The organism is Citricoccus sp. CH26A, from assembly GCF_000224415.1.
Lineage (GTDB): Bacteria > Actinomycetota > Actinomycetes > Actinomycetales > Micrococcaceae > Citricoccus.
Genome location: NZ_AFXQ01000001.1, coordinates 114269 through 299376 on the forward strand (window position 1 = coordinate 114269; position 185108 = coordinate 299376).

At 68.3% G+C, this 185108-nt stretch carries 151 protein-coding genes, 1 tRNA gene and 6 pseudogenes (1 of these 158 cut by a window edge); 95 read left to right on the forward strand and 63 right to left on the reverse strand.

Annotated features, from left to right (window positions below):
- The 3 genes from CITRI_RS0100505 to CITRI_RS0100515 all read right to left on the reverse strand — a co-directional run.
- A protein-coding gene (locus CITRI_RS0100505; protein WP_010142568.1) for a heme A synthase crosses the window boundary here: on the reverse strand, window positions 1-124 show its 5' portion. The gene continues 926 nt to the left of window position 1, outside the view; only the first 124 of its 1050 coding nucleotides appear in the window; its start codon is at window positions 122-124; its stop codon lies off the left edge, out of view.
- 67 nt (window positions 125-191) lie between these two features.
- Complete coding sequence (locus CITRI_RS0100510) at window positions 192-965, reverse strand: ABC transporter permease (RefSeq protein ID WP_010142569.1); 774 nt, start codon at window positions 963-965, stop codon at window positions 192-194.
- The gene (locus CITRI_RS0100515; RefSeq protein WP_369731940.1) at window positions 962-2014 is read right to left on the reverse strand and encodes an ABC transporter ATP-binding protein; all 1053 of its coding nucleotides are present in this window, start codon (window positions 2012-2014) and stop codon (window positions 962-964) included. Before CITRI_RS0100515 ends, CITRI_RS0100510 begins: the two co-directional genes overlap by 4 nt.
- A 178-nt stretch (window positions 2015-2192) precedes the next feature.
- Here CITRI_RS0100515 and CITRI_RS15650 point away from each other — a divergent pair, with 178 nt between their 5' ends.
- From CITRI_RS15650 to CITRI_RS0100545, 6 genes are all read left to right on the forward strand, one after another.
- Window positions 2193-2993: a helix-turn-helix transcriptional regulator gene (locus CITRI_RS15650; RefSeq protein WP_369731942.1), complete on the forward strand. Its 801-nt coding sequence runs from the start codon at window positions 2193-2195 to the stop codon at window positions 2991-2993.
- A 34-nt stretch (window positions 2994-3027) separates the two neighbouring features.
- Complete coding sequence (gene sufB, locus CITRI_RS0100525; RefSeq protein ID WP_010142572.1) at window positions 3028-4488, forward strand: Fe-S cluster assembly protein SufB; 1461 nt, start codon at window positions 3028-3030, stop codon at window positions 4486-4488.
- A 74-nt stretch (window positions 4489-4562) separates the two neighbouring features.
- Window positions 4563-5792, forward strand: a complete 1230-nt coding sequence (sufD, locus tag CITRI_RS0100530; RefSeq protein WP_050813541.1) for a Fe-S cluster assembly protein SufD — start codon at window positions 4563-4565, stop codon at window positions 5790-5792.
- Window positions 5792-6127, forward strand: a complete 336-nt coding sequence (locus tag CITRI_RS0100535; protein ID WP_010142575.1) for a non-heme iron oxygenase ferredoxin subunit — start codon at window positions 5792-5794, stop codon at window positions 6125-6127. The genes sufD and CITRI_RS0100535 overlap by 1 nt, the downstream gene beginning before the upstream one ends.
- 73 nt (window positions 6128-6200) lie before the next feature.
- Entirely contained in the window at window positions 6201-6965 is a 765-nt protein-coding gene (gene sufC, locus CITRI_RS0100540; RefSeq protein ID WP_010142576.1) for a Fe-S cluster assembly ATPase SufC, read from the forward strand.
- Window positions 6966-6975: 10 nt separating this feature from the next.
- On the forward strand, window positions 6976-7302 hold the full coding sequence (locus tag CITRI_RS0100545; RefSeq protein WP_010142577.1) for a metal-sulfur cluster assembly factor: 327 nt from the start codon (window positions 6976-6978) through the stop codon (window positions 7300-7302).
- A gap of 102 nt (window positions 7303-7404) precedes the next feature.
- Here the strand turns inward: CITRI_RS0100545 and CITRI_RS0100550 are convergent, their stop codons facing one another.
- Genes CITRI_RS0100550 through CITRI_RS0100565 form a run of 4 tightly spaced genes read right to left on the reverse strand, consistent with a single transcriptional unit; the run spans window position 7405 to window position 10452 of the window.
- A complete protein-coding gene (locus tag CITRI_RS0100550; RefSeq protein WP_010142578.1) occupies window positions 7405-8334 on the reverse strand; it encodes a neutral zinc metallopeptidase in 930 nt (309 codons plus the stop codon).
- A complete protein-coding gene (locus CITRI_RS0100555; RefSeq protein ID WP_010142579.1) occupies window positions 8331-9005 on the reverse strand; it encodes an energy-coupling factor transporter transmembrane component T in 675 nt (224 codons plus the stop codon). Before CITRI_RS0100555 ends, CITRI_RS0100550 begins: the two co-directional genes overlap by 4 nt.
- Window positions 9002-9814, reverse strand: a complete 813-nt coding sequence (locus CITRI_RS0100560) for an energy-coupling factor ABC transporter ATP-binding protein (RefSeq protein ID WP_010142580.1) — start codon at window positions 9812-9814, stop codon at window positions 9002-9004. The genes CITRI_RS0100555 and CITRI_RS0100560 overlap by 4 nt, the downstream gene beginning before the upstream one ends.
- A gap of 5 nt (window positions 9815-9819) precedes the next feature.
- Window positions 9820-10452, reverse strand: coding sequence for a biotin transporter BioY (locus tag CITRI_RS0100565; protein WP_010142581.1), 633 nt, complete (start codon window positions 10450-10452; stop codon window positions 9820-9822).
- Between the two features lie 102 nt (window positions 10453-10554).
- Between CITRI_RS0100565 and abc-f the strand changes: the two genes are divergently transcribed.
- A complete protein-coding gene (abc-f, locus tag CITRI_RS0100570) occupies window positions 10555-12153 on the forward strand; it encodes a ribosomal protection-like ABC-F family protein (protein ID WP_010142583.1) in 1599 nt (532 codons plus the stop codon).
- Window positions 12154-12176: 23 nt separating this feature from the next.
- Here the strand turns inward: abc-f and CITRI_RS0100575 are convergent, their stop codons facing one another.
- From CITRI_RS0100575 to CITRI_RS18215, 3 genes are read right to left on the reverse strand one after another with little or no spacing between them, the layout of a single operon-like run.
- The gene (locus CITRI_RS0100575) at window positions 12177-13088 is read right to left on the reverse strand and encodes an SURF1 family protein (RefSeq protein ID WP_010142585.1); all 912 of its coding nucleotides are present in this window, start codon (window positions 13086-13088) and stop codon (window positions 12177-12179) included.
- The gene (locus CITRI_RS0100580) at window positions 13081-13368 is read right to left on the reverse strand and encodes a hypothetical protein (RefSeq protein ID WP_010142586.1); all 288 of its coding nucleotides are present in this window, start codon (window positions 13366-13368) and stop codon (window positions 13081-13083) included. Before CITRI_RS0100580 ends, CITRI_RS0100575 begins: the two co-directional genes overlap by 8 nt.
- Complete coding sequence (locus CITRI_RS18215) at window positions 13365-13838, reverse strand: DUF3099 domain-containing protein (protein ID WP_010142587.1); 474 nt, start codon at window positions 13836-13838, stop codon at window positions 13365-13367. The genes CITRI_RS0100580 and CITRI_RS18215 overlap by 4 nt, the downstream gene beginning before the upstream one ends.
- Before the next feature lie 119 nt (window positions 13839-13957).
- On the opposite strand from CITRI_RS18215, the gene CITRI_RS0100590 reads away from it, so the two are divergent.
- Both CITRI_RS0100590 and CITRI_RS0100595 read left to right on the forward strand, forming a co-directional pair.
- Complete coding sequence (locus CITRI_RS0100590; protein WP_010142588.1) at window positions 13958-14692, forward strand: beta-ketoacyl-ACP reductase; 735 nt, start codon at window positions 13958-13960, stop codon at window positions 14690-14692.
- Between the two features lie 5 nt (window positions 14693-14697).
- Window positions 14698-15516, forward strand: coding sequence for an SDR family oxidoreductase (locus CITRI_RS0100595; RefSeq protein WP_010142589.1), 819 nt, complete (start codon window positions 14698-14700; stop codon window positions 15514-15516).
- 10 nt (window positions 15517-15526) lie between these two features.
- On the opposite strand, the gene serB is transcribed toward CITRI_RS0100595, so the two are convergent.
- Complete coding sequence (serB, locus tag CITRI_RS15660; protein WP_010142590.1) at window positions 15527-16465, reverse strand: phosphoserine phosphatase SerB; 939 nt, start codon at window positions 16463-16465, stop codon at window positions 15527-15529.
- A 131-nt stretch (window positions 16466-16596) separates the two neighbouring features.
- Between serB and CITRI_RS0100605 the strand changes: the two genes are divergently transcribed.
- From CITRI_RS0100605 to CITRI_RS20520, 7 genes are all read left to right on the forward strand, one after another.
- Window positions 16597-17361 (forward strand): ABC transporter ATP-binding protein, encoded by a 765-nt coding sequence (locus tag CITRI_RS0100605; RefSeq protein WP_029138911.1) that lies wholly within the window; start codon window positions 16597-16599, stop codon window positions 17359-17361.
- A gap of 31 nt (window positions 17362-17392) precedes the next feature.
- Complete coding sequence (locus CITRI_RS19845; protein ID WP_010142593.1) at window positions 17393-18280, forward strand: sulfite exporter TauE/SafE family protein; 888 nt, start codon at window positions 17393-17395, stop codon at window positions 18278-18280.
- 40 nt (window positions 18281-18320) lie between these two features.
- Window positions 18321-19211, forward strand: coding sequence for an RNA methyltransferase (locus CITRI_RS19750; protein WP_010142594.1), 891 nt, complete (start codon window positions 18321-18323; stop codon window positions 19209-19211).
- Between the two features lie 158 nt (window positions 19212-19369).
- Window positions 19370-20287 (forward strand): AAA family ATPase, encoded by a 918-nt coding sequence (locus CITRI_RS15665; protein WP_010142595.1) that lies wholly within the window; start codon window positions 19370-19372, stop codon window positions 20285-20287.
- Between the two features lie 281 nt (window positions 20288-20568).
- Entirely contained in the window at window positions 20569-20877 is a 309-nt protein-coding gene (locus tag CITRI_RS19850; RefSeq protein ID WP_010142596.1) for a transposase, read from the forward strand.
- Window positions 20878-20949: 72 nt separating this feature from the next.
- Entirely contained in the window at window positions 20950-21366 is a 417-nt protein-coding gene (locus CITRI_RS19855) for a hypothetical protein (protein ID WP_010142597.1), read from the forward strand.
- A 41-nt stretch (window positions 21367-21407) separates the two neighbouring features.
- Window positions 21408-21728, forward strand: coding sequence for a hypothetical protein (locus CITRI_RS20520; RefSeq protein WP_369731950.1), 321 nt, complete (start codon window positions 21408-21410; stop codon window positions 21726-21728).
- A 166-nt stretch (window positions 21729-21894) separates the two neighbouring features.
- Here the strand turns inward: CITRI_RS20520 and CITRI_RS18650 are convergent, their stop codons facing one another.
- From CITRI_RS18650 to CITRI_RS19965, 3 genes are all read right to left on the reverse strand, one after another.
- A complete protein-coding gene (locus CITRI_RS18650; RefSeq protein WP_029138912.1) occupies window positions 21895-22197 on the reverse strand; it encodes an Lsr2 family protein in 303 nt (100 codons plus the stop codon).
- A 412-nt stretch (window positions 22198-22609) separates the two neighbouring features.
- Window positions 22610-23422 (reverse strand): hypothetical protein, encoded by an 813-nt coding sequence (locus tag CITRI_RS0100635; protein ID WP_010142599.1) that lies wholly within the window; start codon window positions 23420-23422, stop codon window positions 22610-22612.
- A 1054-nt stretch (window positions 23423-24476) separates the two neighbouring features.
- The gene (locus CITRI_RS19965) at window positions 24477-24845 is read right to left on the reverse strand and encodes a winged helix-turn-helix domain-containing protein (protein WP_369731953.1); all 369 of its coding nucleotides are present in this window, start codon (window positions 24843-24845) and stop codon (window positions 24477-24479) included.
- On the opposite strand from CITRI_RS19965, the pseudogene CITRI_RS19970 reads away from it, so the two are divergent.
- The 8 genes and pseudogenes from CITRI_RS19970 to CITRI_RS18660 all read left to right on the forward strand — a co-directional run.
- Window positions 24813-25615 (forward strand): annotated as a pseudogene (locus CITRI_RS19970) (IS5 family transposase); the annotation flags it as partial. The gene CITRI_RS19965 and the pseudogene CITRI_RS19970 sit on opposite strands and share 33 nt — an antisense overlap.
- Window positions 25616-26828: 1213 nt before the next feature.
- Complete coding sequence (locus CITRI_RS19185; protein WP_141565870.1) at window positions 26829-28910, forward strand: hypothetical protein; 2082 nt, start codon at window positions 26829-26831, stop codon at window positions 28908-28910.
- Window positions 28907-32545 carry a DUF6603 domain-containing protein gene (locus tag CITRI_RS0100660; protein ID WP_141565871.1) on the forward strand — a complete coding sequence of 1213 codons (3639 nt, stop codon included), beginning with the start codon at window positions 28907-28909 and terminating at the stop codon, window positions 32543-32545. Before CITRI_RS19185 ends, CITRI_RS0100660 begins: the two co-directional genes overlap by 4 nt.
- Window positions 32538-35240, forward strand: a complete 2703-nt coding sequence (locus tag CITRI_RS19190; protein ID WP_141565872.1) for a hypothetical protein — start codon at window positions 32538-32540, stop codon at window positions 35238-35240. Before CITRI_RS0100660 ends, CITRI_RS19190 begins: the two co-directional genes overlap by 8 nt.
- Window positions 35237-39799, forward strand: coding sequence for a hypothetical protein (locus CITRI_RS19195; protein ID WP_141565873.1), 4563 nt, complete (start codon window positions 35237-35239; stop codon window positions 39797-39799). The genes CITRI_RS19190 and CITRI_RS19195 overlap by 4 nt, the downstream gene beginning before the upstream one ends.
- A gap of 160 nt (window positions 39800-39959) precedes the next feature.
- The gene (locus CITRI_RS19200; protein WP_141565874.1) at window positions 39960-41666 is read left to right on the forward strand and encodes a hypothetical protein; all 1707 of its coding nucleotides are present in this window, start codon (window positions 39960-39962) and stop codon (window positions 41664-41666) included.
- A gap of 31 nt (window positions 41667-41697) precedes the next feature.
- Window positions 41698-43023, forward strand: a complete 1326-nt coding sequence (locus CITRI_RS19205) for a hypothetical protein (protein ID WP_141565875.1) — start codon at window positions 41698-41700, stop codon at window positions 43021-43023.
- A 430-nt stretch (window positions 43024-43453) separates the two neighbouring features.
- Complete coding sequence (locus CITRI_RS18660; RefSeq protein WP_083843152.1) at window positions 43454-43678, forward strand: hypothetical protein; 225 nt, start codon at window positions 43454-43456, stop codon at window positions 43676-43678.
- 74 nt (window positions 43679-43752) lie between these two features.
- On the opposite strand, the gene CITRI_RS20525 is transcribed toward CITRI_RS18660, so the two are convergent.
- On the reverse strand, window positions 43753-44049 hold the full coding sequence (locus tag CITRI_RS20525) for a transposase (protein ID WP_083843153.1): 297 nt from the start codon (window positions 44047-44049) through the stop codon (window positions 43753-43755).
- 265 nt (window positions 44050-44314) lie between these two features.
- On the opposite strand from CITRI_RS20525, the gene CITRI_RS0100715 reads away from it, so the two are divergent.
- Complete coding sequence (locus CITRI_RS0100715; protein ID WP_010142614.1) at window positions 44315-46153, forward strand: alpha-amylase family glycosyl hydrolase; 1839 nt, start codon at window positions 44315-44317, stop codon at window positions 46151-46153.
- A 183-nt stretch (window positions 46154-46336) separates the two neighbouring features.
- On the opposite strand, the gene CITRI_RS18670 is transcribed toward CITRI_RS0100715, so the two are convergent.
- From CITRI_RS18670 to CITRI_RS15690, 10 genes and pseudogenes are all read right to left on the reverse strand, one after another.
- Window positions 46337-47119 carry a hypothetical protein gene (locus CITRI_RS18670; protein ID WP_237708948.1) on the reverse strand — a complete coding sequence of 261 codons (783 nt, stop codon included), beginning with the start codon at window positions 47117-47119 and terminating at the stop codon, window positions 46337-46339.
- A gap of 33 nt (window positions 47120-47152) precedes the next feature.
- Window positions 47153-47509, reverse strand: a pseudogene (locus CITRI_RS20530) (esterase/lipase family protein); the annotation flags it as partial.
- A complete protein-coding gene (locus CITRI_RS19755; RefSeq protein WP_192807881.1) occupies window positions 47407-47739 on the reverse strand; it encodes a hypothetical protein in 333 nt (110 codons plus the stop codon). The gene CITRI_RS19755 and the pseudogene CITRI_RS20530, both read right to left, overlap by 103 nt.
- Window positions 47740-47766: 27 nt before the next feature.
- Complete coding sequence (locus CITRI_RS18675; protein WP_083843155.1) at window positions 47767-50349, reverse strand: CHAT domain-containing protein; 2583 nt, start codon at window positions 50347-50349, stop codon at window positions 47767-47769.
- Between the two features lie 11 nt (window positions 50350-50360).
- A complete protein-coding gene (locus CITRI_RS18680) occupies window positions 50361-51182 on the reverse strand; it encodes a 4Fe-4S single cluster domain-containing protein (RefSeq protein ID WP_083843156.1) in 822 nt (273 codons plus the stop codon).
- Window positions 51070-51852: a helix-hairpin-helix domain-containing protein gene (locus CITRI_RS18685; protein WP_083843157.1), complete on the reverse strand. Its 783-nt coding sequence runs from the start codon at window positions 51850-51852 to the stop codon at window positions 51070-51072. Before CITRI_RS18685 ends, CITRI_RS18680 begins: the two co-directional genes overlap by 113 nt.
- A complete protein-coding gene (locus tag CITRI_RS18690; RefSeq protein WP_010142619.1) occupies window positions 51833-52051 on the reverse strand; it encodes a DUF2997 domain-containing protein in 219 nt (72 codons plus the stop codon). The genes CITRI_RS18685 and CITRI_RS18690 overlap by 20 nt, the downstream gene beginning before the upstream one ends.
- A gap of 1 nt (window position 52052) precedes the next feature.
- Window positions 52053-52502: a hypothetical protein gene (locus tag CITRI_RS0100740; protein WP_029138916.1), complete on the reverse strand. Its 450-nt coding sequence runs from the start codon at window positions 52500-52502 to the stop codon at window positions 52053-52055.
- Complete coding sequence (locus CITRI_RS18695; RefSeq protein ID WP_083843159.1) at window positions 52502-54235, reverse strand: AAA family ATPase; 1734 nt, start codon at window positions 54233-54235, stop codon at window positions 52502-52504. The genes CITRI_RS0100740 and CITRI_RS18695 overlap by 1 nt, the downstream gene beginning before the upstream one ends.
- 195 nt (window positions 54236-54430) lie before the next feature.
- Window positions 54431-55622 (reverse strand): annotated as a pseudogene (locus CITRI_RS15690) (IS3 family transposase).
- Window positions 55623-55660: 38 nt separating this feature from the next.
- Between CITRI_RS15690 and CITRI_RS15695 the strand changes: the two are divergent.
- Window positions 55661-56140: an RNA methyltransferase gene (locus CITRI_RS15695; RefSeq protein WP_083843161.1), complete on the forward strand. Its 480-nt coding sequence runs from the start codon at window positions 55661-55663 to the stop codon at window positions 56138-56140.
- Window positions 56141-56243: 103 nt separating this feature from the next.
- Window positions 56244-56501 carry a type B 50S ribosomal protein L31 gene (locus CITRI_RS0100760; RefSeq protein ID WP_010142627.1) on the forward strand — a complete coding sequence of 86 codons (258 nt, stop codon included), beginning with the start codon at window positions 56244-56246 and terminating at the stop codon, window positions 56499-56501.
- 118 nt (window positions 56502-56619) lie between these two features.
- Here CITRI_RS0100760 and CITRI_RS0100765 read toward each other — a convergent pair whose 3' ends face one another.
- Window positions 56620-57129 carry a hypothetical protein gene (locus CITRI_RS0100765; protein ID WP_010142628.1) on the reverse strand — a complete coding sequence of 170 codons (510 nt, stop codon included), beginning with the start codon at window positions 57127-57129 and terminating at the stop codon, window positions 56620-56622.
- 263 nt (window positions 57130-57392) lie between these two features.
- Between CITRI_RS0100765 and CITRI_RS19975 the strand changes: the two genes are divergently transcribed.
- The gene (locus CITRI_RS19975; protein WP_141565876.1) at window positions 57393-57827 is read left to right on the forward strand and encodes a hypothetical protein; all 435 of its coding nucleotides are present in this window, start codon (window positions 57393-57395) and stop codon (window positions 57825-57827) included.
- A gap of 370 nt (window positions 57828-58197) precedes the next feature.
- Complete coding sequence (locus tag CITRI_RS0100780; protein ID WP_010142632.1) at window positions 58198-58599, forward strand: helix-turn-helix domain-containing protein; 402 nt, start codon at window positions 58198-58200, stop codon at window positions 58597-58599.
- A 634-nt stretch (window positions 58600-59233) separates the two neighbouring features.
- On the opposite strand, the gene CITRI_RS19215 is transcribed toward CITRI_RS0100780, so the two are convergent.
- The 3 genes from CITRI_RS19215 to CITRI_RS19220 all read right to left on the reverse strand — a co-directional run bounded on the left by CITRI_RS19215 (window position 59234) and on the right by CITRI_RS19220 (window position 62256).
- Window positions 59234-60154 (reverse strand): hypothetical protein, encoded by a 921-nt coding sequence (locus CITRI_RS19215; protein WP_141565877.1) that lies wholly within the window; start codon window positions 60152-60154, stop codon window positions 59234-59236.
- A gap of 173 nt (window positions 60155-60327) precedes the next feature.
- Entirely contained in the window at window positions 60328-61335 is a 1008-nt protein-coding gene (locus tag CITRI_RS18700) for a radical SAM protein (protein ID WP_010142633.1), read from the reverse strand.
- A gap of 402 nt (window positions 61336-61737) precedes the next feature.
- Window positions 61738-62256 (reverse strand): hypothetical protein, encoded by a 519-nt coding sequence (locus CITRI_RS19220; RefSeq protein WP_141565878.1) that lies wholly within the window; start codon window positions 62254-62256, stop codon window positions 61738-61740.
- A gap of 635 nt (window positions 62257-62891) precedes the next feature.
- On the opposite strand from CITRI_RS19220, the gene CITRI_RS15700 reads away from it, so the two are divergent.
- The 16 genes from CITRI_RS15700 to CITRI_RS0100875 all read left to right on the forward strand — a co-directional run bounded on the left by CITRI_RS15700 (window position 62892) and on the right by CITRI_RS0100875 (window position 82690).
- Window positions 62892-63683, forward strand: a complete 792-nt coding sequence (locus CITRI_RS15700; RefSeq protein WP_141565879.1) for a BTAD domain-containing putative transcriptional regulator — start codon at window positions 62892-62894, stop codon at window positions 63681-63683.
- A 575-nt stretch (window positions 63684-64258) separates the two neighbouring features.
- Entirely contained in the window at window positions 64259-66208 is a 1950-nt protein-coding gene (locus CITRI_RS18230; protein WP_202798416.1) for a phage tail sheath C-terminal domain-containing protein, read from the forward strand.
- Between the two features lie 23 nt (window positions 66209-66231).
- Window positions 66232-66756 carry a phage tail protein gene (locus tag CITRI_RS0100805; protein ID WP_010142636.1) on the forward strand — a complete coding sequence of 175 codons (525 nt, stop codon included), beginning with the start codon at window positions 66232-66234 and terminating at the stop codon, window positions 66754-66756.
- A 2-nt stretch (window positions 66757-66758) separates the two neighbouring features.
- Window positions 66759-67490 (forward strand): hypothetical protein, encoded by a 732-nt coding sequence (locus CITRI_RS0100810; protein WP_010142637.1) that lies wholly within the window; start codon window positions 66759-66761, stop codon window positions 67488-67490.
- Window positions 67491-68343: 853 nt separating this feature from the next.
- Window positions 68344-69504 (forward strand): Pvc16 family protein, encoded by a 1161-nt coding sequence (locus CITRI_RS0100820; protein ID WP_010142638.1) that lies wholly within the window; start codon window positions 68344-68346, stop codon window positions 69502-69504.
- A complete protein-coding gene (locus CITRI_RS0100825) occupies window positions 69501-71603 on the forward strand; it encodes an ATP-binding protein (RefSeq protein ID WP_010142639.1) in 2103 nt (700 codons plus the stop codon). Before CITRI_RS0100820 ends, CITRI_RS0100825 begins: the two co-directional genes overlap by 4 nt.
- Complete coding sequence (locus tag CITRI_RS0100830) at window positions 71600-71812, forward strand: hypothetical protein (protein WP_010142640.1); 213 nt, start codon at window positions 71600-71602, stop codon at window positions 71810-71812. Before CITRI_RS0100825 ends, CITRI_RS0100830 begins: the two co-directional genes overlap by 4 nt.
- Entirely contained in the window at window positions 71809-72474 is a 666-nt protein-coding gene (locus CITRI_RS0100835) for a hypothetical protein (RefSeq protein ID WP_010142641.1), read from the forward strand. Before CITRI_RS0100830 ends, CITRI_RS0100835 begins: the two co-directional genes overlap by 4 nt.
- 10 nt (window positions 72475-72484) lie before the next feature.
- The gene (locus CITRI_RS0100840; protein ID WP_010142642.1) at window positions 72485-72757 is read left to right on the forward strand and encodes a hypothetical protein; all 273 of its coding nucleotides are present in this window, start codon (window positions 72485-72487) and stop codon (window positions 72755-72757) included.
- Entirely contained in the window at window positions 72754-73863 is a 1110-nt protein-coding gene (locus tag CITRI_RS0100845; RefSeq protein ID WP_010142643.1) for a hypothetical protein, read from the forward strand. Before CITRI_RS0100840 ends, CITRI_RS0100845 begins: the two co-directional genes overlap by 4 nt.
- A 1-nt stretch (window position 73864) precedes the next feature.
- Window positions 73865-74434, forward strand: coding sequence for a phage baseplate assembly protein V (locus CITRI_RS15710; RefSeq protein ID WP_010142644.1), 570 nt, complete (start codon window positions 73865-73867; stop codon window positions 74432-74434).
- Complete coding sequence (locus CITRI_RS0100855) at window positions 74431-74775, forward strand: hypothetical protein (RefSeq protein WP_202798417.1); 345 nt, start codon at window positions 74431-74433, stop codon at window positions 74773-74775. The genes CITRI_RS15710 and CITRI_RS0100855 overlap by 4 nt, the downstream gene beginning before the upstream one ends.
- A complete protein-coding gene (locus CITRI_RS0100860) occupies window positions 74775-75152 on the forward strand; it encodes a GPW/gp25 family protein (RefSeq protein WP_010142646.1) in 378 nt (125 codons plus the stop codon). The genes CITRI_RS0100855 and CITRI_RS0100860 overlap by 1 nt, the downstream gene beginning before the upstream one ends.
- 4 nt (window positions 75153-75156) lie before the next feature.
- On the forward strand, window positions 75157-77661 hold the full coding sequence (locus CITRI_RS0100865) for a putative baseplate assembly protein (protein WP_010142647.1): 2505 nt from the start codon (window positions 75157-75159) through the stop codon (window positions 77659-77661).
- Window positions 77658-80375 carry a hypothetical protein gene (locus tag CITRI_RS0100870; RefSeq protein WP_010142648.1) on the forward strand — a complete coding sequence of 906 codons (2718 nt, stop codon included), beginning with the start codon at window positions 77658-77660 and terminating at the stop codon, window positions 80373-80375. The genes CITRI_RS0100865 and CITRI_RS0100870 overlap by 4 nt, the downstream gene beginning before the upstream one ends.
- A complete protein-coding gene (locus CITRI_RS0100875; RefSeq protein WP_010142650.1) occupies window positions 80372-82690 on the forward strand; it encodes a phage tail protein in 2319 nt (772 codons plus the stop codon). Before CITRI_RS0100870 ends, CITRI_RS0100875 begins: the two co-directional genes overlap by 4 nt.
- 26 nt (window positions 82691-82716) lie before the next feature.
- Here CITRI_RS0100875 and CITRI_RS19525 read toward each other — a convergent pair whose 3' ends face one another.
- Entirely contained in the window at window positions 82717-83298 is a 582-nt protein-coding gene (locus tag CITRI_RS19525; RefSeq protein ID WP_157998886.1) for a hypothetical protein, read from the reverse strand.
- Between the two features lie 12 nt (window positions 83299-83310).
- On the opposite strand from CITRI_RS19525, the gene CITRI_RS0100880 reads away from it, so the two are divergent.
- The 5 genes and pseudogenes from CITRI_RS0100880 to CITRI_RS20540 all read left to right on the forward strand — a co-directional run bounded on the left by CITRI_RS0100880 (window position 83311) and on the right by CITRI_RS20540 (window position 94408).
- The gene (locus tag CITRI_RS0100880; RefSeq protein ID WP_157998887.1) at window positions 83311-87435 is read left to right on the forward strand and encodes a right-handed parallel beta-helix repeat-containing protein; all 4125 of its coding nucleotides are present in this window, start codon (window positions 83311-83313) and stop codon (window positions 87433-87435) included.
- 274 nt (window positions 87436-87709) lie between these two features.
- On the forward strand, window positions 87710-89038 hold the full coding sequence (locus tag CITRI_RS18235) for a DUF4157 domain-containing protein (protein ID WP_010142654.1): 1329 nt from the start codon (window positions 87710-87712) through the stop codon (window positions 89036-89038).
- Window positions 89035-89847: pseudogene (locus CITRI_RS20535) on the forward strand (DUF4157 domain-containing protein); the annotation flags it as partial. The gene CITRI_RS18235 and the pseudogene CITRI_RS20535, both read left to right, overlap by 4 nt.
- Window positions 89848-93161: 3314 nt before the next feature.
- Window positions 93162-93614 carry a polymorphic toxin type 5 domain-containing protein gene (locus CITRI_RS19980; RefSeq protein ID WP_141565880.1) on the forward strand — a complete coding sequence of 151 codons (453 nt, stop codon included), beginning with the start codon at window positions 93162-93164 and terminating at the stop codon, window positions 93612-93614.
- 50 nt (window positions 93615-93664) lie between these two features.
- Window positions 93665-94408, forward strand: coding sequence for a hypothetical protein (locus CITRI_RS20540; RefSeq protein WP_157998888.1), 744 nt, complete (start codon window positions 93665-93667; stop codon window positions 94406-94408).
- Window positions 94409-94434: 26 nt separating this feature from the next.
- Here the strand turns inward: CITRI_RS20540 and CITRI_RS0100900 are convergent, their stop codons facing one another.
- Both CITRI_RS0100900 and CITRI_RS0100905 read right to left on the reverse strand, forming a co-directional pair.
- Window positions 94435-94617, reverse strand: a complete 183-nt coding sequence (locus tag CITRI_RS0100900; RefSeq protein WP_010142657.1) for a hypothetical protein — start codon at window positions 94615-94617, stop codon at window positions 94435-94437.
- 19 nt (window positions 94618-94636) lie between these two features.
- Window positions 94637-95829 (reverse strand): IS3 family transposase gene (locus CITRI_RS0100905; protein WP_141565881.1). Its coding sequence is split into 2 segments (ribosomal slippage): window positions 94637-95542 and window positions 95545-95829, totalling 1191 coding nucleotides; the frame shifts between segments, so codons are not numbered across the junction.
- Window positions 95830-96365: 536 nt separating this feature from the next.
- Between CITRI_RS0100905 and CITRI_RS19235 the strand changes: the two genes are divergently transcribed.
- Together CITRI_RS19235 and CITRI_RS19240 are read left to right on the forward strand one after the other, a co-directional pair.
- Window positions 96366-96818: a hypothetical protein gene (locus CITRI_RS19235; RefSeq protein ID WP_141565882.1), complete on the forward strand. Its 453-nt coding sequence runs from the start codon at window positions 96366-96368 to the stop codon at window positions 96816-96818.
- A gap of 575 nt (window positions 96819-97393) precedes the next feature.
- Window positions 97394-97855 carry a hypothetical protein gene (locus CITRI_RS19240; protein ID WP_141565883.1) on the forward strand — a complete coding sequence of 154 codons (462 nt, stop codon included), beginning with the start codon at window positions 97394-97396 and terminating at the stop codon, window positions 97853-97855.
- 525 nt (window positions 97856-98380) lie between these two features.
- Here the strand turns inward: CITRI_RS19240 and CITRI_RS0100915 are convergent.
- From CITRI_RS0100915 to CITRI_RS0100935, 5 genes are all read right to left on the reverse strand, one after another.
- Window positions 98381-98860 (reverse strand): hypothetical protein, encoded by a 480-nt coding sequence (locus tag CITRI_RS0100915; RefSeq protein ID WP_083843172.1) that lies wholly within the window; start codon window positions 98858-98860, stop codon window positions 98381-98383.
- Between the two features lie 169 nt (window positions 98861-99029).
- Window positions 99030-99695: a hypothetical protein gene (locus CITRI_RS0100920; protein ID WP_010142661.1), complete on the reverse strand. Its 666-nt coding sequence runs from the start codon at window positions 99693-99695 to the stop codon at window positions 99030-99032.
- A gap of 693 nt (window positions 99696-100388) precedes the next feature.
- Window positions 100389-100994 (reverse strand): DNA-3-methyladenine glycosylase I, encoded by a 606-nt coding sequence (locus tag CITRI_RS0100925; protein ID WP_010142662.1) that lies wholly within the window; start codon window positions 100992-100994, stop codon window positions 100389-100391.
- A complete protein-coding gene (locus tag CITRI_RS0100930) occupies window positions 100991-101614 on the reverse strand; it encodes a methylated-DNA--[protein]-cysteine S-methyltransferase (protein ID WP_050813536.1) in 624 nt (207 codons plus the stop codon). The genes CITRI_RS0100925 and CITRI_RS0100930 overlap by 4 nt, the downstream gene beginning before the upstream one ends.
- A gap of 47 nt (window positions 101615-101661) precedes the next feature.
- Entirely contained in the window at window positions 101662-102138 is a 477-nt protein-coding gene (locus CITRI_RS0100935; protein ID WP_141565884.1) for a sigma-70 family RNA polymerase sigma factor, read from the reverse strand.
- A gap of 88 nt (window positions 102139-102226) precedes the next feature.
- Here CITRI_RS0100935 and CITRI_RS0100940 point away from each other — a divergent pair, with 88 nt between their 5' ends.
- Entirely contained in the window at window positions 102227-103303 is a 1077-nt protein-coding gene (locus CITRI_RS0100940) for a biotin/lipoate A/B protein ligase family protein (protein WP_010142665.1), read from the forward strand.
- Between the two features lie 12 nt (window positions 103304-103315).
- On the opposite strand, the gene pepN is transcribed toward CITRI_RS0100940, so the two are convergent.
- Window positions 103316-106087 (reverse strand): aminopeptidase N, encoded by a 2772-nt coding sequence (pepN, locus tag CITRI_RS0100945; protein WP_010142666.1) that lies wholly within the window; start codon window positions 106085-106087, stop codon window positions 103316-103318.
- Window positions 106088-106182: 95 nt separating this feature from the next.
- Between pepN and CITRI_RS15725 the strand changes: the two genes are divergently transcribed.
- From CITRI_RS15725 to CITRI_RS0100960, 3 genes are read left to right on the forward strand one after another with little or no spacing between them, the layout of a single operon-like run.
- On the forward strand, window positions 106183-107778 hold the full coding sequence (locus CITRI_RS15725; protein ID WP_083843180.1) for a circularly permuted type 2 ATP-grasp protein: 1596 nt from the start codon (window positions 106183-106185) through the stop codon (window positions 107776-107778).
- On the forward strand, window positions 107772-108695 hold the full coding sequence (locus CITRI_RS0100955) for an alpha-E domain-containing protein (RefSeq protein WP_010142668.1): 924 nt from the start codon (window positions 107772-107774) through the stop codon (window positions 108693-108695). Before CITRI_RS15725 ends, CITRI_RS0100955 begins: the two co-directional genes overlap by 7 nt.
- Window positions 108692-109540, forward strand: coding sequence for a transglutaminase family protein (locus CITRI_RS0100960; RefSeq protein WP_010142670.1), 849 nt, complete (start codon window positions 108692-108694; stop codon window positions 109538-109540). The genes CITRI_RS0100955 and CITRI_RS0100960 overlap by 4 nt, the downstream gene beginning before the upstream one ends.
- 74 nt (window positions 109541-109614) lie before the next feature.
- Here the strand turns inward: CITRI_RS0100960 and glgC are convergent, their stop codons facing one another.
- Window positions 109615-110859, reverse strand: a complete 1245-nt coding sequence (gene glgC, locus CITRI_RS0100965; protein ID WP_029138928.1) for a glucose-1-phosphate adenylyltransferase — start codon at window positions 110857-110859, stop codon at window positions 109615-109617.
- 79 nt (window positions 110860-110938) lie between these two features.
- On the opposite strand from glgC, the gene glgA reads away from it, so the two are divergent.
- Window positions 110939-112135, forward strand: coding sequence for a glycogen synthase (gene glgA / locus CITRI_RS0100970; RefSeq protein ID WP_029138929.1), 1197 nt, complete (start codon window positions 110939-110941; stop codon window positions 112133-112135).
- An 83-nt stretch (window positions 112136-112218) separates the two neighbouring features.
- On the opposite strand, the gene CITRI_RS15730 is transcribed toward glgA, so the two are convergent.
- Together CITRI_RS15730 and CITRI_RS15735 are read right to left on the reverse strand one after the other, a co-directional pair.
- Window positions 112219-114396 carry an acyl-CoA dehydrogenase gene (locus tag CITRI_RS15730; RefSeq protein WP_010142673.1) on the reverse strand — a complete coding sequence of 726 codons (2178 nt, stop codon included), beginning with the start codon at window positions 114394-114396 and terminating at the stop codon, window positions 112219-112221.
- Complete coding sequence (locus tag CITRI_RS15735; RefSeq protein ID WP_050813537.1) at window positions 114393-115148, reverse strand: TetR/AcrR family transcriptional regulator; 756 nt, start codon at window positions 115146-115148, stop codon at window positions 114393-114395. Before CITRI_RS15735 ends, CITRI_RS15730 begins: the two co-directional genes overlap by 4 nt.
- Window positions 115149-115242: 94 nt before the next feature.
- Between CITRI_RS15735 and CITRI_RS0100985 the strand changes: the two genes are divergently transcribed.
- The 3 genes from CITRI_RS0100985 (at window position 115243) to CITRI_RS15740 (ending at window position 118975) form a co-directional block, all read left to right on the forward strand.
- The gene (locus tag CITRI_RS0100985) at window positions 115243-116586 is read left to right on the forward strand and encodes an acetyl-CoA C-acetyltransferase (RefSeq protein WP_010142675.1); all 1344 of its coding nucleotides are present in this window, start codon (window positions 115243-115245) and stop codon (window positions 116584-116586) included.
- Between the two features lie 72 nt (window positions 116587-116658).
- Window positions 116659-118008, forward strand: a complete 1350-nt coding sequence (locus CITRI_RS0100990) for a 3-oxoacyl-ACP reductase (RefSeq protein WP_010142676.1) — start codon at window positions 116659-116661, stop codon at window positions 118006-118008.
- A gap of 1 nt (window position 118009) precedes the next feature.
- Window positions 118010-118975, forward strand: a complete 966-nt coding sequence (locus CITRI_RS15740; RefSeq protein WP_010142677.1) for a MaoC/PaaZ C-terminal domain-containing protein — start codon at window positions 118010-118012, stop codon at window positions 118973-118975.
- Here CITRI_RS15740 and CITRI_RS19985 read toward each other — a convergent pair.
- The 3 genes from CITRI_RS19985 to CITRI_RS0101010 form a co-directional block, all read right to left on the reverse strand.
- Entirely contained in the window at window positions 118923-120170 is a 1248-nt protein-coding gene (locus tag CITRI_RS19985; protein WP_010142678.1) for a glycosyltransferase, read from the reverse strand. The genes CITRI_RS15740 and CITRI_RS19985 overlap by 53 nt on opposite strands.
- On the reverse strand, window positions 120167-122329 hold the full coding sequence (gene malQ, locus CITRI_RS19990) for a 4-alpha-glucanotransferase (protein ID WP_010142679.1): 2163 nt from the start codon (window positions 122327-122329) through the stop codon (window positions 120167-120169). The genes CITRI_RS19985 and malQ overlap by 4 nt, the downstream gene beginning before the upstream one ends.
- 190 nt (window positions 122330-122519) lie before the next feature.
- A tRNA-Leu gene (locus CITRI_RS0101010) sits at window positions 122520-122603 on the reverse strand.
- 112 nt (window positions 122604-122715) lie between these two features.
- On the opposite strand from CITRI_RS0101010, the gene CITRI_RS0101015 reads away from it, so the two are divergent.
- Window positions 122716-124053: a M20/M25/M40 family metallo-hydrolase gene (locus CITRI_RS0101015; RefSeq protein ID WP_010142680.1), complete on the forward strand. Its 1338-nt coding sequence runs from the start codon at window positions 122716-122718 to the stop codon at window positions 124051-124053.
- A 74-nt stretch (window positions 124054-124127) separates the two neighbouring features.
- Entirely contained in the window at window positions 124128-125300 is a 1173-nt protein-coding gene (locus tag CITRI_RS0101020) for an acyl-CoA dehydrogenase family protein (protein ID WP_010142682.1), read from the forward strand.
- 9 nt (window positions 125301-125309) lie between these two features.
- Here CITRI_RS0101020 and CITRI_RS0101025 read toward each other — a convergent pair whose 3' ends face one another.
- Entirely contained in the window at window positions 125310-125546 is a 237-nt protein-coding gene (locus tag CITRI_RS0101025; protein WP_010142684.1) for a DUF5703 family protein, read from the reverse strand.
- 84 nt (window positions 125547-125630) lie between these two features.
- Here CITRI_RS0101025 and CITRI_RS0101030 point away from each other — a divergent pair, with 84 nt between their 5' ends.
- From CITRI_RS0101030 to mshC, 3 genes are all read left to right on the forward strand, one after another.
- Entirely contained in the window at window positions 125631-125897 is a 267-nt protein-coding gene (locus tag CITRI_RS0101030; protein WP_010142686.1) for a hypothetical protein, read from the forward strand.
- Between the two features lie 112 nt (window positions 125898-126009).
- Window positions 126010-126843 (forward strand): undecaprenyl-diphosphate phosphatase, encoded by an 834-nt coding sequence (locus CITRI_RS0101035; RefSeq protein WP_010142687.1) that lies wholly within the window; start codon window positions 126010-126012, stop codon window positions 126841-126843.
- A gap of 64 nt (window positions 126844-126907) precedes the next feature.
- The gene (gene mshC / locus CITRI_RS0101040) at window positions 126908-128185 is read left to right on the forward strand and encodes a cysteine--1-D-myo-inosityl 2-amino-2-deoxy-alpha-D-glucopyranoside ligase (RefSeq protein ID WP_010142688.1); all 1278 of its coding nucleotides are present in this window, start codon (window positions 126908-126910) and stop codon (window positions 128183-128185) included.
- On the opposite strand, the gene CITRI_RS18715 is transcribed toward mshC, so the two are convergent.
- Both CITRI_RS18715 and CITRI_RS0101050 read right to left on the reverse strand, forming a co-directional pair.
- Window positions 128182-128619, reverse strand: a complete 438-nt coding sequence (locus tag CITRI_RS18715) for a fibronectin type III-like domain-contianing protein (protein WP_157998890.1) — start codon at window positions 128617-128619, stop codon at window positions 128182-128184. The two genes, mshC and CITRI_RS18715, sit on opposite strands and share 4 nt — an antisense overlap.
- Window positions 128620-128761: 142 nt before the next feature.
- A complete protein-coding gene (locus CITRI_RS0101050) occupies window positions 128762-129658 on the reverse strand; it encodes a PAC2 family protein (RefSeq protein ID WP_010142690.1) in 897 nt (298 codons plus the stop codon).
- Window positions 129659-129744: 86 nt separating this feature from the next.
- Between CITRI_RS0101050 and CITRI_RS0101055 the strand changes: the two genes are divergently transcribed.
- The 15 genes and pseudogenes from CITRI_RS0101055 to CITRI_RS0101125 all read left to right on the forward strand — a co-directional run bounded on the left by CITRI_RS0101055 (window position 129745) and on the right by CITRI_RS0101125 (window position 147926).
- Window positions 129745-130512 (forward strand): HAD family phosphatase, encoded by a 768-nt coding sequence (locus CITRI_RS0101055; RefSeq protein WP_029138933.1) that lies wholly within the window; start codon window positions 129745-129747, stop codon window positions 130510-130512.
- The gene (locus tag CITRI_RS0101060; protein WP_010142692.1) at window positions 130509-131660 is read left to right on the forward strand and encodes a site-2 protease family protein; all 1152 of its coding nucleotides are present in this window, start codon (window positions 130509-130511) and stop codon (window positions 131658-131660) included. The genes CITRI_RS0101055 and CITRI_RS0101060 overlap by 4 nt, the downstream gene beginning before the upstream one ends.
- A gap of 39 nt (window positions 131661-131699) precedes the next feature.
- Window positions 131700-132758, forward strand: a complete 1059-nt coding sequence (locus CITRI_RS0101065) for a tRNA (adenine-N1)-methyltransferase (RefSeq protein WP_010142693.1) — start codon at window positions 131700-131702, stop codon at window positions 132756-132758.
- 85 nt (window positions 132759-132843) lie between these two features.
- Window positions 132844-134586 carry a proteasome ATPase gene (gene arc / locus CITRI_RS0101070; protein ID WP_010142694.1) on the forward strand — a complete coding sequence of 581 codons (1743 nt, stop codon included), beginning with the start codon at window positions 132844-132846 and terminating at the stop codon, window positions 134584-134586.
- Window positions 134587-134591: 5 nt separating this feature from the next.
- A complete protein-coding gene (gene dop, locus CITRI_RS0101075) occupies window positions 134592-136277 on the forward strand; it encodes a depupylase/deamidase Dop (protein ID WP_010142695.1) in 1686 nt (561 codons plus the stop codon).
- A 29-nt stretch (window positions 136278-136306) separates the two neighbouring features.
- Window positions 136307-136501: a ubiquitin-like protein Pup gene (locus CITRI_RS0101080; protein ID WP_010142696.1), complete on the forward strand. Its 195-nt coding sequence runs from the start codon at window positions 136307-136309 to the stop codon at window positions 136499-136501.
- A 6-nt stretch (window positions 136502-136507) separates the two neighbouring features.
- Window positions 136508-137976: pseudogene (gene pafA / locus CITRI_RS15745) on the forward strand (Pup--protein ligase).
- A gap of 91 nt (window positions 137977-138067) precedes the next feature.
- The gene (locus CITRI_RS15750) at window positions 138068-139111 is read left to right on the forward strand and encodes an FKBP-type peptidyl-prolyl cis-trans isomerase (protein ID WP_010142699.1); all 1044 of its coding nucleotides are present in this window, start codon (window positions 138068-138070) and stop codon (window positions 139109-139111) included.
- A gap of 81 nt (window positions 139112-139192) precedes the next feature.
- Entirely contained in the window at window positions 139193-139588 is a 396-nt protein-coding gene (locus CITRI_RS0101095; RefSeq protein WP_010142700.1) for an FKBP-type peptidyl-prolyl cis-trans isomerase, read from the forward strand.
- Window positions 139589-139596: 8 nt separating this feature from the next.
- Window positions 139597-141666, forward strand: a complete 2070-nt coding sequence (locus CITRI_RS0101100; protein ID WP_010142701.1) for a YafY family protein — start codon at window positions 139597-139599, stop codon at window positions 141664-141666.
- 31 nt (window positions 141667-141697) lie between these two features.
- Window positions 141698-141976: a Sec-independent protein translocase subunit TatA gene (gene tatA / locus CITRI_RS0101105; RefSeq protein WP_010142702.1), complete on the forward strand. Its 279-nt coding sequence runs from the start codon at window positions 141698-141700 to the stop codon at window positions 141974-141976.
- An 18-nt stretch (window positions 141977-141994) separates the two neighbouring features.
- Entirely contained in the window at window positions 141995-142852 is an 858-nt protein-coding gene (gene tatC, locus CITRI_RS0101110) for a twin-arginine translocase subunit TatC (RefSeq protein ID WP_029138934.1), read from the forward strand.
- A 51-nt stretch (window positions 142853-142903) separates the two neighbouring features.
- The gene (locus CITRI_RS0101115; protein WP_010142704.1) at window positions 142904-145990 is read left to right on the forward strand and encodes an RNA helicase; all 3087 of its coding nucleotides are present in this window, start codon (window positions 142904-142906) and stop codon (window positions 145988-145990) included.
- Window positions 145987-147102: an amidohydrolase family protein gene (locus tag CITRI_RS0101120; RefSeq protein ID WP_010142705.1), complete on the forward strand. Its 1116-nt coding sequence runs from the start codon at window positions 145987-145989 to the stop codon at window positions 147100-147102. Before CITRI_RS0101115 ends, CITRI_RS0101120 begins: the two co-directional genes overlap by 4 nt.
- 92 nt (window positions 147103-147194) lie before the next feature.
- The gene (locus CITRI_RS0101125; protein WP_029138935.1) at window positions 147195-147926 is read left to right on the forward strand and encodes a polyprenol monophosphomannose synthase; all 732 of its coding nucleotides are present in this window, start codon (window positions 147195-147197) and stop codon (window positions 147924-147926) included.
- A gap of 116 nt (window positions 147927-148042) precedes the next feature.
- Here CITRI_RS0101125 and CITRI_RS0101130 read toward each other — a convergent pair whose 3' ends face one another.
- The 3 genes from CITRI_RS0101130 to CITRI_RS0101140 form a co-directional block, all read right to left on the reverse strand.
- The gene (locus tag CITRI_RS0101130; RefSeq protein ID WP_010142709.1) at window positions 148043-148390 is read right to left on the reverse strand and encodes an RNA polymerase-binding protein RbpA; all 348 of its coding nucleotides are present in this window, start codon (window positions 148388-148390) and stop codon (window positions 148043-148045) included.
- 111 nt (window positions 148391-148501) lie between these two features.
- On the reverse strand, window positions 148502-149719 hold the full coding sequence (locus tag CITRI_RS0101135; protein WP_083843175.1) for an SPFH domain-containing protein: 1218 nt from the start codon (window positions 149717-149719) through the stop codon (window positions 148502-148504).
- Window positions 149720-149784: 65 nt separating this feature from the next.
- A complete protein-coding gene (locus tag CITRI_RS0101140; protein WP_010142711.1) occupies window positions 149785-150279 on the reverse strand; it encodes an NfeD family protein in 495 nt (164 codons plus the stop codon).
- 485 nt (window positions 150280-150764) lie between these two features.
- Between CITRI_RS0101140 and CITRI_RS15755 the strand changes: the two genes are divergently transcribed.
- The 3 genes from CITRI_RS15755 to CITRI_RS0101155 are packed head-to-tail and all read left to right on the forward strand — an operon-like array spanning window position 150765 to window position 155266.
- On the forward strand, window positions 150765-152516 hold the full coding sequence (locus CITRI_RS15755) for a prolyl oligopeptidase family serine peptidase (RefSeq protein WP_010142712.1): 1752 nt from the start codon (window positions 150765-150767) through the stop codon (window positions 152514-152516).
- A 31-nt stretch (window positions 152517-152547) separates the two neighbouring features.
- A complete protein-coding gene (locus tag CITRI_RS0101150) occupies window positions 152548-154650 on the forward strand; it encodes an NADPH-dependent 2,4-dienoyl-CoA reductase (protein WP_010142713.1) in 2103 nt (700 codons plus the stop codon).
- Between the two features lie 31 nt (window positions 154651-154681).
- Window positions 154682-155266 carry a hypothetical protein gene (locus CITRI_RS0101155; RefSeq protein WP_029138937.1) on the forward strand — a complete coding sequence of 195 codons (585 nt, stop codon included), beginning with the start codon at window positions 154682-154684 and terminating at the stop codon, window positions 155264-155266.
- An 11-nt stretch (window positions 155267-155277) separates the two neighbouring features.
- Here the strand turns inward: CITRI_RS0101155 and CITRI_RS0101160 are convergent, their stop codons facing one another.
- On the reverse strand, window positions 155278-155958 hold the full coding sequence (locus CITRI_RS0101160; RefSeq protein WP_010142715.1) for a maleylpyruvate isomerase N-terminal domain-containing protein: 681 nt from the start codon (window positions 155956-155958) through the stop codon (window positions 155278-155280).
- Between the two features lie 99 nt (window positions 155959-156057).
- Here CITRI_RS0101160 and CITRI_RS0101165 point away from each other — a divergent pair, with 99 nt between their 5' ends.
- Window positions 156058-158466 (forward strand): excinuclease ABC subunit UvrA, encoded by a 2409-nt coding sequence (locus CITRI_RS0101165; protein ID WP_010142716.1) that lies wholly within the window; start codon window positions 156058-156060, stop codon window positions 158464-158466.
- A 114-nt stretch (window positions 158467-158580) separates the two neighbouring features.
- On the opposite strand, the gene CITRI_RS0101170 is transcribed toward CITRI_RS0101165, so the two are convergent.
- The 5 genes from CITRI_RS0101170 to CITRI_RS18725 all read right to left on the reverse strand — a co-directional run bounded on the left by CITRI_RS0101170 (window position 158581) and on the right by CITRI_RS18725 (window position 164046).
- A complete protein-coding gene (locus CITRI_RS0101170) occupies window positions 158581-159252 on the reverse strand; it encodes a TetR/AcrR family transcriptional regulator (RefSeq protein ID WP_010142717.1) in 672 nt (223 codons plus the stop codon).
- 691 nt (window positions 159253-159943) lie between these two features.
- The gene (locus CITRI_RS0101175; RefSeq protein ID WP_237708950.1) at window positions 159944-160687 is read right to left on the reverse strand and encodes a GAF and ANTAR domain-containing protein; all 744 of its coding nucleotides are present in this window, start codon (window positions 160685-160687) and stop codon (window positions 159944-159946) included.
- Between the two features lie 161 nt (window positions 160688-160848).
- A complete protein-coding gene (locus CITRI_RS15760; protein WP_141565885.1) occupies window positions 160849-162279 on the reverse strand; it encodes a class I SAM-dependent RNA methyltransferase in 1431 nt (476 codons plus the stop codon).
- Between the two features lie 1010 nt (window positions 162280-163289).
- On the reverse strand, window positions 163290-163460 hold the full coding sequence (locus tag CITRI_RS19995) for an SPFH domain-containing protein (RefSeq protein ID WP_010142722.1): 171 nt from the start codon (window positions 163458-163460) through the stop codon (window positions 163290-163292).
- 253 nt (window positions 163461-163713) lie between these two features.
- Window positions 163714-164046: a CU044_2847 family protein gene (locus CITRI_RS18725; RefSeq protein WP_083843176.1), complete on the reverse strand. Its 333-nt coding sequence runs from the start codon at window positions 164044-164046 to the stop codon at window positions 163714-163716.
- Between the two features lie 490 nt (window positions 164047-164536).
- Between CITRI_RS18725 and ectB the strand changes: the two genes are divergently transcribed.
- Both ectB and CITRI_RS15770 read left to right on the forward strand, forming a co-directional pair.
- Window positions 164537-165817: a diaminobutyrate--2-oxoglutarate transaminase gene (ectB, locus tag CITRI_RS0101210; protein WP_029138939.1), complete on the forward strand. Its 1281-nt coding sequence runs from the start codon at window positions 164537-164539 to the stop codon at window positions 165815-165817.
- Between the two features lie 24 nt (window positions 165818-165841).
- Window positions 165842-169867, forward strand: a pseudogene (locus tag CITRI_RS15770) (Pls/PosA family non-ribosomal peptide synthetase); the annotation flags it as partial.
- A 136-nt stretch (window positions 169868-170003) separates the two neighbouring features.
- Here the strand turns inward: CITRI_RS15770 and CITRI_RS20000 are convergent.
- The 3 genes from CITRI_RS20000 to CITRI_RS0101240 all read right to left on the reverse strand — a co-directional run bounded on the left by CITRI_RS20000 (window position 170004) and on the right by CITRI_RS0101240 (window position 173750).
- Window positions 170004-171455 (reverse strand): amidase, encoded by a 1452-nt coding sequence (locus tag CITRI_RS20000; protein ID WP_010142728.1) that lies wholly within the window; start codon window positions 171453-171455, stop codon window positions 170004-170006.
- Window positions 171456-171458: 3 nt separating this feature from the next.
- Window positions 171459-171896 (reverse strand): VOC family protein, encoded by a 438-nt coding sequence (locus CITRI_RS0101235; RefSeq protein ID WP_010142729.1) that lies wholly within the window; start codon window positions 171894-171896, stop codon window positions 171459-171461.
- A 72-nt stretch (window positions 171897-171968) separates the two neighbouring features.
- Window positions 171969-173750, reverse strand: coding sequence for a SulP family inorganic anion transporter (locus tag CITRI_RS0101240; protein WP_010142730.1), 1782 nt, complete (start codon window positions 173748-173750; stop codon window positions 171969-171971).
- Window positions 173751-173837: 87 nt separating this feature from the next.
- Here CITRI_RS0101240 and CITRI_RS0101245 point away from each other — a divergent pair, with 87 nt between their 5' ends.
- Window positions 173838-175481, forward strand: coding sequence for an AarF/ABC1/UbiB kinase family protein (locus CITRI_RS0101245; RefSeq protein WP_010142731.1), 1644 nt, complete (start codon window positions 173838-173840; stop codon window positions 175479-175481).
- Between the two features lie 104 nt (window positions 175482-175585).
- Window positions 175586-176047 (forward strand): VOC family protein, encoded by a 462-nt coding sequence (locus CITRI_RS0101250; protein WP_010142732.1) that lies wholly within the window; start codon window positions 175586-175588, stop codon window positions 176045-176047.
- Between the two features lie 24 nt (window positions 176048-176071).
- On the opposite strand, the gene CITRI_RS0101255 is transcribed toward CITRI_RS0101250, so the two are convergent.
- Window positions 176072-176656: a hypothetical protein gene (locus CITRI_RS0101255; protein WP_010142733.1), complete on the reverse strand. Its 585-nt coding sequence runs from the start codon at window positions 176654-176656 to the stop codon at window positions 176072-176074.
- Entirely contained in the window at window positions 176653-177330 is a 678-nt protein-coding gene (locus CITRI_RS15775) for a winged helix-turn-helix transcriptional regulator (protein WP_010142734.1), read from the reverse strand. Before CITRI_RS15775 ends, CITRI_RS0101255 begins: the two co-directional genes overlap by 4 nt.
- Window positions 177331-177419: 89 nt before the next feature.
- On the opposite strand from CITRI_RS15775, the gene CITRI_RS0101265 reads away from it, so the two are divergent.
- Entirely contained in the window at window positions 177420-177839 is a 420-nt protein-coding gene (locus CITRI_RS0101265; protein WP_010142735.1) for a DUF3054 domain-containing protein, read from the forward strand.
- 61 nt (window positions 177840-177900) lie between these two features.
- On the forward strand, window positions 177901-178191 hold the full coding sequence (locus tag CITRI_RS0101270; RefSeq protein WP_010142736.1) for an Lrp/AsnC family transcriptional regulator: 291 nt from the start codon (window positions 177901-177903) through the stop codon (window positions 178189-178191).
- 41 nt (window positions 178192-178232) lie between these two features.
- Here CITRI_RS0101270 and trpD read toward each other — a convergent pair whose 3' ends face one another.
- Complete coding sequence (trpD, locus tag CITRI_RS0101275; RefSeq protein ID WP_010142737.1) at window positions 178233-179279, reverse strand: anthranilate phosphoribosyltransferase; 1047 nt, start codon at window positions 179277-179279, stop codon at window positions 178233-178235.
- 333 nt (window positions 179280-179612) lie between these two features.
- Here trpD and CITRI_RS0101280 point away from each other — a divergent pair, with 333 nt between their 5' ends.
- The 5 genes from CITRI_RS0101280 (at window position 179613) to CITRI_RS0101300 (ending at window position 184409) form a co-directional block, all read left to right on the forward strand.
- Window positions 179613-180191 (forward strand): heme-copper oxidase subunit III, encoded by a 579-nt coding sequence (locus CITRI_RS0101280; RefSeq protein WP_192807879.1) that lies wholly within the window; start codon window positions 179613-179615, stop codon window positions 180189-180191.
- A gap of 94 nt (window positions 180192-180285) precedes the next feature.
- Complete coding sequence (locus tag CITRI_RS0101285; RefSeq protein ID WP_010142739.1) at window positions 180286-181089, forward strand: cytochrome c; 804 nt, start codon at window positions 180286-180288, stop codon at window positions 181087-181089.
- 68 nt (window positions 181090-181157) lie between these two features.
- Complete coding sequence (locus CITRI_RS0101290) at window positions 181158-182237, forward strand: ubiquinol-cytochrome c reductase iron-sulfur subunit (RefSeq protein WP_029138943.1); 1080 nt, start codon at window positions 181158-181160, stop codon at window positions 182235-182237.
- 5 nt (window positions 182238-182242) lie between these two features.
- Window positions 182243-183928, forward strand: a complete 1686-nt coding sequence (locus tag CITRI_RS0101295) for a ubiquinol-cytochrome c reductase cytochrome b subunit (protein WP_010142741.1) — start codon at window positions 182243-182245, stop codon at window positions 183926-183928.
- A gap of 208 nt (window positions 183929-184136) precedes the next feature.
- Window positions 184137-184409 carry a glutaredoxin domain-containing protein gene (locus CITRI_RS0101300; RefSeq protein ID WP_010142742.1) on the forward strand — a complete coding sequence of 91 codons (273 nt, stop codon included), beginning with the start codon at window positions 184137-184139 and terminating at the stop codon, window positions 184407-184409.
- Between the two features lie 278 nt (window positions 184410-184687).
- Here CITRI_RS0101300 and CITRI_RS15780 read toward each other — a convergent pair.
- A partial coding sequence (locus tag CITRI_RS15780; RefSeq protein ID WP_040385322.1) for a heme-binding protein occupies window positions 184688-185108 on the reverse strand: 421 nt, incomplete at its 5' end.

Consider the following 185108-nt stretch of genomic DNA (forward strand, 5'->3'; position numbering starts at 1 on the left):
GGGAGATGACGGTGAGCCAGTACGTCGTGCGGGTGATGTCCCGCGGCAGGCGCCACCGGCCCGGGGAGAGTCCGGCCGCCGTCGCGGCGGATCCGGGGGCGGGGGACTGGGTGGGGGTACTCACGGGTGGGTCCTTCGGACGGGTCGGTCGGGCAGCCGGCGGCTGCGGTGGGGTTCGGGTCGGGGTCGGGTCAGCGCCACTTGAACCACCTCAGCGCCCCGGCGGTCGCCAGTGCCGCCCAGGCGATGAGCGTGAGGAGGGCACCGACGTCGAGGGCACCGGCGCCCAGGGCCGCGCGCAGTCCGTCGCCGAGCGCCGCCGAGGGCAGCACGACCCCCAGCCCGGCCAGCCACCCGCTCTCCGGCAGCGGGAAGACCACGCCGCCCACGGCGCCCAGCAGCACCCACATCAGGTTGGTCAGGGCCAGCGTGGCCTCCGGGCGGGCGGTGCCCGCGATGAACAGCCCGAGGGCCGTGAAGGCCGCCGCGCCGGCCAGGAAGAACAGCAGTGCCGCAGGGATGCCCGCGGGGTCCGGACGCCAGCCCAGGGCCAGGCCGACACCGCCGATGACCACGACCTGGAGGACCAGGACGGACAGCACGGCCACGGCCTTGCCGAGGATCAGGCCGGCGGGGCCCAGCGGCGTGGTGGAGAGGTACGCGAGCACTCCGTAGCGGCGGTCGAACCCGGTGGCGATGCCCTGCCCCGTCAGGGCCGAGCTCAAGACGGCCAGGGCCAGGACGCCCGGCACGGCCACGTCCACGCCGTTGACGTCCGGCCGGTCCAGCAGGCCGGCCCAGACCACCCCGAACAGGGCCATCACCGGCAGGATCAGGGAGATCAGCAACTGCTCGCCGTTGCGCAGGGCGGTCACCGTCTCATAGCGTCCCTGGGCGAGCACGCGCCGCGCCAGGGACCGAGCGTTCGAGGTCCCGGCGTGGGGGGTGTCGAGGTGGGTGTTCACGGGGCGACCTCCAGGAAGACGTCCTCCAGGGTGCGGTGGATGAGGCGGACGTCCGTGGGCATGAGTCCGGCGGCATTCCACCAGGCGCCCAGCGCCGCCCAGTGCGCCGGGTCGGAGACCCCGAGCACGTGGTAGGTGCAGCCTCCGGGAGCATCGGCGGTCTCGGAGGACAGGCCCACCTCGCTGACGGAGAGCCCCTCCGGTGCGGAGGCCAGGACAGCCTCCCCGACCGGCACGGACACGGTGAAGGACAGGGGGGCCGGGCCGGAGCGGGCGGTGAGCTCGGCGACGGTGCCGGCACGCTCGACGACTCCCTGGCGCAACAGCACCACGTGGTCGGCCAGCCGTTCGGCGTCGTCGAGCAGGTGCGTGGTGAGCACCACGGCCAGTCCCGCCTGCTTCAGCTCGGTGATCAGGTCGAACACCAGCTGGCGGGACACGGGGTCCAGGCCCGCGCTGGGCTCGTCGAGGAACACGACGCGCGGGCGGCCGGCCAGGGCGGCCGCGAGCGCCACGCGCTGGCGCTGGCCCCCCGAGAGGCGGCGGATGTCCCGGCCGGCGAACTCCCCGATGCCGAGCCGCTCGACCAGCGCGGCCATGTCGGCCGGCTCGCGGTACAGCGAGGCCACGTGCGCCAGCAACCGGGCCGGCGTGGCGGACGGGGGCAGCCCGCCGTCCTGGAGCATGACCCCCACCCGGCTGCGCAGGGCGGAACCGGCCCGCCAGGGATCCTGGCCGAGCAGCTCGACCGTGCCGGCGTCGGGGCGGTCCAGCCCCTGGGCGATCGTCAGGGTGGTGGTCTTGCCGGCCCCGTTGGGCCCGAGCAGCGCGGTGACCTGGCCCGCGCGGGCCTGGAAGTCGACCCCGCGCAGGATCTCCACGTCCCCTCGGCGGTTCCGCACCGTCCGGCAGACGCCGTTGAGGGACACCAGGGCGGGCGCGGGGGCACCGGCAGCGGAGGCGACGGGGCCACCGGCCTGACGGTCGGCGACCGCGACGTCGGCCCGGCGACCGGGCTCGCGAGGGGTGGGGGGCAGGGGGAACGGCACCCGTCCATGGTACCCGCGGGCCACTCGACTCCTCCGAAAGGTAGCGCAGAGGTAGCGGCAGTGAGGACGGCCTCGGCCGCGGCCGGTGAGAGGGGCGTGCCGGGCCTCGCGCCCCGCGCCCGCGGGCGGACGCAGGGCAAGGTTCGCCTTACTTTCGCCTGACCACGAATTAGGTAAAATGGCGGTTGTGTATTCCTCCAGTGACGTCGACGTGCCCGCAGGGGACACGGTCGAAGGACCCCGCGAGAGCACCCGGGATCGGGTGCTGCAGGCGGTCCTGTCCCACGGGCCGGTCAGCGCGGCCCGGGTCGGTGAGCTGCTGGGGCTCACGGCGGCCGCCGTCCGCCGGCACCTGGACGCACTCTCCGAGGAGGGTGCGGTCGAGGTCAAGCTCGTCGCCGGCAACCGCGGCGCCGGACGCCCCTCGCGGCGCTACGTCATCAGCCACGAGGGCCAGAGCCGACTGGGCAACGACTACCTCGAGCTCGCGAGCCGGGCCCTGGGGCGCCTGGCCGAGGTGGCCGGACCCGACGCCGTCCGGCACGTCGCGCGGGAGCGCTTCGCGGCCGTCGAGGACCGCTACCGCGAGGCCATCGGCACCACCGCGTCCCTGAAGGACCGCGCCACCGCCCTGGCGCGGGTGCTGGACGCGGAGGGCTTCCACGCCAGCGTCCGCCTCGTCGGGCGGCCCGACTCCGCCACGAAGCAGCCGACCCTCAAGGCGGCCCAGATCTGCCAGGGGCACTGCCCCCTCCAGGAGCTGGCCGCCGACTACCCGCAGTTCTGCGAGGAGGAGACGGAGCTGTTCGCCCGCCTGCTCGGGGTGGACGTCCGCCGGCTGGCGACGCTTCCCACCGGCGGCCACGTGTGCACCACCCACGTCCCCCTCGGCCGCGACGCCGAGCCGCCCGGCCGGCACGGAGCCGGCCCACAGACCATCAGCGGCGCCGGCAGCCACGCGGCACCGGACGCCGACTGACTCCCAGACCACCGACCACGAAGAGAGGCTTCAGATGACCGATCAGATCACCAGGGAGAACGCCGATCCGGGCGTGATCTCCGAGGTACTCGAGAAGAACCCGGAGCTTGAGGCCATCGGCCCGTACCAGTTCGGCTGGGCCGACCAGGACGATGCCGGTGCCAACGCACGCCGCGGCATCAACGAGGAGGTCGTGCGCGACATCTCGGCCAAGAAGAGTGAGCCCGAGTGGATGCTCAACCTGCGCCTGAAGGGCCTGAAGTACTTCCAGCGCAAGCCCATGCCCACCTGGGGTGCCGACCTGTCCGGCATCGACTTCGACAACATCAAGTACTTCGTGCGCTCGACCGAGGGCCAGGCGAAGTCCTGGGAGGACCTGCCCGAGGACATCCGCAACACCTATGAGCGCCTCGGCATCCCGGAGGCCGAGCGTGAGCGCCTGGTCGCCGGCGTGGCCGCCCAGTACGAGTCCGAGGTCGTCTACCACCAGATCCGCGAGGACCTGGAGGCCCAGGGCGTCATCTTCCTGGACACCGACACCGGCCTGAAGGAGTACCCGGAGATCTTCAAGGAGTACTTCGGCTCCGTGATCCCGGTGGGCGACAACAAGTTCGCGGCCCTGAACACCGCCACGTGGTCCGGCGGCTCCTTCGTGTACGTGCCCAAGGGCGTCCACGTGGAGATCCCGCTGCAGGCCTACTTCCGCATCAACACCGAGAACATGGGCCAGTTCGAGCGGACCCTGATCATCGCGGATGAGGACTCCTACGTCCACTACATCGAGGGCTGCACCGCGCCGATCTACAACTCGGACTCGCTGCACTCCGCCGTCGTGGAGATCGTGGTGAAGAAGAACGCCCGCGTGCGCTACACCACCATCCAGAACTGGTCCACCAACGTGTACAACCTGGTGACCAAGCGCGCCGTGGCCGAAGAGGGCGCCACCATGGAGTGGATCGACGGCAACATCGGCTCCAAGGTCACGCAGAAGTACCCGGCGGTCTACCTGACCGGCGAGCACGCCAAGGGCGAGACCCTGTCCATCGCCTTCGCCGGCGCCGGACAGCACCAGGACACCGGTTCGAAGATGGTGCACCTGGCCCCGAACACCTCCAGCTCCATCGTCTCCAAGTCGGTGGCGCGCTCGGGTGGCCGGGCAGCCTACCGTGGCCTGGTCCAGGTCATGGAGGGCGCGAAGAACTCCGCCAACTCGGTGGTGTGCGACGCGTTGCTGGTGGACACGATCTCCCGCTCGGACACCTACCCGTACATCGACATCCGCGAGGACGACGCGACCCTGGGCCACGAGGCCACGGTGTCGAAGGTCTCCGAGGAGCAGCTCTTCTACCTGATGAGCCGCGGGATGTCCGAGACCGAGGCCATGGCCATGATCGTGCGCGGCTTCATCGAGCCGATCGCGCGCGAGCTGCCGATGGAGTACGCCCTGGAATTGAACAAGCTGATCGAACTGCAGATGGAAGGATCGGTAGGCTGAGCGTGTCACAGACTGTCAACACCGCCCCGGAAGAAATCGACGCGGACGGCGCCGGAGTGCCCGTCATCCCCGGCATGGGGGAGGAGGGCGAGAAGCTCTCCGGTGAGGTCGCCGCGGCCAGCGCCGCCGGCCATGCCGCCCACGCGGTCCCCGCGGACGGAGCCCGGCAGGCGACCGCCGGTTCGTCCCGCGCGGACCGCCGGTCCAGCTTCGAGCTGGCCGACTTCGCCGTGCTGACCGGTCGCGAGGAGGACTGGCGGTTCACCCCGCTGGACCGCCTGGCCGGTCTGCACCTGCCCGAGGGCAACTCCGCCCGGCTGACCGGCGCCGCCCCGGCGGTCGAGGTCGGTGCCGTGGACGGGGTCACCGTCGAGACGGTGTCCCGCGAGGACTCCCGCCTCGGCGCCGCCCTGACCCCGGACGACCGCGTGTCCGCCGCCGCCTGGGCCTCCTTCGCCGAGGCGACCGTCGTCACCGTGGGCGCCGGCGTCGAGGCCGGCACCCCGGTCCGCATCGACGTCACCGGCACGGGTTCCGAGCCGGCCGCCCAGCACCTGCTGGTCGTCGCCGAGCCCAACTCCCGCGCCGACGTCGTGATCACCCACCGCGGCACCGCCGTGGTGAGCCAGAACGTGGAGTTCGACGTCCGCGAGGGCGCCGGGCTGAACGTCACCTCGATCCAGGCCTGGGACGGGGACGCGGTGCACGCCTCGGCCCAGCAGGCCAAGGTCGCCAAGGACGCCTCCTTCAAGCACGTCACCGTCTCCTACGGTGGCTCGGTGGTGCGCCTGACCCCGACCTCGCGCTTCGCGGGCACCGGGGGCGAGGCCCGGATGTACGGACTGTACTTCGCCGACGCCGGCCAGCACCTGGAGCAGCGGCTGTTCGTGGACCACGCGACCCCGAACTGCACCTCCAACGTCCTGTACAAGGGCGCCCTGCAGGGCAAGGACGCCCGTGCCGTCTGGATCGGCGACGTCCTGATCCGCAAGACGGCCGAGGGCACCGACAGCTACGAGAAGAACCAGAACCTCGTCCTGACGGACGGCACCCGCGTGGACTCGGTGCCGAACCTGGAGATCGAGACCGGTCTGATCGAGGGCGCCGGACACGCCTCCTCGACCGCCCAGTTCGATGACGAGCAGCTCTTCTACCTGATGGCCCGGGGCATCCCGGAGCAGGAGGCCCGCGAGCTCGTGCTCCGCGGCTTCCTCAACGAGATCATCCAGAAGATCGGGATCACCGACGTCGAGGAGATGCTCACCGCGCAGATGGAGACCGAGCTGCAGGTGGCGACCCACTGATGGCGGCCGGCCAGCGCGTCTGCGGCACGGACGAGATCGGGCCGGAGGAGGCCAGGCGGTTCATGGTCGACGGGATCCCCGTCGCCGTGGTCCGCGCCTCCGACGGCTCGCTCCACGCCCTCAACGACACCTGCTCGCACGGCGAGGTCTCCCTCTCCGAGGGGTTCGTGGAGGGGTGCGCCCTGGAGTGCATCGGCCACGGGTCGGCCTTCGACCTCGTCACCGGTGAACCGAACGTGCCGCCCGCGACCGAGCCGGTTGCCGTCTATGCCCTCGCCGTGGAGGACGACGGCATCTGGGTGGACACCTCCCGAGTCCTCAACCGGGTCGCATAGCCCGAGCGCTGCACCGCAGCCACCCCAACCACACTTCCCGCCGGGGCACCGGCGAACCGCAAGGAGAACACGAATGTCTACGCTGGAAATCAAGGACCTGTTCGTCTCGATCGAGACCGAGAACGGCCCCAAGGAGATCCTCAAGGGCGTCAGCCTGACCATCAACACCGGTGAGACCCACGCCATCATGGGCCCCAACGGCTCCGGCAAGTCCACCCTGGCCTCCACCATCGCGGGCCACCCGCGCTACGAGGTCACCTCCGGCACCATCACGCTCGACGGCGAGGACGTCCTGGAGATGTCCGTGGACGAGCGTGCCCGCGCCGGCCTGTTCCTGGCGATGCAGTACCCGGTCGAGATCCCGGGCGTGACCATGACCAACTTCCTGCGCACCGCCAAGACCGCCATCGACGGCGAGGCCCCGTCCCTGCGCCACTGGACCAAGGACGTCAAGGCCGCCATGGAGGGCCTGAAGATCGATCCCGCCTTCGCCAGCCGCAACGTCAACGAGGGCTTCTCCGGCGGCGAGAAGAAGCGCGTCGAGATCCTGCAGCTCGAGCTGTTCAAGCCGAAGTTCGCGGTGCTGGACGAGACCGACTCCGGCCTGGACGTCGACGCGCTGCGCGTGGTCTCCGAGGGCGTCAACCGTGCCCAGGCCACCAACGAGATGGGTACCCTGCTCATCACCCACTACACCCGCATCCTGCAGTACATCAAGCCCGACTTCGTGCACGTGTTCGTGGACGGCAAGGTCGCGGAGTCCGGTGGCGCCGAGCTGGCCGACCGCCTCGAGGCCGAGGGCTACGAGCGCTTCGAGACCGCTGCTGCAGGGGCCTGAGGAGGACAGCATGACGACTGACCAGGCACAGACCTCCCTCGAGGACATCAGGGAGGCCCTGCACGAGGTCATGGACCCCGAGCTGGGCGTGAACATCGTCGACCTCGGGCTGCTCTATGGCATGAACTATGCCGAGGACGGCGCCCTGATCATCGACATGACCCTGACCACCGCGGCCTGCCCGCTCACCGACGTGATCGAGGAGCAGATCGGCAACGAGATCGGCACCATGGTCGACGAGTGGCGGCTGAACTGGGTCTGGATGCCGCCGTGGGGCCCGGAGCGGATCACCGAGGAGGGCCGCGAGCAAATGCGGGCCCTGGGCTTCAACATCTGAGCCCGACCCCTCATCCCCTGCAGACGAGAGCACCCCGGTCCACGGACCGGGGTGCTCTCGTCTGCGTCCCCGGCAGTGCCCCTGCCCGGGAGGACGGGCGGCTCAGGCCGTCGGATCGTCCAGGTCCGGGTGGTCCAGGGTGTTGCACTGGTTGATGTCCCCGGACTCGTAGCCGTGCATGAACCAGGCCATCCGCTGCTCGGAGGTGCCGTGCGTGAAGGCCTCGGGCAGCACGCGCCCGGTCGTGGACTGCTGGATGCGGTCGTCCCCGACGGCGGCCGCCGCGGAGAGCGCGTCCCGCAGGTCGGTCTGGGTGAGGGGATCCAGGAACGGGTCGCCCGACTCGGGGTCCACGGTGCGCACCGCGTGCCCGGCCCACATCCCGGCGTAGCAGTCCGCCTGCAGCTCCACGCGCACCGCCCCGGACTCCGGCCCGGTGCCACCGGACTGCGAGTACTGCAGGTAGCCGACGATGTTCTGGATGTGGTGGCCGTACTCGTGGGCGACCACGTACTCCTCGGCCAGGGGGCCGCCGGAGGCCCCGAACCGCGATTGCAGCAGGCCGAAGAAGTCAGTGTCGAAGTACGCCGTCTCATCGCCCGGGCAGTAGAAGGGGCCGACGTCCGAGGTGGCCATGCCGCAGGCCGTGTCGACCTGACCGCCGAACAGCTCCACTCCGGGGGGCCGCCAGGTGACGTTGTACTCCGCCAGGTGGAGATCCCAGAAGGCATCGGCGGACTCGATCGTGGCGATGATCCGGCAATCGGTCCGCTCGTTCGCCGTCTCCCCGGTACGGCAGGTGGCGGACGCCGCCGGGCCAACGGGCTCGTACTGGGACGTCTCCGGCGACGGGCCGGTCAGTCCGAGCTGCTCGGCCAGTCCGGGGGCGAAGATCGCCAGCAGCAGCACCAGCAGGCCGGTGCCGCCACCGATGGCGACGGTTCCGCCGCGCCCCGCCCGGCCGCCACCACCGCGGCCCCGGGAGTCTCGGACGCGGGAGGGGTCCAGCCGGATGTTGTCATTGAAGCTCATGCGCCCCGAGTGTAGTCCGGCCCCGGATGCTTCGGCTCCGGGGCTGCGGGCAGCCCGCGGGCGGCCAGGGCCTCCCCGGTCGCGCGGGCGTGGCCGACCGTGGCCACGAGCACCGGCCCCATCAGGCGCACGGGCCCGCGGCGCAGTCCCCGGGAGGCCAGGGCCTCCGCGTGGGCGCGCACGGCGGCGCCGACCCAGGGGATCGTGCGCAGCATGACGTTCACGGCCAGGGCGGCGGCCTCCGGGTTGACCCCGAACCGGCGGAACGCGCCGAAGAAGTGGGCCAGGCCGTCCAGCAGTTCCGTGCCGGGGGTGGTGATCACCAGCAGCCGGGCGGCGGCCAGCGCGCCGAAGACGGCGGCCATGACCACCAGCGCCGGCCCGAGGGCGTCCAGGGGGGACAGGGGGACCGGCCCGAACACCCCGGAGGCGAAGCGGGCCACGCCGGCGAAGGCCAGCAGGGGCCAGCCGCGGCGCCAGGGGGCCAGGAATTCTCCGGGCAGCCGGGCCAGCAGGTACAGGCCGAAGACCCCGGCGAGCACGGCGCCGACCACCACGGGCTGGCGCCAGGCCACCAGGACCACGGTCAGCACCAGCAGCACCGCGTACTTCACGCCCAGGGGTGCCCGGTGGACCGGGGAGGTGCCGGGCCGGTGGTCGAGCAGGTTCACCGTGCGCGCTCCTGGCGGCCGGCTCCGGGCCGGGTGCGGGCGGCACGTCGGTCGTGGACGTCCCGGCGGTACCAGGCGACCGCCCCGGGCCCGTCGTCGTCGTGGACGATGCGCCCGTCGGCCACGACCAGGCACCGGTCGGCCCGGGCGGCGAAGTCCAGGTCGTGGGTGGTGTAGACGAGCTGACGGCACCGGCCGGTGCCGGGCAGGGAGAGCAGCAGGTCCTGGACCTCCAGGGTCCAGTCCAGGTCCAGCAGGGTGGTCGGCTCGTCGGCCACCAGCAGCGCGGGATCGGTGGCCAGCACGGTGGCCAGGGCCAGGCGCTGGCGCTGGCCACCGGAGAGGTCGTAGATGCTGCGGTGGGCCAGCCCGGCCAGTCCGTGCTCGGCCAGGACCGCCTCGGCGGCGCGACGCCGTTCGCCCCGGTGGCGGATGGTCCGGCGCAGGGAGAGCTCGACGTCCTCACCGGCCGTGGGCATGACCAGTTGCACCAGCGGGTCGGTGAACATGAACCCGGTGCGGGACCGCACCTCGTCGACCCGGGACACGGTGTCCAGTCCGTGCACCGTGACGGTGCCCGCCGAGGGCTGGACCAGCCCGTTGAGCAGGCGGACCAGGGTCGACTTGCCCGATCCGTTGGCCCCGATCACCGCGGTGACCGGTTCGGCCAGGACCGTGTCCACCGGCCCGAGGATGCGCAGGGTCCCGGGGGTGGCCCCGGTTCCCTGCCCCGGGGCCGGGGCCGCGCCGGGCAGGTCCACGACCGCCCCGCGCAGCTCGATGACCGGGGTCGGTCCCGCGGTGGGCATCCGGCTCAGAACCGGCGCAGGGCCAGGGCCGGGAAGGCCCGGATGACGGTGGCGGCCACCGCCGTGGCCAGCACGTTCTTGACCACGTCCCCGGGCCAGAACACCATGTCGGCCCCCAGCGCGGTGGCCAGGTCCAGGTCGAGGGCGAGCATCATCCCGGCGATGCCCATCGGGTGGATGAACACGAAGGAGGCCACCATCGCGCACAGCCACACCAGGGCCCACCAGCCGAAGCCCATCCGGCCCGCGCCCCGGGCGGCGGCGGCCTGTCCACGGCGCAGCACCACCGTGGACAGTGCCCCGGCCAGCCCGGCCGCCAGCGGGAAGGCCAGCAGGTACCCGGCCGAGGGCCCGGCCAGCACGCCGATCCCGGCGTTGAACCCGGAGAAGACCGGCAGCCCGGCCAGCCCCACCACGAGGTAGAGCAGCACCGACAAGAAGCCCAGTCGGGCCCCCAGGATCAGGCCGGTGAGCATCACCGCGAACGTCTGCAGGGTGATCGGCACCCCGAAACCGCCCACCGGGATCGGGGGCAGCATCGAGCACACCGCGATCAGCGCCGCGAACACCCCGGCCAGGGCCACCTGCGTGGGCACCGCCAACGACGTGCGCTGGGCGCTCGGGACTGCTTGGCTCATGGTTCAGCTCCTGTACGGACGGTACCGGCGTGGCTCGACGGTAGACTTGACGGGTTCCGCCCGCCTCGGCGGACAGTCTAGGCCGTCCAAGGAGATCCCCCCGTGCTTGCTGTCACAGACCTCGAACTCCGCGTGGGTGCGCGTCTGCTCATGGACGGGGTCACGTTCAAGGTCGATCGCGGGGACAAGGTCGGCCTGGTGGGCCGCAACGGCGCCGGCAAGACCACCCTGACCAAGGTCCTGGCCGGTGGGGGACAGCCCACGGGCGGCCACGTCACGCGTCGCGGCTCGGTCGGCTACCTGCCCCAGGACCCCAAGGTCGAGGACATGGACCAGACGGCGCGGGACCGGATCCTCTCGGCGCGCTCACTCGACCAGATCATCCGGCGCATGCGCCAGGCCGAGGACGACATGGCCAACCCGGACGATGCGATCCGCGAGAAGGCGATGCACCGGTACGGCCGGCTCGAGGCGGAGTTCACGACGTCGGGCGGGTACGCCGCCGAGTCCGAGGCCGCCACGATCTGCGCCAACCTCGGCCTGCCGGACCGCATCCTCGACCAGCCCCTGCACACCCTCTCCGGCGGCCAGCGCCGCCGCGTGGAGCTGGCCCGGATCCTGTTCTCGGACGCGGACGTCCTGCTGCTGGACGAGCCGACCAACCACCTGGACCACGACTCGATCGTGTGGCTGCGGGAGTTCCTGAAGTCCTACCCGGGCGGCTTCATCGTCATCAGCCACGACGTGGACCTGATGGAGATGACCGTCAACAAGGTCCTCTACCTGGACGCCAACCGCCAGGTGATCGACCAGTACAACATGGGGTGGAAGAACTACCTGCTGCAGCGCGAGCAGGACCAGGCCCGGCGCAAGCGCGAGTTCTCGAACGCGGAGAAGAAGGCCAGCCACCTGATGGACCAGGCCAACAAGATGCGCGCCAAGGCGACCAAGGCGGTCGCCGCGCAGAACATGATCAAGCGCGCCGAGCGCATGATGCAGGGCCTGGAGGGGGAGCGGGCCGCGGACAAGGTCGCGGCGATCCGCTTCCCGGAACCGGCCAAGTGCGGCAAGACGCCGCTGACGGCGCAGGACCTGTCCAAGTCCTACGGCTCCCTCGAGATCTTCGCCGGGGTGGACCTGGCAATCGACCGCGGCTCCCGGGTGGTGATCCTCGGCTTCAACGGCGCCGGCAAGACGACGCTGCTGCGGATGCTGGCGGGCATCGACACCCCGGACACGGGCGAGGTGATCGCCGGTCACGGCCTCAAGCTCGGTTACTACGCCCAGGAGCACGAGACGCTGGACACCGACCGCACCGTCCTGGAGAACATGAAGACCGCGGCCCCGGACCTGGCGGACACCGAGGTGCGCAACATCCTGGGCTCGTTCCTGTTCCAGGGCGATGACGTGGCCAAGCCGGCCGGCGTGCTGTCCGGCGGCGAGAAGACCCGCCTCGCCCTGGCCACCCTCGTGGCCTCCAGCGCGAACGTGCTGCTGCTGGACGAGCCGACGAACAACCTGGACCCGGCCTCACGCCAGGAGATCCTCAACGCCCTGCGGACCTACGAGGGTGCGGTCGTGCTGGTCACCCACGACGAGGGCGCGGTGGAGGCCCTCGACCCGGAGCGAGTGGTCCTGTTGCCGGACGGGGTGGAGGACCTCTGGAACAGCTCCTACCAGGACCTCATCACGCTGGCCTGACCGGCGGACCGGCCGGCGCGCCCTCAGCGTGACTCGGCGGCGTCGAGGATCGCGTCCTCGGCCTCCTCGTCGGTCGGCCGCCCGCCGCGGCGGCGGGCCGGCCTCGACTTCGGGGCCCGGTAGGCGGAGAGGTACCCGTCGTCCTCGGTCAGTCCCTGCTCGCGGTCGTCGCGGTCGTTGAGGGCCCGTTGCCGGGCCATGTAGCCCCAGACCACGAAGCTCATCAGCCCGAACATGAACCACTGCAGCGAGTAGGACAGGTGCGGTCCCTCGTCCAGCGGGGGCTTGGGCGGCTGTTGCATGCCCATCGCGGGGGCGGGGGTCTCGTCCGCCAGCTGGCCGTAGGCGGTGTCGGCCACGGGGTAACCGACACTGTCCGTGAAGGCGACCAGGTCGATCGAGGCGAGTTGGCCCTCGGGGGCGTCCCGGCCCAGGTCTGGCTCGCCCGGCTTGGCCCGGACCACGACCGTGACCTCGCCCGCGGGCGGGGAGGGGACGACGTCGGGCCGGCCGGGGGTGTCACCGATCGGCAGCCAGCCGCGGTTGACCACGATCACGTCCCCGGTGTCCGCGCGGAAGGGAACCAGGACCTCGTAGCCCGGCTTGCCGGCCAGCGGCCGGTTGCGCACGATCCGGGTGTCCTCCTCGAGGTACTCGCCCTCCATCTCCACGGGGGTCCACTGCTGGTGGGACTGGAAGTCGGTGAACACCGCGGCGTTCGAGGCCAGCGGGACGGCCGGCTCGTCGTAGTTCTGCAGGACCTTGTTGATCTCGGCCACGGCCTCCATGCGCCGGTCCATCTGCCATTGGCCCAGCAGGGCGCAGGCGACGGCGAAGACGGCGCAGAAGGCCAGCCCGCCGAGCCACTGCGGGGAGATGAGGAAGCGGTAGTCGAGCCGGGCACGCTTCGGCGTCTGCGCCTCGGGTTCAGTCAAGCGGGAGCACGTCCTTCAGCAGTCCCCGGGACCGCAGGTAGTCGGCGAGCCAGTCCCGGTGCTCCGGGCAGGCCAGCCAGGTCTTGCGCCGCTCGGGCGCGTGGATGCGAGGGTTGTTCCATTCCAGGAGCCAGGCGGCGTCCTGCCGGCACCCCTTGCGGGAGCACTCCGGCCGGGCCGGTCCGCCGGAGCCGTCCGGTCCCGACGGCGGCGCGGTCGCCGGGCCGGGCGTGGCGGAGGCGGTGCCGTCCAGGGCACCCAGGAGGTCACGGTGGTTCATGCGGCGCGGTGGTCCCGACCGTTGCCCGGTTCCGGCAGGCGGTGCGGTTCCGGCTGGACGCGGGGCCCGGCAGGCCGGGCGCCCGCCGGCGGATCGTCCGTGGTGGTTCCCACCAGGGTCTCCGGTCCGGCGTCCAGCTGCAGCCGGTTCGTGAGTTCCGGGGCGCTGGGCCGGGGCACGGCGCCCAGCGCCTCGCCGTTGGAGACGGTGCCGGCATTGGCCAGGACCACCGCGATGTACGGCAGCACGATGGCCAGGACGAAGAAGACGATCTGCACCCAGCCGGTCGTGAAGAAGGCCAGCACGAAGCAGACGGTGCGGATCCCCATCTGCCACGCGTAGCGCACGAAGCGGGCGTCGCGGTCGACGTGGCCCGGTGCCGGTGCGCTGGTGATGCGCTGGACGTCCTCGGAGCGGTCTCGCCGGGCGTGCCCGGTCTGGCGACCGGTCTCGGCGTGACGGATGGACATGGGGCAGGCTCCTGAGCGGTGGGGAATCGGTGGCCGGCGTGTCCGGGCCTGTCGTCCATTGTCCCACTTTCCGCCCTAGAGTGGGGCACCGAAGAAGCAGGACCGACCCAGGAGGAACCATGGCCGAGGCAAGCACGCAGGATTCGACGGGCGGGCGCAGCGTCCTGGTCACCGGTGGCAACCGGGGCATCGGCCTGGCCATCGCGCAGGCCTTCCGGGACAACGGGGACCGGGTGGCCGTCACCTCACGGTCCGGGCAGGCCCCGGACGGGCTGTTCGCGGTGCAGGCCGACGTCACGGACGCCGACTCGGTGGACCGGGCCTTCTCCGAGGTCGAGGCGGCCCACGGCCCGGTCGAGGTGCTCGTGGCCAACGCGGGGATCACCCAGGACCAGTTGCTGCTGCGGATGAGCGAGGAGGACTTCACCTCGGTCATCGACACCAACCTCACCGGTGCCTTCCGGGTGCTCAAGCGCGCCTCCAAGGGCATGATCCGCAAGAAGAAGGGCCGCGTGGTGCTGATCTCCTCGGTCGTCGGCCTGATGGGCTCGCCGGGACAGATCAACTACGCCTCCTCCAAGGCCGGCCTGGTCGGCATGGCCCGCTCGCTCACCCGCGAACTCGGTTCCCGGAACATCACGGCCAACGTGGTGGCCCCCGGGTACATCGACACCGAGATGACCCAGGCCCTGGGCGAGGACCTGCAGAAGCAGTACAAGACGCAGATCCCCGCCGGCCGGTTCGCCGAGCCGGCCGAGGTGGCCGGCGTGGTGCGGTGGCTCGCCTCCGACGAGGCCTCCTACATCTCCGGTGCCGTCATCCCCGTGGACGGCGGCCTGGGGATGGGACACTGATCCGCATGACTTCCGAGAACACGGGTGCCGAGGGCACCCAGAGCACCCAGACCACCCAGGACCTCGCCGGCAAGGGCGCCATCGTCACCGGTTCCAGCAGGGGCGTGGGCGCCGACACCGCGCGACTGCTCGCCGCCCGGGGGGCCGGCGTCGTGGTCAACTACCGGCAGAAGGCGCCCCGGGCGAACAAGGTGGTGGCCTCGATCGAGGAGGCCGGAGGCCGCGCCGTCGCCGTGGGCGCGGACATCACCACCGCCGAGGGCCGCCAGGCCATGGTGGACGCCGCCCTCTCGGCCTTCGGCTCCCTGGACGTCCTGGTGCTCAACGCCTCCGGGGGGATGGAGTCCTCGATGGGCGAGGACTACGCGAACGTGCTGAACCGCGACGCCCAGGTCGCCATGCTCGAGGCCGCCGCCGAGGTCATGCCCTCCGGCTCGCAGGTGGTCTTCGTCACCAGCCACCAGGCGCACTTCATCGACGCGGTCCCCACCATGGACGCCTACGTGCCGGTGGCCCGCTCCAAGCGCGCCGGCGAGACCGCCCTGCGGGAGCGCATCCCCGCGCTGCGCGAGAAGGGCATCACCCTCGTGGTGGTGTCCGGGGACATGATCGAGGGAACCATCACGGCCACGATGCTCAACCGGGCCGAGCCCGGGGCCATCGAGGCCCGCCGCGAGGCGGCCGGGAAGCTGTACTCGGTCGAGGAGTTCGCCGCCGAGGTGGCCTCCCTCGTGGGCCGGGACCTGCCGGCCGGGCACACCGAGTACGTGGGCGGGGCCCAGGACTTCCTCGAGGCCGCCGGCGGCGATCCCGACCACCGCTGACGCGCGGCCCTCAGAGGCCGGCGAGCACCCGGACGACGTCCAGGGACGGCAGGTCCAGCTCGATGTCGGCGTGCGGGCGCAGGGCGGGCTTGGCGCAGAACGCCACGGCCAGCCCTGCGGCCTGCAACATGTCGATGTCGTTGGCGCCGTCGCCCACGGCGATCACGCCGGCAGGGTCCACCCCGGCCTCCGTGGACCAGGCGCGCAGCATCTGCGCCTTGACGGCACTGTCCACGACGGCTCCGGTCACGCGCCCGGTCAGCCGGCCGTCCACGATCTCCAGGTCGTTGGCCCGGTAGCGGGTCAGCCCGAGGTCGGCGGCCAGCGGTGCCAGCACCTGGGTGAAGCCGCCCGAGACCGCGCACACCTCCCAGCCGGCGTCCCGGAACGCGGTGATCACCTCGCGGGCCCCGTCCTGCGGCTCGACGGCAGCCGCCACCTTCGCGATGACGTCCTCCTCCAGTCCGGCCAGGGCCTGCACCCGCTGGTGCAACGACTGGGCGAAGTCCACCTCGCCCCGCATGGCGGCCTCCGTGACCTCCGTGACCTCCGCCTCGCGTCCGGCATACGCGGCCAGCAGCTCGATGACCTCCTGGCGGATCAGCGTGGAGTCAACGTCCATCACCAGCATCCTGCGCGTGGCCGAGACGGCCTCCGCGGGCACCACCGCCACGGCCGCGCCGTGGGGCAGCAGGGCCGGGTCCGGCCGACCGGCCGGCTCGCCGGCGGGGACGTCCCAGCGCCAGCCGTGGAAGCCGACGCCGGAGACCGGCTCCGCGTGGGCGGGCACCCCGACCGGCGCGTCACCCCGGCCCGGCCCACCGGCGGCGGGCCCGGCCTCCCCGGGGAGGTAGACGAGGACCCGGTCCGTCGCGGCCCCGGGCCGGGAGGCCGGGGTGAGTCCGTCGTCGTCGGTGACTGCTGCGGTGAAGGATGCAATGGGCGCCATGCCGTGGCCTTTCATGCTGGGAAGGGTCCTCCTAGCCTAGTGTTTGAGGCATGACCAACCCTTCTGACGGACTCCAGCGCGCCAGTCATGCCCCTTCGACCCTCGTCCCCTCGGGCGAGGCAGTGGTGGAGATGGCGGCGGTGGGGGTCCGCAGGGGCACCAAGGAACTGCTGCAGGACATCCACTGGCAGGTGCGCGAGGGCGAGCGGTGGATCATCATGGGCCCCAACGGGGCCGGCAAGTCCACCCTGATGCAGGTCGCCTCCACCCGCATGCACCCCACGACCGGCATGGTGGGGATCCTGGACGAGGTCCTCGGCGCCGTCGACGTCTTCGAGCTGCGCCCGCGGATCGGCCTGTCCTCCGCGACGCTGGCCCAGCAGCTCCCGGGCCGGGAGACCGTGCTGGATGCCGTGGTGACGGCCTCCTGGGGCGTGATGGGCCGCTGGAACGAGGACTACGACGCACAGGACGAGGAACGGGCCCGGCGCCTGATCTGGCAGTGGGGCCTCAGCGGCTATGAGGACCGGCGCTTCGGCACCCTGTCCGAGGGCGAACGCAAGCGCGTCCTCGTGGCCCGCTCGCTCATGACCGACCCGGAACTGCTGCTGCTCGACGAGCCCGCGGCCGGCCTGGACCTGGCCGGCCGGGAGACCCTCGTGCGGGCCCTGACCCGCCTGGCCGCCGATCCGGCCGCGCCCACCCTGGTCCTGGTCACCCACCACGTGGAGGAGATCCCGCCGGGCTTCACGCACGCGCTGCTGATGCGCCAGGGCCGCGTGGTCGCCGCCGGTCCGCTGGAGCAGACCCTCACCGAGGACAACCTCTCCGCCGCCTTCGGCCTGCCCCTCAAGGTCACTCGCGACGAGGGCCGTTACACGGCCGTCGCCCGCTGACCGGCGCACCGTCGCACCGGAGGGGTACTGCGTGGAGTTCCTGGGCCTCGAGCTGTGGCAGGTGGCCGTCATCCTGCTGGCCGGATTCTGGGCCGGCACCATCAACACCCTCGTCGGGTCCGGCACCCTGGTGACCTTCCCGGTGCTGGTCGCCATGGGATTCCCCCCGGTGACCGCCCAGATCTCCAACGCCATGGGCCTGGTGGCCGCGGGCGTGTCCGGGGTGTTCGGCTGGCGGCGTGAGCTGGCGCAGTCGCGCGCGGTGCTGCCGGCGCTGACGACCGCCTCGCTGGCCGGGGGGCTGGTCGGCGCGTTCCTGCTCATGGTGCTGCCGGAGGAGGTCTTCGGGGTCGCGGCACCGATCCTGATCGTGGTGGCCCTGGGCTTCGTGGTGTTCCAGCCGCGGATGTCCGCGTGGGTGCGCCGCCGGAAGGCGCGCCAGGCCGAAGCGGACGGCCAGGAGGGGGCGCCGGAGGCCGCCACGGCTCCGGGGCCGGGGGCCGTGACCCGCGTCGGCGCGCAGGACCCGGGCGTCCCGACGGGACCGGTGACCCCGCTGTTGTGGCTGCTGACCTTCGGCGCGGGTGTCTACGGGGGGTACTTCGTGGCGGCGCAGGGCGTGCTGCTGCTGGGCATCCTCGGAGTGTTCATGGGCGGGGCCCTCGTCCACGCCAATGCCGCGAAGACCTACCTGTCCCTCATGGTCAACCTCATCGCCGCCACGTCCTACCTGCTCTTCGCCTTCGACCGCATCGACTGGCGGGCCGTGCTGCTCATCGCGGTCTCCTCCATGCTCGGTGCCAGCCTGGGCGCCCGGATCGGCCGGCGGATCAGGCCGTTCTGGCTGCGGGTGGTCATCGTCGTCGTGGGCCTGGCCGGCCTGGCGAACATGGTCTGGCGGCTGGTCGCCGGTGGGTGAGGCAGTGGGCCGGCCCGTGGGCCAGCCGGGGAGTCAGCCGGTGGAGCTGACCGACGTCTCCGATCCGCGGGTGGAGGTCTACGCCCGGCTCACCGACGCCGCCCTGCGCCGACGGCAGGACACCGTCCACGGCGTCTACCTGGCCGAGTCCTCGCAGGTGGTCCGCCGCGCGCTGGCGGCCGGGCACACTCCCCGGTCGTTCTTCCTGGCCCACCGGTACCTGGAGTCGATGGCCGACGTGTTCGCCGCACATCCCCGGGTTCCCGTGTACACCGGTACGGACGAGGTCCTGGAACGCATCACCGGTTTCCACCTGCACCGCGGTGCGCTGGCCGCCATGGACCGGCCGGCGCCGCGCACCGTGGACGAGGTCCTGACCGGGGCGCGGCGGGTCGCGATCCTGGAGAACGTCTCCGACCACACCAAAGTGAAGTGTTCCAAAATGTCCGGCCAGTCGGACCCGGCCGACGCCACTCCACGGCGGTCTCGGATCGCGATCTTCGAGGACCTGGTCGATCATACGAACCTAGGTGCCGCGTTCCGATCCGCCGCAGCATTGGGAGTCGATGCCATCTTCGTGACACCCCAATGTGCCGATCCTCTGTACCGGCGCTCCATCCGGGTGTCCATGGGCACGGTGTTCCAGGTCCCGTGGACGAGGATCGAGCCGTGGCCCGAGGGTATTCAGCAGCTCAAGGACGCGGGCTACGTCGTGGCCGGGATGACACTGGGGGAGGGGGCGATCACCCTGGACGAACTGGTCGCCGAGGACCATGAGAATCTCGCCCTGGTGTTCGGGACCGAGGGACAGGGACTGAGGCCGGGAACCGACCAGCGACTCGATCGGCGCGTGACGATCCCGATGATGGGCGGCGTCGACTCACTCAACGTCGCGGCCGCATCGGCAGTGGCGTTTTATACGACGAGGTAGCCAGACGTGCCTACCCCACCAAAGTGCTTGCGGCGAGTGCTGGCGGGCATGCGTCTACGGGCGCTTGTACGACTCGCTTGCAGGTCCTAGTTCGACTGCAGGATTGAAACCGAAGGGACGGCCGATGCTGTGACCACGGGGACATCAAGGAGGATGTTGTGATCAAGAAGGTTCTTCTCTCTGGGCATCCATGTTTCAGCGGGGAAGCGGTGTTGGGTGACCTCGCCCCGGTGAACTACGTTTTCGGGCCGAATGGGTCAGGTAAGACGACGATCAGCCAGAGCCTTGCGACATTAGACGACGACGATTCGCACATCGCGTGGGCTTCCGAACCACAAACGGTGAAGGTTTATAACCGGGGGTACGTTCGCAAAGCTTTCACCAACGCCGATGGTGAAGAGCGAGGCGTCTTCCTCCTCGGCGAGGACAGCCGCGAGACGTTCGAGCGGATCAAGGAGCTAGAAGAGCACCACGAAAAGACCAAAAAGCGAATCGGCGATCGCCAGAGACTCATTGTCGAGGCTGAATCATCGCTTGAGGGCAAACGCGAAGTACTCGCGGCAGCGGTTTGGGGCCGTCGGAGCGTCATACCTGAAGTGATCAGGCGCGAGATGACCGGGCTCAACGGCGGGAAGACCCAGTGCCTCGAGCTCACGCTTCAAAAGGCGCGTGCATTTCCCGAACGAGGTAAAGACTCTTTCGAAGTCTTGATCCCGAAAGCCGAGGTGACGTTCTCCAAGGCCGCCAGCGAAGCGAATCCAATACCGCAAGCTCCCGCGGCATCGTGGGATGAAGCGGCCCTGCAGGCGGCTCTGACGTCCCCGATCGTCGGAAGCGCAGACGTCGCCCTGTCCGAGATGATTGAGCGCCTGGATATCTCAGATTGGGTGCAGCAGGGCGCAGAGCACCTCCACGGGCAAGAGTCCCAGCCTGTGCTTTGCCCGTTCTGTCAACAGATCGCCCCAGAAGGACTCGCTGATCAACTCGCGAACATCTTCGACGACAACTATCAGGCCAAGCGCGAGGAGATTGAAGCGTTCCAGCGTTCAATCAGAGGAAACCATTGCAGCCTATAAGGAACAGAACCTCGAGGTGCTGAAGGGTTAGGGACTGCTGCACGGATAGGTGACGTTGAGGATGGAAAGGCCTCGTCGCCGATGCGTGTGACTCTGTAGGTGACTGATGGCCGCAGGGCTTGTCTTTGAACTGATCCGTCCGCGTGCCGGTGGCGATGGCGCTGTCCGATGCATGTCGGCCGGAGACGAGCATGACTTCATACGAGCCTGGTCAACCCCGTCAACGTCTTGTCTGCCCGGCCCCTGGTCGACGTGCCCTCTGAGGAAGGCACCGTCCCATCATGACAACATCCGTTTCCGAAGGCATCGAGTCTTCGGCTGATCTCGATGTCGTTGCCGGAGTCGACACGCACGCCGATACTCACCATGTCGCGATACTCAGCGTCACTGGCGCTCGGCTCGGTGATCGGCAGGTCCCCGCGACGGCTACCGGCTACGAGCAGCTCCTGTCCTACGTCAGATCGTTCGGGAGCGTTCGACTCGTCGGGATTGAGGGCACCAGTTCCTACGGCGCCGCGCTGTCCCGGTATCTGAGGGCACAGCACGTCGAGATTCGCGAGATCGGCCGGCCCCGGCGGTCGCAGCGGTGACGTGGGAAGTCCGATCCGATTGACGCCTACGCTGCCGCGCAGCAGGCACTGGCCGAACCGGAGGCCCTGCCCTTGGCCAAGACCCGTGGCGGGTTCGTCGAACAGATCCGCGTGTTGCTGACCGTTCGTCGTAGCGCGATCAAGGCCCGAGTGGCGGTGATCCGTCAGATCAAGTCACTGTTGGTCACCGCGCCCGAGCCCATCAGGATGCGGTGGGCGGGATCAAGCGAGCCTCGTGTCATCGAGGACCTGGCCGCCACCAGGCCCGGTGCTCCGTCCGCCTCGGTGAGCGCCGCGACTGGTCAGGCGCTACGCCGCCTGGCGCGTCGCCACCAGGACCTGACCAGCGAGATCAATGTGCTGGAGCATGACCTGCGAGACCTCGTGGGAAGAGCCGCACCCGCGGTGATCGCCCCCAAGGGGTATGGCGTGACTACCACGGCGACGCTCCCGGTCACCACCGGATCGAACCTGAGCGACTCCGATTAGGAGCATTATTTGCCGCGTTGTGTGGGGCTTCGCCGATCCCCGTGTCCTCGGGCAAGACGAATCGGTTCCGGCTCAACCGCGGCGGGGACCGGCAAGCGAACTGGGCCCTGCACCCGATTGCTCTGGTGCGAGTGTCCAATGACCGGCGTACAATGGACTACGCGGCGCGCTTGCGAGCGAAGAGGGAGTCGAAGAAAGATGTCCTTCGGTGTCTCAAACGCGCGATCGCCCGGGAGGCGTTCCATCTCCTCGTCCACCCCAAGCCTGTGCCGGTGACTGAGGATCTCAGAGAGCTTCGACTTCAGCGTGGTGTCACGCTTGTCTGGGCCGGAGGAAGGACCACTCGTCAGCATCTGAAGTGAGTGGCAAGTAATCAGTCAAATCGTAAGTGGCAGGGGCCTATTAAGGCAGTCGCCAACGTCGGCCTGGCGCGACAACCTGGGAGTTATCTGTGTTCCACCACCGCATCCTGAAGACGCTGTCATACTGGTTGCGCCGTCGCGCGGTCTGGAGTGGTGAGTTGGCTGGTCAAGGATGGGCGCGGGAGTAGGCTTCGAGAACGTCTCGGTGGAGGCGTCCGCGCGGGGCTACGGCAAATCCATTGTGCAGTGCCCACGCGCGGATCCTGGCGGCATCCTGCCGAGGCCGCGGCGGGCGGGCTTCGGTGCGTGCGCGCCGCACATACTCCTGCAGGTGCTCACGCAGTTCTCGGGCGTTCCCGGCGGAGAGATCGATTTCGTAGTGCCTGCCGTCCACGCCGAACTGCAGCGTTTCATCGGCCGGTGTTCCGTCCAGGTCGTCAATCAGGACGATCTCTATTTTCTGGGCCACGGGTCCTTCCCTGGGGCATCATGATCACTAGTGGACATTTCTTGGCCGCCCCACTACTCAAAGACGGGTGTCGCCGCAGCCCCGAGCGGCGGCGTTCCTCGCTGCCGCGAGCCCGTGGTGCATCCGCTCGCTTGTTCGCGCTTAGGCGACGTATATCAATCATGCGTCTGACCTGGGGCGAAGAGATCAGAAGTCACTACTCTATGGCCACCTGTAAGTTACCACTGGTCAGACACCACTGACGTCCATGCCCTTGGTACGTGCCCAGTCGCGGCCGTTCGATCCAATTGCGCAGGCTAGTGACGGTCACGCCCGCCAGCCATCTGGTGCTGTCTACTCTGGGGCGGGCCAGCACGCCGGGTGTTCCTCCTCGAGCCGGTAGCCGCGCATCGACGGGACGTCGGCCGTGGAATCATCCGGGCCGGTTGAGCAGATCGCCGTCCGAGGTGAGGTCGGCGTCGGGGCGAACGGCAAGCACTTCAAGGCCCGGAGTCTGTATCAGCTCCTCCACCAGTGCCGCTGTGCCCGCTATGAGGGTGGAGTCGAAGTCGATATCGGTGGCCAGCACCCAGGCGCGATCCTCGGGCCAGAGGATGCTAGGTGACTGCGCGCGAGTCACGTCCCCGACCCAGGGGGCGCGGGCGGGCCACCGGGTGTCGGCGAAGTCCTGGGCCCCGGCCTCGAACATCACATAGTCGCGCCCGGTGGCGGCGTGCAGGGCGAACCGCGGCCCCGAATCACTGCGGGCGCGGCCCCGGAGCTGCCGCACCGTGCCTTGCACTGCGTTGATCACCTGGCCCACGGTTTCGGCCAGTCGGCCGCGCAGTGCGGAGCCGGCGCTGCGCCCGGGGGCCTCGTCGATGGAGGACGCTTGCCGTTCACCGTCCGGTTCGGGCTCGAAGTCGAAAACACGCCCCGCACTGCTCAGCCCGTCCCAGCCGTCCCAGATCGCGGCAATCCCGGTTTCCGGGGTGGTGCTATGCCGGGACAGGACCGTTGCGACCACGGTCAGGGAGGTGCGGTCCAGGCAGCCCTCGTCCGGTGGGCTGTATCGCCACCCGTCGGCGGCAATCACCCCCTCGGCCTCGCCATAGTCACGGCGAACCAGGCGGGCGTATTGCGCTAAGGGGTGCATGGTCGTACCGAACGACGCAGCGGCCTGCGCCCAGGTGGCGTGCTGGATCTCCAGCAACGCCCCGATGTCCTTGACAACCGCGAAGGCCATCTGCTGGTCCAGGCCCCGCCACGTCCTCGTGGCACGGGGACGGACACGCTCAACGGGATGAAACACGCGCGCGTACGCGGCAAACCCGGGCGGCACCACCGACAGAACACTGCCCCAGGGCGCTGCCTCGACGGGGCGAAGCCACTCACCCTGCCCAACATCGGGCACAAAGCGAACCGATCCGCCATGACCCCATTCTCCCGGGGTTCCACCGTCCTGTCTCCTCATTCGCGGTCCACGTGCAGCCTGCTTGACCTGGTCCACCTTCCCGCCATCGAGACGTCTCATCGCCGGGTGGAGCCGTTTTCAAGCAGCACGATGACCTGGGGGCGTGATGGACCGGACGCTGGAGGCACTCATGGCTGCCGGTGCGCCGGGGGCGGGTTCTGTGATCTGGCCACCCCCACCGTGAGTTCTCGTGACATCCCGGTCAGAAGACATCTGTTCTGGCAGGGTGACCGCCTCATCAGGCACCGCAGCCATGTCCCTAGTCCCGCTGAGGATCCATCATGAAGTTTTTGTCCCGCACGTTCGCAGCGGCCGGAGGCGCCGCCGTGCTCCTGGCGTCCACCGGTGCCACCGTTGTTCAGGCCGCCAGTATCACCGTCCCCAAGGAGGGCACGCTGGTGGTCGGTGGCGCTGGCGTGAACTTCTCGGTGAGCTTCGATTGCCAAGCCGGTTGGACCGGGGGCGTGTCCGCCGAGGCCGCCCGAGCAGTCCGGGGCGGCCGGTTGGCGACCGGTTTCGCTCTCTCAGACGACATCGACTGCGTTAACGGCGCAGAGACCGTGGAGGTCACCGTGATGGGCGCCGGGGACTTCGCCTTCACCGAGGGCGAGGCACTGGTACGGGTCTCCATGTTCTCCTGTGAGACCACCGGGGAAAGCTGTGAAAACACTCAAGCTTTCGGGGTGGTCCCGGTCGTGGAGGCCTCGGCCGAATACCCCGGTGACGGCCTCAAAGACGAACCCCTGGGACCGGGGTCTGCCGTCATTCCCGAGGGGCCCGGGTGTTCTCCAGCTAGTGGTCACGGAGGCTCAACCCTGCGTGGAACTCACGGGCTTCCACGCGGTGACAGAGCCGGCGTGGTGGCACCCAGGGGGATGTCGGGGTGGTCGTGCCCGCAGTATCCCCGCCCGTGCACGGTGCGCACGGCACTGACGAACCGGACCAGCTTGGCCCGCAACCGGCGAATGTACACGTCCACGGTCCGAGCCTCCGGCACGTCTTCCATGTGCTCCCATAAGGCTTGCAGCAGTTCCGGGCGGCTGACGGTGCGTCCGCGGTGCGCCATCAAGCAGTGCAGGACCGCGAACTGCTTGTCGGCCACGTTCACCAGCTCCCCGTCCACCCGCACCTCCCGTCGGTGCGCATCGACGACGACCCCGGGCCGCTCGGCGGCCAACACCACCGGGGTGGGCACCGGCTCCGGATCCCGGACCGGGTCATCTTCGACAAGCTCGTCCAAATCCTCGTGCTCGGCGCGGTCTACAAGAAGATCGCCGAGGCTACGTATTCGGTCACCACGCTGCGGGACCGACGCGATGAGTGGACCAGCGCCGGAGTCTTCACCGCCCTGGAGCAACTGTGCCTTCAGGCCTACGACCGGATCGTCGGACTGCAACTGGCCGACCTGGTCGAGGACGGGTGCATCGTCAAGGCCTCCGTGGTGGCAAGACCGCCGGCCGATCCCCGGTGGACCGCAGCAAACGCGGCACCAAACGCTCCCTGCTGGTGGACAAGACCGGCATCCCGGTCGGCTGCGTGATCGCCGGAGCCAACCGCCACGACTCGGTGTTCCTGCGTCCCACGCTGGAAACGCTGGGCCGGTTCTGATTCCAGTTGTCCAGGGCCATCTGTGTGCACCTGGACGCAGGGCACGACTCCAAGGCCACCCGCGGACTACTGGCCCAACTCGGCTGCACGGCGGTGAACAGCACCAAGGGGACCCCGCTACAGGCCGGGGCCCGCTGGGTCATCGAACGCTCCAATTCCTGACACAACCGCGGCTTTAGGAAGTTTGCCATCTGCACCGAGAAACACACCCGGGTGATCAAGGCGTTCATCGCTTGGGCCAACGCCATCATCATCGGCCGCAGACTGATCCGCACCGCCTGGACCACCCACCGCTGGACATCCGCCCCACCCGACGGCCGTGACTTATCCGCAGAACCTCTAAGTACCGTCGTTTGACTATTGACTGATTCCTGAGAGGGGAGCACTGTCATCGCAGGAGCACCTAAAGGGCGTCCTATGCGCCCATCTAAGTATTTAGTAGACCATGACCCATGGAGGTGCTCAAATGGACATAGCCTGCGGCATGGTCGCGACAGCATTTGCCGGAACTACAACCTCACGCCAATTGAGAAGGTGATTTAATTGCCTCGAAATCTTCGGAAGTACATTACCCCGGAAAAGGTCGGAGCCGTGATCGTGATTGCTGCTGGCCTTACTGGAGCGATCGCTCGGTCCCGAAAGAACAGCAACAACGATCACGGTCTCGCACCACAACACCAGAGTCCTACAACCGTTTCGCCGCCGGTTAGCGCTCCAGTAATTCCGGTGAACCGTAACGTGGGAAGCGACACCGCGTTCAACGCGGTTCAAGAGGGAATCAGGAAGAATATCGCGTCCCAGGCAGCGTGGAATAACCAAGTGGCTTCAACTTGGAATAATAACTATTGGAACGACCGGTATTGGAATAACCGATAGAGGAACGGTCAGCGCTGCGAAACTGCCGTCGGGCCGCATCCGTGCTGGATGGATACAGTCTCGAATGGACCTTCTAACCCGCGCTACTGACTCGCCGACGATAGAGAATTCGACGAGCGATCAGCCGAGGCACGCCATCTTGTCCGCTATGTACTGACCCATGCCTCCTGTCGAGACGGAGGAGACATCCGGTGACCAGTCGATCGTACCGGTAGAGGGTGCAACGCTTTGGAATTCTATGTCTAAAAAATTGGCGCGTTCCCGAATTAAGCGGTGGCACAACCCTGCAACCGTATGTGTTGCGGCTCATCCTAGTGTGAAGCTCGACGCGGAGGGGAATTCTTAGTAGCCCATGAAGGGCGGCCTAGCTTTTGCTATCAATTCACGGTCAACAGCATTTTAGAAAGCGATCAGGATGTCCGAGTTGCCTTATCGTCCTCCAGCGGACTGGCCGCTTCTTATCTGTGGGCCGATACTTCGTAGAGTCGAAAAAACCGCGGAAAAATCAATAATCTCGATTTTTGTGGCTACCTCGGTGGCGTGCAAGGTTGAGCTCTTGGTGTGGGGAGCCGACGGTGCGGCGCCGTGGATCAGCGATACGCATCAGACGCGCCGACTCGGAAATCAACTAAACGTCTGTGTATGCACGGTATCCATCCTTCCCAATTCTCCGAGTGGAGAATTATCTGCGGGAATGGTTTATAAGTACGACGTGCGTTTGACGCCACAGGACCCTGTCGGTGCTCCGCAATCGCTCGCTGATCAGGAAGAACTGTTGACGGGGGACTTCCCTCTCGGTTACGACAAGGGTGAACTCCCGACATTCAGTTTGCCCCCTGCTCTGGACCGGCTCACGGTGTTGCATGGGTCTTGTCGCAAGCCACATGGCGGCGGTCCGGACGCCCTGCAGATCGCAGACATTCTCTTGGAAGTTGCGCGGAAAGAAGCGGGTGCGGGCACCCGAGAGAACGCTCTTCGTCGGCCCCACCAGCTATTCCTCACCGGTGACCAGATCTACGCAGACGACGTTGCCTTGACGTTGTTGCCCATGGTTACGGCCCTGGGACAGGAGCTTATTGGTGCCGCCGCCTTGGAGCGCTTTCCAGACGGGCACGTCATAACAGACGTGGATCTCGGCCCAGGTGAGAAGCGCGAAAATTACCTCAAGAAAGTTTCAACGATCACCAGCGACACTCGTCAAGGACATTTGTTGTTCTTCGCTGAGTTTTGCGCCATGTATCTGCTCGCGTGGTCGGACGAGTTGTGGGCTCGCGAGTCCAGCACCGCTCGACTCCAGCTCGAGGACGAGGTTCGCAGCTATGCCGAGTCCGTACGGCGTGTACGCCGAGCGATGGCCAATGTGCCCACGATGATGATGTTCGACGATCATGAGATCACCGATGACTGGAATCTTGACCGCGCTTGGCAGATGAATTCCGTTCTTAACCCGATAACCAAACGGATCATCCGCAACGGGCTGCTTGCGTTTGCGGTGTTCCAAGCCTGGGGCAACGAGCCACAGATCTGGTCTCAAGGCTCGCACAAAAACGTACTGGACGCCCTCACTATCGCGACGGGGAGCGCCGTTCCACCGCTGGATGCCGATCCAGCACTCGTCGACAATGCTCTCGGGCTAATGCCAGTTTCAAGTGTGGAGAGGGTTCGCTGGGACTGGGTGCTGGATGCCCAATCGCACCGCGTGATCGCCCTCGACACCCGCACCCGACGTGGATATCCCAGCCACAAGGGTCCGGCGGCGCTCCTGCCGGACGAGGAAATTACGTCTCAACTGACTGATCGCCGGCCTGATACTGACAGACTCACACTTGTCATCGCTCCTGCCCCGGTGAACGGATACCCCTTGGCTGAAGCAGTGTTGCAGCCCGCTGCCGTCGCGGCGAAGGGAGGATATTACGGTGACCACGAACCCTGGGTAGCCAACCGCCCAGCCTATGAGAAGATCCTCGCCGCACTGGCCACTTTCGGCAGAGTCGTTGTCCTGTCCGGTGACGTGCATTACGCCTTCACGAACCACATGGCGTACTTCGGCCCTCACGGTGAAAGCTGCTGCATTGTGCAGTTATGCTCGACCGCTCTGAAGAATGCGGACTGGAAGACGCTAACCTCACAGGCAGCGGGCTACTTTGGCCAGACACAGGTTCCCATTATTGAGTCTCAGGGGTGGCTTGGATTTGCCAATGGCGTAGAGCCTGAAACACGTGCTGATTGGTGGCACGATTTGAAAATTCAGGCCGAGAAAGCTGGTGATACGGCGCGATCGGTTCTTTTCAGACGGGCGCTAGCGGAGCTGCGCGAGCATCCTGAGTGGTTTGACGAGACGGCACTCGCTGAGATGGCATGCGTGCCCGACGGACCTTGGCCCACGGAAGATCGCGTTAGGGCACTAGAGGAGTTACTTCTACGCCCTAATTCGCAAAACTGGGCGTATCGCATTACGTACGTCAGGGACACAAGGTCGGTCGTTAAAAGGGGTTCTGAAGTGTTAAATCGACCCATTTCGTTGCTATCCGGTATCCAGTGGTTGTTCATCGCGACCGAGGCTCGGGACGTGGTTGGCTCGCCAAATCTGGGGGCGATTACTTTCCAAGAGATCAGCGGGCATCTCGAGGTTGTCCACCGCCTCCACTGGATGACGCGCGACCTATTTACCCCCGCCGCGAGCTCATTCCCGGGAACCGTGGTCCACACTCGACATGTGGCACCACTCTCCATTCCTAATGTTGCTGAGCGGCCAGTACCTGGATGGTCACCGTGAGCGAACGAAACCTCATCGAAGGCCTGGTAGACACATGGCTGGAGATGATCTCGCCGTTACACCGGGTCGGGGGGCGGGAGGATGATCTCCTGGTTCTCCTGCGGTCGATGGGCTGGGTGTGTCAGCGGGTCGACATGGCCGCCGTCTCTGCGGCCCTCGACGGGCTCGATGCCGCTCTGAGCACGCTCCGGGACAACATCAACACCGCCTCTCTCCAATCCACCCTGGCTTCTCTCAAGAACCTGCAGCGCGCCAGTGCGTCAGTACGACACTTTGCCTCGGCTCTTGCCGCTGCTACTGCTGGGGGAGCGGTCACCGAAGAGGTGCTGTCGGCCCTGGGTGAGGACCTCGTACAACTTCTTACGCTGATCTGGCTTGGAGATCGTTCACCAGCCACCTACAGTCTCCTCGAGCTGCTCGGGGTGATTGAGCACACCCGCCCCAGTGCGATGGCGACCCCAGGCGAGCCGCCACTGCTGGCGCGTCTCGCGGTAACTCGTCCGACCCTGCGGCTTGAACGGGTGACGCAGTTGCTCCGCTCACCGGAATCCGCACTTCGTGAGTGGTTGGGCATCGTTCCCTTGAAAGATGAAGCTACAGCCCGTGAAGTGGCTGAACGGGTGTTCGGGCGCCTGCGTCAGCTGGCCATCGCGGCAGGGGGCATGGGCGTTGTCGGTGCCCAGGACCTCCCCGCGGAGATCGCCACGGACGAGGACAGTGCGCTCCTCCGATCCGCCCTATTCATGGTGCCTTTACCGCCTGTGACCGGTGCGCCGGCTGCGCTGTCCGTGGAGATTGAGCTCGTCCCAACCCACACCGTCAGCACCGGCGGTATTTCGGGACCGGGTGTGAAATTTGGACTACAGGGCAGCGTTGACATTGAATCTGCTGCCTTGCCGAACATTGACCTTCGGGTGCGTCTTTCGGGGGAGGGGGAGAGGTTTTTCGTTGCAGCCTCCGATAGCACCCCAGCGACGGAAGGAAGGGCGGCACGGCTTGAGGTGACTGCTCGATTCCTTCCCGCGCGGGAGGCGGGCGGGACTCACCCTTTGCGGCAACTTGGCGCGGCGAATGGTACGGGGATCACTTTCGGGGCGTGGAAGTGGTCCACCGTAGTCTCGATCGTAGCTGGGGCGTGGGACGCCGACGTTTCCATCGAGGCAGAAGAAAGCGTACTGACCCTCTCGCCCGCAGAGGCGGGCGGGTTGTTGAGCTATTTCCTGCCGGGCGGCAGGTCCCAGCTGCCGCTACAGCTGGGACTCGAATGGTCCCGCATGTCCGGCGTGAGGCTCCACGGCGGTGCAGCGTTGGAGGCCACGGACCGGCCCAACCTCAGGCTCGGGCCGCTGTCGATCAACAGCGTGCACCGGAGGGTCCAGGTCGGATCGGACGGTGTGGCCCTGATGGTTGGCTTCAACGCGTCCCTGGCTCTCGGGCCGTTCCGCGCTACCGTGGACGGACTGGGTCTTGAAGCCGGGCTGAAATTCGAGCGCGGCAATCTCGGCGTCGCTGACTTGGACCTAAGCCACAAGCATCCTCGCGGTGTGGCACTGTCTGTGGATGCCGGGGTGGTGGTCGGCGGTGGCTACCTCTTCATCAGCGAAAATCGGGAACAGTACGCCGGGGCAGTGCAACTCGAGCTAGCTGAAACGCTTTCCCTTAGCGCGTTCGGTTTACTGAACACCCGCATGCCGGACGGATCTTCGGGATTCTCCTTGGTCGTCCTGATGTCGGCTACCTTCTCGCCCCCTGTTCAACTGGGCTATGGCTTTACGCTCAGTGGGGTCGGCGGCCTCGTCGGAGTCAACCGCACAGCCTCCGTGGACGCGTTGCGGAGCGGCCTGCGCACTGGCGCTATAGGATCCCTCCTCTTTCCGGCTGACCCCAGCCAGAATGCTCCGCAGATCTTAAGCGATCTGGCCACGGTCTTCCCTCCGGCATCCGGACGATTCCTGATTGGGCCCGCGGTCCAACTCGGTTGGGGCACGCCCACGATGGTCAAGGTCTCTCTCGCCGTCATCCTGGAGCTACCGGCTCCAGTACAGCTGATAGTTCTGGGACGACTAGAAGTCGTTCTGCCCGATGAGAAGGCAGCCATCGTCGCTCTCCGGCTCGATGCCATCGGCGTGGTCGATTTCTCCTCAGGCGATGTCTCCCTCGACGCCTCACTCTTTGATTCGAGGATTGCTGGCTTCACCGTCAGCGGCGACATGGCCCTGAGGGCCAACTTCGGCGACGCGCCCGACATGGTCCTAGCAATCGGTGGATTCAACCCGCGGTTCCAACCTCCCTCTGGATTCCCCGCGCTGAACCGCGTCAGCATCAACCTGGCGACCGGAGACAATCCACGACTGCGGCTCGAAGCCTATCTGGCGCTGACAACCAATACCGTGCAATTCGGTGCTCGGCTTGAACTCTTCGCCAAGGCCGGGCCGTTCAGCATCGCCGGAATGCTCGAGCTAGATGTACTCATCCAGCTCGACCCCTTCGGATTCATCGCTGACCTCGGAGCGAGCCTGGCACTGAAGCACAAGAGCAAGAGCGTGATGGCCGTCGCGCTGGATATGACGCTCACGGGACCTACCCCGTGGCGGGCGTGGGGCAAGGCTTCCTTCAAGGTGCTCTTCTTCAGCGGAGCTATAGATTTCGATGTCCAAATCGGCGGATCCGACAAGAGACCGGAATTGCCACCCCCGCATGATCTTCGCCCCCTGCTGCGGGACGCACTTGAGGAGCCGGGCAACTGGTCGACCGGGCTCCCCCACGGGGAGCACCCGCTGGTATCGCTACGTGAACTCGTGGGACATCCGGACATTTTCGTCCATCCGTTGGCGCAAGTAAGCCTCACCCAGCGGGTGGCCCCACTCGCCCGCGAAATCAACCGCTTCGGGTCAACAACCCCGCAACCCTACCGCCATTTCACGCTGGGAATCGTGGATGCCGACGGCACCGTGCGTTCGACCCCGGTGGAAGGCGTAGACGTCATCCAGGAGTATTTCGCCCCCGCCCAGTTCCGGCACATGACCGACGACGAGAAGCTGACGGCGCCGGCATTCGAGCACATGCCTGCGGGGCTTCGCCTCGCCCCCACGGGGTTCATGGGCGGCCCGGCAATCATCGAGCCCGAAATCGCATATGCACGGGAGATGATCTCGCGCCCACAGCGCCCACCAACTACACCGTCTCCCCGAGGGGCCGCAGACCGCGAAACCACATCCGACTCTTCAGTAACCACGCACCGGGAACGTCAGTTTGGACCCAACGAAGCGAAACGCGTCCCGGCGGGAACGTCCTTGGTGAGCGTCGAGTTCGTCCACCATGTTGAAGCTACGGGCGCGGCGGCGACAGCACCATTAGCCCAAAGCGGTTACCGGCGATTCGCAACACCTGCAACTCCCGCTGTGACGCTACGAGAACCTCAGTTTGCTGTCGTCGCAGGCCGAGGTCTGCACGCCCAGATCCCCCCCGCCCTGCGGAACCAGCCATTGCCGGACACCGAACTGAGTACGGCACCCCCGACGCACCACGATTACTTGTCCGCCCTGCAGGGTTTACAACTGCACCGTCAACGCCACCCATCCGATCTGCGCCGCCACGCCATCGTGCCGCTATACCCGAAGGACCGGAATGACTAACGCTGCCTATCATTTCCTGCCCTGGGTTCGAACCGGCCTGGCAGCCAGCATTAAGCAACACGACACGTTGAACTCCGGGTTACCGTCTCGGCCCAGCGCCCCCATCACAGTACGCCTCACGAGTACCGGCCCGGAGAACGTCGCAGCCACGGACGACGTCACCATGCCCCTGCGCCTCTACGGCCCCGGAGACGTGACCGGCATCGACTCTCGAGTCATCGTCCGCACAGAACCCACCCACCACACGCCCGACTTCCCCCCGCACCTGCTGGCAACCATCGAATTCGACCGACCCGACTTTCCCTGGCTGCTCACACCCGCCGCCCCAAGCGGGGACCGCCTTCGCCCCTGGCTGGTACTGGTCGTGGTCAGTCAGACCACCTCACGCATCACTCACAACCACAGTCGCCCCCTACCAGAACTGCAGTGCCCCCGGAACGAGCTGCCCAACCTGGCTGAATCGTGGCTCTGGGCCCACGCCCAATTCGTCGGCCCGGCGGACACCACCAACGTGGTCGAGAGCATGACAACCCATCCGCATCAGACGATCTCCCGGCTGATCTGTCCACGCCGGCTCGAACCCGACCACAGTCCCGGCTATCTCGCCTGCCTCGTCCCGGCCTTCGCAGTGGGTCGGAAAGCAGGACTGGGTGAGCCGATCTCCGCAGAGGACGAAACCAGGCTGGAACCTGCCTGGGATACGTCCCCGACAGACGGCGAGGTGACCCTCCCGGTGTATTTCTCCTGGGAGTTCGGCACTGCGGTCACCGAAGAGGACTTCGAGGAACTGGTCGACCGGCTACAAATGGTCGGCGCCGACGATGCCCCGCAACCAGCTCGGATGGACGTCGGGGATGCGGGCCGGGGGATGCCGCAGGTTCCCGGCGCCACTCTAGGGCTGCCGAGCATCTTGTTGCCCAAGACAGAGAAGGTGCCCCAGTGGCCGGATGGGCTGGCAGTAACCGAGGCACAGTACCGGGAGGCTTTGGAACAGCAGCTACGTGTACCCAACGGGCAGGACAACCGTGTGGCCCTGCCCCGCTATGGGCAAATGCACGCCGTCGGCAACGCAACCGATCCTGGCCAGGGTGTAAATCAGGCCGTTCCGGCATGGGTGCGGGAACTTAACCTTGATCCTCGCTACAGGGTCGCTGCCGCAATCGGAGCCCGGGTGGTTCGTGAAAACCAGGAGCACCTCGTCGGCGCAGCCTGGCGCCAAGCGGGGCAGGTCGCTGAAGCGAACCAGTGGCAAGCGCGCAAGCAACTGGGGCAGGAAGTGACGCGTTCCATTTATGAGAAGCGTCTCAAGAATCTCACGCCCAGCACGTTTCAACAGATCACTGCGCCCATCGTCGCGCCACCCACAGACCAGGTGCGCCGAACTCTCACCCCACCGGCCCCACTGGTCGACGCGATCGTCTCCTCGCCTTTCCGGCGGCTCGCTCGCTCTGAAGGACCACTGGCACGCCATACCGCAATATCCACCACCATGCAGGTGACGGCCTCCCCGCTGGGACCGACCCTGGGCCCACTGCTCTCCGCCCTGACTGCAATGCCAACGGCTCTGACCGCTCAACTCTTCACAGCGGCAAAACCTGAAGACGTTCGTGCGCTCTGGCCCTCCCCGACTTCCCCCACTGGAAGCCGAGACGGGAGACTCGCTGACAGCGCCAGAGCCGAAATGCTCAGCCAGTTGAACCCCGAGACCACCTATCCCGTGGAAGCCAGAGCACGCATCAAGACGACACGTATGTCCCACCGGTCAGAATCCGACTTCGATCCGCTGACACCGCTGGACGTGACCCCCATATTCACCCAACCGATGTACGAGCCGTTACGAGACGTCTTCTCAGATCTGTTGCTGCCCGGGCTCGATGCGGTGCCGAACAACTCGGTGCTGTTGCTGGACACCAACCCGGCAGTGCTCGAGGCGTACATGGCCGGCCTCAACGATGAGATGAACCGGGAGTTACTCTGGCGGGAATTCCCCACGGACCTCCGGGGCACCTACTTCCGCCAGTTCTGGGACGTCCGCGCTCAGGGCCACGATCAGACCACCGAGGCAGGACGCGAGGCCAGGGCAGACCTGCCCCCCGTCTCCGAGTGGAAAGACCGCCTCGGCAAGCACTTGAAACCGGACCGGGGCAAAGACCTCGTCGCCCTGCTCATCAAGGGTGATGTACTCACACGCTTTCCGACCGCTGTGGTTTTCGCAGCGCCCGCTCGATGGTCGCGGTCCGTGGACGGTACGACACCGGTCGCTCCGGCGGTCATAGACGAGGACCAGAAACCGCTCTTTCCCTCCCTCATTGTCGACATCTCCCCGGGAGTCCGCCTCGTAGGATTCAACATCGAAGGCGGAAGCGCTGTCGCGGTGGGTGGGGAGGCACCTCCGGAAAAACCGGGTTGGTTCATCGTCATGCAAGAGCACCCCTTCGAACCCAGGTTCGGTCTGAACAGCAGCAGGAATGATGCCACCGACCCACTCACCACGTGGCGCAAACTGGCTTGGACGGACATCGGATTGCGGGCAGGCACGCCCTATATCGATCCCAGCATCGTGCCGGAACTCAAAGGCAACGTGCGTGTCCCGGACACCGCGGCCACGTGGGGACGCAGTGGGGCCGACATGGCTTACATCACCTTGCAAAAGGCATACCGTCTGGAAGTCCACGCCGGGAACTGGCTTCCATGATCACGCTCACTCCTCCCAGCACACCCTTCGACGGGCCCCCGACCGACCACCCGCTCATCCTGTTTCCCGTCCGTATCGAGACACGCTTCAGAGTCGAAGCCGGCACCCCCTCGCTTCTTGTCCGCGTCTACGTCGAGGACCTGGCCGTGGAGTGGCACCAGCCTGGACTGACCGAATCAGAGGACGCGTGGGGCCGTGCCTTCTGGCAACAGGTCTGGCGCAGCGGGCCGAATGCGCCTCGGCGTGAGGCGGCCTGGACACAACTCACCGAGCGCTTCGGGCCCCCGCGTGCGGCATACATCGCCGAGGCGTTACAGCCCACGAACTATGCCTCCAGGCCGGGAACCGAAACCGGTGTGGATGACGAATTGCCGATACTGCCGACATTCCCGAAGACACCCCAAACAAGCCAAGCAAGACGTCCCCAGACTCGGGTGCTGCCGGATCGGTGGATCGCGACCGGCTGGATCGGCGACGAGCGAGTGTTCGCCTGGTCGGGAGAGCAGATCGCCGAGGACGCCGTGGCAGTCGGACCCGGGTCGGAGGCCAGCGGCTTTGACGCCACGACCCTGGCCAGGGACCCGGAACTGGCCTGGCTGGTCGACTTCGAAGCCGCCGTCTCCAACGGGATGGGCCTGCGGATTCCTTACACGCTGCCCGCCGAAACGCGCCTGGACCGATTGGTCGTCTTCGGTGCGCGAAATACGGAGGCGGCACAAGGCGCGGAACGCATAGCCGAACTTCTTCATGCACACCGTTATACCGACGGACTGGCCTTTGTTAGCCAATCAACGCCCACGAACAACACCGACGAGGCACCGTCCGGCATGGACTCCTCAGAACATGACTATGGGACGCACCCCCCCACCGCCGAAGCCCCGCCCTTCCCTGCCGGGGAGGGATCCAACCGTGAAGTGATGGCTCAGGTTCTCGGAATCGATCACCGCTTGTTGGATCGGATTCCCGGTGCCACCGCCCAGGAACAGCGCGACGCTTACCACATGAACACTCTCGTGTGGAAGGCGACACTTGGATACTCGCTGGACCACTATCTCGCAGGGCCCGGATCGCCTTCCATCGACACCACGCGGATGGTCCGCGAACACTTTGCCAGCTTCGTTCGCGGCCGTGGTCCCTTACCTGCAATCCGCGTCGGACACCAACCCTACGGGGTGCTTCCCGCTATCTCCCTGGACCGATGGCAGCCTCTGGAAGCCGGAACGATCGATGCTGCCCTGCACCGTTTCCTGCTCAAGGCCCGAGAGCTATGGCGTGGTGGTTTGGACGCTGTTCCGCGGGCGCCGCTCAGCCCCGAGCCCTCCGCTGAGCTGTTGCGCGTGCTGGCGATGAGCCCGGGAGCAGTTGGTTATGCCACTCGGAACGCCACCCGCCTCGGCCAGTTGGCCTCGGATCCGGCGACGCCCTTCGCGGCGCACACCGGCAGCAACCGAGCCAGGGAGTTAGCCCAGGCCTTGGGCATCACGTGGACACCGCGAGGCATCCGGACCCTATGGGGGGTCCAACCTCAGGGCAGGTTCACGGCTGGCATCGTGCAAGAAAGGGACAACGGCATCGAGCTACTCTCCGAGCGGGAACCTCTCACCTCCAATTACTTGCGGACCATGGCCTCCGAGGCCTACCGTGCACTGCCGGGACTCGTCGAGGAGTTGGCCCCATCCCCCCTGCCGTCGCACAGCCTGCTTGAGCTCCTTGTTCGGCACGCCGAGCAGCACGAGTACCTCGATGCGGCCTACCGGATCCTGGCCCGTCGCAATGAGGTGACTGAGGAAGAGCGACGAGAGCCCGACGTTGCTGACGGCAACAAGTCCCCGGTGAGAAACCTGCTGACCAGGCCCATCGTCCATGGAGGCAGCAATCAGCAAATCGGTGGCTTCCTGGATGACCTTCGGACAGTGCTGGCGCAGGAAGGGGACCGTGACATCACAGTGCCGGGGGCAATATGGAGACGACGGCTTTACGAAGCTGGCCCTGGGAAGGGAGGAGATCCTGACGTTGCACCGGACGTCGCCGAGTTAGGTGCCTTCGTCCGGGCGGTGGCTTACTTGGCGGAACGTCCGAGCGCCTCGTTGTCGCAGACGCTGCGGGAAACGCTTGACCTCAGTTCGTACCGTCTCGATGCATGGGCTACATCGTTGGCGACGAAGAGGTTGGAGTGGTTGCGCGGACGTAACCCGAACGGTGTCTATGTGGGTTGTTATGGCTGGGTTGAGGATTTGGCACCGACGCCACGCACACAGGCGCCTGCACCGACCATTGACACCGCCTTGGAACTCCCGCCGCAGCTCGCCCCGCCCCTCTACACTTCGGCGGGTTCGCGAGGCTACGTACACGCACCCTCTTTGGCGCACGGGACCACCGCCGCAATTCTCCGCAGCGGTTACCTAGCCCGCCAAGCACCTAATGACCGAGCAGCCCTGGCAGTGAATCTGTCTTCGGCACGCGTGCGGTCGGCGAAGTGGCTCATCGACGGCGTCCGGGACGGACAGTCGCTGTCGTCATTGCTGGGGTATCGCTTCGAGCGCGCTTTACACGAAAACCACCCGGCCTTGGTGCTGGATCAGTACATCCTCTCCTTCCGAAGGATCGCCTCGCCGGCGGCGGCCGTGCCGGCCCAGGACGTGGAGGCATGGGCCGCCGCGCTGGAGCAGGCCCCAGCACCATCCGTCGCCGATGGGCTCACCCTTCTGAAGAAATATCGCCAGCCAGATGATTCTCCGCAAAGACTGCCCTGGGGGACCAGCGACCTGTTGCCCGCACCCGGCACTGCAGCCTACGAGGCCTGCATCCGGGAGCTAGACGCCCTCGAAGATGTCCTGGACGCCGTGGCCGACCTGGCCCTGGCCGAATCCGTCCACCACGTCGCTCAAGGCAATCCCGTGCGCGCCGGAGCGACCCTGGAAGCGATCGCACAGGGCGAAGCACCCCCTCCTGACATCGAGGTAATCCGCACTCCCCGAACCGGCATCGGGATCACCCACCGCGTCCTGGTGCTGATGGACGGAAGCCGGCTAGGGCCGGTGTGGGGTCCCTCGACGCCGCGGGCGGTAGCCGAGCCATACCTGAACGCGTGGATCGCCTATCTTCTCGGTCCACAGGCCGCACGCGCCCGCTGCAAAGTCGAGCTCCATTCAGGCGAACGCGCGCCCAGCACCGTAGAAGTCCTCCTGGAGGACATCGGGGTGGCGCCAATCGACCTGATCCAGCGACCTGACCAACAAGGAACACACGAATCCTCAGAGCTTGAGTATCGGGTGATACGACACGTTCTCGACAGCGATCCCCCAGCTGACGCAGACGACGATGACACACAGCTGGAAGTGCGGCTTCATTTCGGTCGTCAGCCAGAGTGGGACGCAGACTCACTCAGCTTCACTGAAGTCCTGGAGGCAGTCCGCTCCATCAAAGACACCATCCACGGAGCCCGGGCACTGAGTCCCACGGACCTCGCCCTGCCAGAGACGGCGATACCGCAGACAGCGGAGACCGAACCACCGGGCACCCTGGAGAGCTTGCTCCTATCCAGCCGGGCCATCGCCGCAGCTGCAGGGTTGGACCAGGCCACTAAGGAACTTGGGGATCTCATCGGCTCCACAAACCCGGAGCCCCGCTCCGGGCCACTCCGCCAGGCGCTCCTGAATCTCTGCTCCTACGGCCTCACCAGCGCCACTCCGGTAGAACCGACCGGTGACTCCGAACGAATACGAGCAAACCTCACGAATCAGGCCCAAGCACTAGTCCGCGAGGCGACGAAGCGATTGGAAGCTCTCCGAGCTATCGACCTGGCCTACGCGCAGCGGGAGGCCGAGGTCGCTGCAGAGGAACCAGGCAAGCAGCTGCCTCCCCGTGAGACCCGCGCTTGGCACATCGACCGGCTGGCCAAAATCTTCGGTCCAGAACTCCAGATCCTGCCTCCTTTTGTGGCCGTCAACGGCCCTGACCTAGGCAACACCCTCGCCGCGAACACCGCCCTACAGGACGGCAACCCCGTTGAAGTCGCCACCTGGCTGCAGCGCACCGCCCGCGTGCGCAACAGAACAAGCCGTCTGCACAGAACAATGGTCCATGCAGAAGCACTCGGTGGAGCCAGCCTCAGCCTGGCGGTGGGCCAGCTTCCACATACTCCCGGGGACAGATGGCTCGGCCTCCCTCTGCCAGCAAGGCAATCCACTGCCGAACCACCACCCCGCCCCCCGGGAGGCCGTCTATCGCTCATCGTCCACACCCACGACAAGGTCGATCCGGAGAAACCCGTCGCCGGACTTCTCATCGACGAATGGACAGAGACAATCCCTAGCCCCGAGGAAACCACCGGCTTGGTCTTCCACTACGACCAACCAACAGCACGTGCCCCCAAACCATTCTGCTGGCAGTGCCCCCGGACGACAGCGACACGTGGGATCTCGAAACCCTGGAAGCCACCATCTGCGAAACCCTCGACCTCGCCAAGCTCCGAGCCGTTGACCTCACCGCCCTACCCGATGTCGCACCATTCCTGCCCGCCCTCTACATCGCCGAAGGCAACCATGACCACGCCGTGACAAGCACTTTCGATGGGCTCATCACCCGCGAGACCTAACACCAAAGACGGAGCGCATCCAAATGCCACCCCCACCAATGCGCTGGATACTGCTGGAACCAGTTACACGCACAGATAGTCTCCACACTGGGTTACAAGCAAGCGTCCACGACCCCCTCTGGATGCTGACACGGCAGTGGCAACTCGGCGAGTTTTGGGGATCCGACGGCGGCACCCCGGTACAAGCAGACCTGCGCCTGGACTGCACTCCGGCCACCCGCTATGCGGCTGCAGACGCTCCAGCCGCAGCGCTGGACGCAATGATCCCGCTCGAAGCTGTCATCGAGTGTGAGCCCGTACGAGCCGACAGCAACCTGCGCCTCGACCTAGCCGCCGAGGCCGGCTTACACCTACTCCGACACCTGGATCCCACTGGAAGCCTGGGCTATCGCACACATCTAGTGCACCACTTCCCCCTCGAAGCACCAGCGACGACGGACGGACAGTTCATCGAAGAAATCAATCGCTTTGGTGACACGATCGGACGTCGGGTCCCCGACGGTGAACTACTGGCCTGGGTAGTGAGAGGAGAGCAAAGCCCCGACACCTTCGACGACCTCACAGAGTCGCTGAAGAGCCGCGTCACCGCAGCTTCCACCACCTGGCGAACCTGGCTCGAAAGCCTGGACCCCGCTAGCCGCCGCGCCGTAGACGAGGGGATAGAGGCATGGCTTCACTGGTACGACACCTTGGTGACTGAACCCCCGATGCGACAACCCAACAGAGCCTGGCTCCCCAGTCGTATGGAGTACACCGCCACGGTATCCGTACCCACCCGCGATCGAGAAGTAGTACTCGCGATCCCCGAGCATCATGGTGGGCATCTCGACTGGTACTCATTCGACCAGACCCACGGCCCCACACTGGGTGGGACCCGCCAAGACCTCATCGATTGGCCCTGGCCTGACCCCGAAGCAGAAACCGTCCACCGCACCGTCATCCCATCCCAAGTGCACTATCCCGGTATGCCGGCCTCCCGCTACTGGGAGTTCGAAGACGCGCGAGTGGACTTCGGGGCCGTCACGGCAGGCGTCCAACAACTGGCACACCTATTGCTCGTCGAATTCGCCCTCGTCTACGGCGACGGCTGGTTCATCATTCCCGTCGACATGCCGGTCGGCGCGTGGAGCCGCGTCCAGTGGCTCGTGGTGACCGACACGTTCGGGGACCGCACCCTGGTACCCAGCGCACGTCAGGTCGACACCACGGGAGATGCCGATGACCCGGAGTGGGACATGTTCCGAATCACAGGAGCCCCAGACCCAGCTAGCCAGGGCATGTTCCTGCCTCCCACACTCAGTACCAGCCTCCACGGCGAAGCGGTAGAGGAAGTATTTCTCGCCCGCGACGAAATGGCGAACATGTCGTGGGCCATCGAGAAAGTCATCGAAACCCCAACCGGCCGCGCACTCAACCGCGCCGAATCCTTCGACCATGCTCGCCAGGAACCATCGTCGAGTAACTCCGACACCCATCTCGGCCAGCCCCGAGCGCAACGCTACCGACTAGCCACTGATCCCCCCGAACACTGGCTGCCCCTCTTCCCCACCCGCCTCGACAGCAGCAAACCTGCCCTGCACTTCGTGCGCGGCGGGCAACCACGAGGGCAAATCCTGGAACCGCACCGGTCTCTACAAGCCAACCCCCTGACCATCCACGACGAAGAAATACCCCGAGAAGGCGCACGACTAACCCGGTCCTATCAGTACGCACGCTGGAGCAACGGCCAAACCTTCCTCTGGATGGCCCGCCAAAAGTCAGCAGGAAGCCGTCAGGGCAGCAGTGGGCTGGAATTCGATGTCCTCGACCCCAACAACCCATCACAGTGAGTTCGACATCAAATAGCGGAAGGAAAACACGATGAGCACATTGGATCGGTGGTACGCCTCCGGACCCATCGGCGTCAATACCGACTTCGCTGAGTTCGGTACTGCGGCCAGCACCATGGGCTCTGCCCTGCGGCACGACGACTGGGACACGCTGAACCTCTTAGATGGGCGTACAGCCGCGGGTGACCAAGGCCCGAATCTGAACCTATGGGGTATGAGCGAAACCCAGGAAGCCATCCGGTTGGCCACAATCTCGGCACGGCTCGCCCCTACCTCGAGCGGCGGGGCTAGCTCTTATCTAACCTTCCACACAAAGGGTCCGACAAACGGCGTCACCGAGATGCTACGTATCAGTGGAGGCGACCGGGAACAAGACCGCGTCGTGAGGTTCACCGCCCCCAGTACGGTGATCGTTGGCGCGGGCGGCGACGGCATACTGAAGACGCGGCGCATCAATGGCAAGCGCGGGGACAACGACGAACCTGAGGGGCTATACCTGAACTGGGACACCGGCACTCCCGTCCATATCGGCGGCGGCGCCCCCGGGCACCTCGCCATACATGGCGACATAACCATAGACGGCGACCGAACATTCAACGCGGCCGGGCAAATGAACCTTGCCGGCGAAAAAATGCTCGTCCTATCGCACAAGCAAGGAATACTTATCAGCAAAGCAGCAGGCGGAGGAAACCTGACGACTGAAGGCAATCTTACTGCTCAAGGCAATCTGGCTGGCACATATACACACACATGGGACCTCATCGCAGGAGGAGGGGTATACATCGGTGATGCAAGAAGTCCGTCGGCCGACATTCAAAATAGCGGAAACATGGGATGTCACGACGTGTTTGCACGAGGGGGTGTATACGTCGGTGGAAGAGACGCAAATACATCTCCTATTCATATGTACGCCTCGGGGGAGATCAAAGGCAAGGAGTTAAGAATAAGCGGGCATAAGAAATTCGTGATCGACCATCCGTTGTGGCCCGATAAGCGGCAGCTCGTTCATGCGTCGATCGAGGGTCCTGAAGCTGGTGTCTACTATCGAGGGGAGGCCACTACGGACGCCACCGGATGCGCAGAAGTCATGCTGCCAAATTACTTCGAAGCTCTCGTCCGTCCGGCGAACAGAACAGTGCAAGTCACGCCCTTGATGGGCGAACGGCCTAATGTATCTCCCCTAGGCGTCTCTGAGGTCCAAGACGGCCGTTTTACAGTTCGAACCCTGGATGGTGGGCAACGCAGCCAGAAATTTTACTGGGAGGTAAAGGGCGTCCGCATGGATGTCGAAGAACTTGAAGTTGAAATCGACAAATCAAACGCGCACAGCGATGAACTCGAATCCGTCAACTCATGACCGGTCGGTTTGGTTTTGAACGCATCTCTCAGGAACCTGTCCATCATCGATTGGGCCAGCGCTGGTGCGCAAGCACTCGAGTATCTGAAGGCAGCGAATTGCTGGATTGGCGGCTTTCGCTCGGAGCCTGTAGAGGTCGAGCTGTTTAGGATTAGGGCGTGTCTATGATTCCGCATAAAATGCGATTCATCCGTTAGGCGGCGATGCATCAATAAGAAACAGTCGGGCCGATAACGGCACTTGTCCATAAACTAGATACATAATTTATGGGGCATCTATCAAGCATTCGTCTCGGGTATACGATTAGCGATGGAGGGAAAACGACAACGGCAGGAGATAAGCGCCCGAAGAAGTGGCACTTGCTGAACTCTAGGTGCCTATACCCGTGAGTCTTCATATTCCAATGGCACCGAGCGAAGGGGATCCGTAAATGGAAGATCTCATCAAGGCGCGTTTAGCTGAGCTGAAAACAGAAATCGAGATAGGTGAACGTCGGTGGCAGGAAGCCAACTTGGAACAGGCCCGCCTGCGGGACACGCTGACACGAATGTCGGGTGCCATACAGATTCTGCACGAACTGCTCGAGGCCAAGGAACCACTGAATGATCACACCAAGGAGTCAGCCAGCGTCACCCAAGAGGGGCCACCAGGCTAAACCAATCCGGGCTGTAACAACGCTCCAGCGCCAGCAGGGCGCTGCGCGAACGCTGCAATACTCCTAAGCCGCGGCTAAGCCTGCGTGTTTCTCAAACAGTACGCGTGTTCCGGGCTGGAGTTGGGGCGGATCTGGATGAGGGCCACGGAGCGGATGGCCGAGTTCAACTCGCGGTTGCCGTTACGGGAATGCCGGTACCGGCTGTCGTCGGCACCGGTGATCTCGACCGGGACGGTGCCGCTGTAGATGGCGAAGACCCCAGATGTGGGGAATCGGCTCGGGCCTTCGGTGCCGGTGCGCGAGGCGGAGGCGGGTGTGATACCGAAAATTCCGGTCAGTGCGGTTGAGTGCTCGTCGAGCAGGCCCCGAATGTGCTCGCTCTTCTTGCAGCTGGTTCAGGAGTCGGGTTCGGTGCTGGTTGAGGCGTCGCGGCGAACGTCGAGGAGTCCGAGGGCCTCGGTATAGCCATTGACCACCACTTTGAGGAAGTCTCCGTGGATGGCCGCCCAGCCGGCTGGGCTGCGGCGTCAAGGCGCTCCTTCCTCCGTCGGCCACCGCGCGACACGCTCCAGCGCATCTCCATGGAGAGCCCGGTCCAGCACCATCTGGCCGATTGAATTCTACTCAGGAGTTTCCATGCAACTCTTGCCTTTGGACAAGCTGGGACCCCACATCAAGCAAGGAGAGGTCCATTTCGGTTTCCTCTTGCCATGGGTCTCCGCGCATGACGGAAACCGGCTCTTCGTGAAGTTGATTCACGAGCAAGACCAGTTCCTGCAAACCGTGAAAGCACGGCGCTTTGAACTTCAACACGGGTTAGATGCCACATACGGAGACTACTGGTCCGGGACCGTGAAATTGGTGCCAGAAGATGGCGGTTCTCACTTCGGGCAGCCGGGGCGGTATCTCTACCGTTACGATCTCGAGTCACCCCTCCTAGACACGCCGTTGGACTGGATCGTTGATCCATATGCTCGCGAGTACGGCGTTGGCCACCAGTCGGCTTTCACCCTCGATTATGAGGAACACGTCTGGGCTGACAGTGAGAAGGTGTGGAAGACACCTCACCTGCGTGACCTCGTGGTCTACGAAATCATGCTCCACGAGTTCTCGTGGGACCTGGTCGGTGCGCAGAATCTGTTGCCGTACCTTCGCGACTTGGGGGTCAGCTGTATTGAGTTGATGCCTGTGGCGAACGTGGCGCGCAGCATCGACTGGGGGTTCGAGCCCATCGGTCCCTTCGGACCGGACGAGCGCTTCGGCAAGCGACGCCACTTGCAGCGCTTCGTCGAGTCCGCCCACCAACACGGCATCGCCGTGATCCTGGACATGATCCACGGACACACGGGCAGCCACTTCGCCTACGAGTACGTCTACGCTCGCCTCGGCTACCACGAGAACCCGTTCATGGGCTCCTTCGCCAAGGACATGTTCGGGCCCAGCGTCGACTATCGCAGGACCTTCGTCCAAGATTTCTACTTCACCGTCAACGACTACTGGCTCGACCGGTATCACATCGACGGCATCCGCTATGACTGCGTGCCCAACTACTGGGATGGCCCGGCCGGCGTCGGCTACGCCAACCTCGTGTATCACACCTACCGACGGGTGGAGCAACAGCAGGGGACTGGGCACTGGCAACGCTTCTTCGTCAGCGATGAACCCCTCCGGCTTATCCAATGCGCAGAACAGCTAGAGCACCCCGTGGACGCGGTAGAGAAGACCTATTCGAATGCCGCCTGGCAGAATGAAACGCTGGGGGCTTTCCAAGGGGTCGCCAGTGGCGACTGGGGACGGCTCACCGACCTCGGGCTGCAGTTGGGCCTGACCAATTACGAGGAAGTAATCGTCCACGACGGGCAAATCCATCCCAAGACCGTATTCCAATACCTGGAAAACCACGACCATTCCCGGTTCCTGTGCCGGTTCGGCACCCACGACCTTCTCGGGGGCGTCATACGCGAGGCGGACCGATCCCACTGGTACCGGCTCCAGCCTTATCTGATCGCGTTGCTCCTGGCCAAGGGCGTGCCCTTGCTATGGCAGGGCCAAGAGATCGGGGAGAGCTATGACATCCCCAGCGACGGATATGCTCGCATCGGCCGGCTCCGGCCGATGCGCTGGGAGTATTTCTACGACGGCCCCGGCCATGCTCTCATCACCCTGTGCCGCTGTCTCTTGAAGCTGAGAGCCGACCACGATGTCTTCCGGCGCGGGCAGTTTTACTTCCATAATCACTGGGACCAGTGGCAGTCCCGCGGCCTACTGCTGTTCTCGCACTGGACCGATGAATGCTATGCCCTGGTGGCCTTGAACTTCACCGAACAGGAGCAGGCCACTTCCTTCTGGTTTCCCCGCGCAGGCGACTACCGCGAGAGGCTCCACGGAATCCACGACCTCCATGCCGTGCCGGAAGGTCAACCAACTGCCTTCACGGTACCCTCCCACTACGGACGCGTCTGGATGCTCGATTGACTCCTGGGTCTGCTCACTCGCCACTCCCCGTTCTCTTGCGGGCCGTCTATACAGTTGGACTGGTTGTCCCTCTCAGGCGGCCTTCGTCGTCACTGTGGTGACCTGAATGAGCTGGCATGAGCCCAGCAAGTCGCCCGTACAGAGACCTAAGAACGCCATTCCATGGTCCGGTTACCGCCACGGTCAGCGAGGAGCCACCACCACGAGATCACTCACCGGCTCTACACGCTTGTCTCCCGTTACGCTGAGGCGGTAGAGCCCGGGCGGCTGGGCGGGGATATCGATGTAGTTCGTGCCGTCAGTCGCCGCCACTTTGCCTGTGATGGGGCCCTTACCGTGGCTGGCACGGGACTCTGCGGGGCCTGGGGTCACTTCCGTCAACTGATCGAGCTGGTAACGCAGGGTTAGCGTGGCTCGACTCGGCGTGACTGTGAAAGCGATACCTTCACCAGCGGGATACACATCGTCCAAATCCACTGACAGCTTGACAGGGCCAGCGTTCCGCCACGTGGACAGATCCACGTCCGAGGACCCCAGCCAGCCGGCCGTGTGGGAGAGTATTGACGGCGCATTCTGGAGACTGCCGTGGCGAGTGCCGGAGAAGACCGCGGCGCGGTCGTCTTTCCACTCCATAGGCGACGCGGCAGGGCGTGGGACGGTCCCGTCTCCTTTAAGATCCTGGCCATTATGCGTCAGGAGTGCTTCCAGGCCTGATGGAGTCAGCACGGCCGACTGCTTGGTTGGATGCTCGGCTCCAATGACGGTGGAAAGTCCATATTGGCTTTGAAGGTATTCTTCTGATTGAGCGTTCCGATTCACCGCATCTTCGATCTCCTGATGGAATGCTCTAGCCGCCACAACGGCCTGAGGGTCAATTCCGGGAATGCGGTCGGCAACATCCGTGAGGTACTCCAACTTCCCCTGGCCAATGTCGACGCACGGATAGATCGGCAATAACTGGTACACGGACGGTAGGCTTCGTACCAGCGACGTCAGGTCCACCAAGCCGAAGGCCTTGCGCATCCCGTTTGCGAGGAAGTCCAGTGCGTTTAAGGACCCACGATGAGGAGTTCCGAACGTGACTAGTGCTCGAGTGTCTCGCCATCCTCCGAGGACTTCGAGGTAGTACCTCGACACTAGCCCGCCCATGGAATGGGCGAGGAGAACGGCTTTGGCTTCCGGATGCTTCCGTCGGCGTGTACTCAACCATGTGGTGACCTGGGCATGCAGATCGTGCGCTGCGATGCGGTTGTCTAGACGCCAGTCGTAGGGAAACTCGAAGTAGTTTTTCTTTCCTCTGAGTGCTGAACGGTACGAACGTGCGTTCCCAGTGCGCCATAGCCGTCGATCTTCCACAGGCCTGGAATTAAGTGGGCGTCGGGCGCCACCCGTGCGGCACTAACTCCGTCTTTCGGACGCTCGCCGGGTGGTGCATGCAGGTCCACTCGGAGATCATCGAGACTGCGGCCGCCGCTGAACAACGCCTGCAATCCCGCCTCGGCGGTCAGTCCGAACACATCCTTTTCGCCCCGTTGGAGGACTGACCCGGTGATTCCCGGCAGAACGATGTAGATATCTTCGTTCACTTTGCTTCCTCATTCCGTGGTCGACCACTATCGACTTCCATAGAGGGTCATGCCTGCCCAGAGATATACTGGACCGCCTTCCAGTTGCTGTTGTGTAGCTCTGAATGCTTCCAACGGCTTGCGACCGGACCGCCGGTAGCGATGCCATGTTGTCGTAAACCGTCGGGATTCCTGGTCGTTGGCCTTCGTGACACTGACCAACAGAGAGCGCGCGCCAGCTTCGAGGAATGATGCGACCAGTCCGAGGGCGTCGTCTCCTGCGAGTGTCATCTCGTGCGCCGTCTGGGGTCGCCAGCCGGTGCTGCAGGCACTGAGCACTACTTCGGGGTAGGGACAGCGGCGCTGAATGATCTCGCCGGCATCCAGCGTCGAGTTGGAGAGGATCAGTGCACTTGCCAGCGGCTCCTCCTCGTCAATATCGGCATGGCAGGCCACATGGAGGATCGCATTTTCTCCCTCAGGTCGCCTCAATAGTTCAAGACACGCGGCCTCGGTGGCGTGCTTACCGCGCGCGGGCGGCATGATCAACCTCTCGGGGCCATAGAGCGCTTCGAGGTCCGATAGCTCCGCCGCAGCTTCAGGAAGAGGCGAGTAAGTTTCTTCTAGGCCCGTGTAGTCGGGATCGCCGATGAGCGCGACCTGAGGCGAAGACAGAACCGATCCATCCTCAATGGCCAGGGCGGCGAGATTCGGCAAGAGCCCCACAGCTGCCGAGTCGAACAACCGGCGGCCCTTCATTTTCAAGGCCGCCCAAGGGAGGAGATGGAGGACATCATGAGGCACAACGAGAACGACGGATGCAGACGAGAGAGCGCCGGTCAATGCGCGTGAAATACTCGCTGGCAACAGATCAACCAGGTCGACACCGCCCTGCTCGGACAGGTCATAGATGGTGTGGTCCGGGTTAACTCGTGTCAGGTTGGCGGCGTATTGTCTGACTGCCTGATGGGTGTTGTCGTCCCACGTGCGCTCGTCCACGACCACGCCTTCAGGTCCTCCCAGCAGTCCAGCAATAAGCCGATCGCCACGGAGATGAAGGATGAGGGCGAGACGCCGAGAGGCTGCCAGCTGGTGGTGTATGGACTCGATGTCTGGCGGCGCAGGAACTCGCAGACCGCGCCATCGAGGGTCCTTGAGCCTGATCTCTTCCAAGAGAGCACGGCGCTGCTTGAGCAACTCCTCACGATGCCGCAAGTCTTCGACTTGGGCGATGCCGGCGTAGTCGGCGAAATTCACGGCATCGATGGCCAACGAGAGCTGGTCGAACCTCGACTGCTCGGTGTCGTGGTCGGCTGGCTGGGGAGGTGTGCTGAGAACCGCAGCCAGTGCCCGAGCCTTAAGGTATTCAACCAGCTCCATCGTCACGACGTCGGCCTTCATGGCCAGTGCCAAGTCGATGGCCTCGTGGAGCATCGGCAGCTTGTCACGGATGAAACAGGTGTCGAGCTGGTAGCCCAGCGGGGCCAGCCGCAGCGTGTCCGCATCCGCCGCCGCTTGCCGGTAAGCGGAAAGCGCTTCATCTTGGCGACCCATGGCAGCGAGGGCACGACCTTTACGCCAATGGAGTTTCCACGCGGTATCCAGATCCGGGTATGCCTCTTGATCGGCCAATCCGTCAGAGGCCAAATTCAAGGCTTCCGCATAGGTGCCCCGCTGGTGGGCGACGTCCGCCTGCAAGCGGCGCAGGGTTCCTCGACGAGGGCGCATCAGGCCGCTTTCAAAGTGCAAGGAGACCGTGTTCAGCAGCCGGGTTGCCTTGTCCAGGTCTCCGACTTCCAGAGCGGTCGCTGCCAGATAAAAGTCGATCGCTCCGGGGGCGAACTCGTCCACGTACTGCCGGGCTTCTTCAAATTGGGGGCGTGCCATCTCAGGATGACCGAGCTTAAGATTGACGCGCGCTCGGCCTTGCACTGCCTCGTAGTGCAGCCTCCGCAGAGCTAGGGCATCTTCTCCCGAGGCGTCCCCGACCGGCTCGCCAGCTGCAATCCTCTCGAGCTGTCTTCTGATGGCTTCCGCCACCTGTGCCTTACTTGGCACACCGAGAGCCAAGCGGTCATCGACGAGAAGTTGTGCCTCCCCCCAGGTATTCAGGGCGCGGCTGAAATCCCCTAGCCACTCGTATACGTTGGCAAGGTCGGAGACGGTCTGCGCAGCTTCGATCGGATGTGACGCACTGACGAACATTTCTTTGGCGCGCTGTAGTCCCACGATTGCGTCGTGGAAGCGGCCGGCCGCTGCCGCCTCCTTGGCGCGTGTCAGGGCGAGGCGTGCGGCGGGAACGCCGGATAGATACTTCTCAGCGAGCTGGTCAGCCTCGGCTCGGAGGGCAGTTGCTGAAGTCCGGTCACCCTGGGCTTCAACCCAGTCTGCGTGCATGGAAAGGTGCTGAACCAGAGGCTGTGCAACCGAGCTGGCGTCGAGATTGAACCAGCCCGGCCAGGCTCGCTTGTACATTTCCAGACGCTCCAACCACTCGAGCGCTAGCTCACGGTAGGTTGAGCTCAGGTGTCGAGCAGCAGGGGCCGCCATAGCATCGATCCCAGCAGCTATCATTCGCTGCTGGAGATCAGCCAGAGCTATCAGTGCGGCCTGTTCATTATCGGGGTGCATGATCGAAGTCCTTACTCGGACGACACCGGGCGGCTGGACCGGGGACTAATGGACGAATCGCCTGGTGAGGATGTCCTAGTAGCTAACTGCGCGTGAATGCGCCCGCTGTTCGTTCCGATGGGGTCGAAGTCTTCGGCGAGCAGTTTTTCCAATGTTGTGGTTGGAGCCCATCCATTGACTGAGATAAGACCATCGGGAGCTATGCGAATCTCAAGGCGATCGGTTTCCGATGGGAGATTCTCGGCGAGGGCGCGGTACCGGTCTGTGAGGAGGTGGAACTGCTGATTGGTGGAGCCTACCCAGGGTCGTTCATGGTCTGGCTTCGAGGCTATGTAGGGCCCGTCCACCAGGAGGTCAGTGGCATTAAGCAGCCTGCCGATCTCCTGGTTCGAAGTCGCTCGGGAACGGAGCCGCGGGAGGGTGTAACCGGTGAATGTCATCACTGACAGGCCCGCCTCTCGCACCTGTTGCGCAATGATCCCTAGAGGGCCAGCTTGTTCGAACGGTTCTCCACCCAGAAGAGTTATTCCCTCGTCTCCGGAGGCGATCGCGGCGTCGGTCAATTGGTCGACCGACATGGTTACTCCGCCGCTAGTCGACCAGAGATGCGGATTGAAGCAACCGTGACACCGGATGGAACATCCCTGGACCCAGATGGCAAACCGCACTCCCGGCCCTTCGGCGGAGGTGTGGGGGACGACTCGGCCGACCCGGATTGGATCAGAAGTCGACGACACGGCCGCTTCCTGCCTGTCCCGGACCGTGTCCTCCGGCTTTGAACAGCAGATGGTCGCGAATCTTGAGCGCCACGTGCGGCGGCACCTTTGCAGCATCGACGAGGTCCTCAAAGTTCCGGTAACCGTTCCGCGCATCACGGGCGGCCACGATCCGCTGAGCCAGTGCGGCGTCGACTCCAGGTAGTTGAGTCAAGTCCGCGACGGTTGCGGTGTCGATGTAGACGTTGATCGCGCCGCCTTGCTCGTAAGCCGTACCTGTCTCTCCGGTTCGACGCATGCCAGGCGATGGCGGTGATGGTCGATCAAGTTGTCGGTCGTGGGCCCAATAGGCTGCTGGATCCGGATCAACTTTGGAGGTGGAGGCTGTCGCATGGCGAGGCCTTTCTTGGTTGGCAGCCCGCCCGGGTGGTGGCTGCAGGCCCTGGGGAGTTTGGGACCCGCCGGAATTGGCGGAAGGCGACCTTGCGAGCTCCTGCAAATACGTGCCGTTAACGAGGGCCGCATGGACCGTGGGCACAAGCCACGGCACCAGAATTAAGGCCGGCGCGGCTAAAGCTCCAACCAGTGCTGCAGCGTAGCCCGCGGCGAAAGCTAGATACGATTTCTTGCCGGTTTGTATCCCGGCAATGAGGAATCCCAACCATCCCAAGAGGCCTAAGGACAGAACTGGTGGAAGGATCCACCACGAATTGAGATACCGCCAGCTTTTACTCGCCAGCTTGGCTTCCGGGGTGTTTTTGACTGGCTCAGAACTGCTGAACGTCATGATGACTCTCACTCGGTTCTCGTGCGTTTATTGCTCTGTACTCGGCGGTAAATGCGCTCGATGTCACCTCTGCCTTCAGGAGTGCTTCAAGCACTTCGATGTAATCGAGGCAGCGAGCGCCTTTAATTCCCTGGGTCTCTGCTGCAATCGTGCCGTCTGATGCCACCCGCACCACGATCCGTCGCCCTTGCGTTTCCATCTCAGGCCTCCCTGTCGACGTTGAGAACGAGCACTACGGTGTCGTCTTCTTGAACCGTCTCCGATGCCACAGTCAGCCCGGCCTCAGGTGCTCGAGCTCGGATGCGGTCGACGACCTCTTCCTGCACTCGACGTGCGTAGGCCGAGTCGATCGACATGGCAAGTTCCGTGACGCTCTGCGTGGTGACCGCTCCCCATGCGTGCACGGCCCAGATGCCGTCGGCGTCTCTCGTGAACCGTGCCTGCATGCCTGTCCAGGACCCGAGGATTCCGTCCCTATCAGCGGCCACCACGGCACCGGTGTCCGCCAGGGCCATCCGCAGCAATCTTTCGTCCTTCATACGCGTTGCGACGGTCACCACCGGCCGACCCGCCGCATCAGCGCCCTGTTTGGCCTTCCATGCTGCAACGGCAGCTATGGCCATCGGTACGAGCAATAGTTCGACGCTCATCAGAAGTCCACCAGTCTCCCACCTCGGGCTAGGGCCCGGTCCGTCTGACTGCTTATGGGACCATCTGGCGGCAAAGGCATCTCTTCGTTCTGCTGTGCCGTCACGTACCCCGAACGATCCTCGGTGGTCGTCGCTGCGACTGCCCGCCTGGCCGCCCATTCGCGGATTGCAGAGACCTGCTCAGCCTGTGTCACGCTGAGCGGAACCATATTGCGAACTGCACGCTCCAGATCAGATTTCGTGAGCGATCGCCGGTCCGCGAAAGCGTCGAACAGACCTGCTATCACAGCCTGCTCAATCTCCGCGCCCGAGTAGCCCTCGGTCACTTCTGCAAGTTGATCGGTCAAGACCTCGCTCACCGAGATGTCACCCGCTACTTTCGTGTTTTCAAGTCGACGAGCAAGATGAACATTCCACACTTGACGCCGTTCGGTTTCTGTCGGGAGATCCACGAAGAAGATTTCGTCAAATCTTCCTTTCCGCAAGAACTCGGGTGGCAGCACATCCACGCTGTTGGCGGTGGCAATCACGAATACCGGCAGGGTCTTTTCCTGCATCCACGTGAGGAACGAACCAAAGACCCGCGATGACGTGCCAGAGTCGTGGGATAATCCTGACACGCCTGAAAATCCCTTCTCTATCTCGTCGATCCACAAAACGCAGGGCGCGGTTGCCTCCGCAGCGCGGATGGCGCTGCGCATATTGTGCTCACTGGACCCCACTAGTCCTGCGAAGACTCTGCCGATGTCCAACCTCAACAGCGGCAAGCCCCACGTCGCGGCAACAGCCTTGGCGGATAATGACTTGCCACATCCCGGGACACCCGTGATCAGCACTCCCCGTGGTGCGGGCAGACAGTAGTCTTTCGCTTCCGCCATCCAGGAGTCGCTTCGCTTCGCTAGCCAGCGCTTTAGATTCTGCAGCCCTCCTACATCGTCGAGACCTACCTCTGAAGAGACGAACTCCAGCAGGCCAGACTTCCGGATCGCTTGGCGCTTTTCATCGAGGACTACCTCCACGGCCGAGTTCGATAGAACGCCATCCTCGACCATGGCTCGCGCAAAGGCATTCTCCGCCTCATGCAATGTCAGCCCCATAGCGGCTTTGGATAACCGTTCACGACCTTCATCGTCCACCTCGACGCGGAGACGATCATTGTCGGAATTGCGCTTGATCATATTGTCCAGGACTTGGCGAATTTCTAACTGACTGGGCAAAGGGAAATCAACGATGGTCCATTCCTTCTCCAGCTCGGGAGGGATCCGTAGCACCGGGGCAACTATGATGAGCACCCGAGGTTCGTCGCCGAATTGGAAATCTCGCGCGATATCGCGCAGTCGTCGCACCAGCGACGCGTCGGCGGATCGACCGCTTCCGTCCCCCAACAGAGCGTGCAAGTCATGGAAGACGAAGACCGCGCGACTGGGATGGTGCTGCAGAATCCAGTCGAGAGCACGTCCGGGATCCTGCGTGTTCGGTTGCACCGCCCTATCCGGACTGATCAATCCTTCAGTGAGAGTCCATTGCCAGACTGGTCGGGCAATTCGCAGTCGGTTCGTATCGGAGGCCACGGAAACGATTTCTTCGAGCACACGCGTCTCTTCAAAGGACTCGATGTAGAGGGTCGGATACCGTGCTTTTAGAAGCAGTTCGAGGTCATCTCGGAAACCGCGTGCGCTCTTGCGTGCAGTCTTAGGTGACACATGCAAATTGGTTGACGTGGAACCGGCCATGGTAACCCCTAAGTTCTTACCGGTCTCCTGCGAGTACAACTGAGAACACAGTAAGCCCGTGGTGGCAAAACCGGCTAGATGTTTTATGTCGCGCGGTACGAGCCCTCGCGAGATAGACGTAGACGTCCCGCTACGGCAGGAGGCAAGGGAATGCGGACCGTTCGGGACTGCTGCACGAATAGGTGACAGGGTCGGTCAGGCTGCCTGAGTGGCAGCTGTGGTCATGATGGTCTCGTATTCGATGGGGGTCAATCGGCCCAGGGCTGCTTGCCGGCGGCGTCGGTGGTAGGTCCGTTCGATCCAGGTGACGATCGCGATCCGCAGCTCCTGGCGGGTGGCCCAGGGGCGGCGGTCCAGGACGTTCTTCTGCAGGAGCGCGAAGAAGCTCTCCAACGCGGCGTTGTCACCGGCGGCGCCGACCCGGCCCATGGACCCGACCATGGCGTCGCGGTGCAGGGCGAGCACGAACTTCCGGGACCGGAATTGCGATCCTCGGTCCGTGTGGACGACGCAGCCGGTCACGTCGCCACGGCGGGCGACGGCGTTGTTCAGCGCCGCGACCGCGAGCCGGGACTTCATCCGGTCGCTGATGGAGTAGCCCACGATCCGTTGGAGTAGACGTCCTTGATCGCGCAGAGGTAGAGCTTGCCTTGGCCGGTGCGGTGTTCGGTGATGTCGGATAGCCACAACTCGTTCGGCCCCTGGGCAGTGAACCGGTGACGGGTCACGCCGTGCTCGTCGAGGTAGGCGCACAGGTCGTCGTGGACCGGCGGACCGGGCTTGGTGCCGTTCTTGCCGCGTTTCTTGCCGAACGCAGACCACCAGCCGTTGGTTGAGCAGATCCGCCAGGCGGTGCGCTCGGCCATCGGTTCACCGGCGTCGCGGGCCTCCTCGACCAGGTAGCGGTAGCCGAACTCCCGGTCGTCGGTGTGGGCATCGAACAGGGCGTTGGCGCGGTAGGCCTGTGCCAGTTCCGCCTCGGTAACCGGGGTGGCGAGCCAGCGGTAGTAGGGCTGGCGGGCGAGCTTGAGGACCCGACACGTCACCGTGACGGGCACCCCGTCGGCGGCGAGCTCCTTCACGAGCGGGTAGAGCCTTTTGACGGCAGGTTGGCCTGCGACAGGTAGGCCGCGGCGCGGCGCAGCACCTCGTTCTCCTGCTCCAGCAACCGGATGCGCTTCTTGGCCTCGCGCAGTTCCGCGTTCTCTGCGGCGGTCGTTCCGGACTTCGAGCCGTTCTCGATGTCGGCCCGGCGCATCCAGTTACGCAGGCAGGACTCGGCGATGCCGAAGTCGGAAGCGATCTGCTTGATGGTCTGGCCAGGTTCACGGTTGCGGGCGACGTTCACGACGTCGTCGCGGAACTCCTGCGGATGGGGCTTGGGCACGGTGTACATCCTTCCAGCAACGCCTCACGGCGTCACAGATCAGATGTCACCTATTCGTGCAGCAGTCCCAACCCTCTAACCTCGGGGCGATCTTCCGCTCGGCGGCGGGACTGGGGGTGGACGCCGTCCTGGTCAGTCCCGAGTCCGCTGATCCGCTCTACCGGCGCAGCATCCGCGTGTCGATGGGTACCGTGTTCGCCGTGCCGTGGGCCCGTATCGGGGGGGCCGACGGCCGGGGCCGGTTGGCCTGGCCCGCCGAGCTGGACCGGCTGCGGGGGGAGGGCTTCACGGTGGCCGCCCTCGAACTCAGCGAGGAGGCCATCCCCGTGGATGCCCCGGAGCTGCGCGGACACGACCGGCTGGCCATGGTCCTGGGTGCCGAGGGCCCGGGGGTCACCCCGGCGACGCTCGCGGCCTGTGACCTGCACGTGGCGATCCCCATGTCCGCCGGGGTGGCCTCCCTCAACGTGGCCGCCGCATCGGCCGTCGCCTTCTGGGAATTGCGTTCCCGCGACTGAGTGCCGATGCGCTATAGTTGATCCTCGGCCGTGCCGCGGCCGACCCCCAAACGTTCCTGAAAAGCTGCTGGCAAAATCCAGTGGCGCATGCGAAGGATTCCCCATGAAGACTGACATCCACCCCGATTACCAGCTGGTGATCTTCAACGACCTGGCCTCCGGCGAGAAGGTCCTCACCCGGTCCACCACCTCCTCGGACAAGACGATGGAGTGGGAGGACGGGAACACCTACCCCGTGATCGACGTCGAGATCTCGGCCGCGTCCCACCCGTTCTACACCGGCAAGCAGCGGATCATGGACACCGCCGGCCGCGTCGAGCGCTTCAACGCCCGCTTCAAGGGCTTCGGCGGCAAGAAGTAGTCTTCCGCCTCCACGACATCCCGGAACCGGGGTCGAGCCGGCCGTCCTCCTTCAGGAGGCAGCCAGGGCTCGGCCCCGGTTCCTGTCTGTCCGGCTGCCGGCCCTCGGCCGGCGGCGGTCAGATGTCCAGGACGGGGAAGTAGCCGGTGCCCTGGTAGTCGTCCTCGTCGCTGGGGGAGCGACGGGCATCGTCCGCGCGCGAGCTGTCCCGCACGGCCAGCACGCAGCCGGCGATCGACATGAACAGCATGATGATCCCCTGCGGATTGCTCAGCGCGGCGGCCACGCCCTCGGCCTGGGGCCCCGCCAGGGCGCCGAGCACGGAGGAGGCGCCCTCCCCGGTGTCCGGCAGCGTGAAGCCCAGCCCGAGGCCGCAGGCCCAGGCGATCAGCAGCAGCCCCAGGGACCGGGCGGAGGGATGGCGTCCCGGGCGACGGCGGGGCACCGCGAGGGCGGTCAACGAGAGCAGGAGCAGGACCGGGGCGAGCGTCAGCGCATAGACCACGGTGAGGTCCCCGGCGCTGTCCGTCAGGAACCTCCCACCGGCCATCCAGAGGGGCACCGCCACGGCCAGGATCCAGCCGGCCCTCGTCGTCCACCGGCGAAGGGCACCCGCGTCGTTCGTCATGCTCCGAGCCTACCCATCGGCCGTCACCGCCCGGAGCCGGACCGTGGCGCAACTGCACCGGGGCGCCCAGCGTCCCTGCGTCCGACCCGGTTCCTCCCCTTACCGGCCGTTGCCAGGGCGCCGCAGAGCACGGCATCCGACTCGGGCTGCGCATCCGGGCGGCCGAGGGTCCGGATGGCTAAACAGGACGGCTTCCCGGGGCCGATCCCCTGTAGGACAACTTTTACAGCACCGTCATCCCGGCCGTTCAACGAGGGCCAGGCATGCCTTCCGCACTGCGCTGGCAGCTTTCCGAACAACTGAACACGTACAACCATAGGGTACGCTTGTACGTGTTGAAGGATCAATGCCACTCGCTGTGGCTCCATACCCAACAGATGCGAGAATGTGGCAGCCCCGGCGGCGGGTCGCCGTCCAGAGGAGTCGACGTGCCCGAGTTTTACCACGGCCTGCAGCAGCTCGCTGCAGCAGCCAACAGGTCCGTGTCCAGCGGTTACCAGTGGCGGCAAACGCTGCCGGAACCGGATGCTGTGATGCCTACGGGGGACATCAAGCGATCCCGCCAGGGGTGGAAGGTGTCGACCCTACGCGACTGGGCGGAGAGCCGGCAGGAGCCGCTGCGGACAGACCTGCTGGAGGGTCTCAAGAAGCTGGAAGCCACCGAGCGCGAATACCGAGCTACCCACCCTCGCTGGTAATGCTGACTAAGGCATCGAGGCCGAGGGGAATCCATGAGACAGCGGTGGCACCAACTGAGTATCGGACTGTTCACGCCAGGAGATTGGAACCACTTCAAAGCTGCTTTGCGCCACTGGCTGGAGGGTGACCAACCACAGGCGGGCGAGGTGCTCCTCGACGACGCCCAACCGGACTCCTCCGAGTACACCTTCGCCCAAAGTGTGCACCGCTGGATGATCCAGCTGGACATGCCCGACCTGGCTGAGCGAATAGACCTCAAACACTTCCGCGAGCGCGACCCGTTCTTGACGGGGCCCACGGGGAGCACCCGCGTGAGGTCACGACGCAGTACAGATTGACGAAGCGCCATCAACGTAAGGAGGCCCCGCTGTGGAACCGATTGAACTGACCGCACGCCGTGAAGCTTTGGGACTGACCATCGCCGGCCTGGCGAAGCACCTGGAGATCAGGGAGAGCAACCTTGCCCGGTGGGAGGGCGGCACTTACGAGCCGCGGGATTGGGATTGGATTGACGAGGCCCTAGAGCGTCTGGAGCGATACCAGGATGAGGAGTACCAGCGCCTCAGGTCGCTCGCTGATGAGGAAGGCCTTGAGGGGGAGGGGCCGACTGGTCGGATCCGCACGTACGGCAGCAACGGGGATCTGTGGTCTGCGCACGCGTGCGCAAAGCAGCTGAGGATTCCAGCTGTGGTGCATCGGACTGCTGCAGCGCGTGCTGCGGTGGCGTTCCGGGCGGATCATGGGAAGCCGGCTGACATCGAGACTGCCTAGGGGCGGGTGAGGGAACCTTGACTCTCCCACCTGCCGTGGGGGATCAGCGACCGTCACCGTCGAACACGTTGTCGGCATTGACACCCACGACCTCCTCGCTAAGCTCAATGGCTCAACGGGAGACTAATGTGTCACGGCTCAGGCCAGAGATTGATACAACCGACGCGGACCGGTTCAACTTCGGCGTAGCGCTGCTGAGGCAGAATCTCCTTTGTCACTGTGATGAGGGTGGATTACAGGCTCGGGGCGGTGTTCCATATTGCCTCCCGGTCACGGTTCCACCGAGACGAATGATCGATCAGACTTCTGGCCCCAGCTGGCCTACGATTCGGTCTCGCAGACCGGCGAACTCAGGAGGAAGGAGGCTGAGAAGGAGCCGTTCGATCTTCTGTCCCGGGTCTTGGAGTGTCCGGTCGGCTCCTCTCACGGTCCCGTTCCAAGCCCGACAGTCGACGTGGTCGAGGGTATAGAGAAACCCTCGATAACCGAGCCCTGGGGGCTCCGGCACTGAGTCCCCAGTCTGGGACAGACTTTGGTGGAGGGCTCGCACGAGTTTTTCATGCTCCTTGTCGAGTAGCCATTGTGGGTTCCTCTGTCCACTGAAGACGTCCAACTCAACGAGCATCGCGTCTCCTCAGTTGATGACGACAGATCGTCCCGCGTAGAAATAGCCGCAGAAGTCGGTGTAACCGCCACGATCGCATGTCTCGGGATCGGTGATCAATGCGTTGCTGTTGTCGGTATTCCGTGCAGCTGTCTGACCTGGCTTGTGGCCCCAGAAACCCCCTCGCTGGTGTCGATACCAGTGATAATCGAAGCCTGGGTCGATGACCAGAGCCATAAGGCGACGTGGCCATTCGTCCACGGGGAGGCATTCGCATCGGCGCACCAGTCCATCGGCTATAGCCGCGGCGGTCACAGTCCCGCAGGCCATGGTGCCGGTTCCAGCGCCGTGTGCCCGTCCCGGCTGGGCGAAGGTATCTGTGCGCCAATTGCGAGCATAGTTGTAGCAGTTGTTGTATTTGCGGACGTCGGGAGCGTTCCAGAAATCAGGGTTGAACTGGCTTACCTCATATTCGCACTGTTCGCATCTCTCGTCCCGGATGATTGTGCGAAGAGGATTGTATGGGGGCCACGTCGGACACTCAGCCGCCGGGGGGGTCTCGAGGTATTCGTGTAGCCGCTTGAGGATGTGTTCGCGGAGTTCGGTCGTAAGTGGAGTGAGCGTATGCGCCACAAGTTGGATGCCCTTGTCTTGCTCCATCGACTCCACCACTCTCAGCGCCAGCTCCCCAGAGGCCTGGAAGTCCTCGGCGGCAACGGATGCGAGGGCAAACTCGCGCGTGACCCCGGGGCGATCAATTGGCTCGTCTTCCAGACTCGTCACCCGGATTTCCCGGAAACCAAGCCCGAGGTATCCGGATTCGGGCCGTGCCGCGACCCCCTCAGTCGAGGAAACGGCTTCAAGAATCGCATCGACCGTGCCAGGGTCGGTGATGATCCATTCTGGATTCGGGCGGCCGGAGAACATATCAACTTGAATGCGTAGCATCATTACTCCTTATTTTGGTTCCACGATTCGTGGAGAGATATCTTCTGATGTCGCCGGTTCAGTTGCCGCTGTGATGCCGTGATCGTCCAGCCCACGCCTGCAGGTCACGCAACGTCTGCACATATCCGGCCTGAAGAGATGATGTTCTCTTTATGGAGGGTTTGGCCCGGTCTTGCCTATGGACTGGCAACTGGTGACAAGCTGCGGGCGACCAGCGTTTCGTGCCAGTTGAGTACCATTTGCTCGCTGTCTTCCTGGATTTCGTCAAGAAGTGTGTTGCTGAGGTTCTGGAGGTGTGGGTAGCGCTTCTGCATAAAGTCTCTCCATCCCTCTAGCAGCGATTGTTCAGCGAGGTTGCAGACTTGATACGTAGGATCAATCCCGTACGCCACTGGGACGACCCGGCCGGCGGGGTCCACCACAAGGACCTGCACATCATCGGCGGTTTCACCGGACGGCGGGGAGGAGAACGGCCTTCTTGAGAGAAGCCGACTGCGGAGTTCGAGGTCCAACTCGATTCGTAGGTCATCCAGGTGCAGCCGGTTGAGTGCTTTGGCTTGCAGGAACAGGCGATTTCGGTCGCTGGGAGTCAGGGCTTCTGTAGTCATGTTGAGTTCGGCCCGACCGTGCATTTCCAAGGGGTGAAGACGGATCGAATAAGCACCATGCCGTCGTGCTGTGGAGATTACCTCCCCTAAGAACGGCAGGGAAGATTTGGTGACTGTATGGACTACGGCAGAGGCGATTCGACTGTTGGCAATGTAGTCAAGGGCGCGCACGGCTCGACCAAAGGCCTGATGAGAACCGCGGATTCGGTTGTGGAGTTCTGGAGGCCCGTCAAGGCTGATCGCCATCACATCGAGGAGCGGTTCGAGGCGATTCGTCATCTCGCGGGTAAGGAAGGTGCCATTTGTGACAAGACCGGTCTGCAGTCCGATATGCCTCGCAAATGTCAGTAGCTCCTCAAGCTCCGGGTACATCAAGGGTTCCCCACCGGATACAGACACTGAGTCGAAACCGAGAACAACCGCATCGGATAGAAACTGCTTGAGAAGGTTCTGATCTAGGGACTGCTTTTGAGCTGGGGCGGAGGAAGAATAGCAATGGGCACACTTGAGGTTGCAACGCAACGTGGGATGTACTTGAACGATACGGCGTGCGCCTTCTCCAGACGGGCCAGTCATGCTTTCCCAGTCATTTGATGCGCAACTCGACTCGACTGACAAAAGTTTTCGGATTTACAATTCCGTACGGAAAATACTCGAACCGATCGAGGTGTTCGACATCCTTTAGGGCACTAGCTAAGCGCTCTACACCCTGTTGATCGAGTACGATTTCCACGCCCAGCCCGTCGGGAGTGACGATTCCCTTCCATATTCATAGCGCACTCCAAATCGCGGTGTAGACACTTATCGAGTGCCAACGAATCTAGGAGTCTTCTTGTAGGGGCAGCTAGGTTTGAGGTTCGCTGACTCCCGGGCGCGATCCCATTGTTATCGCCGGTTACAGGCGGGGTTATCGATGAAGTGACTACGCTGATCGCCGAAGTGGAACTATCCAGCTTGCACTAATCTCGAAACATGATCTCATGTAGCAATATCTATTTGTAAGGATTCTTGGACATTGTGAATGGGCATTGCGCAACCGTGGCTGCTCAACCCGTCGGGAAGATCTATGAATGGTGCAGCGTGCAACAGGGCGATGACCTCATTATTCCCGTTGAGTATCACGGATCCAGAATCGCCCGGGCCTGCGAATACAGTCACGAAGGGCACGCCTCCAGTGATGTCGTACTGGTCGTATGAAGGCGATGTTCCCAATGATCTGCGGGCTCTGACGAAGAATCCATCAGTCAAGAGAGTCCGGGCACCACGCTTTTTCACCATCTCGCCCGGGTTTGGCACCGCCGTCGAGACCCCCTGAATCGGTCCGATGCCTTCCACAGTCGTCAGGGCGCTCCGCGGGCCCGTGAGGTCAAGAACGGCGCAATCGAGAAATACCGGCCCGACTTGATCTCGTAAGTCGGACACCGTGCCTACCAGATTTCCTTCAGGGGAGGCGGGCACATATGACGCCTGAAACACCTTTAAGCCGATCTGGTCCACCACGTGAGCGCAGGTCAGCCCTTGCAGTACCCCGGTTTTACGGTTTCGGACCATGGCACCCCACGTGCCCGAGGCGGGGGCGAGAGCCAGATCAGCAGGTATGGGCTCTCTCATAATTTGAATCCCGCCGCGCAGTGGGTCATACCGCGTTTCATCCTGGAGGAGTGTGGGTTGCACCTGTACGACATCCGTAATGTAGCCGCTGAACTCGGGAGGCACCCGTTCGGGCTCTGGGACCTCGCTTAAAGATTTCTTCTCTCGAACATGGACGAACAGAGCAAGCTGATCTGTATACTCCTTGCCGATTTGTTTCAGTCCAACACCAACGCGATATTTGTCCGGGGCGACGGTATTTAGCCGTTCCCACAGAGCATCAGCAGCGTCGCCAGCTTCCGGTGTAATGGTTAGGGGTTTTTAGGTAGCAACTTGCCCCCTTCCTCAATGCTGCAAGCTACTCCCGTATCCCCTTTGAGACTAGGGTTGGTCGATCTCGAGGGACTGGATTTGGCCGGGAGCAGTCTGAGAATGTGACCGCGCTATCCATGACACCTTGACCTTCGACCGGGCCTCAAGGACGCTTTGGTCAGGATCATTCGGTGTTTCAGGCTTCGGTGCGGCCCATTAGGGGGACGAGCGTGGAATATTTAGCCGCGGATCCGGCCCAGCAGGTCGCGGTGGTGCTTCTGGGACGTTTCCAGGTCTCCTGCGACGGGAAGGAAGTTGTCCTTCCCGTCGCTTCGCAGCGTCTGGTCGCGCTGCTGTCGTTGTCTGGGCGACTGAGCAGGCTGGTTGCGGCAGGTCAGATGTGGCCGGACGTCTCTGAGGGGCAGTCCCTAGCCAACCTGCGCACCATCCTTTGGAAGCTCCGCCGGATCCACAGGGGGATCGTGGAGGTGTCCGGGGAGTCCCTGGGTCTGCCAGCCGGCGTCATTGTGGACGTCCAGGCCAGTGTCGCGCAGGCTCTAGGCATTATTTGCGAGGCACAGAGCCTGCCCACCGACGCACTGCTGGCGTACAACGGTGTCGGGGAGATTTTGCCGGGTTGGTATGACGACTGGGCGCTCTCGGAACGCGACCGTCATCGTGAGTTGACGCTGCATGCCCTCGAGTGTGCGGCCCACGAGCTCCTTCGGCGAGGGCTGCCCGGTGCGGCCATGGACGCTGCACTCAGTGCCGTCCACCTCGAGCCGCTGCGCGAGAGCGCGCACTCTGCCGTTATCCAGGTCCACCTGGTCGAGGGCAACGTGGCCCTAGCCATGCGGCACTTCGACGCGTTCCGCCGCACAATGCTCACCGAGGTTGGGGTTGATCCGACGCGGTCCTTCAGCGACCTCATCGGCGGGCCCTGCCCGGTGGAAGCCTCGAATCAGATGGCTCTGCGTCCGAACACCGTACGTCGGTCCTGGCAGGCGGAGACGGGCCGGTGACGCTGGGGAGACGCCGGGTGGACGCCCACCGGATCACCATGGACCCCAACGACCAAATCCTGACCGGTGCAGAATCCCAATCTGACCAATCCTAAGGGGACGTCAATGGTCCAGGTGAGCTATCCAGGTGTATACCTCGTCGAGAAGTCCAGTGGAGTCAAGACCATCACCGGTGTCGCGACGTCTATAGGAGCGTTTTTCGGGCGTGCTCGGCGGGGTCCCATTGACAAGCCCGTCCGTTGCCTGAGTTACGCGGATTTCCTGCGTACCTTCGGTGGGGGGCACCCCGATAGTGAGCTCGCTATGAGCCTCAGCCTCTTCTACCTCAACGGCGGGACGGATGCTTATGTGGTCCGCCTTGCTGGAGCGGACGCGAGGGAGGCCGGCATCGATTTGCACAATATCGAGGGTGTTCCAGTCCTGCGGGCGACGGCGAAGATGGTGGGTGAGTGGGGCAACGGGCTCCGTCTCGAAGTGAGCCACAGGACACCCAACTCGGGCGAAAGCTTCACCTTGACCGTCGTTCAGGAGGAAGGGGGGCGGTGGTTGCTAGCGAGGTTCACGGGAACCTCGTCATGGACCCGGCCTCGCCCCGGTTCGCGCCGGCCTATGTCACCGGAAACTCTTCCCTCATCGATTTGGAAATCCTCCCTGGTTTCGATCCTTTCGTGGACAGTTTCCCGGGGTACTCTGAGGCGCGCCGTCCGCTGGGTGGCGACCTGGCCGAGGTGCAGAGTACCCTGGGCTCCCTTATCGACCTCGGCAAGACTACGGGTAAGCGGTGTTTTGAGGTCTCGGTCAATGGTTCGGCCTATGTCAGGGTGGACCTGGGGACTTGGGATGTCGGTGACGCCGGTATCACAGATCTCGGCAGTCTCGCCGACGAACTCAGGGACCGGGTCAATGACGCACTCAGCGCATTTGTTCCGGCTCAGGCGGTCTCCGCGGGGTTCAGGGCGGGGTCCGACGGACAGCAGTACCTACGGCTGACGGCGACGAGCGGAGACTCCTCGACCGTCCGGGTCCGCCGTTCGGGAATTCAGGATCTGGCCAGCGCGCTCATGCTAGGCGTCGATAACGGTGGCATCGAACTCGCCCGGGGCAGCAATTACCGCCCCGCGTCCACCGGTACTGTGTTTCGGGTGGCCGACGATGATGGTGAGCCGGCTGGACTCTCGGTCCTCGAGGGGCTCACCCAAGCCGACATTGTCTCAGTCACCATCGGTTCCGAGCCCACCATCGCGCTCAATGTCGATCCGAACAGCATCCAGACGACCGCCGCGGGCGACCCTTTCTACCGGGATAAACTCCCCGGTGACTCGCCGAACGGCAAGAACGACGGTGTGCGCGAGAAGTTGCGGATCATCGCACAGGCTATCAACAGTGCACCTGGGTCCGGTTATCGCGCCGAGGTTCGTGGGTACGAGCTCGCGATCTTGGCCAAGGCCGGAACTTTCGACGAAATTCCAGGTCAGGTGACCTTCACCGGTCCTAAGGAGACCGATGTCAACGCCCGCATGGTCCGTAACACTCGCCAGATCACCTTGGGTCCCAATGGAAACAGTCCATTCATCGCCTTCGACCCGGTAGAACAGACTGGAAAGGACGGTTTGGAGCCGGGCTTCGCCGAGTACGTTGGAGACCCGGTGACCAAGACCGGCTTCCACGCCCTGGATTCCGTGGACCTCGTCAATCTCGTCATTCTGCCCGCGGACCTGTCACTGACCGAAGAAGACCGTCGGCAGCTCTGGGGACCGGCGTCCATCTATGCCCAGTCCAGGCGAGCCTTCCTGCTCATGGACGCCCCGGATGGTTGGACGGACAGTGAGGGGAACCCCGACATTGTGCAGAATACTGACGACGTCGACAACCTGCGTGCCCTCGTCGTCAAGGATCACTCCGCCGTCTTCTACCCGAAGCTGAGTCTCAACGACCGCGGCACCGTCCGGACCATCGGGTCTTCGGGGGCGATGGCCGGGCTCATGGCCCGGACGGACGCGTCCCGCGGCGTCTGGAAGGCGCCAGCGGGGACGGAGGCGGACTTGCGCGGCATCGTCGGCCTGCAGGTAACCCTCACCGACAGAGAGAACGGAGTCCTGAACAAGCTCGCCGTAAATTGCGCCCGCCGATTCTCGTCCGGCTTCGTGAACTGGGGCGCCAGGACTATGGAGGGAACAGACGATATCACCTCCGAATGGAAGTACATCCCTATCCGCCGGCTCGCACTCATGATTGAGGAAAGCCTCTACCGGGGAACCCAGTGGGTGGTTTTCGAGCCCAACGACGAGCCGCTCTGGGCGAAGATCCGGCTCAATGTCGGTGCCTTCATGAACGGCCTCTTCCGCCAGGGCGCCTTCCAAGGATCCACACCATCCGACGCCTTCTTCGTCAAGTGTGATTCCGAGACCACGACTCAGGCGGACCGGAACCTCGGCATCGTCAACATCGAGGTCGGATTCGCACCGCTGAAGCCGGCCGAGTTCGTCGTCATCACCATCCAGCAGATCGCCGGCGACCTCAGCTGACCGGCCAAGCAGGAGGACCTCACATGCCCAACGGCTTCATCGTCAACGCCCACCGTATTGACCCGTACAAGAACTTCAAGTTCCGACTTCTCTGGGACCACAGAGTCGTTTTGGGGGTATCGAAGGTCGGCCCCCTAAAGCGCACCACAGAGGTGGTGACCCACCGCGATGGAGGAGACAACAGCCGAGACCACAAGTCGCCCGGACGCACCACCTACGAGGGCCTCACCCTCGAGCGCGGGATCACCCATGATCCCGACTTCGAGATTTGGGCCAGCCTCGTGCACTCCGCGGGCGGGGACCCGTCGATGGATCTGTTGAACTTCCGCAAGGACGTCACCCTCGAGTTCCTCGACGAGAAAGGCCACGTGGCCAAGAGGTACTTCCTCTTCCGCTGCTGGGTGAGCGAGTACCAGGCGCTCCCGGACCTGGATGCGAATGCCAACGCGGTGGCCATCGAATCGCTCAAGCTCGAGCTCGAACGTTGGGAGCGCGATCCTGATACTAAAGAACCGGACGAGGCTTCAGCCGTTCCGGCCAGTGGTTGATCGTGGCCCGCGCACCGGTCGTCTGGGAGGGCCTCGAGTCGGCAGGCCTTGACCTGGACTTCAGCACAGCTGACATCCCGTCGCTCGTGACGATCATTCTGGCGGCCTGTGCCGTGCCACCGGGGTGCGGTGAGCCTGAGGACATCTGGGGCCTGAGCTTGTCGGCACGGATCGGCGGGCTTCTGTCCGTCCTCGTCTCGACGACGGCGACGGAGGACCTCGAACTGACCATGCGCTGCGCGGCCTGTGACGAGGACATGGAAATCGTGCTGCCCGTTGGCAGGCTCATTGAGCTGGCTCGCCGCGCGGCCGAGGAGTCGGAGACGGTGGTGGCGACGCCGGACGGTCCGGTTCGGCTCCGACGCCCCCGGGGCAGCGACCAACGGGCGTGGCGCCAAGCCAGGCCCGCCGACCCCGAGGCTTCTGTTCTCGCGACCCTCGTGCTGGAAGGCTCCCCGAAGCGCACGGCGTTGATCGACGAGGCGCTCGCGGGGTTCGACCCGCTTACCTGCTTCGAGCTAGATGTGACCTGCCCTAGCTGTGGCGTGCGAGCGAACGTCGACCTCGACCTCGAGATCACGGTCCTGGGCGAGTTGTCCCGGGTCCATTACCGGACTATCCAGGACGTGGCCGTGCTTGCGCGCCGATACGGCTGGAGCGAGCCGGAGGTGCTCGCAATTCCGGCCTGGCGACGGCGTCTCTATCGCGATTTGGGCGGTGGAGCCGGAACATGAGCTACCTGGAACGGCTCGTTCGGCAGTCCGGTCTGCGGCCCACCCACGGTGCGGTCGACACCGGCCGTGCGCTTTCGACGCCCGGATCCGATGGTTTCGAAGCACGGACCCCGGTCGCTGACTCAGGATTAGTGGAGGTCGACGTCGTTGGCCCGGCCGGGGTGACGGCCACACCGGAGGACGCAGCCCGGCCGACTTGCCAGGAACGCCTTACGCACCGGGAGGGGGAGAAGTCGAAAAGTCCAGATATAGTACCGGACCGAGGTCGGACGGGTGTCAGCGCGCAGGAGCCTGCGGCCCGGGAACCGAACCGGATCATTCCGGCCCGGCCGACCGCCGGGGACGCCACCTTCTCCGGGAAGGAGTGGGAACCGGCTACGGAGCGGCGCCAAGTCTTGAGGCGTGTCGTTCATTGGATGAGCGCAGGCCAGGCGGACACCACCGCGGACGAGCGCGGATCCCGTCCTGGGTTCGGGCAGGTCCCGGATTCGCAGCGCGCCGATCGGTCGGCGACCACGCCACAGGCGGTCCCGGCCCAACTGGGCCGACGGGCAGCCGTCATCGATTCGACCGACGCACTACCGGGGGACCCTGCGCTACCCGGACCCCGGCCCATCGACCGCGAGGAGATTACTCACGAGCGCACCGTGCCGGTCCCGTCCGAGGCGACCCCAGCGCCCGTCGAGATCGTAATCGAGTCGGTCAACCTCACCCTCGAGGCACCACTCACCGGCGCGGAGTTACCGGCGAGGGACACGGGGCCGGCGCCGAGGGTTCCACGGCAGTACACCCTGCCGCCGGAACGCACGAGGACGGGCGACCGGCTCCGACGACACTATCTGAGGACCTAGCGATGGCACGGGTCGATTCGCAGGGTGCCATCGGAGCCGTGACGGAGTTGCTCCGGGACCGGTTGATGGACCGCGGCCTGGTCGTGGCCGTCGGCAAGCCAGAGCAGGCCAACGACAACGACCCCGCGGCCAAGCTCAACCTGTTCCTCTACGAGATCTCGATAGATGCGTCCCTGCGCAACCACCGGCTGGACCCGGACGGACCCGACCCGCTCTGGCTGGTGGTGCGCTACCTGCTTACCGCCTTCGACGACGAGCAGCGTAGTGACAGCCCTGCCGCACACGTCTTGATCGGACAAGGACTGGTGGCGCTGTACGAGCTGAACTTCCTCGGCGTCAGGGGGGCTAGGGCCCCCCTCCAGGATGCACTCGGACACAACCCAGAACCACTGAAGATCACCTTTGAGGAGAGCGGCCCGGACCTTATCTCCAAACTCCTGCAGGGGTCGGAGGAAACGTACCGCCTCTCGGCCGCGGTCCAGGTGCGACCAATCCTCCTGCTTCCCGACGAGGTGCCCCGATACTCGCTCCTCGTCGGGATGGACCACAGCCTTGTTCCCCCGGCGGAGACCGCGGAGCCGGTGGGTATCGAGGTGTTTCCGTCCCTGGGACCCCGGTTGGACCGGGTCGAGCCGGGGGTTTTCGACGCCGGCGAACCGGTCACAATCCACGGCATCGACCTGCACCTCGCCGGGCTCGAGGTGGTCCTGGGTGAAGAACCGCTTCAGGTCGTGGGCCAGCGACCGGACCATCTCGACGTCATCGTGGCCAGTGTGCGCCCCGGTGACCTACTCGCCGCCGGACAGGGGCCCTCCGCAGGAGAGCACCCCTTGACGGTCCGCTGGTCCCGTGGGGACGGGCGGTACCGTTCATCCAACCTGCTCACCGCCGCCCTCCGGCCACTGGTCACCACCGCCGCCCTGAATACTGCCGGTGCCCTCGTTGTCCAGGGCCGACTGCTCGGTACCGAAGCGGACGACGTCCTCCTGGCCCTGTACGCCGACGGCGCGGTCAAGCACCTTCTCGACACGGTGGAGACCGCGGACGGTCAGTCCTCCCTGACTGTGACCCTTCCCGGCGGCACCGCCGCGGGGACGTACCAGGTGATCGTGAAGGTCAACGGCGTCCAGGCGCGCACCTGCCCGACGGTGGTGATCCCGTGAGCACGCGCATGAAGGACACCAACGACACCACGGTCCGCACCCCAGACGTGCCGGTCGGGTTCCAACCGGGGATCGCCGTTGAAGACCCGATAGCATCCCACTGGCTCGGCCGGGCAACCGGGTCGCTGCGCCGCGAGATCGCCTGGCTCTGGCACGAGCACGGAGAGACCCCAGAGGCGCTCACTGCCCCGGCTGATCCTCTGGTGACAACCCTGGACCTGCAACGATGGGACACCGAGCGCAGCGCCTTCTTCGCCACCGACGCCACCGCCCGCTGGCTATCCGACCGGATCGGACGTCCCGCGACCAACCCCGGAACCGTCGCGCGGGGATCTTTCGGTTGGCTGGCGGAGGAAATGCGGCTGGCCGACGTCGACCGCTTCGCCCTGGCGCTGGCCCTCGGTGGAGTGCTCGACAGTGCCCGGGGGCCGGTCATCGCAGCCTGCCTCAATGATCCGGGGGCCGACCAGCCAACGCCGGGGCTGGTCCAGCGGCTGTGGGATCGGCCGACCGAGGCCATCGGGCTGGTTGATCCGAGCCACCCGCTCAGCGCACTGGGGGTGTTCGACCCGCCGCCGGCCACCTGGAACAGCTCCCTGGAGGTGCCCGCCGCGGTGGCCCGGCAACTGCTGTTCCCCGGGAACGCCACCCCCTCTGCGCTTGAACCTGTCGTCCCGGGTCCGGACACACTGGAAGAGGATGCCGCGGATGACTTCGTGGTCGCCCGTCTCCGCACTCGGGCCGCCGACCGGCCGAGCCTGATCCCCGTCGTCGGGCCTCCCGGGTCTCCCCGGGCGCAGGCCGCAGCCCGCATTGCCTCCCGGATCGGCATGCCCCTCATGCAGGCCCGAGGTGTCACGCCCGCGACGCTAGGGCCCCTAGCCGTCGTCGCCTGGCTCCGCGGAACGGCGCTGTACCTGCCGTTCGGCGTCCTGACAGCGCAGGACCGGCCCCCTGGGCTTGACCGGCTACCCGTCGTGGTTTTCGTGGGTGTGGACGAGGGTGACGCCGTCGGGCAGCTGCCCGGTCATCTGATTGTCTCCCGGGTGCACCTGAACCGGCTCAGTTATGAGGACAGGCTCACCCGGTGGCGCCGGGAACTGCCCGAGGTATGGGCGGACGGCAAGGGACGGGTGGTGCTTACCGAGTGCGCACGGCGGTTCCGCACCGAGGGGACGGCGATCGAGCGGGTCGCGGCGGCCGTTCGCACGATGGGACACGTCCCGGCTCGCCGCGAACTCTTCGATGCCTGCCGCGCTGACCTCGATCTGGGGGACCTCGCTCAGGCGGTGGTGCCTCGGTTCGACCTCGACGAGCTCATGTTGCCGGAACGCCAGGCCGGGCAGGTCCGCGCACTGGTCACTGCGACCGAGTCGCTGACGGTCGTGCACCATGAGTGGGGAACCGCGCGGGCTTGGAACGAGTGCGGTCTGTCGGTGTTGTTCAGCGGCCCTCCGGGGACGGGCAAGACTATGGCCGCCGAGGCGATCGCACGGGCCGTTGACATGCCGATCTACCGCATTGACCTGAGCCAGGTGGTGGACAAGTACATCGGGGAGACCGAGAAGAACCTGCGCCGGCTCTTCGACGCCGCCGACGCCGCCGACGTCATCCTGTTCTTCGACGAGGCCGACGCCCTGTTCGGCAAGCGCTCCGAGGTCAAGGACGCCCACGACCGATACGCAAACCTCGAGATCAGCTACCTGCTCGAACGGATGGAGCGGTTCACGGGGATGGCGGTGCTCGCCTCGAACCGAAAGAAGGACCTCGACGAGGCCTTCATGCGGCGATTGCGCTTCGTAGTCCAGTTCCCACTCCCCGGTCCCAAGGAACGACGCCGGATCTGGGGCCTCGTCGTGCCCGACGGGGTGGATGCCTCCGGACTCGACCTCGACCTGCTGGCCGAGCACGTCCCCCTGGCCGGTGGGCACATCCGTAGCGCCGTCTTCAATGCCTGTCTGCAGAGCGTTCGGCGGGGGAAGCCCCCGCGGCTGGAGATGGCTGCCGTCGTCCAGGCGGTCAAAGACGAGTTCGACAAGCTCGGCCGGGCCGTCAGCCTCGACCGGTTCGGCGACTACCAGAGACAGGAGGGATCATGACCGTGCGCGTACGGATCGGTTCCGTTGACCTCGTGCTGCGGGGATACTCCCCGGACGCGGTGGGACTGGTTCTGGACGACCTGCCCGAAGCGATCGCCAAGGCCCTCGAGTATCCCGGACGGGCACCGGCCGGCCCAGCCGGCCCTGCCGGTGTCCAGGTCGCCGCTGCCATCCAGGCCGCGGACACCGGGGAGGGGAGCCGGCGATGAGCTTCCTGATGCGCGGCGCGCTGGTCGAGTACGGTACCGACCTCATCGGGCCGATCCCGAACGTGGTCATCTTCCAGTTCAACCCCGAGGCGCTGACCCGTTCGTTCGCGGTCCCAGAGCTGCCCCAGTCCGGCAATGACCGGGAACAGAACCAGGCTGGCGACCAGGTTTACGAGACTATCTCGCTCAAGGCGCACTTCTCCGCCGCGGACGGCCTTGAGGAGGACAAGTTCCTCGCGCGCACCGTCGGGCTGGGTCCGCAGCTTGCGGCACTGGAGAAGATGGTTCTGCCGGGTGGGAAGATTGCTGGCCTCGTCGGCCAGGCCATCGACGCCATCGGCGACACCCTCGTGATCAGCGGTGCCCCCACTCAGCCGATCCCGCGCCAGGCGTTCCCCCGCATCCTGTTCATCTGGGGGATGACCCGGGTGCACCCCGTGAAGATCTCCTCGATGCGCATCAGCGAGCTCGAATACGACCACCTGCTCAACCCGGTACGCGCCGAGGTCGACCTAGAGATCGCCGTGATCAAGATCGATGCCTGCTCCGACGACTGGCTGGCCCGGGGCGCCCAGGAGTTCACCGAGATCGCCAAGGAAACACAGGCGATCGCCAACCTCGCGAACACGGCCGAACAGGTCGTCGAGCTGATCCCGCTGTGAGGAGGACCTAATGTTCTCGGACACGTCGCGCTACGCCCGGACCCCGGTGGACACGGTGGTGACCGCCGGCGGCCGCCGGGTGAGCGCCATCCGGCTGCGCCGGCTGCCGTCTCCACCGGCCGATCCGCACACCGTCATCCAGGGTGACCGGCTCGACCTGCTGGCCCAGCAGCACCTCGGCGACGGCACCAGGTCCTGGCACATCGCCGACGCCAACACCACGCTCGAGGCCAGCGCCCTGGTCGGTCGCATCCTCGACACGCTCTGGATCCCGAGGCCATGATGGCCACGTCATTCCGCGTCTACTTCGGCAGCACGTCCGCCACCGAGGAGGAGCTCGGGCGGATCGAGCGGATCGTCGTCGCCCAGGAGATGGAGATGGCCTGGCAGGCGGAGATCCGCATGTCGCTGTGTCTGGACGACGCCGGGCACTGGCGACACCTGCCCGCCGAGCTCGCCCAGCCTTTCAGCAGGGTTCGAGTGGAGATCCGGAAGGGCAACGGCCCGTTCACGGCGCTCATCGACGGTCCCGTCACCGGGCTGAAGACCGCACTGGCCTCGGCCCCCGGGACCAGCGTGGCCGAGATCGTGGTCCGCGATGACTCGGTGCTGCTGAACCGCGAGGAATCCACGGAGATCTTCGAGGAACGGCGGGACTCCGACCTCGCCGACGAGATGTTCAGACGCGTCGCCACGGTGACCGGACGGGACATCCTGTCGACCGCCTCGACGGTGCCTGTCACCGTCAAGCGTGGCACTCCCATCCAGTTCATCCGCGAGCTCGCCGCCGTGCACGGCTACCTGGCGTACGTGCTCCCGGGACCGGAGGCCGGGCAGTCCGTGGGCTGCTTCCGGCCACCCCCGGACGAAGAGCCCACACTTCCCCCGCTCGTGCTGCTGGGCCCCGGCCACTCCCTAGAGGACGCGGAGTTCAATGACGACAGCGAGGGACCCGAGACCACCCGCGGCCGCTCCCTGCGGATCTCGGACCAGCAGGTGGTCAGCGCGGAACGATCGGTGCAGGACGAGAGACTCCTCCGGGCACTGCCGACGGTCCCGGAGTCCAGCACGGCGCTGCGGGACCTGCCGCCGGAGAAATCCACCCGGGAGGACCCCGAGGCCGAGGTCACCGCCCAGGCCAGACGCGCCTCCTACTCCTTGACCCTGGACGCCCGGGTGGAACCCGGTTGCTACGACGCCGTCCTCACCCCCTACCGGACGGTCAGCGTCCAGGCCGGGGACACCCCCTACTCCGGCACCTGGCTCCTCCACCGGGTCACCCACACGATCACGCCATCGGCCTACACCGAGGAAATCCAGGCCCGCCGCCAAGGCCTGTCCGACGTGGCCGGTGGCGAACTGGCCTCCCTCGTGAGTGAGGTGTTCTGAGATGCCACTCGACCTCGAGGACGTGCTCGTCAGTCTCGCCGAGCAGGTCCGCAACCGCCATTACGGCAAGTACCGCGGGATCGTCCGGGACATCGAGGATCCCCTCGCCCTCGGCAGGATTCGGGCCGAGGTCCCCGCGGTCCTCAGCCAGCAGGAATCCCCCTGGGCCATGCCCTGCGTCCCCTACGCCGGCCCCAACCACGGGCTCGTGCTGCTCCCCGAGACGGGCGACGGCGTCTGGATCGAGTTCGAGGCCGGGGACCTCTCCCGGCCGATTTGGTCCGGATGCTGGTGGGCGGACGGCCAGCTGCCCACCCAGGAGCCCGCCACCTCCCGGCTGCTGGCCACCGGCAAGGGACACCGGATCCTGCTGGACGAAGACAAGGACGAGATCAAGCTCACGCATCCCGGAGGCGCCGAACTCGTCTTGGCCAAGGACTCCATCACCCTCACGATCGGCCAGAGCACCCTCACGCTGACCGACGGCGAGATCGTGTTGAACGACGGCATGGCCAAGGTGACCACCTCCGGCGCGAGCCTCGTCCGAGATGCCTTCACGGTGGGGGGATGAGCGCCATGACCGTCCCGCTACTCACCACCGCGGCGACCGTGAGGTGCCCCCATGGCGGCACCGTGCAACTCTCCACGGCCAACGCACGCGTGATCTCCGGCGGGGCCGCCGTGTGCCTGGCGACCGACCGGCACACGGTATCCGGTTGTCCCTTCACGCTGCCCTCTGGGACTTCCTCGCCGTGCACCACGGTGCAGTGGTCGGTGCCGGCGACCCTGGAGTCCCTGGGCGGGACGCCACCGTTGCTCCAGACGAGTGTGGGTCTGTGCCTGTCCGCCGCACAGGTCCCCCAGGGCCCGGCCGTGGTCGTCTCCACCCAGACCGGCGTGAAGGGACTGTGATGGGCACCGTCGGCCGGCACCTCGCCTTCCCGTTCCGCATTGGCTCCGACGGACGCACCGTCGCTCCCGCGAGCGACGCCGAGCACGTCCGCGACGAGGTCGTCCAGCTGCTGCTTACCGACCCCGGAGAGCGGCCCTACCTCACCGAGTTTGGTGGTGGCGTGCGACGCTTGGTCTTCGAGCCGGCTTCAGACGCGTTGCACGGCGTCACCAAGGCACGCTTGACCCAGGCGCTCAGCCGCTGGCTCGACCACCGTGTCACGGTCGAGGCCCTCGAGGTCGAGTTCGAGGGCGAGCGCATCGACGTCGCGGTGACGTTCCGGCCCGCCGGGTCCCCGGACAGTCGGGTCCTCCGCTTCCAACGGCAGGGCAGGTAATGACATGTGGCGTGAGAACCCCGCACCGGTCCGCAATCCCTCGGCCGTGGACGAGCGTGCCAGGGACCTCGCCGCGGCGGGTCTGAACGGGCTCCGTGCCGTCCTGGTGGACGTCAACGCTGCCGGGACGTCGGCCGTCCTCGAACTGCATTTCTTCAACGACCTGCATGTGGCGGACATCTTGGCCGAGGCGACCAACGGTCCGGGCCCCGCGGACGTCTTTCCCGTGGCAGGTGGCCACAGGGTGCGGGCCGGACGCGGAGCCGGTGAGGTCAGCTGCGTCGCGGTCGGGGCGGGGCCGACGTCGTCGTCCCTGGAACTGGTCCTGGAACAGGTCGGTGATTACTCCACCTACACTCTCGAGCTAGCGTTCGACCCGGAGCGGGTCGATCCGTTCTTCGCCACGCTGGCCTTCAAGTTCCGTCCCGGTTGCTTCACCAACGACTGCGGGTCGGTCTCTGACATCGCGCGGGCACGGCCGCCGGTCCCGGCGATCGACTATCTAGCCAAGGACTACGACAGCTTCCGACACGTGCTCATCGCGGCCATGATGGACAGTGTTCCGGGTTGGCAGGTCGCGTCCGAGGCTGACCTCGACCAGGTGCTCATCGACCTCTTCGCCGCTGCTGCCGACGAGCTCTCGGACTATCAGGACCGCGTCATGGCCGAGGCGTTCCTCGGCACCGCCCGGAGCCGGGTGTCTCTGGCCCGTCACGCCCGACTCATGGACTACCACCTCCATCACGGGCAGCAGTCGTCCACTTGGCTCCAAATAACTGTCGCTGAGGGAGCCATACCGTTCGTTCTGGATGGGGAACTCGTAGCGTGGACCGGAGGTCCCGACGATCAGGGTGACGCCCAATTCTTCGCCACCCGTGAGACCACCATGCCCAGAACCTCGCGCACAACCCTCGCCCCGGGATTCAACGCTTTCCACCTGCACACGTGGACCGGCGCCCAGCCTGCGCTGCGCACCGGCGCCACGGAGGCAGACCTGGTCCCCGCGCCCACCGCCACGGCACCGGACGGGCTGGTGACCGCGGCCGAGATCGCCGACGCCGTCAACAACGGCCTCCTCGCCCGGCTCCTCGTGGCTGAGGTGCTCAACCCCTTGACCGGCCGTTCGCCCGGCGCGGACAGACGCGCCCGGCAGGTGATCCACCTGGTGTCCGCCACCGTCCTGCGCGATCCGCTCGCCGGCCTCGACGTCGTCCGGGTCGTCTGGGCAGATCAGGACATGCTACGCCGCGACTACGCCTTCACGATCACCTGTCCGGACGGGCCCGTGGACAACGTGTCCGTCTTCGCCGGGAACCTCGTCCGGGTGCACCACGGGCTGCCGGTGGTGGCGACCTTCCACGCTCCGGGCACCATCCTGTCCCAGGGCGGCCCCGTGGAGTGGCACGGGCACTGGGAGGCGCAGGTCCGCTACGGGGAGACCCGGGCGGCGCTCGCGGACCTGCCCCCTGAGCTGACGCCGCTGGCGTACCTGCCCATCAGTCCGGGCGGGGTGGTCCCATCTCGGTCCACCTTGCAGGTCAGCGTGGAGTCCGGGACGGGGGATATCGACGAGTGGGACGAGGTGCCCTCCCTCGTCCACAGCGACGACTCGGCCGAGAACGGTGACCACTTCGTCGTGGAGACGGACGAGCACCGGCGGACGCGGCTGAGGTTCGGCAACGGGACCAACGGGCGGCTGCTGCCCGCCGGCTCCGTGGTCCGCGCCGCCTACCAGGTGGGCGGCGGAGTGGCAGGGAACGTCGGAGCCGAGACGATCACCGACTTCGCCCCGCTGGATGGTGCCCTGGCCGGGGTGATCGAGGCGGTCAGCAACCCTGTCGACGTCACAGACGGCCTCGATCCGGAACCGGCAACACAGGTTCTGCGCAACGCCCCCGAGGCCTACCGGACCCGTCAGCTGCGCGCCATCACGCTCGCCGACTACATCGCCCGGGCGGAGGAGGTCGACGATGTCCAGCGCGCCGCCGCGTCCTACGCCTGGACCGGCAGCTGGCGGACCGTACGGATCGTCCTGGACCCCAAGGGGACCACGGAGTTGTCCGCGGAGCTCGCCGCCGCCACGGCCGGCCACCTGGAGGCCGTCCGGCTCATCGGCGAGGACCTCGAGATCCGCCCGCCCCGGTACGTCCCGCTGACCGTGGAGTGCACCGTCTGCCTGCGGGCGGACGTCTGGCCCGAGGACGTCCGCGACGCATTGCGGCAGGAGTTCTCCGACGGCTGGACGGCCACGGGGGAGCAGGGCTTCTTCCACCCCGACCGCTGGACGTTCGGCCAGTCGCTCCACCGCAGCCAGGTCGCCGAACGCCTGATGAAAGTGGCCGGCTTGGACCACGTCGTCAGTATTGGGATGCGACGCCGGGACTCCGCGGCACCTTCCGCTGCAGAAATCCTCGAGACGGCATTCGACGAGATCATCCTCGTGCGCAACGACCCCGACCACCTGGAGCGTGGCTCCATTACCTTCGACCTGTGCGGGGGACGGCGATGAGCACGACACCGGAAGACTGCACCGCCTGGGTCACGGACGGGTTCGCCTTTCCCCGCCGGCCCGTCAACCGGGCAGCCCTGGCGCGCATCGACTACCGCGTCGGCGAGTATCCCGACCTGGTCGAGTCGATGCTCCGCCGGATCGACCGCGAGGTGGCGCTGGCGGGCTGGACCCACCGGGAGGCCGACGACCCGGGAATCGCCCTGCTCGAGGGCGCCGCGATCCTCGGGGACATCCTCACCTTCTACCAGGAGCGCTATGCCAATGAGGCCTACCTCCGCACCGCGACCTGGCGCGAGAGCATCGTCGACCTGGTGCGACTGACCGGGTACCGCCCAGCGCCGGCACTGGGCGGCCGCGGCACGCTCGCGGTCGTGGTCCGCGGCGGCCGTCCCGTCGTCGTGCCCGCTGGCTGGCCGGTCAAGGCCGACCTCGAGGGTTCCACCCGTCCCATGGACGCCGAGACCACGTCAGAGGTCATCGCCTGGCCACACCTCTCGCGGTTCAACCTCTACCGCCCCCGCCACCATCCCGGCTTCATCGTCGCCGGCGAGCGGACCGTCGAGGTCGCCACGGTGGACGGGTCGGACGCGCCTGACGCCGTCGCCGCCCCCGGACTGCGCGCGGGAGACCACCTCATGCTCCTGGCCCACCCGCCGTCCTGGGAGTCCGGGGGGACCAGCTTCACCACCGACCAGGAGGCCTCCCAGGTCCTCGAGGTCGAGGAGGTGCGCCAGGTCCTGGGCCGCACCCTGGTCGTCTTCACCGGACCGGTGGACCGGACCTGGCCGGGACCGGTCGCCGCATACCGGATCGGCCGCACGTTCCGCCATGCCGGCCACGCCGTCCCCCCGACCTACACCTCGAATGTCGTCAAGGGCGGCGAGATCACGGGGGCCAGACAGCACACCACCGGTTACCTCCGCCACGTCTACCCCGGACACGACTGCGCGAAGACGTCCGCCGACCGGGACCTGCCGGCCAAGCACCTCCCGCTCGCCGAGGAGATCCGGGACCTGCTCCGCGACAGCTCCGTCATCGTCGAGGCCCGCATCAACAGCGGCAGCACGGTGCGTGACCTCACCGTGCTGCGCACCGTTTCCGGGCTGCGGCACACGTCCATGGGCTTCGCCTCCTGGACCGGCCCCGTCACCATCCTCCACCTGCAGGCGGCGCTGCTGAAACACCAGGGCCTGGCCGCCGAGGCCGACATCCGCGACTACCGCGTCCACGAGGTCACGGGCCCGGCCCTCTCGCTCGCCCCCCGGGCCACCGGACAGTTCGGACCATTCGGGACGGGCACCGAGGCCCTGCGGTTCTACGGCACGGCCGCAGAGGCCGCCGAACTGGCCGGCCGCCGACTGACCCTGGTCCGGGACTCCGACGGCTCCGCCCAGACCCTTGCCGTCGTCAACGCCCGGACCGACTTCAGCGGCGGGGCCGGGGCGCGGATGTGGCCCGTCTCCTTCGACGCGCCGCCGGCCTTCGACCGCGGCGAGTTCGACGAGGAGGCCCCCGCGGTCAGCGTCCTCGGTAACCTCGTGGAGATCAGTGAGGGCAAGAGGACCCCGGCCACGGTCCTCGGCACCGGGGACGCACGGGCCCTCTTCCAGACATTCCCTGTGGGCAGTCCGCCCACCCACCACCTGCTGCCGGGGGCCAGCCCTCCGCACGTCCCGGAGCTGACCGTGTACGTGGCCGGCAGCGCCTGGACCCGGGTCCCGAGTCTCTTTGGCCAACCGCCCGACGCCGAGGTGTACGTGGTCCGCGAGGATGCCGAGGGCAGCGCCTGGGTCCAGTTTGGTGACGGTGTCACCGGCGCCCGCCTGCCCTCGGGCGTGGGCAATGTCTCCGCGACCTGGCGCACGGGGGCCGGGTCCCGCGGCCCGCTGAAGCCGGACCTGGCGCCCACCGCCGCCGAACGCATCGCCGCGGTGACGAAGCTCGCCCTGCCCGAGGGCATCCACGGCGGGACGGACCGGGAGTCCGGCGACCATGCCCGCGAGGCCGCCCCCGGGAAGGTCCAGGGACTGGGCCGGCTCGTCAGCCTGGCCGACTACGAGACCGAGCTGCTGACCCTGCCCGGAGTGGTGCGCGTCAGGGCCAGGTGGGACATCGTGGACGCAGTCCCGGCGGTGCTGCTGCTCGTCCTGCTGGACCGGGGCCGCGAGGCGGAGTTCGAGGCGGTGCGCGCCATCGTCAACGACCGGCAGCGCTGCACGGGACCGGACCGTTTCCCGCTTATCGTGCGGCAGGCCTTCCACCGGGAAGCCTATGTCGACGTGCGCTACGGGCTCGACCCCCGGAGGCTGCGCGCGGACGTGGAGTCTGACATCGTGGCCGCGCTGGCGCCCCGCGACGCCGCTGTGGCGATGGGCGAGTCCACCGGCCCGTCCGGGATCACAGGGGATCCCGGCACCGCTGCCCCGCGGGGGCTCTTCGACGCCCCGGCGCGCACCTTGGGCGGCCCAGAGTACGCCAGCACGATCGAAGGAGTCGTCCAGGGGGTCGACGGCGTGACCTTCGTCCAAGTCACCGCGTTCGGCCTGTTCACGGCCGCCGAGTCCCGCTCCGACGCCACGCTCGCCCTGCCGACGGCGCCGCGGGCCCTGCAACCGAAGGTCGTCCCGGCCCGAGACGAGGTCCTCAGCCTCACGCGCGGCGCCCTGACGCTGCTGGACGCCGCGCCCGACGTCCCGAAGGCCTGCCCATGAACGCCGAGATCCGCTACCCGCTGTACGCCCGGCTCCCGGAGATCTACCGCATCCGAGACGCCGAGCAAGTGCCGCCCGGCCAGCTCGCCGCCTACCTCGGGGCCGTGGAGCACATGCTCGGTGCCATCCACGAGAGCATCGGGGCCCTGTACGACGACCACTTCATCGACACCTGCGACGACTGGGTGGTGCCCTACCTCGCCGACCTCCTGGGCACCACACACCTCAAGGGCGAGGCGCGCACGCTCCGCGCCGACGTGGCCGACACCATCGCCCTGCGGCGCCGCAAGGGCACCCTGGGGGCGATCGAGCGGCTGGCCGCCAACCTCACCGGCTGGCCGTGCCGCGCCGTGGAGCTCTTCCCGAACCTTGCATGGGCGCAGCACCTGAACCACCAGCGTCCCGACGACGGCGGCCGGGCCCCGTACGGCGCGCCCGGAATGACGCGGTTCACCCCGCGACGCGGCGGGACCGTGCCCGTCCGCGACCCCGCGATGCTGAGCCTGACCGGTACCGCCTTCGACCCGTTCGCCTACACCCCGGACGTCCGACGGGCCGACGACGGCACCCGACACGTCAATCTGCCCAACCTGGCGATCTGGGTTTGGCGGCTCGCCGCCTACCGCCTCCCCGCCACGCGTCCGCACCTGACGGGGGTGGCCGACCTGGGATCCCCGCCGGCCGGCAGCGACCGCGCCCGGTTCGCGGTCCGAATGGATATCGATGCCCTCGACCGGCCCGTCCGTCTCTTCAACACGTACCAGCGTCCCCAGCCCGGCCCCGGCGGAACCCACTCCCTGACCGCTCCCGACGCTGTCGGGGCACCAATCTTGCCAGCCCGGCTTGACTCCGGCAGTGAGGCCGGGAACCCGGCCGCGTACGTGCGCGTGGACGGCTTCACCGAGACCCCGGCAGGTCCCAAAGGCTTGGACACGGGAGACGTTGGCCTGCAGCTATACGTGCCCGAGGGGGTGCTGGACGGGGTGAACTGGCGGATCCGCGGGGAGAACCTCTGCGCTTGGGAAGACGGTCTCGACGCGGACCTGGCCGCCTTCGACCTCGCGATCGACCCGGTCATCGGCAGAATGTGCGTGGGCGTGGCCACCCAGGCCCAGCTCGATCTGATGGTCACCGACGACGCCCCGCGGGTGTACATCGGCTACACCTACGGCGCGATCGGGCCGATCGGGGCGCACCCGGTCTCCCGGGCCCACCCGACGGGCGGCGGAACGCTAACGGTCGTCGATGGGCTCGATCCTGCCCTCCCCTCCCTGCAGGACGCCCTGGCCGACCTGCAGACGGCGACCGGGCCCGTCATTGTCGAGATCCGGGACTCGCTGGTCCACGAGCTGGACCCCGCCACCCTGCCCGGCGCGCTCGCGGAGGACGGAACCGTAGCCGTGCGACTGGTCCACCCCCTGGTCATCCGCGCCGCGAGCGGGGCCCGGCCGGTCATCCGACTGGCCGCGCCCCTGGCCTTCCGGCCCCTCGATCCCACGGCTGGGACCACGGCCGACCTGGCCGTCGACCTCAACGGCCTGTACGTCACCGGCGGTCTCGGGCTCGTCGCAGACGAACCCCTCATCGCGCGTGCCGCCGTTGCCCGACTCCGGGTCGAGGGCTGCACGCTGGACCCAGGTGGGCACCTGCAGCGGGACGGAAGCCGCGCGCCCATGCGGGCGGCGATGCTGCTGGCCGCCGGTTACGGGTTCGCCGACGCCCAGGAGGAGGACGACTTCACGCCCACCCCCGAAGTCACCGTGGTCCGGTCCGTGGTGGGCCGGCTCGGCCTCGACGACGGTTACCTTCTCCGGCTCCAGGACAGCGTCGTGGATGCCGGCGACGGTCCCGGAGATAGGCCGGAGCACGAGCCGGCGATCGGGCCGGCATCGGGCGGGGCGGACTACGGGGCGGTCACGTCCGTGCGCGGCGTGACAATCCTCGGCCGCGTGCTGGTGCTCGAGGCGCGGGGTTCTGGTGCGGTGTTCTCCCAACGGTTGGATGTGTGGAACCACCAGGTTGGCTGCCTGCGGCACTGCTGGTTCTCCGGCGACGGTGACCGCCTGCCGCCGCACTACGCGTGCGTGTCCGCGCCCGGGGCGCCGGTGGTCCTCACGAGCGCACACCACGGGCAACCGGGCTACGTACAGCCGGCCCGAGGCACCGCGTTCGAGGTGACCGACAGGGGACCCGGTGACGATGCGATGGGCGCAACCGGATTCCTGCTGGAGGCCCACAAACGGGCCAACCTCGGGATCCGGCTGCGCGAGTTCATGCCGGTCGGCATCCGGCCCCTGGTCCTTCCCCTGACGTGACGGAGACTCCCATGTACGGCGACTTCTCAACCCGGCGGTTCGACACCGCAGACGGCCACCTCGGCGTCCTGTACCAGCAGGGACGACTGATCAGCGACGCCGACCTCACCGCCGGCGAGGACATCGCCCTGGCCTGGCGGCGCACGGCGGCACGCGACACCATCGGTACCGGCGTCCTGGCCGTCCCCGCGGCGGAACCCGACGGGTACGGGGTCCTCGGCGGTGCCGTGAACGGTGACAGGGTGCTCGTGCGGCTGCACCCGGGCAGGGCCTGGGCAGACGGGGTGCACACGGTCCTCACCGACGGCCCGGCGGGCCCCGGTGACAGTGTGGCCCGGCACGCGGACTACCTGCCCGCGCCGCACAACCCGGCCGGGACCGCTACGGGCCAGGTCGCCGACGGGGTCCGCGACGCCGTGGTCCTCGAGTTGTGGCTCGAGGCCCTCAACGGCTTCCAGGACCCGGCCCGACTGATCGAGGCCGCCCTCGGCGGGCCCGACACCGCCGAACGTACCGTGGCCCACACCGCCGTGCGGCTGCTGCGCCTGGCCGAGGGCGAGACCTGCAAGGACATCGGCCCCCGGCTGGCCGACGACCTGTCCGGCCACGGACGGCTCACGGTGTCCCTGGAACCGACCACAGTCGTGGGCGGAGACTGCCCCGTCACCGAGGGCGGCGGGTACGAAGGGCTGGAACACAACCTCTACCGCATCGAGATCATCGGCACCGCCGACGGCTCCGCGATGTTCGCGTGGTCCCCGTTCAACGGCGGTTTGGTCGGCCGCGGAGTGTTCCACGGCGGTGCCGGCGCCCACGTGGACATCACCGCCAACCGAGCGGCGATCCTGAACAGCGGTCTCGGCGAGTTCTACCTCGAGGCAGTCGAGTTCGATCCCGACCGCGGGCACCACCGCGTCACCTACGGGACCCCGGCCACGCTCAACGCCGACGGCGAGCTGGACCTGGTCGCCCCAGCGCCGCTCGGCAGCATCCCGGGCACTGGGGAGCCCGTCTTCTTCCGCCTCTGGAACGGGATCGCCCCCGTCGGGGACTTCATCGACGCCGCAGCCCCGGAGATCCTCCGGGACGGCATCCGGCTGAGCTTCACTCCACCGGCCGGAACAACCTACCGTCCGGGGTCCTGGTGGACCTTTGAAGTGCGCGCCGGGGAGATTCCCAACGCGGAGCTGCTCGTCGACAATGCCCCGCCCTTCGGACCCCAGGTCAGCCGCGTCCCGCTGGCGGAGATCACGTGGACTGCTGCCGGGGACACCGCTGTCGGCGGCGAGATCGAGGACTGCCGAACGCGCTTCCGTCCCCTGACCAACCAGAAGGGGTGCTGCACCTACCTGGTGGGCAACGGGACGACGACTTTCGGCGACTTCAACTCGCTCGAGGAGGCGGCCGCCCACCTGCCACCCGAGGGCGGACAGCTGTGCCTGCTTCCCGGCGTACACGTCACCAACCTCAAACTGGTCGGCAGGACTTGCGTGACCGTCAGTGGCTGCCGCCACCGCACCATCCTGTTCCCCCGTCCGGCTGCGCCGGATGAGCCGGTCGTCCGGGTCGAAGGCGGACGGGACCTAACTGTCAGTGGGGTGGACATCATCGCACCCCTGGGCAACGGTCTCGAGATCGCCGGCGAGGCCAGGGATGACGAAGCCGATATCTTCACGCAGGAGGTCACCGTGCAGGACTGCCGGGTCCTCGCCCGCCGTCATGGGATACGGGTCGACTCCGCCCGGGACGTAAGCCTGCTACGGAACCAGGTGTGGCTCCTGGACCAGCCGGACGGCATCTCGACGATCTCCCTGCGAACCACGGATGCCCTCATCGAGGACAACCGCACCGGCGTCTGGCCCGTAGGCGAGTCACCCCAGGACACGGACGGGGGAGGGGCCGACGACGCCCGTCCCGACCCCACCGATCCATGCTTCAGCAGGGATGACCTGAAGGCCCACCGCGAATATCTCATCCGTTATGCCAACCGGGTCTGGCGGGGGGGACAGGCCGCCGCGTCCCATCAACCGTACCGGGCACAGGGCGGCATCCACCTCCGGGCGGAATGCGAGCGCGTCGACCTGCGGCGCAACCACGTGGTCGGCGGGCTCGGTCACGGCATCATGCTCGGTGGCACCGTCCCTGGCGATGGGGGACAGGACGGTGGCGACGACGGGGACCGGAGGCCCCCGCTCGTTCAAGTCGAACGGAACCTCTTCGTGGCCCGGGTCCAGTTGGAGGATGGGTCCGCGGTCACCAATCACACTCTGACTCTCCGTCGGACCAATGGCGGAGATGATGACCGGCTGAGCGGCATCACCAATGTCAGGGGGCTGGCCTCGATCAATGCGGAGTCCGGGGAGTACCGGTTGCACGTCGAACCAGGCCACGAGGTCCGGGAGATCCGGCAGGTAGTGATGACCAAATGGGAGTCATACGTTGTCGTCATCGCCCGCGTCGACCGGGGCACTGGGGGGAACGACAGCGCCTTCCTCTCCTCGATCCGCATCATGGACAACGAGATCGAGGGGATGGGTCTCTCCGGCATCGGTTTTGGGTTGCGAGTCCGCCCGCGGTTCACGAGCTCCCGCGGGGAGCGCAGCACGTCTGCCCTCCTCGATGCAGTGGCGTCCACTCTGTCGCCCGTGGAGCTGTTGCGGACCACGGATCCCGTGCGCGGCCTGGTAATCCGGGACAACAGGATTGCGGACAATCTGCGCATCAAATTCACGGACGAGATGCGCCAAATGGCCCGCAGCTTCGTCCAGGGCGGGATCTCGCTGGCCTTCGTCGAGAGATTAACGATCGAGGGCAATGACATCACCGGCAACGGCACCGACGCCGCCAACCCTTCCGCGGGTGTCTTCCTCGCCTACGGCGAGGACGTCGTCATCGCCAGCAACCGAATTGAGGAGAACGCTCCCGTGACCGGTGATTACCGCGAACGGCGCAGCGAGGGCCTGCGCGGCGGGATCGTCATCCGGCTCGCCTCCTCTCTCCAGACCGGCGCCGGCGACGACGGCTCGCGCAAGCCTGCGCTAGTCATCCGGGACAACGTGGTGGACCAAACCGCCGGACGGGCCGTCACAGTCCTGGCCTTCGGACCGGTGAGCTGCGTGGGCAACACGCTCAATGCCGAGTACGAGGGCGCCTGGGGGGTCTTCGACGAGATGGTGGGCGCAGTGCTGATCGTGAACCTCGGCGGCATCCACCGACACCTGGGCCATGCCCCGGAGGTCCGCGGCGGTGACTTCATGAAGGTGGCGGCCGTCGAGCAGGACGGAACGCGCCGGACCCACCGAGCTTATGCGCGCACAGCGGAAATCCTGCTACCGAGTGGGGAGACCCTCTTCAACTCCAACGTCGTGCGCACAGGACCGGGGAACCGATCCTGGATATCCCAGCTCATCGTCGCAGCCGATGACCTCGGGTACGACGGAAACCAGAGCAGCATGTTCCGACCGGACCTCACCCTCACCAACCTCCTGGGCATCGCACACTCACTGCGGGTGACCGACAGCCGCTTCAGCGAGGAGGCCAACACCGTGGCGGCGTCTGCCCTGACCCTGGCCGCAGGGACCACGGCAGGAGCGCAGGCACGAGCCATGAACACCACAATCCTGAACCAGGGAGACCACTGCATCCTGGCGCTTTCCTCGGGGGCCGTCCCCCTCCTCGAAGAGCCGAACCAGGTGGCCGACCCCCGGTTCTGCCCGGGCACGCATACCCGGGTCACCAAAGAGCAGTACATGATCGCCGCTGTCCTGTACCTCTGGCGCCAGGTCGTGGAGCCGGAATACCAGCATGGCCAGGACCACGCTATCGCCAGCCTGGCGCTCGAGAAGGCGGCCTTCCGGCTCTCTCAGTTCCAGATGCAGGCAGAACTGGCCTACAGTGCCGAAGTGCGGCGCCTTGCATCCGCCTACGGAACGACCGATCCACGGACCCTCGAGTTGAATCAGGCCGTCCGCGTGCGCAAGCGCAAGGCCGCCGTCCTGGGCGTCCAGGCAGAGATGGCGCGCGTGCGGGAGGCCGCAGTGCCCGAAACCGGCGCCCTGCTCGACGGCAGGGTTACCGATGTCACAGGTCGTGCCGTGGGCGACGCGGTGGTCCAGCTCCTCGAATCGGGCCGAGGGGAGGCCAGAATCAGTGCCTCGGTCGACGACCAGGGGTACTACGCGATTGAGCTTGACGTGAAGCTACTCGATTGGCTCTCCCAGATCCCGGCCACAGTACGGGCCACCGACCTCAGCGGGACGGTACTGGGCGCCTCGTCGGACCGGGTGGTACTGGGGACATCGCGGCGCATCCGCCGCGACATCATTGTTGAGCAGCAACCGCTCCGGGTGGACCTGGAAAAGGCCTCGCCGGTGTTCACCCGAGCAGAAGACGACGCCCCCGGGCAGTCGGCCGCCCGGTCCACCACCGCGGACCAACCCACCACCGCGGGCGAACCTGTTGAAGCGGTTGACGAGGGGGCCGATGCGGAGAAGGACGCGCCGATCGGATCGCCGGACCGCTCCGGTACTGGGAAGGACGATTCCTCCGGCTCCGGAGTGGGGATCGAGCAGGTGAAGGGCATCGGCGCGGCTAGGGCGCGGCGACTGCGGGCCGAGGGCATCGACACGGCACAGGCGCTGCTGGACGTCCCCGAAGACCGGCTCGCCACCCTCCTCGGCCGCAGGGCGCCGATGCTCCGCCAGGCCGCACAGGATGCGATCAATGCCGCACACGGAGAGTCGTGAGCCCGATGATGAGCCGAAAAGGGTAGACACCATGGGTGCCATGACGCTCCTGACGCGACAGGAGTCGCCGACGAGGATGCCGGTGCGTCCGCCAAAGGTGCATCGACGAAGTGCGCTGCCAGGCCGGCAATCCCGTGCCGGGGCCCCAGACCTGGCGACCGGTCGGACGCATCCACCCGGAGACAGGGCGATCCCCGCGGCAGGCCGCAGCCCGGAACCATGCGCGTGCGGAGGAGGATGCCCGCGCTGCGGGAGGGCAGGCCGCGACCAACCCGTGCCGCAACCGTTCCGGTACCGTGCCGAGGATGCGCTCGGCATTCCGCTGACCGGGGTCCGGTTGAGCCGTCGCGGATCCCTGGCCGACCTCGCCGCCGCTCGCGGTGCGGACGCCGCCACGAGCGGTGACTCCATCGCCTTCCCACACGGCCTCCCGGACCTGGACAGTCCCGCAGGAAGGTTCGCCCTGGGCCACGAGCTCGCCCACGTGGCCCAGCAGCGGACCGAGACCACGCCGGAGGGACACCTCGGCGCCGAGGAGCTCCGGGCCGATGCCTCCGCCCACATCATCGACCGGAGACCCGGCGCCACCGCCGGGACCCAGGCCCTGCGAAGGACCGCCGACCTGACGCCGGTGCTGTCCGGCAGCGCACGGGTGCAGTTCGGCGTATTCGAAACCATGAACGGAGCAGCCCGCGCGGTGAACGACGCGATCGCGCCCGTCGTGGGCTCGGTGATGCAGTCCGTCGCCGAAATCTTGATGGACCAACTCGACATCTCGGCGCACCTGTACACCTTCATCACGTCGATGCCCGATCGGCTGCTTCGCCTGCTCCAGGACACGTGGTCGGCCAGCACGGGAACCACCCAGTGGCTGCAGGACCTAATTGGCCTGTTCACGAACTGGCAGGGGTTCCACGCACTCTGGGACCACCTGCTGCAGGGAACGCTGGATGGCGCGGCGTGGGCCGGTGAATTCTTCATCCACGCGCTGGAGGTGATCGGGACGGGAGAATTCCTCCAGTTCCTCTGGGCCATGCCAAACCGGCTGGCCCCACTCAACGCCGAGCAGATCACCGCCGCCCAAGAAGTCCACCCACCCGGACTCATCCCATATGCCCTGGTTCGAGTGGACCACAACAGCATCGTCGCCCGACTGGCGTCCCTGTTCTCCGGTGGGCCGGGCAGCCTCTGGCAACAGATCACCGGAACGGCAGGAGCGACCCACCGGGCGGTCACGACCATGCACTTCATCCACGTGGGCCATTCGATGGCCAACGCGCTCGCCGTCCACGAGCTCGCGCATGTGGCCCAGTATGAGCTAGTGGGTGCCAACTACATGGCACAGGCGCTGTACGCCCAGGAATTCGGCCAAGGGTATGACTACAACGCCCTCCACGGATCCCTTTCGGCCGCAATCCAGGCGGGAGCAACCTTCGCGGACTTCAACCGGGAACAGCAGGCCCTGATCTGCGAGGACTACTATCTCGTGACGCACGGCATGATGCCCGGACAGGGTGGCAGCCGGGCCGACCTCGAGTACTTCATCAACGACTACTGGAGACGGGCCAGCGTCCCCATCCTCCGTCACCTGGTCCCGCAATGACCGCCCGCCGAGCCGCCCCGGTCAAAACCGCCGGACCCACCGGTGGCGGCACACCACTGACCACCCAGACGCCCGGGTCCCGCGTAGCGCCCTCGCGACCCAGAGTCCGAAGGACGACGACTACCACTCCGGCAGCAGCCCCAGCGCCCCTGGCGCCGAATGCCAGGACTCCCGACGCCCTCCCTAATCGGGACCCGGGACATCGACCGGCGCCGACCCGCTGCCCATGCGGGGGCGGCTGCCCGAACTGCACCGGGAAAGGACCGGAACCGGGCAACAACCGAACGGCACCGAACCGGGGCATCCGCACCGTGCCCAGCCGCCGGCGACGGGAGGATCACGGCCCCCGACCCCGCAACCCCGGGCTAGTGCACCGCCACCCCGACGCCGCCGAACGCGAAGCCCACCGCCTCGCACCCCTGGTGGCACACCGGTTCACAGCGGCACCCAGATGCGCACCCGACGTCGGAAAAACGCCAAGTCACCAGGGCGACCGTCCAAGCCACCCTGCGATTCCCGACCGACCGCGCACACCCCCACGGCACCGGATCCGACCCTCGACTAGCCCGGACTCCAGGCTGGGCGCCGGGCGACCCCTGTCCTCCCCACAGCGAGCCCGCTACGAGGAGGCGCTGAACCACGACCTGGGCCAGGTTCGCATCCACTCCGGTCCGGTCGCCGCCGCGCTCGCCACGGAACGGCACGCGCTCGCCTTCAGCTACGGTTCACACATCGTCCTAGGTGGGACACGGTGTCTCGGCCCGGCGGACCGAGACACCGTGCTGGCCCATGAGCTCGTCCATGTGCTCCAACAGTCCTCCGACCACTCCCACAGCAGTCCGGCGAGCGACCACCCGTCCGCGCGCGGGCCACCCTGCGTGATCAAGGTGCGCACCGGACTGCGTGCACAGGACTTCGGCGTCCCCGACTTTCTCGAGGATGCGGTCAGCGCCGTAGCCGAACTGACTTCGGACGCAGCCGAAGAAGTGGTGGACTTCGGTGGGGATGTCGTCGAGTTCGGCGTGGACCTGGCCGGTGACGCCCGGGACGCCGCGGTCTACCTCGGCGGCCTTGCGCTGGACGCCACCGAGGAAGTCGTCGACTACCTCGCTCCCGGTCTCCTCAACTTCCTGCGCGGTGACGTCTTCAGCGAACTGGCGAACATGTTCTGCCGCGGCATCGACCACCTTGTCTCGACACTGATCTCCCCGCTTGGCCAGATCGATGTCATGTCCGGCATCGAAATGTTCTTCCGTAGCCTCACCGCAGACGTCGAGGAGGCTTACGGTGCGCTCGGCACGGTCGCGAGTGCCGCCGTCGGTGCGCTGTTGCGTCCGGCGCTGCGCGTCGTCGACGTGTTCGGCGATGACATCGTCGGCCTCATCCAGGGGCTCTCCGACGCGGTCAGTGGAGTCTTCACCTCGCTGTGGGATAACATCGCTCAGCCCGTGCTCCAGGTGCTCGGTGCGGTGGGAAGCATCGTGTGGGAGGTCTTCACCGGAATCGTTTCCTGGATCTGGAGGATCACCGCGCCGATCCGCAAGTTGGCGGAATTCGCGTGGGAATGGCTCCTGGAGCAGTTCGGCCTTGCGTGGGACAGCACAGCGAGTGTGCGCGAGTGGCTCACGGAGAAGGCCGCCGCCGCGTGGGACGTCTTCCTCCGCCTCATCGAGCCCATCCGCGAGCCGCTGATGGCCGTCGGTGCGGTCCTGCTGATGCTGTCCCCCCTCGGCCCGATCGTGATCCTGACCCAGGTGCTTCCACCGGTGTGGGACAAGCTCAAATGGCTGGCTGCCAACTGGCAGGACACCGAGGTGGTGGTCCGTGCCCGCGAGCTCCTCGCCAACGATGTATTACCGTTCTTGGTCGGCGCGGTGGAGGGCCTCAAGCAGATCATGACGACGGCGTCCGCCTGGCTAGCCGGGTTCATAGTGACCGTGGCGCGGGGCATGCAGGTCGTTATCTCGGTCTTTTCCTGGTCCCCGTGTCTGAAGTCCGTCACCACCGTTCTGGACCACGTGGCCGATCAGTTCGATCGCTTGGGGCAGTGGGCCGACTGCGGGTTCGCTGGCCTCGGAACAGCCGTAGGTGCCCTGTTCGAGACGATTTGGACCATCTTCCAGCCGATCTGGGACTTCCTCGTCCGGCTCCTGCTCGTGGCGGCGAACCCACCGCTGCTTCCCGTGGCGATCGCGGCCGCCATCTGGCTCTTGCTGCCCGAAGAGTTCAAGCCGCCTGTCATCAGGTTCATCCTGGGGCTGCTCATCGCGTTCCTCTCCGGATTCCCCGCCTTCCTCACCGGTCTCGGTCCCCTGGCGTCCGTGCTGAAGTCCGCCGTCCTCGGGTTCCTGCGCCACATGCGGGACCGCGACAAGGTCGACGACCAGACCCGGGTCAACGCATCCAACAAGATGGCCCAGCTCATGGCCGGCGGTGGAATTCAGTTCATCGCGGGCTTCGCCATCGGCCTCGTTCATGGCCTGATCGAGGGCATCATCGACCCATTCAAGTTGCTGTTCATGCTCTTCGAGCTCATCGTGGCGGCTGTACGGGTGCTCAAGCGGGTGCTGGCTCCCGCCGTCGCTGCGCTGGCCCCTGCCCCAGTGGTGGACGGGATCCGGAGCCTCGAGGTGGCCATGGCGGTGCCGGTTCCAGCCACCGGCAGCAGAACGACAGCACCCTTCCAGGCGGCCGCCCGAGGCTCCCCCAAGACCGGCACCGAGGTGTCCACGGCAGCGAGTGCTGAGGCCACCTCCGCGTTCGCCCTCGAGGGGCCTGCATCGGCCGGTGGCGAGGTCATCGCTGTGCCCGGTCCAGATGCTGCCGAAATGCCTGGCACTGCGGCTTCCGAGGCAACCGGCGCGGCAGCCACAACTATGACCCGCACCGGCGCACAAGCCGCCGAGGATGCCATCTTCGCGAGGACTGACCTTGAAAGTGACGAGGAGATCCTCCGTCGGCTCCCGGTCGACACTCTCGCGGGGATCAACTCGGAGGCTGTGCCGGACGGCGTCAGCGAGGCGGGTCTGACCGGTCAGATGCGCACCGAGGTGGAAGCGGAAGGAAGCACAGTTGGGGGTCTGGCAGCCCTCCTGGGTGATGCTTGGCGGTGGTTGATGGACGCGAGCGGACGGCTGGGGGCCCTGCTTGCCGCCGAGCTCCTCAAGTTCCTAGCCTTGTCCGACTATGCGATCGGGCGTAAGACCGGCTGGCTTGCGGGGATGATTTTGCTCGAGGCGCTTATTGCGTACTTCACTGCCGGGGGGTACACGGTGCTCAAACAGGGCGCCTCCCTCGGCCGCCGGCTGCTCGCCTATTTGCTGCGGTTCCTCGATGTCGGTGGGGAGATCCTCGGGGTGCTCGGGCGCGCGCTGGCCCCCCTGAAGGGAATCGTCATGCGCGGCTTCAGGGCCGTGAGGAACTTCCTCGGCCGCTTCGCCTTCATCAGGAACCTGTTCAGGCGGCTCGAGGAGCTCGCGTGGCGTATCTTCCGCTTCGGGGATGACGCCGCGGTTCGGGCGCCGGCCGGCGCGGGCATGACAATTCCGGCTCCTCGGACCAAAATGCCCGGGCGCAGCCCGCCGGCGCCGCACACTTCCGGGGTTCCCGGAGCAGTCCCTACGCCTAGAACGACGCCGGACCTCGGCCCGACATCCGCACGGGTCGGCGCCGAATCAACCGAAGCCGCTGGCGCGCGAGCCGCTCGAGAGGCGATGGACGTGGTGCCCGCGCACCGCGGGGGTGACGTCGCCCAGGAGGTCGGCGAGGGGTCCCTCCGGGCCGTGGACGAGCCCGGGGTGCCCAGGGCGGGGGACAAGGCCGCAAAGTCGTCACAGTTGCTCGAGGCCGAACTCGCCGCGCGCATGATCGTCCGGGCCAACGACGTCGTGGACACACCCGTGCCGATCGTGCTCGGTCAACTCATGACACTTAAACGGAAGTACCGCTGGATCGACACGTTCGAAGCCGGGGCGCGGGGCGCGGGGCGCTATGACTTCGTGATGGTCGCCAGTAACCACCCCATCGGGCCGTACACCATCCAGGGGAAGGGCCCAGCGAAGCCACCCCCCCGACGTTTGAAGAGGCGCGGGATGCCCTCAACAAGGCCCTCGCACGACCCGCTGTGCTCGCGGACAGTCTGGGCCCTATCGGCACTGCGGGCAAAAGGCGCACCCTGCGCCGTAGGCTCATTAAGGAGCTCAAGGAAAACACTAGTCACCCGCTTTCTTTCCTCCTTTACAATGGCAAACTTCGGCCGTCGACTAGCCATGGCATCACCCAAGAGGTGTGGCTGGAAATGCCCGAAATTGTCGAAGCAGGACATGCCATAAGCGCCAAGTCACTAACGGGGGCGAAGAAGGGAACCGACCGGTTCATGGTCATGAGCGCTCACCATAACCGACTGATTAGCTCCACCATCGAGCACCCAGGGAAGAAGGGCGCTTGGATGGAAGCGCCGTACGCTATCGAGATCGGTGGCGTCCCGGTGGATCCCCAGACCGCGATTGATTGGGTGCTCAAAGAACTGCTGCCAGTAGACGTACTGGCCGCAGCGAGGCCGGTGATCTACCAATAGGTCGAGGTCCAGAACGAACAGGACGCATCAACGCCAAAGAGGATAAGTCAATGCCAATTGATCCAGCACGCTGTGTCATCGGGGTCTTCGGAAGCAACTCACCGAGCGACCCCGAGTTGTATGCCGTCAAGCTGCTTGGCAAACAAATCAGGATAGCGGGGGCCGTTCTGCTGACCGGAGGTGACCTGCCAGTGGGTGAACCAGTGACCGTAAAGGACGCAGCCATCTGGGGGACAACATGTGAGGCCTTGCCAGAAGAGCCACCTGCGTCCTGGATCGGCGTGGCTAACAAGAGTCAGGCGGCAGAACCGCAGTGGCGAGGGGAAAGCTCCGTGGTGGTGACGCCGGGGTGGCGTCACCGGCGGAATTTCGTCGAGGCCTGTCTGTGCGATGCGGCCATCGCTGTCGGAATCACGAGCAAGGGGACGGCTTCCGAGGCGCTATTCAGCCTTTATCTGAACCGTCCCTTACTGGTTGTCGGCGACATACCGAAGGACGAGAGGAACATTTGGAGGCTCTACCCGCGTGCGAGTCAACGGGTGCATCCACCAAACCATCCGGATATGGCGATTGAGCGCGGCATCCTTGACGCCTACGCCTGGGCTCAGGATAGAGAGGCCTTGCTTGACGTGCGCCCCTTGCCCAATGACGCCGCGTCTGCCGGCGCTTTGGTGAACGAACTTCTGGCTCGAGCAACTCATAACGCGTCTCGCCGCAACTTTGACAGACTGGTCGACGAGAGAGGCTGGGACCATTTCGTCGCTAGCTCCCTCCGTGCCGCGGGGCGTCCGTAGGTCCCGGGGTGCGCTCGCCCGCGGGGTTAGTGGGTGTGGGTGGTGGCGATTTCGATTTTCTCGAGGAGGGACAGCGCGGGTGCTCCGGGGTGTCCGTAGACGTACTGGGCGGTGGTGAGCGCCTGGCGAATGGTGGCAGCCGGGCGGGGGGAGCCGTGGATGTTGGCGAACCACAGCAGGTGTTCGACCAGCGTAAGGGACTGCTGCACCGATAGGTGACAGGGTGGGTCAGGCTGCCTGAGCGGCAGCTGTGGTCATGATGGTCTCGTATTCGATGGGGGTCAATCGGCCCAGGGCTGCTTGCCGGCGGCGGCGGTGGTAGGTCCGCTCGATCCAGGTGATGATCGCGAGCCTCAGTTCCTGGCGGGTGGCCCAGGGACGGCGGTCCAGGACGTTCTTCTGCAGGAGCGCGAAGAAGCTCTCCATCGCGGCGTTGTCCCCGGCCGCGCCGACCCGGCCCATGGACCCGACCATGGCGTGGCGGTGCAGGGCGCGCACGAATTTCCGGGACCGAAATTGAGACCCCCGGTCCGTGTGGACCACGCAGCCGGCCACGTCACCACGGCGGGCGACGGCGTTGTTGAGCGCCGCGACCGCGAGCCGGGACTTCATCCGGTCGCTGATGGAGTAACCCACGATCCGGTTGGAGTACACGTCCTTGATCGCGCACAGGTAGAGCTTGCCCTGACCGGTGCGGTGTTCGGTGATGTCGGACAGCCACAGCTCGTTCGGGGCCTCGGCGGTGAACCGGTGACGGGTCACGCCGTGCTCGTCGAGGTAGGCGCACCGGTCGTCGTGGACCGGCGGACCGGGCTTGGTGCCGTTCTTGCCGCGCTTCTTGCCGAACGCGCTCCACCAGCCGTTGGTCGAGCAGATCCGCCAGGCGGTGCGCTCGGCCATCGACTCACCGGAGTCGCGGGCCTCCTCCACCAGGTACCGGTACCCGAACTCCCGGTCGTCGGTGTGGGCGTCGAACAGGGCGTTGGCCCGGTAGGCCTCGGCGAGTTCGGCGCTGGTGACCGGGGTGGCGAGCCAGCGGTAGTAGGGCTGGCGGGAGAGCTTGAGGACCCGACACGTCACCGCGACGGCCACCCCGCCTGCGGCGAGCTCCTTCACGAGCGGGTAGAGCCTTTTGACGGCAGGTTCGCTTGCGACAGGTAGGCCGCGGCCCGGCGCAGCACCTCGTTCTCCTGCTCCAGCAGCCGGATGCGCTTCTTGGCCTCCCGGAGCTCGGCGTTATCGGCGGCGGTCCTGCCGGGCTTCGAGCCGTCCTCAACGTCGGCCTGGCGCATCCAGTTGCGCAGGCAGGATTCGGCGATGCCGAAGTCCGCGGCGATCTGCTTGATGGTCTGGCCGGGTTCACGGTCGCGGGCGACGTTCACGACGTCGTCGCGGAACTCCTGCGGATGGGGCTTGGGCACGGTGTACATCCTTCCAGCAACGCCTCACGGCGTCACAGATCAGATGTCACCTATCCGTGCAGCAGTCCCTAATGCGTTCGGTGGCGCGTTCCTCGCTGGGGTCGTTGAGAGAGTCTCCGGACAAGCCGGGGCGGTTCACCGTGAGGTTGACCGATTAGTTTTTTGCGGGTCAGAAAAGTTTGAGTACGGCGCCGACCATGCGCTGCCGCGTAACGAGACTTACTGGACTGACCGGCCCGACCCTTGTCAACGACTCGGACCAGCAGTCCGCAGTGTCCTTCCAGCGGACCTAGCCCCCGCCGTCCAGCGCCAGAGCCCCGCCGAAGCAGCTGCAGGCTCAGGGCAGCGACTACAGCTCTAACCGACAGCTCAGTCGCCACCGATTGCATATCTGGTCCCCTGGAGGCGAGGATTGCTCTCGCTGTTCGGGGCGCAGCATGGCCTCTAGCCAACTTTCCTGTTGCCACCATGTTGAGCAGACGCCCTGCAACAGCAGGGGTGCCTTCATTCCGGATCGAGGACAGATCAGGTGCGTCATGGAAAAAGATGAGCAGGCTTACAGTGAATGGCCGATCTACAATGGCCGCCAAAAGTTCGAGCATGAGTTAATCGATCGAAAGATTTCCTGGTTTCTCACGACCCAAGGCATTTTGTTTGCCGCGTATGGGATCACCCTCGATGACTCAGTGAATTTTGGCCACGCTCGCGACTTTCGTACGGTTGTCGCGTCCATAGGGTTGGCGCTGAGCGTTGCGACTGTTGTCGGCGTGGCTGCGGTAATCAACTCTAAACGGCGTTCTTTTCTTGCCTACAGAGACTTCTGCAAAAAGCAGAGAATCGTTCCCTTAGAGGCCCATGGTGGATCGGAGGCCCAGTGGGGCGTGAGCACTCCCAATACCTGGGTGACCCTGATACCTGACGTTGCCACCCCGGTGTTGTTCATTGTTGGATGGTTAGTGGTGCTTTTAATCAACCTAAACAGCCGGTGATTTCTCGGTAGATGTCTTCGACGGCGAGCCGGGTGGTACTGGCGGCGAGGATCTTCTCGGCAGCCGGTCGCACGAGACGGGCCTGGGCGCAAACCTCAGGGCTGCCGGTGATGGAAGTAATAGAGGTGATACCTGCAAAACGGGTGTGCATCGCTCTCCCTTTCGGCGGGGGCCGGTCTGCCTGGTGCAGTCCAGCTAGTATGCCTAACACTACACATGTAAACACACGTGTGCAAGTGTTGGGAAGGATGTAACGGAGAGCGCCCCTTCAAGGGGCAGTGGCGCGCAAGTGTTCGGCGATGCGGGGTCCCCTAATTTCTTGGTTCTGGGCCTTCCACTGATAGGGCCTCTCCTGCTGACCTCGAAACCAGGCGGGCCGGTTATTGATGCTCCGATTCGCTGTGTGGACTTGTTGCTAGTTCGAATTGGCGGCGGACCCGCCTAGAGACCCGCACTGCGGGGCTTAGAGCATGGACTCCTTCAACCTCTGAGTGGATGAAGCACGCATGGATCCTATCGGTTCCATGAGTTCATCGGCTCATGGAAGCCATCGCTGGCCAGAGAGGGATGAGTCCGTGGCGGCTGAGGATGCAAGAACCGAGGCATCAACGGATGAGAGGCTGCGTCGCCTCGAGCAGTACCTGCAGCACGACCAGATGACTCGAGCGGTTCAGGAACCCATTTCGCTGTCAGTGTTGGAGCCGAAGATGCTGGCCGTGGCGGAGCGGATTGCTCAGGCCAAGGAGATTGACCGCATTGCGTCGCGCTGGACTACAGTCCCCGGCGTACTCGGGGTTTCGATCACCCTGAGCGGGGTGGCCTTACTTATCTACGCTTTTGTGGGCTCCGATGAGCGGTTCACGACAACGGTCTGGGCAGGAACTGTTTTGATTGTTGTAGGTGCGCTCTCCACATGGGGATCTGGGCTGTTGGCAAAACTAACTGAAGCCCCCAATAAGGGAGAGGGCGGAAACCCTGAGCCTTGGCCGAGTTGTGTCTCGAAGGCATCAGTTCCAAACGGACTAGGACAGCGATGATCCCCGGAATTTCGGAGCCAGTGCTGATCGCAGTGATTGCCGTGACTGGCGTTTTGGCAGGAGCTGTCAGCGCATTTGTAGGGCACCTTCTGCAAGCCAGGACGGCTCGGGCCAATCGAGCGTGGACGGCAGTGTGGCCGAAAAAGGCAGAAGCCTATGAGGAGCTGCTGAGGTGGAGCAAGAGACAGAGCAAAAAAGACGGACATTGAGATCTGGGCGCTTGCGGAAGCTTACGGCTCAAACGAGGTGCGCGAAGCAATCGAAACGTACAACAGCGAGAGACATGCAGGGAAGGACCCGGAAACGTCCGGCAAGAACCTTCGAAAGAGGCTAGGTGCTGCAATCCGTAAGGATCTGAAGACGAATGTAGAAATTCGATAGATATAGGCTTTCACTACTGATCGAGAGATATGCCACCGGTAGGAAGGTCCTCGACATAAGGATTCGCGAGCGCCCTTTCACGGAGAATGGACGCTCAGAGCACCTCGGCAGGCCGGGGAGCCCCTCCGGGGTGCTTGGAGAGTTCTAGGGGCGGTTGTGGGACCAGGTGTGGTCTCGGTTGCCCGCCCACCTGCAGATGTCGTCACGGTCGATGATCTTGGACAGCAGGATGGCCAGCGGATAGGTGGGGTCGCACCGGTCGAGGGGTGGCAGCTCGCCCGGGTCGTGTAGCGAGTAGCTGTATTGGGGGTGGCGGTAGTCGTTCACCTGCCCCTCGGTGACCTCGAGGACCAGGGGCACCTGCAACCCGGCGCGCTGCAGGTTAGTTTCCACGGCCGCCAGCAGGTCGGCGTAGGGGTGCGGATCGGCGCGGGGGGCATCGTGGTAGAGCATGACTATTGCGCCGGTGAAACGGCCGTCACGGGCCAGAGCGCGGGTCATCTTCTCGGCGTAGTCCTCCACCTCGACCAGCGCGCCAGCAGAGTCCACGTTGGCCAGGGAAGCGCTGAGGTCTGCGCGCAAGGTGGCTCCCACGTTCGGCCCTTCCAGGCTCTGCAACACCAGTGAGTTGGTCGGGGCGGAAACCTAGCGTGTGCGTGAGGTAAGCGTCGAGGTCGGTCGGGGTGTGCAGGGTGATCGTGTCGGTGTGCATGGGGGTGGCTCCTAGGAAAGTTCAGGGGGCAGGGGGGCGGCCCTGCGGTGTCCGCAGGGCCGCCCGGGAAGGGGGAGGGGATCAGATGCGCTCGGCGGTGAGCCAGTGGTGGAGTTTGTTCTCGGTGCCTGTCCCGTAGGTGTTGTCGAAGTGCACGTTCATGATGCGGCCGGTTGCCCAGTCCCCGAGCGACCAGATGATGCCCGCGTTGGGGTTGTCCGGATCGGCATTGGTGATGACCATGGGATCGGCCTTGCGGTCGTTCAGGGTGACCAGCTTGGACGGCATGGCCAGGAACTTCGGGTTCATGCCCAGCGGACCGCCCGCGTCCAGCCGCTCGGTGGGAAGGGTGGAGAACGACTTGAGGTTCGGGAACTCCACGTCAGCGTGGTTGTTCTGGAAAGTGCTCCCTCGGGAGTCATCGAACATCACGGTCAGGGTCTGCTCGGTGGCCTCCAAAGACACCTGCCCGTTGCGCTGTGCCTTCAGCAGGGGCAGCAGAGCCTTGGCGTCATCCGCCGCCAGCAGCGCGCGCTCGCCCAGCCGCTCCTCGGTGGCCTCCGGGGTGGCCTGACGGGCCAGCGCTCGCACGATGCTGTACCGGTCGGCGGACTCAGCGATCAGACCGGCAGTGGTCTGGAAAAGGTTGATCTGACACAGCGCCGGAGCCCACTTATCGGACAGCTTGGCCACCTCGTTGGCGGCGTACAGAGCCCGCTGCAGCTCCTTGGCGGTAACAGTGATCATTGTGTCCCTTTCGGTGGGGGCCGGTTCGCCTAAGTGCGGTCCGGCGGTGGTCGGCCGGGGGTGTCCAGCTGATGTCTTCGACTCGACATGTATAACTACACGTGTGCAACTAGATGTGCTTACGAGGATGGAGGGGGCCGGGGGCCACGGGTGTTACCGGCAGTGTCTCTTTTACAGGTATTACCGGTGGTGCCGGTGGGGGCACCTATTAGGGGGTATTGGCCCCGTCTCGGGGCCTATGGGGGCGTTTTGAGGGGGTCTGGGGCTATTTCCGGCCGAGGGGCTGGAGGGTGTCTTATCGGGGGTCGGCTACCGGCCCGGCCCGATCCTGGGGGCGCCCGCCCCAGGGGCCGGCGCCACTCACCGAGGGGGGCCGACAGGGGAGCGCGCCCGCCCCGCCACCCCCTCGACCCCGACCGCCGCCCGCCCGGCTGAGCGCCCCGCGCCCGTCAGGGCTGCTCGTGCCCAACCCCGCCCCGTACGGCCCGTAAGGGTGCAGCGCACGGCACCACACCAGCGCGCGACAGCGCGCAAGGCCGCGCCAGCGGCCGCTCCGAGGCGGCGCGCCAGCGCCGTACCTCGCTGCCCCCGATCAGGCCCGCGGCGCAATATTCGAGCCCCTCCGGGGGGCGATCGTGCAAGGTCATCACGGCCGAGTGGTGTTCGCGCGCGGCGGGCCTGCAAATGCAGGCATCACGTCCACACTCCGGATGATCCCCGGCTGTGCGAGCCCAGCAGGTGGGTGTCGATGATCCCGATGGCCTCCATGAGGGCGAACATCGTGGTCGGTCCCACGAACCGGAAACCCCGCGCCCGCAGTGCCCTGGACAGCGCCACGGACTCCGGGGACGTGCTGGGGACCTCCGCCGGGGTCCGCGGCTCGGGGGTCCGCTCCGGCTGGAACGACCAGACGAAGGCGGCGAGCCCGCCGTCGGCGCGCATCTGCAACGTGGCGCTGGCGTTGCCGATCGTCGCCAGGATCTTGGCCCGGTTGCGGATGATCCCCGCATCGGCCAGGAGCCGGTCCACCTCGGCCTCCCCGAAGCCAGCCACCTGTTCCGGGTCGAAGTCCGCGAAGGCCCGCCGGAACGCGGGCCGCTTGGCCAGCACCGTCCGCCAGGAGAGCCCGGACTGGAAGGCCTCCAGGGACAATCGCTCGAACACGCCGTGCTCGTCCCTGACGGGCAGGCCCCACTCCGTGTCGTAGTACTCGCGCAGCAGGGGGTCGGTGGCGGCCCACGGTGGGCGGGCGAGACCGTCCTCCCCGACGACGAGGGCATCCGGCAGCGGCTCGCTCACGCGGCGACCGCCCGGCCCTCGAGGCCCAGCAGCGTCTCCTTGGCCTCGAGCCCGCCCAGGTAGCCGCCCAGGCCGCCGTCCGAGCGCAGCACCCGGTGGCAGGGGACCACGACCGGCAGCGGGTTGGTGGCGCAGGCGGTGCCCACGGCCCGGACGGCGCCGGGCCGATCGAGGAGTTCGGCGACCTGACGGTAGGACATGGTCCGCCCGTAGCCGATGTCCGGCAGGCGCTGCTGCACGGCGCGACGGAAGCCGTGGGACAGGGCGAAGTCCAGGGGCACCCCGAACTGCCGCCTGTGGCCGGCGAAATACTCCTCCAGTTCGGCCGCCGCCGCGTCCAGCTTCCAGGGAGCGTGCAGGATCCGGGGCCCGAGCCGCTGGGCCAGCCCGGACAGGACCTCGTCGAAGCCCTCCCGCTCGAAGGCGACCCGGACCAGGCCCCGCTCGGTGGCGGCCAGCAGGAGCCGGCCCACGGGGCTCTCGAGGATCCGGTAGGCGACCTCCAGCAGGGCCTCGTCCTCCGCCCGGTGGGCCAGCCTCCCGGCCAGTCCGGCCAGCTCGGCCTCGGACACCGAGAACGCCGGCACGCTCCCGGGGCCCAGGGGTGATGGTGTCGTCATGACGTGGTCTTCATCGTGTCTCGTCTCGTCGTGTCTCGTCTGGCTGCTCAACCGTCATAGCGGTCCCGCAGGGTCCTGAGCCCGTCGGCCGCCGCCCGGCGGACGGCCTCGGGGGTGCTGCCGATCAGCTCGGCCGTCTCGGTATGCCTCAGGCCTCCGAGGTAGTGGTACGCGATGGCCAGTCGCTGACGTTCGGGCAGGGCGGCGACGGCCGTCCACACGGCCGCGTGCCCGTCCGCATCACTCGCCGGTGCCACCACGGTGTCCGGCAGCTCCTCCACCGGCACGGGCTGGCGTTGCCGGGCGCGCAGCACGTCGACCGCCTTCCGGCCGGCCACCCGCACCAACCAGGCCTCCAGGTTCGCCACGGCCTCCAGGTCCGGCCAGGACCGCAGGGCCGCCAGGAAGGTCTCCTGCCAGGCGTCGTCCGCGTCCGGACCCGGTCCCAGCACGGCGCGGCAGACCCGCAGCACGGTGGCACCGTGCGTGCGGACGGCCAGGTCGAAGGGCGGCATCATCGTCATCACACCGTAGTCGGCGCCGGGAGGGAAAACGTGAGGTCCGGCCCCCGGCCAGACGTACATCGTGGCCAGGGGTTCATAGTATGGAGGGATGAGCGATCACCATAGTGAATTCAAGGTGCCCGGCGGCAAGCTGGTCATCGCCGACCTCACCGTCTCGGACGGTTCCGCCCCCGGGGCGGGGACCATCACGAGCGCGAGCATCAACGGTGACTTCTTCCTGGAACCGGACGAGGCCCTGGAACACATCAACCGGTCGCTGGTCGGCCTGTCCCAGGAGGCACCCCACGGGACCATCGCCGAGGCGGTGGACGCCGCCGTCGGGCCCGGGACGGTCATGTTCGGCTTCGACGCGCACGCCGTGGCCACCGCGGTGCGCCGGGCCCTGGGCCATGCCACCACCTGGGAGGACCACGAGTGGGAGGTCCTGGCCCCCCAGCCCCTGCCCATCACCACCCAGGTCGCCCTGGACCAGGTCCTCGCCGAGGACGTGTCCGCCGGACGGCGCCGGCCCGCGCTGCGGTTGTGGCAGTGGACGGAGCCGGCCGTGGTCATCGGGTCCTTCCAGTCGCTGGCCAACGAGGTGGACCCGGACGGGGTCCACCGGCACGGGATCTCCGTGGTGCGCCGCATCTCCGGGGGCGGGGCCATGTTCATGGAGGCCGACAACTGCGTCACCTACTCGCTGTACCTGCCGCAGTCCCTCGTGGACGGTATGAGCTTCGCCGACTCCTACCCCTTCCTGGACGCGTGGGTGATGGAGGCACTGCGCCGCACGGGCGTTGAGGCGTTCTACCAGCCGCTCAACGACATCGCCACGCCACAGGGCAAGATCGGCGGTGCCGCGCAGAAGCGGTTGTCCGGCGGGGGGCTGTTGCACCACGTCACCATGAGCTACGACATCGACGCGGACAAGATGACCGACGTGCTGCGCATCGGCCAGGAGAAGCTCCGGGACAAGGGCATCCGCTCGGCGAAGAAGCGGGTCGACCCGTTGCGCCGGCAGACCGGGCTGACCCGGGCCGAGATCTGGGAGGTCATGATGGACACCTTCGCGGAGCGCCACGGTGCCCTCCGCAGCACCCTGACCGAGGACGAGATCAGCCGCGCCGAACAGCTCGCCGCCGGCAAGTTCGCCACCCCGGAATGGACCGCCCGGGTCCCCTGACGCCGGCCCCGGTCACCGCCCGGCGGCCTGGGCCCGCAGGGAACGGACCAGGTCGTCGGTGCGCTCGATGACGATCCGCCGCAGCGCCCTCGGCGCCTCGGGGTGCTCCGCCAGCCACGAGCGCGCCGCCGCGACCACGGGGTGGGCGTCCTGGGCGTCGGGACCACCGGGCAGGGCGTCCTGGGCCGCGGGGAAGAGCCCCCCGATGGTCCGTGAGGCCAGCCCGTTGGACCGGCCGGCCCAGATGCCCGTCAGCTCGGGCCAGTACCGGGGGGTGAACGGCGCGGCGAGGTCCGGGCGGGACGCCGTGAACCCGGCGGCGACGGCCGACAGGTGATCGTTGGAGAGCACGCGGCCGTCGGCCGTCCGCCCCATGATGACCGCGGTCCAGGCCTCCTCGCGCACCCGTGCCTCCGGCACGGCGGCCGAGGCCGTCCGGTGCCACACGGCCGTCTGCGCGGTCACCTCCGCGGCCAGCGACCGGTCCAGGCGGTCCTGGTCCGCCCGGCCCAGCGCCGCCAGGGCCTGCAGGGCCGCCCAGCGCATCTCGGCGTCCACCTCCAGTCCGGGCGCGACGGCGGCGCGCCCGCCCTCCGCCGTGCCGTCACCGGCAGTGCGCGCACCCCCGGGCCAGCCGGCCAGCACCGATTCCAGGACCGTGACGACATCGTGCACGGCATCATGGTCCGCGTCCTCGGCATCGCCGGCATCGGCCGCACCGCGCGCGAGCAGGGCGAACACCCGCATCGCTGCCCGCTGGCGGTCGCTGCCCGCCCCGACGCTCCCGGACCCGCTCAGCGCCTCGCGCAGGGCGGCACCGAACCGCACCCGCAGCCCCGTCCTCACCCCGGCCGGGGCGTATCGGCGAATGGCCGTCTCCGCCTGCCCGAGGACCTGGGAGTACAGGCCGACGTCCTCGAGGTGACCGGAGAGCCGGCAGCAGGCCCCCACGAAATCCGCGGCCGGCAGCAGCCCGTCGCGCGTCATGTTCCACAGCGCCGCCCACACGGTCGCCGCGGCGAGGCTGTCCGTCACCGGGTGCTCGAGCACCGCCGCCACCGAGGCGGGGTCCAGCCGGATCTTCGCGTAGGTGAGGTCCTCGTCGTTCGGCAGCACCAGCCGCACGGCCCCCACACCCTCACCGCCGGCCGCCTCGTGACCCGCCACCGCGCCCCCGGCCGCGATGTGCGCCCCGGTGGCACCGGAAGCCACCTCCACGTCGGTGACGGCCGTGCGCACCAACCGGCCCCCGCCGTCGGGGACATAGCTGCCCACCCTGAGCACGTGCGGGCGCAGGACCTGCCGCCCCGTGGCCGGATCCGTGCCGCGCTGGCACAGCACCGGGGAGTCCCCGTCCCGGACCCACAGCTCCGGGACGCCCGCGGTCTGCAGCCACTGCACCGGCCAGTCGGCGAGGTCCCGGCCGGAGACCTCCTCGAGCACCGCCAGGAAGTCCTGCAGCGCCGCATTGCCCCAGGCATGCCGGGCGAAGTACTCCCGGGAGGCCGCCATGAACGCCTCGCGCCCCACGAACGCCACCAGCTGCTTGAGCACCGAGGCGCCCTTGGCGTAGGTGATCCCGTCGAAGTTCTGCCGGGCGGCCTCGAGGTCGGCGATGTCCGCGACGATCGGGTGGGTGGTGGGGTACTGGTCCTGGACGTAGGCCCACCCCTTGCGCCGGTGCGCGAAGGTGGTCCAGGCGTCCGTGAACTCCGTGGCCTCGGCCACGGCCAGCGTCCCCATGTAGTCCGCGAACGACTCCTTCAGCCACAGGTCGTCCCACCACCGCATGGTGACCAGGTCACCGAACCACATGTGGGCCATCTCGTGCATGATCGTGGTGGCCCGGCCCTCGTACTGGGCCCGCGTGGCGCGTGAGGTGAACACGTAGTCCTCGGTGAGGGTGACCAGCCCCGGGTTCTCCATCGCCCCGAGGTTGTACTCGGGGACGAAGGCCTGGCCGTACCTGCCCCAGGGGTAGGGCACCCGGAACAGGTCGTGGAAGAAGTCCAGGCCGGCCCGGGTGGTGCCGAAGACCCGTTCCGCGTCCATCGCCTCGGCCATCGAGCGCCGGCAGTACAGGCTCAGCGGCACCTCGGGCGCCCCGGACCCCGGGTGGCCCTCCCAGTGGTCCTCCCAGACCGCGTACGGTCCCGCCAGCAGCGTGGTGATGTACGTCGACATCGGCGGCGTGGGGGAGAAGTCCACCGTCACCAGGCCGTCACCCGCATCCCGACGCGCGGCCTCGGGCTGGTTCGAGGCCAGCACCCAGTCCGCCGGCCCCGTCAGGTGGAACGTGAACCGTCCCTTCAGGTCCGGCTGCTCGAACGTGGCGAACACCCGGCGGGCGTCCGCCGGCTCGTACTGGGTGTACAGGTAGGTCCGGCCGTCCGAGGGGTCCACGAAGCGGTGCAGGCCCTCACCCGAGGTGGAGTAGAGCGCCGTGCCCACCACGGTCACCTCGTTGCTCCCGGCCAGGTCCGGCAGCAGGATCCGGGACCGCCCACAGACCTGCGCCGTGTCCAGGCGGCGGCCGTTGAGCACCACGGACTCGACCCCGTCATGGATGAAGTCCAGGAAGGTGGACGACCCCGGGGCCGCGCAGGAGAAGGACAGCGTCGTCCTCGTGCGGAAGCCGGTGGCCTGCGCATCCAGCGCGGTGCCGAGGTCCACGTGCACGTCATAGTCGTGGACGGTGACCACCGCCGAGCGCTCGCGGGCCTCCTCGCGAGTCAGGTTCGTGCGGTCCAGGAAGGCCATCTCGTCTGTGCGCGTGGTCACCATGAAGGTATTCAACCACCGTTTCAGGTTTTCCGCCGTGGACCGGCACCCGCGCGAAATGTCCCGTTGCAGTGCCGGGCCGTGGAATGCTGGTGGTCATGTCAGACCTGTTTGCCGCATACGCCGAGGCGCTGGAGCGCGGCGACGCGTGGGACGAGATGTTCGCCCCGGGATTCACGCTGCGCCAGGACTACCGTCCCGTGCAGCGTGCCCTGGACGAGCTCTCGCTCGATGACGTCACCGCCCGGGCGGACTCGATGGCCCGGACCTTCCTGGACCGCGGCGTCACCTTCGACTACGCGGGCGAGGAGCGGGCCTGGCCCCTGGACATCGTCCCCCGGGTCATCCCCGCGGACGACTGGGAGGTCCTGGAGCGGGGCGTGGCCCAGCGCGTGCGGGTGCTGGAGGCCTTCCTGGACGACGTCTACTCCACGATGTCAGTGGTGCGGGACGGGGTGGTGCCCCGGTCGCTGATCACCACCAGCGCCCACTTCCACCGCGCCGTCCACGGCTTCCGCCCCGCCGGTGGGGTGCGCGTGCACGTCTCCGGCATCGACGTGGTGCGCGACGCCGAGGGGACCTTCCGCGTCCTCGAGGACAACGTCCGGGTGCCCTCGGGCGTCTCCTACGTGCTGGAGAACCGGCGGGCGATGTCCAAGGGCCTGCCCGAGGCCATCGGGTCCGTCAACGTCCGTCCCGTTGAGGAGTATCCCCGTCGCCTGCTGGCCGCGCTGCGCACGTCGGCGCCGTCGGAGATCGAGGACCCGGTCGTCGTGGTGCTCACCCCGGGGGTCTACAACTCCGCCTACTTCGAGCACACCCTGCTGGCCGGGATGATGGGCGTCGAACTGGTCGAGGGGCGGGACCTGGTCACCCGGGCCAACAAGGTCTACATGCGCACCACCGACGGCGAGCGGCGCGTGGACGTGATCTACAAGCGGATCGACGACGACTTCCTGGACCCCCTGCACTTCCGTTCCGACTCCGTCCTCGGGGTCCCGGGGATCGTCAACGCCGCCCGGGCCGGCAACGTCACCATCGCCAACGCGGTGGGCAACGGCGTGGCCGACGACAAGCTCGTCTACACCTACATGCCGGACCTGACCCGCTACTACCTGGGCGAGGATCCCATCGTCCCCAACGTGGACACGTTCCGCCTCGAGGAGCCCCAGGCCCGCGAGGAGGTCATGGACCGCCTGGACGAGCTCGTGGTCAAGCCGGTCGACGGGTCCGGTGGCAAGGGCCTCGTCATCGGCCCCGACGCCTCGCCGGCCGAGCTCGAGGAACTGCGCCGCAAGGTCCTCGCCGAACCCCGCGGCTGGATCGCCCAGCCGGTGCTGCAGCTGTCCACGGTGCCGACCCTGGCCGGGGGCCGCTTCGCTCCCCGGCACGTGGACCTGCGGCCCTTCGCCATCAACGACGGACACGACGTCTGGGTCCTGCCCGGCGGGCTGACCCGCGTGGCGCTGAAGGAGGGGTCGCTGATCGTGAACTCCTCCCAGGGCGGCGGGTCCAAGGACACCTGGGTGATGGCCCGCACCGGTGCGGAGGCGCGCCCCGCGGCCCACCGGGAACCCGAACCACAGGTGCACGTGGTCGGCGACGACTGGCCCGAGGAGCAGTCACAGAGTCCCCTGGACGAGATCGGACTGCTGCCTGAGCAGCAGCAACAACAGGGAGGGGCATCATGCTGAGCCGCATCGCCGAGTCACTGTTCTGGATCGGCCGCTACGTGGAGCGCGCCGACGGCACCGCCCGCATCCTCGACGTGCACCTGGAGCGGCTCAACGGGGCGAGCGCCCAGGAGCAGGAGACCGTCACCCGGGAGCTGCTGACCATCATGGGCGTCCCGCAGCCGGAGGAGTACACGCTGGGCTCGCTGCTCAACACGCTGGCCTACACCCGGGCCAGCACGCACTCCGTCGCCGGTTCCCTGGGCGCGGCCCGGGAGAACGCCCGGCGGGCGCGCGAGACCGTCTCGTCCTCCCTCTGGGAGGCGCTCAACACCACGTGGTACGGCCTCGGCCAGCACCGCCGGGACATGGTGGGCACCTATCGGTTCTGCCACTGGGTGCTGGAGCGCACCGCCATGATCCGCGGTCTCGCCGACTCCACCATGAGCCATGACGAGGCCTGGCTCTTCCTGGAACTGGGCCGCTCGCTGGAGCGGGCCGATATGACCGCCCGCATGCTCGCCACCCGCGAGTCCGAGGCCCTCGGCCTGTCCTGGGTCAACATGCTGCGGTGCGCGGGGGCCTACGAGTCCTTCCTGCGCACCCAGCGGGCCACCGTGGGCGAGGAGCACGCCGGTGAGTTCCTGCTGCTGGACCGGCTCTTCCCCCGCTCCGTGCTGCGCGCGCTGCAGGACGCCGAGGAGTGCCTGATGGCCCTGGACCCGTCCTACCAGCGCGTGGGCTTCATGGATGACGCCCGGCGGATCGTGGGGGAGATGCGCTCCACGCTGGAGTACTCGACCCCGGACCAGTTGGCCGCCTCGCTGCCGATCTTCCTGCACCAGGTCCAGCTCTCCTGCGCCCGGGCCTCCGAAGCCATCACCAACAAGTACTTTTCCCGGGGTCAGGAACTGTCCTGGGTGGGAGAGGTCTCATGAGCCGCCTGCACATCACGCACCGGACCAACTACGCGTACAACAGCCCGGCCACGACCTCGTACAACGAGGCCCGGATGACCCCGGTGACGGACGCCCAGCAGATCACCCTGGAGTCCTCGATCACCATCACCCCCCGGCAGGCGGTGGCCACCACCTACCGCGACTACTGGGGCACCCGGGTGACCTCGTTCGACGTCCACGTCCCCCACGACACCCTCGAGGTCCTCGCCTCCGCCACGGTGGAGGTACACCGCGCCGATCCGCTCGTGCCGGACGAGGACCTGGCGGACTGGGACCGGATGGAGTCGACGGAGACGGTGCACGAGTTCTCCGACTTCCTGCCGCAGACGCGGTTGTCCGATCCAGGCGACGACGCGCGGGAGCGGGCCCGCGCCCTGCGCGCCCCGCGGCCGCACCAGAGTGCCCGCAACGTGCTGGAATGGCTCGACGGGGCCATGTCCTACCAGCCGGGTGTCACCGCCGTGACCTCCGGGGCCGAGGATGCCCTGGCCACCGGAAAGGGCGTGTGCCAGGACCTGGCGCACATCGGGATCGGCATGATGCGCGCCCTTGGCATCCCCGCTCGCTACGTCTCGGGGTACATCCACCCGAAGCCCTCGGTGCCCCTGGGCACCGAGGTGGCCGGACAGTCCCACGCCTGGCTGGAATGGTGGGACGGCGCCTGGCACACGTGGGACCCGACCAACACCAAGCCGGCCGGTGACCTCCACGTGCTCGTGGGGCGCGGCCGGGACTACCGCGACGTCACCCCACTGAAGGGGATCGTGTCCGGGGGGCAGGGCTCCCGCCTCTCCGTCGAGGTCCTCATGCGTCAGGTGGCCTGATCCCGCTACAGGACAACCCTGGCCCTTTGTGCACGTGACTACAAAGGATCAGGGTTGTTCTGTTGTGAGGACGATCAGGTCAGGGGCGGGACGAACTGACCCTTGGCCAGCACGGTCAGGCCGGATTCGGTCACCGTGAAGCCGCGGGCCTCGTCCTCGGCGCGGTCGAACCCGATCTGCACGCCCTCGGGCACGACGATGTTCTTGTCCAGGATGGCATTGCGGATCTTGGCGCCCTTGCCGACCACCACGCCGTCCAGTAGGACGGACTGCTCCACCCACGCCTCGTTGTTGACCCGCACGTCCGTGGAGAGCACCGACTGTGCGACGGTGCCGCCGGACACGACGACGCCCTGGGAGAGCATGGAGTCCACCGCGGTGCCGGGCCGCTTGGTGGCGGACCGCACCAGCTTGGCGGGCGGGGACACCGACTGGCTGGTGAAGATCGGCCAGTCGCTGTTGTACAGGTTGAAGTCGGGCCACGGCTTCACGAGGTCCATGTGCGAGTCGTAGTACGCGTCCAGGGTGCCGACGTCCCGCCAGTAGTGGGAGCCTCCCGATTCCCCGGGCACCTGGTTGGACGTGAAGTCGTAGACCCCGCAGTCGTTCTGCCCGACGAACCACGGCACGATGTCACCGCCCATGTCGTGGTCCGTGTCCTCCATCTTCGCGTCCTCGTTGATGGCGTTCACGAGCGCGTCGGCGGTGAAGACGTAGTTGCCCATGGAGGCCAGGAACTGGGTGGGGTCGTCCGCGAGCCCCTGGGTCGTGGGGGGCTTCTCCACGAAGCGCTCGATCATCGTGGGATCCTCCGGACGGGTCTCGATCACGCCGAAGGACGAGGACAGCTCCAGGGGCTGGCGCACCGCCGCCACCGTGGCCGAGGCGCCGGAGGCGATGTGCTGGTCCACCATCTGCTGGAAGTCCATCCGGTAGACGTGGTCCGCGCCGATGACGACGACGATGTCCGGACGGGCGTCATGGATGAGGTTCATCGACTGGTAGATGGCGTTGGCGCTGCCCAGGAACCAGTCCTTGCCACGCCGCTGCTGGGCGGGGACGGACGCGATGTAGTTCTGCAGGAGGGTGGACAGGCGCCAGGTCTCGGAGATGTGCCGATCCAGTGAGTGCGACTTGTACTGCGTGAGCACCACGATCTTCAGGTACCCGGAGTTCACCAGGTTCGACAGGGCGAAGTCGATCAGCCGGTAGCTGCCGGCGAAGGGCACCGCCGGTTTCGCGCGGTCCGCCGTCAACGGCATCAGCCGCTTCCCCTCGCCGCCCGCCAGGACGATCGCCAGCACCCTCTTCTGAGGCATTTCCTTCATCCCGTTCCGTCGATGTAGTGAACTTCCTTCACAGTAACGGGACTTCGTCACTCTGGACTACGTTGTAGTCGTGCGGATAGACATTGTGACCAAGGAGTTCCCCCCGGCCATCTACGGAGGCGCGGGCGTCCATGTCGCCGAGCTGTCCCGGGTCCTCGCGCCCCGGACGGAGCTGCACGTCCATGCCTTCGGCGAGGACCGTGACCCGGAATACCACGGCGCCTCCGTGACCAGCTACCGGGTGCCCGGGGGGCTCCAGGACGCCAACGCGGCGGTGCAGACCCTCGGCACCGACCTGGTGATGCTGGAGAACCTGGCGGGGACCGATCTCATCCACACCCACACCTGGTACGCGAACATGGCGGGCCACCTCGGCGGGCTGCTCCACGGCGTGCCGCACATCCTCTCCGCACACTCCCTGGAGCCGCTGCGGCCGTGGAAGGCCGAGCAGCTGGGTGGGGGCTACCGGGTCTCCTCCTGGGCCGAGGCGACGGCCTATGCCTCCGCGGCCGCCGTCATCGCGGTGTCCGAGGGCATGCGGCGTGACATCCTCGCCGCCTACCCGGACATCGACCCGGGCAAGGTGCGGGTGGTCCACAACGGCATCGACACCGACCGGTGGTCCCCGCAGCCGGAGTCGGACGCCCTGGAACGGCACGGCATCGATCCGGCCCGCCCCACCGTGGCGTTCGTCGGCCGCGTCACCCGCCAGAAGGGCGTGCCGTACCTGCTCCGGGCCGCTGCCCGGCTCGATCCCGAGGTCCAGATCGTGCTGTGCGCCGGCGCTGCCGACACCCCCGGGCTCGCGGCCGAGGTCAACGCGCTCATCCAGGACCTGCAGCGCACGCGCGACGGGGTCGTGGTCATCGAGGGCATGCTGCCCCGCAGGGACGTGATGCAGATCCTGTCCTCCGCCACGGTCTTCGCGTGCCCGTCGATCTACGAACCGCTGGGGATCGTGAACCTGGAGGCCATGGCCTGCGGGACCGCCGTGGTCGCCTCCGCCGTCGGCGGGATCCCGGAGGTCGTCCAGGACGGCGTCACCGGGCGGCTCGTGGGCCTGGAACAGGCCACGGACGGCACCGGGACGCCGCTGGACGAGGAGCGCTTCGTCGCGGACTTCGCCGACGCCCTCACCGCCGTCCTGGGTGACCCGGAGCAGGCGGCGCGCATGGGTGCCGCGGGACGCCAGCGGGCCATCGACCACTTCTCCTGGGAATCGATCGCCGACCGCACGCTCGAGGTCTACTCCTCCGTCCTGGCCTGACCTCCGCGTCGACGAGGCCCCTGCCCCTGCACGACGGCAGGGACCGGGGCCTCAGCGTCCGGGACGGTGCGGTGTCCGTCGGCTCAGCGGTGGGGGCGCTTGCCCTGCACGGACCTCTCCGGGACGGGGGCGTCGGCACTGGCCCGCAGGGTGCGGTAGTACTCGGCGGCCTCGTTCTGGCGCCGGGCCTCCTCGCCGGTGGCCACGTCCATCCGGACGTGCTCAGGAGAATAACCCCAGGCGTCCACCAGGTCCTGGGCGTGCGGCCGCAGCCGGTAGGCCAGGCGGTTGATGTACTGGCGCAGGGTGCGCGCACGCTGGGGTGAGATGCGGGAGTTCTCCAGGAACCAGCCGAGGTCGTCCTCGATGACCCGCAGCGCGAAGAGGTCCCGTAGCCAGGTGAGGACCTGACGCGTGTGATCGTCCTCCACGCGCTCGACGGCCCGGGTGAAGGCCTCCCACTCGAGCAGTTCGGCGTGGTTCCGGGCCGCGTCGATGAGTTCGGTCTGGTGGCGGTTGAAGGTGGCCGCCTGCTCGGCGCGTGACTTCCTGGCCACCGGGATCAGCGCCTGGGCCACGGCGCCGGTCTTGGTGCGCACGCGGTCCTCCAGCAGGGCGCGCTGGACCGCGGTCTCCTTGAACCAGTTGGCGCTCTTGCGTTCAGATCCGGCGTCCTGGACGGACTGGACCACCCGGCGCAGGCCGGACCGGTGGACGACCGCCTCGGTGGCCCGGGCCGCGACGAACTTCGACAGCGCCCCCACGGAGAACCCGGAGAGCTCCTTCGAGTAGTCCGCCAGCAACCGCTTGCCCACCAGCTGGAGCAGGACGTTGTTGTCCCCCTCGAAGGTCACGTAGACGTCGAGGTCCGCCCGCAGGGACGCGAACCGGTTCTTTGCCATGAAACCGGCCCCGCCGCAGGCCTCGCGGGCCTCCTGCAACGTGTCCAGGGCGTTCCAGGTGGCCAGCGGCTTGATCGCTGCCGCCAGGGTCTCGAGCTCCTGCCGGTCCTGGTCGGAGTCGGACTCCCCGGAGAACACGGAGTCGAACTTCTCCAGCAGCTCGTTGCCGGCGAACGCGTCCGCGTAGGTGCGGGCCAGCCGGTCGATCAGCCGCCGCTGGTGCAACTGGTAGTCCATCAGGACCTCTTCATGGGTGTCCGAGGTCGCGTTGAACTGCCGCCGCTCGTTGCCGTAGGTGACCGCGGCCTTCAGGGCCAGCGCAGAGACGGCCGCTCCGGACAGCGCCAGGGACACCCGGCCCTGGACCAGGGTGCCGATCATGGTGAAGAACCGGCGCCCCGGCGAGCTGATGTCGGAGGAGTAGGTGCCGTCCTCGGCCACCGAGCCGTACCGGTCGAGCAGGTTCGTGCGGGGGATGCGCACGCGATCGAAGTGCAGCCGTCCGTTGTCGATGCCGTTGAGCCCTCCCTTGAGCCCGTCGTCCTCGCCGCCGACGCCCGGCAGGAACGCCCCGGACTCATCCCGGAGGGGCACGAAGAAGGCGTGCACGCCGTGGTTCACGCCGCGGGTGATCAGCTGGGCGAAGACGACGGCTGCCTTGCCGTGCAGGGCCGCATTGCCGAGGTAGTCCTTCCAGGCGGCCTTGAAGGGGGTGTGCACCTCGAACTCGTCGGTCTCCGGGACGTAGGTGGCGGTCGTGGCGAGGGAGGACACGTCCGAGCCGTGGCCGATCTCCGTCATGGCGAAGGCCCCGGGCAGTCTCAGGCTGATGACGTCGGGCAGCCACTTGTCGTGGTGCTCCTGGGTGCCCAGGTGCATGATGGCCGAGCCGAACAGGCCCCACTGCACGCCGGACTTGATCTGCAGGGAGGGATCGGCGGTGACCACCTCCACGAAGGCGGCGATGTTCCCGCCATGGTTGTCCTCGCCTCCCAGGTGCGCGGGGAACGCCTTCTGGACGACACCCAGGTCCACGAGCAGTCCCAGTTGTCCGAGCACCCGTTCGCGGTGCTCGTCCATGGGCAGTCCCTCGACCTTGTGCAGGCGCGGGTCCTTGACGATCTCCCGGGACTGCCGACGCTCCGCGGCCCACCGTCCGAGCAGCAGGTCCTGGATCCGGTCCATGTCGAGTCCACCGGGTTCGGCCGGCGACACGGCGCTGGAGGCCGCGGCCGGCACCGCGGCCTGGTCGGCGTCCGGAACGGGCGGGACGGCGACGCCGTCGATGGCGGGGTCCGGGCGGACCGCTCCGGCCTCGGCGGTTCCGGCCAGGACGGTGGAGTCGGGGGTGGTGGTCATGACGTCTCCTGTCGGGGAGTGGGGGAGGAGGGGTGCTGGGGCGCGTAGGTCCCGGCCAGTCCGGCCGTGAGCCACGAGGTGATCTTGCGGGCGAGGCGGTCGGCCTCGGGCCTGCCCGGGCCGGGGGCGGTGGCCAGCCAGGTCTCCCCGGCGGACCGGACCATGCCGATGGCGGCACGGGGCCAGTACCACGTGGCCGATCCCTCGGACGGATCGCGGCCCTGCTGTCTCAGGTAGGTCCGGAAGTGCACGTCCATCACGGCGGCGATGCGGTCCGAGAAGTCGGCCATGGCCGCCGGCTGGGAGCCGCCCAGGGCGGCCGCGTCGGCGGCCTCCGGCGGCAATCGGGTCGAGAAGGCATAGACGTGCGGGGACGACTCCGCGAGCCGCAGGTAGACCGAGATCATCGCGTAGAGGCCGTCCAGGGCGTTCTCGGAGGCCTCCGCGGCGGTCAGCAGCTCGCGCTCCATGAACTCGATGGCTCGCTGCCCCACGGCCACCTGCAGGCCGTTCTTGTCCCCGAAGTACCGGTAGAAGACGCTCTTGGACGTCCCCGCGTGGGTGGCGATCTCGTCCATCGAGGCCTGGGGGCCGAGGTCGTGCACGGCGTGACGGGCGGCGCGGATCAGTTCGCTGCGGCGTTGCTGACGATGCCGGTCCCAGCGCGTGCTGCGGCCGTCCGCCGCGGCTGGGGCGGACGACGGGGAGGCCGGCGACTGGAGGGGGTGCCGGCCCTGGGCTGCACTGTTCACGATACTGAGCGTATCAGGTACTGTGGGTTCCAGTAACCCACCTCACACGTTCCGGCCGCGCCACGGCCTGCCGTGACCACCCGAAGGGATCACCATGACCGAGAACCCCCAGCAGCAGACCTCCAGCACCGGGACCGCCGCCATCGCCGGCGGTCCGCTGCGCCAGGCCGTGGTCATCGGCGGCAACAGGACGCCCTTCGCCCGCTCGCACGGCGCGTATGCCTCCGCGAGCAACAAGGACCTGCTGACCGCCGCACTGAACGGGCTGGTGGCCCGGTTCGGCCTGCAGGGCGAACGCATCGGGGAGGTCGCCGCCGGCGCCGTCATCAAGCACAGCCGCGACTTCAACCTGACACGCGAGTCCGTCCTGGGCACCGTCCTCGACCACTCGACCCCGGCCCATGAGGTGCAGATCGCCTGCGCCACGGGCATGGAGGCCATCGGTGGGCTGGCCAACAAGATCCGCCTGGGCCAGCTCGACTCGGCGATCGGGGGAGGCGTGGACAGCATCTCCGACGCCCCCCTCGTCTTCAACGACGCCGCCCGGTCCGTCCTGATGGAACTGAATCGCGCGCGCACCGTCCAGGACCGGATCAAGGCCGTCCTGAGGTTCCGCCCCGGCCACCTGGCACCGGAGGCTCCCGGCACGGAGGAACCCCGCACCGGCCTGTCCATGGGCGAGCACCAGGCCCGTACCACCCACCGCTGGGGCATCACCCGCCAGGCCCAGGACGAACTGGCCCTGGCCAGCCACCACCACATGGCCGCCGCCTACGACCGGGGCTTCTTCGACGACCTCGTCACCCCCTTCGGCACGCTCACCCGGGACAACAACCTGCGGGCGGACAGCACCCTGGAGAAGCTCGCCTCTCTCAAGCCGGCCTTCGGCCGCGACCTGGGCGAGGAGGCCACCATGACGGCCGGCAACTCCACGCCGTTGACGGACGGTGCCTCCGCCGTGCTCCTGGGCTCCGAGGACTGGGCCGCCGCACGTGGACTGCCGGTGCTGGCGGACTTCGTGGACTTCGAGACCGCGGCGGTGGACTTCGTCGACGGGCAGGAGGGACTGCTGATGGCCCCCGCCTACGCCGTGGCCCGCCTGCTGCAGCGCCAGGGCCTGACCCTGCAGGACTTCGACTACTACGAGATCCACGAGGCGTTCGCCGGCACCGTGCTGGCCACGCTCAAGGCCTGGGAGGACGAGGAGTTCTGCCGCGAGCGGCTCGGCCTGGACGCCCCCCTCGGACCGATCGACCGAGCCCGGCTCAACGTCAACGGCTCCTCGCTGGCCGCCGGCCACCCCTTCGCGGCGACCGGGGGACGGATCACCGCCACGCTGGCCAAGATGCTCCACAAGAAGGGACCGGGCTCGCTCGGGCTGGTCTCCGTCTGCGCGGCGGGCGGCCAGGGCATCGTGGCGATCCTCCGAGGCCGCTGAGCCCCACCCCGCAACCCCCGCCCCGCACCCCCCGTCCGCCACCTCCACCCGGCCCCCAGGAGCACAGATCCCGTGAGCACCGATTCCTACACCGCCCTCGTCAACCAGCCGCTGGGACACAGGCTGGCCCAGGCCCTCGGCCTGCCCCAGCCCGCCATCCTGCGCCGCCACCGGCCCGGAGCCCCCCTCGTGGACGGTCCGGTCCTGGTCCTCGGCGGCGGCCCCGCCGCCGACGAGGCGGCCACCCACCTGCTGGACTGGGGCCAGGACGTGCGGCGCCACCCGGCCGCGCAGGACCGCTACGGAGCCGTCGTCGCCGCCTTCGACGACGTGTCCACCCCGGCCGAGCTGTCCGCCACCGCCCTGGAGCTGGGGGCCGTCCAGCGCCAACTGGGCGGCTCGGGGCGGGTGGTCACGGTGTACCAGGATCCCGAAGGCACCCCGGACCCGGCCGTCCGCGCCGCCCGCAAGGGCGTGGAGGGGCTGACCCGGTCCCTCGCCCACGAGATGCGCCAGGGGAGCACGGCCAACGGGATCATCCTCGGGGAGGGCATCTCGCTGGGGGCCCCCGGTGCCGCCGGCGCGCTGCGCTTCCTCCTCTCCGGGCGCAGCGCCTTCGTCTCCGGCCAGTTCATCCCGGTCGCCACCGACGGCGGCGCGACCCCCCGGGACTGGGACCGGCCCCTGGCGGGCCGGGTCGCCGTCGTCACCGGTGCCGCCCGGGGGATCGGTGCCGCCATCGCGGAGACGCTCCACCGCGACGGTGCGACGATCGTCGGGGTGGACGTCCCGGCCGCCGGTCAGGGGCTGGCCGACGTCGTGAACGCACTGTCCGGCAGCGCACTGCAGCTGGACATCACCGCACCGGATGCCGGCGAGCGGATCCTGGCGCACTGCCGGGAGCGCCACGGGCGAATGGACGTCGTGGTCCACAACGCCGGCATCACCCGGGACCGCAAGCTGGCGAACATGGACGCGGACCGGTGGGACTCCGTCATCGCCGTGAACATCGAGTCCCAGCTGGCCATGAACCGCGCCTTCCTGGCGGCGGCCGGCGACGGCGTCGTCGCGGCCGGTCTGCGCATCGCCTCGCTGGCCTCCACCTCGGGGATCGCGGGCAACGCCGGGCAGACCAACTACGCGGCCTCCAAGGCGGGGGTGATCGGCATGGTCTCGGCCACCGCGCCGCTGATGACCGGCGGCGGGACCATCAACGCGGTGGCCCCCGGGTTCATCGAGACGGAGATGACCGCGAAGATCCCCTTCCTCACCCGGGAGGTGGCCCGCCGGATGAACTCGCTGTCCCAGGGCGGCCGGCCGGTCGACGTGGCCGAGGCCGTCTCCTTCCTCGTCTCCGACGCCGCCGGTGGGACCTCCGGCGCCACCCTGAGGGTGTGCGGCCAGGGGATCATGGGGGCCTGAGATGGAGCGCGAGACGATGACCCCGCTGGCCGCCAGCTACCGGGCGGCCCTGTCCACGGCCGCCCGGGACGCCCTGCTCAGGCGCCGCCGACCGCAGTCCCTGCCGGCGCGCACCCTCCTGGTGCACGACCACGTCATCGGCGAGGACCTCGCGGCGGCCTACGCCGGGCTGTTCCCGGCTACGGGGCCGCTGGACCCGGGCGACCTGCCCTCGGTCCTGGTGCACATCGCCGGCTTCCCGGCCGCCATGGACCTCATGGCACAGGCGGACTTCCCGATGCCCCTGCTGGGGATGGTGCACCTGGAGAACCGGGTCCGGCACCACCGTCCCGTTCCCGCCGGGGTGCCGCTGGAGGTCGCCGCCTCGGCGACCGGCCTGGCACCCCATCCCGCCGGTACCACCGTGGACCTGGTCATCACCGTGCACGGGCCGGACGGCGACCAGCCAGGGGAGGGTCCCGTCCTGCTCTGGGAGGGGACCTCGACCTACCTGGGCCGCGGCGTCCGCCTGGCCGGGCACCCCCGGGTGGACCGCCGGCCACGCGAGGCGTTCGCGGCCCCGGAGCTGACGGCGCGCTGGCGCCTGCCCGCGTCCACCGGCCGGGACTACGCCGCGGTGTCCGGGGACTACAACCCCATCCACCTCCATCCGCTCGCGGCGCGCGCCCTGGGGCAGAAGGGCATGATCGCCCACGGCATGTACCTGGCCGGACGGATGCTCGCGGGCCGCGAACCGGCCGGCGCCGGGCACTCCTGGTCGATCTCGTTCGCGACCCCGGTGCTGCTGCCGGGATCGGTGTCCCTGGGTGTCACGCACTCCGGTGCGGGAACCGCCCGGGTCACCGAGGTGACGGCGTGGAACGCCAGGAGCGGCAAGCCGCACTTCACCGGCCGGATCGAGCCAGGGGAGCGGCCTACAGCGATTCGTAGGCCGCGATCATCCGGTCGGCCATGGCGTCCCAGCTGAAACCCCGGGCCCGCCGTGCCGCGGCGGGCCCGAGCCGCTGCCAGGCCGCCGGGTCGGTCGCGATCCGTCGCAGCTCGTCCGCCCAGGCCGCGGGCTCCAGCCCGTCGACCAGCCGTCCGGTCTCGCCGTCGGCCACCGCGTGGACCAGGCCGCCCACCCGGTGGGCGAGCACGGGGGTCCCGCAGGCCTGGGCCTCGAGGGCGACCAGGCCGAAGGACTCGGAGTAGCTCGGCACCGCGACGACGTCCGCGGCCCGGTACATCGCCGCCAACGCGTCCGCCGTGACGGGGCCGGAGGTCGTAGCACAGTCCGCGAGCCCCTCCTCCTCGATGAGGGCGGCCAGGTCGAGGTCCCCGCGGCCGGACGTGGCACCGGTCAGGTGCAGGGCCACCGTGGGACCCTCGGGATGCCGGCGGCGGAACCGGCCCAGAGCCCGGACGATGACCTGCGGGCCCTTGTGGCCCTGAATGCGTCCGGCGAACAGGACCTTGAGCGCTGCCGGGCGCCCGGGCCAGTCGACCGGTCCGTGAGGCGTGAAGACCTCCGTGTCCACGCCGGGCGGGATGACCTCGATGCGGTCCGCGGGGGCCGCGTAGTGGTCGATCAGCTCCTGGCGTTCGGCGGGCGTGTTGGCGATGAGCAGTGCGGCGGCCGAGGCGATCTGCTGCTCGGCGGCCTCCCGCTCCTCCGGTTCGGCGGATCGCCGGTCCCGGGCGTTCTTCACGGCGGCCATCGTGTGCATGGTGTGCGCCAGGGGAGCGTCGAGGGCATCGGCGACGGCCAGCCCGGCCAGCCCCGAGAGCCAGTAGTGCGAGTGCACGATCCAGCGGCAGTCGTCACCCTGGCAGCCCCCGGCCGCGGTCAGGACCCGCGGGGCTGCGGCCGCGAAGTCCCCCACCCAGCGGGGCAGCTCCTCCTTCGGGATCCGGGCGGCGGGTCCCGCCGGCACCGGGAGGACGGTGGCCCGCGCCGCGCCGGGGGAGTCCGGCACCGGCAGGTCCTCCGGTCCCTGCCCGGCCCGCTCGCGACGGGTCAGCACCCACACCGGGTGCCCGGCGGCCGCGAGCCGCGTGGACAGGTGACGGACGTAGACGTTCATCCCGCCGGCATCGCCCTGGCCGGGCTGGGCGGACGGCGAGGTGTGCAGGGACACCATCACGATGCCGAAGGGCTCCGGCCCGGAGGACCCGCTCATGGGTGGCCGTGCCTCAGTTCCCCCTCCACGGCGTCCAGCAGGCGGGCGAAACCGGGGACCGCGTCGAGGTCGTCGATCAGCACGGGGCGACCGGCGGCGTCGGCGAGGGGGATCTCCCAGTTGGGGTACTGATCCTGGGTGGTACCGGGCTGGTTCTGGATCCTGGTCTCGCCGACGGCGTCGACCAGGGCGACGCCGTGCAGCATGGACGGGGCCTGGGCGAGGTACCGGTGCAGTCCCACCACGACGTCGGCCACCTGCCGGGGGTCGGACAGGTCTGGTTCGTCCCCCGGCAGGTACCCGGCCTCACGGACGGCGCACAGGTAGGCGTCGCGCTCGGCGGACGCACGGGCCCGCTCGTCCTCCGCGTCTCCGGCCAGCAGTCCCAGTCGCTCCCGCAGGTCCAGGTGGAGGCCGGCCAGGTACCCGGCCGTCGGGGGCAGGTCGTGCGTGTTGACCGAGGTCAGGCACCGGACCCGGTAGTCGTGGGGCGGGCGCGGCCGGCCGTCCGACTGCTCGAACCACAGGATGGAGGTGCCCAGCAGTCCCCGGCGGGCCAGGTAGTCCTGGACCCACGGTTCGAAGGTGCCCAGGTCCTCGCCCACGACGACGGCACCGGCCCGCTGGGCCTCCAGGACGAGGATGCCGACCATCGCCTCATGGTCATAGGTCACGTAGGCGCCCTCGGTCGGCGGTCCGCCCACGGGCACCCACCAGAGGCGGAACAGGCCGAGGATGTGGTCGACGCGGATGCCGCCGGCGTGACGCAGGATGGAGCGCAGCATGTCCCGGTAGGCGCGGTACCCCGTCTCCTGCAGCCGCTCGGGGTGCCAGGGCGACTGGGACCAGTCCTGGCCCAGCTGGTTGTACATGTCCGGCGGGGCGCCCACGGACATGGAGCCGACCAGCAGGTCCTGCAGCATCCAGGCGTCCGCGTTGTTCCGGTCCGCGCCCACGGCGAGGTCCTGCATCAGGCCCAGTCGCATGCCGGCGTCCCGGGCTGCGGTCTGGGCGGACTCCAACTGCGCGTCGCAGAGCCACTGCATCCACCGGTGGAAGTCCACCTCGTCGGCGAGCTGCTCCCGGTACCGCTCCGCCAGGAGACCGCCGGGGACGAGCCCGGGTTCGTCCCACACCGGGTCGTCGTGTGCGAACTCCGAACGCAGTGCGCACCAGAGGGCGAAGTCGTCCAGGCCCCCTCCCTCGGCGGTGCAGTAGGCCCGGTAGGCCTCCGCTCGCTCGGCAGACGGGGTCACCTCGTGGATCCAGCGCAGCGCCGTGAGCTTGGCCCCGTAGACGGCGTTGCGGTCCAGGGCATCGGCGTCCGCGTTGTCCCGGCGCCTCTGCGCCCCGAGCGCGTCCACCTCGGACCGGCGTCCGGGATCGAGGTCGTGGTACTCGGGCAGGTCCTCGATGCGCAGGTACATCGGGTTCAGGAAGCGGCGGGTCGAGGGGGAGTAGGGGGAGGAGACCACCGGGGGCGCCGGTGCGGTGGCGTGCAGCGGGTTGGACAGGACGTAGTCCCCGCCGTGCGCGGCGGTCTGGACGGCCAAGCCGGCCAGGTCGCGGAAGTCACCGAGTCCCCAGGAACGCGTCGAGCGGGTCGAGTAGAGCTGGACGGCCAGCCCCCACCCCCGCCGGGCCCTGAAGGTCTCGGCCGTGTCCAGCCGGTCGGGGACGACGATCAGCACCCCCTCGACGTCGATGCCGTCCTCGAGGCGGGCGACGAGGGTGTGCCAGCCCAGGGGCAAGTCGGCGGGCAGCCGGAACGTGGCGCGGCCGACCAGCGCGCCGTCGACCGGCTCGGGCTCGGTGAAGTCCTCGAGCTGTTCCAGGTCCCGGCTGCCGCCGTCCTCCAGGCGTGCCCGGAGGGTCACGGCGCTGCCGTGGGGGACGTGGACGGCCACGGAACCGCCGGAGCCGGCGTGGGCCACCGTGGTGGGGGGCAGCACCCTGGTCCAGGGCTCGACCCGGCGTCGTTCGATGGCCTCCTCCAGGCTGGCCCGGCCCTCGGGGTCCACGTGGCAGCCCAGGGCGTCCAGGACGGCGGCGAGGGTCCGGTCCGCCACGGGATGCTCCAGCCCGTCGTGCCCCCGGTAGGACGTCTGGACGCCGTAGGCGTGCGCCAGACGCTTCAGCAGGTCGCGGGCATCCGTCATGGCAGGTGGGCCTCTTTCACGTCCGGGAGCATCGGGGACTGCAGACGAGCCGGTCCCACAGTCCCGATTATGGCAGGGTGCCCGAGTCCCGGGTCACCGCACCCCAAGGGCGCGCCCCGCCCGGAGACGACCGTGGGGCCGGTCATCGACCGGCCCCACGGGGTGACCCGGTGGTGACCGGGGTGTTCAGTGCGCGAGGGGGGACTTGAACCCCCACGCCCTTGCGGGCACAGCGACCTCAACGCTGCGCGTCTGCCAATTCCGCCACTCGCGCGCACTGTCTGCCACCTCGAAAGGCAGCGTTGAATATCCTAGCACGCCCCAGGCCGTGCCGTTGACCACGTCCGGGACGGCAGAGGGTGGCGGGCGTCGATAGGGTGGTTCCCATGACCTCCGCGCCCCTCCCCGGCCCCGGCCTCCCGCAGGACTCCGCCTACCACGACGAGGTGGTCCGCATCTGCCGGGACCTGATCCGGATCGACACCTCCAACCACGGCGGCAACGTCTCACGCGGCGAGCCGGAGGCGGCCGAGTACTGCGCCGCGCTGATGCGCGCCGCCGGCATGGAGCCCCGGGTGTTCGAGTCCGCCCCCGGCCGGGCCTCCGTCATGGGGCGCGTGGCCGGCTGGGACCGCGAGGCCCCGGCCCTGGTGCTCCACGGGCACCTGGACGTGGTCCCCGCCGAGGCCTCCGAGTGGAGCGTGGACCCGTTCGCCGCCGAGCTCAGGGACGGCATGATCTGGGGCCGGGGGGCCGTGGACATGAAGGGCATGGACGCGATGATCCTCACCGTCCTGGGCGAGCTGCACCGTTCCGGCCGCCGGCCCCGTCGTGACCTCGTCGTCGCGTTCTTCGCCGACGAGGAGGCCGGCGGCGTGTACGGTGCCCGCTGGCTGGTGGACCACCACCCGGAACTCTTCGCCGGTGCCACGGAGGCCGTCAGCGAGGTCGGCGGGTTCTCCACGGAGATCCGGGGCCAGCGCGCCTACCTGCTCCAGACAGCGGAGAAGGGACTGGCCTGGCTGAACCTCACCGCCAGCGGAGCCCCCGGACACGGGTCCGGGGCCCATCCGGACAACGCGGTCACCCGGCTCTCCGGGGCCGTGCACCGGATCGGGCACCATGAGTGGCCCCTGCAGTACACGAAGACCACGCGGGCCCTGCTCGAACAGGTCGCGGAGATCTGCGGCGTGGAGTTCGACGAGACCGACCCCACCGCGCAGCTGGACGCCCTGGGCACCGCGGCCCGGTTCGTGGGCTCGACCCTGCGCAACAGCTCCAATCCGACCGGTCTCACGGCCGGGTACAAGCACAACGTGATCCCGGGACGTGCCGAGGCCACCCTGGACGTGCGCTTCCTGCCGGGCCAGGAGGAGGAGGTCATGGACGTGCTGCGCGAACTGGCCGGAGACGGCGTCGACTTCGCGCACGAGCACCGGGACATCTCGCTGGAGGTGCCCTTCTCCGGTGACCTCGTCGACCTGATGGTGCGGTGCATCCAGGCCGAGGACCCCGGCGCCCCGGTGCTGCCGTTCATGATGTCCGGGGGGACCGACAACAAGTCGCTGTCCCGGCTCGGGATCGCCGGTTACGGATTCGCCCCGTTGCAGCTGCCGGCCGACCTCGACTTCACCGGCCTGTTCCACGGCATCGACGAGCGTGTCCCGGTCCAGTCCCTGGTCTTCGGGTGCCGGGTCCTGGCCCGCATGCTCGAGCCGCGCTGACCCGCCGAGCCCGCCGGCCGCCCGGTTCCGGACCCGGCGTGAACCCACCCCCTGTCCCGACGGAAGGATCACCCATGTCCACCCCCGCCCATCCCCAGCTCGCCGCCGTCGGGACGGTGCTGACCGAGGACCTGCTGGCCGGCATCCGTGACCGGGCCGCCGGCTTCGACGAGGCCAACGCCTTCCCGCATGAGGACCTCGGGGCACTGGCCGCCGCCGGATACCTCGGCGCGCTGGCGCCCACCGGCGAGGGCGGACTGGGCTGGGACCTCTCGACCGTCGTCGCCGCCCAGCGGGTCCTGGCCATGCACTCCCCGGCCACGGCGCTGGCCGTGAATATGCACCAGATCTGGAACGGCGTGGCCTCCGTCCTGGCCCGCCGGGGGGACGACTCGCTGTCGTTCGTCCATCGCGAGTCGGCCGCCGGGGAGGTCTTCGCCTTCGGCATCTCGGAGGCGGGCAACGACGCCGTGCTGTTCGACTCCGACACGGTCGCCGAGCCCGTGGGCGACGGGTCCTACCGCTTCACGGGGACCAAGATCTTCACCACCCTGTCCCCGGCCTGGACCCGGCTGGGGGTCTTCGGCAAGACCCCGGACGGCGAGCAGCTGGTCTTCGGCTTCCTCGACCGCGCGGCACCGGGCTGGAGCGCCGATGCCTCCGCCTGGGACATGCTCGGCATGCGGGCCACCCACTCGCACACCACCCGCCTCGAGGGGGCGCTGGTCCCGGCCGAGCGGATCGTGCGGCACATCCCCACCGGCCCGAACGCGGACCCGCTGACGTTCGGCATCTTCGCCTCCTTCCTCACCCTGGTGGCCGCCGTCTACACCGGGATCGGGGACCGGGCGGTCGAACTGGCCGTGCAGAACCTGGGCCGGCGCACCTCGAAGGTCACGGGTCAGGCCCTGTCCCAGGACCCGGTGCTGCGCTACAAGACGGCGGAGGCGTCACTGCGCCAGCTCGCCGTGGACGCCCAGTTGCGCTCGGTCGCCGCGGACCTCGACGCCGGCGCGGACCTGGGCGCGGAGTGGTTCCCCCGCCTCGTGGCCGCCAAGACCCTGGCCGTCCGCACGGCGAAGGCCCAGGCGGACTTCGCCCTCGAGGCCTCCGGCGGGGCGGCCTATCATCGCGGCAACGAGCTGTCCCGGATCTACCGGGATGTCATGGCCGGGGTCTTCCACCCCTCGGACGACGAGTCCGCGCACACCACGCTGGCGAACTTCATGCTCGGCCCGCTGGAGTAGGGGTGCGGGTCAGGCCGGCAGCGTGGACTGCACCCGGATGATCCGCCGCCGCATCCAGTACCGGCGGGTGCCGCCGCGGTAGAGGATCGTGCGCTGCAGTTCCCACTTGCCGTACTCGGCGTGCTCCACCACCCGGCGCCGGGCCTCGGCGAGGGAATCCCGGGGGGCGACCGTCATCACGAGGTACTCCCAGTTGTTCCGCCGGCTGATCGAGTCCAGTCCGCTGGTCAGCTCGCGTTCCTGCATGGTTCTCCTCCCGGTTCCGACACATGGGGCCCCAGACGTGAAAACCCTATGCCAGACCTCGAGCGAGCGGCTACCGTGGGGGCCATGAGCATCGATCCGCGCGTGGCCCTGGAGGCCCTGGTTTCCGCATTCCAAGAACATCTGGCGGCCGCGACCGGCAAGCGTGACGATGACGATCCCGCGGTCGAGGCGGCGTTCTTCAGCGTGGCGGACGCCTTCGAGGCCTACGAGGACGCGCTCTATGCGGCGACCGGTGAGTTCACGCCCCTGGACGTCTACGACGATGACGATGACGATGACGACAGCGAGGACGCGCTGGAGGACGAGGACGACCTCGAGCCCATCGACTGATCGCCCGGGCCGCCGGGCTCTTCCTCCCGGGGGATGATCTTCCCCACGCCGCGGCGCCACGGCACGGTCGCGGGCCCGGTCAGGACCCGGTGGTGCCGTAGGGTTCTCTGATGTGAACTGGTTAGAAGCGATCATCCTGGGGCTGGTCCAGGGACTGACGGAATTCCTCCCCATCTCCTCCTCCGCCCACTTGAGGATCGTCGGGGAGTTCCTGCCGGGGGCCGCGGACCCGGGCGCCGCGTTCACCGCCATCACGCAGATCGGCACCGAGCTGGCCGTGCTGATCTTCTTCTGGAAGGACATCGTCCGGATCATCTCCCGGTGGTTCCGCTCCCTCACCGGCTCCGTGCCCCGCAACGATCCCGACGCCCGCATGGGCTGGCTGATCATCATCGGCTCCATCCCGATCGGCGTCGCCGGACTGCTCTTCGAGGACTACATCGACACCTCGTTCCGCTCGCTGTGGATCGTGGCCACCACCCTGATCGTCTTCGGCCTGCTGCTGGCCGTGGCGGACTCCCTGGGCCGCCAGGTCAAGCCGCTGGAGAAGCTGACCGTGCGCGACGGCATCCTCTACGGACTCGCCCAGATGATGGCCCTGATCCCGGGGGTCTCCCGGTCGGGCGGGACCATCACCATGGGCCTGGCGTTGGGGTACACCCGCGAGGCCGCCACCCGCTACGCCTTCCTGCTGGCGGTGCCGGCGGTGTTCGCCTCCGGGTTCTACAAGCTGTTCAAGGCCCTCAGCGAACCGGGCCAGCAGGGCGCCTACGGGATGGGGGAGACGTTGGTCGCGACGGTCGTGGCCTTCGTGGTGGGCTACGTCGTCATCGGCTGGCTCATGCGCTTCATCTCCACCAACTCATTCAAGCCCTTCGTCTGGTACCGCATCGGCCTGGGCGTGATGCTGTACGTCCTGCTCGGCCTGGGCGTCATCAGCGCCTGACCGCCGCCCACCGCCCGAAGAGCCTGTCCTGAACCCCGAGAAGCTGAGGAACACCGAGCACCACATGGAATCCTGGAACACGCCGCTGCCGGCACTGCTGCCCGTCCAGCCCGACCGGCTGAAGATCCACGACACCGCCGCGCAGTCGCAGCGCCACCCCGGGAACCTCGCCGAGGCCTCCCTGTACGTCTGCGGCATCACCCCCTATGACGCCACCCACCTGGGCCACGCGAACACCTACGTGGCCTTCGACCTGCTGAACCGGTACTGGCGCGCCTGCGGCCTGCCGGTGACCTACGTGCAGAACGTCACCGACGTGGACGACCCGCTGCTGGAGCGCGCCGAGGCCACCGGCGTGGACTGGCGTGAGCTCGCCGCCAGCCAGACCGAGCTGTTCCGCTCGGACATGGAGGCGCTCAACGTCCTGGCCCCCGACCACTACGTGGGGGCCACCGAGACCGTGGACTGGGTGGTGGGCGCCGTCGAGGCGCTCGTGGCCAACGGGACCGCCTACACCGTGCCGGGCACGGGGCCGGACCCCGACGGCGACGTCTACTTCTCGATCGAGGCCGCCGAGAGTGCCACGCACTGGACGCTGGGCAGCGTGGGCCGGCTGGACGCGGCCGAGATGGAACGGGTGTTCCCGGAACGCGGTGGAGACCCCGACCGGCCCGGCAAGCGCCATCCGCTCGATCCGCTGCTCTGGCGGGTGGCCCGGCCGGGCGAACCGACCTGGGACGGCGGGTCCCTGGGATCCGGTCGACCGGGCTGGCACATCGAGTGCTCGGCGATCGCCCGACGCCTGCTGCCGGTCCCGTTCACGGTCCAGGGCGGGGGGTCTGACCTGCGCTTCCCCCATCACGAGTTCAGTGCCGCCCACGCCACGGCCGGAGACGGCGAGCCGCTGGCGCAGGCCTTCGTCCACGCCGGGATGGTCGGACTGGACGGGGAGAAGATGTCGAAGTCCCTCGGCAACCTCGTCCTGGTCTCCGAGCTGCTCCGCTACGGTACGGAGGCGGCCGCCATCCGGACTGCCCTGCTGGCCAACCACTACCGCAGCGACTGGGAGTGGACCGATGACCAGCTGAGCCGCTCCACCGAGCGCCTGTCCCGGTGGCGGCGGTCGCTGGCCTCCGAGGAGTCCGGCGACGGGGTGTCCGTGCTGGCCGCGATGCACCGCTGCCTCTCGCAGGACCTCGACGCGCCCGCGGCCCTGGCGGAACTCGACGCCTGGGCCGAGCGTGCCGCCGCCCGCGGCACGGTCGGTTCCGCCCCGGCCCCGGGCCCGGCGACCCCGGACGTGCGGACCGTGGTCACCTCCCTGCTCGGGATCCAGCTCTAGGCTCCTCCGCCGCCCGCAGCCGGGCCCGGGAAGCACCGCGTGACGCCCCGCTCCAGCGGGGCGTCCGCCGAGGACCCGCCCACATGGACCCGGTAGCGGCCGTCGGGCGTGGTCCAGGTGCCGTCGGCCCGGTTCGCGAGGTCGCCGGGGTCGGTGGGTGCGACGTAGGAGAAGGGGTGGTTGGAGTCGGCCACGCCGATCCGCACCGAGACCTGCGTCCGCTCACCCGGCCGGAGGGTGACCTTCTCGAAGCCGACCAGGCGCCTCGCGGGCAGGGATGGAGGCCCGGGAGATGCCGGTGACGGGAGGGGGGTGAGGCCGAGGTCCCGGGTCGGCTGGGGGATGGTTCTCGGTCTGGAGAGGTGTTCCGCCCTCGAGAACCGGCAGCGCGCCAGCGCGCTGCGGTGATGGGTGAGCCCTTCCCGTCGATGCACCTGGAGGACTGCCCCTGAGGCGGCATCGACACCGGCCTGCGCGAGGATCGGACCCGTGACCGGGAGGATGCCGATGGCGTGTTCCGGTCCTCGCCGGATCCCTCCCGCCGGTTGCTGCCGACCCGCCAGCCCTGCGGCGGGATCAGTCCTGGCGCCGCCGGCGCAGGTACCGCTCGAACTCCCGGGCGATCGCCTCGCCCGTGGCCTCCGGGAGGTCCTCGGTGTCACGCGCCCGTTCGAGCTGCTCCACGTAGGCTGCCACGTCCGGGTCCTCACCGGCCAGCTCGTTGACCCCGCGTTCCCAGGCCTGGGCGTCCTCGGCGAGCGGCTTGAGGTCGATGGTGAGCTGGAGGATGTCCTCCAGCCGGCGCAGCAGCGCCAGCTCGGCCTTCGGCGAGGGGGCCTGCGAGACGTAGTGCGGGACGGTGGCCCACACCGAGACCGTCGGCAGGCCCGCCCGCGCGGCGGTGTCCGTGATGACCCCGACGATCCCGGTGGGTCCCTCGTACGTGGGGCGCCGCGCACCGAGCAGTTCACGCAGTTCGGGATCGGCGCTGGACGGCGAAGCCGGCAGTGGCCGGGTGTGGGGCACGTCCGCCAGCAGCGCCCCGAGCATTACCACCGCGTCCACGTTCTGCTCGGCCGCGTGGGTGAGCAGTTCCGCGGTGAACGCCTGCCAGCGGTAACTGGGCTCGGCCCCGCTGACCAGCAGCAGGTCGACGCCGTCCGGCCCGGTCGTGGCGCGGTACATGCGGGTCTGCGGCCAGGACAGCGTCCCGAGGCCGTCTGCGTCACGCACCACGGTGGGACGGGTGAACTGGTAGTCGTAGTAGTCCCCGTCGGTCAGGGAGCCGGCGGACGAGGCACCGAGCTGGCGTCGCAGCAACTCGATCGCGTCGGTGGCGGCCTCGCCGGCGTCGTTCCAGCCCTCGAAGGCGGCGACGAGGATCACCGGCCGGCGCCCGGAGACGGACCCGGCCAGGTGGTCGGGGAGCCCGCGGGGGTGGTTCCTGTCGTCCTTCTTCTCGTCCTGCGCCATGACAGCCACCCTAGACCCGTGCATCAGGGCCGTGCCAGACGTGAACCTGCCGTCCCGCTGCCGTGCGCCCCCCTAGACTGGAGGCCATGTCCACCCCTGATGAGGCCGCAGGCCGGCGCCGTCCAGACGCGATGCCCGCCGCCGTTTTCTGGGACATGGACGGGACCATCGTGGACACCGAACCCCTGTGGAACGAGAGCCAGCGGCGCCTCGTGGAGGAGGCCGGTGGCACCTGGACGCACGCCCTCGCGCAGTCGCTGGTGGGCCAGGCACTCGACCACGGCGCGCGGTTGCTGCAGCAGGCCGGGGTGCGCCTCGGCGTGGAGGAGATCATCGGCCACACCATGGGCGCTGTCATCGACGGCATCACCCGCTCCGTCCCCTGGCGACCGGGCGCCCGCGAGCTGCTCGCGGCACTGCGCGCGGCGGGCGTGCCCAGCGCCCTGGTGACCATGTCCCACGCGCCGCTGGCCGGCGTCGTCGCCGCGGCCATGCCCGCGGGGTCCTTCGAGTTCCTGGTCACCGGGGACATGGTGCTGCACGGCAAGCCCCACCCGGAGCCGTACGCCACGGCCTTCGACGTCATGGCCCGCCGGATGGACGGGCTGCAGCGGTCACGATGCGTGGCGATCGAGGACTCGTTGCCCGGCCTGGAGTCCGCCGCCGCGGCGGGACTGCCGGTCGTGGCCGTGCCGCACGTGATGCCCCTGCCGGCCGATCCCCGCTGGGAGCACTGGACCTCGCTGGCCGGACGTCTGCCGGCGGACCTGGCACGCGTGGCCCGCCGGCTGGCCGGCTGGCCGGACCGGTCCCTGGCACCCGTGGCCGGTGGCCCGCACGGAAGCACCCCGTGACCGGGCCCGCCCCGGCCGCCGGCGCGGACACGGGTCCACAGCGCAGCGGCATGCTCCGGCTGGGACGACTGCTCGGCGTCCCGGTCTACCTGTCCTGGAGCTGGTCGCTCATCGCCCTGTTCGTCGTGCTGCTGTTCGGGCCGCAGGTCGCCCGGTTGTTCCCCGAGCTGGGCTGGGGAGCCTACGGGATCGCGTTCCTCTACGCCGTCCTGCTGCTGCTCTCCGTCCTGGCCCACGAGCTCGCCCACGCCGGCAGTGCCCGCCTGTTCCGCTGGCCCACCACGGAGATCGTGCTGAACCTGTGGGGCGGGCACACCCAGTTCGGGGCCTTCCAGGCCAGCCCGGGCAAGTCCCTCGTCACGGCCCTGGCCGGACCGGCGGCCAATGTGGTCCTGGCCCTGGCCGGTCAGCTCCTGATGGCCACGTGGCAGCCGGACGGCGTCGCGAGCCTGCTGCTGGGCATCTTCACCTACGCCAACTGGCTGGTGGCGATCTTCAACGCCCTGCCGGGACTGCCGCTGGACGGCGGGCGCATCGTCGAGTCCGCCGTGTGGGCGATCACCGGTGACCAGGACCGCGGCACCATCGCCGCCGGCTGGGCCGGCCGGGTCATCGTGGCGGCCCTGGTGGTCGCCGTCGTGGTGGTGCCGTTGCTGCAGGGCAGGCAGGCGGACATCCCCCTGATCGTCATCCTCGTGATGGTCGGCTACTTCCTGTGGACCGGTGCCACGGAGGCGATCCGCGGGGCGCAGCTGAGACTGCGGGTTCCCACCCTGACCGCGGCCCAGCTCATGCACCCGGCCGTCGGCCTGCCGGCCACCATCACCGTGGCGGAGGTCCTGGACCGTCCGGCCGGTGCCCGCGCGGTCCTCGTCTCGCCCGCGGGAGTGCCGGAGGCCGTCGTCGACGAGGCGGCCCTGGCCTCCGTCCGGGACACCGAGGTGACCGTCGTCCCCGCCGCGGCCGTGGCGCGGGCGCTGTCGCCCGGAGCGGTCGTGCGGGCCACCGACGCCGGCCGTCCCCTCGTGGACCGGCTCGCCGCGGTGGACGGCGCCGAATACGCTGTACTGGCTCCCGACGGCTCGGTGTGCGGCGTCCTGCGCCAGCCCGACGTCGTCGCGTGGCTGACCACGGGCCGCACGCGCTGAGACGCCGGCCACCCCATCCACCAGGAAGACCCGCAACGCATGACCGACTCCACCAGCCCGTCCACCGCCCGGCCCGGACCGACCGGGGCCTCCGAGCGCCGCGGCCCGCTCCGGCCCGGACAGCGGGTCCAGCTCAAGGACGCCAAGGGACGGCTGAACACCATCACGCTCACCCCCGGTGGCCAGTTCCACAGCTACCAGGGGGTGCTGCGCCACGACGACCTGCTCGGCGGCCCGGACGGGGTGGTGGTGCAGAACTCCGCGGGCCACGACTACCAGGTGCTGCGGCCGCTGCTGAGCGACTTCGTGCTGTCCATGCCCCGCGGGGCGACGGTGGTGTACCCCAAGGACGCCGGCCAGATCGTCCAGATGGCCGACATCTTCCCCGGTGCGCGGGTGGTGGAGGCCGGCGTCGGTTCGGGCGGGTTGTCGATCTCCCTGCTGCGGGCCGTCGGTGACCTCGGTGAACTGCACTCCTACGAACGGCGCCCCGAGTTCGCGGACGTGGCCCGCGCCAACGTCCAGACGTTCTTCGGCGGCGAGCACCCGGCGTGGCAGATCCACCTGGGCGATGCCCAGGAGGAGATGACGCGCGTGCACGCCCCGGGCAGCGTGGACCGCGTGGTGCTGGACATGCTGGCCCCGTGGGAGTGCCTGGACGCGGTGGCCACCGTGCTGACCCCCGGCGGGGTGTGGCTCAACTACGTGGCCACCGCCACCCAGCTGTCCCGGGTCGCCGAGGCCATCCGGGCGGACGGCCGGTTCACCCAGACGGAGGCCTCCGAGACGATGGTGCGCGGCTGGCACCTGGACGGCCTGGCCGTGCGCCCCGACCACCGGATGGTCGCCCACACCGGGTTCCTGATCACCTGCCGGCGGCTGGCCTCGGGGGAGGAGGCCCTGCAGCTGAAGAAGCGGTCCAAGGTCTCCGAGTTCTCCGCCGAGGACATCGAGGCGTGGCAGCCGGCCGACGAGTCCCGCTGGACCCCCCAGGCCCTGGGGGAGCGACCGGTGACGGACAAGAAGGCCCGCAAGGCCGCCAAGGAGGCCGCATCCATGGAACAGCGCGGGGCGCTGCGCCACCTCGAGGACCTCTGAGGGACGAGCCCGGCCCGTCGCGCCTAGGATGGACGGGCAAGGCCGACGGGGCACCCGCCCTAGCCCCTCGACCGGAAAGGCACTCGTGAGCGATTCCCTGCCCGGCACCGGCGCCGAGAGCGCGGTGGACCCCGCCCTGGCGAGCCAACTGGACGCCGCCAAGCGCCGTTCGGCCGCCCTGGTGGAGAAGAACCGGACGCTGGAGTACCAGCTGGAGACGGCCTCGCGGAACAACCGCCGCATGGTCGACCTGCTGGAGACCACCCGCGACGAGATCACCGTGCTGAAGAAGGCCCTGGAGATGGACGGGGAGGCACCGTTCAGCTTCGCGACCGTCCTGCAGGTGCACCCGGCGCGTGAGGCCGTCGAGGGCGTCGAGATCGCCGCGACGGTCCAGGGCGGGGTGGACGTGCTGCACAACGGCCGCCGCATCCGGGTGGCGGTCTCGCCCCTGCTGGACGAGGCCAGGATCACCCAGGGCTGCGACGTGCTGCTCAACGACTCCCCCGTGATCGTGGCCGTCGTGGAGGGGGAGCGCACCGGCGAGCTCGTACGGGTCAAGGAGACCCTGGACGGGGGACTGCTGGTGGTCGTAGGCCGCGGTGACGAGGAACGCGTGGTCCGCCGGGCCGAGCGGCTGGTCGCGGAGCGGGTCCGTGTCGGTGACGCCGTCACCCTGGACGCGCGCACCGGGTACGCCCTGGACCTGGTCCCGCTCACCGAGGTCCAGGACGTGGTCCTCGAGGAGGTGCCCGACGTCAGCTACGAGGACATCGGCGGACTCGGCGAGCAGATCGAGCAGATCCGCGACTCGATCGAGCTGCCCTTCCTGCACCCGGGCCTGTACCGCGAGCACGGCCTCAAGGCGCCCAAGGGCATCCTGCTCTACGGCCCGCCCGGTACCGGCAAGACCCTGATCGCCAAGGCCGTCGCCTCCTCGCTGGCGGCGCGGTCCACGGAGGAGGCGCGGTCCTACTTCCTCAACATCAAGGGCCCCGAGCTGCTGAACAAGTACGTGGGGGAGACCGAACGGCACATCCGCACCATCTTCGCCCGTGCCCGGGAGAAGGCCTCCGACGGCTATCCGGTGGTGGTGTTCTTCGACGAGATGGAGTCCCTGTTCCGCACCCGCGGCTCCGGGATCTCCTCGGACGTGGAGACCACCATCGTCCCGCAGCTGCTGGCCGAGATCGACGGCGTCGAACGCCTCGACAACGTGATCGTCATCGGCGCCTCCAACCGCGAGGACATGCTGGACCCGGCGATCCTGCGGCCCGGCCGGCTGGACGTGAAGATCCACGTCTCCCGGCCCGACGCCACCGGCGCGGCGGACATCTTCGGCAAGTACCTCACCACCCGGCTGCCCCTGCACGCCAGCGAGATCCAGCGCACCGGGGGGCGCCAGGCCGCCGTCGACGCCATGATCGCCGCCGTCACGGCACACCTCTACAGCCGCGGACCGGAGACCGAGTACGTGGAGGTGACCTACGTGGACGGCAGCACCCGCACCCTGCACTTCGGCGACTTCGCCTCCGGGGCCGTCATCTCGTCGATCGTGGACCGTGCCAAGAAGCACGCCATCAAGGACTACCTCGCCGCGGGCCGGGACGAGGCCGCCAAGGGCCTGACCACCGGTCACCTCCTGCAGGCCGTCCAGGAGGAGTTCGCCGAGCAGGAGGACCTGCCGAACAACGCCTCCCCGGAGGAGTGGGCCCGGATCGCCGGGCACCGCGGCGGCCGCGTGGCGTCCCTGCGGATGCTGGTGCGCGACCGGCTGCCCTCCGCCCAGGACCACGGCGACGGCCGGGCCCCGGGGGCGACCACGTGAGCCACGTGCCGCCCGCACCCGGACGCCCGGGGGGACCGTCCGGCGTCGCGCCCGCGTGGCGCGGCCAGCGCGGGCTGGTCCCGGACGACGCCGTCCTGCCGGCCGGTCGGGACACCGCCGGCTGGGGCGTGCACCGGGTGATGGGCATGGAGACCGAGTTCGGCGTGCACGCCCCGGACAACCCGGGGGCGGGGCACACCGTGCTCTCCACCGAGGTGGTGAACGCCTACGCGGACGTGGTCACCGCCGAGGGGGGCTCCGTGGCCGGGACCGAATGGGACTACGGGGAGGAGTCCCCGCTGGTGGACGCCCGCGGCTGGCAGCTGCCCCGCTCGGCCGCCCACCCCACGCAGCTGACCGACCGGCCCCTGACGGACGACGACGGCAACCCCGTGCACCTGGTCATGAACCTCGTGCTGCCCAACGGCGCCCGGTTCTACGTGGACCACGCCCACCCCGAGTACTCCGCGCCGGAGACCACCAACCCGCTGGACGCCATGGTCTGGGACCAGGCGGGGGACCGGGTGGCCCTGGCGGCCTCCCGGCGGATCGCCCAGGCCCCGGGCGAGCCCCAGGTGCTGCTGTACAAGAACAACACGGACAACAAGTCCGTCTCCTACGGCGCGCACGAGAACTACCTCGTGACCCGTGCCCTGGACTTCGACGAACTCGCCGCCCGGCTCCTGCCGTTCTTCGCGGCCCGCCAGGTGGTCTGCGGCGCGGGCCGGGTGGGGATCGGGACGACCGGCCGCACGCCGGGCTTCCAGATCAGCCAGCGGGCCGACTTCTTCGAGGAACAGGTCGGCCTGGAGACCACGATCCGCCGGCCGATCGTCAACACCCGCGACGAACCCCACGCGGACCAGGAACGGTACCGGCGGCTGCACGTGATCATCGGGGACGCCAACCTGTCCCAGTACGCCACGTGGCTGCGGTGCGGGATGACCGCCCTGGTGCTGTCCATGATCGAACTGGGCACGTGCCCGGTGCTCGAGCTGAGGGACCCCGTCGAGGCCCTGCAGTCGATCAGCCACGACCCCACCCTGGGCACCACGGTCGGACTGGTCGACGGCCGCCGGCTCACGGGCCTGGACCTGATGGACCTGTACCGGGACGCCGCCGCCGCGCACGTGGAGCGGTTCGGCATGACCGACCCGGCCACCCTCGACGTCCTGCAGGCCTGGGGGGAGACCCTCGAGCTGCTCCGCACGGATCCGGCCGCGCTGGCCGACCGGCTGGACTGGGTGGCCAAGCACCAGCTGCTCTCGGGCTACCGCCAGCGCCACGGGGTGGGCTGGGACGACCCGCGCATCGGCATGCTGGACCTGCAGTACGCGGACCTGCGGCCGGACAAGGGGCTGCACGCCGCCCTGGTCCGCCGGGGCTCGATGCGCACCCTCGTGCCCGAGGAGACGGTCCAGCGGGCCGTGCACACCCCGCCGGAGGACACCCGCGCGTGGGCGAGGGGCCGGACGGTGGGCGTCTTCGGCCAGCACGTCGTGGGCGCCAGCTGGGACACGCTGCTGCTGCGCCGGGACGGCGAGGGCCGACTGTACCGCTTCCACCAGCGCGAGCCGCTCTCGGCCACGGCCCAGCAGATGGCCGGGGTGTACGACGACGGCGCCGCACCCGGGTCCTTCGACCGCCTGCTGGCGGCCCTGTCCGGAGCCCAGGAGGACCCGCGGGCGTAGGCTGGGGGAACCCGACAGACGCAGGAGGCATGATGTCACAGCAGTACAGCGGATCGAGGTCCGAGCGCGAGGAGGACCTCCCGGAGCCGGCTCCGGCCCCCGCGGGCGGCTCCGCGCAGGCAGGTACCACCGACCTGGACAGCCTGCTGGACGAGATCGACTCGGTGCTGGAGACCAATGCCGAGGAGTTCGTCAAGGGCTTCGTCCAGAAGGGCGGGCAGTAACCGCCCATGGACCGCAGGATCTATGGCGTCGAGACCGAGTTCGGCGTGCACTACTCCCACCCGGGAGCCCGTCCGCTGACCCCGGAGGAGGTGGCCCGCTACCTCTTCCGCCCCGTGGTCGAGTGGGGGCGGTCCTCGAACGTCTTCGTCTCCAACGGGTCCCGGCTCTACCTGGACGTGGGCTCCCACCCGGAGTACGCGACCGCCGAGTGCTCCACCCTGGACGAACTGGTCGCGGTGGACAAGGCGGGCGAGGTGATGATGCAGCAGCTCATCGACCAGGCAACGGAACGGATGGCCGCGGACGGATTCACCGGGACCATCTACCTGTACAAGAACAACGCCGACTCCGCCGGCAACTCCTACGGCTCCCACGAGAACTACCTCCTGAACCGGCGCACCGAGTTCCGCCGCCTGTCCGAGGCCCTGATCCCCTTCCTCATCACCCGGCAGCTGTACGCCGGGGCCGGGAAGGTGGTGGCGCCGCGCACCGGGGACACCGACCCCGGCACCCTGGACCGGGACCGGCCGGACGGTGCGCACTTCGCCTTCTCGCAGCGCGCCGACCACGTCATGGAGGGCATCTCCTCGGCCACCACCCGTTCGAGGCCGATCATCAACACGCGCGATGAACCGCACGCCGACGCCGCGGAGTACCGGCGCCTGCACGTGATCGTGGGGGACTCGAACATGTCCGAGACCACCCAGCTGGTCCGTTTCGGCGCGACGGACCTGATGCTGCGGATGATCGAGGCCGGCACGCCCCTGGGCGACCACCAGCTGGAGAACCCCATCCTGGCGATCCGCCAGGTCTCGCACGACCTCACCGGCACCGCCGAGCTGTCCCTACGCTCGGGACAGCGCCGGTCCGCGCTGCAGCTGCAGCGGCACTACCTGGAGCAGGCCACCGCGTTCGTCGAGCGGCACGGGGCCCACCACGACCGCCTCGACGCCGTGCTCGACCTGTGGGAACGGGCCCTGGACGCCGTGGAGCGCCAGGACCCCGCGGGCATCGACACCGAGATCGACTGGGCGATCAAGCAGCGGTTCCTGACCCGCTACGCCGACCGGCACGGGCTCGACTGGGATTCCGCCCGGCTGGCCCAGCTCGACCTGTCCTACCACGACATCACCCCCGGACGGGGCCTGTTCACGCTGCTGCAGTCCCGCGGGGCGGCGGCCCGTTTCCTGGACGACGACACCGTCCGACAGGCGGTCGACACCCCCCGGCCACGACGCGCGCCGCACTGCGGGGACGGTTCATCCAGGCGGCCCGCGAGTCCGGGCAGTCCTATGCCGTGGACTGGACGCACTTGAAGCTCTCCGACCGGCCCCTGCTGACCGTCACCACCAAGGACCCGTTCCAGACCTCGTCCGAGCGGCTGGACGAACTGCTGCGGTCCATCCCGTCACCGGACCACGCCCCGGCCAAGGGACACCGGGACGGCGATGCGTCCAGCATCCCTCCAGTGTGACGTGGCACAGTAGAGTGTCCGGGTCCCACCCCGGAGAGGGTTCCTCGGCGCCGCCCGCGCCGCGGGCCCGCTGGCACTACCGAAGGATCCCATGACTGGTACCGCCCCCCGTTCCGCACCCCGCTCCCTGACCCGGTCCCCGCGCCGTCTGCGGGCGGCCGCGCCCCTGGGGCTCGCCCTGGCCGGGGCGCTGCTGCTGGCCGGCTGCGCCGAACCGGAGGCACGCGGCGCCGGGGACAAGGAGGCCCTCAAGCCGGTCTCGCTCTCGGTCGCCGATGACGGCAGCCCGGAGGTCACCGTGGACGGGGAGATCGAGACCGACCAGGTCTCCTCCCGCGTCCTGAAGGACGGGGACGGGGAGGAGATCGAGCCGGGGGACGTCGCCATGGTCCAGACCGCCGTGGTGGACCCGGCCACGGGCGAGGTCACCGCGGACAACTTCACCCAGGGCTCGGAGGCGGTCCACCTCACGGAGGGGCTGAAGCAGGCGAACGAGGTCCTGTACAACATGATCGACCAGAACCGGGTCGGGGCGCAGGTCGCCTTCTTCATGCCCGCCGGGCAGCAGGGCCAGGGCGCCAAGGACCAGCTCATGGTCTTCCAGATCGCCGGGGCGAGCCCGGCCCGCGCCAACGGGGAGTCCGTCGGGGACATCGACCCGAAGCTGCCCGCGGTGACGCTGGACGAGGAGTCCGGTGAGCCCACCATCGCCACGCCCGAGGGCAAGGCTCCCCAGGACCTGGTGGTCCAGCCACTCATCCAGGGCGAGGGTGCCGAGGTGGGAGCCCAGGACTACGTCACCGTCCAGTACAAGGGCATCAAGTGGTCAGACGGTGAGGAGTTCGACTCCTCCTGGTCCCGGGACGAGCTCTCCGGCTTCCAGCTGACGGGCGTGATCGAGGGATGGACCGAGGGCCTGCAGGGCCAGAAGGTCGGCTCCCAGGTCCTGCTCGTCGTGCCGCCGGCGAAGGGCTACGGCGGTTCCGAGCACGAGCTGGCCAAGGAGACCCTGGTCTTCGTCGTCGACATCATCCACGCCATGCCCCCGGCCCAGCCGGCCGAACAACCCCAGGGCGGCGCCGGGAAGTCCACGGAGGGGGCCTCCGCCGAGCCCTCCCCGTCCGCCTCGGAGTAGTCCCGGACCCGGCCGGCCCCCTGCCGAGTCTTCAGTAGGATGGGCTGACGCACCTCCCCCCACCTGGAAGGAATCCCACCCATGTCCTTCGGACAGCGCAACTATGACCGTTCCCGCCCTGAGATCGAGTTCCCGGGGGAGACCCCGCCGGAGGACCTCGTCATCGAGGACCTGATCGAGGGCTCCGGTCCCGCCGTGCAGGCCGGGGACAATGTCGAGTGCCACTACGTGGGGGTCGCCTGGTCCACCGGCGCCGAGTTCGACGCCTCCTGGAACCGCGGACAGCCGCTGCCCTTCACGGTGGGCGTCGGCCAGGTCATCAAGGGCTGGGACGACGGGCTGCTGGGCATGAAGCCCGGGGGACGCCGCCGGCTGGAGATCCCGCCGCACCTGGCCTACGGGGACAACGGCGCCGGCGCCGAGATCGGCCCCGGGGAGACCCTCATCTTCGTCGTGGACCTCGTCGACGTCCGCTGATCCCCGGCGTGAGCGCACCCTCCTCTCCGGACCCGGCCTTCCAGCCCCCGGCCACGGAGCGCATCGTCTCCGTGCTGTGGCTGCTGCTCGCCCATGAACGCCGCGGTGTCACGAAGGACTCCCTGCGCCGCTACGTGGACGGGTATGCCGCCGCGACCTCGGAGCAGGCCTTCGAGAAGATGTTCACCCGGGACAAGGAGGTCCTCAAGGACATCGGGGTGCCCCTCAGGGCCCACGAGGTCCAGGAGACCGGGAACTGGGAGGGTGCGGAGCGTGCCGACGAGGTGCGCTACCGCATCGACCCCGAGCAGATGTACCTGCCGCACGTCGACTTCACCAATGCCGAGCGCCTCGCCCTGGTGCGGGCCCGCTCGGCGTGGCAGGGCTCCGACGTCGACCGTGCCGTGGTCCGTGCCCTCGGCAGGCTCGATGCGGGGGAGGACTGGGTGGCGGCCACCTCCACCTCCGACCACGAGGCCTTCGGGGCCCGGCTGGCCGGTGCCGACCGGACCCTCACCGCCCTGGCCGATGCGGTCCGGGGCCAGTCCGTCATCGCCTTCGACTACCGCACCGCCGGTGCGCCGGAGGCGCACCGGCGTACCGTGCGTGCCTGGGCCCTGACCAACCCCACGGGCGTCTGGTACCTCGTCGGCTGGGACCTCGACCGGCAGGCCCAGCGGACGTTCCGGCTCACGCGCATGGAGTCCGAACCCCGCCCGGCCACGGACGGCGGGCGCCCTGCCCCCGGGCGGCCCGCGGGCTTCGACCTGCAGGCCGTCCGCGACCTCGTCTCCGGTGAGCGGGAACCGGCCACGGTGGACCTGGAGCTGCGCCCCGGCCGGGCGGTCGGTCTGCGCCTGGGCGCCGAGCCCCGGGGGACCACCCGTGACGGCTGGGACCGGGTGAGCCTGAGATACACCCGCTCCGCCGAACTGGCCGGCACCGTCGCCGCGGCCGGACCCACCGCGCGGGTCCCGGCCACCTCGGCCGCGGTGCGCGACGCCGTCGTGCGCCTGCTGGACGGCGCCCTGGCGGCCCACCGGTTGCCCGTCCCGCCGTATGAGCTGGTCGAACCGCGACGCCGCCGCAACCGCCGCAGTGACCGGGACAGGGTCGCGACCATGGTGGACGTCATCGGGCTGATCAACCAGCGCGGGGCCATGCCCCGCACGGAGCTGGCGGAGCGGCTCGACGTCACCGACGCGGAACTGGAGAGGATCCTCCAGGAGCTCCAGTTCTGCGGCATGCCAGAGCGGTACTTCGCCGGCGAGCAATTCGAGGTCGAGGACCAGGACGGACGGATACGCATCAGCCAGGCGGAGGACCTGTCCGGTCCGCTGCGGCTGAGCATCCCGGAGGCCGGCGCCCTGCTCGTCGGGCTGCGCGCCTCCGCGGGCATCCCCGGACTGTCCGAGGAGGAGCGTGCCGCGGCCCGGACGGCGCTGGCCAAGATCGTGGCCGCGTCCGGCCCCGAGGTGGAGCGCGCGGCGGACGGCATCAACGCCCGGTTCGACTTCGGCCCCTACGCCGACGTGGCGGGGCGACTGCACGCCGCGGTGCGGGAGCGCCGGGTGCTGACCATCACGTACCACGCCGCCGGGCGGGACGAGCAGAGCCGGCGCGAGGTCGAGCCCCTGCGGATCACCACCCAGGGTGGGCACGGCTACCTCCAGGCGTGGTGCCGGCAGCAGGAGGGCCTGCGCAACTTCAGGCTCGACCGGATCGGGGAGATCGAGGAGACCGGGGAGACCCACGCCGGTCGGCAGGTGGCCCTGGACGGGCCGTTGTTCTCCCCGCACGGCGCCGAGAGCACCGCCCACGTGCTCTTCGCCCACCGGATCCGGGACCTGGCCGACGGGTTCCGCCCCGAGCGCACGGCCACGCTGGCGGACGGGTCCGTGGTGGCCGAGGTCCGCCTGGCCTCCGCGGACTACGCGCGCGCCCAGGCCGCCCGGCACGGGGGCGAATTCCGCGTGCTGCAACCGGCGTCACTCGTCGACGCGGTGACCGGCTGGCTCGCGGAGGCCAGGGCCGGTTATGACGTGCCCGAGGCGTTCCCGCCCAGCCCCGTGCCGTAGACTCGAACCGTTCAATCGAAAGGACGTCCTCATGTTCGCCGGACTCCAGGGATGGCAGCTCGTCATCATCATCGCCCTGGTGCTGCTGTTGTTCGCAGCGCCCAAGCTGCCCGCAATGGCCCGCAACCTCGGGCAGTCCATGCGGATCTTCAAGTCCGAGGTCAAGCAGATGAAGGACGACGACGGACACGGCAGGAGCGCGGGCCAGGACGACTCCGCCCCGGTCGAGGGACGCATCGTCGACGGTGGCCAGGCCGACGCCCCGCGCACCGGTGACCGCCGCACCACCGGTTCCGACGACCAGAAGTAGGCGGGCGGTCCGCACTCCATGTCGACCGCTTCCGAGGCCGGCCGCTCCCGGCGCGTCCGCGTGTCCCGGAGGAAGAACCCCGACGGGCAGATGCCCCTCAAGGACCACCTGCGGGAGCTGCGCAACCGGCTGATCATCGCCGGCGTCGGGCTGTTGCTCGGCGCCATCGTCGGTTTCATCATCTACCAGCCGTTCTTCTCGGCCCTGATCGACCCGGTCCACCGACTCTCGGACGAGGGACGGATCGTGACCGTGGCCTTCAGCGCCGTGGGCCAGCCCTTCGACATCATGCTGCAGGTCGCGCTCTTCGTGGGCGTGGTCATCTCCAGCCCCGTGTGGCTCTACCAGCTCTGGGCCTTCGTGGTCCCCGGGTTGAAGAAGAAGGAGAAGCGCTACGCGCTGGGATTCATCGCAGCGGCCGTCCCGCTGTTCGTCCTCGGCGTCGTGCTGGGCTGGCTCGTGCTGCCGGAGGCCGTCCAGTTCTTCGTGGGCCTGTCCCCGGAGGGCACGGCGAACGTCATCACCGCGGACGTGTACATCCCGTTCGTGCTGCGGCTGTTCCTCGCCTTCGGAGTGGCCCTGGTGCTGCCGGTCGTGCTGGTCGGCCTGAACATGCTCGGGGTGCTGCCCGGGCGGCAGATCCTCAAGCACTGGCGCATCACGGTCTTCATCATCGCCCTGATCGCGGCCCTGGCCGCGCCGGGGTCCGATGCGATGACGATGTTCTACCTGGCCATCCCCCTGGTGCTGCTCTTCGGCGTGGCCATCGTCATCTGCCTGATCAACGACCGGCGCCGAGCCCGGCGCATGGCGCGGCTCGAGCAGGACAACGAGGACTACCTCGGCACCGGGCCCACGCCACTGCGGGACCTCTGACCCCGCACGTCCCGGGGGGACCGCAGGAGGGCCATGTCCTAGGCTGGGTGCATGGCACCTTCCGCGGATGACACCACCGGCCGGCTGAGCCCCGCGGAGCGGTACGCCGCAGCCCGCCGCCGCACCGCCGAGGCGAAGACGGAGCTGGGCCGGTTCACCGCCACGCTGGACTTCCCGCTGGATCCCTTCCAGGACCAGGCCTGCCGTGAGCTCGAGGCCGGCAACGGCGTGCTCGTGGCCGCCCCCACCGGGGCCGGCAAGACCGTGGTGGGCGAGTTCGCGATCCACCTGGCCCTCGCCGCCGGCCAGAAGGCGTTCTACACCACCCCGATCAAGGCGCTGAGCAACCAGAAGTACCAGGACCTCGTCGCCACCTACGGCACGGAACGGGTGGGCCTGCTCACCGGGGACACCGCCATCAACTCGCACGCCGACGTGGTGGTGATGACCACCGAGGTGCTGCGCAACATGCTCTACGCGGACTCCGACACCCTGGTCAACCTCGGTTTCGTGGTCATGGACGAGGTGCACTACCTGGCCGACCGGTTCCGCGGCGCGGTGTGGGAGGAGGTCATCATCCACCTGCCCGAGCACGTGCAGCTGGTCTCGCTCTCCGCCACGGTCTCCAACGCCGAGGAGTTCGGTGCCTGGCTGGACACCGTCCGCGGCTCCACGGCCGTGGTCGTCTCCGAGCACCGGCCCGTGCCCCTGTGGCAGTACGTCATGGCCGGGACTCAGCTGTACGACCTGTTCGCCACGGAGGTCGCCTTCGACGAGATCGGCCCGGACACCCCGGTGCGGGACCCCGCGGATCCCGACGCCGGCGCCACGGGCACCCCGCAGCCCACCGGTCAGCTCGTGCTCAACCCCGAGCTGGCGCGGCTGGCCGAGGACCAGCGACGGCGCGAGGAACGCAGCGACTGGGGCCGGCCGAACCGTCAGCAGTACGGCGGCGGCCGCGGCGGACGCGGGGGCGGGCCCCGGGGGCGAGGCCGGGGCGGGGGAAAGCCCGGCCGGGGACAGCGGAACACGGCGTCCCCGGGCTACGGACGCCGTGAGGACGTCACCACCACGCGGTACGACGGCGGTGGATCCGGTGGACCGGGCCCGGCCGGAGGTCGGCACGAGGCTCCGCAGCGCGTCCGCAGCGACCTGCGCGTGTCCCGTCCGGGCATGGTCCGCACCCTGGAACGCGAGGGCCTGCTGCCCTGCATCACCTTCGTCTTCTCGCGCGCCGGGTGCGACGGTGCCGTGGAGCAGTGCCTGTGGGCCGGACTGGACCTGACCACCCCGGGGGAGAAGCAGCAGATCCAGTCCGTGGTGGACGAGGCCGCCGGGTCACTGCCGCCCGAGGACCTGGACGTCCTGGGGTTCTGGGGCTGGCGCGACGGGCTGTCCCGGGGCTTCGCCGCCCACCACGCCGGCATGCTCCCGCCGTTCAAGGAGGTCGTGGAGAAGCTGTTCGGCGCCGGCCTGGTCAAGGTCGTCTTCGCCACCGAGACCCTGGCCCTCGGGGTGAACATGCCGGCCCGCACCGTGGTGATCGAGAAGCTGGAGAAGTTCAACGGCGAGGCCCACGTCAACATCACCGCGGGGGAGTACACCCAGCTGACCGGTCGGGCGGGACGCCGGGGGATCGACGTCGAGGGCCACGCCGTGGTGCTCTGGCGGCCCGGGCTGGATCCGGCCGCCGTGGCCGGGCTGGCCTCGCGCCGGACCTACCCGCTGAACTCCTCGTTCCGGCCCACCTACAACATGTCCGTGAACCTCATCGCCCAGTTCGGCCTCGAGCGCTCCCGCACCATCCTGGAGTCCTCGTTCGCCCAGTTCCAGGCGGACCGCTCGGTCGTGGGCCTGGCCCGCGAGGTCCGCAGCCGCGAGGAGTCGCTGGCCGGCTACGAGAAGTCCATGACCTGCCACCTGGGGGACTTCACCGAGTACGCCCGGCTGCGCAAGGAACTCTCGGAGGCGGAGAAGGACTCCTCCAAGGGCCGCCACCGCGCCCGCCAGCGGGCGGTCAAGGAGTCCCTGGCCAACCTGCTTCCCGGGGACGTCGTCGAGGTGCCCGGACCGCGCCGGCTGGGCACCGTCGTCGTGGTGTTCCCCGCCGGCAACCCGGCGAACCCGCGGGTCGGCGTGATCACCCAGCAGGCCCAGCTGCGCCGCATCTCCACCGAGGACCTCGATGCCCCCGTGGACCCGGTGGCCGGGGCCAGGCTGCCGCAGAACATCCAGGTGAAGACCCCCAGCCAGCGCAAGGACATCGCCTCCGCCATGCGGGCGGCCCTGCGCGAGCACCGACCGGCTCCCGGTGGCCGGTCCACCGCGGGCTTCCGGTTCCGGGACGAGGGAGCCGGGGAACGGGTCGAGGAGCTGAGGCGGCAGTTGGAGCGGCACCCCTGCCACGGGTGCCGGGACCGCGAGGAGCACGCCCGCTGGGCCGAGCGCTGGTGGAAGCTGCGCAAGGAGGTGGACCAGCTCTCCGCCCGCATCGCCGGGCGCACGAACACGATCGCCCGCGCGTTCGACCGGCTGACCGGCCTGCTCACCACCTACGGCTACGTGGACGCCGAGGCCGCGGTGGCCGGCGCCGTGGCGGGGACCACGGAGTCCCCGGGGGTGACCGCCTCCGGTCAGACGCTGCGCCGGATCTACGGCGAGCGGGACCTGCTGACCTCCCTGCTGCTCGAGGACGGCCTGGCGCGCGAACTCGACCCGGAGGAACTGGCCGGTTTCGCGGCCCTGCTGGTCTACCAGGCCAAGGGCGACGAGACCGTGGGCATCCCGCAGATGCCCACCGCCCGGCTCCAGGAGGTCCTGGACCGCACCGGTGAGCACTGGTACGAGCTCCAGCTGGCCGAACGGGGTGCCCAGCTCGAACCGACGCCCGAGCCGGACGCCGGGTTGGTCTGGCCCATCCACCGGTGGGCCCGGGGACGGAACCTGCGCGACGCCCTCAAGGGCACGGACCTCGCCGCGGGGGACTTCGTGCGGTGGGCCCGCCAGGTGATCGACCTGCTGGACCAGCTCTCCAAGGTGCCGGGCCACCCCGGGCTGCCACGCCAGTGCCAGCGTGCCGTGGATCTCATCCGCCGCGGCGTGGTCGCGTACTCTAGTGTGGATACGCTGGACGGATGACCACTCTCTACGTCAACGGCACCATCCACTCCACGTCCGACCCCTACGCCACGGCCGTGCTCGTGGACGGCGGGTCCGTCGCCTGGGTCGGAGCCGATGACACCGCCGAGCAGATGCGGCAGCGCACCGGGGCGGACTGGGAGGTCGTGGACCTCGATGAGGCCCTCGTGGTCCCCGCCTTCGTGGACTCGCTCGGCCCGGCCACCGGTGCCGATCCCGCCTCGTCGGGGGCGTTCCTCTCGGTGACCGTCAGCGCCGCCGGTTCCGTCAGCGCCGCCGGTTCCGTCAGCGGCGACGGCGCCGCCACCGTGACCTACCTGCCGGTCGAGGCCGGCCGGGTGCCCCGGTCACCCGAGGAGGCCCGCGTCGCGGCGGGGGAGTGTGACACCGGGGGTGCGGCCGTGGCCGGACTGGCCGCCGTCGTGGGGCCGACGGGCCTGGACGCGCGGACCGCGGCCGGACTGGCCGACGTGGCCACCGAGGCCGGCGTCCAGGTGTACTTCCTGCCGGAGGACGCCGAGGGCCTGGAGGCCGTGATCGTCGCCGTCGCCGGGGCCGCCGAGGCCCAGGGACAGGCCGCCACCGGGCGGGCCCGGCACCGCGTCGCGTGGAATGGCCCCGTTCCGGAGTCCACGATCGAGCACCTCAGCCGTCTGGGCGTGTCCGTGACCGTGGTCCCGGACGCCACCGGTGCCGTCCTCGCGCCCGTCGCCTCGTTGCTTGCCCGGGGGGTTCCGGTCTGCCTCGGCACCGGGGCCGGGTCCCGGGACCTCTGGTCGGCCGTCCGGGCCTGCCTCGAGCACGGGGACCCGGACCAGCGGATCTCCGCCCGGGCCGGTTTCACCGCCGCCACCCGGGCCGGGCTGCGCGCGCTGCCAGCCGCCGTCGCCGACCGGTTCGGGACGGCCGGCCGGATCGCGCCGTCCGCCCCGGCCACGTTCGGCATCTGGGCCACGGAGGCGCTCAGCGTGCAGGCACCGGATGGACGCGTGGCCGCCTGGAGCACCGACACCCGCGCCGGGACCCCGCTGCTTCCGGTCCTCGAGGAGGGCACCGCCGCCCCACGGTGCGTGGCCACGGTCGTGAACGGCGCCCTCGCCCACCGGTCCTGAGCCCCCGGTCCGTTCCCTCCGGCCCGCTCCCCGACGGCCACCCCTATACTTGACTGCCAATGCCCCCGGACGACCCGAAGGACTGCTCCAGCATGCGCGTGCTCACCATCATCCCCACGTACAACGAGATCGAGTCACTGCCCCGCACCCTCGATCGACTGCGCGTGGCCGTCCCGGAGTCGGACGTGCTGGTGGTGGACGACGCCTCGCCGGACGGCACGGGCCAGTGGGCCGATGATGCCGCGGCGTCCGACGCGCAGGTCCACGTCCTGCACCGGACCCAGAAGAACGGGCTGGGCGGGGCATACATCGCCGGCTTCCGCTGGGGCCTGGAGCGCGGGTACGACGTGCTGGTGGAGATGGACGCCGACGGCTCCCACCAGCCGGAACAGCTGCCCCGGCTGCTCGAGGCCGTCAACGGCGCGGACCTGGTGATCGGCTCCCGCCGTGTCCCGGGCGGCAAGATGGTGAACTGGCCGGCCCACCGCAAGCTCATCTCGGCCTGCGGTTCGCTGTACCCCCGGATCATGCTCGGCCTGAAGCTCACCGACGTCACCGCCGGCTACCGCGCCTACCGCGCGGACACGCTCCGCGCGATCGACCTGGACGACGTCCAGTCCAAGGGGTATGGCTTCCAGGTCGACATGACCTTCCGCACCGCGCTGCTGGGCAAGCGGATCACCGAGGTGCCGATCACCTTCGTGGAACGCGAGTACGGCGAGTCCAAGATGAGCGGGAACATCATCACCGAGGCCGTCACCTCGGTGACCAAGTGGGGCCTGCAGGCCCGCTGGAACGTGCTCAAGGCCCGGCTCGGCGGCTGAGCCCCGGTCGGCGCCAGGGGCCGGACCCGGAGCCGGGAACAGCGGAGGCCCGCATCGATCGCGATGCGGGCCTCCGCTGTCTGGTGGTCCGGGACGTCCCGGCGCTCAGCAACCGGTCAGGAGCTGGTCTTCTCGCCCCGGCGTTCGCGGAGCTTGTTCAGCTGGCCCTCCAGGGCGTCCTCGAGTTCCTCGATGCTGCGCCGCTCCAGGAGCATGTCCCAGTGGGTGCGGACCGGCTTGGCGTCGGTCTGGTCCGGCTTCTCGCCGTCGACCAGGAGCGCCTCCTTGCCGGTCTTCGAGGTCCAGGTGGCGGGGATCTCCGCGTCCGTGGCGAACACCACGAACACCTGCTCACCGTCCTCGGTGCGGTACTCGACCCGCTGACGCGGGGCTGGCTCCACTCCGGACTCGGACTCCATGGACTGGGCGCCCAGGCGCATGCCGCGCAGGCTGCGGTCGCTCATTCGGTCTCCTTCCGGCCCCCATCGGGGCGGTACGACGTCGACCCACCAGTCTACCGTGCACCGTCGGGTACCTCGGCCGGTCCGGCGGGGGGATCTGAGGGTGCCAACGCCTCAGGACCCGTCTTTGTTCCCGTCCTCGCCGATCCGGCCCTCCGGGCTGACCGCGTCCGTCCCCCCGGGGGCACGCCGCGGCATGGTGGGCGCGTCCGCAGGGGAGGTCGAGGCCTGCAGGGCGCGCTCGGCGGTCGCCGAGTGCTCGTCCTCGAGGATCGCCGGCGGCGCCAGCGCCTCCTCCAGCGGGGTGTCCGTGATGGCGCCCAGGCCCTGGCCGGCCTCGCTCAGCTCGGCGGCGGTGGTCGGCCGCGGCTCCCGACGACGGCCCCGGGGCCGGGCGTCGGCCTCGCCGTCATCGTCGCCGCCGGAGGACGCGTCCCCCAGGTCCTGCGCGGCGGACTCCGCCGAGCCGGAACCGCCGAAGGCCGAACCCATCCGGCCCAGGGCGTCCGTGAGCTCCGCGGGGATGACCCACACCTTGTTCGACTCGCCCTCGGCGATCTTCGGCAGCGTCTCGAGGTACTTGTAGGCGAGCAGGTCCGGGTCCGGGCGGCCCTCGTGGATGGCCTCGAACACCACGTGGATGGCCTCCGCCTCGGCGTTGGCCCGCAGGATGCGGGCCTGGGCGTCACCCTCGGCCTCGAGGATCGCGGCCTGGCGCTCACCCTCGGCGGTGAGGATCTCGGCCTGCTTGGTGCCCTCGGCGGTCAGGATGGCGGCACGGCGGTCCCGCTCGGCGCGCATCTGCTTCTCCATCGAGTCCTGGATGGAGTGCGGCGGGTCGATGGCCTTGAGCTCCACTCGCGAGACCCGCAGTCCCCACTTGCCGGTGGCCTCGTCCAGCACCCCGCGCAGCTGGTTGTTGATGGAGTCGCGGCTCGTCAGCGCGACCTCGAGGTTCATGCCGCCGACCACGTTGCGCAGGGTGGTGGTGGTGAGCTGTTCCACCGCGTGGATGTAGTTGTTGATCTCGTAGGTGGCCGCCTTGGCGTCGGTCACCTGGAAGTACACCACCGTGTCGATGGACACCACGAGGTTGTCCTCCGTGATCACCGGTTGGGGCGGGAAGGACACCACCTGTTCCCGCATGTCCATCAGGGGCCGCATCCGGTCGATGAACGGGATCATCAGCGTCAGCCCGGCCCCCCGGGTGCTCTGGTACTTGCCCAGGCGCTCGACGATGCCGGCCCGCGCCTGGGGCACGATCCGCACCGCCCGGATCAGGATGATGGCCACCAGGACCGCTACGACGATGAGCACGATAAGGACTTCCACGCCCTTGCTCCCTCCTGCGGTCCGCGGACCGCCTGCTGTTCATGCTGGGTAGGTTGTGCGCCGGGTCAGGGCCCGTCGGTCTGGCCGGACCGGCCGGACTCCCAGTCGATGCTCGGACGGGGGTGGATGATGAGCGTCGCCCCCTGGACCCTGTCGATCTCCACCTCGGAACCGGCCGGGATGAGGACCCCGGTGGCCGAGCGCGCCGTCCACGTCTCGCCGTCCACCTTCGCCAGCCCGGAGTCACCCGTGGTGTCCTCCAGGACCACGGCCGTCCGGCCGGGCAGGGTGTCCACGTTGGTCAGCTGGTCCGCCGGCCCCTTCTTCAGGTGCCGCAGGGCCGTGGGCCGCACGGCCGCCAGCATCAACAGGGACGTCCCGGAGAACATGACGATCTGCAGCCAGGCCTCACCACCGGCCAGTGCCGTGGCGAGCGCGGCCGCCGCACCGGCGGCGAGCATGAGGAACACGAGGTCCAGGATGAAGACCTCCACCACGGCGAACACGACGGCCACGGTCAGCCAGAACGCCCAGAGGTTGTCACCGACCCATTCGACCATCGTGGCCTCCTGCCCGCGCGATGTGCGCCCTTCCCCCCATCCTGCCTGCTCACCAGGGCATCCGACAACGTAGGTTATGCACATGCGACCAGAGCAGCTCGACCTCATCACCTCCACCGGGGCGCCCTCGCTCACCCCGGACGGCCGGCACCTCGTGGTGGCCACCTCCCGCGCGGACTTCGGGACGGACGGTTACACCGGTCAGCTGTGGCTCATCTCGACGGACGGCGCGGCCCCGCCGCGCCGCCTGACGCGTGGCTACCGGGATGCCGGCCCGCGCGTCGCCCCGGACGGGAGGAGCGTTGCCTTCCTGCGCACGCCCGCCCCGGGAACCGGCCACGGTGCCGGGATCGACCGGGACACCCCGGCCGACTCCGCGCCGCAGCTGGTGCTGCTGCCCCTGGACGGCGGCGAGGCGCGGCTCCTCACCGACCGGCCGCTGGGGGGTTGCCCAGTTCAACTGGTCCCCGGACTCCTCCCGGATCGTGTTCAGTGCCGCGGTGCCCGAGGCCGGCCGCTACGGCACGCTGCCCGACGTCGGCCCGGCGCAGGAGGACCCGCGGCTGTTCACCGGGCCGGACCACCGCGAGAACGGACGGGGCTACACCACCGACCAGCGGGCCCAGCTGTTCGAGATCGAGCTCCCCGACCCGGACGGGGAACCCGTGTTCGCCCCGCGGGGACGGGCGAAGGCCGCCGCCGCGCCGGGCCCCACCGTGCCGCCGGCCCGTCAGCTCACCGGTGGTGAGCGCGAGGCCACCGATCCGGTCTACGCCGCCGACGGCCGGCACGTGTTCTTCACCACCACGCCCGGGGCGGGCGCCGGGCTGGACCTGCGGACCGCCGTCGCCGTGGTCGACACCCGCACCGTGGACCCGGCGGGTCCCCACGACGGCTCCGTCCGGCTCGTGGCGGGCGGACGCGAGGTGCCGACGTCCTTCTCCGGGCCGTGCGTCTCCCGCAACGGGGAATGGCTCTACCTGCAGGGGGAGGACGTGGGGGAGTCCGGCCTGGAGTTCGTGGCGGCGAACACGGGCGTCTACGCCGTGCCGGCCCCCACGGCCCTCCGCGACGCCACGGCCGGCTGGGGCCGGCCGGCGGCCACGCTCCGGCCACGGCTGCTGACCGACGCGGACGGGATGAACTGCTCCGGTGGCCCCCTACAGCCCTCGGGGCAGGACAACGTGCTGGCGCTGGCCGAGCAGCGCGGCCGGCGCGTGCTGGTGTGGATGTCCCATCACGGCCACCCGGAGACGATCGTGGACCTGCGCGGAGAGGTCACCGGCGCGTCCGAGGCCGGCGGCAACCTGGCGGTGTCCTATGCCACGGAGCTCTCCCCCGGGGCAGTGGGCATCCAGCACCGGGGGACGGGCCTGACGGAGCTCTTCGACCCGAACGACCCCTGGCGCCGGGACGCCTTCTCGACCGCGGGCCTCGAGCGCGAGTACCGGGTCCAGGACGGCGTCGAACCGGGCATGGTGCACGGGTGGGTGTTCGTCCCGCCCGGGCCGGGGCCGCACCCGGTCGTGCTCAACATCCACGGCGGCCCCTACGCGCAGTACACGTGGTCCTGGTTCGACGAGACCCAGGTGCTGGTCGAGGCCGGTTATGCCGTGGTGATGTGCAATCCGCGCGGCTCGAACGGCTACGGGTCCGAGCACGGGGCGACCATCCGAGAGAGGCTGGGCACGGTGGACCGCCAGGACATCCTGGGGTTCCTGGAGGGGGCCCTGGCCGAGTTCGGCCCGGGTGGCACGGGGGTGCTGGACGCGCGCCGGATGGGCGTGATGGGCGGTTCCTACGGCGGGTACATGACCGCCTGGATCACGGCCCACGACCACCGCTTCACGGCGGCGATCGTCGAGCGCGGATTCCTGGACCCGGTCTCCGCCCTGGGCTCCAGCGACATCGGCTGGTTCTTCACGTCCCAGTACTTCGGCGACGACCACGACCACGTCCGCACGCAGAGCCCCCTGCAGGTGGTGGACCGGGTGCGCACGCCCACCCTGGTGATCCACTCGGAACAGGACCTGCGTTGTCCGATCGAGCACGCCCAGCGGTACTACCACGCATTGTGGGCGTCCGGGGTGGAGTCCGAGCTGCTGGTGTTCCCCGGGGAGGACCATGAACTGTCCCGTTCGGGCACCCCGTGGCACCGACGGGCCCGCTTCGAGCACATCCTGCGCTGGTGGGACCGGCACCTGCCCGTCTCCCGAGGGGCCGATGCGCATGGCTGACAGATAAGTTACCGGCGAGTAGTATCGGCGCATGACCGCCACCCCCGCCTCCGGGCGCCCCGCGAGCCCCCCGTATCCGACCCTGTTCAGCCCCGTGAGGGTCGGACCGGTCCGGCTGGAGAACCGGGTGATCATGGGGTCGATGCACCTGGGCCTGGAGGACCGTCGCCGCGACGCACCGAAGCTCGCCGCGTTCTACGCGGAGCGGGCCCGCGGGGGAGTGGGGCTCATCATCACCGGTGGCTTCGCCCCGAACCGGACCGGCCGCCTCACCCCGAGGGCGGGCACGATGCGTTCGGCGGCCGACGTGGGCGCCCATCGCACGGTCACCCATGCCGTCCACGCCGCCGGCGGACGGATCGCGCTGCAGCTGCTGCACGCCGGCCGGTACTCCTACCACCCCTGGTCCGCGGCACCGGAACGCTCGACGTCACCGATCACCCCGTTCACCGCCCGCCGGATGTCCCGGCGCGCGGTCGGGCGCACCGTGGCGGACTTCGTGCGTGCGGCCGGACTGGCCCGGCGGGCCGGTTACGACGGGGTGGAGGTCATGGGATCGGAGGGCTACCTCATCAACCAGTTCCTCTCCCCACGGACCAACCGGCGCACCGACGCCTGGGGCGGCACCCCGCGCAAGCGCCGCCGGTTCGCCACGGAGATCGTCCGCCGCATCCGGGCGGCCGAGGGCCCGGACTTCCTGATCGTGTTCCGGATGTCGATGGCGGACCTCGTCCCCGACGGGCAGAGCCTCACCGAGACGCTCGACCTCGCCCGGGAGCTGGAGGAGGCCGGGGCGGACCTGCTGAACACCGGCATCGGCTGGCACGAGGCCCGGGTGCCGACCATCGTCACCTCGGTGCCCCGGGCCGCCTTCACCGCCTTCACCCGGCGGGTCCGCGAGGCAGTGACCATCCCCGTGGCCGCCTCGAACCGGATCAACATGCCCCACACCGCCGAGCAGGTCCTGGCCTCGGGACAGGCAGACCTGGTGACCATGGCCCGGCCCTTCCTGGCCGACCCGGACTGGGTGGCCAAGGCCGCCGCCGGCACCCCCGGACGCATCAACACCTGCATCGCGTGCAACCAGGCCTGTCTCGACCACACGTTCCAGAACCGGCCGGCGTCCTGCCTGGTCAACCCCCGCGCCGGCCGGGAGACGGACCCGGCCTTCCCCCCGTTGCCGGACCGGCCACTGCTGCCGGTCGCCCCCCGGTCACGCCGGCAGAGCACCGCCCCCCGGCGCGTCGCCGTCGTCGGGGCAGGCCCGGCAGGACTCGCGGCCGCCACCCAGGCCGCGGCGCGCGGACTGGACGTGGACCTGTTCGAGGCCGGCGGGGCGATCGGCGGGCAGTTCGGCCTGGCCCGGCAGATCCCCGGCAAGGAGGAGTTCGCCGAGACCCTGCGGTACTACCGGCAGCGCATCGACGAGACGGGGGTGCGCCTCCACCTGGGCCGGCGGGCCACCGCACCCGAACTGCTCGACGGCGGATACGACCGCGTCCTGCTGGCGACCGGGGTGGTGCCCCGGAGGGTCGAGCTGCCCGGCATCGACCGGCCGAACGTGCACGCGTACCCGGACGTGGTCTCCGGGCGCGTGCGCTGCGGCCCCCGCGTGGCGATCATCGGGGCCGGCGGCGTCGGCCACGACGTCGCCGGCCTGCTGACCGAACCGGACCCCGCCGCGCCGCAGGCCCCGCGGTCCTGGCACTCCCAGTGGGGCGTGGACCCGGACTTCGCCGACCGCGGCGGGCTGACCGCCGCCGACCCCGGGGCACCGGCCCGCCGGGTCCACCTCATCCAGCGCAAGACGACCCGGCTGGGCGCGGGCCTGGGCAAGACCACCGGCTGGGTCCACCGCTCGGCCCTGCGGGCCCGAGGCGTGGAGGGCATCACGGGGGCCGGATACGTGAGGATCGACGACGACGGCCTGCACCTGGACGTCGACGGCGCCCGCCGCGTGCTGGAGGTCGACGACATCGTGGTGTGCGCCGGGCAGGACTCCCAGCGCGACCTGTACGACCCGCTGGTGGCCGCGGGGGCCGGCGTCGTGCTGGTCGGCGGAGCCGACGTGGCGGCCGAACTGGACGCCAAGCGGGCCATCGAGCAGGCCACGCGGCTGGCCGCCTGCCTGTAGCCCCGGAGGGCCGCCCCGTAGACTGACGAGCATGGCAACCGTGTATCAAGCAACCCTGGTGCCCTCGAAGAGGGAACTCCTGGAGTCCTGGCTGGCCCGGCAGCCCTGGTCCGGTGAGGGCGATCTCGAGAAGGTCGGCGCCTACCGCTTCGACGACCCCGAGGGCGAGGTCGGGATCGAGGCCCACCTGGTGCGGCGCGTCGGCAGCGACACCGTGCTGCACGTGCCCCTGAGCTACCGCGCGGCACCCCTGGAGGGGGCCGAACCCTACCTGGTGGGGACCGTGGACCACTCGGTCCTGGGCCAGCGGTGGGTCTACGACGCCATGGCGGACCCCGTGGCCACGGCCTGCTTCCTGCGGGCCCTGGAGGGCGAGCAGCAGCAGGCCGAGGTCCACCTCTACGCGGAGGACGGGCAGTACATCGGCCACGAGCCCTCGGAGGTGTCCGTCACCGTCCTGGGCACGCTGCCCGAGCAGCCCGGGCGGGTGCAGGTGCACCGCGTGGTGGCCAATCCCGAGGACGCCGGATCCGAGCACCTGGCCGGCCGCCGGCGGCTGACCGTCACGTGGCCGGGTGGCCACGGCGTGATCTTCTCCCTGCACACCGGGGACTGACTGACGGCCTCCTACAGGACCGTGAAACCCTCCGGCAGGGTCCCGCGTCCGGTGATGGCCATGACCAGGTCCACGGCCTGGCCGTTCTGGACCGCCAGCTCCGAGGCCAGCCGGATCACCTCCGGCCAGGCGAGGTCGAGGGATTCCGGGACCTCCTGACCCGTGGCCCGGGCCAGGTCGGCGGTGTGCACGGCGAGCTCGAAGGTGCGCGTGGGCAGGTAGCCGGCCAGCGTCATGGTGCCCACCGGGGTGCGCAGCCGCGCGTCGTCGGGCGTGCGGTCCACCACCGCCTGCGCCAGCACGCGGTCCCGTTCGATGGTGATGGACGGCTCGTCCCCGAGGGCCTGTCCGGCCAGCCGGCCGCGCTCGGCGACCCCCTCGTCGTCGTGACGGCCCCAGAACGCCCGGTAGTAGGCCACCGGTCCGTCCACGAACGGGGCGCCGGGCTCCGTACCGGCCTCGAGGTAGGCGGTGACATTGACCAGGGCGCGGTCCACGTGGCCGGCTAGGTCCCGGACGGTCCACTCGCCCAGGCCCGGCGCCTCCCAGTCGGTGATGTTCCTGCAGACGCGGGCCAGGGCGTTGGACGCCGCACGGTAGGCCTCCACGTGGGGGCGCGGCGGTGGGCCCTCCTGGGACGCGGGCTCGGGCTCGGTGGTCTGGGCGAAGCTGCTGGCGGTATCGGTCTCCATGCCCCACAGAGTGCCACGAGCGCATGGCGGAGGCCAGCGTTCCCGCGAACCCGCCGGATCATGACGCGACCACGAGCAGGCAGGTCATACCCTGAGGTCATGAAGACCAGCGTCCACTCCAGCGTCCCGCCGCCGGCGGCAGACGTGCACCCGGCCGACCGCCATGACGCCATCCGCGTGGTCGGGGCCCGGCAGAACAACCTCAAGGACCTCAGCCTGGAGCTGCCCAAGCGGCGGCTGACCGTGTTCACCGGGGTGTCCGGTTCCGGCAAGAGCTCCCTGGTCTTCGGCACGATCGCCGCCGAGTCCCAGCGGCTGATCAACGAGACCTACTCGTCCTTCGTGCAGGGCTTCATGCCGTCCATGGACCGTCCGGACGTGGACGTGCTCGAGGGGCTGACCACGGTCATCATCGTGGACCAGGAGCGGATGGGCGCCGACCCCCGGTCCACGCTGGGCACGGCCACGGACGTCAACGCCCAGCTGCGCATCCTGTTCAGCCGGCTGGGGGAGCCGCACATCGGTCCCCCCAACGCCTTCTCCTTCAACGTCCCCTCGGTCTCGGCGTCCGGGGCGATCACGGTGGAACGCGGCGGCCGGACGATCGCGGAGAAGGCCTCCTTCAACCGCCTCGGCGGGATGTGCCCGCACTGCGAGGGCCGGGGATCGGTCACCGACTTCGACCTCACGGCGATCGTGGACGAGGCCAGGACGCTGCAGGAGGGGGCCATCCTGGTCCCGGGCTACAGCATGGACGGCTGGTACGGCCGCATCTACGCCGGGGCCGGGTACTTCCCGATGGACAAGCCGGTGGGCAGGTTCACCAAGAAACAGCGCCACGACCTGCTGTACCGGGAGGCCACCAAGATCACGGTGGAGGGCATCAACCTGACCTACCTCGGCCTGATCCCGTCCATCCGGCGGTCCATGCTCAGCAAGGACCGCGAGGCCATGCAGCCGCACATCGGGCGGTTCGTGGACCGGGCCGTCACCTTCGCCACCTGCCCGGACTGCGAGGGCACCCGGCTGGCCCCGGAGGCGAGGTCCTCGAGGATCAACGGCAAGAACATCGCCGATCTCTGCGCCCTGCAGGTCTCCGACCTCGCGGACTGGGTGAAGGACCTGGACGAGCCCTCCGTCGCGCCGCTGCTGCGGTCCCTGGCCGAGACGCTCGACGCCTTCGTGGAGATCGGCCTGGGGTACCTGAGCCTGGACCGTCCCGCGGGAACCCTCTCCGGCGGTGAGGCCCAGCGCACCAAGATGATCCGCCACCTGGGCTCCTCGCTGACGGACGTCACCTACGTCTTCGACGAGCCCACCATCGGACTGCACCCCCACGACATCCAGAAGATGAACCGGCTGTTGCTGGAGCTGCGGGACAAGGGCAACACCGTCCTGGTGGTCGAGCACAAGCCGGAGACCATCGCGATCGCCGACCACGTGGTGGACCTCGGCCCCCGCGCCGGCACCGGGGGCGGGGAGATCACCTACCAGGGCGACCTGGCCGGCCTGCGGGCCTCCGGCACCCTCACGGGGCGCCACCTGGACGACCGCTCCGCGCTGAAGCAGGACGTGCGCAGTGGCACCGGCGCCCTGGAGGTCCGTGGGGCGGTCACCAACAACCTGCGCGGCGTGGACGTGGACATCCCCCTGGGCGTGCTGGTGGCGGTCACGGGCGTGGCCGGCTCCGGCAAGAGTTCCCTGGTGCACGGCTCGATCGCCGGCCGTGAGGGCGTGGTGGTCGTCGACCAGTCGTCCATCAAGGGCTCGCGCCGGTCCAACCCGGCCACCTACACGGGACTGCTGGAGCCCATCCGCAAGGCCTTCGCCAAGGCCAACGGGGTCAAGCCGGCCCTGTTCAGCGCCAACTCCGAGGGCGCGTGCCCGGCCTGCAAGGGCGCCGGGGTGATCTACACGGAGTTGGGGTTCATGTCCACGGTGGCCTCGACGTGCCAGGACTGCGAGGGCCGCCGCTACCAGGCGACGGTGCTGGAGTTCACCCTCGGTGGCCGGGACATCGCCCAGGTCCTGGCGATGTCCGTGGCCGAGGCGGAGGAGTTCTTCGCCGCGGGCGAGGCCCGACTCCCCGCCGCCCACAAGATCCTGGCCCGCCTGGCCGACGTCGGGCTGGGCTACCTGACCCTGGGCCAGCCGCTCACCACGCTCTCCGGCGGCGAGCGGCAACGGTTGAAGCTGGCCAACGAGATGGCCGCGGCCGGCGAGGTCTACGTCCTGGACGAGCCGACCACCGGCCTGCACCTGGCCGACGTCGAGAACCTGCTGGGCCTGCTGGACCGGCTCGTGGACGCCGGGAAGACGGTGATCGTCATCGAGCACCACCAGGCGGTGATGGCCCACGCGGACTGGATCATCGACCTGGGTCCCGGGGCCGGGCACGACGGCGGCCGGGTCGTCTTCGAGGGCACGCCGGCCGACCTGGTGGCCCGGGTGGGCACCGCAGGGGAGACGCTCACGGGACGACACCTGGCGGAGTACGTCCGGACCTGAGGCGCGGCCTGGCGCTGCGGCCCGGCCCGGCACCCGGGCGGCTCACCGAGCAGCTCCGAGGAACAGCACCCCAGGACGCGAGTGGTCCCGACGGCCCGGACGAGGCCGGTCGTCTCAAGCGCCGGCGTGCCCCCGGGTGGCCCCCTCGCTGGAGGCCAGGTACGCGTCGAGGAGGCTCGAGTCCGCCAGGAGGGGTTCGGTGAGGATCTCCAGGGTGGGCAGGATGATCCTGGCGGCGTAGGCCTCCAGCCAGGCCGGCAGCGCCTCGAGGTCGAGGCGTTCCCCGCCGGCGGGGAGGTTCATGAGGAGCGATCCGAGGGCGAACTCCGTCAGGAGCCTGGCCCGGGCCGGTTCGTCCCGGCTGGGGGTGATGGTGCCCGCCTTCACGCCGTCCTGGAAGTAGGCGACCGCGTCGGCCACCATGCCGTCGACCAGCCGCCGGGTCAGGTCGTCCCCGGCCTGCAGGCAACGCAGGACGTACCCGATCAGGGGAGCGTAGCCGTCCACCTGGGCCAGTTGGGACAACAAGGCGGCCGGGGCGCCGGCGGGTGCCAGCACCTCGGCCTTGCTGGTGCGGGTCTCGGCCAGCACGTACTCGTCGCACGCCGCACGCAGTCCGGCCCGGGAACCGAAATGGTGCATGATCAGGCCCGGACTGACTCCCGCGTCGGCCGCGATGGCGCGGAGAGAGGCGCCCAGGCCGTCCGCGGCGATGCGCCGGATGGCCGCGTCACGGATGCGGGTCTTGGTGGTGAGATCCTCGGGGCTGCGGGACTCTGAACGCATGTTCAGGATATTAAACAGGCGTTCAGCAGGAGATCAAGGGTGGCTCGACGATGCATTATGTCAAGTACGAGGATGATGCCGGTCAGGCTGGGGGCGGGAGACGCTCGACGGAAGAGCGTCTCGTCCTGCCAGCCCTGCAGGTGGACAGGCCGTCCGGGAATCACCGCCCACCGGGAATCACCGCACGAGCAGGTCGCGGTGCCGGTCGGGCGGCCTGGGCTGGCGCGCCGCAGGACGAACAGGTCCCGACGGCGGGCAACTGGCCTGGGCTGGGTTGACCTGGACTGACATGACGCCTGCTGACCGCCACGGTCGGCTCGTGAGACTCGACGCGCCTCGCGACATCACGCGACCGGGTGCCGGCGCGGTGATCCCGCGCCGGCAACTCGACGACATCCTCCGTGGTGCGCTCCACGAACGACCGTGCCAGGCGTGCACAGTGCACGATCAGTCCACCGGTGAACGCGCCGAATCACTCCGGGGCACCGTCGACGCGATGCAGTCATCCGGGCCCCGACGAGGGTGTCTGAAGAACGCCGATAATCTACATTATGTCAACTCGGCGATCTATCCGTCTCCCCAGGACGCGGTGAACCTGCTCCTGCGACCCCGCTCCCGCGCGTCGGGCGGGCGCCCTGATTCCCCTGAGGCGCGCCTTGGCAGCCTGCCCATGGGATCCTCGGGGTGATCGTCATGGACTCCGGGGCAGGTTGCCGGTGGATGCGACCTGATCGGCGACATCACGGAGTCTGATGTTGCCGCGTTGGCTCACCGTGGAAAGGATGAGGAATGCCCGCTGGTCGGTGATCTTGTACCGCTCCATGAGGATCCCCTTGGCCTGCCCGATCACGTCTCGAGTGGCCACCGCCTGGTGCAGTTCGCTGATCTGCTTGGCGTCGGCGAACGCGACCGCGGCATGTGCGCCCACCAACAGACCGATCTCCTCGGCCTCCGGGTCGAATGCATGCGGCTTGGCCCCGTAGAGATTCAACGCTCCCAGGTTCTCGCCCTGCACCCATAGCTGGAACGACAACGCGCCGGTGGCTCCGGCCTCGGCGGCGTACCGGGAGAAGCGCGGCCAACGGTCTTCATCGCGAAAGTCCGGAACCCGCACGATCCGCTGCTCCCACACCGCATCCCAACACGGGCCCTCCTGGAATTTCTGTTGCAGCGTGTCCAGGACCACGGGAAGCTCACCCGAGGCCGCGTGGGAGCGAATGCTCCGGCCCTGCTCGACCACCGAGATCGATCCCTGGGCCGCGCCCGGGATCAGATCCAGGGCTGCGGTCACGATGGTTGCCAGGGTGTCGTCGAAGCTGACCTCGTCCTGCAGAGCGCGGGCCAGCTCGCCCAACTGTGCTGCCAGGCCCCTCTCCCCTACCATCCCGGAACCGGTTGCAGCTGGATCCTGCTGAGACCCTGTGGGTGCCTCCATGCGGACATTGTGCCGCATCCGCACGTCAAGCGCACCGATCTCAGGCGTGCTGCCGTTCGTCAGGGGACATTCTTCCGACTCCGAACCGCGAACACTGGCCTTCCGACCAGACCATGCACGTTGGCACCGTGCGCGCTGGTGGATTGAGGCTGGGGTGTGCCCTAGCGGGGAGTGAACAGGCTGACCGATATCAGGTGGTGGGTGTTCGGCGCCAGGTCATAGACGTCCACGTGCTTCAGGCGCCAGCCCTGCTGGTTCAGGTGGTGCATGTCTCGGGCCAGGGAAGCCGGGTTGCCGGAGATGTGGACAAGCCGGTCCGGGTGTACCTGGTGGACCTGACGGAGAACGGTTCGACCGGGGCCACTGTTCGGGGAGTTCAACACCACGGTGTTGATCCTCCGGCCGGCCAGGCCTCCCTCGGTCAATCCGGCCTGCCGGGTTCGCAGCCAGCCGGACAGGATCTGCTCGGGGTCACCGGTGATGGCCACCGCCTGGGGCAACTCATCCAGGTTGGCCTTGGCGTCCAGACTGACCTGGGCGTTCGGTTCCACGGAGAGCACCCTCCCCTGCGGGCCGACGGCGTCGGCCAGGAAGGCGGAGAACAGACCCGCGCCGGCATACAGCTCGACCACGACCTCTCCCGGCTGGGCCTGTGTCGCTGCCAGCACGGATTCGACCAGGGTCCTCGGGGCATCGCGGTGGGCGGGCCAGGATCCACTCCCCCAGGCGCGGAACGCCCGGCTCCCGTGGTGCTCGGTGACCACGTGCTCCCGGACCTCAGCATCCCCGCGCAGGTGGATCACCCCTGGCCCCGGGTCCGACCCCTGCGACGGGACGGTGATCTGTGCCGAGACATGGCCCGGCAAGTGGGCCAGCCGGCGTTTCCAGCCGTCGAGCTGATCCTGCAGTACTCGAGGGTTGCCGGATGCCCGTGGACCGGGCGTGATACTCACCAGCACTCGGGAGCCCTGAGTGGTAGCAGTGACGTCGACGCGTACGGCACCGGTGAAGTCCAGGTCCCAGAGGCGGAGCTCGTCGTAGGCGGGCACCGACAGGGGGATGTTGCGCACCGGAATCAGCTGTGGATTGCGATATACCGGCAGGGAGACCCTGCCAGTCGGCGAGACGGCCAGCGTGGTGCGGGTGCGCCAGTGCATCCCCGCTGGCTCATCGGCGACGATGCCCGTGACACGGACCTCCACATCATCTCCATGCAACTGGCCGGCCCGGCCGAGGGTGTCCCGGAAGACCTGGGCCTTGAGCCGGCGCTGATGGTCCAGGACGATGTGGCCGAACTCCGCGCCGTCGACCGGGGGCCGGCCGGCCTGATAGGCCCGCAGCGGGTCCGCCAACTTCCAGGGATGGACCCGCCGGAACTCCGAGGCCCCCAGCACCTGGACGGTGTCCGCCCAGTAGTACCCGGTCAAGGGGCCGGACCCGATCAACCGGGCCACGACGGTCTCCCCGGGTATCGCATGACGGACGAAGATCACCCGGCCCTGGTGCCGGGCCACGCAATAACCCCCATGCACCATGGGACCGACCTTCAATACCCGGAGCACCGGCTCCGGGCCGTCGGCTGTGGCAGCCATCCCACCCTGAGCGCTTGCGTACATGGAACTGGTCATCTCATCTCTCCCGTTTCAGACACGGCAGTCGGGCCCCGCGGACGGGCGGTCGAGCTGGAACGCTCGGGAGGGACCGTCCAGCCGGATAGCCTCATGGGTCTTCGTCACGAGCGGGTCGCGGCTGTGACAGGGCCGGGACGGAGCCTGGATGCAGATCACCGGGGGCACAGGCTCACCGCCCGGTCGAGGATGTCAGGCAATCGCGCGCGGTTGTCCTGGGTCAGGCAACCGGCGGCATCGAGCCGGATCGGTCCCGGCAGGACCCCGGCCCGTAGGCGGATTCGCACGTCGTGCTCCATAGACCCCTCCTGGGAGTGGCATCAAGAGCTCGCTGCTGAACTCGTCACTGGCATGGGGTGTGTCCGTCCGCGCACCCGGTTGGATCGGGGCGGGTGGACCAGGTGGGATATCCCCCCGCACCTGTACTCCCGTACCCGACCTTAGGCAAGACCGGTCTGGTCGGAGCAAGAGTCGCGCCTACCCCATATGTACTGATGCCGTCAGCTGGGATGACGTCCACCAGGGGCGCGGCCTGGGTCTCGTGCGCGTGAAAGCCGTTGTCAGCCGGTGCACGTGGAGAACGAGTATTGACAGTGGAGAGATCAACGTGAGAAGACCACGTGGATTGGGCCCGGTCGCGGTGTTGCTCTGCGGCGCGCAGGAAAGTGATGACCTGCATGGTGATGGACAGCACCGCTCGCGTGGAGCCCATGCCGAGCAGGATGAGTGCGACCTTGCGGCAGGTCAGGTCGAGGCGGCGGACCGCTGCGACATCGACATCCTCAATCCGCCTTGAGACCGGACCGTCGGCGAGGTGCGGCCTCGCTGGCGGGCTGGACCCGGCGGGGCTCGGCGGGGGCACGTCGCCGTCGTTGCCCTCCACGGATGGCCGCCGGGGTGTTACTCCCGCCGGTACCGACCGCCCGCGCGTTCTTCTCGGGTGAGGAAGGACCCGAGCTCCTCGATGGTGCTCATCAGCGGTGCGGGGAAGCTGCCGTCGCCTCCCCCTCGGCGTTGATGATCTTGGCACGCTTTTTCCGCTCGGCTGCGGCCTGACGGGCCATGGCCCTCTTCATGCTGTCGGGCAACTCGATGATCTTCAGCTCCACGAGGGTGACCTCCACCCCCCAGTCGACGGTGGTCACGTCGAGGGCAGGGTGACCTGGGCGATCTGGTCGATCGCGGAGTGAACGTTCTCGATCGCCACCACCGCCTTGGCGGCATCGATCACCCGGAAACAGGCCACTGCGGAGGTGGCCGATGTCGGTCAGCACGTGGTGGGTAGACAGCTAGGCCCCGCGGTCATGTGCCCGTCGACGAGGGTGTCGACCGCCGTCGTGGGTCGGCTCACTTCCCGAAGTGCGGGGCGGCGGGCCCCATCGGCAACGGTGAATGCGCCTATGCCTCCGGGAGGTTGCCCTTGCCACTTCCGCTCCGATACATGCGGACGACGAAGTGGCTTTCGGCGTGGTTCTTTGCGATGACCGCTCCGGCTTCCCCGGCGAGCTTGATACCGAATTGGATGTCAATGCGTTCCGCCACGTGGTCATCGAACGCGTCGAATGCTGCGGCGGCGGCTGGGCGGATGGACGCGAGGGCCTCTTCGAGGCGACGGCCGGCGTCGAGAATTCCCTGCTGATTTCGCAGCGGGTGATCGACTCCGTAGCTTCCGTCATGGGCCTCCACCAGCACGAAACCGGAACCGACTTCGTAGCGGACGATCTCTGACATACCGCGCCTCTTTCGTACTCAACAGGTCCCCACCCGGTGCAACCCGCGGTAAGGGGAGCTGACCTCAGATACTGGGTGTCGAGGATCCGTTGATCGTGGATTCTCAGACATCATGTCCGCGCTGACGTCACCCGAGCCGGTCTCGCCAGCGTTGTCCCGTGCGGTTCGAAGGGATGTTAGACCCACCGGCCCCCCACGAGAAGACCCCGAGAGCGGTGGGCTTGTACGGATGGTCCGGGTCTCGTGTCACCCTGTCCCCTCTCCCTCCTCTCCCGGGCGCCCCTGATCCGCCCGCGCAGGTACGCAACGTCGTAGCCGTGTCGGCCGGATTCTGGTGTGCACACCGCACCGGGATGACGACACCCAAGCCCCCCAGGATCTCGGCGAGACCGCGCCACTCATGAGCCGTTGACAACGTTCTCAGCGAGGTGCATATTCGAGTGCCATGAGGGGGGATGGGCCCACCCGCACCGCCTCGGAAGGAACACTCGTGGCCCATCTCATAGATGTCTTCGCTGCGCACGAATCCCTGGTTCGCAGCTACTGCCGCTCTTTCCCCCACGTCCTCACCACTGCCAAGGGCAGCTTCGTGTACGACCGCGAGGGCAGAGAGTACATCGACTTCCTGGCGGGAGCCGGGACGCTCAACTACGGTCACAACGATCCGGACATGAAGTCCGCACTCATGGCCTATGTCGCCGGGGACGGGATCGCCCACGGACTCGATCTGCACACGGCCGCGAAGGGCGACTTCCTGACCGCGTTCCACGAGGCCGTCCTCGCGCCCCGGCAGATGGACTACAAGGTGCAGTTCACCGGTCCCACCGGGACCAACGCCGTCGAGGCCGCCCTGAAGCTGGCCCGTAAGGTCACCGGACGGACCAATGTCATCGCGTTCACGAACGGCTTCCACGGGGTCAGCCTGGGCTCCCTGGCCGCCACGGGGAGTTCTCATCACCGGATGTCCGGCCAGGGCCTCCAGGGCGTGACCCGGATGGCCTATGACGGGTACCACGGCCCCGACATCGACACCAGTGAGCTTCTCGAACGCATGCTCGGCGACGCGTCGAGCGGGGTCGATGCCCCGGCGGCGATCATCCTGGAGTGCGTCCAGGGCGAGGGCGGACTCAACCAGGTCTCACCCGCCTGGCTGAGACGCGTCGCGGGCCTGGCCGCCCAGCACGGGGCCGTGCTCATCGTGGATGACTGCCAGGCCGGTTGCGGGCGCACCGGGACGTTCTTCAGCTTCGAGGACATGGGCATCGCCCCCGACCTCGTGGTCCTGGCCAAGTCGATCTCCGGTTTCGGCCTGCCGATGTCCGTGCTGCTGATACGCCCGGACCTCGACCGCTGGAAGCCCGGGGAGCACAACGGCACCTTCCGCGGCAACGCGCACGCCTTCGTGACGGCTGAGGTGGCCATCCGCAAGTTCTGGGCGGGCACCGAGTTCACCGAGGTGATCGCGCGCCGTTCTGAGCTGGTGCGGACCCGGCTGGAGGAGATCTCGGAATCGATCCCGGGGTCCCGGGTCAAGGGCCGCGGGATGATGCAGGGCCTGGACGTGGTCGACGAGGGCGTCTCCACCGCCGTGCGGAGGACCTGCGCGGCGAACGGCCTCCTGATCGAGGCCGGCGGCCCGCGTGACGAGGTCATCAAGGTCATGGCGCCCCTCACGACCGACGAGACCACCCTGGACCGCGGCCTGGAGATCCTCCGCTCGGCGGTGTCCCGGCACGCGGACGACCCGCGTGCCACGCCCGTGGCCGGTTGAGACCCGATCAGAACGGAGTGGGAGATGCCCGATCCGGTGCACGACGTGGACGTGTTGATCGACAACCGTTTCGACCAGCGGGTGCGCTGGTCCCCCGGCGAACGGCTGGACCACCTGTTCGAGCAGAAGGTGGACAGCCTGGACGTCCGCGGACAGTCCGGCCGGCTGGCCGTGGACTCCGAACAGGGAGCCCTGACATACGCCGAACTGGACTGCCGGGCCAACAGGCTCGCCCGTCACCTGGCCCAGCGCGGAGTCCGGTCCGGAGACCGGGTCGGGTTGCTGTTCGACCATGCGCTCGATGGCTACACCGGCATGCTCGCCACGCTCAAGCTGAACGCTGCCTACGTACCGCTCGACCCGGGGTTCCCCGCAGACCGCATCGCGTACATCTGCCAGGACGCCGACGTGCGCACCGTAGTGACCTCCGCCTCCCTGCTCCCGGCCCTGGAGTCCGTCGCCGTCGAGTCCGTCGCCGTGGACACGGAGGCCGCCGCCATCGCGATGCAACCCGCCCACCGGCTCGATCCGGACGAACGCGGTCTCCCCGTGGATGAACTGGCGTACGTGATCTACACCTCGGGGACGACCGGACGGCCCAAGGGCGTGGCGATCGAGCACGCGAGCATCTGCAACTTCGTTCGGGTGGCGGCCGAGGTCTACGGCATCACGGACGGGGACCGCATCTACCAGGGCATGACCATCGCGTTCGACTTCTCGGTCGAGGAGATCTGGGTGCCCTGGATGGCGGGCGCCACCCTGGTACCGAAACCCTACGGCGCCGCCCTGGTCGGGGAGGAACTGCACCAGTTCCTCCAGTCCCGGAGGATCACCGCCCTGTGCTGCGTTCCCACCCTGCTCGCCACACTGGAGGACGACCTGCCCGGGTTGAGGTTCCTGCTCGTCTCGGGCGAGGCCTGCCCCCAGGACCTCATCACCCGCTGGTATCGCCCCGACCGGCGCTTCCTGAACGTCTACGGGCCCACCGAGGCCACCGTCACGGCCACCTGGACTCCCCTCGACCCCGACCACCGCGTGACCATCGGGGTCCCGCTGCCCACCTACTCGGTCGTCCTCCTGGAGCCCCGGTCCGACCGGGTCGTCACCCGTGGCGGGGTCGGAGAGATCTGTGTCGGCGGCGTGGCCCTGTCCCCCGGCTACGTCCACCGCCCTGACCTCACCGCCAAGGCCTTCATCCAGGACGGCATCGGCCTGGTCAACAATCCCTCCGGCCGCCTGTACCGCACCGGGGACCTGGGGCGGATCGACGAGGACGGGAACATCGAGTACCTGGGCCGCATCGACCTCCAGGTCAAGATCCGCGGATACCGCATCGAACTGACCGAGATCGAATCGGTCTTGATGCAGTGCCCCGGGATCGCCACGGCGGTCGTCGAACCGTACCGGCCGGCGCCCGACGTCGTCGAGCTCGCCGCGTACTACTGCCCGCGCGGAGACTCGGTCGTGGATCCCCTGCAGGTGCAGGGACTGCTGCGTGACCGGTTGCCCGGGTACATGGTGCCCTCGTACCTCACCGAACTCGAGAAAATGCCCATGCTCCCCTCGGACAAGGTCGACCGCAAGCGGCTCCCCCCGCCCGGTCCGGCCGACCGGCTGGGCGCGGCGGCGGAGACTGTGGATCCCGAGGGGCCCGTCGAGCAGGAACTCGCTCGGCTCCTGGCCGAGGTCCTGCGGATGGAGAGGGTCGGGGTCACCTCACACTTCTTCGACGAGCTGGGTGGCGACTCCCTGGTGATGGCGCGGTTCTGCGCGCGCGTCCGCGAGCACCCGGGGCTGGGACATCCGGTCATGCAGGACGTCTACCGGCACCCGACCATCCGCGACCTGGCCTCCGCGCTCGTGGACTCCACCGCGGCCGCCGGGACCGGAGCCCTTCCGGCCGGAGCCGCCATCGCCGCTCCACCGCCGGCCCACCGGGTGGGCAGGGCCCGGTACGCGGCGATCGGAGCGGCCCAGGCCCTGACCTTCATGGGACTGACCAGCCTGTCCGCGTTCGTCTTCATCCTGCTGTTCGACTGGCTGACCGCGGCCCCGGACGGGTGGCAGGCACTGGCGCGGTCTGTCGGGATGTCCGCCGCCATGCTCGTGTTCCTCTCGATCCTGCCCGTGGTGGCCAAGTGGCTGCTGGTGGGCCGGACCGCCGTGGAGCATATCCCTGTCTGGGGCGCGGGTTACTACCGCTACTGGGTGGTGCGCTGGCTGCTGGGCCTGAGTCCGGCGAGGCTCGCCGCCGGGACGCCGGTCTTCATCTGGTACCTCCGCCTGCTGGGGGCCAGGGTCGGCAGGAACACGATCATCCACGGCAACGCCATCCCCGCGTTCCCCGACCTGCTCACGATCGGCAGCAACGTCGTGATCTGCCCCGGCACCATGTTCAACTGCTACCGCGTGGACTCGGGAGTGATCCGCAGCGGGCCGGTGACCGTCGGCGACCGGGCCTTCGTGGGCGGTCACGGCGTCCTCGACATCGACACCGTGGTCGGTCAGGACGCGCAACTGGCCCACTCCTCGAGCCTGGCTCCCGGCCAGCGCATCCCCGCCGGTGAGAGCTGGCACGGCACGCCTGCCGTGCCCGGCGGTGACGATCACCGCACCGTGCCGGATGTCGCCCCACGGCCCTGGCGCGGCGTCGTGTTCGGCCTCTGGGTCATCCTGACGCCGGTGCTGCTGGCCGCCCCGCTGTTCACGATCACCTGGGCCCTCATCCACGCCTTCCCGGTCATCGGCGGCCCGCTGACCGGTGTCCAGCAGCTCCCCTGGACCGCCTGGCCCTACAACCTCCTCGCCCTGGGGATCACGCTGGCCCTCATCCCCGTGGGCATCGTCACCGGACTGGTGTGGGTCTTCACCGTGCCTCGCCTGATCAACCGGTTGGTCGTGCCCGGGCGGGTCTACCCGCTCTACGGACTGGGATACGTGGCCATGCGCATGGTGATGCGGATGACCAACGCGCGCTTCGGCAGTCTGTTCGGCGACAGCAGCTACATCACCGGTTATCTGTCGATGCTGGGCTACCGGATCAAGCCGGTCATCCAGACCGGCACCAACTTCGGCATGTTCACCCGGCACGACATCCCCTACCTGGTCCGGCTAGGCACGGGCACCATGGTCTCGGACGGCATCATCTTCATGAACGCCGAGTACTCGAGCACGGCCTTCCGGGTCGGTCCCACGGAGGTCGGCGCCCACAGCTTCTTCGGCAACGACGTCCTCGTCACGCCCCGGGCGAGGATCGGCGACAATGTCCTGCTCGCCACCAAGGTGCTCGTCCCGGTCTCCGGCGCGATTCGTCACGACGTCGGCCTGCTGGGTTCCCCGGCCTTCGAGATCCCCCGCAGCGTGATGCGCGACGCCGCGTTCGACGACCTCAAGGACGGACCCGAGCACGACCGGTTGCTCCAGGCCAAGCTGCGCTACAACACCATGACCATCGTGCTGCGGCTGCTGACCCGCTGGTTCATCGGCGTGCTGGCCGCCGCCCTGTCCCTGTGGGCCATCGACATGCACCATGCCTTCGGCTCCTGGCCCATGGCGCTTGTCATGTTCCTGCTGCCCCTGTTCTCGGCGGTGTACTTCGCCATGCTGGAGCAGGCCACCATGGGCTTCCGGAGCATGGAGCCCCAGTACTGCTCCATCTACAACCCCTATTTCTGGCGGCACGAACGGTTCTGGAAACTCCAGTCCGACGCGGCCGCCGGCCTGGTCAACGGGACACCCTTCAAGGCGTGGCTGTTGCGGCTCCACGGAGCCAGGATCGGCCGGCAGCTGTTCGATGACGGCAGCAACCTCGTCGAGCGGTCCCTGGTCACGATCGGCGACTACTGCACCCTCAACCTCGGCAGCATCCTGCAGGGACACTCGCTCGAGGACGGGACGTTCAAGTCCGACTTCATCGTGGTCGAGGACGGCGTGACCCTCGCCCCCAAGGCGTTCGTCCACTACGGCACCCACCTCGGCGAGAACTCCCTGATCGACACCGACGCGTTCCTGATGAAGGGCGAGGAGGTCCCGGACGGTCAGTGGTGGCATGCGAACCCGGCCCGGCCCATGCCGGCCCGGGCGCCCGAACCGGCAGGGGAACCCGTACCGATCACGACGCCCGCGCCGGCCCGTGCGCGGGTGCGGATCGTGCACCGGCGCCGGCGTCCGAAGCACCGCCTGTCCCTCACGGACGATGCGAGGACACCGGCGCGGGCGGGCGACCGGCGAACCCGGTGGCCCTCTCGTAGGCCCCGGCCCAGCGCAGCAGGCGGACGTCGTCATAGTGGTCGGACACCAGTTGCCACCCCACCGGCAGACCCTCGGGCGTGAACCCGGCGGGAACGCTGAGTGCCGGCAGTCCCGTCGCGGAGATGACGCAGGCCGATCGCATCCAGTCCAGGTACGTCCGGGAGGGCACGCCGGCCACCTCGGCCGGATAACGAAGGGTCGCGTCGAAGGGGACGACCTGCGCCGTGGGGCTGAGGAAGAGGTCGTACCGGCCGAAGAACTCCCGCACCCGCCGCTGCAGCCTCGTCCGGGCCGCGGTGACGGCGATCCAGTCCCTGGCCGTGAGTTCCCAGCCCCGCTCCACGTTCCAGACGACCTCCGGTTTCACCTCCTGGGGGTGCGCCCGCACCACGTCACCCAGGTGGGCGGCGAAGTGCATGGCCCGCGTCGCGTCGAACACCCGGTCGGCCTCCCGCAGGTCGATCGTCGCCTCCTCGACGACGGCCCCGAGGTCCTCGAACACGCCCAGCTGAGCCTCCAGCACCTCCAACACCGGGCGCTCGACCGGGATGCCCAGCCCGAAGTCCGGCGAGTAGCCGATACGCACCCCGGCCAGGTTGCCGTGGGCATCATCGGCCGGCTCCGGCAGCAGGCCGGCGAACGAGTCCCCCGTCAACGGCGCGGCCAGCGGCAGCTCGTCGACGGGCCCTGCCACGGCGATCATGAACAGGGCGATGTCCTGGACGGTGCGCGCCATCGGACCGATGCGGCCGAGCCATTGCCACGCATCTAGTGGCGAGGGGGCCGGGATCACCCCGTAGGACGGACGGAAGCCGACCACGTTGCAGAACGAGGCCGGGATGCGGAGGGATCCGCCCATGTCGCTGCCGTCCCCCAGCGGTTGGATCCGGGCGGCCAGGGCCGCCCCCAGTCCCCCGCTGGACCCGCCCGCGCTGCGATCGGGCGCATACGGGTTGGTGGTGGTCCCGAAGACGTCGTTGAAGGTGTGGGAACCCGCCGCGAACTCCGGCACGTTGTTCTTCCCGGTGGTCACGACGCCGGCCGCCCGCAGCCGCTGGATGACCAGGTCATCCTGCTGCGGGACCTGGTCACGGAGGATCGTCGACCCCTGGGTGGTGCGCATGCCCCGCGTGCGGTGGGTGTCCTTGTGGGTCATCGGCACCCCGTGCAGCACGCCCAGCTCCCCGCCGGCGGCGGTGACCTCGTCGGCCCGGCGCGCGGCCGCCATCGCGCCCTCTGGGTCGAGGGTGACGACGGCGTTGATGACCGGGTTGACCTGGTCGATGCGCCACAGGTGGGCCTCCACCAGCTCGCGGGACGAGACCTCGCGGGCACGGATCATCCTGGTGAGCTCGACGGCGCTGGCCTCCAGCAGGTCGTCCGCCACGGCTCAGCCCAGTCGCTCGGCCAGCATGACGATGATCCCCTCCGGCCCGCGCAGGTAACAGATCCGGTAGGCGTCCTCGTAGCGCACGATGTCACCGAGCAATCGCGCGCCCCCGTCGATCGCCGTCCGCACGGCCGCGTCCACGTCATCCACGCCGAACGCCACACGGTGCAGTCCATGCGTGTTCGGCGGGGCATCACGAGCGGTGTCCCGGGCCGCCGGGTGCCGGTAGTGCTGCAATTCCAGCCGGCCGTGGCCGTCCGGCGTGACGAGCATGACGATGTCCGAGCGGACGTCCTCCAGCCCCACGGTGCGGTCCACCCAGTCCCCCTCGACCGAGGCCTCCCCCTCCACCGTCAGGCCCAGGGCCACGAAGAAGTCCCTCACTGCGGCGAGGTCCTCCACCACGATGCCGACGTTCTCCAGCCGCTGGATGCCCATGCGGCCCCACGGTACGCGGGTCACCCACGCACGGCGAGACCCCCATCGCGGGTCACCCCGGTTCACCCCGGTTTACCCCGGCTCTCCGCGCAGGTCCATGCGTTCCTCCGGCGTCTCGTCGATGTCCGCGCGTAGCCGTCCGGTCACCGCGTCCACGGCCGCCCCGACGGTCGGCGGGAAGCGCTCCGGGCCGAAGCGTCCGGCCATCCCGTATCGCGCCAGGGAGTCCTTGACCGGGCCCTTCAGCTCGGCGAGCAGCAGGGTGACGCCCTGCCCGGCCAGCCAGTCGTCCAGGTCCGCCAGTTCCTCGGCCGCCGTGGTGTCCACGTCCGTGATGGGTTCGGCCGCGAGCACGAGCGTGGTGGGCGGCGTCCCGCCCGCCGCCTTGACCTGGCGCACCACGCGGCGCATGCAACGGCGCACCCACTGGTTGAACAGCCCGGCGTTCACGAAGAACAACGGCGCGTCGAAGCGCAGGATCAGGATGCCCGGCACCCGGGTCGCCTCGGGGTGACGGCGCAGGTCATGGTATCCCCGCAGCCCCGACACCAGGCCGAGCTCCGTGCGGTAGGGCCGCCAGGCCCGCACCACGAAGGCCACGAACGCCAGCCCGATCGCCAGGCCCAGGCCCTCCAGCACCCCGACGAGGAACACGCCCAGCAGCGTGGCCGTGGACAGCGCGGCGTCCACCCGGTCCATGCGCCACAGCCTCAGGTACCGCCCCACGTCCAGCAGGCTCAGGGCGGCCACCATGACCACCGCGGCCAGGACGGCCTCCGGCAGGTACCGGGTCGCCCCGGGGGCCAGCAGCATGAACGCCATGATCAGCAGCGCGCTGAGGACATGGGCCAGCTGGGTCCTGGCCCCGGACTGCTCGGCCACCGGCGTCCGCGAACCGGAGGCCGAGACCGCGAAACCGCCGAACAGCCCGCCGGCGATGTTGGCCAGGCCCAGCCCCGCCATCTCCTGGTTGCCCCCCACGTCCTCCTGCTGACGGGCGGAGTAGGCCCGGGACAGGGCGATGGAGTCCGCGAAGGCGATGAGTGCCACGCCGACCGCGGGCCAGGCCAGGGCGCCGACGTCGGGCCATCCCAGCCCGCCCAGGGCGGGTGCGGGCAGGCCCCGGGGGATCTCGCCCACCACGGGCACCCGGTCCTGCAGGCCGAACAGGACGGTGATCCCGACGGCGGCGACCACGGCGACGATCGTCCCCGTCACCTTGGCGACCGGCAGCAGCCGGAACCCCAGGATGACCGTGAGCGTGCCGACGCCCAGCGCCGCGGCCAGCGGCGAGGCCGCACCGGCCGCGAGACCGGCCACCGTCCCGGTGACCTGGCCGAGCGGGTCGGCGGCGTCGACGTCGATGCCGACCAGTCCCGGCAGCTGCGAGGCCAGCACCAGCAGTGCCAGCGCGTTCAGGAACCCCGTCCGGATGGGCATGGACAGCAGGTCCGTGACGAACCCGAGCCGCAGTACGCCGCCGAGCACCAGCAACACCCCGACCATGATGGAGAGCAGCCCCGCCAGTGCGACGGCGCGGGCCCCGTCCCCGGCCGCCAGCGGCGTGATGGTCACCAGCAGGATCGGCGCCAGCGCCGAGTCCGGGGCCAGGACCAGGATCCGCGACGGGCCGAACACGGCGTAGGCGAGCATCGGCACGATGGTGGCGTAGAGGCCGGTGTACGCCGGCAGCCCCGAGGCCTGGGCATAACCCATCCCCACGGGGATGAGCACGGCCGTCAGGACCAGTGCCGCGCGCGCGTCGGCCCAGAGCCAGCGACGCTGGTAGCGTGCGGCGATCCCGGCTCCGGGGACCAGCCCCGCCAGCCGCTCCAGGGCGCCGGCGGAGGACATGGAAGCAGGGTATCCCCGGCCGGCACGGCACGGACAGCATCCCGGGGCGACTGTGCCAGACTCGACCCCGACAGGAGGTGCACGATCATGGGCTCCAGGGCCGAACGCTATCGGGAGATCGCCGAGGTCTTCTCCGTCCACGGATTCGGGTTCGTGGTCAGCGCGCTCGGTCTCTCCGGCCGCTTCCCGTTCCACCGCATCCCACGGCACGCATCGGGCCAGGCGTACTCCCGGCCCGAACACGTCCGGATGGCCCTGGAGGAACTGGGGCCGACCTTCGTCAAGATGGGGCAGATCCTCTCGACCCGACCGGACCTGCTGCCGCCGCCCTACGTCCGGGAGTTGTCGAGGCTGCAGGACCAGGTCGGTCCGATCCCCGCCGCCGACGTCATGGCCGTCCTGACCGAGGAACTCGGCTCGACCTCCGTCTTCGACAGCTTCGAGAGGAAGCCGCTGGCCAGCGCCTCCATCGGACAGGCCCACGCCGCCACCCTCGACGGCGTGGAGGTCGTCGTCAAGGTGCGCCGCCCCGGGGTGGTGGAGACCGTGAACCAGGACCTGGACATCCTGGAGAACCTGGCCCAGCAGGCGGCCCGGCGCTGGGACTTCGCCCGGGACCATGACGTCCTCGGCCTCGTCCGAGAGTTCTCCGAGACCCTCCACCATGAGCTGGACTACCTCCGCGAGGGACGCAATGCCGAGCAGTTCGCGCGGAACTTCGCCGACGACCCGGCGGTGCACATCCCGGTGGTGCACTGGGAGACCACCTCGTCCCGCGTGCTCACGCTGGAACGGATCCGCGGCATCAAGATCCACGACGTGGAGGCGCTCACCGCCGCCGGGATCGACCGGTCCGAGCTGGCCGAGCGGGCCACCGGCGTGCTGTGCCGCATGGTGTTCGAACACGGCGTCTTCCACGCGGACCCGCATCCGGGCAACTTCTTCGTCGAGGAGGACGGGACGCTCGGCATCATCGACTTCGGCATGGTCGGCACCATCGACGACGAGCTGAAGGAAACCCTCGGTGACATCCTGGTCGCGATCGTCCGGGGGGACACGTCCCGGGCCGCCTCCGCGCTGCTGCGGTTGAACCGGTCACCCGAGCGGGTCGACCGGGCCGCCCTGAAGGAGGACGCCGGCGCGCTGATCGAGCGCTTCAGCGGCCACTCCATCTCCGACTTCCCCGTGTCCGCGCTCATCAATGACGTCCTGCGGATGCTGCGCCGGCACCGGTTGCACCTGCCGAACGACCTGGCGATGCTGTTCAAGATGCTGGTCATGGCCGAGGGGCTCGGGCGTCGGCTCGACCCGGACTTCCAGCTCGCCGTCGTCCTGGCCCCCTTCACCCGGCGGCTCGTCATGCAGCGCTACTCCATCGACGCCCTCCGCCGCCGCCTGGGTGAGGTGGTCGACGACGTGCGCCAGGCGGGCGAGGACGCGCCGCGGCTGCTGCAGAGCCTGGTCGACCTGGTCGAACGGGGCGGGCCCCAGCTGACCCTGGGGCCCGAGGAGCTCGAGCACCAGCGCACGCACAGCCAGCTCGCCGGCAATCGGATCGTCGCCGGCCTGCTGGCCGCGTCCTTCATCCATGTCGCCGGTAACATCGTGGCCACCTCCGCCACCGGACGCACTGCCGCCCTGCGCGGACCCGTGGCCGCCGCCTCGGCCGGTGCCGCAGGCCTGCTGGGTGGATACCTGGCCTTCAGCGGACGACGCCGGCGACGCGGGTGAGTACCCGGCCCGGCCGGACGGGACGTGCACCCGCGTGTCCCGGTGGTGGGGATCGCAGCAGCACAGCCCTTCAGGGAGGCGTCGACGGCCCCTACCGTGGGTGCATGACCGAGCGCTCCCCCGCCTACGGACTGCAGATCTGCGTCGACTGCGCCCGCCCCCACGAACTGGCGGACTGGTGGGCCGAGGCCCTGCGCTGGGAGGTCGAGGTCCAGGACGAGGACTTCATCCGGCGGATGGTCGCCGAGGGCCATGCCAGCGAGGACGAGACCACCACCCACCACGGTCGGCTGGTCTGGGTGGCCGGCGCGGCGATCAGCCCACCTCCGGGCATGACCGGCGCGCAGGACCGGCCGAGGATCCTGTTCCAGCCGGTGCCCGAGACCAAGACCGTGAAGAACCGCGTCCACTGGGACCTGCGCGAACCCGGGGCCGACGACGACCGGCGGGCTGCCGAGGTGGAGCGGCTCGTCGCGCTCGGCGCCACCCGGATCGGGTCCGGACGGCAGGGCCCGTTCGGCTGGACGGTACTGGCGGATCCCGAGGGCAACGAGTTCTGCGTGTGACCGGCGCCGCGGTGTCTCCCGTCCTCAGCGCAGCAGGACGGCCACGCCCACGCACGCACAGGCCCAGAGCTGGCTGGCGAAGGTCCCCAGGATGAACCGCTCGGCGGCCCCGGACTTGCCCAGTTCCGAGTACCGCCCCAGGGCCTTGACGGCCAGGATGATGGCCAGCCCCTCCGGCCAGCCCATCAACAGGGTGGAGGAGACGGCCAGGCGCTCCAGGACGCCGATCCACGCGCCACCGCGCAGCACCGGCTGGGCATCCACCTCCTCGTTGAACACCGGTTCCCCGTCCTTGCCGGTCAGCATGGGCTGGTGCTCCGGGTGGGAGGCGTTGAAGGAGATCTGCAGGATGGCGGTGGTGGGAGCCCCACCGCCCAGGGTGGCGGCCAGCACGGCCAGTGGAGCGGTCACGGCCCACCCCGACCCGCCGCCGGAGAGCAGTGCTGTCACGGCGGCTACCCCCAGCAGCACCAGCTGGACCAGGGCCGTGGCGCAGAGGACGCGGCGGGGCCTGCCCGCCGTGCCGCGTGTCCGGGCGAAGTACTGCGGCACGGCCAGGATCCCGGCGACCACGAGCAGGACGAGGGCCGCGACGGAGAACCCGCTCATCGTATGCCTCCCGGCGCCGAGCCTACGGCGGCCAGCCGCGCGTCCAGCCCCTCCAGCTGGGTCGCCGCGACGGAGGCGAGGCGGCGGGTCTCATGCCACAGGCCCGACCGCAGTCTCGAACTCACGGCCTGCTGTGTGATGCCCAGCCGCTCGGCCGCCTCGCGTTGCGTCAGTCCGGCGTCCACCAACCGCCCGGCGTCCTGTCCCTCCTCGCTGCGCCGGTACTCGAGCTCGGCCAGCAGCTGCAGTCCGGCCTCCACGGCCTCGAGCAGCCCCGCCTGGTCCGTGTCCTGCGTCGCTGCGCCGGCCGTTGCGGGGCGGGACACGGGCGCCGACACCGCCACGTGGCCCGGGGAGTGCTTGGCCCGTTCGACGGCTTCGCGGGCGTTCTCGAAGGCGGGTCCGGCTCCGGCCCGGGTCTCCCGCGGCATGGGCTCCCGTACCGGCCCCACGCCGATCCCGACGCTCCAGTGCCCGGAACGCGCCGCGGACAGGGCGATGCCGACCACGACGTCGGCCCTGTCCAGGAGTCCCTGCACCTCGTCACCGGCCGTACGCTGGAAGGGACGCACGATGCCCCGCTCGGACCCCTTCGCGTTGAGTCCGTCCACCAGCCCGGCCACCCGGTCCGGGCCGGAACTCGACCTCCGTTGGTCCATCGTCATCACGAACATGGCACAAGATTAGTGACTTGTTCTCGTTCGAACAAGCCTCTGGATTTGTTAGAGGTCGGTCCTGGACCGTCGTCACCTAGGATCGAGGGATGCCCCGAGACGCTCAGACCTCCGCTCCCTCCCCCGCTGCGCCGGCCCGGTCCGCGTGGTGGCCGGGGCTCGCCCTCGCCGTGGACGCCCTGCTGATCGTCCTCTTCGCGGCCATGGGCCGCAGGACCCATGCCTCGGGGATGGATCCCGCGGGGATCCTGTGGACCGCCCTGCCGTTCCTCATCGCCTGGGCCCTCATCACCCTGGCCACCCGCCGTCAGTGGGCTCGATGGTGGCCGGCCGGCGTCGTGGTCTGGCTGGTCACCGTGGCGGGCGGGCTGCTGCTGCGCGTCCTGTTCGGGGACACGGCGGCCCCCTCCTTCCAGCTGGTGACCGCAGTGGTGCTCGGTGTCCTCCTGCTCGGGCGCCGGCTCGTCACGACCCTCCTGCTGCGGCCCGGCCGCCGCCCGCGGTCCTAGGATGAGTCGGGGGGTCGCGAAGCAGTACGGCCTCCCATCGATCAATCCAGGAGGAACCGTGATGGTGACCGCATTCGTCATGATCAAGACCGACCCCACCCGCATCCCGGAATGCGCCACCGAGCTGGCCGACCTGGAGGGCGTGACGGCCGTGTACTCCGTGACGGGCAATTGGGACCTCATCGCCATGGTCCGCCTGCGCCAGTTCGACGACCTGGCCGACGTCATCGCCGACCACCTGTCCAAGGTCGAGGGCGTCCGGGACACCGAGACCATGCTCGCCTTCCGCGCCTACTCCCAGCACGACCTCGAAGAGGGCTTCGCACTCGGCTTCGAGAACATCGAGCGCTGACCCTGCGGGAGGCTCCCGGGCTGTCCTGCCCGGGAGCCCCCTCAGGCGTTGGAGACCGCCACCCAGGTGTCCAGCACGGATTGGGCCGCGCCGGAGTCGATGGACTCCACGGCGCGGTCCATGTTGGCCCGGATCCGGTCGAACAGGTGTCCATCGGCACGCGTGTCGAAGGCGGTGAGTCCCGCCGCCGCATTGAGGACCACCGCGTCCCGCACCGGCCCCTTGCGCCCGGCCAGCAGGTCCCGGACGATCCCGGCGTTGTACGCCCCGTCACGGCCGGCCAGGGCCTCCACGGGCGCCAGTGGGATCCCGAACTCCTCGGGGTGGAGTTCGTACTCCTCCACCGCCCCGTCCCGCACCTCGTAGATCGCGGTGGGACCCGAGGTCGTGATCTTGTCCCGCCCGTCGCTGCCCCGGAAGACCAGGCTGCGGACACCTCGATCCGCCAGCACCCCCGCCAGCAGCGGCGCCATCCGCGCACTGGCGCAGCCCAGCGCCTGGGACCGGACCCCGGAGGGGTTGGTGAGCGGCCCGAGGTAGTTGAAGACGGTCGGCACGCCGAGTTGCTTGCGCGCGGGCGCCACGTACTTCATGGACGGGTGGTATCCCTGGGCGAACAGGAAGGTGATGCCCGCCTTGGTCGCGCACTCCACGACCTTCTCCACGGGCAGGTTCAGGTCCACGCCCAGCGCCTCGATCACGTCCGCCGCACCCGCGGTGGAGGACGCCCCCCGGTTGCCGTGCTTGACCACCGTCGCCCCGGCACCCACGGCCACGAGGGAGGACATCGTGGAGAGGTTGACGGTTCCGAGCTTGTCCCCGCCAGTGCCCACGATGTCGAGGGTCTCCCCCGGGACGTTCAGGTGCACGGCGTTGTCCAGCATGACCTGGGTGAGGCCGAGCAGCTCGTCGACCGTCTCGCCCTTGGCGGAGAGGGCCACCAGGAAGCCGGCGATCTGCGCATCCGTGGCATTGCCGGACATGATCTCCCGCATCGCCCACATCGCCTGGTCCGTCGTCAGGTCTCTCCGGCCCAACAGCAGGCTGAAGACGAACGGCCAGGACAGGGAATCAGTCGGAGTGCTCACGGGCTCATGCTAGTCCCGGCCCCCACCTGCACAGGGATCGGCGACGCACTGTTGCCTCGGCATCGCCTCGCCGGCGCCTCGCCCCGGCCACGAGGCCCGCCGGGCGGTCCCGGTGGCGAGGCTGGGCCCGAACGTCCGTGACCTGCGAACCTGTACGGAGCCTGGGCGTATCCGTGGAATCGCGTGCGAACACCGTGGAACCGGGAACAGAGGGAAACGCCGACACGTTCGTCGCATTGGAGCCGTGAGACGTTTTAGGGCCATAATGGGCGGGTGACGACTGCAACCCATGCCCTCCCCAGGCCCGCTACAGGGCTCCCCAGCCGACCCAATATGGTGCAGGTAGGCACCATGGTGTGGCTCTCCAGCGAGCTCATGTTCTTCGGTGGCCTCTTTGCCATGTACTTCACCCTGCGCTCGACATCCCCTGAGCTGTGGGCCGAGAACACCGCCACGCTGAACGTGCCCCTGGCGTTCGTGAACACCCTGATCCTGGTGGCCAGTTCCTTCACGGCCCAGGCCGGCGTGTTCGCGGCCGAGCGCCTGCAGCCGCACCGCACCGGTGGGCTCTTCTCGCTCAAGCGCTGGGGCATGGTCGAGTGGTTCATCCTCACCTTCATCATGGGCGCCATCTTCGTGTCCGTCCAGGCCTACGAGTACGCCGTGCTCGTCTCCCACGGCGTCACCATCGACGCCAGCGCCTACGGTTCGGCCTTCTACATCACCACCGGCTTCCACGCCCTCCACGTGACCGGAGGGCTGATCGCGTTCCTGTTCATCATCGGACGCGCCTACCTGGCCAAGCGCTTCGGCCACCACGAGGCCACCTCGGCCATCGTGGTGTCCTACTACTGGCACTTCGTCGATGTCGTCTGGATCGCACTCTTCGCCATCGTCTACTTCCTGAAATAGGCCACGCCGTCACCGGCACTCTCGCACCACACTGAGGTCGACCGGAGACGGAACGTCACCCTGCTCCGGTCACAAGAAACGTAAGGAACCAACCGTGAAGGCACTCTCACAGAAACGGCGCCACCCGATCGCCGGGCTCGCGCTGCTGCTTCTGGGACTTCTGATCACCGGCGGCCTCTACTCCGTCGCCAGCACCATGAACCAGGCCCAGGCCGCCACCACCGGTTCCACCTACAGCGCTGAGGACATCACCGAGGGCGAGAAGCTCTTCAACGCCAACTGTGCAACCTGCCACGGCTACGAGGCCGTCGGCACCGAGGACGGCCCCACGCTGGTCGGCGTCGGCGCCGCGTCCGTGGACTTCCAGGTCGGCACCGGCCGCATGCCCATGCAGATGCAGGGGCCGCAGGCCCAGGCCAAGCCGAAGCAGTTCAACGACGAGCAGACGGCGCAGCTGGCCGCCTACGTCTCCTCCCTCGGCGCGGGCCCGTCGATTCCGGACGAGCAGTACCTGGACACCGACCACGAGGACGTGGACCTGGGCAACGGCGGAACCCTCTTCCGCGTGAACTGCGCCATGTGCCACAACGCCGCCGCCGCCGGTGGCGCGCTGACCCGTGGCAAGTTCGCCCCGGGCCTGGACGGTGTCTCCGAGAAGCACATCTACGAGGCCATGGTCACCGGCCCGCAGAACATGCCGGTCTTCTCCGACTCCAACATCAAGCCGGAGGACAAGCGGGACATCATCGCCTTCCTCAAGGAGATCGAGACCCAGGGTTCTCCCGGTGGCGCCAAGCTCGGCTCGCTCGGCCCGGTGTCCGAGGGCCTGTTCATCTGGACCGCGGGCCTGGCACTGATCGTCGGCTTCATGGTCTGGCTGACCACGCGGTCCTCCTGACCTGACGGCGCCGTGGGGGCGCCGGCCACACACAACGTCACCATCACTCAAGCAAAGGATTCAGATCGATGTCTGAGCAAAGCCACGGAGGTCCGGAGCACTCGGGCGCCGTTGAGCACGCCGGTGTGGAGGAGTCTGGCAAATACGCCATTGACAACCCCGGTATCCCGCCGCACCGTCCGCGGCTGGCCGATGAGGATCCGCGGGCGGCCAAGCGGGCCGAGCGCCAGGTGGCCGTCCTGTTCGGGATCTCCATCATCGGCACCGTGCTGTTCTTCGTCGGCTACTTCGTGGTCGGACAGATCGGTCCGGACACCGAGATCGGCACCGTGCGCCTGCAGAACATGCTGCTCGGGCTGGGGACCGCCTTCTCCATGCTCGGCATCGGCGTCGGCATCGTCCACTGGGCCAAGACCCTGATGCCGGACCACGAGGTCTCCGAGGCGCGCCACGAGGTGCGGACCGAGGAGGACCGTCAGGTCGCTGTCGGGATGATCGATGACATCGTCGAGGAGTCCCAGTTCAAGCGTCGCCCGCTGCTCCGCAACACGCTGATCGGCGCCGTCGCCCTCGCTCCCCTGCCGGCCATCGCGCTCTTCCGCGACCTGGACGACTCGGACAACCGCTCGGAGCTCGCCACCGAGAACTTCGGTGTCGAGCGTCTGCGCCACACGATGTGGGATTCGGGCGTGCGCCTGGTCCGGGACCCCACCGGCACCCCGATCAAGGCCTCCGACGTCACCATCGGCTCGGCCTTCCACGTCATCCCCGAGGGGCTCAACGAGCTGCCGCCCACTGAGCACCTCAACCAGAAGGCCAAGGCCGTCGTGCTGCTGATGCGCCTGGATCCGCAGGACCTGCAGATCTCCCCCGAGCGCGAGGACTGGAACGTGGACGGCATCGTCGCCTACTCCAAGATCTGCACGCACGTCGGGTGCCCCGTGGCCCTCTACGAGCAGCACACCCACCACCTGCTGTGCCCCTGCCACCAGTCGACCTTCGACCTGACGCAGGAGTGCAAGGTCATCTTCGGCCCGGCCGGCCACGCGCTGCCGCAGTTGCCGATCACCGTCAATGAAGAGGGCTTCCTGGTCGCCCAGAGCGACTTCCACGAGCCCGTTGGACCGGCATATTGGGAGCGTGGCTGATACCGATGAGCACCTCATCCACCACCGAGTACCAGGCATCGACCCCCACGGGGAAGATCGCCAACTTCGTCGACACCCGCGTCGGGGCCTCGCCCATGGTGCGCGAGTTCGGCCGGAAGATCTTCCCAGATCACTGGTCGTTCATGTTCGGCGAGGTCGCCCTGTACACCTTCGTCATCCTGTTGCTCTCGGGCACGTTCCTGGCGTTCTTCTTCGATCCCTCGATGGCGCACGTCACCTACCTGGGCTCGTACAAGCCCTTGTACGGGGTGCCGATGTCCACCGCGTACGCCTCCACCCTGGACATCTCCTTCGACATCCGCGGCGGGCTGTTCATGCGCCAGGTGCACCACTGGTCGGCCCTGCTGTTCGTGGCCGCGATGTCGGTGCACATGCTCCGCGTGTTCTTCACCGGTGCGTTCCGCCGCCCCCGGGAGCTGAACTGGGTCGTGGGCTGCGTGCTGCTGATCATGGGCCTGGCCGCCGGGTTCACCGGGTACTCCCTGCCCGATGACCTGCTCTCGGGCAACGGCCTGCGCATCATCGACGGGGTCATCAAGGCCCTGCCGATCGTGGGGTCCTACATCTCCTTCTTCCTCTTCGGCGGCGAGTTCCCCGGGGACGCGATCGTGGGACGGTTGTACATCCTGCACGTGTTCCTCGTGCCCGGCGTGATCCTGCTGCTGATCGTGGCCCACCTGTTCATGGTCGTGGTCCACAAGCACACCCAGTACCCGGGCCCTGGCCGGACCGAGAACAACGTGGTCGGCTACCCGGTCGGGCCGGTGTACGCGGCCAAGGCCGGCGGGTTCTTCTTCATCGTGTTCGGCATCATCGCGCTGATCTCCGGGCTGTTCACCGTCAACCCGGTCTGGAACTACGGCCCCTACGACCCCTCCCCCGTGTCCGCGGGTACGCAGCCGGACTGGTACATCGGCTGGGTCGACGGCGCGCTGCGCCTGATGCCCGGTGTCCTCGGGGACTTCTCCTTCAAGTGGGACATCCCGCTGCCGTGGGGCACGAACACCCTGGCCATGGGTGTGCTGCTCCCGATGATCCCGGCCGCCATCCTCATCGGCACGATGATCGCCTGGCCCTGGCTGGAGCGTTGGGTGACCAAGGACAACCGCGAGCACCACATCCTGGACCGCCCGCGCAACGCCCCGACCCGCACGGGCATCGGCGTGGCCGGCGTGATCTGGTACTGCACCATGTGGGCCGCGGCCTCCTCGGACCTGATCGCCACCCACTTCGGGGTGTCGCTGAACGACGTGACCTACTGGCTGCGCGGGATCTTCATCCTGGGCCCGTTCATCGGCTTCATCATCACCAAGCGCATCTGCCTGTCCCTGCAGCGCAAGGACCGCGAGATCGTGCTGCACGGTCGCGAGGCCGGGGTGATCGAGATGACCCCGGACGGCGAGTTCCGGGAGCGGCACGAGCGCCTGGACGACTACCGGCTCTACCAGCTGGTCAGCTTCGAGGCGAACCGTCCCGTCCCGGCCCAGCCGGGACCGGACGGGAAGATCTCCGGCGGGGAGAAGCGCCGCGCCAAGCTCAACCGCTGGTTCTACGAGGACCGCGTCGAGCCGGTGAGCCGCGCGGAACTGGCCGAGGCCAAGACCCACGATCACCACGACGTGCCCGACGCCCTGGCCGCCACCGGCAGCCGCGGCACCCTCGAGCACTGAGATAGCACTACACCAGGAAGGCCCCGCTCCGGCGGGGCCTTCCTGCGTGAACGGGCCTGGTGCCCCGCTTCGGACGGCTTCGACCCCTCACCCGCCCATCACTCCGCTCCCTCCCCGCGCCACCGACCACTCCACCTGCACGGTCGGCCTACCGTGTCCGTCCTGGCTGGTATGCCAGAGGGGTCACGGAGCGAAGGAGAGCGCACCGATGAGGACCATCACCGTCTATACCACCGGGCCGGCGTGCATGCAGTGCCGGCTCACCAAGACCGCCCTGGCCGCCGTGGGGCTCGATTTCCAGGAGATCGACGTCCGCCAGGCCCGGGCTGCCCTGGTCTACATCCAGAATGAGCTGGGGTACAGCCAGGCCCCCGTCGTCGTGGTCGACGACGAGGACCACTGGTCTGGGTTCCAGCCCGACCAGATCCGCCGGGTCGCCACCCTGCTGACCCGCCACCCTGCTGACCCGCCACCCTGCTGACCCGCCACACCTGACCCGCCCCGTCTACCCCCGGCTCCCCCACCCACGCCGGCGCGCCGGTGTCCACATGACCGGGGCCGGGGTGGTCAAGCGCTGCGCTGGACAGATCCGGCAGCACCGTCGTGGACGCGGATCAGCCGCGGCGGCCCCGAGTCCCGGTGGTAGGCGATGTCCAGGGGCGCCGAGGGCGCATAGTGGGCCCGGGCCAGCCGCACCTGCAGTCGGCAGATCTCGTGATCGATCAGCCCGGCCCCGAGCCGCGCTCGGCCCGGCGTTCCTCAGCGGCGCTCATCGGGTGGAGTGGTCGGGGTGACCGGGTCCTGCAGGACGAGGACGATCTCATTGCGGCGCAGGAACCATGGCTTGAAGGGAGGATCGAAGCGGGCGAAGCGTGGTGGTCCGACCGAAGAGAGATTCTCGGAGCACAGGGTGGTGCGCAGCTTCTCCAGGTGCTTGCGATAGTTCGCCTCGCTCCAGCGTCCACGGAACCGGATGGCCGCGGCCACGGTCGAGGGGACACGACGCAGTCGCACGCGGGAATCGGTGGGGCGAGGGGCGTTCTCGAGAGTGAATCCCTCCGGCAGGACGAACGCCACCCGGTAGCGCTCCCTGCCGGTGCCATCGGGGTACGCGTCCGCGTCCTCCTGCAGGACGGGAGCGGTCATTGCGATGGACCCAGACAGGGCGTCCTGTGTTAGC

What these genes read in the sequence shown, in the direction of transcription:
- CITRI_RS0100875 (WP_010142650.1), top strand. Translation starts at nt 80,372, where the DNA reads ATGAACGCCGAGATCCGCTACCCGCTGTACGCCCGGCTCCCGGAGATC.
- CITRI_RS18725 (WP_083843176.1), bottom strand. Translation starts at nt 164,046, where the DNA reads ATGTCAGAGATCGTCCGCTACGAAGTCGGTTCCGGTTTCGTGCTGGTG.
- sufB (WP_010142572.1), top strand. Translation starts at nt 3,028, where the DNA reads ATGACCGATCAGATCACCAGGGAGAACGCCGATCCGGGCGTGATCTCC.
- CITRI_RS0101065 (WP_010142693.1), top strand. Translation starts at nt 131,700, where the DNA reads ATGACCGACTCCACCAGCCCGTCCACCGCCCGGCCCGGACCGACCGGG.
- CITRI_RS0100580 (WP_010142586.1), bottom strand. Translation starts at nt 13,368, where the DNA reads ATGAACCACCGTGACCTCCTGGGTGCCCTGGACGGCACCGCCTCCGCC.
- CITRI_RS0100605 (WP_029138911.1), top strand. Translation starts at nt 16,597, where the DNA reads ATGGCGGCGGTGGGGGTCCGCAGGGGCACCAAGGAACTGCTGCAGGAC.
- CITRI_RS0101050 (WP_010142690.1), bottom strand. Translation starts at nt 129,658, where the DNA reads ATGGCGCAGGACGAGAAGAAGGACGACAGGAACCACCCCCGCGGGCTC.
- CITRI_RS0100835 (WP_010142641.1), top strand. Translation starts at nt 71,809, where the DNA reads ATGAGCTTCCTGATGCGCGGCGCGCTGGTCGAGTACGGTACCGACCTC.
- CITRI_RS18700 (WP_010142633.1), bottom strand. Translation starts at nt 61,335, where the DNA reads ATGACTGGCCCGTCTGGAGAAGGCGCACGCCGTATCGTTCAAGTACAT.
- CITRI_RS15710 (WP_010142644.1), top strand. Translation starts at nt 73,865, where the DNA reads ATGCCACTCGACCTCGAGGACGTGCTCGTCAGTCTCGCCGAGCAGGTC.
- CITRI_RS0100635 (WP_010142599.1), bottom strand. Translation starts at nt 23,422, where the DNA reads ATGGCCTTCGCGGTTGTCAAGGACATCGGGGCGTTGCTGGAGATCCAG.
- mshC (WP_010142688.1), top strand. Translation starts at nt 126,908, where the DNA reads ATGGAATCCTGGAACACGCCGCTGCCGGCACTGCTGCCCGTCCAGCCC.
- CITRI_RS0100565 (WP_010142581.1), bottom strand. Translation starts at nt 10,452, where the DNA reads ATGAGCCAAGCAGTCCCGAGCGCCCAGCGCACGTCGTTGGCGGTGCCC.
- CITRI_RS0100870 (WP_010142648.1), top strand. Translation starts at nt 77,658, where the DNA reads ATGAGCACGACACCGGAAGACTGCACCGCCTGGGTCACGGACGGGTTC.
- CITRI_RS0100955 (WP_010142668.1), top strand. Translation starts at nt 107,772, where the DNA reads ATGCTGAGCCGCATCGCCGAGTCACTGTTCTGGATCGGCCGCTACGTG.
- CITRI_RS0100830 (WP_010142640.1), top strand. Translation starts at nt 71,600, where the DNA reads ATGACCGTGCGCGTACGGATCGGTTCCGTTGACCTCGTGCTGCGGGGA.
- CITRI_RS0101025 (WP_010142684.1), bottom strand. Translation starts at nt 125,546, where the DNA reads ATGCAGGAACGCGAGCTGACCAGCGGACTGGACTCGATCAGCCGGCGG.
- CITRI_RS18685 (WP_083843157.1), bottom strand. Translation starts at nt 51,852, where the DNA reads ATGACGTTCAGCAGTTCTGAGCCAGTCAAAAACACCCCGGAAGCCAAG.
- CITRI_RS0101115 (WP_010142704.1), top strand. Translation starts at nt 142,904, where the DNA reads ATGGCACCTTCCGCGGATGACACCACCGGCCGGCTGAGCCCCGCGGAG.
- CITRI_RS0101170 (WP_010142717.1), bottom strand. Translation starts at nt 159,252, where the DNA reads ATGCGTTCAGAGTCCCGCAGCCCCGAGGATCTCACCACCAAGACCCGC.
- CITRI_RS0101125 (WP_029138935.1), top strand. Translation starts at nt 147,195, where the DNA reads ATGCGCGTGCTCACCATCATCCCCACGTACAACGAGATCGAGTCACTG.
- CITRI_RS0101270 (WP_010142736.1), top strand. Translation starts at nt 177,901, where the DNA reads ATGGTGACCGCATTCGTCATGATCAAGACCGACCCCACCCGCATCCCG.
- CITRI_RS0101235 (WP_010142729.1), bottom strand. Translation starts at nt 171,896, where the DNA reads ATGGGCATCCAGCGGCTGGAGAACGTCGGCATCGTGGTGGAGGACCTC.
- CITRI_RS0101295 (WP_010142741.1), top strand. Translation starts at nt 182,243, where the DNA reads ATGAGCACCTCATCCACCACCGAGTACCAGGCATCGACCCCCACGGGG.
- CITRI_RS19200 (WP_141565874.1), top strand. Translation starts at nt 39,960, where the DNA reads ATGCTGACACGGCAGTGGCAACTCGGCGAGTTTTGGGGATCCGACGGC.
- CITRI_RS0101160 (WP_010142715.1), bottom strand. Translation starts at nt 155,958, where the DNA reads ATGGAGACCGATACCGCCAGCAGCTTCGCCCAGACCACCGAGCCCGAG.
- CITRI_RS0100760 (WP_010142627.1), top strand. Translation starts at nt 56,244, where the DNA reads ATGAAGACTGACATCCACCCCGATTACCAGCTGGTGATCTTCAACGAC.
- CITRI_RS0101240 (WP_010142730.1), bottom strand. Translation starts at nt 173,750, where the DNA reads ATGTCCTCCGCCGGCGCCCTGGAGCGGCTGGCGGGGCTGGTCCCCGGA.
- CITRI_RS18675 (WP_083843155.1), bottom strand. Translation starts at nt 50,349, where the DNA reads ATGCACCCCGATAATGAACAGGCCGCACTGATAGCTCTGGCTGATCTC.
- CITRI_RS0100940 (WP_010142665.1), top strand. Translation starts at nt 102,227, where the DNA reads ATGAGCGATCACCATAGTGAATTCAAGGTGCCCGGCGGCAAGCTGGTC.
- tatC (WP_029138934.1), top strand. Translation starts at nt 141,995, where the DNA reads ATGTCGACCGCTTCCGAGGCCGGCCGCTCCCGGCGCGTCCGCGTGTCC.
- CITRI_RS0101300 (WP_010142742.1), top strand. Translation starts at nt 184,137, where the DNA reads ATGAGGACCATCACCGTCTATACCACCGGGCCGGCGTGCATGCAGTGC.
- CITRI_RS0101265 (WP_010142735.1), top strand. Translation starts at nt 177,420, where the DNA reads ATGCCCCGAGACGCTCAGACCTCCGCTCCCTCCCCCGCTGCGCCGGCC.
- CITRI_RS19185 (WP_141565870.1), top strand. Translation starts at nt 26,829, where the DNA reads ATGGTTTATAAGTACGACGTGCGTTTGACGCCACAGGACCCTGTCGGT.
- CITRI_RS0100595 (WP_010142589.1), top strand. Translation starts at nt 14,698, where the DNA reads ATGACTTCCGAGAACACGGGTGCCGAGGGCACCCAGAGCACCCAGACC.
- CITRI_RS19195 (WP_141565873.1), top strand. Translation starts at nt 35,237, where the DNA reads ATGATCACGCTCACTCCTCCCAGCACACCCTTCGACGGGCCCCCGACC.
- CITRI_RS0100560 (WP_010142580.1), bottom strand. Translation starts at nt 9,814, where the DNA reads ATGCCCACCGCGGGACCGACCCCGGTCATCGAGCTGCGCGGGGCGGTC.
- CITRI_RS0100590 (WP_010142588.1), top strand. Translation starts at nt 13,958, where the DNA reads ATGGCCGAGGCAAGCACGCAGGATTCGACGGGCGGGCGCAGCGTCCTG.
- CITRI_RS0100535 (WP_010142575.1), top strand. Translation starts at nt 5,792, where the DNA reads ATGGCGGCCGGCCAGCGCGTCTGCGGCACGGACGAGATCGGGCCGGAG.
- CITRI_RS18215 (WP_010142587.1), bottom strand. Translation starts at nt 13,838, where the DNA reads ATGTCCATCCGTCACGCCGAGACCGGTCGCCAGACCGGGCACGCCCGG.
- CITRI_RS15760 (WP_141565885.1), bottom strand. Translation starts at nt 162,279, where the DNA reads ATGGCTGCCACAGCCGACGGCCCGGAGCCGGTGCTCCGGGTATTGAAG.
- CITRI_RS0101030 (WP_010142686.1), top strand. Translation starts at nt 125,631, where the DNA reads ATGAGCATCGATCCGCGCGTGGCCCTGGAGGCCCTGGTTTCCGCATTC.
- CITRI_RS15740 (WP_010142677.1), top strand. Translation starts at nt 118,010, where the DNA reads ATGGAGCGCGAGACGATGACCCCGCTGGCCGCCAGCTACCGGGCGGCC.
- CITRI_RS18690 (WP_010142619.1), bottom strand. Translation starts at nt 52,051, where the DNA reads ATGGAAACGCAAGGGCGACGGATCGTGGTGCGGGTGGCATCAGACGGC.
- CITRI_RS0101165 (WP_010142716.1), top strand. Translation starts at nt 156,058, where the DNA reads ATGAAGACCAGCGTCCACTCCAGCGTCCCGCCGCCGGCGGCAGACGTG.
- CITRI_RS19235 (WP_141565882.1), top strand. Translation starts at nt 96,366, where the DNA reads ATGGAAAAAGATGAGCAGGCTTACAGTGAATGGCCGATCTACAATGGC.
- CITRI_RS0100845 (WP_010142643.1), top strand. Translation starts at nt 72,754, where the DNA reads ATGATGGCCACGTCATTCCGCGTCTACTTCGGCAGCACGTCCGCCACC.
- CITRI_RS15725 (WP_083843180.1), top strand. Translation starts at nt 106,183, where the DNA reads ATGTCAGACCTGTTTGCCGCATACGCCGAGGCGCTGGAGCGCGGCGAC.
- CITRI_RS18230 (WP_202798416.1), top strand. Translation starts at nt 64,259, where the DNA reads ATGGACCCGGCCTCGCCCCGGTTCGCGCCGGCCTATGTCACCGGAAAC.
- CITRI_RS0101140 (WP_010142711.1), bottom strand. Translation starts at nt 150,279, where the DNA reads ATGGTCGAATGGGTCGGTGACAACCTCTGGGCGTTCTGGCTGACCGTG.
- CITRI_RS0100860 (WP_010142646.1), top strand. Translation starts at nt 74,775, where the DNA reads ATGGGCACCGTCGGCCGGCACCTCGCCTTCCCGTTCCGCATTGGCTCC.
- pepN (WP_010142666.1), bottom strand. Translation starts at nt 106,087, where the DNA reads ATGGTGACCACGCGCACAGACGAGATGGCCTTCCTGGACCGCACGAAC.
- CITRI_RS0101175 (WP_237708950.1), bottom strand. Translation starts at nt 160,687, where the DNA reads ATGGAGGCACCCACAGGGTCTCAGCAGGATCCAGCTGCAACCGGTTCC.
- CITRI_RS19215 (WP_141565877.1), bottom strand. Translation starts at nt 60,154, where the DNA reads ATGATGCTACGCATTCAAGTTGATATGTTCTCCGGCCGCCCGAATCCA.
- CITRI_RS18660 (WP_083843152.1), top strand. Translation starts at nt 43,454, where the DNA reads ATGGAAGATCTCATCAAGGCGCGTTTAGCTGAGCTGAAAACAGAAATC.
- CITRI_RS0100805 (WP_010142636.1), top strand. Translation starts at nt 66,232, where the DNA reads ATGCCCAACGGCTTCATCGTCAACGCCCACCGTATTGACCCGTACAAG.
- CITRI_RS0101150 (WP_010142713.1), top strand. Translation starts at nt 152,548, where the DNA reads ATGACCGCCACCCCCGCCTCCGGGCGCCCCGCGAGCCCCCCGTATCCG.
- sufD (WP_050813541.1), top strand. Translation starts at nt 4,563, where the DNA reads ATGGGGGAGGAGGGCGAGAAGCTCTCCGGTGAGGTCGCCGCGGCCAGC.
- CITRI_RS0100820 (WP_010142638.1), top strand. Translation starts at nt 68,344, where the DNA reads ATGGCACGGGTCGATTCGCAGGGTGCCATCGGAGCCGTGACGGAGTTG.
- CITRI_RS0101250 (WP_010142732.1), top strand. Translation starts at nt 175,586, where the DNA reads ATGACCGAGCGCTCCCCCGCCTACGGACTGCAGATCTGCGTCGACTGC.
- CITRI_RS19205 (WP_141565875.1), top strand. Translation starts at nt 41,698, where the DNA reads ATGAGCACATTGGATCGGTGGTACGCCTCCGGACCCATCGGCGTCAAT.
- CITRI_RS0100985 (WP_010142675.1), top strand. Translation starts at nt 115,243, where the DNA reads ATGACCGAGAACCCCCAGCAGCAGACCTCCAGCACCGGGACCGCCGCC.
- CITRI_RS0100740 (WP_029138916.1), bottom strand. Translation starts at nt 52,502, where the DNA reads ATGAGCGTCGAACTATTGCTCGTACCGATGGCCATAGCTGCCGTTGCA.
- malQ (WP_010142679.1), bottom strand. Translation starts at nt 122,329, where the DNA reads ATGACGGATGCCCGCGACCTGCTGAAGCGTCTGGCGCACGCCTACGGC.
- CITRI_RS15650 (WP_369731942.1), top strand. Translation starts at nt 2,193, where the DNA reads ATGGCGGTTGTGTATTCCTCCAGTGACGTCGACGTGCCCGCAGGGGAC.
- tatA (WP_010142702.1), top strand. Translation starts at nt 141,698, where the DNA reads ATGTTCGCCGGACTCCAGGGATGGCAGCTCGTCATCATCATCGCCCTG.
- CITRI_RS0100930 (WP_050813536.1), bottom strand. Translation starts at nt 101,614, where the DNA reads ATGACGACACCATCACCCCTGGGCCCCGGGAGCGTGCCGGCGTTCTCG.
- CITRI_RS0100920 (WP_010142661.1), bottom strand. Translation starts at nt 99,695, where the DNA reads ATGATCACTGTTACCGCCAAGGAGCTGCAGCGGGCTCTGTACGCCGCC.
- CITRI_RS0101245 (WP_010142731.1), top strand. Translation starts at nt 173,838, where the DNA reads ATGGGCTCCAGGGCCGAACGCTATCGGGAGATCGCCGAGGTCTTCTCC.
- glgC (WP_029138928.1), bottom strand. Translation starts at nt 110,859, where the DNA reads ATGCCTCAGAAGAGGGTGCTGGCGATCGTCCTGGCGGGCGGCGAGGGG.
- CITRI_RS0101020 (WP_010142682.1), top strand. Translation starts at nt 124,128, where the DNA reads ATGTCCACCCCCGCCCATCCCCAGCTCGCCGCCGTCGGGACGGTGCTG.
- CITRI_RS15750 (WP_010142699.1), top strand. Translation starts at nt 138,068, where the DNA reads ATGACTGGTACCGCCCCCCGTTCCGCACCCCGCTCCCTGACCCGGTCC.
- CITRI_RS0100550 (WP_010142578.1), bottom strand. Translation starts at nt 8,334, where the DNA reads ATGAGCTTCAATGACAACATCCGGCTGGACCCCTCCCGCGTCCGAGAC.
- CITRI_RS0100865 (WP_010142647.1), top strand. Translation starts at nt 75,157, where the DNA reads ATGTGGCGTGAGAACCCCGCACCGGTCCGCAATCCCTCGGCCGTGGAC.
- CITRI_RS0101155 (WP_029138937.1), top strand. Translation starts at nt 154,682, where the DNA reads ATGGCAACCGTGTATCAAGCAACCCTGGTGCCCTCGAAGAGGGAACTC.
- CITRI_RS15730 (WP_010142673.1), bottom strand. Translation starts at nt 114,396, where the DNA reads ATGACCACCACCCCCGACTCCACCGTCCTGGCCGGAACCGCCGAGGCC.
- CITRI_RS0100765 (WP_010142628.1), bottom strand. Translation starts at nt 57,129, where the DNA reads ATGACGAACGACGCGGGTGCCCTTCGCCGGTGGACGACGAGGGCCGGC.
- CITRI_RS0101290 (WP_029138943.1), top strand. Translation starts at nt 181,158, where the DNA reads ATGTCTGAGCAAAGCCACGGAGGTCCGGAGCACTCGGGCGCCGTTGAG.
- serB (WP_010142590.1), bottom strand. Translation starts at nt 16,465, where the DNA reads ATGGCGCCCATTGCATCCTTCACCGCAGCAGTCACCGACGACGACGGA.
- CITRI_RS0101080 (WP_010142696.1), top strand. Translation starts at nt 136,307, where the DNA reads ATGATGTCACAGCAGTACAGCGGATCGAGGTCCGAGCGCGAGGAGGAC.
- CITRI_RS0100935 (WP_141565884.1), bottom strand. Translation starts at nt 102,138, where the DNA reads ATGACGATGATGCCGCCCTTCGACCTGGCCGTCCGCACGCACGGTGCC.
- CITRI_RS19850 (WP_010142596.1), top strand. Translation starts at nt 20,569, where the DNA reads ATGACAACATCCGTTTCCGAAGGCATCGAGTCTTCGGCTGATCTCGAT.
- CITRI_RS0101055 (WP_029138933.1), top strand. Translation starts at nt 129,745, where the DNA reads ATGTCCACCCCTGATGAGGCCGCAGGCCGGCGCCGTCCAGACGCGATG.
- CITRI_RS18680 (WP_083843156.1), bottom strand. Translation starts at nt 51,182, where the DNA reads ATGCTGCAAAGGTGCCGCCGCACGTGGCGCTCAAGATTCGCGACCATC.
- CITRI_RS20540 (WP_157998888.1), top strand. Translation starts at nt 93,665, where the DNA reads ATGCCAATTGATCCAGCACGCTGTGTCATCGGGGTCTTCGGAAGCAAC.
- CITRI_RS0101255 (WP_010142733.1), bottom strand. Translation starts at nt 176,656, where the DNA reads ATGAGCGGGTTCTCCGTCGCGGCCCTCGTCCTGCTCGTGGTCGCCGGG.
- CITRI_RS15775 (WP_010142734.1), bottom strand. Translation starts at nt 177,330, where the DNA reads ATGTTCGTGATGACGATGGACCAACGGAGGTCGAGTTCCGGCCCGGAC.
- CITRI_RS0101095 (WP_010142700.1), top strand. Translation starts at nt 139,193, where the DNA reads ATGTCCTTCGGACAGCGCAACTATGACCGTTCCCGCCCTGAGATCGAG.
- CITRI_RS0100855 (WP_202798417.1), top strand. Translation starts at nt 74,431, where the DNA reads ATGAGCGCCATGACCGTCCCGCTACTCACCACCGCGGCGACCGTGAGG.
- sufC (WP_010142576.1), top strand. Translation starts at nt 6,201, where the DNA reads ATGTCTACGCTGGAAATCAAGGACCTGTTCGTCTCGATCGAGACCGAG.
- CITRI_RS0100545 (WP_010142577.1), top strand. Translation starts at nt 6,976, where the DNA reads ATGACGACTGACCAGGCACAGACCTCCCTCGAGGACATCAGGGAGGCC.
- CITRI_RS19985 (WP_010142678.1), bottom strand. Translation starts at nt 120,170, where the DNA reads ATGAGCGGGTCCTCCGGGCCGGAGCCCTTCGGCATCGTGATGGTGTCC.
- CITRI_RS0101130 (WP_010142709.1), bottom strand. Translation starts at nt 148,390, where the DNA reads ATGAGCGACCGCAGCCTGCGCGGCATGCGCCTGGGCGCCCAGTCCATG.
- CITRI_RS0100715 (WP_010142614.1), top strand. Translation starts at nt 44,315, where the DNA reads ATGCAACTCTTGCCTTTGGACAAGCTGGGACCCCACATCAAGCAAGGA.
- CITRI_RS0100960 (WP_010142670.1), top strand. Translation starts at nt 108,692, where the DNA reads ATGAGCCGCCTGCACATCACGCACCGGACCAACTACGCGTACAACAGC.
- CITRI_RS0101015 (WP_010142680.1), top strand. Translation starts at nt 122,716, where the DNA reads ATGACCTCCGCGCCCCTCCCCGGCCCCGGCCTCCCGCAGGACTCCGCC.
- CITRI_RS18695 (WP_083843159.1), bottom strand. Translation starts at nt 54,235, where the DNA reads ATGGCCGGTTCCACGTCAACCAATTTGCATGTGTCACCTAAGACTGCA.
- CITRI_RS19190 (WP_141565872.1), top strand. Translation starts at nt 32,538, where the DNA reads ATGACTAACGCTGCCTATCATTTCCTGCCCTGGGTTCGAACCGGCCTG.
- CITRI_RS0101120 (WP_010142705.1), top strand. Translation starts at nt 145,987, where the DNA reads ATGACCACTCTCTACGTCAACGGCACCATCCACTCCACGTCCGACCCC.
- CITRI_RS0101280 (WP_192807879.1), top strand. Translation starts at nt 179,613, where the DNA reads ATGGTGCAGGTAGGCACCATGGTGTGGCTCTCCAGCGAGCTCATGTTC.
- CITRI_RS19975 (WP_141565876.1), top strand. Translation starts at nt 57,393, where the DNA reads ATGCCTTCCGCACTGCGCTGGCAGCTTTCCGAACAACTGAACACGTAC.
- CITRI_RS0100840 (WP_010142642.1), top strand. Translation starts at nt 72,485, where the DNA reads ATGTTCTCGGACACGTCGCGCTACGCCCGGACCCCGGTGGACACGGTG.